Origin of the sequence: Marinoscillum sp., from assembly GCF_965229915.1 — a bacterium.
Lineage (GTDB): Bacteria > Bacteroidota > Bacteroidia > Cytophagales > Cyclobacteriaceae > Marinoscillum.
The window spans coordinates 459917-687247 of sequence record NZ_CBDDJZ010000002.1; the positions used below are offsets into that span (position 1 = coordinate 459917).

Genomic DNA, 227331 nt, shown 5'->3' on the forward strand with positions numbered 1-227331 from the left:
AATATGAGCATCATCAGAATCCTGGCCAAAATGCCAACTTTTGCCGCATGGTCCTACAAAAACCAAATGGGGCATCCAGTGATCTACCCAGACAATAGTCTGGACTACTGTGGCAACTTCTTGAAAATGATGTTTGGATTGCCTACAGAGCCATACGAAGTGGACCCGGTGGTCACGAAGGCTCTGGACCAACTTCTGATTCTCCATGCTGATCACGAACAGAACTGCTCGGCCTCTACTGTTCGCATAGTAGGTAGCTCACATGCTAGTCTTTACGCATCCATCTCTGCTGGAATCAATGCACTCTGGGGACCGCTACATGGTGGTGCTAACACCGCAGTGATAGAAATGCTGGAAGCCATCAAAGCAGATGGTGGTGATACTCATAAGTGGATGCAGAAAGCCAAAGACAAAGACGATCCTTTCCGATTGATGGGATTTGGTCATAGAGTCTACAAAAACTTCGACCCAAGAGCTAGAATTATTAAGAAAGCTGCTGATGACGTATTGGACAAACTGGGCGTGAATGATCCTGTGCTAGACATTGCCAAAGGATTGGAAAGAGAAGCGCTTGAAGATCAGTACTTCGTAGACAGAAAGCTCTACCCGAACGTGGACTTCTACTCAGGTATTATCTACAGAGCTTTGGGTATTCCTGCTGAGATGTTTACTGTGATGTTTGCCCTGGGACGTCTGCCAGGATGGATTGCTCAGTGGAAAGAAATGCGTGAAAACAAAGAGCCAATCGGTAGACCTAGACAGGTTTACGTGGGCGAAAACGAGAGAGATTACAAGGAGATGAACAAGCGGTAAGCTTCTCATCACACGATAGCATTAAAAAGCAACTCAGCAATGGGTTGCTTTTTTAGTATACAGGAAAGGCTCTGCCACACACCACGTGAATGTTCTCCTGTGCAAATAAGCAGACTGACCATAAAATTCCGCTAACTGCGATTAAGTACTTCATGAAATGAAAGATAAGTACTTTGGCTATACAGCTACCAACTTCCCAATCTTCACTTCTTCATAATGCTTCTCTCTAAGTGGATAATCCCAGCAGCCCATGCGATGATACAGGTCTCCCCCAAAACCTTTTTTGAACAGATGAACTCCATACAGCGGGTGAGACTTGAAAAGTCCCGGAGCACTACCAAAAAAATCATATTCCACACATCCCGCTCGTTTGCTCAGTTTGATGGCTTCCCACTGAAGTGCATAGCTAGCCATGATTTGCTCTCTTGACCTGGAAGATGCTCCATAGAGGTATGTACCTCGCTGATCGGACATGACCAGGATCATAGCGGCCAATAGCTCACCATCTTTCTCGGCCATCAGGAGTCTTGTCTCTACTCCTTCTGATCGGTGGTCTTCCAGTACATATTGGAAGTATTCCTTTTCTAGTATATTCAAATTATTTCTGGTTGCTGTCTCAGCAAATAGTCCATACCAATCGTCCAGCCGCTCCAGTCCATGTTCTGATATTTGAATGCCTTGCTTGCTAGCTCTGCGTATGTTGTAGCGGGTATTGTATCGCATGTTGTAGAGCAAGTCCTTTTCAGATAGTGTCAGGTCCAGAAAAAAAGTACTTTTTGGCAAAGCATCCTGATTGCTCTTTCTCAGCTTCCAGTTTTCGGTATTGAAATTGATGCGAAATTCCTGTGAACGAACGCTAGGGTGCTCAATTAACTCGCCTTCTGCATTGACATAGTCCTGATCGTTGGCCCATTGATTCTTCCATGATAGATCGTATTGGATGTGCGAACAGTTTGCAGGGAGATGTTCACGAAGTTCTTCCGATAGCAGCTCCAGAAATTTGCCTTGCGCTTCGTCTCGGGGCTCTAGTTTTGGTCCATAAGGCACATAGGCATAGGAATGCTTCTCAGATACCTGATCAACCAATACAATGAGATCCTCTTCGTATTCCTGATCGTGAGTACTGCCAGGGTCCAAAACCACTGCCGGCACCCGAACTTCAAAGCCTCTTGGTTCAAAACCCTGTTTCTCCTTGATCGTCGCCCAATAGGCAGATTGGGTCAGAATATTGGTGGTTTCGATAGTTTCTACTGTCTTGGAGGTAACCTTGATCATTAGCATCTATTTTGGCCAGCGCGCAAAGTTAAAAACGTATGGATACCTTCCAAACAATCAAGATTACTAAGTAGTCAACCGGAATATTCCATCGTGAGAGCCGGAAATCAACTTAGAGCGATTTAGGAAACTTCCTTTGCGCGAAGTTTGCTCAGATACTCAGGTGTAAGTCCTAAAAATGAAGCCAGGAGATACTGAGGAACACGTTGGATGAACTGAGGAAAGCTGTCTTTGAATCGGGTGTAAATCTCTTCCTTAGAATCATCAAACATCAATCGAATTCTTTTTAAAGCAGCGCCATAGCCGATTTCATTGATTTCTCTCATGTAGTTGGCAAAGGCTAAGTTTGTCTGGCACAGTTCAGCATACCTTCCTGCGTTGATGCACATAACGTGTGAAGCCTCCACCGCTTGTATGAAAAACGTACTCTCTGCGTTTTTTCTGAATGCCTGCAGGTCTGTGATCCACCAGTTCTCCAAAGCAAACTGCACTGTTTTGGACACGCCATGTTCATCAATAAAATACATATGAAGGCAACCACTTAGCACGAAAAAATACCTGGAACAAACATCACCGGCACGCAGTAAATAATCCTTTTTATCAAAATGAAGCAGTGAAAAGGAGTCTCTGATGTCTGCAAAACCAGATTCATCAATGGTGACGTATTGGTTCATGTGGTGCAAGAGTGGATCCATATCTTTCAGCATTTGAGTAAAACTAAAAAAGGCAATGTTTCCTGCGAAACATTGCCTTTTTAAATTCTGTGAGCAATAACTATTATTGATTGTTCATCATGCCGCCACTATCCCCACCTTCTTTCAAATCTGAATTATCTACGCTCTTTCCTCTTCTTCTAGGTTGGCTCACACTTAGCTTACCAAACCGATAGCTGAAGTTAACTTTAAAATTCATGTTGTACATGACATTGGTATTGTATTGATCAATGAATGCGGAGCTGATTTCTGATGTTCTTTTCATACGACCACCAATGAAGTTTTCAGCACCGATACCTATACTACCCCGATCTTCTTTGAATGATCGGTTCAAACTCAGGCTATACATGTAAAACCCTGTCTGATATCCTTGAAGCTGCACCTGCTTGCCGCGAAAGAAACTAAAAAACTGAAAAGACCAGTTGTCATTTACCTTGTAGCTACCAAAGACTCTTCCACTCAATACCAGACCCTGGTTGCTGGCACTATAGATCGGATCCTCCACGTTGTTATTCATGATGGAGTAATAGCTATCCACACCACCATTAAGCATAATTTTTTTGCCTATTCGCACATTGGCAAACACACTCACGCCATAGGCATCTTCTTCACCGATATTCTGATAAGTGGTGCGGATGGTGTCCTGCCCTATAATCTCACGCACTTGCTGAATGGAGCCATTAGTATTTCTCATAAACGCAGAGAAATTGAGAGAAGTACCTTTCTTGAATGTGCTGTAAGAAACCTCAAAATTATCAGTGAATTCTGGATCCAGATTAGGGTTACCCTGCGAGATGTTTTTTGGATTGGATGCATCTACGTTTGGATTCAAAAACTGAAGTGAGGGACGTTGTATTCTACGGCTGTAAGCTGCTTTTATAGTATTTCCAATTCCTAGTTTTTTGGACAAATTCAAACTTGGGACCAATACACCATAGCTCGGTAAATCCAGGTCTACTTCATCTGAGAAGTTTGCTGTAATGGTCGTATACTCATATCTGCCTCCTGCCTTTACACTGTATGTTTTTAGAAAATCAAGCGTGTAAGACAAATACCCAGCCGTTACATTTTGATTGTAATCAAACACGTTCGTAAACCCGGGGCCTGAGACTTCAGTATATGCACCAGATCCTGTTGCAGTGAAATAGGTATAATCGCTGGTGACCATTCGCATGATGTTTTTACCTCCAAATTCGAGTATTTGCTTGTCTCCTATTGGGTTGACATAATCAGCCTGTATGGTAACCTCCCTGTTATAACTATCATTGTCATTCTTCTGCTTACTCAACACATCCTCCGTATCGGTATCTTTGGAAATATTCTCGAAGTTATTGGTTCTGCTATTTTGGCTATACAATGTCAATACACTGAATTCCTTCCCTTTAGTCTCGAACGTCTTGATGTAATTCAAGCTGACATCCACAGTGTTGCTTAGGTTGTCCATGGAGACATCCTGTAAGTTGGAGTTGATCAAGTTCTCATTTCCATCTACGGTTTCACTGGTTCGATCATCCTGGGTATTGCCAAAATTGAACAACCCAAACTTCACACTGGCATTTACCCAGTTATACTTGTTTAGCTCATAGTCAAACCCAAGGTTGTACCGGCCAAACATCATGTTGGTCAGCGTACTGGCAGACTGATTGGTAATGGATCTGATATTCCCATTATCGTCAAAGAGTGTTTGTTCGTTTTCAAAGTCTCCTTTGATGTTGTATCCAGCGCGTCCAAATCCGCCTAAGGTAAATCCTGCCCTTCCTTTTCTGTAAGAAGCATTCAGTCCAAGATTAGACCCTCTCAAACCAGCACTGGAGTTGAGACTGACGGATGCTCCTTGGAGATTGTTCTTCTTCGTAATAATATTGATAATACCTCCGGTACCTTCCGCATCATATCTGGCAGATGGGGACGTGATCACTTCCACAGACTTGATCTGATCAGCGGGAATCTGCTTCAATGCATCGGCGATGCTACTAGCAGAAATGGTAGATGGCCGGTTGTCAATCAATACCCGTATGTTGCTGCTACCACGTAGTGAAACATTTCCATCCAGATCCACACTGAGCAACGGCACTCTTCTTAGCACGTCTGTTGCGTCACCACCAGTAGTAGTTTTGTCTTGCTCGGCATTGTAGATGATACGGTCTACTTTCTCTTCCATCAGCTCACGCTGACCTTCCACCACCACTTCATCGAGCTCTTGTGTGTTGCTGGCCATTTTGACGGCACCTAAATCATAGCTCTCACCTTTGCCTGTAAACTCAAATGGAGATTTCTCTATTTTGTCAAAACCAATGAATGAAATCGAGACTTTGTAATTACCTTCTGGAATGGATTTTAGGGCGAATTTACCTGACTCGTCGGCGATGGTTCCATCTACCGTGGATCCGTCTGCATTGGAGATCAGTGCTATCGTAGCAAAGGGAACCGGCTGATTATCGGGATCCAGGATTTGTCCTGTTAGTTTGCCATAACCCACCTCGGGTTGTTTGCTCTTGCCCATTTTAGAGTAACCAGCTGGCGGCTGAGCCATTACAGTTAATGAACTGATTATCAATAATGTAAGTAGTGCGTGTTTCATCCTGTCAAATTGAGATTCTGCGTTTTAAGTAGTTTAACTATACAAATAGACGGCATGGTTGTGTAATGGTGATTTACAATAGACGTTGATGAGGTTTTCATCTGCATTTGAGCCATGAGAATCGACGAAATCCAACGTCGATCAGGATTGGCTATACGTCGGTGGATTTCAGGATTTGGCAGAGTTGACCTATATTAAAGACTCTCAAGTAATAGGTTTGTCGTATTGTGATGCAAATGATCGTGAAAAGACGTAAAAGGCAGTTTTGGTTGGAGTTCAGTGTGACCACCACCATCTGGCTGCTGCTGCTGGTTATTCCTCCCCTGGGATGGGGACCGGAGTGGCCTGCTCAGTTTTGGTTCAAACAACTGATTTTTGCTTTTGTCCTCACAGCCGCATACTACATTAATTCGGTATACCTCGTACCCAGACTATTGCTGAACAATAAAATCTGGCAATATGCAACTACCGTACTATTGATTGCTGCTGCTATACTGTTGGGAATGCGTGCAGTTGAACATGGATTGAACTTACCCAGACTACTTCATGAAGTATTCAGACCCGGTAAGGAGTATGTGCCACGCGCCTGGTTCCGTTTTGATTTTCCTGGTATGCTCATGATCTTCCTTTCCATAGGCACTAGCACCAGTATTTTGCTTCTGAGAAAAGGGCAACAAGACCAGCTCATGCGTCAGGAACTGGAAAAAGAGAAAGTCAGTACGGAGCTTTCCTTCTTGAAAGCTCAGATCAACCCGCATTTCTTTTTCAATACGCTCAATAGCATCTATGCGCTCACTTCCCTGAATGTCACATCAGCTCAAAAGGCGATTCATATGCTATCTGCTATGATGCGGTACGTACTGTATGATTCTCGCAAGGAGTTCTGTACACTTAAACAAGAAATTGATTTTGTATCCAATTACATCGAACTAATGAAGCTCCGTCTACCAGATAAGGTAGCGGTCAGTTTCATTAAGCCCACAGAAAGCCAGCATGTGCTCATAGCTCCAATGTTACTGCTGCCATATGTCGAAAATGCCTTCAAACATGGCATCAGTTCTCAGCAAAAAAGCACCATCGATATTGCCATTACTCTGAAGGGCAATCAGCTGAAAATGAAGGTGATCAATGCCATTTTTGAGACTTCTGGTCTCAAGCTGGAAGGAAGTGGCATAGGTATGCAAAACACACAGCGTCGACTAGAGTTGATGTATCCAGGCAAGCATGAAGTATCGATTAATCAGACTGATGGACGCTACATTGTTGACTTTCAACTAGATTTAGCTTCATGAAGCTCAGATGCCTGGCTGTAGATGACGAACCCCTTGCTCTGGGGCTCATTACCTCATTCATCACACAAACTCCCTTTTTAGATTTGGTTGGTGGCTATGACAATGCCATCGAGGCGCTAAGAGTGCTACATAGTGACACGAAAGTAGATGTATTGTTTCTGGATATTCAGATGAGCGATCTCACTGGTATTGAACTAGCGAGAATTCTGGACAGCAAACCTGGTTCAGAAAAACCTTTAATTGTATTCACTACGGCTTATGATCAGTTTGCGATTGAAGGATACAAAGTCAATGCCATTGATTACCTACTAAAGCCATACAACTATGAGGAATTCTTGAGAGCGGCTACCAAGGCTCAGAGCATGTTGGACAAGCCTAGAAGTTCTGCCAGCCACATTCCTGCCAACCCCAATGAAACGCCTGAGTATATCTTTCTAAAAGTGGAATACCAGTTAGTGAAAGTGCTATTGAATGACATTCGGTATATAGAAGGGCTTAAAGATTATGTAAAAGTTCACTTAACCTCAAAAGCCCACCCGATATTATCTCTGACAAGTTTGAAAAGTATGGAGGAAAAATTACCCGAAAAGAGCTTCATGAGAATCCACCGATCCTACATCGTCAACCTGGACAAAATAGACAGTGTCACCAAGACCAGCATACAGATTCAAGGAGATCAACTCACTATTTCGGAAAACTATCGGGAGTTTTTCCACCAAAAAATTAAGAGTGGGTTGTAATTAATACTTGCGATTCAAAATCTCTCCGAGGATCACTGCTTTGCGAGCATCGTTGGGGTTTTGCAGCATGGAGGCTATGTCACCGGCATAATCGGTCTGCTCTTCCTCTTCCTCCTCAAGACTTTTCACTTTTAGTTTGAAGTTATCATCTCTCTCGAAACTGGCACTGGAAGTTTCAGCACTTTTAATGGACTCTTCATAAATCCTGCGGCTGTCTTCATCAGAAAATCTCCTGGTGGTCCCTTCCTGACTGAAATCAGGTCTATTTTCTTCCTGCCACTTGCGTTCCTTTAGCAATTGTCTTGCTTCTACTGGCTCCGGCTTTTCTACTTCTACTTCCTCCTCCTCGGATTTTCCTTCAGTAAATTCCTTTAGCAACTCTTCAAAAGTCACAGGTTTATTGGGCCGTGAAGTAGGTTGCTGCTGCTGTGGGCGTGGCGTTCGTCTGGGTGTCGCATCCTTGTCGTTCTTCTTGAAAAAGCGGGAGAGCAAGTAAATCGCTCCAAAAACCAGATATATCCAAAATTGAATGTCGTCCATGTGGACTAAAGTAAGGAATAATCTTCTATCATAAAGTGAAACGAGCACATAATCTCTACTCCGGTTGATTGATAAAAAACAAAGGCTGCCCTAATCGGACAGCCCTTGAATCTAACAATCATCAAGACTGACTTATTTTACGATGACCTCCCTGGTAATCTGAACATTGCTATCACTCACTTTGAGATAATAGATTCCAGCCTTCAAGCCAAGACTCTTAGCAGAAAGCTTTTTCCCATTAAGTTTATCTCCTGTGCACACTTCTTGATGTATGATTTGACCTTGCAGGTTTGTCAAGATCAGCTCTACACGGTCCAGCTCCATTCCCCTCATGGATAGCTCTATGATATCCTCTGTAGGAACAGGATAAACCACCAGCTCCGGTGCCTCAGTAGCAAGCTTATCTTCACCACTTTTAGCCGTTCTGGCTGTGCTTGATCCATCTACCACCTCAAATGTAATGGTCTGAGAACCTCCAGCCACTTGCGGCCACCATCCAGATACCGGCACAACTTCAACGGTGTATACACCTGGTGATACCCACCACTTCTGGAAATAACCAAACCAGTCTCCTGCCATGGAGTATGGAGCTGAGTAATCAATGTTGCGAATGCTTCCATTCAACCGGTAGGTGACCTGGGTAGTTGGGCCATCCAATTCGGCAACCAGATTGATATGTGAGAAGGCTGGATCACTGATATCGATCACACTGCTATCTGACAGGGTCATAAGCACTTCACCAACATGATTGACGACATTAACGGCCGTAACATTGGTTGAGTTAACCAAAGTAAAAACTGCGGTCTTAGCCTGTCCCCGATCACCTTGAGCCCATTTCCCAGTGTAAGGAATAGCTGTCACCTCATGACTGCCACTACCCACACCTAGCCAAAGAAGTGGGAATAACTTATATGGAGCACGGCTATCTGTATTCATTTGATGTCCATTCACTTTGAACTTAACACTACCAACTTCCGAAGGATTGGTATTAGCCTGTATGATATAATGAAGGAAATCAGGGTCCTGTACGTCAATAGCTACCGAATCAATGAATGAGGTGACCACTGCACCTGTTTTACTATTGATCAAGGTGAAACTACTCACACCATATGGCTCTACAGTAAGAACAAAATCCGCTGAATCAGTGGCTCCTCTCCCATCTTCTGCCAGCACCGTTAGATAATACTCTCCTGCATCTCCCAGCTCTGGAGCTACGCTATAGGTAGCTGTACCCATAGCTGAACTTGATACTGAAATGAATGATGGTGCATTTACCAGGCTGACACTGAGGATCGAATCATCTGCATCTGTAGCCTGGAAGGTAAGATCAATGGATCCCAACTCGATCACCGATGTATCAGAAACTAATGCTAACTCAGGTGCGAAATTTTGATCCACTTCCAATGTAATTGGAATGTCAACTTGTGAAGCTTCAGGATCGTTGCTAATCAAAGACAACACATCGGTGTAGATTCCTTTTTCGGTATCAGTAGCATCAAAGAAGACAGTAACATCAGTACTTCCACCAGAAGTGACTATTCCTGAGAGTGGACTCAATGAGAACCAAGGAAGTGCCGGAGCGCCATCCCATATACTCAAGTTGTCAATATCCAATGTAGGATCAGACACCTCCATAAGAGAGAGCACAGCAAGCTCCTCAATATCCCCGGCAAAACCCTGTGCTGTATGGACCGGTACTCCATCAAAATAAATGGTGAAGACCGAAGTGGCTCTTTCTACATCAATTCGCAATTCAAAATAGCCAGATGGCAATGGGGCATTAACTGGTTCGAAAGAACCATTACCCAGACTATCTGATACAAGTACTTCCAGAGAATTGTCAGTATTAATAACGAATCGGGTAATTACTAACTCAGCGGTGGTAGACTGAGGAATCACCTGCCAGGTAACTCCGGTACCATCCAGACTCATCATCATGGTAGTGGACGAGATTGGCTCGGCACCAATGCCTACTCCAGGTGAAAAGGCCAACGATTGACCCAATCCATCAGATAGTCCTCTGAAATGCTGACTTCCTTCGAACGAATTGATGCTTTCGACGGTCCAGTTACCCCATTGTCCAGCCCATTCATTTTGTCCGTCAATGTCTCCTGGATTAAACTCCTCGAAACCTGTACCATAAACAGTGGTCCCGATCAGAGGTGCTTCCCTTCCAGAAGGAATTGCTCTTTTACCATCAAGACTCACGGTGGTTGCTGCCGGCAGCATACGCTCTTCTTTGGGTTCGATCCTCGCTTTTTGAGATGCCACCTGCGGCAATTCTGATCCAAATGAGAATTTGAGCGGGCTTTCGCCGGAATTACTAACCGTGAAGCTCTGATTAGAAGTTTCTCCTATAAACAAATACTCACTCAATGAATCCACCGACACGGTCATCTCTGGAGCTCCCAATACGGTTAGTGAAGCCAGCAAACCTACCGTTGGAGTATTGGCAGCATTGCTGGAAATAATTGCGCCTGCCACGTAGAATCCCTCTTCAATATCTTCCGCATCAAACTGAGCAGTAAGTTCTGCCGATTCACCTACCGGTACTGAACCTGATGAAGGTGAAATAGCCAACCAGGCCTTTGGATCTCCAAGGACCACAATGTCATCTACCTGAGCATACCAGTCCCAATCTCCGGTATCCGGATTGTAATAGTGCCATCTGAGTCTAAACTCACTAGCATTTCCCAGATAATCATCCAGCTCAATAATGACTTGCTCACCAGGACCTGCAAAAAATCCACCATGATCTTCGCTCCAGCTCAAAACGGTAGTCCAGGTAGAGTCTCCCGCAAGCTGAACATCAACATCCAATACATCACTGCTTAAGTTGATGTAATTGGCGTTATACTGAACTGCAATATTTTTAAAGCCATCTGTACTAATGAATGGGGTAATCAGCTCAGTATCGTACTCAACCGTACCAGCCGCATCACTACTCACTGTGGCTACTTCTCCGGTACCTGCGTAGTTGCCCTCACCGTAATCTGCCGCAAAGCTCCAGACGACTCCAGTTCCTTCATTATCAACCACTCCCCAGCCTGATGGTGGGAAACTGGCCCCTTCAAAATCTTCACTGAAAAGCTCCGTTCCGGCCAGTAGTTGCACTATCGGTGTAGATTTTTTGCTTGTCAAAATCGGATTTGCAGCCCTGTCTGCTGCTAATTTTTCCAGCGTCTTTTGATCCGTTTTCCAATTGATTTGCTTCTCAGGACTAACTGGTAGATTGGCGATATCTGTGTCGGCTCCTACAACCTGTATTCCATAGTCCAAAGGATTACCCCCAGTATTGGTAATCGTAAAAGTCTTGGTGGTATCGCCTTGATAAGGTACAGTAGCCTGAAGCACCGTAGGATCTACAAAAATCGCTGGATCACCAATTACCTGAAGACTCGCCGGCACATTATATTCCTCACCAGCAACATCAATGGTAATAAGAGAACTATACATGCCAAATTCCAGGTCTTCAGAATCAAAAGTAACTGTGATATCAAGGCTCTGACCAGCTCCAAGTGAGTCCAACTCAGGCGATACAGTAACGAATTGTGGCAGACTTGATGCAGGACCATCATTTATGGCCAGATCATCAATATCAAGAGTTGGACCAGCCACTTCCATCAAGGAGAGGATAACCAGCTCTTCCATATCTCCAGCAAAACCTTCACCAGAGAATACCTCAGTTCCATTAAAAGAAACAGTAAATGCACTTGTGGCTCTGACCGCTTCAATAGTCACCTCAAAATACCCTGAAGGCACCGGGGCAGCTATCGGCTCAAAAACTCCGTTACCCAAACTATCGGGAACCAGTACACTGGCTGAGCCATCTGGATTGAATTGAAGTCTTGTTACGATCAAACCTGCTGTTGGTGATTGTGGTACCAGCTGCCAGGTGACATTGGATCCAGTCACACTTACTTTCATGGTCATTGATGAAACTGGATCGCTGCCTATACCGACATTTGGTGAGAAAGCTACGGATTGTCCAAAACCATCAGATAGCCCCTGAAAATGCAAACTTCCGCTTGCTGGATTCACAGATTCTACGGTCCAGTTGCCGAATTGTCCGAACCAGCCGTTTTGACCATTGACATCACCAATTGTAAAGTCTTCAAAATCTGTTTCATAAAGAGCTGCTTGTTGTGCTACCGATCTCTGGCTCTGACCGTTGCTCCTTTTCGTCTTTTTCGCCCCTCCAGAAATTGCCTTTGTGCCGAATGCATCTAAAGATGTCTTTGCAGCAGCACTTCTGGTTGACCTTGAGGTAGATTTAGGTCTAACCGTTTGGCTATTGGAAATTGTTCTTGCATTAAGATCAGAAGCTAGATTCATCTCAACACCAGAGATACTCACGCCGCCAGATACAGATACAGCAACCGGGTAAACCACCGATCCATTATTGGTAACTGTGATGGTCTGTGTACTAGTCTGATCCTTCTCCAACACCTCGGTCAGCGAGTCTGGTGATACTTCCAATTCTGGACCTGTTACCTCCAAAGAAGCAGGAACAATAATGGCTTCTTGACCAGGCACATTGGACAATACGCTAATATCCGTGTAGTAAGTACCAGAACTTAATCCTCCAGCATTGAAGATAACATCAACTACTTCTGAAGCTCCGGCACTGACAACTCCTTCTGTAGTCGAAAACTCGATGAATGAGGATCCTCCGAGGTATTGGATAGCATTGTGGTAAAGCAGAGCAAGGTCTCCAGTCCATGTCAAACCATCTCCGTTTCCATAGTCAGGTAAAAGATTTAGTGCCACCACGTCATCATTAGCCGCAACAAATAGCTCCCCGTTGTCCCAGTTAGCAATAGCTGTAGCTCCAGGAGCAATCCCTACGTTTTGCACGAACCCGGTGTAATCCAGCTGGGTTACTCCCTGAATAACCGGGTGATCCGTAGCAAGAATACTTCCTAGAGAAACTGTGGTGCTTTCATCGGTAGTAGATGGCACAAATGGACCATAACCTTCATCGATAAAACGACCTTCCATCTGCCACGCATCATAGGAATACGCAAATTCATTGACTATAACTTTTCCACCTGCGTCCAGATAATCGGCTAGCACATCCCCTACAACTTCAGGATCTACGGATCCAGAACTTAACCATTGAGTATTATTGGTCGTCATGACAATATCGTAAGGCAACAAGTCACCTACCGCAATGGAAGGCAAACTCGCTGAACTGAAAATATCGGCCTCCACGTCTGGAAAACCGTCTAAAAGTGCCTCCAAATCCGATAGATCAGAATCAGGTGTTACTATTAAAACGGTAGTAGTGGTGGCTGACTGACTCAACCATTTGATCTCAGCAACTGCCCTCTGTGTTACTGACCCTGAAGCGATTTGTCTCATTTCACCTTGTTGGGAAGTGCTGACTTCAGATCCATCTGGCAACTCTACTTGCAGTGTACCGGCTGTACCAGCAGTAGTTGTCCCTGAGGTTTCCAGGGTGTATACCAAATCAGAATCGCCAGTGTTGCTAATGGTGAGACTTTGAGTACTTATTTGATCAATAAATAGAGACTCAAACAAAGAATCCGGAGCAACCTCTATAGCAGGCGCCAATAGGCCCTCTCCCACCAGGTTCAGCAAATAACTACTATTTGCAGAGTCTGACGTTGGGATGGTCATCCCCTCGATCACATAACCGGCTGCTGTTGGTGCATAGGTTACGCCAATACTTACGGTATCAAAAGGTGCGACAAATACGCTATCGGCCAGATTGGACGAAAAGTCTGCTGAACTAAAGGTTGGAGGATAGACAATCAACGAACCAGTTCCTGCATTAGTAATTACTACACTTTCGGTGGTAGAAGCTCCTATGAACAAACCACCAAAATCAAGGGTATCCGTTGGGTAAACTTCTGCAATTGGCACTCCATTATCCGTTACATTGAGAGTCAGCTCAATAAAAGAGACTCCATCAACTGGATCGTTACTTGCTATTTGTAAAGTCTGAGAATAGCTACCTCCAAACAGTCCCGAAGCATCAAAAGTCAAAGCAACCTCCATAGTATCAAAAGCACTCACAGTACCTACTGAAGGTGACACACTGGCGAACGATTCAGGACCTAATGAATTAATCACAAAATCCAACGGACCTGCACCATTGTTAATGATCTCTACAGTCTGAACCTCTGTTTCTGCCGTCAAAAGATCAGCAACTAAAAGAGAGTCAGAAACATATAAATCAGGTGCTTCATTAGTAGCCTGAGCTACTATATTGGAGATTTCAGACTTATTACCAAAGAAGTCACTAGACTTCAACGCGAAATAGTAAAGTGTTCCTGATGTCAATCCAGATACTTCTATTGTATCCAAGGTACCAGCATTGGATGGCACAGGAAGATTTGCAACCGATGTAGCACTTTCAAAATTGCTACTATCTATTGGAGAAGTAGAATACCTAATATCATAAGTGCTGGCCGATCCACTTCCAGAGTCTAATGGAGCAGTCCATCCCAGCAATACCGATGTGATCTCAACATCTAGTGCAGCAAGATCCGTGACCGGAAGTGGAGGTTCACCATCGTCTGATTGCAACGCAGCAAAGGCATTAATACGTGGCCCTAGCTCACCTTCAAACCCTGGGTTTAAAGCATCCACATCATCGGCAGTAGTAATCAACCGATCTCTTAGCACCGTTGGGCTAAAGCCAGCACCTCCATACTGTGAAATAATCAAAGCGGCTAGTCCCGACACATGTGGACACGCCATGGATGTCCCTTGAAAGAATCCATATTGATTATTATTCAACGTGCTTAGAACTCCCTCTTCACTTACACTGATGGTCTCTCCACCAGGAGCTGAAATATCAACCCAAGACCCGAAGTTGGTATACCATGCTTTGGTATCATTGTGTGTCAAACCTGAAACCGCTAAAGTAGGACTGTAAAACCCTGGGTACCATTCAGCATCCTGATCATCATTTCCAGCAGCGAAAATTACTATACCTCCGTTCATAGGACCTACCTGGTTACCCAATGAGTCCTTTCCAGCCTCAGCAATAAAATAATCGATGGCATCAAGAACTGACTGCTCAAAAAAGCCAGGACTGGTGTATCCCCAACTGTTTTGAGAGATCACAGCTCCCATATCGGCGGCATAGACATAGGTTTCAGCGAAGCCTCCTGTACTGACTCCTCCAAAAGCCGCACAGGACATCAGACGTGCACCGTCTCCAGCGCCAGATCCGCCTGCTACTCCTGCCACACCTACTCCATTGTTGGTCACTGCAGCCACAGTACCCCCTACGTGAGTACCGTGAGCATCAGGCGCAATGTCTCCCGTATCATCGCCGAATCCATACCCGTTGATATCATCAACAAATCCGTTACCATCATCATCAATTCCATTTCCAGGAATCTCACCCGTATTGACCCACATGTTATCTGCAATATCTGGATGGTCTACCTGAATACCTCCGTCAGTAACAGCCACGATTACATCCGGGCTTCCCGTTTCGATTCCCCAAGCCTGAAACAAGCTAATATCAGCTCCGGGAGTACCGCCAGACTGACCCGTATTGTTATAGTGCCATTGATCACTTAAGAAAGGATCATCTGGAACACCGGGTAGACTGGCTGCAGTATGAGAATACTCTTCGGGTATTATCGGTTGAGGACCGTAGTTAGGTTCATTGGACCCTACGATAACCTTCTTAAGTACAGCCTCTGAGTGTTCTATTCCTTCTACTCCTCCAAATGCAGCTACTGCATCCAAAACAGAAACGGAACGATCCATACTGACTTCATACCATCGATGCAGTCCATACTGCTTGTGCTTGTTTTCGAATTTGCCTCCATTTCGAAAGACTCGACGAAGGCCTCTGACATTATACGTTTCATTGACTCTGTCTATTGAAGAAATACCGGTCAGCAATACTCCTTCTTCAGAGTCATCTAGGTTAGCAGCCTCCAGCCTTGCTGAGAGACTCTCGGTTACCTTAATCCTTAACACTCCATCCAGAATCGCCTGCTGCTGAGCAGTAGATGTATGGGACAAAGCCATAAGAATGAGCAATAGCACTGGTAGAATGAACATACCAGTCCTTTCCATGTGTAGTTTTTTCATAGACATAGTGGATTTTATGGTTAGTAAAAAAATGACCATCGACTGATGGCAGTGGAGTTTTTTCTTACCTAATTGTGATTAAGGTGATTGCGAACACAATGAATTGAAGTGAGTGTTTCCGATTTGATTCAAGTGAGTTCTACCTTCGTAATTAGACATAGCAATTTGGTTTAGTTCCCTAGAAACCGGCTTGTCTATAGCGTTCGTAAAAATGGAGCTGTAAAAACCTTTAAGCAGGCAATTCTCCCAAAAACTGATTGTATTCTAAAGCTAACACAATACTGTGGCAATAGCAACGTTGTGTAGTAATTATTACGAATTCTCTACTCGGTTCCTGGCTGCTCATATCTCAACAATTTATCTCTTCTTGCAAGAAGCGAACTAACTTCATCCGGTAACAGGGCTAGTGCTATTTCTCCTTGATTTAGAACTTAGCAACTAATACTAAATTCAAAATAAAGACTAAATTTGGCGGTTCATTCAAGCTTCAAATCACAGCAACTGCATGCAGTTAACACGATTAGAGATTAAAGGATTTAAGAGTTTTGCCGATAAGGTCACCATTAACTTTGATGAAGGAATCACGGGGATAGTTGGGCCCAATGGATGTGGTAAATCCAACGTGGTGGACTCCATCAGATGGGTACTAGGCGAGCAAAAATCAAGAGTGCTGCGGTCTGATAAAATGGAGAATGTGATTTTCAATGGGACTAAAGCCAGAAAAGCAACCCAGCTAGCCGAAGTTTCCCTTACCTTCAATAATACCAAAAACCTTATCCCCACTGAGTACACTCAGGTAACCATCACCAGACGGTACTTCCGATCCGGTGAGAGTGAGTACTTGCTTAATGGAGTTCCGTGTAGACTGAAAGACATCAAAGACTTGTTCCTGGATACTGGGATTGCTTCTAATACATATGCGATCATTGAGCTGAAAATGGTGGATGACCTCCTCAATGATAAAGATGGATCCAGAAGAAGTCTGTTTGAAGAAGCAGCGGGAATCTCCAAGTTCAAAATCAGAAAGAAAGAAACCCTCCGAAAACTAAACGATACAGATGCTGATCTAGACCGTGTTGAAGATCTTCTGTTTGAAATAGAAAAGAACCTGAAGTCTCTGGAGAAGCAGGCACGCCAAGCCAAACGCTACTACGAGATGAAGGAGGAGTATAAAGAGTACAGTATAGCGCTGGCTAAAAAATCGGTAGCAGACCAAACCGCGGTATTTGCGACCATCGAAAAAAGGATACAAGAAGAAGGTGATCGCAAACGCTCCCTGAACACTCAATTATCTGAGCGTGAAGCCTCGCTGGAAAAAACAAAGACCGAGCTGGTCTCCAAAGAAAAACTGCTCTCCTCCAGACAAAAGACCCTGAATGAACACGTGACCAAGATTCGCAATTACGAAAGCGAAAAGAAAATCAAGAACGAACGTCAGCGCTTTTTACAAGACAAGTTGGAAAAGCTACAGGACCAGATCTCTCAAGATAAACAGTCCAACGAACGGGCGGCGTTTTCCCTGAAGAGCCTGGATAAGGAGCGAGATAATGCACAACAAATTCTCTCGGACATCAGCAAAAAACTGGAGGAACTTCAGGAGAACTACGAATCTCAGAAAAGTCAGACTCAAGAGGCACAAAACGTACTGAATGAATACAATCAGCAGTACAATACCAAGAGGGAACAAGTTTACCAGTTGGGTAAAGATCTTGAAATCAAAGAGGTACAAATCAACTCACTCAAGAGTGAACTCAATAAATCCAGAGAGGACTCTTCGGTACAAAGTGAGAGCTTGAAAAACTTTGATCAAAAACTGGCAGAAATCACCCAGGAGAAAGAAACAAAAAACGAAGAATACCAAGCACTCAAGGCAAAGGAGACTGACCTCAAGAATAAGATTGAGACCTACCAGCAACGAATAGATATCATCAGAGAAGAACTCACTCAGGTCAATCGCAAGCTGGACTCCAAGCAAAACGAATACAACCTGACCAAGTCTCTGGTAGACAGTCTGGAAGGGTTTCCAGAGGCTATTAAGTTTTTGAAGAAGAGCAAACAATGGCAGGATGCTCCACTCCTATCTGATGTGATTGCCTGTCCGGAAGAATACCGTATAGCTATCGAGAACTTCCTGGAGCCTTACATGAACTACTATGTGGTAGAGACTCATGATGACGCACTGAAGGCAGTTAATCTACTGAGCGATGCTTCCAGAGGTCGGGCACACTTCTTTGTGTTGGACAAATTGGAAAAGTATCATGCTAAGTCATCTCATATTTTCCCAAACACCACACCAGCTACGGAAGTGGTAGAATACGATGACAAGTACCAAAAACTCATCGCACACCTCCTGGACAATGTTTATATCTACGAAAACGATCTTCCTGATAGTGATACAGATGAAGTGGTGTTTGTGTCTAAAAGCGGACAGATCACGCAGCGCAAATACAGCATTTCGGGTGGATCGGTCGGCTTGTTTGAAGGTAAACGAATTGGTAGAGCTAAAAACCTGGAAAAACTCGCTGTAGAAATCAAAGACCTGACCAAAAAACAGGAAAAAGCCAAACGAAATCTCAGTGAGAATCAGTCAGAAATAGAGCAACTCAAAAGCTCAACACAGGCATCTCTGCTGGAGGAGTTGCAAGCTGAAATGAGCCGAATCAACGAAACATTCGTCTCCATTCAAACCAAGCAACAACAGTACAGCGAGTTGCTTAACTCCAACGAAACGCGGCGTGAAGATATAGAAGAGCGCATCGAGACACTCACGAACGAGCTGGAGCAAATGCGCCCTGAGTACGAATCGTCTACCAGCATCTTAGCTGAGCTGGAGCAACAGGTAACTGATCAGCGAGAACTACTCAGTGAGATGAACGACATGCTCTCCAGCAGGTCATCAGCTTATAATGAGCAGAACGTACTATACCACCGTCAGCAAAACAAGATCAGTAGCATCAAACAAGAGATCAGCTATAAAGATGAAACCTATGTAAGCAGTGCTGCACGGATCGAACAAAACACTGAAGAACTGCAGAAGGCTACCCAGGACTTAAACGATCTGGTCAAAAAATCAGAAGAAAGTGATGAAGACCTGGTAGCAATGTATGAGGAAAAAGAGTCTATTGAGACTGGAGTAAACGAAGCGGAAAAAGAATACTACAACGTCCGTGGCACCATAGACGAACAAGAAAAAGCACTGCGTGAAATCCAGCGTCAACGCGAATCAGCCGATCAAGTCCTCATGGAGTGGCAAAACAAACTCAATGAGACCAAAATGCAGCTCAACTCCATCAAAGATCGTCTATCAGTGGAGTTTAACCTGGACATGAATCAGGTGGATGCCTTTGAAAATGAAGACTTGCTTTCCAAAACACAAGACGAACTTCGTGAGAAAGTTGACAAGCTCAAAAATCGTCTCGATGGCATGGGACCAATCAACCCAATGGCGATGGAGGCCTACGAAGAGATCAAAGAACGTCATGACTTTATTGCCGGACAAAAAGAAGACCTTCTCAAAGCCAAAGAGTCCTTGCTGACTACCATCAGTGAGATTGACGAAGTGGCTAAAGATACTTTTCAGGAGGCTTTCGAAAAGATCCGGGAAAATTTCATCAAAGTATTCCGTACACTTTTCACAGAGGAAGATGATTGTGAGCTGAAATTGACTGATCCGGATAATCCACTGGAATCAGCCATCGAAATCATGGCCAAGCCAAAAGGCAAGCGTCCTTTGACTATTAACCAGCTTTCGGGTGGTGAAAAGACGTTGACAGCCACATCTCTCCTATTTGCGATTTACCTGATCAAGCCAGCTCCGTTCTGTATTTTCGACGAGGTGGATGCTCCTTTGGATGATGCCAATATTGACAAGTTCAACGAGATCATCCGTAAGTTTTCTAAGGAATCCCAGTTCATCATTGTGACTCACAATAAGCGCACCATGGCGAGCACTGACGTGATCTATGGGATCACCATGATCGAACAAGGAGTATCCAGAGTAGTACCGGTAGATCTAAGAGAACTGGCATAATCAGGCATTAATCGTAAGATTACCAGCATTGGTCGACACCTCTCTGTAAATCAATTAATTATCATTAAATTCTATTGTGTTCAGGCCATCCACATGCAAGTCTATACTGTTGGCACTATTTGTCATCCAAAATCTCCTTGCTCAATCTCAGGACATATTCACCTACAACTACCGCTCCACGGACGGACTGGACACCGACATCATCAAGTGCATCTCTCAGGATAGCCTCGGATTCATTTGGATTGGTGCTGACGATGGTCTGTTTCGGTTTGATGGCATCAACTTCACCAGATACGCCGAAGGTGCCCCCAGCAACTTCTTCAAATACTTTCTGAATACATCCGATGGCCGACTGCTGGGTGTCCATGACATGGGAATCACCGTAATTAACCCGGACGTCAACCAACCAACTTTTGATGTATTGCTGGCGGGTAACCGAACACTGACTGATTCCGCACTTTGGTACCCCAAACATGCATATGAAGATCATAAAGGTTATTTGTGGATAGCCGAACCACAGTCTATAGTTCGGTACAAAGATGGCCAGTGGAAGCGCTATCATTTTGGTCCTCTGGATAATACGATTTCATTCGTTCGATCTTTTAATTTTTTTGAAACAGCAGACAAACGACTGATTGTAATTTCTAATTCCGGTAACTACTATCATTTCAATGAATCCGACGAAACCTTCCAGGCATTGGAAATCAACAAATCCGTGATAACCTATGACATCAAACGAATAGATGACATCACGCTACTAGCGACCGGAAGCGGTATTATGAAAGTAGAAATAACACAATCCCAGGTAATGATCACACCCACTCAGATGTCAGGGACGGACAGTGAAATGGAGTACAGACACATACAGCAGCTTTCACCTGGTCGGTTTGTTATAAGCGGAATTAATGACAATACGTCCATTGTAAATCTGGATGACTTCAGTGCGCAAAAGGTGGTTAATTCGGATATGTTTGTCAACCAGTCCTTTGTGGATGCAGAGGGCAACATCTGGCTAAGTACTCAAAAAGGGATTCAACTACTGACTCTACCAGAATTCAGAAAAACCCAACTCGACAAACCAAACAACTACCTGGAGGCACTCATCACCAGCAATGAAACCCCTTACATCTATGCGTTGAGGAGCACCAGCATTTGGCAAATTGATAAGTCCACTGAAAAGGGGAAGGAAATACTCATTGGAGATAAAAATGACTACTTTCTCAGTGGTGTCTACATCGACCAGCACTTGTTTGTGTCCTCAGGCTATCGGTTACTGAAAATCAAAGAAGATCGAATACTCGATGAGTTAAACCTCATGTCAGAAGGGCGCTATATTTTCGATATGGTCTATGACTCGCATTCAAATGCAATATGGATCAGTCAGGAATCATTTAAAGGTGTGAGAAAGGTCAATCCTAGGGATCTGAGCTATGAATCCTATAGCTTGGAAAAAGGGTTGGCAACAGAGATCTCTGGTATCAAAGTAACAAACAAAGGAGTCTACGCCTTATCCTCCAACCCTGACCATTACCTTTATTTCAAACCACATGATGCCGATGAATTCATCGACCTAAGTGTCAGATTCGAAGAGCCATACCGCATAGGACTGGCTGTGGACGATATTGCCAAGATAGATGAAGTGTTTTTGCTGGCGACTAATTATGGGTTGTTTGCTCTTCAGGAAGATTTTCTTTTCAAACTAGAAATCAACCTAAACTTCGAAAACAGTGCGGTAAGGGCACTCTTGCTAGAAGATAAACATTTGTGGATCGCTACTACTTCTGGCTTAATCAGGTACAACCTGGAAAACCATGACTATGCGCAGTATTCTGAAACCTCTGGCCTTCCGGTAAACACTGTAAATAAGGAGTGTCTCATTATCAATGGCAACAAGCTCTGGGTAGGCACTTCTCAGGGAGTGGCAGTGACAGACTATCAGCCCAATAGCACCCCTCAGAAAACGAAGCAACCCCTTGTCCTGAGTATCATTGCCAATGGTAAAACCCTCACCAATACAACACCCATAGAAGTGCCTTATGAGTCTTACATGACCATAAACATCTCTTCACTGCTCTTTCCTGCCAATGACGTGGAGTATAGCTACAAACTAAATGATCAATGGTCTGCTCCAAATTCCTCACCCGCTATTAACCTCAGCGAGTTAAGAGATGGAAAGTATGACTTGAAAGTACGAGCTAAAAAAGTCGGCAACTTCGGCTGGAGTGACTCTACCTTGATCTCCTTCAAAGTCAACCCTCCATTTTACAAGACAGTTCCCTTTTTCCTTGCTGTTATGCTGGTATTGGGTGTGGTGGTATTTGCCACCAGATACATGACCTCTCGCAGAGAAAAGCAAAGACAGCTCCTACTTACCATGCTGGTAGACGAGCGCACTCAGGAACTCAACAAAATGAAAGATCAGCTGGAAGTGATGGTGAGAGAGCGAACAGAAGAACTACAGAAAACCGTCACCCAGTTGCAAGAAACCCAAAACCAACTCATTCATGCAGAAAAAATGGCTTCACTGGGTGTTCTGACTGCTGGTATTGCACATGAAATCAATAACCCCGTCAACTACCTGCAAGGAGGCCTATACAGTCTTGAGTCCATTCTACATGACACAAATTCAGCCAAATCCAAGCAGGAATTAGATGAGGTAATAGAGCTGATGAAGCTAGGGATCACGCGAATAACCACGATCGTCAAAGGACTAAGCAGGTATAGTAGAGAAGGTGATCACTCCATGCAACCATGCAACATCCATGAGGTGATTCATAGCTGCCTGATTATCATGGAGCACGAATTGAAGGAACGAATCCAGGTAAATCTGCAATTACTCGCAGATGAATATGCTATTCTGGGTGATGAAGGCAACTTACATCAACTGCTCATCAACCTCATTTCCAATGCGGCTCAGGCTATAACCAATGAAGGTACGATCACCATTGCTACCGAAATTGAGAACAATCAACTTTTACTTACCGTATCAGATACTGGGTCAGGAATTGATGAGAAAGTCCTGGACAAAGTATTTGATCCGTTTTTCACAACCAAAGCCCCTGGAATAGGTACTGGATTGGGTTTGTTCATTTCTAAAAAAATCGTGACTGAACACCAGGGACAGATACATTTTCAATCAAAAAAGGGAAAAGGAACCACAGTTTTAGTTACATTTAATCTATTGCCTAATGGAAGTATTGTTGAAAAAGAAGGTTCTATACGTTGATGACGAGTATCCAAACCGCATTACCTTTCAGATCACTTATCGATCTGACCTGGAGGTAGTGCTGGCCCAATCTGCCGATGAAGCGCTGCAGATTTTGCAAGATCACAACGATATAGAAGTGGTCATTTCAGATCTACGTATGCCTGGCAAGAGTGGTCTTGACCTGGTGAAGGAAGCCAGAGATATCTATCCAGACATGAAACTATGTTTGCTCACCGGCTTTGAGATTACTCCTGAGATCCGTGAAGCCCTGGACTCCAACACACTAAATCACTATTTTCGTAAGCCTTTTGACCGATCAGAAATACTCAATGTGGTCAACAACTAGTTACCGATCCAGCCATTCCTTGAAGTCTGTCACCCGCTCTCTGGCCACTATGACCTGCTCATCATCAAAATGATCTACCCTGATCTCCAACCTGGAATTGGTATAAGCGATAATGTCTTTGATATAGTCGATGTGAATCAGGAATTTTCTACTGATTCGAAAGAAGTCCTGCCCTGATACCATCTCCTCTACTTTGTCCATTGTGTAATCCACCAGAAATCGCTTACCCTCCCTGGTAAACAGATAAGTACCTTTGTCCTGGCTATAGATGAGTTGTATATCCTTGGTGATCACCGATTTCAAGTGATCTCCTACTTTCACCACAAACCGCTCCTTACCGTTTGGTTTCAATGCCTGCATCAGTTCGGTCACATCCTTATCATCCTTCACTGAGTGTTTCTCAAACTTATCGATTGCTCGAGCCAGTTCTACCGGATCAATGGGCTTGAGTAGATAATCTACACTATTGGATTTGAATGCTTTTAAGGCATATTCGTCATAGGCAGTGGTGTAGATAATAGGCACATCAAATTTGATTTGATCAAATATGTCAAACGAATTCCCATCTGCCAGCTGTATATCCATAAACACCAGGTCCAACTTCAGCGCCGGCAGGGAAATTACCGCAGACTCTACCGAATCCAGAGTAAGTACACATTTGTAATCCGGCCTCAGGTTGGCAATCATTTCTTTCAAGCGATTGGAAGCTATTTTTTCATCTTCAAGTATCAGATACCTCATTCTTCTAAGTTCAAAATTGGAATGGTTACTTTAAACGTTTTTTCGTCCTGTTCTACTTTAATGGATTGATCTGAAAGGTAATTGTAGCGATCTCTCAGATTGTTCAATCCTATACCTGTAGAGTCTTTGGATAGTTTTTCCTGAATGTTATTGGACACCGTAATGGACTTCTCACCAATCATCACATTGACAGTCAGTGGTTTAGCCTCAGAAACTACGTTATGCTTAATAGCGTTCTCCAACAATAACTGTAGGGCAACCGGAGGCAACATTCCTTGTGCCTCTCCCATTACCTGCACGTTCAGGTTATCTCCAAATCGGATTTTTTGCAGGTAAGCGTAGTTATTGAAAAAGCGCAATTCATCCTCCATAGGGACTACCTCCTGGTCTCTTTTATCCAGCACGTAGCGATAAACGTCCGACATTTTCCGGATAAAATCCACCGCCTTGGACTGATCTTCATAGACCAGTCCGGACAATACATTCAGTGAGTTGAACAGGAAGTGGGGATTCACTTGATTACGCAATGATTCAAAACGCGTTTTCAATGTCTCGTTTTTAAGCTTCTCTTCGCGATATAAAGCATCTTTCCACTCCAGGTAAAACGCTCGACCATGCAGAAACATGGTAATAATCAAAGTGATCAAAATGGCCGTGAAGAAGTTACTAAACCCAAAATCCTGAATGGTTTCCATCGGTTCCTGACCGTAAAACCACCACACCGTGGACACCACAACCAGCCCAAAAGCGAGTATGGTGTAAAGCAACATGACCACTGTACCAAGCACTAGCCGATATATCGGTTGATCTACCCAACTCACTCGTTTGTCTATTAACTCCACCAGCCAGCCATTCCCTCTGCTAAGAACGATCCATACAATGATCGTAATGGCCATGCTTTTAAAGTTGAAGTCATTGAAGAAAAGAGCGAAAATCAGGCCCATAAGAGCCATTAACGCGATTTCCTTCAAATGACTTCCGAATTGTTTCTTGGTGTATCTCATTGATTGCAGTTAGCTAAAGCCGCCTTGGCGCTTCCCTTCCCCCAGTCTGGATTAATGGTTGGCTCATCGGGTTGTTTTTCAAATATATCATAAGCTTTCTGAACATTGGCACATGCCTCCTCAAAGCCTGTCCCAAAAAACTGAGCAGTTCCATATTGCATTTGTCCCATAAACAGTAGAGCTCTTGGATTCTGACTATCTAAAGCCAGGGCTTGTTGGTACAGCCCAAAGATGGTTGGGGACAACGTCTGGCCTCTAGTGGCTGGATCAACAGTAAGTCGCAGCATCTGTACAAACCCCTCCAAAGCTACGAGCTCAGCATTTTTATCAATCTTCTTAGCCTTTTGAATCAGCTCCAATGCGGAATTGAGGGTAGCTTCCTTGGTGTCTACATTGGGATCATTGCTCGCCATAAAACTCATGACCTGAGCCTGGTAGTAAAGAGGCAGCCATTGATCGGTTTCCTTTTGAGCGATACGTTCGAAATAGTTAATGGTGTTTTGATAATCTGTGACGGTATCAAGAGTGGCAATCATGTTTTTGCCTTTAAGAATAGCAGATTCAAATTTCGACTGGCCGAATGCCAATGAGATGGTCAATGCGGCGCAAATGGTAAGTACATGTCTCATGGTTTATTAGTTTAGTTTGATTTGTTGTTTGTTTTCATCATTGATTAAGGTGAATCGCGCTTCCTCATACTTTGCTGGTCCGAATCGGCTGGGAGCATTGTTAGAAAAAGCGTAGGGCTCTGATGGAATACCCATAAAATTGGCATCAAGCTTCCCATTATCATTCTGATCATGATATAAGGAAATGGCATATTCACCCAATGGCAGATCCTTGAAGGTGATCAGTACAGCTCCGGAGTCATAGATCACTGTATCTGCTTCATAATCAGCATCTTTCAAATAGCTGGACTCACCGTTAAACAGCGCAACCCGCATTTTGCCCTCCAATGTTTTGATGTTGGTTACCTCCACTGTCAGTTTGGCAGTTTGTGCCGTTAGAAGTGATCCGTAGATCAGGCATAGTAGTGTAATAATGGTTTTCATGATTTTCGTTTTTGATTAAAGATTTTCTATTTGTTTGTTGAATGCACCGATCGTAAGGAAGCAGCCTATGAATACGAAGCGTTTGGCTGGCAACCGAATAGCTTCTGATTGAAATGAACCAGCCTCATCTGGCGTATTGGCGTATCGATAGCCAAATACCTGGTCCTGTCCCAAAAGGTTGGTAGCAGAGAAATAAATGATCAGCTCGGGAGTAGGCAGATAAGCCATATTGAAACTCAAATCCTGGTAAACTCTGGTCCTACTTTCATTGAACCCTTCACGATTGGGGTTTTCATAAGGTCTTCCAGAGGTAACCGAGTAGGTGGCTCCAAGCTGTGATTTGATTGCTGGCACAAACTTTTTAATGACAAAAGAGGCATTGTGAGCAGTGGCAAACGAGGGTACAGACTTTGTTGGATAGTTTTGAAAGTAACGTTCGCTCTTTAAGTAAGAATAGGATACCCAATAATCCAGATTTCTGATACCTCCCCGATCTCTCCAAAAGAGGTCCACTCCATAGGCGTATCCCTCGCCATCGTTCGTGAATGATTCCGGTGTGTACTGGTCAGTAAAGCGTACCAAATGATCATAGTCCTTGAGATAAGTTTCTATTCTGAATACCTGATTTTCCTTAATTCGTTGGAAGTTAAGAATGTAGTGTTGCGCTCGCTCCTGCTTTAATTGATCCGTTACCAACAGGTAATCCTGATTTGGTTTCTGATAGAATTGACCACTAGCTAGTGAGAATTGACTGTACTCACTCAGCTGATAAGCCATGGAAAAGCGTGGTTCCAGCGTGGTGGATTTCAGTGCCGACTGATGTGACATCCGACCTCCATAGCGCAGCACCAGATTCTCAGATAAATAATGGTCCATCTCTGCATAGTATGCAGCATTGATGTTTTGAAACTCCTGATGAAGTGTATCCAATTCATTCTCAAGTTGCTGTTCCACAGACTCATAAAATACTTCCGTACCCGTATTTAGGATGAGCTTAGAAGTAAACTCATGGTTATACTTTGTTTTGAAATGGAAATTGAAGTCCGGGTTGGAAATGCCGTTTTCATTATACCCAACCTCATCCCTGTTCCATGCAGATGAAACACCAACGTAGAAATTGTCCGTCTCACCTACTGGCACATTGAGACTGGATGTAGCAAATGCATTAGTGTTTTGAATGCTGATATCGTTATAGCCATGAGCATTCAATTTGGTCTGTTCATGTAGATGAAAATCGGTCGTATTGATCATGCCCATCACTTTCCACATACCACCATTATCCAGCTTCTTTTTGTAAGCCATGGTGCCATCCCAGCTCACTGTACCATCTATCCATTTCACTCGTTGATCAATTGCTTGGTTGTATGGATTCAGGTTTAAATAACCGACTTTGGTATATATCGACTGATCATTCCATGAGCGTGTAACACCCGCATCCACACCCACAGACATCAGTGACAAATCAATTTTGTTTTCAGGGTCCACGTCCAGCGTATTCAAAATCAAGGCAGATGAAAGTGCCTGACCATACTCAGCAGAGTACCCACCAGTACTAAAAAAAGTGCCTTTGAACAGGAATGGTGAGAAGCGACTTCTGGTAGGAATGCCATTGGCTGAAGCTCCATAATAGTTGGCAGCCTCTACCCCATCAATGTAAATTCGGGTTTCATTGGCCGTGCCTCCTCTGACAAACAACCGACCAGATTCACCCACCTTCTGTGTGCCCGGAAGGGTATTGAGTGCACCCGTAATGTCCGCGGTGGCTCCGGCTGTAGTAGCAATATCCAGACTCTTCAGCACTACCGCTTTTTTCTTGTCACTGGCTTCAAAGGAACCAGCCGTGATGGTAACGGCTTCTATGCTGCTGAAAGCCTCCTTCAGCACGATTTGTATTCCTTCTGACTCACCAACATGAATCAACTGCTCAAATGGTTCATAACCTACAAAAGAAACCACCAGTCTCTGGTCGCCTTCCTCATAGGTCTCAAACCGGAAGTTGCCATCAAAATCAGAAGTGCCACCATCGTAGGTGTCTTTCAGGTAGACATTTGCTCCGATGAGTTCTTCTCCATTAGGGTCTGTGATGTGACCAGTCACCAGGCTTTGAGCCACAGAGAGGTTGACTAGTAGTAGGATTTGAATCAGAAAAATGTAACGCATGGTTTGGTTCGTTTTGGTTGACCCAAAAGTGAAACCCGTTGCTACATTTTTAAATAATCATTGACTGAACTGTAGAAGAAAGAGGATGAATTGTAAGTACGTGGTTCTTTATGTGAAAAAAGCACGTTTGAAGATGATCAAAAATCTACCAACGTGCCTTCCCTGTGACTCTAGCAATCTTTGAATATAAGCTACTTGTCTTTTTTTTCCTTTAATTTCTTGATTCCATAAGCCGCACCTCCGGCAAGTAATAAGCCGAGTCCTCCATCAATAGGAGTAGCTGGTGGTGCAGACGGCTGAGCCATCACAGCAGTGACGGATAGAATGGCACCTAGTACAAGAAGTGATTTATATAGAGTATTCATTAGTTGATTTGTTAAGTGAAAAAGTGCTTTTAGAGTTATTATTTCAATATGAACTTGGCAGATTCGCTACCTGCCTTGATCACGTATATTTTTTTGGTTTTTAGATTTGCTTGCAATGAAGCTCTCCCCTGAACAAAGGATAGGACGTCCTCATAGATTACTCTGCCATCGAGATCATATATGATTACGCATTCGCTATCAGAAGCTCCTGGGTAGTTCAGCGTGAGACGAGCAGGATTGCCAAAAACGGATATGCCACCGAACCGAGGTTCTGCATGCAAGAGTTCTTTAAATCCAAGAATTAATGTAAACCGATTGGTGCTCGCCAACTCATTGACAACTACCTCAATAGCCGAGTGCTGACTTAAACTATACACCTCATTGGTCAAATTATCTCTAAGATGAACGGATTGATCGCCAATACCCTCCATATCAGCAAGAGATAGGGAAAATAATCCGGGTTCGGCAACAGAAAACCCAAGATCAATTTCGATAGTCTGATCAGCATAGACTGGTAGAGACTGTATCGCCAGTTCATTTCCTTCCATCATGGAATACAAGGAAATGGACGGGTTCATTAGTTTGTTCACATCATATCCAAGTTCCCGACCTGCTGTAGCTCCTTCTCTAAACTTGATGAGCGTTTCATCGGTTGATTGACCATTAGAAAGTGCTACCCTCAACTGCTGTTTAGGCTGTGTTCTAAAAAAGCCACCTTCATCATTGGAATCAGCCACCTTCACCTGCATAGCTGGTGTGAACTGTACATCAGCACTTGTCAATGCCCGTACATAAAATCCCTGTCCAGATCGAATATAGCCATCAAAACTTGCCGTCGTGCCCGTACTTGCATCTCCATCAGCATCAAATGTCTGGTAGATGCCATCTCTGGTGCCATCTCCCAGATTGCTGCCTCCGTCATCCCAGAAATAGACCGCTCCATCTACTGCACCAAGTCCGGCTGGTCCATTATTGGCCACCCACTCTGAGTGTGATATAGAAGCTGCATATGGGTTACCTACCAGATTATAGTCATTCTCATCATCAGAATCATCACTATAGGTAAGTCCTATTGATACATCACCGCTGTTCAGCATGCCCTCGATTTCCATCACAGGGTCTACTTGATCATAGGCGACAAAATACCCTTGCCCCGGGTTGAGACTGGCTGATGTGTTGGAAGTCATGTTTTGATAGTTTGCTCCATCAAATGCATAGACCAGATTTGGTCCATCCAAAGAAGCTACCGTAGCATCGCTAAACGGCGAACTGATAATGTTGTATCCACCCGAATTAGCAGAACCATCTCCACCTAAGACATTTTTCTGAACAATGACTTGTCCGTCTCCAGAAGCCGTACCCATTAAGATCAAAGAACCTTCTGTACCTACAGTGAGGATTGCGTTGCTTTCCAGTTCAATATTATTGACAGAATGTGCTTCGCTTATGAACGGCTGATTGGTCACATCCGGTATGCTTACATTGTAGCTGCCCGTGGGTAGAACCTTATCTTCCCAGTTGTTCGCATTGTCCCAATCGGTACCTGAGTTACCTTTCCAGGTAATGAGCCCTTCAAAAATGTAGATCGCACCAGCATCTGTATCTGTATCAAAGGATTCACCCTGGGCACCTACCACCAGAAACCCCTCGTCCAAAGCCACTGAGGTCCCGAACTTATCCTGAGCCTCCCGGTCATAGGTCACTAGTTTCTCTTTTTCACTCCAAACTCCAGCGCTACTTCGCTTAAAAACATAAGCTGACCCGGCATTACCCTGAGTATCGGTTCCATCCGCCCATTCATCCTCCTGATGTGCTCCCACAACGGCATAGTCTCCAGATACAGTTACCGATATGCCAAACTGATCCAAATTATTCCGATCAGAAGCAACCAGCTTTTGTACCTCGCTCCAGTCACCATCGGCATCACGCTCAAACACATAAGCCGAGCCAGCATCTGATTTCGTATTGGACCCGGATTCATCCTCATCTTCTGCATAAGCACCGACGATTGCATAATCACCAGAAATATCTACGGACCCACCGAATGTATCGTCTGTACCTCCATCTGAGGCTACCAGCTTTTGCTTCTCAGTCCAGTTACCATCACCATCTCTTTCAAAAATGTAAGCCGCACCAGTATAACTCTCGTCAGCATATGCCGCCACGATGGCGTAATCTCCAGATATGGCTACAAATTCTCCAAATACGTCATCTTCGGAAGCATCACTGGCTTCCAGCTTGTCTACTTCAATCCAATCTCCATTAACATCTCTTTCGAAAATATAAGCGGCCCCAGCATAATTGTTAGTTCCATAGGCTCCAATAATCGCATAGTCACCAGATATATCTACTGATATCCCGAATTCATCATATTCTGAACGGTCAGATGCTACCAACTTCTGAGTTTCTGTCCATGTGCCATTAGCCTCACGTTCGTAGACATAAACTGCACCAGCCCCAGCAGTTAGATTAGCTCCGTCCTCATCCAACTCATGAAAACTGGCCCCCACAATTGCTGTACTTCCTGATATGGACGCTCCATAGCCAAAGTAATCATCTGTGGAACGATCAGATGCTACCAGCTTTTGAGCATAGCTCCAACCACTACTACTTCGTTCGAATATATAGGCCGAACCAGACTCTGCCAGAGTATTCCCTTCAGATACATCTTCATCTTCATACCCCGCTCCCACAATGATATAATCACCTGAAATACGCGAAACAAACCCGAAATAATCCTCTGTTTGACGGGATGGGGCTACTCCCTTTAAGGCTTGTTGATTAAAAAAAGTCTGTGAAAAACCTGTGTAAAAAAGCCCAAGTGTTGCTAATGTGAGTATTGATTTTCTCATATTGTATAGATTGGTTTACTCGAATCAAACTAGTATCTACAGCCAGTTCGATTCTTGTTCTGGTTATTTGATTCGAGTATATAAAGAGGAGTTTCCTATTAACCCTCCTTACCAATAGTAGCCAGTATGAGACTTGCTAAATCGCAACTAAAAAAGAATGAGCTGTAAATACCAGATACCTACAGCGCCAATGTATCCTAGCAGTGCCGGCAAACTGCCCTTTTTGACATAGTACTTCACTGAAAGCTCGGACACCTGACCCATTGCGGCAACTCCGGCAGCCGAACCAATCACAAGTATACTGCCCCCAGTACCTGCAGTAATAGCCAGCAACACCCAGTACTGATAGTGAATATCTCCCGGAAGCATATCGATCACAGCGGCAGTAAGAGGCACATTATCAAAAATAGAAGAGATCATTCCCAACAGAGAGTGGCCAAATATCAAGGCGGATTCATCAGTACCAGGGTTATTGCCAAAAATGAGGTGAGCAAACTGATCCAAAATACCATAAAAACTAAGCGCATTGACTGCTAACAGGATGCCTATGAAGAATATAATAGTTGACATGTCAATTGTCTTGATCACATTCACAATTTTATTGCTCTTCTTCTTCAGCTTACCGCGCTTCATGCGATAGTCAATCACAATTGCAGCAGTACCAAGCCCAAAAAGAATCCCAAAAAATGGTGGCAGATTGAGTAAGTTGACCAGGACAGCAAATCCGAAAGTCATAAACCCAAGTGCGATAATGTTCCATTGTAAAGGCAGCACATCCTCAGATCCTCTGCCTTCTCTGTTTTCCCGCACTATCTGTCGAGTGAGTAAATACTGTGGTACTACCCAGGCGACTAGAGCTGGCAACAAACCAGAATACAAAACCTGCCAGGCGGTGAATTTCTCGGCTAACCAAATCATAATGGTGGTCACATCACCTACAGGCGACATAGCTCCACCCGCATTGGCTGCGATGATGGTATTGATGGCAAAAATGTTGAAGTTCTCTTTTCTAAGGTAGAGATGCCTACCTACCTGAAGCATGACCAAAGTAGTGGTTAGGTTATCCAATACGGCAGAAGCACAAAAAGTGGTTGCTCCAAGTAGCCAGAAGAGTTTGGTATTAGAGATGTTGAGTTCGGACATCTTGTTTTCCAGCCAATTGAAAAATCTGAAATGTCCCATCATCTCCACAATGGTCATTGCCCCAATCAGAAAGACGATCAATTCGAAGATTTCAGCGGACCCCTCCACTAATGATTCGTGGATTTCCTCTTTACTTGTAGCGAATGCTACGATCATCCACATAGTAGTACCCGAAAAAAGGGCTATCCAGCTTTTGTTAATACCAAGAGAGTGTTCGAAGGCAATGGCTATAATGGCGTTTATAAATACCACCAGCAGCATAATAGAGATAGCGTCCATAGACAAAATTCATTTAATTGAGATGTTTGAAAATGTCTTTGGCCAGGTCGCCGCAAATGTAGTCACCCACCTGAATTGTGCACTGATAAACACCATTATTTTGACTGATTATTTACTTGTTTGAAGGATTCTCAAAATCGTCTATGGTCTATCCAGAAAATTTTACCATAATTATTGTATTTATTATGCATGCATAACATTTTTTTCTATATTTGAGATAGTATGCATGCATAACAAATTAACTCATTACATAAATCATTGAAGTAGAAATGGAATCAGTAGCACAAAAATCAGCTATCAAAGGCGGTGAATACATCGTCAGAGAAACCGAAGCTCACGAAATCTTTATCCCGGAAGAATTTTCAGAAGAACAGAAAATGATGGCAGCAGCCACGCAAGATTTCATTGATAAAGAGATCACCCCGAACGTGGATCGCATCGATAGCATGGAAGCAGGCTTGATGCCTTCACTAATGGAAAAGGCTGGAGAGCTTGGCCTATTGGGTATTTCGGTACCCGAAGAGTATGGAGGCATGGGCATGAGCTTCAACACTGGCATGCTCATGGCTGACATCATTGCCGCGTCTGGTTCGTTTTCTACGGCCTACGGAGCTCATACAGGTATAGGTACCCTCCCTATCCTTTACTATGGTACCGAAGAGCAGAAACAAAAATATTTACCAAAGTTAGCCTCAGGAGAATGGAAAGCTTGCTACTGTCTGACGGAGCCAGATGCTGGTTCGGATGCCAATTCTGGCAAGACCAAAGCCAAGCTTTCTGATGACGGAAAGCACTACATCATCAATGGGCAGAAAATGTGGATCTCCAATGCGGGATTCGCAGATCTGTTCATCGTCTTTGCCAAAATCGATGATGATAAGAACCTGACAGCCTTTATCGTAGAAAAAGAATATGGCGGCATCACCATGAACGACGAAGAGCGTAAACTAGGTATCAAAGGCTCCTCTACTCGCCAGGTATTCTTCAATGACTGCCAGGTACCTGTGGAAAACATGCTTTCCGAGCGTGAAAATGGGTTCAAGATTGCCGTAAATGTATTGAACGTAGGTCGAATCAAGCTGGGATGTGGTGTAATCAATGGATGTAAATCAATCGCATCACAGGCTACTAACTATGCCAATGAGCGTAAGCAATTTGGTGTTTCCATTTCTAGTTTTGGAGCCATCCAAACCAAACTAGCCAATATGGCTGCCAAGACCTATGCCATTGAATCTGCTTCTTACCGAGCAGGACAAAACATAGATGACCGGATTCAGTCATTGATTGAAGAAGGAATGGAGCCTAGCAAAGCCAAACTGAAAGCATTGGAGCAGTTCTCAATAGAATGTGCAATCATCAAGATTCACGGATCAGAAGCACTGGACTACTGCGTGGATGAAGGAGTGCAGGTATATGGTGGAATGGGATTCTCCGAAGAAGCGCCAATGGCCAGAGCATACAGAGATGCCAGGATCACTCGTATCTATGAAGGCACCAACGAGATCAATCGCATGTTGCTGGTAGGTATGATGTTTAAGCGTGCCATGAAAGGGGAAATTGACCTTCTGGGACCTGCAATGTCTGTAGCTAAAGAACTCACTTCTGTGCCTTCATTCGATATGCCTGATCTAAGCGAGCCAATGGCAGAGGAGAAAGACGTTTTGAAGAAACTGAAAAAGTCAGCATTGATGGTCGCTGGTAAAGCCGCTGAAACATTTGGACCAAAGCTGAATGACGAGCAGGAAATACTGATGCACATTGCGGACATGCTCATCGAGATCTACGCATTGGAGTCCAGTATTTTAAGAACCGAGAAGCTGATTGGCCTGTATGGGGAAGATGGTGCCAAGCTCTATGTAGATCTGACCAAACTGTACATGCACGAGGCTGTTCAAAAAATAAAGAATCATGGAGATGAGGCGGTGGCCTGCTTCACCGAAGGAGATGAACTAAAAGTAATGTTGATGGGAATGAAGCGATTCACCAAATTTAATCCTGTCAATACCAAGGAGCTTAGAAGATCAATTGCTGCGAAAATGGTAGCAGAAAATAAGTTTCCTTACAGTCTTTACAATTAATTACCTTTTACTGATTTCTGAAACAAAAGCCGGCCCTGCCGGCTTTTTTATTTATGCAGCTTATCCGTTTAATTTGACGTAGGTATGGCATAAATTTAACGTTCAAACGAAGGCAATCATCCTTAATGGAATCATTCAAAACACTCACCACCAAAGAAAAGGCACTTTCACTCAACCTTGATGACAAGATCTACGGAACCATCGCAGAGATTGGGGGTGGCCAGGAAGTAGCCGACTATTTCTTTAAAGCTGGAGCGGCATCTGGCACCATCGCCAAGACCATGTCTGCTTATGACATGACTTTTAGTGATGCCATCTATGGTAAGAGTGTCCGGTATGTCTGTGAAGACAAGCTGATGAAAATGCTCGATCGGGAGTACTCCCTGCTGGCCCAGCGATTGACCAATCGGGCGAAACGATCTCACTTTTTTGCTTTCGCTAACACGGTTGAGACTTTAAATTTCAAACGAACCAATCAGGGTCATGGCTGGATTGGATTGCGCTTTCAGAAGCACCCCAACTCTGATCCAAACGACTGTGTGATTCATGTGATTTTAAAAGATAATGATCCACTGTGGCAGCAGCAGGTCTTAGGTATGGTTGGTGTTAATCTGCTACATGCATGCTACAACTTTACTGAACCAGAAGAAATCCTCAATTCACTCACTGATAATATACACCGATCACGACTTGAGATCGATATGTTTCGAATAGAAGGACCGGACTTTCATCATGTGGACAACCGTCTGATGAGTTTGAAACTGGTAAAAAATGGCTTGACTCATGCAGCCATGTTCGGTCCGAAAGGCAATGTGCTTCAGCCTTCTGCGGCACTTTACAAGAAAAACATTTTTGTCTTACGAGGAAGATTTCGCCCGGTCACTCATGTAAACGTGGACATGATGATAACGGGTATGCGTGCTTTCCGCAAGGAATCGGATGTGGAGATCCAGAACATCACTCCTATTGTGGAGCTAACCCTCAACGACCTCACCCTCGAAGGCGAGGTAGATGAGACGGATTTCCTAGATCGCGTGGATTTGCTTTGCTCCCTGGGTCAGAACGTATTGATCTCCAATTACCAGGAGCACTATAAGTTGGCTAGCTACCTGTCACAATTTACCAGGCATCGCAAACTTGGTATCGTGCTTGGTTATTACAACCTGGTGAGGATATTTGATGAATCATACTACGAAAACCTCAATGGAGGAATATTAGAGTCATTCAGCAGACTGTTTGGCAGTAATGTCAAGTTGTTCATCTATCCAACCTACAAGACCAACTCAGAGCAGATCCAAACCTCCAAGACGTTCGAACCAGAACCGCATTTAAAGAACCTCTTCAACTACTTACTGGATAATGACAAGATCCAGGATATTGATGGAGCTAAAACAGAAAACCTGCACATCATCTCGGATGACGTATTGGAAATGATCCAACGAGGAGAAGTTGGCTGGGAAGAGTTTGTCCCTAATAAAGTAGCCGAAGCTATCAAAAACAATCACTTGTTTAGTTATCCCTATGAGGTTCCACTTGACAATGATGATTGATTAAAAAAACAGGCAACCCGAGATTGGGTCGCCCATTTTCTGCTTCTGCCCCGTCAAGGTTTCTTGTGATTATAAATTTTCTTGGCACCATATGCGCCGCCTGCAAGTAGCAGAAGGCTAAGCCCTCCGTCAATTGGAGTAGCTGGTGGAGCTCCCGGTTGAGCCAACGCTGGTAAAACAAGTATTAGAGCTGATGCGGCTAATATGCATTTATATAGGATATCTTTCATTTCGTGTAAATTTTATTATTACTGTTTGGTAATCACCGATTTCAGTTCAAACGAACTCAAAATCATTCATACTAATTCAAAAGGAATTTGTGTGAATGCACACCATCTGTGACGATATATACACCCGATGGAAAATAGCCCAGATCAATCTGCCTGCTCCCAATAACATCCACTTCAGTCTTTAACTGGCCTGAGGTGTTGTAGATTCGATAGGTTTTCTTACCCTTCTCCTTCTGGTGATTGATGTATAACACTCGATCAGCTGCGTAGATGTGCGTTTTCCCAGCTATTTCATTTAAAACCGAAGCACTCGTTATCAGCATAAACCTGTCTGTGATTTGCCCTGAAGTAGCATTAAAAGAATAGGTTTGCTGACTCAGGTCAATAATTTCTCCATTGTGCTTATCATGCAGCAGCAACACACCATCATATTCGGTATTATCAGACGCTATCCTATACACTCCTGATTCCTGCAGGTTCAGCCCAAGGGATAATCGCTCCACGCTTCTATTGATAGTCTGAATGGCCAGTTCCTGATCGTTTTTTAAAGTGTATATAGCATCTGGCGCATGGCCATCAAACATGGGAGCATCATACATAGGGTTGATCGTATGGACATTGAGTTCCTCATTCCAAGCGACCATTGTTTGTTTAAACAAACCAGTATCGTCGGTTAAGTTGATTTTAACTCGGCGCGGAGAAGTCTGTCTGAAATAGTGATCATCACCATTATTTCCAACTACGCGTTGATCAGGATCGAAGGTTATAGCAGTTGGCTCGCCATCCCTTAACTGAACGAAAAATCCCTGAGCAGAACCGATGTGGTTGTTGTACCTAGTCAGACCACCGGCTGCACTATTGGAAGTGCTCCCTGCTGCATTAATTACAATATAATCACTGTTAGAGCCTCTTTCCTGATCTGAACCATTGTCATCCCACATATAAATAGCACCAGTGGTATTGGGGTTATCCTCCAAAAATGTCACCGCATCAATGGCTGCAGGATATGGGTTGGCAACCATGTTCCACCCTTCGTATCCATCATCCGTATCCTGAGTATAGGAGCCACTGTAGGTAACTATATCCGCATTTGGTTTACCAACGAAACTGATCTCCTGCTGACTCGCCTGAGTATATCCTTTACCCGGAATCAATACATCTGAGGCGGCACCCTCCCATCTGAGCAGTCCATCTGCACCAAATGCTGTGGATTCGTTGTACTGATACACATGATTTCCCAGGATGGATCCGATATTTCGCGAATCCTGTTCCATAGGTGTGCCTACAAATGAATAACGTCCATCAGCGTATCGGGTATTTCTTTTGACAGTCACATCACCGGTTATGTTAGCTCCAGCCATTGTTATCAAAGAAGAACCTGAAGCAATCTCCATCGACCCAATCACATGTAGATCACCGTTAATAATCAGCGTGCTCTCTCCATCTACAACTAACTCGGCTCCACTGGCTACTGAAAGATCATTTACATTGAGATTGCCCATACCCATCATATCCAATGAGTTATTGATCATCACATTGTCAGCTGGTCCTGGGCCTGTTCCATTGCTCCATTCAGAACCATTCCAAGTAATCATCTGAGTGATCGCCTCGTCTCTATATTTCATAACTTCCATCACATAATTGTAGCCGCCCTTGTCTGTCTCCATCAGCACATAGATCATGCTACCATCCAAGATGAGCTTTCGGCTATTGGCACCAACCTCATAGGTACCTGCATAGGTATCGATATTGCTAATCCAGGAGCCATCAGCTACGGCAAATTTGTCAACTGAATAGACGTTATAGGCGCCATCATTGTAATCGGAAAGAACAACCAACTCACCAATGTCATTGATGGCAGCTCCTTTTATACTATTGTAGGCATTGATACTACCAATATCGAACTGCTCCATATACTGTTCTTCTCCAGAAGCATTGTATGCACTGATGGTCACGTCATTATCTCCAGAGGCATTATTTAAGTAATTAATCAAATAATAGTCAGTGCCGGTGACCACTAACCTACCAGCCGCCGCAAATCCGGCATTAGGAGGAGTAATAGTTGTTTCCCATGTTCGGGAGCCATCTGTCTGAGAGAGTTTGGCTAAATACAAACTGGAGTAATCTGTACCAAAAACAATCAAATCGCCATTACCATCCACAGCGATGGATTGTACGGTAGCACCTGCCAATGATGGTTCATAATTAACCGTCCACGACTCTGATAAATCAAACCCGTGCTTGCCGATTATGAGTTCCTGAGGAGTGACTCCAGTATCTGTGAGACCGTAGTAGACCTGTGCGCTCGCTTCATCCACCGCAATCATTCGCATACCAGCGGCACTATAAGTTGGGGATGATAACGTGATTGACAAATCTGACTTGTCCACTCTCGCTAACGGACGATACACCCCTGAACCGTCTTTTGCCCAAGACATAAATAGGTAGTCATCTGTTTGCATTGCTTGCGCGGTGGCGTTGCTGCTAAACTTAGCGCTATCCACAAATAATCCATTGAGATCATACTTAATGATGGTTCCTTCGCTTTGTAAGCTTTCATTGGTTATGGCTCCAAGAGTGTACACATTATTGGCATCCGGCAACACTCTAAAGGCTTCATCGGTACTACTCCCACCTTCTATTCTCGACCATGCCTTCAACTTGTCAGCATTGAACTTCACTGTGGTGAAATCCGTGCTGGTAACTGATCTGGTATTTCCAGAAATGTAGATATTACCTGCCGCGTCCAGTTCGAAATCATAGGCACTTTCACCTCCCAGGGTATCGTATACATAACTGGATGGTGCAAAAGGATCAAAAAGTAGCTTCAAGGTATCTGAGGCATCACTCAACTGACCAAGCATGTCTTCAGCAGCGCCAGCACGAAGCATTATTTTTATAGAGTCCTGAATTCCAACAGAAATAACTGCTTTGATTTCATCATCACTAACCTGTTCAGTGGTCACCACCGAGGCATTAGTGAGAAATACAGAGTCCACCGAAAAGTTTTGAACGGCTTCATTAAATAGAAAGTAGACACTAAATGTGTTGAGATTGGTAGTTCCTGACTCTGTGCTACTAATACTTACAGTGGGTCCTTCGGTATCATAGACGATCTCAAAATCATTACCTGAAGGGTATTCCAGTGGATTACCGACTAAGTCGGACACACTTCCCTGTAAATTGACCTTTACAGTATCTGAGAGTTCAGGAGTGACCTCCACCGTGTAGGTCAGGCCTACCTGAGAAAATCCGGTCACTGTACCATTCTCGACTAATAAATCACTGGACGTAAATCCAACCACTTCCTCACTAAATGTGTATTCGAAAGAAAGAATTGGGGTATTAGTAGGGCTCACAACGGACGTGGAGGCGATGTAAGTAGGCCTTACAAATTCAAAAGCTTCATCATATATCAGCACAGGCATTGGGGTAGCACCAGGATTCTCACCTGAATTGGCCACCCAGTCATGGGTAGCAGCTACTACAGAGTCCTTGTTGCTTCGGTAATAGTATTTGGAATCATTGGACAGAATCCAATAACCATCGCCATCATTAGGCCACCACTGCAAACCATTTCCAAAGGTGCCATTTGCGCCAAGAATAGCAAAAAGAGGCCTTTCTGACTCATAACCAACCATCTGATACAGTCCATTGACATCTGTAGTACCTGCATTAGTCACTTGCAGCAATGGACCTGACTCGAACGTCCAGATGTCATCAGCAGTGATTCCTGCGAAGGCATTACCCTTCGTATCAGCTACTATCCCAGCATCAGCTAGCACGTAATAAGCTTCGGTACTCCCAAAGAAAGTAGTTGGATCTATGGTTAACTGATTGCCATCCACACTGACCTGACCACTTGTCACATCAATAGATTCGATCAACGTGCCTCCAGATTTATAAATGCTCACATTTCCTGTAGCAACCACTATGTCTTCATCAAAGGTGATTACAAGATCTTCATCTGCAGCAACAAATGTGGCCTGGTCCATTGGAGAAAACCCATCAATACCAGGAGGAGTTACATCTGGCGCAACATATTCAGATACGGCTCCACGCAATGTTGGTACTGGAGCTGGTCCAGCTACTGTTGGAAGGGTTAATTCGGAAACACCCTCACTTTCCCATCCGATATCAGGAGGTGATGAAGTGTCGCTATAGTTCACATAGGATACTCGATAACCACTTACATCATACTTAAGTAGTATCCAGCGTGCAGGGCTCACCTCATCACTCCAGTACACATGTATTCCATAAGAAGTGTTCTTTGAAGAATAACTCAATTTTCCGTTAGTAAACCCTCCATTTTCTGACATGACCAGATTCATGCCTCGCAATCCTGCCCCTTCTACGGTGATATCACCATCATGAGCGGTAAACACAATACCATTCGTGGCATACCAATTACTTATTCCTGCCCAGTTATTTCCGGACAAATCCTGAACTACACCTGCTTCCGCAATGATGTGATACTCCTGATCATCAGCGAAATCGCTCGATGGATCAATAAAGAGTGACTGACCGGAAATAGAAACTGCTTCCGATGTAGCTACATCGATGGTTTCAAAAGTAGTAGTCCCTTTATCTAGTCTAATATAGATGTTGCCTGCACCCAGTTGAATATCCTGATTGAATTTAAGCTCCATGACCCCATCTAATGGAAAGTCTTCATAATCATCAATGGGGTACGACAGACGCATTTCCAGATCCAGATTGTCCACCACCCCAGTTAGTGTTGGGCCGGGTCCTATAGCTCCATAGCCATTTACATAAGGAGTTGGCTCATAACCAATATCAGAAGGAAGTCCATTATTACCAGTTATGGGTGCTGCTGACTGATAGGCACCTTCTGACACATCAGCAGTATTATCAAAGACCCAAGCATTTTTACTGGTGACAAAACGCAATCGATAGTCACCATTTTGAAATGCTGGTTTGTTAGCACTCACTCCATAAGCATGGTAGGTACCGTTGAAGCCTGAATTTCCTGCTCCAGCCGCAACCACTGTCATCTCATCAGCAGAAAAGGTCCATTCCGTATCGCTGGTTATACCCACAGAATTGTCAAATAAATCAAGGAAGGCTCCATCATCAATGAGTATGTAATGATCATCCATGGAACTTAATGCTGCTACATTAAATGATGCGGTACTTCCTTCAATGGTCACACCATAATCAACACTTATGGTTTGAAGCAGGGTACCATCTGCTTTATGCAAGTAGATATTACCACTCCCTTTCTTCATCAATTCGCTGAATACTATAGAGAAGGTTTGATCGTAAGACACATCCACATCACCAGACATGGGACTGGTATTAACTATGGTCGGTGCGGTTTCGTCAACCACCGCAGTAACTCCTCCTGAGAAGGTAGGAATACTGATATTGGTATTGGAAGTACCCAAAGGACCTCCTTGCCCCCATCCAAGATCAGGAGGTGTGGAGGTATCTTGAAGCGCACTGAAATATGAGGTAATCCCTCCAAAAATATCCACATACAATACCCACATAGATGAAGATGAATCCCATCTGATGTAATATTTGTAAACACTAAAAGTCGGACCAGTGTAAAACGGCTTGCCATCTACAGTACTCGTAGCGGTATAGGTACCTCCACCATTAATAGTGGACCCTGAAACAATGACATCATCTTGAGCCGATACAACTGAGCTGAGAAGCATCAGCATTACAAAGACCAAAAAGAATTTTGACGGTTTGAAAAGCATTTTTTCTTTCAAAATTCTGATTTTGATTCTCGGTATTCCATACCGTGTTTTACGTAAACTTCTACGTATTACTCGGTATATTCTCAAAACCAATTGAATGTTGGGCACTAAAAATATTCATTCCTAATACCCATTAGTTGCTTTGACTGGTTTTGCTATATTTGGCCTTTTAACAAATAAAACAACATGGCTGGTAGAGGTTCATTCTCCAATAAATTAGGGTTCATTTTAGCAGCTGCGGGTTCCGCAGTAGGTCTTGGTAATATCTGGAGCTTCCCATTCGAGGTAGGTGCCGGAGGTGGAGCTGCTTTTTTAGTCATGTACCTAATCTTTTGTTTTATTCTGTGCTTTCCGGTCATGGTGACGGAGATTGCCATCGGACGAAAGACACAGCTGAACCCTGCTGGTGCATATGAAGCGCTGGGCTTTAAGAAATGGAGAATTCTTGGTCTTTTAGGGATCCTGAGTGGAGTGGTCATTCTCTCGTTTTACAATGTAGTAGCCGGATGGGCTTTTGGTTATTTCATTGAATTACTCACCGGACACTTTGAGATCGGACAGCAATTCAGCACGTTCATTAAAGATGTGTTCAAGGTGGGCACTTTTGCCGTGGTGTTTATGTTAGCAACTGCCTTTATTGTATCTAAAGGGGTATCTGGAGGAATCGAAAAAGCATCTAAGATTTTGATGCCAACCTTGATCATCATGATCCTTGGGCTGGTTATTTACTCGCTGACTCTTGAAAATGCATTTGTAGGTTTGAGTTTTTACCTCGTACCGGACTTCTCAAAATTATCATTGAGTGTCATGGGCAATGCTATGGGACAGGCATTCTTCTCCTTGTCACTCGGAATGGGTGCGTTGATCACCTATGGTAGTTATGTTGGTAAAAGTGATAATATCGTATCGAGTGCAGCTTTCATCACATTGGCAGATGTAGGAATTGCCTTCATAGCCGGATTGATGATGTTCCCAATGGTGGCTTATCTGACTAACGGTACGATGGAAGGTGCTGGTCAGGGAGCTGGTCTTATTTTCACTGTACTTCCTGGTGCATTTGAGAGCCTTGGACCAACACTTGGTGTTATCATCGGCTCACTTTTCTTCCTCTTGTTGTCCTTTGCGGCACTCACCTCTACTGTTTCTTTATTAGAGGTGCCTGTTGCTTATGTAGTGGATGAGCACGGCGTGAGACGTAAGCGAGCCGTTTGGATCATCGCAGGAGTCATTTTTTTACTAGGCATTCCTTCCCTACTCTCCAATGGCTATTCTGGGTTCTTTAGCAGCTTCATCACGTACATTGGTGCAGAAAACCCTACTTCCTTCATGGATTTTGCGCAAAATGTAGCCAATGACACCTTCCTTCCACTGGGTGGCTGTTTGATTTCGATCTTTGCTGCCTATGCATGGAAAACGAAAAACCTCAATGAGGAAATAGCCAAAGGCTATCCAGGGTACATGGGATCTTTTGTTCAGAAATATCTGAACTTTGCCGTAACCATTCTATGTCCGATCGTATTAGGTACCATGTTTTTGTTGACATTCCTCCAGACATTCTTTGGAGTTTCACTTTTCTAGATCACTCTTTGGTAAATACACCAGGATCTTTGTTGTCGAAGTAGATAATGTAGTCACCACGTCGTAACTGGCGGATGTCTATGGTATTACCTGCACCGGACATAACCATTTCATTGCCTGCGTCATAGATTTCGTAGCTTGCATACCTAGACAAGGTTAAGCTGGTCTTAGAGGACTTTGGTGTGAAAGTAACGGGCTCCTCATAATAGTGAAAATCGATTTCCCGCGAGTACAAATAGTCTCCGCTGGCAAAAGTGTACTTCAGGCGCAATTTGTTGGGTCCTTCCTGCAATTTAGGGAAGTGCACATAAGTAGCACCACCAAACTGTCCTTTGGTAGGGATAGTATCTCTGGTTTGCCAGATTCCAAAATCATAATACTCCAGGGTGTACAGCCCATTGGCCTGATCACCTACACTGGACCATACCAGCACCGAGTCATTCATAGAGATCTCTTTGAATGCAAAAGAGTAGTGATAGGCTATGGCATCTGGATTGATAATCACTGGTTTACAACTATCACCATGAATGATATGAATGGCAACAGGTGCATTCACCTCCACTCCTTTAAAGTCAATTTTGATGGCACTGAAATTATAATTCAGCTGAAGCTTACGATTATTAACCCTAACTTCTGTTATACAGAATTGGGCGGTTTCAGCATCATAAGGATTCTGTATAAACAGTGTCTTACCACGATTGACTCCTGTAAACCGGGTCTCTCCCGTCTGCAACTGACTGAAGGCCATCGTAACGGCGAGAACTGACCATATAACAACACTATTTGACAAACTACGGGCGGAAATGATTTAATGGAGGAAGTTAACTAAAATTCATATCCCAAGTCAAAGTATGTTGAATAATTAGCTCTGGACACCTCGTGTTAAATAGTCTGTTTTACTTTGATTTGATGCCATTTTATTCTAACTTTTATACATAACCCAAAATATTAAAGAGATGAAATCCCCAATACCCCTTAGAATATCTCTTGCACTATTTGCTGTAGTATTAGCAACTGCTCCCAAGAGTCAACCCAATTCAAACAGTGCACCTTCGTTGGAGGGTACCTGGAAACTCACCAAATACATACCACATGACCAGGCAAGTACCGAATGGACATCATATGGTGAAGAAATTGTCTATCAAAAACACCTGACGGATGATCACTTTACCTGGTTTAAATACGACAAGAAGAACAACAAGCTGCTCGGCATGGGTGGTGGCAGTTATAAGATTGAAAATGGAAAGTACGTCGAGGACATTAAGTTCTTCTACCCTCCGGGAAGCAGCGAAAGAGGTCAGGCGATTCCATTTGATTTTGAGCTACCAAATAATGAGTGGTATCATACGGGGTATGCCAAAGTGATGGAGGTAGATTCAGAAACAGGCAACGTGGTGGTCGTAGATTCAAACAAAATAGAGGAAAAATGGGTAAGGACTGATATCAAATCCAATAGTTCCAATCAGCTCATGGGCACCTGGGACCTGGTATCTTACCGTGAGGAATCCGACGGCAACTACATTGAATACCCAGAATACGTGGGCTATATCAAATTGATCACACCAACTCATTTTACCTGGGTGTACTTCAATAAAAATGATGATGAAATATACGCTGCGGGATCCGGCAGCTACTCCTATGAGGACAATCAATACTCGGAAACGATCGATATGATCTATCCAGAAAACGCTGGACAGCTTGGAGAAACCATACAGTTCAAAGCGCAAATAGAGAATAACCGATGGAAGCATCTTGGAAAAATGCCATTAATTGAAGTCGATGAAGATACAGGCAACAAAACGAAATCACTGGCGTTAATAGATGAGATTTGGAAGGCCCATAAGGAGTAGTTAAAATTTCTTTATATTATTATTTCTACGGGGTTACTTTTATTCGTATAATTGTATTTATGGTAGAATTTGTAAGACAATTCGTCCTATAACACATTTTTGACTAGACTGACATGCAATTTATTTGGTACAACCCGGACTTGAATGCTTATCAAAAAGGTACTATGAATGAGTACGATGAGCTTGTTAAGTCAAGTTCCAACGGTGACCGATTTGATATTTTATATGAATTTCCAGAAGAGTCTGACAAGTTGATTGACAAAATTTTGAATTCTCTGAATACAGTTAGAGAGTTTGGAATGGCCGGTTAATCAGCTATGAATAAACGACTTACACAGGTTAGCTATCTCCTTTTGGTTAGCTGGTTTATCGGATGCACACCCAAAGTCATCCATTTCACCGACTTAAACGCTACTTTCAGTAACTACGAAACATTTGGAATAACTAACTATAAAAATACTAAAGACCTCTCTGCCGAAGGCAAGGAGGTTTTTTTATTTATAGAGAACCAAATTACTGAGCAACTGCGCCGTAGAGATTATAGCCAAAACACCGATGAACCAGACATAGTAGTACGGTACGAGTTTATAGCCAACCAGCGCACTGACGTATCTACCAATTATAATCCGTACGGTTTCTACTCTCCTTTTCCCAACAGACGCAGCTATTCTGTTCGCACCATTCTCGAGTCTGCGCTTTTAGTAGAGCTATTTGACAGCCAGACCAAAAAATTAGTCTGGCAAGGCAGTTTGGACTTAAATAAAGCCAACAAGAAAAATAGCCAGGAAGAAATACTTGGAGATGCTATCACTAAGATTTTCAATACTTACCTTTATCGGGCTAAATCAAATACACCCGATCAATCCCTTGTAGTCGAATGACAGACTTTGGTTTCTTATCCATCCTCCCTCCACTCATTGCTATTTTACTTGCCATCCGTACTAAACAGGTTATTGTTTCGCTCTTTCTAGGACTTATTCTAGGATATGTCATCATCTCAGGTGGAAACCTCTTTGCAGGTATACTGCTAACACTGGAAAAAACGATCGATGTTTTTGCCAGTCCTGGCAATACTCGTACGATACTCTTCACGCTTTTGATAGGTTCTTTAATCCAACTCATTCAGGTGTCCGGTGGAATCCATGGGTTTGTACAGAGCATTCAAAAGCGAATACTTGCAAGCAAGAATCCAAAGTCCAAACTACAAGTAGCTGCCGGGTTGACGGGGTTTTTCATTTTTATTGAATCCAACATCTCCATATTAACGGTCGGAACGGTCTTTCAATCCCTTTTTGACAAGTTTGGCATCTCTCGTCAAAAACTAGCCTACCTCGCAGATAGCAGCTCGGCTCCTTCCTGTATTCTGTTCCCTGTCAATGCATGGGGAGCGTACATCATTGGTTTGCTTGCCGTTTACGACAATGTTGCCCCATTCCAAACCCTGGTTTACAGCATTCCATTTAACTTCTACCCACTGCTCACCCTTGGTCTGGTCTTCTACCTGGCCACTACCAACAAGAGTTTTGGACCCATGAAGAAATTTGATCATCAAATTACTAAAGATCCGATCGCTGAAGATAACGCCACAATGGCACAGGGAAAAGCATCCAACATGTTGATTCCTTTAGGAGTAATGATCATCTCCATGCCTCTATTTCTCATCTATACGGGCTGGGACAGCTCAGTATCTGGAGGGCTATCCAATCAAATATGGCAGTCGATCGCCAATGCTTCGGGGTCTGCGGCAGTTTTCTATGCGGTGACTCTGGCTGTTGTTTTTTCAGGGGTCTTTTTTGGCCTACAGAAGAAAATGAATCTAAAAACGTTTGTGGATGAAAGCATCAATGGCATGAAAGACATGATCACCATGGCGATTTTGATGATGTTGGCATTTGCCATAGGTAACCTATGTAAGGAATTAGGTACTGGCAATTATGTGGCTTCTGTTACGCAAAGCTGGTTATCACCTGCACTGGCACCAGCTGTTATTTTCATTACCAGTTGCTTCATTGCATTCAGCACTGGTACATCCTGGGGTACTTTCGCTATCATGATTTCCATTGCAGTACCACTAGCTCAAGCCATCGACCTTAACCTTTACCTGGCAGTTGCGGCTGTACTGGGAGGTGGAGTGTTCGGCGATCACTGCTCGCCCATATCAGACACCACACTCATTGCCTCCATGGCATCTGGTTCAGATCACATTGATCATGTGCGCACGCAACTACCATATGCGCTAGTCACAGGTGGTTTAGCGATCCTCTGTTACCTCATCGTAGGTGTGATGCTCTAAGGCCGGGAGTAGTAGGGCTTAGCCAAAGATCTAAGGTTGTATTCGTTTTTCATGGTCTCTCCATATGCTCCACAAGATCTGATGGCTATGAGGTCGCCCCTTTTGGATTCTGGCAATTCAATCCCTTTATTGAAAACATCTGAAGACTCACACACTGGTCCTACCAGATCATACTTCAGCACCTTACTCGACTCACTGGATAGATTCTGCGCAAGATGCTCAGCATCATAAAGTGCTGGCCGCATCAGGTCTGTCATACCCGCATCCACAATTAGAAACTTCGTGGCACCACTTTCTTTTAGATACAGCACACGTGTAATGAGACTTCCACACTGACCAACAATGGACCGACCAAGCTCAAAATGCAGCTGCTGACCTGGAAGGAGTTTGAGGTTTTCTGAAAAGGTCTGAAAATACCCTTCAAAATCAGGTATGGCCTGTCCGTCTGGATCTTCGTAATTGATACCAAGTCCTCCTCCAACATTGAGATGAGGAAGCTCTATACCCTGCTCCACTAGCCCGGTTTGGATCTCATTGATACGTACAGACAGGTTTCTAAATCGGTTTAGATCCATAATCTGCGATCCTATGTGGTAGTGCACCCCTATAAAATGGATGTGCTCCAATGATTTGATCAGATCCGTAGATCGAAACAACTCTTCATCAGATATGCCAAACTTATTCTCCTTGGACCCTGTGGTAATCTTATGATGTGTGCCGGCGTCTATGGCAGGATTGATACGAATCGAAATATTAGGTTTCTTACCTTTTGAGGCCGCTATTTCATTGATGACCTTTAGCTCTTCTATCGACTCTACATTGAAGGAAAAAATATCATGATTGATAGCATAGGTTATTTCCTTGTCTGTTTTACCAACACCAGCCAGCACCACATCTGATGGATCGAATCCATGCTTCAGAGCATGAGCCACTTCATTGCCACTCACACAGTCGATACCTAATCCAGCCGCTTTAATCCGGGAGATAATCTCAGGATTATGATTAGCCTTCAGGGCATAGTGCACATGATAGCCCTGCTTGTTTGCAGCTTTCAGTGCAGCCAACGTGCGGTCCAACAAGGATAAATCGTACCAATAAAAAGGCGTCTCAATTCCGGAAAATTGCTGAAGAAGATCTTTCAAGGCTTTGACTTATTTACAATACTTGGACTGGATGTTTTTGGCATCCGGTACATCTAGATTCACCGCACGAGCAATATCCTCGCAAGCCGACTTGGTTTGCTTTTTACCTATCTTGAGTGCACCCCGATAAAGGTAAGCCTCACCATAGTCTCGATCGATGTTGATTGCCAAACTGTAAGACTCCAGAGCCTGATCAAGATAACCCAACTGATGTTTAGCTCGGGCAGCCAAAAAATGACCCTGGGCAGAGTTATCATTAATTTCCAATGCCTTGTCAGCAAATAGGACGGCCTTATTGTAAGATCCCTGCTTGTAGTTCACTTGAGATAGACTCAAGTATGCACTCACATTTTTCTCATCTATTTCTGTAATCTTAGTGAAATCCGCTTTTGCTTCTTTGAATTGACCCATCTCTTCAAATGCCCTACCTCGATTGTAGAGCGTTCTGATGTCAGTTGGATTGGTCTCCAGTTTTTCAGTAAAAGCCTCTACAGCTTTCTCGTATTCACCATTGTTATAAAAACGATCACCACTACTGGTGTTTTCACCGCCACAACCGCTCAATACCGATATACATACTATCAGTGCACAAAATCTCATATAATAGTCCTTTTAAGCCGCAAATATAGTCCTCACTGCTGATAATCAGGACCATACTTGACATTTCTATAAGAGGTAAGGTCACAATACGCCTTACCAAAAAACATCTCAGCTTCAATCCTAAGGGGCAGTTGATTGGAATCTGCTGATATGTAGGCGATCACGCCTTGCTCATTTGGGAAAATGTCGCTTGGAGGTATTAGGAAATAAAGCTTATAAGCTCTCAGGTCTCCTACTTTGCTTTCAAAGTCTTTCACTCCATCCATGACCATTTTGAAGTTATACAACTCATCTTCATAAAAGGTATTTACCGTGATGGTGTCTCCTTTTTTATATTGGCTAAAGTCAAGGTTTCTCAGATAAAGGTAAGAACTCATAAGATCATACACTTCACCTTGAATATCATATACTTTGGGCGGCTTTCGCTCGTCCTTGCGTGGATCATAACGCATAACCTTCACTTTACCCTCAGCATGATCGAAATGAGTATGCTCCACACGCATATACTTTCCTTCTTCAATATCCCGATAGGCATGGAGTGGCAACAAGTTGTCCCTACGGATATAAGCACCCCAGCGATCGTCTACGTGTGTAAAAACACCTAAAAGACCAGCAGTCTCTCCTTTGACATCTACTTTCAGGCAATTCTCATCCTGGTATTCATGATAGTTACCATCAATATCCAAAGAGGCCTTCCCCACAGTAAACCAACCGTAGCTAAGCTTAAACTCCAGGTGCTCCCCTTTACGAAAGTTGAATGCGTCGGTAGGGTCATCACCATTCGAATCCACAGGCTGGGTTAAGCCGGTCAGGAGTCTAATTAATAGAAAGATATTTAGCATAAACTTCAACTGTTGGCAAATCATTTTTGGGTAAACAACTTACGTGCCAACAACGTTCTAAACAGACACATTATTCTCTCTCAGTGCATCATTCAGTGAAGTCTTCTTATCGGTGCTTTCTTTTCGTTGACCGATAATCAATGCGCATGGAACCTGGAATTCACCAGCAGGAAATTTCTTCGGTATGGTACCTGGAATCACCACTGAGCGATCCGGCACATATCCTTTATACTCGACAGGTTCCGGTCCGGTTACATCTATAATTTTGGAGCTTGCAGTAAGCACCACATTAGCACCGAGAACTGCCTCCCGACCGATGCGCACACCTTCAACGACGATGCATCGAGAGCCTATAAATGCGTTGTCTTCTATGATCACCGGTGCGGCCTGAACTGGCTCCAGAACTCCACCTATTCCAACACCTCCACTGAGGTGAACATTCTTACCGATTTGTGCACAGCTACCAACGGTTGCCCAGGTGTCCACCATAGTGCCTTCATCTACATACGCACCAATGTTTACATAAGACGGCATGAGCACTGTTCCTGCACTGATGTAAGCGCCGTATCTAGCGATCGCGTGAGGCACTACTCGAACACCTAATTGATCATATCCAGACTTTAATTTGATCTTATCATGAAACTGAAATGGACCCACTTCAATGAGCTGCATTTTCATCAATGGGAAATAAAGGATTACAGCTTTTTTCATCCACTCATTAACCACCCAACCTGAACCATCGGCTGCAGGTTCTGCGATTCTTCGCTTGCCAATATCCAGATCATCTATCAACGTCTTGATGGCCACTGCCACTTCCTTTTCGTTGATCAGATTTCGATCTTTCCAAGCTGACTCGATTATTTCCTTTAAATCCATATATGCAAAATCTATTTCCGTATCTGTTATTCTTGGCAATATTAATCAGCATCGGCACATGCCAAAAGAATCTGCAAATTATTTTACCTCCAAAGACCTAAATTATAACCGCATCAGTCGACAGAACTTGATAGTGCAAATTGAATCTATCTACCATAAAGTGGATAATACCTGTTTCAATTTTAAGTAGAATATTTTTCACTTAAGTATCTGAACCATAATTCACTATCAATCGTTAAACAACTGCTATTAAAATTATTTTTAGATATATCTAAATTTATTTTTAAATTTGAATCATGCAATTGAGCCTGACAGAAGAGAATTATCTCAAAGCCATCTATCACTTATCAGAGACCAGCGAAAATGGAGTTTCTACCAACGCTATTGCGGATGAGTTATCCACCAAAGCTGCTTCTGTGAGTGACATGATTCGGAAACTTTCACGCAAAAAAGTGATCGACTATCAGAAATATAGAGGTGTACAAATCACCGATCTGGGAAGTAAAATCGCGCTACAGGTCATCCGCAAACATCGGTTGTGGGAAGTCTTTCTAGTGGAGAAGTTGGACTTTAATTGGGACGAGGTGCATGAGGTAGCAGAACAGCTAGAACACATCAAGTCCTCCACCCTGATTTCACGACTGGACAAGTTCCTGGGTTACCCAACTATGGACCCTCATGGAGACCCCATTCCCGATGAAAATGGTGAGATAAAAGAGAGTCCACAAATGGCTCTTTATGAGTTTGAAGAAAACAGAATGGGAATTGTGGTAAAGGTGCCAGATACGGACCCATCTCTACTCAGACACCTCGATAAAATAGGCATGAGATTAGGCTCGAAAATCAAAGTTTTGGAGAAGGTAGAATTCGACAACTCTGCACTCATCACAATTGATCAGGGAAAGGAAATTTACCTGTCAGGTGAGATTGCAAAGAACATCATGTTGGCGATAAAAGACTGAACAGAATGACAGATAATCCCTACATATTGTTGAGTGTTTTCTTTGTGGTAGTTGGCTTAAGCTACGCGGCCTGGAAATTTAAATGGAACAAGGTTTTTATCAGTGGAGAGATCCGCAGAAAGACTGCCATCGAAGATATCCTGAAGCAACTCTATCATGTGGAATACAGTGGACGAAAAGCAACACTCAATGCGATGGCTGGAGCTTTAAAGCTTTCGCACACTCGGCTAGTGGAGTTGATTCAGGAGATGGGGGAAATCAACTTACTTAGAACAAAAGGTGACACCCTGGAATTGACCCAGTCTGGACGTGACTATGCACTGCGAATTATTCGGGTACATCGCCTTTGGGAAAAATACCTATCGGAAAAGACAGGCATAGATCGTTCGGAATGGCACAGTCATGCCGAGAAAATGGAGCATACTCTCTCCAGAAAAGATGCAGATGAGCTCTATCGAGAATTGGGAAACCCGCGATTTGATCCTCACGGAGATCCCATTCCTATGGCTTCTGGAGAGATCATCGAAACCAATGCGGTGACGCTCTCAAGTATTCAAAGTGGCTCATTGGTTCGAATCATTCATATAGAGGACGAACCAGACACCATTTATCAGCAGATAATTGATCAGAAACTACACATGGGGCAACAGCTGCAAGTAATTGACTCAAATGACCAGCAGGTGACCTTCCGATCCGAAGGAACTTCCTATACCCTTTCTACCATTGTTGCCAGCAATATTGGTGTAAAGGAGCTTAGTAATGAAGAAGTATTTGAAGCGAATACCATTCGTCTTTCCTCGCTCAATGAAGGTGAAAAAGCGAAGGTCATAGGTATTTCCTCTGAATGCCGAGGAGCAGCTAGAAGACGACTGTTGGACTTGGGGTTTATTAAAGGAACCATCATAGAAACAGAAATGCAGGGTCCTTCGAGTGACCCCAAAGCATACAAAATAAGAAATACCTTGATTGCTCTGAGAAGTGATCAGGCTGATTTGATATTAATTGAAAAAGTGAAGTAAGCTATGGAACCAGTAATCAACGAAGCATGCGAAACCTGCGCGTTTTACAACGCCTCTCAGCTCAAAAAACTGGGAATCAATGTGGACAATGCGGACTTTGTGGTAGCCCTGGCCGGCAATCCCAATACTGGGAAAAGTACGGTTTTCAACGCACTAACTGGATTGCGACAGCATACTGGAAACTGGGCCGGAAAAACCGTAACTCGTGCTGAAGGTGGCTTCAAGTACAATGAAAAGCGGTTTAAACTCATTGACTTACCAGGTACTTATTCACTGCTTTCAACTTCTGAAGACGAAGAAGTAGCCAGAAATACTATTTTGTTTGGCAGACCAGATGTGACCGTGGTAGTAGCCGATGCCTCCCGACTGGAACGAAACCTCAACCTGGTACTGCAAGTGCTGGAAATAACAGAGAAAGCTGTTCTCTGCCTCAACCTAATGGATGAAGCCAAACGACACGGTATCAGCATCGACGACCGTACGCTAGCCAAAGACCTGGGAATCCCGGTAGTGGTGACCAGCGCTCGCTCAAACCAAGGCATACCTGAACTGATCCAAACCATCTACCAGGTAGCTGCTGGAGAAATTGCATGCAGGCCACATCGCATCAAAAGTCTGCCCCAAAAAGTGGAACAAGCAGTGAAAACACTGAGTAAGCAGCTTAAGGACAACTATCCAAACCTGCCCAACACGCGATGGATTGCCATGAGACTGCTCGATGGTGATCAACAAATTATGAATGCATTGAAAAGTGGAGAATTGATCAATGGATAAGCCAAATCAAAATAACCCGGTTGAAAAGCTACTAGAGCAAGCCTCTGCCCTACGCTGGCAGATTGGTAATGACTACCATGACAAGTTAACGGAGGGTATCTACTCTGATGCTGCCAGTATTACCCAGCGTGCGGAAATTAGGAAGGACAACCATCGTTCAGATCACTTCGACCGGATGCTCGATAGAATACTGACCAGTAGGAAATTCGGATTTCCCATCATGGCTCTGATTTTATCAGTTATCCTATGGTTGACAATACAGGGAGCAAACTATCCTTCAGGAATGCTGGATTCGCTGCTATTGGGTATTATTTACCCATTCCTCAAAAACATTTCCAGTCAAATAGGACTAGCTTGGTGGATTGATGGTTTGCTCATCGACGGTATTTACATGGCTGTGGCCTGGGTGGTAGCAGTGATGCTTCCGCCAATGGCCATCTTTTTTCCATTGTTTACCTTATTGGAAGACTTTGGATACCTACCGAGGGTGGCGTTTAACCTGGACGGTCTATTTAAGCGTACAGGAGCGCATGGAAAGCAAGCACTAACGATGAGTATGGGTTGGGGATGCAACGCTGCTGGCGTGGTGGCCACTCGGATCATTGACAGTCCTCGAGAGCGACTGATCGCCATCATTACGAATAACTTTTCATTGTGTAACGGTCGGTGGCCCACCCAAATACTAATAGCTACCATCTTCATCGGCGCGTTGGTGCCTGCTGGCTGGTCAGGGTTGGTCTCAACTGCCGCGGTAATAGGTATTGCATTTCTGGGAGTGTTCTTCACCTTTTTCACCAGCTGGTTGCTCTCTCGAACCATGCTCAAAGGCGAGGTGTCTACTTTCACATTGGAGCTTCCTCCCTATCGACCACCACGATTTTGGAAGACTTTATACACTTCACTGATTGATCGGACGATCATTGTCCTCTGGCGAGCGGTTGTCTTTGCTGCTCCTGCCGGTGCTGTGATCTGGTTGATCTCAAATATTGACATCTCAGGACAGTCACTAGCCTATTATGCCATTAACTTTTTTGATGACTTTGGCTTCATCATTGGACTAAATGGGGTGATTATACTCGCCTATATCGTAGCAATACCTGCCAATGAGATTGTCATCCCAACTATTCTGATGCTTACGGTGGCCCACTTTGGCATGGATGCTTTTAGCGCCGGAGACGGTGTGATGTTCGAGTTGGACTCTGATTCTCAAACGGGTGATATTTTGCGCACAGGTGGCTGGACGTTACTTACGGGCATCAATCTAATGCTTTTCAGCCTCCTACATAATCCATGTAGCACGACAATCTTTACCATCTACAAAGAGACCAAAAGCTGGAAATGGACAACCGTTGCCACCATTATGCCCATCATCTTTGGCATTGTGGTTTGCTTTTTAGTGGCACAGTTTTACCGGATTTTGTTTTGAGAAAAAAGGCTGTCAAATGATCTTGACAGCCTTCATACTATTTTATAACCAATCTGCGAAAATGATTCCCTGACAGGTCAGTAATCTTCAGAAGGTAAACTCCACTCTTTTGATACTGTATGTTCAAAATAAGGTGTTTCTCATTGTTTCCAGCCAGATCATACACCATTTTACCAGTACTATCATATATCTCGACTGATTCTATTGGTGCGATGTTGACAACCTGGAGTTTATTTCCGATAAGCGGATTAGGATAAACAGTAATTTCCCTGATGCCATCGGCACTCAAAACTTCCTCATCTACATCCTCAATAATCAAAGTGATTGTTGCTTGATCAGTCTCCATACCATCACTCACCTGGACCACAAGCTCCATAGACTGGGTGGTTTCAAAATCTATCAACCCCCCATCAGCAACTGTCAACTCCCCGGATGAGGCTTCAAGAGAATATGTATTCTCAACATTGCCAGAAATAATAGTATATTCAAGCACATCTGATAAATCACTATCTGTGGCCACCAACGTACCAATTGAATAACCATCGTTCACGTTTTCCTCTACAGTAAATGACTGATCTTCTATGAGAGGTGGGTCATTTACATCCAGAAGGACTACTGTCACTAATGCGGTATCATAATTCAGTCCATCGGTAACTACCACCTCAAAACTCTCCTGACTAATGGATTCAAAATCCAGCTTAGTGCTATCCAATACTTTAAGAGTTCCATTTAGCGTAACACTAAACAAACCATTATTTACCAGTTCTTCAAAGAACAACGAACTGCCTTCTGGGTCATTAGCAACTAACTGACCAATGATTGTGCCATTAACCGTTCTTTCCTCTACTTCAAACTCCTGATTATTAAATATGGGAATTTCATTAACATCCTGTACCTGAATACTCACATTTCCAATGGATGTGCTGTGGCCATCACTTACTTCCACAACCAAATCGAATGAGATTATTTGCTCATAGTCCAGGGAATCCGTAACGTTTATCAAAAGTTCACCGGTGGATGAATTGATAGCAAACGTCTGCGCCACGTTACCTGATGCAATCGAGTACTCCAGAGTATCCTGCTCGTTTGGATCACTTGCCATTACATAACCTACTGAAGTGCCTACGCTAACGTTTTCTTCAATGCTAAAGACTTGATCATCAATGACAGGTGCCGTATTTGTGGAATCTAGTGATTCCAGGATGTTGACAGTGACGTTTGCGGTATCATAATTAATTCCGTCGGTAGCCACTATACTTAATACTTCCTGAGTGATTTGATCATAATCCAATAATGAACTATCGAGCACTCTGATGATCCCTGTAAGAGAAACAGTGAAAAGGTTACTGTCCTCGATGTTTTCAAAATACAGCTGACTGCCCTCTGGGTCAATTGCTGTGAGCTGTCCAACGGAAGTACCGTTTGCCGTTTTTTCAATCACCTCAAAGGATTGATCTGAAATAACTGGCGCTTCATTTACATCCAAAATCGTAACCGTAATTATCTCTGTGGCTGTAGTATCTCCATATTGAATAGTCACCGAAGCTTCAATCTCACTTAACTCTTCGTAATTCAACACTCCGTTTACCAGCAATTGATTCTGATCAGAAATACTCAGAAGAGAATCGGTTATTGTCAGGCTTACAGAATCATCATCTACATTGAGCACTTCCAAAGGTCCAATAACACTTCCTATTGATGTATTTTCGCTTATTTCAAATTCAGTTTGAGAAAGCATAGGCTCCTCATTCCCTACTGCCCAACCACTTAACATGATAGTATTGACCGTCTCATTCACGTCATTACACACTATGGTCAATGTGCCACTGTATTGCTGAAATTCTTCAGGAGTAAAACTCAAAGTCACCGTATCCGATGAACCAGCCAAAACTGATTCAAATTCCATTTCATAGGCAAACACATCACCATCGATTGTTGCTGAGATGATTTTAAGCGTATCGCTCCCCGTGTTTTCGATAATCAAATCAGTGGTAGTAGTCTCTCCCAAATCTGTATCGGCAAAGTTTACAGCGGTCGTAGACAGGTCAATGTCAGGAATACCATAGATAGTGAGTTCAACGATCAGAGATATTTCCGGAGTCTGTGGGTCGTTGGAATGAATGATCAATTCTCCAACATATTCTCCTATGGCCAATCCCAGTGTGTTAACGGTATAAATCACCGATTCGGAGCTATCTGCATTGAGAACCCCTTCGGTTTGATTGGCTGTAAGCCAGCTATTAGCCGACTCTACCTCAAATACCAGACTGTCTGCACCTAGATTTGATAACATCAACGTTCCAGTGGTTGATTCACTGATAATCGAGGTGACTTCAACTGTATCTTGGGATAGGTTAACAATTGGAGCAGCAATGCTCACACCCTGCAATCCAATTTTTACCTCTGGACTATTGCGATCATTCGAGTTGACAACCAGTAAGTCCATATCATTTCCAACCTCCATTGGGAAATACTGTATTACCAGGCTGTCTGATTCTCCGGGAGCAGTGTTTTCAGGCTGATACACAATGCTAAATACCTCTGAATCTATGCTATATCCGGCACTTAAACTGGCTGTTCCCGTATTTGACAAGCCAACTGATGCAAGGGTTGTGGCACCTGTAAATATTGGTCCAAACTGAATTGTATCAGTACTCCATTCTATTTGTGGAGCTGCTATTACCTGAAGTTCCACATTGAATAGTTCGGAAGAACCATCTGGTTGATTGGTATGGAAAGTGATTTCCGCCTGGTAATCACCTGGGGCAAGATCTACTGGCTCCAGTATCAGATTAATTGTTTCTTTTTCCCCAGCAGTTATTACACCTTGATTCTTACTTAGCGCATACCAGTCTGGTAAGCTCGATGCTGCCACTGCATTGGCAATAATCCGTGCCATATTCTGATCGTAATCGTAATAATCAAAACCAATATAGCTCAGGTTGCCTTGTCCGATAGGCTTATTGAATACGACAGGTTGATCATATTCAGAAGACAAAACATACTCCACATTCTCCGATGGTTGAAAACTTATGGTAGCACTTCTTCGATCAAACATAACATCTACCCCGGCGGCTAGATAATGTGATGTATCCTGAACAACGAGCAAATCATAAACCGATTGATCACTAGTGCTAATACTCATAAGGTTAGTGCTAGCGATAAATGCACCTGCATTACTTCCCCCACAAACAACCACGTTTCCACCGTTGCTGATGTATTGATAGAGCAGTTCTTTGGCGGCATCCCCAAATTCTGATATTGTGAAATCAGAGGCCAATTCCTGTTCTGGTATGACTAAAACATCTGCATCACTCAAATAAGTAGCCAGCTGAGTCACATTCGTAGTGCCAAATTCTACCAGTTCATAGTTATCATAGTACTGAGCTATTGCAGCCAGAGTATTGGGGTATTCGGTAGATAAATCTGCATAAGTGGTCATAGCCACAATTTTAGTGGTACCACTTAAGCCATTGATCTGGTTCATGGTAATCCTACTCTTAGTGGCATAGCCTTCATTGTTAGTTTCAAAACCGTTTTCATATACTCCCAAAGCCGCTGTGATCTGACTAGCTCTATAGGTCATTGTCTCAGGAAGAGTCAACGGTGCATTCACGCTCCAACTAAGCTCACTCCCACCAGTGTTTTGGATTGTAATGGCATGGATACCTGTCTCGAATGACGCCAGAGTATCTGCTACTGATAAAGGGGACGCGCTAAATACAGGCGGATCAACTCCGACTCCATACAAATCAATCACAGTAAAATCGTTCTCGATTTCATTGCTGAATAGGTGAAGTTCGCCAACGAAAGATTTAGCTTCATCAGGTGTAAAATAAATAGTAATATCGCTTGATTCTGTCGGAGCCAGACTTAAAGTATCCAGGTCAAGACTAAATGAACCGCTGGATGATTCCATTCTTATTCCAAGTCTGGCCGTCCCGGTGTTTTCAATATTGAGTTTGAGTGAATCTTCATAAGTCACGTAAACCTCCCCAAAATCCACAGAGGTTCGGCTAAGTGATTTTTCAGGAATCCCGGTCACATCCAGACCGACTTTCAGAGTTGCAGTAGGCCGCTCAGGATCATTGCTACTAATCAACACATCCGCACCGTAAGTTCCTCCATAGAGTCCAGTGGCATTAAAAACCAAATCCAAATCTACAACCTCTCCAGCTGACACTGTATCGCTTTCAGTCACTAAGCTCAACCAATTACTTGTTTCATAGAAAAGGGTATAGTCCAACATACGCTGCTGTAATGGCGCGGAATTTTCTCCAGAAGAATATAGGTATTCGACAGTCATACCAGTAGCTAGCACCAGTCCATTACCCAGAGTATACTCAACCATAGTTGGATCACTCGAATAATAAGTCTCCACAATAACATGAGCATTAGTTGGCAAAGAGGTTAGGTAACAGTGATTGGCACTAGTTCCATAAAGGACATTATCCAAAGCATTAGTGATGAAATGACTTGAATCCACCACAAGGTTAGAACCTTCTTTATTTCCATAGACCATTTGTGCCCCGCCTACAAGGTCTACATTTGCTCCCTGCGTTGCCAGCTGATATTGTAGAATGCCACCAGCACGCACAAATTCCTCCAACTTGTCTTTATGCAGAGAGAGCTGCTGATAATAATTACCATATTGATCCCCAGTGGTTATAATTAGGTCATAGTTCGATAAGTCAATTACCCCCAATTCGGCAGCAGCTATGACATTTGGTGTGATTCCATAAGTAGCGGATATAAAGTTCTCCAAATAAAGTCCCCAAGCACTATATTCCTGAACCACCAAAACATTGCTTTGTACTATATCTGATTGAAAGGCTTGAGGTCGAATAGGTTTTAAACTGCTCTGCTGGCTCGAAGTAAAGGTTTCGCTTACTTTATAAGAGGAAATCTCAGAACTAAAAGAAGCCAAATCATAAGATACAGTCAGTTCACTACCACCTGCAGTGTTGTCAATCAGGACGGACTGTACTGCACTATCTCCACTTAGTAAATGAACACCCACGGAATCTTGAGGTAACTCGAATACTGGTGGCAGCAATCCACGTCCAATGAGGTCTATCCATGTGGAATCATTTTCTGATTCATTGGTTGACAACACCAAGCCACTTTCAAAAATGCCTGGTTCTTTGGGACTAAAGGTTACCACAACCTGATATTCTTCCAACGGTGCCAGATTGATCGAATCAATATTTGATAAGAAAGCAGAGTCAGTAGTAAGTAAATTAACGATTAAGTCATCGGTACCTTGATTACTCAATGTGAAGCTAATGCTATCGGAGTAATTGACAAATACATCTCCAAAGTAAAGAGAATCTATTAGCAGTTGCTTCTCTGGAGTGCCAGTAACGTCAGCAAACACTGGCACTTTGATAAGAGGGTTTTCGGGATCATTGCTTTGTATATTGATTTTGGCATTGTACGCTCCTCCATACAAGCCAACAGCATTAAAAATAACTGAAATATCCTGTGATTCACCTGCATCAAGAGTGTCTGATTGAACACCCAACGACAGCCATTGACTTACGTCATTACTATTAGCAACTGCATTGGCTATAATACGGGCAGCATCATTATCATAATCGTAGAAATCATATCCCAGGTAGGTGATAAACCCTCTACCAAAAGACTTATACATGAGTGATGACGACCCATTTAGTTCCAAAAGTGAAACCATCTCTGGATCGGAGCTGGTGACAGAATAAGTAGCATCATTTCCATAAACTGTCCCGGCACCAATTCCCTCCAATAGAAAATGGGTAGAATCTGTAATGTTGATGTTATTGAACGTATGACTACTGTATGGGGCCAGATTCGATAGACCAGCCGATGATAACAATGCGAATGGGGCAGATGAAGAACTTCCACACATAATGATCCTTCCACCACCATTTACAAACTCATTCAATTCACTTGCAATAGCAGCACCAAGAGTTGAAAACTGGCTACTTCCTCCTGAATTTTCTTGTTCAGGTATCAAGAGTACATCAGACTCTCCCAATTGGGAGGTGAACGACGTAGGGTCAAAAGTGGATGACTCGGTGAGTGTATAATCTGTGAAATATTGAGTGATTGCATTCAAGGTATTTAGGTACTCTTGTGATACGTCTGCATAAGGAATCCAGGCCATGATCTCTTTGCTCCCAGATAATCCAGCTATCTCTTCATGACTAATCATTGGTTGTCTGCCCCGACCCTGGGCATCAGTGAAATAGATCACCTCCTCCGCATTATGCTGATAGAGAGAGGTTTCTTCTAAACCAAACGAGATTGATGATTCCCAATAAAGCGGGCTATTTCCAGTAGAATTATCGATTGTTAGTACTTGTCCAGTAGAATCTCCTACATTCAGAGAAAGGCCTAACGAATCTGGAGTAACTAGTATTGCTGGTGGTTCGAGTCCTTGCCCACGCAAATTGATATAGACGGAGTCCTTATCGGCATCATTTGACTTCATCAGCAAATTCAGATCGTAGACCAATGCTTCCTCAGGATTGAAATAAATGCTGATCAATGCAGTTTCTTCAGGAATGATCGTTACGGGAGTCGAATCCACATTGAAGACACTATCCATCAGCACAAACTCCAGCAATAAATCATCTGTCCCACTGTTAGAAAGCTCCAACGAAAGTGAATCATACTGCCCGGTAAAGACTGTTCCAAAATCAAGACTGTCTACAGACCATTCCAATACAGGAGAACCCGTCACATCCAGTGTTACTGGTACGGACAGCTCCGGATTGATCGGATCATTACTCGCTATTCTAATATTGGCATTATATAAGCCACCATACAAGCCTGTAGCATTGAAACTAACTGGAACATCCTTGGATTGTCCAGCAGCCACAGTATCTACCATTGTTTCCAGTGTTAGCCATTTACCAGGTCCATTACTGCTTACTACTGCATTGGCTATGATACGAGCTGCATCGTCATCGTAATCATAGAAATCGTACCCAATGTATGCCAGAAATCCTCTACCGAAAGATTTGTACATCAACGAAGAAGAACCATTGTACTCCAAAAGCGATATCATTTCGGGATCGGTACTGGTAACTGCAAACGTGGCATTTTGCCCCTGAACTGTTGGACCAGAGACTCCCTCCAACAGAAAGTGTGTGGAGTCTGTGATGTTGATATTCATAGATGAATGATTAACATGAATGGAGATATCAGTTAATCCAGCCGCCGATAGCAATGCATATGGAGCAGATAATCCAGTACCACAAACAATGATCGTACCTCCTCCATTAACAAAATCATTGAGTTCAACCCTTGCTAACGATCCAAGGGCGCTAAATTCACTGGTTACCCCAGCATGCTCTTGTTCTGGAATAAGCAGAACATCTGCTTCACTTAGCTGGGAAGTAAAGTTGGCTACATTGAATGTGGTGGATTCAACTACAGTGTAGTCTGTATAATATTGTGATATCGCGTTCATCGTATTAGCATACTCCTGATCCACATCAGCGTATGGAATCCAAGCCATTATCGACTTGCTTCCCGCCAGAGCAGAAATCTCCTCATGAGAAATGGAAGCCTGTCTACCACGACCCTGTGATCCAGTGTAATACTGCGTCTTTCCAGCATTTTTATAAAGTGTGGTCTCTTCCAAATCAAACCCAATGTCTGCTTGCCAATACAAAGGACTCTGTCCTGAGCTGTTATCAATGGTCAATAACTGACCAGTAGAGTCACCCACATATAGAGCTTGACCAAGGGAATCAGGGTTTACAACAATCTCAGGTGGCTCTACTCCATTACCCGTCAGCTTGACGAAAATGGAATCCAGGTCCAAATCGTTGCTCTTGATCAGCAAGTCCAGCTCATAAAACCGGGCTTCTTCCGGCTGGAAACGAACCTTAAGATCAAATTCTTCTCCAGGTAGTATAGTCAAAGAAGTGGTGTCTATAACAAACACACTGTCAGCTAAAACTAACTCTAGAAGAAGATCATCTGTACCAGAATTGGCCAGAGTTATTGCAGAAGGGTGATTGGACCCAATAAACTGATCACCAAAGTCAACTGAATCAACAGAAATTGATGCGACTGGTGCTCCTTCAACCACCAGGTATACCGGCACTTTGATAACCTGATTATCTGGATCATTGGTGTTGATCACCATTTCTTGAAAGTACTCGCCACCTAGAGCATTTCGAGCATCAAATACAATATCCAGCTCCTGAGCTCCGCCCGCAGGAATGATTCCATCAGTAGAGCTTACACTGGCGAGTGCGTTGGTGTTGGTCTCATCTGCAGCTAATGCTGAGACACCTGATAGTGTAAAAGAATGCGACAACTCCCAGGTATCAGGGTCATAAGCAAATACCTCCGATTCACTGCTAGCAAATAACAATTCGGCTGAATTGGAGTACCCGACTCCATAAATATTACCAATATATGGTGATACAGCTAAGCTGTCTCCTGTATCCAAATCTATCTCATATACTTGTCCAAAATCTGAAACGAACACGGAGTTACGCGATCCGCCAAAGGAAATCCCACCACCTATACCAAATTCAGGACTAATTACATTCACCACATCCTCTGCAGCCAAGTCAATTATGTAGATATCTCCAAGTGAGTAATCTGATGCATACAGGTAGCCATCAGATATACCGAGACCATCTACACTGGACATGCCGTCCACCTGCAGAGTATCCTGTACGCTAAAATCATCTGGGCTAAGTCGAAAAATAGCATTAGATGTGAATGAGCTTATTAAATACAACCATTTTCCATCGAATGCCAGACCATCAGGACCCTGTAAGGCTAATGGTGAAGTCACTGACTGGATTACTGCTCCTGTGTAAGGATCTAATTCCTGAAGAAGATTATCCCCATAGGTTGTTGCAAACAAACGACTCTGGCCGCCTGCAAATGACTGTGACGGTAACGCAGCAGGCTTCTGTATGGGTGCCGGTTCATAATTGCGATAATCAAAACTACTTCTTGCAGCTCCCTTAGCTGCTTGAAAGTCTAGAATGGAAAAATCGGCTATTTGATCTGATTTAGGTCTGATGATCAAATCATACTCCAGTGCTGAATTACCAGTATTCGAAATGGTGATCGACTGAACTGACGTATCTCCTACATAGAGAAACTCTCCAAGACTATCTTTATCAAGCACTGCTACCGGAGGCTCCAAAGTAGTGGCGAAAAGCATCACATCAACTGTGTCAACGTTCGTGTAGAGTTGCAGCACAGCGGAGGTGTCTCCGAGCGTGAAACTTGAAAATTGAATATCCATCACCGCTGAAGAAAGATCACCAATGGTATACGTACTATCTGCTACACTGAATGTGGCATTGTTAAGTGAAATACCATTTACAGTCAGCAACCCATTCCCTTGATTAAAGATTTTAAGGTCTTTGTTCACTGTTAATCCTTGTGGTATTGATCCAAAATCCAAACTATCCGCAACTGCTAGTAGTGGAGTGGCAGAAGGAACGCCAACTGCATTCCAAGCCTCAACCACTGCTTCGTATTCAGGACTTCCAATTCCAAATAAATCTATCGCTGCTAATTCGGAACCAGATCGCGCATCTACATACTGACTCGTGGAAGTCAGATAATAGGTTAGGTTTCGATAGGTAATAGCTGCGGCCGATTCCAATCCGATTCCAGAAACATTATAGCTCGTGCCATTGTCATTGGTTCCAACTCCTCCTTCTACCAGCAGATAAAACCAAAAGTTTTGCACCCCACTGTTGTAGTGGACTCCGCCATTATCGCCAGATCCAGTATACCAGTAATCGCCAAGATAGGTGTCTGGTTGACCTTCCTGATTAGGATTGCTCATAGACCGAATCATACTCACCCCATCAGTGTAGATCTCATCACCCAAATTCCAACTAGCTGTTTCTGGGCTTGTACTAAATTCAATTGCCTGACCGAAAATATCGCTAAAAGACTCATTTAACGCACCAGATTCATAGGAATAGACCAAACCTGCGGAGTACTGGGTAACGGCATGTGTAATCTCATGCCCCACTATATCCAAACAAACCAGCGCAGTGGCTGATACCCCATCTCCATCACCATAAGTCATACGTGATCCATCCCAGAATGCATTGAAATATCCGGAAGCATAATGCACATATGAATTAATAGCTGCTCCGGATCCATCGAAACTCGACCTGCCATGATTGTTTAGAAAATAATCATAAGTAGCCTGAGCACCGAAATGTGCGCTAACACCTGCAGGATCATCATCAAAATACCCATCAGCGTCAGTGAAAAATGTGGCATCAAAATAGTCGGTTCCATTGTTTAGGTCATAGGTATAAATACCATCCGCTCTAGTATCTTCTAACAAGCGGTATTCTGTCCCATCAAAATCCACAGCCATTTCTACTACCCCATTATATAAGGATACCCCGGAGGACGTAGCGCTGGATGTGTGAATTCTGTTGTAGCTGTTGACCACCTCGCCTGTATGTGCGTTAACTTCAATAGTGTATCGACCAATTGGATCTGAGGCGTATACGTCAAATTGATAAACTAACTGCAGTTCATTTGCATCATCATAGTGTTGACTACTGATGGCCAATTTGCCTGTAGGATAGAAAGATGCATTTTCATTTTTCCTTTCTGATTTTAGGAAAGACTCATTGCGCGCCTCCTCCCACATATATTGGGAAGCGCCAATATGAGCTAAAGCGATTTGGAGCGCTTCAGCTTCTGATAGATCTGGAGTGGTATTTACTTCAACTCCAGAGACAAGATGCCCATTAGCAGATTTGATCTGGTCATTTGACTTGTGAAAAATATAATCTGCTCCAAGTATCTCCAGTCCTTTGTAAGTTTGACTATAGCGCTCGTGTATTTGTCCAATCTGATCCGTGACACTTCGTTTTTTGGTTAATCTTAGTTGATCGGAAAGGCCGGGGATAACGACTTCATCAACTGAGCGAATACCAGCCTTAAACTGAACAAAACTTGGAGTTTTAGATCGGTTTAGGATTACTTTTGAAGCTTGTGGAACCTCTTTAAGGGCTTTTTGGTGCTCTTGCTGGGCGAATACACTCAAGGAAAGAAAAAACGCTAATAATATTAAGGCGGTTTTCGGGTAGCTTACGGTACAAGTCAAGTGGTCAGTGGTTTAGTTAATCGCGCCCAAAATAGTGAATTTTCGGACTAAACCGGACCCGTTTTACATAAAAAAAGCGACATCAATCATGATGTCGCTTATATCTTGTTAGAAATACGTGTTCATTTCTAGTTCCTGAACACATACCTCAGGTTCAATCCAAACCGGTCACCGACGAAGGTGCTGGTATCAATGAGAACAAAGGTGGGCCGCCAGTCTGCACTGATTGAAATTGGTACATCTGGAATTTTATAAGCCAAACCCAGCTCCCCTGCTCCACCAAGAATAAAATCATTGCCAACAAAAGCAACCGGTCCTGCCCCCAGATACCAGTTCATCGGTATGTCGCCTAGCGGGCGGTATACAAAGTCCCAAAGAAGGTCTACTCCAACCCCACCGTTACCAAACGAAACATCGGCATGGACCATGCTGAAATCGCTGGTAGTAAACAAAGCATCCAGAGCAACGTTACCTCCGGTAACATCCCCAAAACGGACACCTAATTCCTGAGCGTTTGAGCTCACAAAAATTCCAAAAGTCAATAATGCAAAAAATAATAGTTTTTTCATGTTTATGTTGGGTTTTTAGCATCATAACACCCTCAGATCCGAAGATCCAAAATGATGTTGCGCATAGTTAACTGATTCATCAACCAAAACCATTAAGCCTTAAAGAAGTTTAAATTAATCTTACAAAAATTCAAATTAGAAGTCCTAATGACTATGCCAAAAATGCTGATTCGATCAAACAAAACATGCTTCTAAGACTTATCAATAAGTACCACCATCCATTCATTTTTTTAGATGCGCAATACTCTCAATGACCGACAATACGCGAAGAAACAAAAGACTTATATATAAGGCATTAAAGATTACTTCATGGATTCTGGGAGTAATCGCGGTATTGTTCGTTTCTCTAGTATTGATCATACGGAGTGAAAGTGGTCAAAACTTTATTATCGGGCAAACTACCAAGTTTGTTTCTAAGAAAATTGACACACCATTCTCTATAGACCGCCTATTCTTAACCTTCACAGGAAACCTACAGCTGGAAGGCTTGTATCTGGAAGATCAACAAGGAGACACACTCATCTATTCCAAAAAACTAGAAGCATCCGTGGCGCTGATCCCTTTGATTAAGGGACAGACCATCGATGTGGATCTTGTGGACTGGGATGGGCTTACCGCGAGAGTTACCCGCGCTGACAGTACTAAATCCTTCAATTTCGATTACATCATTGACGCCTTCAGACCAGAAGAAAATACCAACAAGGAAGACACAGCGACTACATCTGCACCGTCTATTACTGTTGGGACGGTGGACTTCTCTGCTTTTGACTTGAGGTATTTGGATGAGGTCTTGGGCATAGACAGTCATTTGAAGCTGGGTGCAATGTCCATCGAAATGAATGAATTCAGTTTGGACCCCATGGTTTTTGATATTGATAAAATCATGCTTAGAAACACGTCTGGTTTTTACCACCAGACCAAGGAAATAGCAGACGCTGGCGCTTCAGGTCAAGATACCACCTCCTCTGCGTTGCCACTCATTCGGATTGGTGAACTACTGATGGAATCTATCCATTTGAGTTACCACTCACCTCCTGCATCTATGTATTATGACGGAGCAATAGGCAGACTGAAACTAGAAGTACCAGAAGTAAACCTCAATGAAAACATCATACGCCTCGATCGCTTCTTATTGGATCATACCACTGTCGATGCAAAAATTTTCTCTGCTGCTATCGACACCACTGATGAAGCTAAAGACAAGCCCTCTACTTTTGAATGGCCCGAATGGACCATCGAAGCGAAAAACCTGACAATGAACAACAATCAGGTACAGCTCACCTTAGACTCTACCCAATCGACGCCTGGCGTCTTTAACCCTTCTCAGATACAACTTACCAACCTCTCTCTGGACATCTCTGCGGCAACTCTTCAAAACCAAAAAGCACAGGTTCGATGGAAGGACCTCTCCTTCGAGGAACGAAGTGGTCTGAAACTCAGCAAGCTTGCCTTTGATGCTTCGCTTAGTGATGAACAACTGATACTCGATGAACTTCAGATCAAAACCAACTACAATGAGCTCACGGGATCTGTAAGTATGACTCTGAAGTCAGTAGATCAGTTGATCAGCAAGCCCACATCACTTAGTCCGGCTATTGCACTCTCGGCAGCAAGACTTTCACCAAGAGATGCATACTACTTTGCTCCAGACCTGCGATCCATTGACTACCTAAAGACACTTGAGTCCAAACGACTCAGTGTTGATGCTAAGGTCATTGGAAATCTGGAGGGACTTGCCATCGACCAGTTTACTGTAAACTGGGGCAATACAACCAGCTTTGATGTGAAAGGAAAGGTGTACCAACCCACAGTCCCACACTTGATCCGCGTAAAAGAAATCTCCTATCAGACCGAGAGCACTAATGAAGATATTGCCCTTTGGATGTCTTTGGATAGCGCCGGCTTAGACTTACCAGAGCGGATTTCATTTAGTGGACAATCCAATGGATCGCTAAAGCAATTCACCACCCAAAACCTATTGAAAACGGCGGATGGAGATATTGAGATCAAAGGCTCTATGACGCAGAAACAAGAACTGATCGAATATGCGATTGAGACACAAATTAGAGCACTACAGGTGGGCAAAATCATTAACAATCCTGAAATTGGTGCCATAACAGCTCGAATAAAAACGGAAGGGAAAGGTAATTCACTCGCTTCTTTAAATGCTTCCCTGACAAGTCATTTTGATTCGCTGAGTTACTCGGGTTATGACTTCACTGCCTTGACACTGAATGGCTCTATCGAAAATGGACAAGGTGGTCTGGAAGCAAACTACCAGGATGATAATCTCAATCTAAACCTTACCTCTGATGTATCCCTTGACTCAACGAACACGGTGGCATCACTCCTTCTGAATCTGAAAGGTGCGGAATTCCGTGCCTTGGGCATCACCGATGAAGATGTAAGAGCACAGCTAAAACTAGATGCACGTTTCGAAGGGAATACTGAAAAGTTTGAAGCCTCTTTAGAATTCGGTGATATGACCATTGTGAAAAATCAGGACAGCTACTCCCCTGGTCCGTTGGAGCTTTCAGCACATGTAACTCCCGATTCAACGAGCCTGGAGATTACCAGCGAAATCATTAATGGTAGCTTACACTCCAACACCAACCCACAGAGCTTTTTACAAGCCGTGAACACTCAGTTTGTGGAATACCTCAATGTAGATCCTGCTTTGAACCGAGCAAAACTGGATAGCAACATTGTGGTCACATCCAGTTTTAGCATTCATGAAAACACCTTGATCAGTGATGTATTGCTTCCAGACCTGGAAACATATGATTCCATCACCTTTACGATTGATTACCATCAAAACCAGGACTCACTGGTCGCCGAGTTTAACGCCCCATACATCAAATATGGGAGTAGTGTTATCGACAGTCTGCGTTTTGAGCTATTGGGGGCACCAGAGAATCTCCAGTTCTCAGCTGGCTGGGCTTCTATTGATTCAGATCCCATCTTACTCAAAAGCCTGGAACTGAGTGGTCGACTGGAAAACCAAACGCTCATCACCAAACTGGTGGCTCCTGAAGAAAAAGGTTCTCTTTTCGATATTCGTACCGAGCTCAAACTCACTGGTGATACATTAGACTTTTACATCCAACCGGATACGTTCATCATCAATCGAAGAACCTGGACTTTACCGGAAAGCAATCGCATCCTTATTGCCTCTGACTTCCTGGGTTTTAATAATTTCAACCTTAGCAGCAACAACCAGTACTTATCAATTGAAAATTTTGGGGAGCAGCCTTATGAAAACATTCGAATCAACTTTGAGCAGTTCAAGCTGTCCAACTTCGGTAGTTTTCTAAATCCGGAGGATACCCTGGCTGCTGGCCTGATGAACGGGAAGGTCTCATTCGAACATGTCTTTACCAACAATGCTCTTTTGGCTGATTTTAACATTTCGGACTTAACCGTGATGGGTTCCAAATGGGGAAATCTTCAGATGACTGCAGAAAAAAACCTCAGCGATGAATATGCATTTAAACTCTCGCTAAGAGAAGGTTTGGCAGCTATTGATCTTTCAGGTGAATACGTCGCAGACCCCAATGTCACCCGACTCAACCTTGACCTGGATCTAGTAAAGCTGGAAACAAAAGTGTTGCAAAGCTTTCTCGACGAAGAGATCAGTGACCCGAAAGGATACCTCACCGGTCACCTGGACATCAGCGGCATTACAGAAGCTCCAGAATACAACGGAGAGGTAGTTTTTAATGATGCGGGCCTCAAGGTCAATTCGCTAAATACGAGTTTTAAGGTGGTTAATGAAAAGCTCCGGTTGGACAACAAAGGAGTTTACTTCGATCAATTTGGAATACAAGATCAATCCGGTAACACCTTCCGAATAGGTGGCAAAATACTCACAGAAGACCTGATCAACCCAGACTTAAACCTGACACTGAAAGCCAACAACTTCATGGCGCTGGACTCCAAAAAAGAGGACAATGAGCTGTTTTATGGCAAAGTGGGCATCAATGCTGACCTGACCATAAATGGAACGGTGGCCGCTCCGGTAATTCGTGGCAGTGCTGGAATCAGGGAAAACTCAGACTTCACTGTAGTGGTGCCAGAAACTCAGGCAGATCTCGTGGAGCGTGAAGGTGTGGTCATGTTTGTGAACCGTAAAAACCCGGACGCGATTCTCACACGTACGGAGGATTATTCCAGCGAAAGCCAGACTGCCTTTCAGGACATAGACATGAATGTGGATCTGAATATTGGCAAAAAAGCCATCTTCAGAATCATCATCAACGAACGCACCGGCGACAACTTCCAGGTATCAGGTGAAGGTGATTTCAACTTTGGCCTGGAGCCAAACGGACGCACCACACTGGCTGGTGTGTACAACGTATCGGACGGACACTTTGAAGCGAGTCTGTATAACCTCGTGAAAAGAAGATTTGATCTGGCACCAGGTGGAACCATCAAATGGAGTGGTGATCCGATTCAAGCCACTCTGGATGTGAGTGCTATTTATGAACTAAAGACCTCTCCGGCTCCCCTGATGGCCGCTCAGACTACTGAAAACCCAGAAGCAACCTCCACCAGCTACCAGCAAAAAATGCCATTCCTGGTTTACCTGAATGTAGATGGCACCATTCTGGAACCAGAAATCAGCTTTGGACTGGATGTCCCCGAAGACGAACGCGGTTCTCTAGGTGGAAAGGTCTATACCAAAGTGCAGCAACTCAACAACAGCGAAGAGCAACTCAACAAACAGGTATTTGCTTTGTTGGTACTCAATCGATTTTATCCTGCTTCTGGAAGTGATGGAGGAAGCGGTGGTGCTGCCTCCATTGCCAGAAACAATGTAAATAATGTCCTGTCAGGGCAGCTGAACAAATGGTCCAACAAACTCACAGGTGACTCTGGATTTCAGTTGGATTTCGGACTCAACAGCTACACCAACTACCAGGGAGAAACAGCTGAAGACAATACGGATCTCAACATCAATGCAAGCCAGCGATTGTTTAACAATCGGGTGATCGTGCAGGTAGGTAGTGAGGTCAACATCCAGGGAAGTGGCAACACGACCGATCAATCTGCTGAAAATACTCCGCTTGTTGGGAATGTAAGCCTGGAATACCTAATCACCGAAAATGGTCGCTACCGATTCAAAGGGTTTCGGAAAAATCAGTACGAAAACATCATTGATGGACAACTCATCGTAACGGGTTTTGCCTTCATATTTAACAGGGAGTTTAATCGCTTCAAAGACATTTTTGCCAATAGCAAAGAAGGCGAATTTGTGAAGCAGACAGAGCGTAACGAATGAAGCAGGTAAGCAACATAGTGATAACCGTTTTTGGTCTGTGGCTCTCCTCCTGCAGTGTTTCCAAGTTCATCCCTGAAGATGAGGTGCTGTACACCGGAGCGAGTGTCAACCTGAATTTTCCTGAAAAAGTTAAAAACAAAGGAGCCATAAGAGAACAGGTATCTGGCGTGCTCTATCCTAAGCCCAATTCGGAGCTTTTGGGCATGAAACTGGGGCTGTACTATCACTATCGTGCTGAAAAGAAAAACTTTGCCCCGGTTACCAAATGGCTCAACAAGAAGTTTGGTGAGGAACCCGTGTACCTCTCTGATGTGGATGTAGCAAAAACAGAAGAGCTCATTGGCAACCGGCTAGAGAATAATGGCTTTTTCAAGAACACGGTAACAGCTGAAATGAGAGGAAAAGGCAAATATGCCAGTATTCGCTACGATGCTGAAATGGAGATTCCATACAAACTCAAAGCCTATCAGTTGGACAAGGACAGCTCTCAGATTCATCGAGATTTGAAAGCGGCATTGGAAAAGACGCTTCTAAAACCAGAAAGCCGATTTGACCTCAGTCAACTCAAAGCGGAACGTCAACGAATCGATGAATACTTGAAATCGCTGGGTTACTACAACTTCAATGGAGACTTCCTGCTGTTCGAAGCAGACACCAATCAATACGATACGCGCCATTTCGACTTATTCCTACGGCTGAAAAAGGAAACTCCTCTAAGGTCCAAACTGCCCTATCGCATCAACTCCATTCAGATCTATCCTCGGTATTCGTTAAATGAAGATTCGCTGGTTCAAGACACTGTGGTGGTGGATGAGCTAGAGATAATCCAACGCGGCACGTACTTCAAACCACATTTGCTACCCTACTACGTCCTGTTGGAGGAAGACACCCGTTACAACCCGCGAGCCTCACGGGTGACCAGTCAGCGGTTTTCATCCATTGGTTCTTATAAGTATGTCAATATCCGACATGAAGTGATCAAAACACCTACTGCTGAAGACTCCGTTGGCTGGGTCAATACGCAGATCTTCTTGTCCCCGACAACCAAGCGCTCACTCAGGGCTGAGATTCAGGGAGTGACCAAGTCCAATAACTTTGCCGGACCTTCCCTGCTTGGCACCTACCTCAATAGAAACCTCTTTCACGGTGGGGAGATCTTACAGGTAAGTGGAAAGGTCGGTTATGAAACACAGATCACCGGAGGCAAAAACAGCGGTCTTAGCAGTACACAGTTTGGTATTAACAGTGACCTGATCTTTCCAAGACTGATTCCTATCAAGCTCGTGGATCGTTTTCAATATGATGTTCCCAAAACCAAGGTTTCGTTAGGAATGGAATACCTAAACCGCTCCAAGCTTTACACGCTCAGGACATTCAGCCTTACACAGGGATATACCTGGAATGCCTCCAAATACATCTACCATGAGCTAGACCCTATCAGCATCAACCTGGTGAAGCTCTCCAATACCACGGAGGAATTTGATGCCATACTGGCGGACAACCCATTCCTGGCGGGAAGTTTCGAGCAAGAGTTTATTGCCGGTATGAACTACAGCTTTACCTATTCTGAAATGAATAACTCCGCCATCAAAAATCCATTTTTCCTGAATGCCAACCTCAATGTGGCGGGGAATGCTATGAATGCACTCAGCAGCGACACTAATGCAGAAGGAAAACAAACAATCTTCAACCAGGAGTTTGCACAATATGCAAAAATCGATATGGATGCACGTTTTCACCTGGACCTGGGCAAAGGACACCAACTTGTTTCCAGGGTATTTGCCGGATTCGGAATGGCCTATGGCAATTCGGATGCACTGCCCTTTGCCAAGCAATACTATGCCGGTGGCCCCTATAGTATTCGGGCCTTCCAGATTCGTGGACTGGGACCGGGAACCTACACACCCCAGCAAGACGATGACAATACCAGCTCCTTCTTTGATCGCACTGGAGACGTCCGCCTGGAGGGAAATGTAGAATACCGATTTCCCATCTACAGTGTACTGAAAGGAGGACTCTTTGTCGATGCGGGAAATGTGTGGCTCCGGGAGGGTGATGAAGAGGCTTTACCTGGAGGTCAATTTACCTCCAGCTTTTACAAGCAGCTTGGTATTGGTACCGGTGCTGGACTGAGAGTGGATATCCAGAGCTTTGTCATTCGGGGTGATCTGGCCTTCCCTATCCACCACCCGACCACCGGATTTGATGTGGACCTGAGCGGACTTACCTTCAACTTCGCTATTGGGTATCCTTTTTAACCTCAACTCACTCCCACAGGAACTCTTTCTAAATCAAGTAACCCATAACCAACTCTCCCCAACCCCGCTCCTGCAAGAGACGGACTCAATCGCTCAACATTCTTGACTGTTCGTCTTAACTTTGCCCAATGCATTTGGACACGATCGTAGCGCTGGCCACCCCTCCCGGTGTGGGTGCCATCGGGGTAATCAGAGTTTCCGGACCAAAAACCATTGAGCTGGTCAATGAGGTATTTAAGGGAAAAGACCTGACATCCGTCAAAAGCCACACTATCCACCTGGGTACCATCCGCGATGGTGAGACCATTGTGGATGAGGTACTCATCTCACTATTCAAAGGACCCAACTCCTACACCAAAGAGGACGTGATCGAGATTTCATGTCACGGTAGCCAGTTTATCATCCAGCAGTTGATCAAGCTTTTATTGAGAAAGGGAGCTCGGTTGGCTAAAGCCGGTGAATTCACTCAACGAGCGTTCATTAACGGCCGGTTTGATTTGGCGCAAGCCGAAGCAGTCGCTGACCTGATTGCATCTGAAAACGAATCGATGCACAGTGCGGCAATGAATCAAATGCGTGGTGGCTTCTCCCAGGAGATTAAAAACCTGCGCGAAGAACTTGTCCACTTTGCTTCAATGATAGAGCTGGAACTGGACTTTGCAGAGGAAGACGTGGAGTTTGCCAGTAGAGAAGACCTTAAAAAGCTGATCAACAACCTGAAAGCATTGATCCAACGCTTAACGGAGAGTTTTACACTGGGTAACGCGATCAAAAATGGGATCCCGACAGTGATAGCTGGTAAACCCAATGCGGGCAAGTCCACGCTGCTGAACGCCCTACTCAATGAAGAAAAGGCAATCGTTTCGGACATTCCCGGCACCACTCGTGATGTGATCGAAGACGTGATCAATGTGGATGGGATTGCCTTTCGATTTACTGATACAGCTGGAATCCGAACTACCGAAGACAAGGTAGAAGCCATCGGTGTGGAGCGTACCATGAGCAAAATGAAGGCGGCCTCTGTGGTCCTGTACCTGATCGACATGAAAGAAGATCAGCCGGAAGACGTGGACAAGGAAATCGCTTTCATCAAAGACCTGGGCGTTCCCTACCTGCTGATCGGCAACAAGCTGGATCAGGCGAAACCAGCTGTACAAAAGCAACTGGAAGACAACAATGCCTTGCTAATCTCAGCTAGTCAAAAGCAAAACCTGGAAAACCTCAAGGAGGCACTTAAAGAACTGGTATCTCTGGACGACTTCAAGTCTGGAAACACCATCGTCACCAACTTACGGCACTATGAGAGTCTGATGCAGACCAATGAAGCGTTGGACCGGGTGATCACAGGTATTGATCAAGAGATTACCAATGACTTCCTGGCCATGGACATCCGCAACTCATTGCATCACCTGGGTGAGATCACCGGTGAGATCACCACTGAGGATCTGCTGGACAATATCTTTAGCAAGTTTTGTATCGGAAAGTAATTACTTTTCGAATAGTACGCTAAACCCTTCTTTTACTTACTTTTAGGCTGTTTTTACTTCCTTTTCTTGTTGCTAAATTTCCTATTTTTTCCTATCTTGCGTTTCTAATTTGTTGCTGACCAATCAATATTTGTTGTTAGCAACAAATTTTTAAGATCGAGGCGAGATGATGTTACATAGAGATACATTCTGATACAAGGGGATACACTCTGATACAGAAACAAGCAGAAAAAGGAAACACCATGAGCAGCAACATTCGAGTTCCCAAAATCTGTCAGCATTGCGGTACTGAGTTTATCGCCAAGACTACTGTGACCAAATTTTGTGGTGATAACTGTGCCAAGCGTGCCTACAAGAAACGCAAGAGAGATCAGAAGGTACAGGAGATTGCCCCTACTGCGGTACAGAAACAGGAATACAATCAGGAACAAGTCAAAGACAAAGACTTTCTAAGTATTGCCGAAACCTGCAAACTACTTGGAGCAAGTAGAATGACTCTGTACCGTCAGATCAAGAACGGAAAAATTCAAGCTGCGAAAATTGGTAGCCGTACCATCATTAAGAGAGAAGAAATCGAAAAACTGTTTCAGGCATGAAAGTAACACTAAGAAAACGCAATCAAGGTGGCAAGACCAGTCTATACCTAGACTACTACCACAAAGGGAAAAGGAAAACCGAATACCTCAAATTATACCTTTCTCCCAATGCAAAGACCAAAGAGGAAAAGGAAGTCAACAAAAAGACCCTTCAATTAGCTGAGACTATCAGAGCACAGCGACAAATCGAAATCCAAAACGGTGTTTATGGATTCAGAGATAATGAGAAATTGAAAGGCAGCTTCCTTGCATACATTGAGCTACTGGCTAACCAGAGGCAGGATAGCCCTGGCAATTACGGCAATTGGACAAGTATGCTGAAACATCTAAAGGCTTTCTGTCCCTATGAGGTTTCCTTCTCAGATATTGACCGACAGTTTATTCAGGATTTCAAATACTACCTTGATAAGAAGGCTATTGCACATGGTGACCAGAAACTATCTCAAAATTCTAAGTACTCCTACTTTAACAAGCTGCGAGCAGCTTTAAAGCAAGCAGTGAAAGACGGCATTCTACCTACCAACCCAAGTGAAGGAGTTGACGCCTTTAAACAAGGTGAACCTGAAAGAGAATTTCTGACTTTGGAGGAACTTCAAGCAGCGGCCAATACGGAATGTGAAATACCTCAGATGAAAACGGCATTCATATTTTCATGCCTTACAGGTCTGAGGTGGTCAGACATTAATAAGCTACTCTGGTCAGAGGTGCAGCACTCAAATGATAACGGGTATTACATCCGATTCAGACAAAAGAAAACCAAGGGAGCAGAAACCCTCCCTATTTCAGAACAAGCCTTTGGCTTGCTCGGTGAAAGGCAAGCTCCAGAAGAGCGAGTATTCAAAGGATTGAAATACTCTGCATGGCATAACCTGAAATTGCAACAATGGATGATGAAAGCTGGTATCTCCAAAACCATCACTTTCCATTGTGCCCGTCATACCTATGCCACTTTGCAGCTTACGGCAGGAACTGATATTTACACAGTCTCAAAGCTCTTAGGCCATAAGGAATTGAAGACCACCCAAGTCTATGCCAAAATCATAGATGAAAAGAAACAGGAAGCAGCCAACAAAATCAAACTTGACCTATGAGCAATCAAACCAAATTACTTGACGACATCCTGTACCAAGAGCTTCGCCCTTGGTTAGGAAAAAACAGCCTTGATCAAAAGTATGCTTCCAAACTCAGTAGCGTAAAGGAAGCCTCCACAGATTTTCAATTCAAATATGAAATCAGCTTTCACAGGCCATTCGATCACAAAACAAAGTACTATTCCAAACTAATATTGAATAATGTCAAATCAGAATGTGTCAGGCTTGTCGAGCTGATCAAGGAGGACAACAACGAAAACTTAATCAAGTATTGGCTTGAAGACACACTTAACAAGCGGATTAAAACACGTTTAAAAGACCTTGGAAAGCTCATTAAAGAAAAGGACTATGCACTGACGTACATAGATCCTAAAAAAACATCCTTTGAATTAGACCAAACTCACAAGGCAAACACATTCATCTTACAGCTTCTAAAGCTTGCATACATGCAGCTTTACTTAGAAATCCAAAATGCTTTCAGCACTTGGATAGAAGATCAATTCATACTGGAGGACTTTTACAGCCAACTACTTTTAGAACCTGTCCCGGACAAACATTTCTTGAAACCAGTTCAAGTAATTGAAGTTGAATCCAAACCATTACCAGCAGCCAAAACGGAAACCGCAGCAACGGCAAATTCATTTCATTCATTTACCTACAAGCAGCTAAACACCAACCCAGATAAATTGACCGATTTATGGGATAGCCTAAAGCTGAATCATTTCATTAGCAAATCCACAACCCTACTCAACTTCAAAAAGGTATTCTCAGGAGGTGAAATCAAAACACCTATAGAATGGACAGGAAATATCAGCGAGCTATTCTATTTCATTAAGCTGATATACTCAGAACATAAGTTGGTGGATGATCTAAAGCAAAAGCAATGGGAAGTGACTTGCCTATGCTTCGTTGATACTGATGGGAATTCCTTTGACAGGTCAAAGTTCAGGTCTTTAAAAAGACCGAACCTGACAGGAGATAAAATAGAAAAGGCAGTTTCGCACCTGATATAGTCCACTCTGCACTATACTCCTTTTATCTTTTTTCTGTTTTTGTTTAGTCCTCTTTTACCTTAAAAGTGGACTATCAATTTTTACAGCCCACTCTGCACTCTGCACTCTACACTGCACCATGCTTTAGAGCCTCATAACGCCCCTTTTAGCCTCCTACTTTAGCATCGTATTCGACAATCGGATATGACTTTTGGCCAAGAGTCCATTCATTAATTCTTAATACGATTTAAGATGGACGAAATAATTGAACGTCTTGAAAATCTCCAACGCCTAATTGAGAGCCAGGGGATTTACACGAAAGAAGTTTTAAACTTCAATGAGGCTTGCCAGTACTTGGAGCTTTCACAGTCACACTTATACAAGTTGACAAGTGGAGGTAATATTCCACACTACAAGCCAAACGGAAAGAAGCTCTATTTCAAGAGAACGGAGTTAGAAAGCTGGTTGCTTCGCAACCGCAATTCTACTCAGGAAGAAATAGACCGCAGAGCTGCGGATTACCTAATCAAAAAAGGGAGGGTAAAGCTATGACAGAGGTTTTCGATATGCTCTTGACAGTAGCTCAAGACATAAAAACAATCAAAGCATACCTCCTCAATTTCCATAAGTCACGATTGGAGCAATTCAGTGACGAATGGATTGATGGTCAGGTAGTGATGCAAACGCTGCACATTAGCAAAAGAACCCTTCAATCCCTTCGGGATAGTGGGGTTCTTCCCTACAGCCGAATCAATGGCAAGTTCTATTACAAAGTTTCTGATATGGAAGCTTTACTGGAATCCAACTACTCACCTTCAAAATCAAAGCATTATGGAGATCAGTAGAGAAGCCATTTTGAGAAAGACACATTACGGCTTGAATATCTATGCCCATGTATTACGCCACTACTATCAGGGTGAAACAGTCCTATCCCTTTCGGGACGGGACTGCAAACCTGCTAAGAATCCTTTCAATGCGGACAAGCCCACATTGATGGTTAAAGTAGTTGACGGCATTGCTACACACACAGATACAGAAGAAGCCATTGCACAGGGCAATATCTTTGATTTTGCTTCATTGCATTTCAGCCTCGAAGGGCAAGCCCTTCTCGAAAAGATCAATGAAGAACTATACCTGAGAATTGGCAAGGAAAGAGGTTTTTATCATCAAGAGGAAACGCAACCTGCGGTTGCTATTCCTGAAATTCAAAAGCCTACACCGCCAGTATTCAGCTATTTCAAAAAGCCTGTTTCTAATGTGAAACCAAGTCGCCAAGTCTCCTTGATTGAGGTGTACCATCTCATCAAAGGCAATGATTTTGCTTCGTGTACAAGTACACTTCGCAACATCTCAGAGCCAAAAGATGCCCGAAAATACAAGGCTCAAAACTTCGATTATGTGACCTTCTCAGGCTCATTCTCTAAGCGGAATGATGCAAACCTCCAAAGACATTCAGGTTTGCTTACAATCGATTTTGACCACATTGAGGACATCCCAACGCTCAAGCAATCATTACTCGATGACCATTATTTTGAAACGGAGCTACTGTTTGTATCTCCTTCAGGTGATGGGTTGAAATGGGTAATACCGATTGACTTGACACAGGCAAAACACCAGGACTATTTCAAGGCAGTGGCAAACTACGTTTCCCACACCTATCAATTAGAAGTAGACCAGTCAGGAAAGGACATTTCAAGAGCATGTTTCCTTCCGCACGATACAGAAATATTCATCAACCCTAAATACATATAGGTTATGGAGCGAAAAACATTCAATCCGTTGGAATGGCTTGATAAGCCAGGGCAGCAAGTAAAAGTTACAGAGCAAAGCAAATACAATACAAGTACACAACTCGAAGAAGTTGAACGAATCATTCAAGGCATTGAGGCCAGCCACATAGATGTCACCTCCGCTTACAGCGATTGGGTAAACATCGGCTTTGCCTTTGCGGATGAGTTTGGTGAGACAGGTAGAAACCTGTTTCACCGTGTTAGTCAATATCATCCTGAGTATTCCACACAGGAATGCGACAAGCAGTTTGATAATTGCATGAAGGCAAGGGGTCAGGGAGTTTCCCTGAAAACCTTCTTCTATCATGCCAAGGAAGCAGGAATACCACTGACTACACCAAAGCAGGAAAGACAAGCCTACAGCCCTGCAAGCAGGTCTGAGAATCATAGCAAGAATCTCAATACTCAGGCAGAAATCAAGAAAGAACCGGAACAAATGCCAACCTTTTCTGATTCCTTATTTCCTGAACTTCCTGAGTTTTTGCAAAAGGTAATACAGATAGCCACTTCCAATGAGGAAAGGGATATTCTACTCCTTGGCTCCTTAGTGGCTATTAGTGCTTGTTTACCCAAAGTGTCAGGTATTTATGATGGCAAGCGTGTCTATTCCAATCTGTTTCTATTCATTACCGCCCAAGCCTCGGCAGGTAAAGGTCGTTTGGTGCATTGTCGCCAACTAGTGAATCCAGTACACAAAGAGTTCAGGGAGCAAGCCAAACTCCACAAGCAACATTACGAACTGGAATTGGCTGAATACAACGCCAACAAAGGGAAAGTTGAAGGAATAGAGAAACCCGAGAAGCCACCCGAAAAGATGCTCTTTATCCCCGCCAATAACAGCTCCACAGGAGCTTATCAATTATTGGGTGATAGTGACGGTAAAGGACTGATATTTGAAACTGAGGGTGACACACTTGCACATGCTTTTAAGAGCGATTACGGCAATTATAGTGACGGCTTTAGAAAAGCCTTTCACCATGAGACTATTTCCTATTATCGCAGGACAGACCGTGAATATGTGGACATAGAAAGCCCTTGTCTTTCTACTGTCTTGTCAGGTACGCACAAGCAAGTAGCAGCACTAATCCCGAATGCAGAAAACGGCTTATTCAGCCGTTTCATATTCTATTACATGAATGTTCGGCCAGTGTGGAAGAATGTATTTGCTTCGCAAACTACCAATGGATTAGATGACTACTTTGATGCGTTAGGAAATGAGTTCTTTAACCTTTACAGTTCGTTGAAAGCTGGACAGGATGTTCAATTCTTTCTCACCGCTGACCAGCAAGACCAATTCAATCAGTTCTTTGGTCAGATACAAGAAAAGTATATGAGCATTCAAGGAATCGACTACATGGCAACCATCCGAAGGTTGGGATTGATTGCCTATCGTTTCTGCATGATATTCTCCGCTTTGCGGATCATGGAGACTGGTGAAACATCATCAAAGATGATTTGTGAAGAAAGAGACTTTCAAGCTTCGCTTGCAATGGTCAAAGTGTTGGTAAAGCATTCGAGTAAAGTATTTGCAGAACTCCCGGAAGACGTACAGAAACCTACTCGATTAAATAGGAAAGAGAAATTCTTGAATAAGCTACCCAAACACTTCAACCGTCAAAAGTACCTTGAAGTGGCAGCAGCTTTGAGCATTCCTCACAAAACGGCAGAGGGCTATATCACTGACTTCTGCAAATCAGGTCTGCTTCACCGTGAGTCTCAGGACAACTACATAAACACCTCGATTGAGGATACTCAGGATTCTGAGGATGCTAAGGAAAATTAATCCTTGGTATCCTCCATTTCCTTAAAATCCTGAAACATTAAATCCACAAATCTACCTACTTCGTTTCTTCTTTTTCTTTCCTATATTTGGCATTATTTGTCAAGTAATATATTGCCAACATGGATAACTTCGGTTCTAGACTGAAAGCATTAAGAACAAAACAAGGGCTATTAATGCGACAAGTCGCTGCTGCTACAGATGTGGACACCTCTATGATAAGCAAGTTTGAGAATGGTGATCGACTTCCAACAAGAAAACAAATTGAAAAGCTCGCTTTGATTTTAAAGGTTACAGAAGAGGAATTACTCGTTCAAGCATATAGTGAAAAAATTGCATACGATTTAATCAAAGAACCGCTAGCTGAGGAAATTGTCGAATTGGCATTAAAAAAATTACAATTAAAAAAATGAACTAACCAAACAGTACATCTTTATGCCTAGCCATTGTTTCAATATACTCACATTCAATCATCCTCAGGAAGAACAAACCTTTTACTTCACTGACCAGGAACAAGCCAACCTCACACGGATTTACAAATCCTTAGTGCCAGATGAAGTCATTGAAAAGTATGGAGAGCAAGACCACTATTACACATCATTTACAGTTGAGGCCGAAGGTTTCTTAGCGGTATCAAAACCAACAAGTCCACAGTTTGAGACCAAGACAAATGAGCAAGGAGAAGAACGGTCATATACCATCCGTAATTCTACCTTTTCCACTTCAGTACTAAAGAGATATTACAATTCACTCATTCATAGCCATTTCAAGGAGAAAGGATTTTTAGTGAAGCCCAATTTTGTAAGTGATACAGAAGTTTGGCTTCCAAGTGCCAAACAAGACACCACATGCAAGTACAAGATATTCGACCGCTTCTCACTCAAAGTACAGTTTAAGACAGTTTCCGACAGTCTTGAATTGTTGGTGACATTTGAAGGTAAATCCAAAATCTTCAAAGTTCCTGTCTCCACTCTTTTAGAGGATGTATCACCGACAGATATTAATTGGGTAGTGTATGAAAAGGGTCTGTACCGTTTTGATGAGTTACCTGATAGCGGTAAAAGAGAATATGACAAGGTGTATCCAGTATGGAATTTCGAAATCAGAGATGCATTAATGCAAGGAACGGAAGCCCCGGACAAAACCAATAAGTACAAAAAGTTTAGAGAGGGAATCGACAAGTTCTACAATCAATACCTGAATACAGAGGAGTTCAAAGCAATCATTCCAATTACCTCCAATGGATTCATACCAGTTAATAAAATCAATGTCGGGTCAGTCAACAATTCCAGTAACCGACTTTTATTCGGTGAACAAAAGTCTGGTATTGTGCCAATGGATGGAATGAAAGAGCATGGCCCCTTTGATTTCAGCTCTACTTCTAAAATCCACTTCTTTTTCATCTTCCATAAAGATGATCAACACATCGCCCAGAAGATGGACGGTTATTTCAAAGGATCAGAATTTGGCTTCAAAGGATTGACCAAGTTTATTCATACGCCATACCATACTGAAAAAGGATTCAGTATAAGGTTTGATGACAGAGATGATCCATGGCCAGAAATCTATGAAGCCATTACCAATAAACACTTTGAATCTGACATTCAGTACATCGCCATTTATATCAGTCCATTCTCCAAAAATGCTCCAGACAAATCAAGAAGGAAGATATACTACAAGCTGAAAGAATTGCTACTGAAAGAAGGCGTATCCTCACAGGTAATTGACGGAGAGAAGGTATTGACCAACGAAAAGTACTATTACAGCCTACCGAATATTGCTATCGCCATTTTAGCCAAACTGAACGGCATCCCTTGGAAGCTGGATACAAAGCTCAAAAATGAATTGATAGTAGGCATTGGAGCATTTAGAAACTCAGAAGTTGACATACAATATATAGGAAGTGCTTTTAGCTTCGCTAACAATGGGAAATTCAACCGTTTTGAGTGCTTCCAAAAAGACCAAACAAAGGAGTTAGCAGGTTCAATTATCAGGGCAGTAAAGGAGTATGCTAATGTAAATACAGGCATCAAACGGCTTGTGATACACTTCTACAAGAGTATGAGGCAAGATGAACTTCAACCAATAGAAGACGGCCTCAAAGACCTTGGATTAGACATTCCGGTATTTATAGTGTCCATCAACAAAACAGAATCCTCAGACATTGTTGCATTTGACAACAGTTGGAAAGACCTTATGCCAATGAGTGGCACATTCATAAAGGTTGGGTACAATAAATTCCTGCTATTCAACAACACACGATACAATCCAAAATTTTACAGCTTCCATGACGGTTTTCCGTTCCCGATCAAGTTAAAAATTTTCTGCACAGAAAAGGAGCTGGTAGAGGAATATAAGACAGTAAAGGAACTGATTGACCAGGTATATCAATTCAGCCGTATGTATTGGAAATCAGTAAGGCAACAGAACTTACCAGTCACCATCAAATACCCTGAAATGGTCGCAGAAATGCTCCCTCATTTTGATGGAAATGAAATACCTGAATTTGGAAAAGACAACCTTTGGTTCTTGTAATGGACAGAATAGAAGAAATATTTAAAATTAAGGACGTAAAGCCGACTGCTGTAAGGATAGTAGTACTGCGCTACCTATTAGAACAAAAGAAAGCACAGTCTTTAAAGGACATTGAAGTTGGTCTCGATCAATCAGACAGAAGTTCAATTTTTCGCACACTAAAAACTTTTGAAGATCATAAGGTGATCCATAGTATCGAAGATGGCTCAGGGATGACCAAGTATGCTGTATGTGTAGAAGGCTGCAATTGCGATCCAGAAGACCTTCATTATCATTTCTATTGCACTTCATGTGAAATGACTTTTTGCCTTTTAGACCACCCTATTCCTTTAGTCAATCTACCAAATAATTTTAAAATGGCACAAGCTAACATGGTCATTAAAGGATTATGCGATAAGTGTAACCAATAACCTTTGCAATCGGGTTGCACTATCGCTTCATTATCTTTGTGACCAATGAAGTATTTATCTTTGATATTCGCCACGTTTACGCTGATGCTCTCCACAGTCCCTATTGAGGGAGCTTGTCGTAGTAACTCGTATGATGGTGTTTACAACTACTCAAATACAGAATCTAGTCAGCAGGAGAGCGGAAATCAGGATAACGAAAATTGCCCCCCACTCTGCGGTTGTCAATGTAGTCATGTACATGCAATCTCTTTTGGAAACAATAGGGTAATTATCAATCTGGTATTTGCGGATAATAATAAGTTGCCCAGAAACTACAACAATGGTATTTCTTTTAATTTAATCAATGCCATTTGGCATCCCCCAAAGTTCTCCGAATAGGTTATTGCTTACTTATTCAAGGGTATTAACACATGTGATTTTCAAGTCACATGTGTGATATTCAATAACCACCACTACGCCTACAGTCCAATAGAACAGTACGGCTTGTATTTCCAAATCAACATGTTTAAAAGTCATAAACATCAGGACTTCTTTATCAAGAGATCCTGATAAAAGTAAAGCTATGATTAATCAAATAATTTCGTTTTCAATAAAAAACAAGCTTATTATTGGCATGCTCACCATTGCCCTCATTATTGGTGGCTTATGGAGTGCGTCCCAAGTACCGCTAGATGCTGTGCCGGATATTACAAATAACCAGGTACAGGTCATTACACAAGCTCCGAACCTGGGCACAGAGGATATTGAGCAGTTTGTTACCTATCCAGTGGAGGTGGCAGTAGCCAACCTACCCGGTGTAACTGAAATCCGCTCGGTTTCCCGATTTGGTTTATCGGTAGTAACTATCGTTTTTGAAGACGATATTGGAACTTATCTGCCAAGGCAATTAGTGGCTGAAAAGCTTGCAGAAATCAAAGAAAGTATCCCAAAAGAATTTGGTGAGCCTTCAATGGGGCCAATATCCACCGGGTTGGGAGAAATCTATCAATACACACTAAAAGTAGATTCTACTCACAAAGGCCAATTCACTCCCACTGATTTACGCACGATGCAAGATTGGATTGTGCGTAGGCAAATGGCAATGGTTCCCGGAGTGGTAGAAATAAACGCCATTGGAGGAAGTTTGAAACAGTATGAAGTGGCCATCAACCCAGATGAACTGAAGGCAATTGGCATTACTATTCTTGATATTTTCAATGCACTGGAAGCCAACAATCAGAATACAGGTGGCGCTTATATCGAGAAAAACCATCAAGCCAATTTTATTAGAGGCGAAGGTTTAGCCAGAAATCTGAAAGACATTGAGAACATAGTGGTTAAAAATGTGAATAACCTGCCTATCCGAATCAAGGATGTAGCAAAAGTTCAATATGGTAATGCGGTTCGTTATGGTGCACTAACGCAGGATGGTGAAGAAGTTGTAGGTGGGTTAGTGTTATTGCTCAAAGGAGCCAACTCCAATGATGTAATAATTCGTGTGAAAGAACGCATGATGGAAATTCAGAAATCCTTACCTGAAGGTATTGTAATTGAACCACTACTTGACAGAAGTAAACTCATAGCAAAAACAACAGACACAGTCAGCACTAACCTGATGGAAGGGGCATTGATTGTCATTTTTGTTTTGGTGTTTCTGCTTGGGAATTGGCGTGGTGGATTAATCGTAGCATCAACTATTCCCCTATCCTTATTGTTTGCTTTTGTATTAATGAACGTTTTTGGCGTTTGGGCAAACTTGATGAGCCTGGGAGCCATTGATTTCGGAATCATTATAGACGGTGCTGTAATAATTGTGGAAAGCACCGTATTTCTCCTTCACGAACGTGTATTGAAAAAACAGAACATCACTGCACAGGTTAGAGATGAAGTATCCTATTCGGCCTCAAGCAAAATGATGAATGCTGCCTTCTTTGGTCAACTCATTATACTCATAGTGTTTATCCCGATTCTTGCCCTACAAGGTGTTGAGGGTAAAATGTTCAAGCCGATGGCACTCACCTTCATGTTTGCCATGATTGGTGTTATGATCCTTTGCCTAACCTATGTTCCTATGATGTCGGCTTGGTTTATTCGTACAAGCAACAGTAATAAAGCTTCATGGGGTGATCGTTTTGTCCTTTGGCTTGAGAATATTTATGAACCCACATTGGGTAGGGCATTAAAAAAAGCCAAATGGGTAATCGTTTCAGCGGTTGTATTGCTCGGCTTGGCGGTCTTTACCTTCTCACGCATGGGTGGAGAATTTGTTCCACAGTTGGATGAAGGAGATATTGCATTTCATGCTATTCTAAAACCGGGTAGCTCGCTATCGGAAACCATCGAAACCACCACCAAAATAGAAGGTATTGTTAAGACTAAGTTTCCTGAAGTACTGAAGATAGTTAGCCGTATTGGGTCTGCCGAAATCCCAACAGATCCTATGCCCTTTGATTATGCAGATGTATTCGTCATAATGGCTCCCAAGGAAGAATGGGTTTCTGCCGAAAGCAAAGACGATCTGATATATAAAATGAAAGAGGAACTGGAAAAGATACCAGGTGTCAATTTCGAGTTTACCCAGCCCATCGAAATGCGGTTCAACGAATTGTTAGAAGGAATTAAGGAGGATATTGCCATCAAATTATACGGGGAAGACATCAATATCTTGGCCGCAAAAGCGGAAGAAATATCAAAGATTATTGCCGGGACTCAAGGCATAGGTGATATGCGTGTGGAGGCAACAACAGGACTTCCCCAAATGACTGTGCAGTATAACCGGAATAAACTGGCTCAATATGGGGTAAATATCCAAGACCTGAATAGGTTGATTCAATCAGCTTTTGTAGGTGGTAAGGCAGGGGTAATTTTTGAAGGTGAAAAACGTTTTGATTTGGTCGTTCGACTGGATGAACAACACCGTAAAAGCATTGACGATATAAAGAACCTCTACATTAGTTTACCCAGCGGCTCACAAATCCCTCTGAAAGAAGTAGCAAACATAAGCTACCAACCAGGCCCCATGCAAATCAGCCGGGATAATACCAACCGCAGGACTTATGTAGGCATCAATGTCAGGGGACGTGATATAAAATCACTTGTAGAAGAAATTCAGCAAAAGTTGGACGCAAAGCTTGACCTCCCCCCTGGTTATTACATACGGTATGGGGGCGCTTTTGAGAATCTGGAACGTGCCAGTAAGCGATTACAAATAGTCGTTCCTATCGCATTAGCATTGATATTCTTACTCATATTTTTTGCTCTAAAGTCTTTCAAACAATCCATGATGATATACATGGCCATTCCATTGGCAGCCATTGGAGGGGTTTTCTCTTTATGGTTGCGAGATATGCCGTTCAGTATTTCAGCAGGCGTTGGTTTTATTGTACTCTTTGGAGTAGCCGTATTGAATGGGTTAGTACTCATAAGTGGATGGAACGAACTGAAAGATGAAGGAGTAAGCGATTTGAATGAACGTATCCGGTTAGGCGCAAGAAGGCGGATAAGGCCAATTCTTCTTACAGCACTCACAGATGTCTTTGGCTTTTTGCCAATGGCTGTTTCTACCTCGGCAGGTGCAGAAGTCCAGCAACCCTTAGCGACCGTGGTAATTGGCGGAATGATTACAGCCACTTTACTTACCTTATTTGTGCTTCCTATATTATACAGGTGGGTAGAAAACAGAAGCTCCAAAGTAATGATACCCAAAGCCATGACTATTCTGATACTGATTGGTGGATTCACTCTTTTTTCGTCCGGTGAACTGAAAGCTCAGGAGACAAAAGATAAAACAGTCACCACATTAGAGGAAGCCCTCAGGATCGGTTTATCGAATAACGGCAATGTACAGATAGCCAAAACAAATATAGAGTTGCAGGAACAAGGAAAAAGAGCTGCGTTTGATCCGGGTAAGACCAATGTAGGTATGCAATATGGGCAATACAACAGTTTTGAAAATGATTTTGCCTTGAACCTGACCCAGCAATTTGATTTTCCTACCGTTTACACCAACCAACGTAAACTCGCAAAAGAAAAGACCGAAGGAAGCAAGATGCAACTAGAGGTAACTGAGAATAGCCTGAAACGAGAAATTCGCCAAAGCTGGTATCAACTGGCTTGGTTACGGGAAAAAGAAAAGTTGCTTTTGTATCAGGATACTATTTATGGTCGGTTTCTACATGCAGCCACCATCCGTTATGAAACGGAAGCTACCAGCTACCTTGAAAAAGCAGCAGCAGAAACCAAGGTAATGGAAATCCAAAATACACTTAAACTAATAGCATCGGACATTGCCATTCAGGAAAAACAACTTCGCATATTATTGAATGACACCACAGGAATCCAGTTTACGCCAGAAGCCTTAACTGAAAGGACATTGGCGGGTATTCAGGATTCGACACAAGTAGTCAATAATCCTTTGCTGGCGTATGCTAAACAACAGATTGAAATTGCCAGTGCTGAAAAAGCGGTGCAAACATCTAAAACGCTCCCTGGTTTATCAGTCGGGTATTTTAATCAATCACTAATAGGGCAACAAACTACAACTGGTGATATTGCAGGCTCTTCTAATCGATTTTCCGGAGTACAGGCTGGCATTTCAATACCGTTATTTTACGGTTCCTATAAGGCCAATATAAAATCAGCCAGGCTCAAAGAGCAGATGGCCGAAACCAATGCTAATTACTACACTTCCGTCCTTCAGGGGCAGTACGAACAGCAGCTACAGGAAGTGTTCAAATACGGGGGGAGCTTGAGCTACTATAAGGACAAAGCAATTCCACAAGCAAATCTCATCATTGGCAATGCTCAAAAGAGTTTCGAGAATGGAGCCATAGATTATGTGGAATATTTTCAAAATCTAAATCAGGGGCTGGAACTGAAATTCAATTATCTCAATACATTAAACGGGTACAACCAGGCCATTATCAATCTGGAATACCTGATTGGTCAATAATATAAAAAACTGAATAATATGAACTCTTACATAAAAAATTACACTACTCCATTGTTAAAGACTTGGAGTATTGGCAGCTTGTTCGTTGCAGCAAGTTTATTGATTGTATCGTGTGGAAACTCGGTGAATAAAGAAGAAGGGGAAGAACTAGAAGAAGAACATGTTGAAGAAGTACACTTTTCTACCCAGCAATTTCAATCGCTAAGAATGAAGGTAGATACTTTACCACTTCGCAACATCTCCTCCTATGTGGATGCAAACGGACAATTGGAAGTACCCCCACAAAATGAAGCAGCGGTTACAGCCGTCATAGGTGCGAACATTATCAGCATTAAAGTAATTGAAGGCGATAAAATAAAGAAAGGACAGGTACTGGCATACCTCAACCATCCTGACCTGATTAAACTACAAACCGATTACATCAATAGCTGGAACCAACTTCAATACATTGATAAAGAATACCAGCGTCAAAAGAAGCTCTATGATGAAAAAGTAGGGTCAGGAAAAGAATTTCAGAAAACACAGGCGGATTACCAGTCAATGAAAGGAACGGTAGTAGGTTATGAAGCACAGTTAAGACTATTGGGATTGAGCCTTATGAAAATACAGCAAGGTGAAATCTACGATCAAGTACCAGTATCCACTCCTATTTCAGGATACGTACGACATGTAAATGTAAAAACAGGCCAATATGTACAGCCACAAACCGAGATGTTTGAAATCGTCAATATAGATCACATCCATACCGATTTAACGGTGTTTGAAAAAGACATACACAAGGTAAAAGAAGGCCAGAAAGTTAAGTTTTCTATTGAATCCTTGCCAGGAAAAGAACTGGAAGCAACCATTTATTCAGTAGGTAAAGCATTCGAGCAAGACCCTAAGGCCATTCACCTTCATGCAGAAATTCATAATAAGGAAGGATTGCTTATTCCCGGTATGTATGTGCGGGGACGTATCATAATTGATGACGTTCGTTGTTATGCTCTGCCTGAAGCTGCTGTAATTAGAGATGGTGATAAATATTTCATTTTCACGGCTGAGAAGAAAGATGAAGATGGTGAAGTTGAGTGGGAATTTGTACCGGAGGAAATTATTGTTGGAGCAATGGATAACGGTTGGATAGAAGTTAAACTTCTCCAACCATTAGAAGAAGGTACAACTGTCGCTTGGAACAATGCATATTACTTATTAGCAGAAATGAAAAAGGGTGAGCTGGGAGATGATGATTAAAGATAGAAGTATGAAAAAAACAATATTCAAAATATCGAGAATGGACTGCTCCTCTGAGGAACAGTTAATTCGTATGAAATTGGAGTCGTTTTCCAATATAAAACACCTTGAATTTGACATACCTTCCCGTCAACTTGGAATTTACCACATTGGTGACATAGATCAAATTCATCAGGCTATCAGCGAGTTGAACCTAAACGATAAATTGGAAAACACAGAAGACGCTGATTTGCCTTCAGTTGTTGACGAATCGCATCAAAGGAAAATACTATGGTGGGTATTGGGCATCAATTTCGGCTTCTTTGTAGTAGAAATGACTACCGGATGGATATCCCGCTCTATGGGTCTGGTGGCTGACTCGCTGGATATGCTGGCAGATTCCATCGTCTACGGCCTGAGCTTATTTGCTGTCGGTGCAGCTATTTCTCGTAAGAAGAAAGTAGCCAAAATCAGTGGCTATTTTCAGATGGGATTGGCTCTGTTAGGTTTTTCAGAAGTTTTGCGCAGGTTTTTCAGCGAAAGCGAAACACCGCTGTTTCAATGGATGATCATCATTTCGGTACTTGCCTTAATTGGTAACTTGGTCTCGCTTTGGCTGATCAACAAAGCTAAAAGTGATGAAGCTCACATGCAGGCCAGTGCGATATTTACATCTAATGATATTATAGTGAATGGAGGGGTAATACTAGCTGGGATTCTGGTTTATTTTCTAAAAAGTAAATGGCCGGATCTGGTTGTTGGTGGTGTTGTTTTCTCCTTTGTTATGCGTGGTGCTTTTCGAATACTGAAATTGGCAAAATGATTATGGGACATAATCACAATCATTCACATAATCATTCAGAGGGCAATGTAAAAGTAGCCTTCTTTCTCAACCTTGCCTTTACAATCATTGAGATCATTGGTGGTCTCTATACCAATAGTTTGGCTATCCTGTCGGATGCACTGCATGATTTAGGAGATAGCCTCAGTTTAGGACTTTCGTGGTACTTTCAGAAGCTATCCAAGAAAGGTAGAACCAAGACATTCTCTTACGGGTACAAACGATTCTCATTGCTTGGTGCGATAATCAATTCGATTGTGTTAGTGGCAGGGTCAATATTCATCCTGACAAAAGCGATTCCTGAACTCTTTAATCCTGGGGAAACAAATGTTGAAGGCATGCTCTATCTATCGATTTTGGGAATAGTAGTAAATGGTGCAGCTGTTTTCAAACTCCGAAAAGGAGAATCTCTGAATGAAAAAGTAGTTTCACTACATCTTTTAGAAGATGTCTTGGGATGGGTGGCCGTTCTTATAGGTAGTGTCATTATGATGTATACAGATGCACCATTTATAGATCCGTTACTCTCAGTACTAATCTCGCTTTTTGTTTTGTACAATGTTTACAAAAACCTCAAAAAGAGCCTTTTAGTAATTCTTCAGGGCATTCCCGAGGAAATTTCCATTGACGACATTCGGCAAAAGCTCAAGAACATATCAAAAGTTACTGACATCCATGACTGCCACGCATGGTCGATGGACGGCCAGTACAACATTCTTACACTTCACCTTCGACTAGATAAAGACTACAAACTTTCAGAACAAGCTAAGCTCAAAGAGCAAGTAAGAACACAATTAAAAGATGAATCGATTAATCACATTACCATAGAGTTTGAAGCACAGGGTGAAAACTGTGAGTTGGAGGATTGTTGATCAAATCATTTGATAAGTGATGAAAAAATATCAGATTAAAACAAAATGAAGCTAAACACCCTCTACATAAAAAACATGGTTTGTCCTCGCTGTATTGACACAGTGAAGGACATTTTGGATAACCTGAATATAGAAACCTCCTCCATTGAACTCGGAGAAGTTCATACACCAAACAACATCACGAGTGATCAGAAATCACAGCTGGAGGAACTACTGGCAGCACGAGGCTTTGAGTTGCTTCAAGATCAAAAGTCGAAACTGATCGGACAGATCAAAGCGATCATTGTAGATCAAATTCATCACAACAAAGAAGCCTTAAATATCAATTTCTCTACCCTAATAGCTGATAAACTGCACCAGGAGTATTCTTCTCTCAGCAGGCTTTTCTCTTCTGTCGAAGGAGTCACTATTGAGCGGTTTATCCTTAAACAAAAAGTAGAGCGAGTGAAAGAGCTCATCTTTTACAATGAGCTAACGCTCTCAGAGATTGCTCATCAAATGGACTACAGCAGTGTAGCCCATCTATCCGCCCAATTCAAAAAAGAGACGGGCATGACCCCCACAGCTTTTAAGAAAATGAGAAATCCGGGACGGCAATCACTGGATCAGCTGTGATCAAAATCTCATAAGCCTTTTTCAAAATTGTGTAACAGCCACAAGCAGCTTACCGATCATCTTTGTATCGTGACAATTAATACGATAACAAGATGACCAAAGAATATACAATTACCGGAATGACTTGCACTGGCTGTTTGGCCAAAGTGAAGAGAACGATCAATGGAATCGAAGAGATACAAGAAGCCGCTATTCAACTGGAATACCCACAGGCAAAGATTATCTCCGATGAATCTTTAGACCTTGGAGAAATTAATCTGGCATTAAAAAAGGTAGGGAACTATGCCATTTCTGAAGAATATCAAGAGACCGTACAAGCTCCGCTCCCTAAGATCAAAAAACAAGAACCACTCGCTGAGAAGTCCATTACCACCTACAAACCACTGATCCTTATTGTAGGGTTCATTGCTGTGGTAACAGCTTTGAGCCAATACCCATTCAATGAATTTTCGGGGATGTTGTGGATGCGCCACTTTATGGCAGGGTTCTTCATTGTCTTTGCTTTTTTCAAGCTGCTAAACTTACAGGGCTTTGCCAATTCATACAGTATGTATGATATTGTAGCTGCTAAATGGAAGACTTGGGGTTACATATACCCTTTTGTTGAGTTGGCTCTCGGACTTCTTTACCTAACTAATATTGCCCCATTAGTTACCAATTTGAGTACCTTCTTAATCTTAGGTATAAGTAGTATAGGGGTAATAAAAAGTAATTTGGATAAGAGAAAGATTAAATGCGCTTGTTTAGGGGATGTTTTCAACTTACCAATGAGCACAGTTACAATTGTTGAAGACCTTTCAATGATAGGCATGTCATTGATTATGCTTCTTCAAAACCGAATCTTGTAAACAAAAGTCAAAATTCTATAAAACATCCTTCTTTTAATTTCCTATTTTTGCTTTAGGTGAAAAGAATAATCTCCATATCGCTTGCTTTGCTCATGTTGGTTTCCAACGTGGGTTTCTCTATGAACACCCACTTTTGCGGTGGTGAAGCGGTTGAGACCTCTTTTTCAATCGGGCTTCATAATCCTGATTGCGGTATGGCAGATATGGATGGAGATTGCAAAAAAGAACCATCCTCAGAAGAACAGGTGAACCCTAAACCTTGTTGTGAAAATCAACATGAGGTACTTCAGTTAGATGAGAATGCAAATCTTCAAGCCTTCTCTGTTGATGTGAATCCTGTTTTCTTTGTTGCTTTCATTCACACTTATATTCAGCCGGTTCTATTTACTGATCAAGCTTTTGTTCATAACACTTATTACTCTCCTCCCATACCTGATAAGGATATTCAAGTCCTTTTTCAGACCTTTTTAATTTAAACCGCATAGTACAATTTGATGTTCCTGGTCTTGTGACTATGGAGCATAGTGGCATTTCCTGCCATTGAACAATTCTTTTCTGTTCAATCAAATTCAATTGTATTATGCTCAATAAAATCATAAAATATTTCTTAGAGAATAAGTTGGTCACTGTTCTCGTCCTTACAGGTTTTGTAGCCTGGGGAATTGTAACTGCTCCATTTGGATGGCAAGTGGGTGCATTGCCTTCTGATCCCGTTCCGGTAGATGCCATACCAGACATAGGAGAAAACCAACAAATCGTTTTTACCCAATGGGCTGGCCGTTCACCACAAGATATTGAAGATCAAATCTCTTATCCTTTAACTACCTATTTATTAGGTATCCCAGGAGTAAAATCTATCAGAAGTTCATCCATCTTCGGTTTTTCCAGTATTTATATCATCTTCTCCGAAGATGTAGAGTTCTATTGGTCACGTTCCAGAATACTCGAAAAACTCAACTCACTACCCTCTGGCTTACTCCCTGATGCCGTACAGCCTGCATTGGGCCCAGATGCCACCGCCTTAGGGCAGGTGTATTGGTACACCATTGAAGGAAGGGACAAAAACGGAAATCCAACTGGCGGTTGGGACTTGCACGAAATCCGCACAGTTCAGGACTTCTATGTGAAGTATGGTTTAAATGCAACAGAAGGCGTTTCAGAAGTTGCTTCCATTGGCGGTTTTATTCAGGAATACCAAATTGATGTAAATCCTGACGCTTTGAAAGCCTACAACATCCCCTTGCATAAAGTCATGCAGGCAGTACAAAAATCCAATAAGGATGTTGGTGCAAAGACCATAGAAATCAATCAGGCTGAATATTTAGTTCGTGGTTTAGGATATGTCAAGAAAGTAGAAGACATAGAAAAGGCAGTAGTTGCAGTACAAGACAATGTGCCTATAAGGATAAAAGACATTGGTGTAGTATCTCTTGGCCCCGCTACAAGACGAGGTATTTTGGACAAAGATGGTGCTGAAGTAGTAGGTGGCGTTGTAGTAGCTCGATATGGAGCGAATCCCTTGCAGGTCATCAACAATGTAAAAGCCAAAATTATTGAAATAGCACCCGGCCTTCCCAAGAAAACATTGGCTGACGGTAGAGAAAGCCAGCTTACAATTGTCCCGTTTTATGATCGCTCAGAATTGATCTATGAAACCTTAGGTACACTGGAAGAAGCCTTGTCGCTGGAAATTCTCATTACCATTCTGGTGGTGATTGTGATGGTATATAACCTAAGAGCTTCATTCCTTATTTCCAGCCTTTTGCCCATTGCCGTGCTCATGGTGTTTATTGCCATGCGATACTTTGGTGTCGATGCGAATATTGTAGCACTATCAGGAATAGCCATTGCCATCGGAACAATGGTGGACTTAGGTATTATTCTTTCTGAAAATATCATCAAGCATATTGATGAAGCCCCACCAAGCCAAAAACTAATTGATACCATTTACAATGGAGCATCAGAGGTGGCCACTGCGATATTAACGGCTGTCTCTACCACAATTGTGAGTTTTGTCCCTGTATTTACCATGCAGGCAGCAGAAGGCAAGCTGTTTGGTCCTCTGGCTTTTACAAAGACTTTTGCCCTTTTAGCTGCATTGATCGTTTCATTGCTGATTTTACCAACGCTGGCACATTGGTTTTTTGGATTCAATATCAAAAACAAGTTTTTAAGAAAGTATGGTCATTACGGCTTAGTACTTATTGGAATTATAAGCCTCTTTATTGGACAGGTTTGGACGGGAGTGTTACTAATTCTATTTGGAATCATCGGTATTGTAAAAAACATTGAACAGCTCAAAAATGCTTCACTTCCGACTGTAATAAAGTTCTTACTCAAGTATGCGGAATTAATCATTGTCCTGTTGGGAGTCATTTGGTTGCTGGCAAAATATTGGTTACCACTAGGTGCATCTAAATCCCTTCTCCTCAACTTTGTTTTTGTTGCCCTATTGGTCGGTGTTATACTCGGTGCGTTTAGGCTATTGGAATTTCAATACAAAAAAATCCTCACTTGGTGTTTAAATAACAAAATCAAGTTTTTGATTATCCCGACTATACTCATCCTATTAGGTGCAAATATTTGGCTTGGCTTCAATGCTGTTTTTGGTTTTGTCTCCAAGGGTTTTGAGAAGGTTGGATGGAATTTGGATCAGACCAAAGGATGGTCAGCCATGTCCCAAACCTTTCCAGGTATAGGAAAGGAATTTATGCCTTCTCTGGATGAAGGCAGCTTTTTGCTCATGCCGACTTCCATGCCTCATTCAGGTATTGAATATAATCGCAAAGTAGTTGGGCAATTAGATATGATGCTGACCAATATTCCCGAAATAGAATTGACTGTGGGTAAACTCGGTAGAGTGGAATCTGCACTCGATCCTGCACCTATTTCGATGTATGAAAACACCATCAATTACAAATCGGAATATATGCTCAATCAAAAAGGGCATAGACAACGATTTAAAGTTGACAATGAGAATCGTTTCATAACTGTTTCAGGTGATAGCATCACCAATCAGGAAGGTTTAAATCAGGCCATAGAAGCTAATGATCTTATACCTGATGATAATGGTAAATATTATCGCAACTGGAGAGACCATATCCAATCACCCGATGATATTTGGAATGAAATCGTCAAAGTCACTAAAATACCTGGTGTGACATCAGCACCTAAACTTCAGCCCATAGAAACGCGCTTGGTGATGCTCCAAACAGGGATGCGAGCTCCTATGGGAATCAAGGTATATGGCCCTGACCTGAAAACAATAGAGAACTTTGGATTGCAGTTGGAGAACGTTCTAAAAGGAGTGCCTTCTGTAAAGGCAGAAGCAGTATTTGCGGATAGAATTGTAGGTAAACCCTACATACACCTCAACATAAACAGGGATGAAATCTCACGATATGGATTGAATATAGAAGATGTTCAGCGGACCATAGAAACTGCAATTGGTGGAATGAAAATCACTTCCACTGTAGAAGGTCGAGAACGATTTCCTGTCAGGGTACGCTATCCAAGAGAATTGAGGGATGACCCTGAAGCATTGGGTAAAATACTAATGCCTACACCCACAGGTGCTCAAATTCCATTATCTCAAATCATAGACTTTGAATATGTAAGGGGTCCACAAGCGATAAAAAGTGAAGAAACCTTTCTTGTAGGCTATGTCCTTTTTGACAAGAGAGATGGATTTTCTGAAGTCACAGTGGTAAATGATGCTCAAAAGACGATCCAAGGCAAAATTGACTCAGGTGAACTGACCGTACCTGCTGGTGTGAGCTATAAGTTTTCAGGGAGTTATGAAAATCAGGTGAGGGCAGAAAAACGACTTTCTATAATAGTTCCTTTGGTATTGGGAATTGTATTTCTCATTCTTTATTTCCAGTTCCGTTCGGTATCTACTTCATTAATGGTATTTACTGGAATAGCAATGGCCTTTAGTGGTGGTTTTATCATGCTATGGCTCTATGGGCAAAATTGGTTTGCAGACTTCTCAGTCTTCGGCACAAACTTTCGTGATTTATTCCAAATACATACTATTAATTTAAGTGTGGCAGTTTGGGTTGGCTTTATTGCCCTCTTTGGAATAGCAACTGACGATGGAGTATTGATGGCTACTTATCTGGATCAAAGCTTTGATAGAAATAAAACAGATAATATAAAAGGAATAAGAGCGGCAACAGTGGAAGCAGGACAGCGCAGAATAAAGCCAGCAGTAATGACAACTGCCACGACCATCATTGCTTTACTACCTATCCTCACTTCAACAGGAAGAGGTTCAGATATTATGATACCCATGGCATTGCCTGCTGTTGGAGGGATGCTATTTGCTGCCATCACTTATTTCATCGTTCCGGTGATTTACTGCTGGAGAGAAGAACGTAAAATTTTAAAAGGCCAATCATGAAAAAAATAATCATAATCATATTCACGGCATTTGGCTTTTCCACATTAACAAATGCTCAGTCGTTAGATGACTATTTCAAGTTAGCGGCAGAAAACAATCCGGGATTGCAGGCTAAATACAAATCCTTTGAAGCTGCCATGCAAAAAGTGACACAAGTTAGCAGCTTGCCAGACCCCAATCTTTCCTTCGGTTATTTCGTGTCTCCGGTGGAAACAAGAGTCGGGCCGCAACGAGCAAGGTTTTCTTTGACACAAATGTTTCCATGGTTCGGCACTTTAAAAGCCCAGGAAGATGCTGCTACTTTAATGGCAGAAGCAACATATCAAGAGTTTTTAGATGCTCGAAACAAATTACTTTATCAGGTAGCTGCTGCATATTACCCTCTTTATGAGTTGAAAAGACTGGTGGAGATTGAAAATGAAAACATCAGTATTCTATCGTCATACAAGGACATTGCATCAGTAAAGTTCCAGAACGGAAAGGGTGCAATGGTCGATGTATTAAGGGTAGATATAATGCTCAAAGATGCAGCGACCAATTTGTCCATTTTGGAGCAAAAGAAAAAGCCACTTGAAACCCGTTTCAACAAACTACTGAATCGACAGGAAGACGAGACAATTATCGTTCAGGATTCCTTGTATGTAGAAAACTTGCCTGTAACCTATCGCAGGGATTCTCTATTGACTTCCAATCCATTACTCGATGAGTTGGACTTAAAAATAAAGGCAAGTGAAGCTCAGGAATTAGCCGCAACCAAACAAGGTATGCCTAAAATCGGTGTAGGCTTAGATTATGTCATTGTTGGCCAACGAACAGATATGTCTGTTCCTGATAATGGTCAGGACGTATTGATGCCGATGGTGACTATGAGCCTCCCTATTTTCAGAGGTAAATACAAGGCAGCTCAGAAGGAAGCCCAACTGATGCAGGAATCTTATTCCCTGCAAAGAGAAGAAGCTGCTAACAGGCTAATCAGTTCCTATGACATGATTTGGTTCGAGATCCAAAAACAGATTGAGTTGATACAGTTATACGAAGAACAAATACAGGAGTCTAGGCAATCATTAAACCTTTTATTCTCTGCTTACAGCACTTCGGGAAAAGACTTTGAAGAAGTACTTAGGATGCAACAACAAATATTAAAGTATCAAAAAATGAAAGCTACTGCCTTGTCGGAATACCACATCGCATTAGCAGAACTGGATTATATCACAGCTAAATCGAAATAATCATGGAAAATAAACATCATAATCATACAAACGAAGATCACAAGCATAGTCATGAACACCATGACCATAGTAATCATAATAATGGCCATGAATCTCATGACCATCACCAGGGACATCATGCCCACATGATTGAAGATTTCAAAAAACGCTTTTGGATTTCTTTAGTCATCACCCTGCCTATCGTAGTGCTTGCACCAATGATACAGGGATTAATCGGTTATGAACTTCGCTTCAATGGTGATCGATATGTTCAATTCGTGCTTTCATCCATTATTTTCTTTTATGGAGGTTGGCCATTCCTAAAAGGTCTCGCAGATGAAGTAAAAAAGAAAGCTCCGGGTATGATGACTTTGATTGCTTTAGCTATTTCAGTAGCCTATTTCTACAGTTCAGCTGTAGTATTTGGACTTGGTGGCAAAATCTTCTTTTGGGAACTCGCCAGCTTAATCGTCATCATGCTATTAGGCCACTGGATAGAGATGAAATCCGTTATGGGAGCTTCCAATGCCTTGCAGGAATTGGCCAAAATGATGCCTTCAACCGCTCGCAGAATTAAAGAAGATGGGGAGCATGAAGATGTGCCTATTGATAATTTAAAAGGCAATGACACCATACTGGTAAGACCAGGCGAAAAAATCCCTGCTGATGGTATCGTATTGGAAGGTGAAAGTCATGTAAATGAATCCATGCTTACTGGGGAATCAAAACCAGTAACCAAACATAGAAATGATCAGGTTATTGGTGGTTCGGTCAATGACAATGGCACCTTAAAAATCAAAGTGAAGCATACGGGCAAAGATTCCTACTTGTCTAAGGTGATAGAAATGGTGAAAGAAGCTCAGGAAACGAAATCCAAAACCCAAAATCTGGCAGATAAAGCCGCTGCATGGTTATTCTACATCGCTTTAGGAGCAGGTATGACCACACTTGTAGTATGGTTGAGCCTCGGTAAAGACTTTGAATATGCATTAGAACGTATGGTAACCGTCATGATTATCTCATGTCCTCATGCTTTGGGCTTAGCTGTCCCTTTAGTAGTGGCCATTTCCACGGCTGTTTCTGCTAAAAATGGATTATTGATCAGAAACCGAACAGCATTTGAGAATGCAAGGAAACTAACCGCAATCATATTCGACAAAACAGGCACTTTAACCAAAGGTGAATTTGGGGTAACACGGTTTAAAAGTACTTTAGACAATTACTCGGACAATGAATTACTTCAAATTGCTGCGTCTATAGAAAATAGTTCTGAGCATCCTATAGCGGCAGGTATCGTTCGTAAGGCAAAAGCAAATGATTTGACTTTACAAGAGCCTGAGAACTTCCAAAATATTACAGGAAAAGGAATCAAGGCAAACCTAAAAGGACAGGAAATCAAAATTGTTAGTCCAGGAATGCTTACAGAGCAGGGATTTGACACTCCAGCTGATGCTTTTAAAACAGAGGATGAAACGGTAGTATTTGTTTTGATTGACAATTCATTGGCAGGATACATTGCCCTTGCAGACGAAATTCGACCAGAATCTTTATCAGCAATAAATACGCTAAAAGAGAGAGGTATAAAAGTTTACATGGCAACAGGTGATAACCAGCAAGTGGCAAAAGCAGTTAGCCAGCAACTCTCTTTGGACAACTTCTATGCAGAAGTACTCCCCGAAGACAAACAACGCATCATTAAAGAGCTTCAGGAAAAAGGTGAATTTGTAGCCATGACGGGTGATGGTGTAAATGATGCCCCTGCTCTTGCACAGGCTAATGTGGGGATTGCCGTTGGTTCGGGCACAGATGTAGCAGCCGAAACGGCTGATATTGTTTTGGTCAACAGTAACCCAAAAGACATTGCCAATTTGATTCTTTTCGGTGCTGCTACTTACAAAAAAATGATGCAAAACTTATGGTGGGCAGCAGGTTATAACATTGTAGCCGTTCCTTTAGCTGCTGGTGTTTTGGCTGGTGCTGGCATTATTCTTAGCCCTGCCATCGGTGCGGTTCTAATGAGCCTTAGCACTGTGATAGTTGCTTTCAATGCACAATTATTAAAAAGACAAATCAAGAATTAAGATGAAAAATACAAATAAAACAACAGTAATTATCGCCATAAGCACATTAGCAATCGGCTTGCTACTTGGCTGGATAATTTTTGGAAGATCCAATGAAAACCAAACGAATGAACATAACCATTCAACAACTGCTGAATCTGAAACTATCTGGACATGTTCAATGCATCCTCAAATCCGTCAAAACGAACCTGGTGATTGTCCGCTTTGTGGTATGGACTTGATTCCTTTGGAATCCACAGATGGTGAATTAGACCCTATGGCAGTGAGCATGTCACCAACTGCCATGCAGTTGGCACAGATTCAAACTATGGTGGTTAATAAGGGTAAGGCTGATAAATCAATTCGTCTAAATGGAAAAGTACAGGCAGATGAACGTTTGCTATCTACCCAATCTTCACACATCCCAGGCAGGATTGAAAAGCTTTCAGTCAATTTTACAGGAGAATTTGTGTCGGCAGGTCAGGTTTTGGCAAATGTGTATTCCCCTGAATTGGTGACTGCACAAGAAGAATTGTTTGAAGCCAAAAAAATAAAAGAAACACAGCCTGCATTGTTTAATGCTGCCAAAGAAAAATTGAAAAACTGGAAACTCTCAGACAAACAGATTGATCAGATAGTCAAATCAAATAAGACCATAGAACAGTTTCCAATTCTCGCCAATGTTTCAGGATATGTAACTAAAAAAATGGTCAATCTGGGTGACTATATCAAACAAGGGGAAGCCTTATATGAAATAGCGGACTTATCTAAAGTATGGGTGCTTTTTGATGTGTATGAGACAGATATGACTTGGATAAACAAAGGTGATGCGGTGATATACACAGTGCAATCAATACCTGGTAAAACATTTAAAGGAAAAATTAGCTACATCGATCCTGTTATCGATCCAAAGACCAGAGTGGCAAAAGCAAGACTTGAAGCAACAAACAAAGGTTTAATGCTCAAACCAGAAATGTTCACAACTGGAACGATAGAAGCAAAAACCAATACCAATTATACATCCTTAACTGTCCCTAAAACTGCTGTAATGTGGACGGGCAAACGCTCTGTAGTTTATGTGATGCAAATGTCAGCTCAAGGTGTAAGTTTCATCATGCGAGAAGTTACTTTGGGTCCAGAATTAGGTGAAAGTTATGTGATTGAAGATGGCTTGCAGCCTGGTGAAGAAATTGCAATCAATGGTACCTTCAGTATTGATGCAGCAGCACAATTAGCAGGCAAACCAAGTATGATGAACCCGGAAGGTGGTGTAGCCATGACTGGCCACAACCATGGGGGAAATACCAATTCAAATATGGAAAAAATGCCTGTTTCATCTAAGAAAACAACAATATCAGAGGATGCCAAAAAGTCTTTACAACCACTTTTTGACAACTACTTCAAATTGAAGATTGCATTGGCCAGTGATGATTTTGAAAAAGCAAAAGCATCGGGCGTGGCGATGAACAACTCCTTAGGAAAGATTGATATGAACCTTTTTAAAGGAGATGCACACTCTTTATGGATGCAACAGTCAACTGCGTTGAAAACAGTTTTACAGCACATCGAGCATCTTGGTGACATCAAAGCCATTCGAGAAAAGTTCATCAGCATATCCAATTCAATGATAGCAACAGCAGAATCTTTTGATCCAATATCCACTGCTATTTATGTTCAGCATTGTCCAATGGCAGACTCTAACAAAGGAGCAGATTGGTTGAGTCTGGATAAAGAAATTCAAAATCCTTATTTCGGAGAGTCAATGCTTTCTTGTGGCGAAAACACCAAAACAATAAAATGAAAGAGTGTTGCAAAACTGGAGACAATGCACCTCCCTCAAAATTTAAAAAATGGGCTTCCAGAATAATATGGGGTATCATATCCTTCATCGTTCTTGGCTTATCACTAATTCAAATGTTTAACTTCTAAATTTTAATACAATGAAAAAATCAAATTCAATCTTAACACTCGCTTTATTAGCAGGTATCTCATTTTCATTAATTGCATGTGCCAATAAAAAATCTACCGATCATGAAAATGGAAATGGTGTCCATGATCATAGTGCCATGAATCATAAAGCAGAGGATGAAATGTCAGATGGTTCAGTTGTGGAAACGAGTGAAAATAAGTCCATTTCTCAATTAATCGATCAATACCTGGTAATTAAAAATGCCCTGGTTCAAGACGATTCAAGAGCGGCTGCCAGCGCAGGTCAAAAACTTGCAGAAACGTCTTCAAGTATAGACCTTAACACTTTTGAAGCATCCAAGCAGTCCGAGATTAAGGAAATATTGGAAGTAGTAAAAGAACATGGTGAACACATTGCAAAAAGCGAAATAGCTCATCAACGTGAGCATTTTGAAGGCATGGCAAAAGATTTCATGGACTTGCTTGCAATCACAGGAACGGACAGAACACTTTATCAACAGTATTGCCCGATGTACGACAAGGGAAAAGGGGGTAGTTGGCTGAGTGATTCTCAAGAGATCAAAAACCCATTGTTTGGCAGCAAAATGCTGACTTGTGGTTCGGTGAAAGAAACCATTTCAATGAAATGAAAAAATGGCTTAAATTATCTCTATGGATAGTTTTAATTGTGTTGGTGGGGATTCAATTTGTCCCCGTCCAACGCAATGAAATAGAACCAGTTACCAATGCTGATTTTATTGAGCATTACGAGTCTCCAGTTGTCATTGGAAATATTATCCGAGCATCCTGTTATGATTGCCATAGCAACCAAACCAAATACCCATGGTACAGTAATGTTCAACCTATAGGCTTTCTTTTACAGAATCATATTTCAGAAGGAAAATCTGAATTAAACCTATCAGAATTTGGTCTTCTATCAAATCGTATGAAACGGACAAAACTAAAATCAATTCTAAGTCAAATTGATAACGATAAAATGCCAATGCCATCCTACCTATTTCTTCATTCAGAAGCCAAACTGGATTCGCTAAAAAAAACTCTTTTGGTTAGTTACTTTGATTCAATATTAGTTGATATTGATAGGTGAAAAAAAAACTTTGTTTTTTATAATGGAAAAATCTGTATTCAAAATATCACAAATGGATTGCCCTTCTGAGGAACAAATGATTCGGATGAAATTGGATGGAATAAACGAAATCAAACAACTTGAATTTGAGATACCTCAAAGGAAACTAACCATATTTCACATTGGCAATACTACGGAAATTGAAAGGATATTAGCAGAACTAAAATTAGGTTCAAAACTAATATCAAACACACAATCACAGGTAGTAATTGATGTAGAATCAGACCCAAGCAACCAACGAAAAATCCTTTGGACTGTTCTTATCATCAATTTTGTCTTTTTTGTTCTTGAAATGCTATTCGGCTTGATTTCTAAATCTATGGGGTTGGTTGCAGAAATGCTACCACATTTTGACGGTAACGAAATACCCGAATTTGGAAAAGATAACCTTTGGTTTTTGTAGTATTAATTATAAATAAAATGAATAACAATCAAAGAAAAAATAAAGAATGTTGTAACATCAATGAGGTAGTACAAGAATTTTATGAATTCTTGAAAGCTTATATCATAAAGAAAACAAACGATATAAACCTTGCTGAAGATATTGTTCAAGAGGTGATGCTCAAATTGGTAGAGTCTCATAAAAAAAACATAGAAGTTAATAATATCAAAGCTTGGTTGTTTCAAGTAACTCGTAATACCATTGCAGATTATTACAATAAAAACAAGATTGAATTTAATTTTGATGAAGAATGGAAAGAAAATAGTATTTCTAGTGATACAGTTTCTTCCATTTTAGAGTCTGATTTTATCATCCCTATGATTGGTTTGCTGCCAGAAAAATATGCGAAGCCATTACTTCTAAGCGATATTGAAAATATTGCTCAAAAAGAGATTGCTATACAACTTAACCTTGGTTTATCCGCAACAAAAATGAGAATCCAGCGAGGTAGAGAAAAATTAAAGACCCTATTTATAGAATGTTGTGATATTCAATATGACAAATCAGGTAATTTTTCGTCGTGCACAATAAAACCTCACTGTACACCATTACAAGAAATAGAAAAAAAAATAACTAATTAACCATTGATACATAGTTGGTTATAAGTAACCTCTCAAAAAAATACTTTTTTTTGTTCCTAAAAATGTGTCTTTTTTAAAAGATTTCAGACTTCGTAATAAAGTTTAATCATTAAAAACATTTATTATGAACACTGAAGTTAAAATTTTACACTCTTCTTGTTGTGCAAAAGGTTCCCCTATTAAGGAACAATTAGAAAAATTAGCACAAGAAAACAATCTGTCAATTACTATTGAGGAACTGTCAGAAATGCAAGACACTATGGTCTATGGTACAATGTCTTTTCCTTCATTAGTAATTAACGGTAAGGTTCACGCTTATAAATCATTTAATTCTGATGCAGAACTTCTTGCAGCACTAAAAGCAGCATAATATGGAGAAGTTGACAGAATTATTATCTAGTTTTTCAGACTATATAGTGTTTGAATTATTAGGTTTAGACCAATCAGGGCTGTTTGCAACAGCCCTTCAATACTTTATTGCCACGTTTATTTTAATAGCTTTTTTGGTTGTGATAGTAACCTACGTTATGGGTATCATCACCAGTTATTTACCAATGGATAAAATACGTGACTATTTAGAACGCAATAAAAAATCAGGTTTAGGAAACATATTAGCCTCTTTGTTGGGAGCTATTACCCCTTTTTGTTCGTGCTCATCAATTCCATTATTTGTAGGAATGATGCAAGCTAGAATTCCATTGGGTATTGCATTATCTTTCTTAATAACCTCACCTTTAGTAAACGAAATAGCTATTGTATTATTTTGGGTGTCTTATGGTTGGAAGGTTACTGTAATTTATATTTTATCTGGTATTGTTTTAGGTGTTATAGGTGGGATTATTCTTGATAAAATGGGAATGTCAGCTCATATTGCAGAATGGTTAAAACAATTGCATTCTAAAACTGAAAAAACTATTGAAGATAAAAGGTCTTTAAAACAGAAGTTTCCAGAAATACATAAAGAAGCCTTAAGTACATTAAAAAAATTAGTGCCATACATCTTTATTGGTATTGGAATAGGTTCTTTTATTCACGGTTATGTGCCTCAATCCTTTTTTGAGACATACATTTCTAAATCCAACCCTTTTGCAGTTCCTATAGCTGTTATTATGGGAATACCACTTTATATAGATGCTGTAGGTGTCTTACCAGTGGTAGAGGCTTTGGTGGATAAAGGTGTACCATTAGGTACGGCTATTGCCTTTATGATGGGGTCTATTGGTTTATCACTTCCTGAAGCTTTACTCTTAAAAAAAGTAATGCAGAAAAAATTAATCATTGCTTTCTTTTCGGTTATCGGGTTAGGAATGATTATTTCTGGTTATGTTTTTAATTTATTATTTTGATTTTTGAAATCAATTTTATCATCCATAAGTGCTGTATTTGTAGCATTAGTCGCTTGCACTTGTTGTGTTGGTCCATTAATGGCTTTTGCAGGAATGTTAGGAGCAAGTGTTTCTCAATTGGTATGGCTAGCAACAATAAAACCGTATCTGATAGCATTCAGTTTAATAGCAGTTTCTTACAATTTATATAGAGCATATTTCCCTAAAAAAGAACAAGCTTGCTGCACCATAGAAACTCAAGAAACAATAAGTAAACTAGATACTAATACCAGAAGAAATTGACGGTCGTTACTTGTTTAATCAAGCTAATGAAAAGTACCTTAAGAAAAAGAATACTTCAAATACTTTACAAGTTTCTTTGAGTGATATTGTACAAGTTGAAAGTGTGAAAGAAGGATTAACACGTAATGTATTTAAAGATTATCGTCCATTTTTCTCATTCTATAAAAATGGAGTTATTTGGCAAAATGGTAGTAAAGAAGCTTTTGATGCCATTATATGGTGTACTGGTTTCAGGCCTTATTTGAACCATTTAAAAAAATTAAATATTATTGTAAATGATAAAGTTATAACAAAAAATACGCGAGCAGTTAAAGAATCAAATTTATGGTTAGTGGGTTATGGTAATTGGACAGGTTTTGCTTCAGCAACCATTTATGGCGTTGGTAAAACTGCAAAAATTACAGCAAAAGAAATAATTAATTCATTGTCATAACTCCCCATTTGCTTACAGTAGGTACTTTTCGTTCGCTCGTACCTCACTTACTACAATTACCCACTTCCTGCAACGCTCAGCAAGAGAAGACCTTCATTACTTTCCGTTGCACTACAATCCATTCCGTCCTGCACTTGCTTTTCCCTACGCACATCCAAACGCAGGTAAAGCGGTGTTCGTCAATCGTTCCGTTTTGTTCCGCAAAAACATATCTGCAAGGGTAAAATGAACTCCCTTCGGTCGCCCTTGCATATACCGTTCACTTACCAGTTCGTTTGCGCTCCAGTAGGTGCTCACTCACTGCCGTTCACTTGTTTTGCTTCACACACTCTCTCCTTCCTCACTCGCAGCTATTTCATCCCCCCAAACCCTTTCTATGGTGTTCGCTACACTCACAATGTTTTTTATTGGGGGTCTGTCGCTGCTTAGTGTTAATGCTCGCCTGCGGGTCGCTGCGGGCTGATCGGGCTGTCATGCTTTTTGCAGTTAATCCAGTGCCTACAGTAGCTTCATTTCAGTCTCTCGTTCCTCTTTCCTTGCATTCAGCCACTTTCAGCACCCCACACAAGAGTAGCTCATTCATTTCACTCAACGAGCCGACACAGTTCCATTTCGCAATCCGTCTGTTATGCCTTCAATTAGTATTTGGTGGATTAATTATGATGTCAAATACTCCACCACTAATAACCGCCAGTAATTGCTCCACTCCATCCAACAAATCGTTTCGTTCCGTTCAATCGCTACCCTTGCCTTTCCCGACCCTAAAGCAAAAAATCACGCCAGCCCTGCCGTAAACGGTAGCTGTCTGCCGCCCTCATTCTTCGGGCTTTTGCAGCCACCACCCTTGCTCCACTCGCAGGCGGCTCGCATAAATGGCTACGCCTTAGTTTACCTGCGTTCACACAGCAATTACATTTAAGCATGTCAATGACTCTTGTATTTAAGTATTTGCTTAAACATTAAACTAAATTTCTTTTCTTTGCGTTTATTTAAGTAATCACTTAAATACGATTCATTATGACCAAAACATGTATTAGAGTTTATGCTGATGAAAAACAGATCAAGCAGTGTAAGCAAGACATTGAAAAAGTAGGTGATGCAGTAAACCGAATAGCAAGGGCACTTAACCTTGCTGGCAATGAGGTACGACTAAAAATTCTGTTTCTATTGGACAAGGAATCCAAAATGTGTCCATGTGATCTAAGTGATATTCTGGGCATGACAGTTCCTGCCATTTCTCAGCATTTGAGAAAGCTAAAAGATGCGGGACTGGTTGAAACAAACAAAGTAGGACAAACAATATTCTACTCTATTTCCGAATCAAACGACCTCATACTGAATCCAATATTAGGGTTATTAACACCAGAAAAAGAATCAACAATATGACGAATAAGAAATCAAGCTCATTAGTAATGACAAGTGTACTGACCGCTATTAGTGCATCACTTTGTTGCATTACCCCAGTGTTGGCACTACTTGCAGGATCAAGCGGAGTAGCCGCAACATTTTCTTGGTTAGAACCTTTTCGACCTTGGTTGATTGGAATAACTGTAGTCGTTTTAGCTTTTGCATGGTATCAGAAATTGAGACCAAGAACTGAGGAAGAAATTGCTTGTAATTGTGATGAGGACAAACCTTCTTTTTGGCATTCAAAGAAATTCCTTGGTATAGTGACGGTATTTGCAGCGATCATGCTTGCATTCCCTTATTACTCGGATGCCTTTTACCCTGAAACCAAACTATCAGTATCAGATAATGTCAATCTCGAATCAACCTACGAAATCAAAATTACTGGAATGACCTGCACGGGATGTGAAGAACATGTGAAACTTGAAATTGGAAAACTACCTGGCATTTCTGGTTTAGAGGTTTCTTATGAAAAAGCGAATGCAGTGGTAACTTTTGATGAATCTAAAACAGACATTGAGAAAGTAAAATCGGCTGTTGACAAAACAGGTTACAAAGTAGAATCAGTAAACAAATCAAAATGAGTGAAGTAGTTCTTAAATCAACAATTACTTGTCCTAAGTGTGGACATCAAAAAGAAGAAACCATGCCAACAGATGCATGTCAGTATTTCTATGAATGCGAAAACTGTAAAGAAGTACTTAAACCCATACAAGGTGATTGTTGCGTTTATTGCTCTTATGGTACAGTAGCTTGCCCACCAATCCAAGAAGGTGGTAAAAGTTCATGTTGTGGGTAAATCAGACAATCAAAATAAAGAGAGCAGCAAAGTTAGGTGGGTTCGCACATGCCCACCGCACAACCGGATTGCCAAGGTCAAGCCCTACGGGTTTTGATAAAAATCTCCACCCTACGGGTAGTATTTTTCCCAAAAACCTTGTCAACCGTGCCACACCCACCTTTTCAAGAGCTTTCTCTTTTCTTTTTTTCCCTTTTTTCTTTTCTCTTTTGAAAATGTCTGTGCGAAGCGCAGCGAGCATAATTCTAATGGCTTGCTATATGAAATCGTTTCGCTTGAAAACACACAGACTAGGAACCACCTACAACAAACCCCATTTCTTTATCCTGAATAAAGGATTGAACAGTGGTAAACCACTCAATACACCATGCCCGAATTGTTTTGTTTGTATTGTTGAAAATGAAGCAGATAGGGAATTTTTATACTGGCTATGCTTCGGACTGTGGAGGTCTAAGTCATTCCATTTCTATTTGAAAGGCTCGGTGATTCCATTCATAACTATTGACGAGATCCGAAAGGTTATAAGAGAAAGTGAAGTCAAAGCAAGCACCAAAGAGAAGGCATTTGAAAAGTCGATTCAGGCACTAAAACTATTGGATGTCAACGAGCAAAAAATCAAGCTCACCTTAAAAATGATAGATACTGCCAGGCAGTCAATATTCCACAACCTAATGAAGGAAACAGGGGCAGGATAGCTTCTTGATCTGACAAAAGAACAGGGCAACAAAGGCAAAATAAAGCACACCAAAGCAACAGCACCTAAGAATGAATCTTCGCCTGTTTCTTGTAGTATTTTAGATGGTGAAGGGCAAATCCATGGTAAGTCCGTGTCAAGTCCAAGCAAATGTTTAATCCTTTAAAAATCGTAAAAAGATGGGAAAAATTAATCAAGGTATTCTCGGTGGTGTCTCCGGACAGGTTGGGAATGTAATCGGTGGAACTTGGAAGGGCATCGATTACCTAAGAATCAAACCTTCCAGTGTAGCGAACCCAAGAACTGAAGGTCAAGTTGACCAGCGTTCAAAGTTCTCAATTGTATTGAAGTTCTTGCAGCCAATGACTGACTTCCTTAGAGTTGGTTTTAAGCAGTATGCCAACAAGATGACCCAATTCAATGCGGCCATGTCATACAACCTGAATAATGCCATTACAGGAGCTTACCCCAACTTCATGGTAGACTATGCAAGTGCATTGGTTACAAGAGGCAACTTGACTGGTTCTGCGAATGGTGCAGCTTCTTCTCCAAGTGCTGGAAACGTAGAAGCTACCTGGACAGACAATTCAGGAAGTGGTAGTGCTCAAGCAACGGACAAAGCTCTGATTGCTCTTTTGAATACCACTAGAGGTGAGGCAGTTTTCACAACTGCGGGACCAGCAAGATCAGTTGGTACAGCAACCATTCCAGTGCCTTCTGAGTACTCAGGAGAAGACGTTGAAGTATTCTTAGGGTTTGTATCAGAAGACGGAACTAAAGTTGCTAACAGCTCTTATTTAGGCTCTGTAACAGTTGCGTAAAGCGATTGGTGTTTTCGATAAAAACCGCTTCCTTTGTGAGGCGGTTTTTTTATGTCCACTCTGCTCCATTTTTCCTTTCTTATCCCTTATTTTGCTATTAATCAGCTATTTCTGTTGCTAATTCGTTTCTACTACTTTAGCAACATGCTGATATACAGTAAGTTAAATTAATATCAAATATTCTGTATCGGAAAGTAGTTTAAACAACTTTCAGTGTATTAGAAAACATGGGTTTGAATAATTTATTTTCCTCATTTCACAATTATCTTCCCTCTACTGATCCGCTCTCCTTGTGAATAGGAGATAAAGTAAGTTCCAGAACTTAGACTACTGATATCGATACGATCATTAGTATAATATCCAATAAGAACGATTTTCCCTTGGAGATTATATATTCGAAAATTAGACCCTATTGTGATATTAGAAATACTTATGAAACCGGTTGAAGGGTTAGGATGTATTAACAACTCATTATTAATAATACCAAGAGCTTCTTCCTCATCTACATCTGTTACGGTGATGGTAACCTCCTGGGTGGTCGCGTTCCCTACATCATCGGTAGCGATTACATCTACCAAATAACTGTTGTCCATATCTACATCTTCTGGACTCTCATAGTCTGGAGCGGTCGTGAAGCTCAGCTCATCGGTGCTCAAGGTAAACATGCTCTCATCCTTGCTACTTCCAAGGCTGAAGGTGACCGACTCATTCGCTGTGGCTGTATAGATCGTTCCCGTTTGGTTCTCTAAAACGGAGATGCTCGATGTGGAAGTAATCGTCGGGGCAATCTCATCTATATCTGTTACGGTGATGGTAACCTCCTGGGTGGTTGCGTTCCCTGCATCATCGGTAGCGATTACATCTACCAAATAACTGTTGTCCATATCTACATCTTCTGGACTCTCATAGTCTGGAGCGGTCGTGAAGCTCAGCTCATCGGTGCTCAAGGTAAACATGCTCTCATCCTTGCTACTTCCAAGGCTGAAGGTGACCGACTCATTCGCTGTGGCTGTATAGATCGTTCCCGTTTGGTTCTCTAAAACGGAGATGCTCGATGTGGAAGTAATCGTCGGGGCAATCTCATCTACATCTGTTACGGTGATGGTAACCTCCTGGGTGGTCGCGTTCCCTGCATCATCGGTAGCGATTACATCTACCAAATAACTGTTGTCCGTATCTACATCTTCTGGACTCTCATAGTCTGGAGCGGTCGTGAAGCTCAGCTCATCGGTGCTCAAGGTAAACATGCTCTCATCCTTGCTACTTCCAAGGCTGAAGGTGACCGACTCATTCGCTGTGGCTGTATAGATCGTTCCCGTTTGGTTCTCTAAAACGGAGATGCTCGATGTGGAAGTAATCGTCGGGGCAATCTCATCTACATCTGTTACGGTGATGGTAACCTCCTGGGTGGTCGCGTTCCCTGCATCATCGGTAGCGATTACATCTACCAAATAACTGTTGTCCGTATCTACATCTTCTGGACTCTCATAGTCTGGAGCGGTCGTGAAGCTCAGCTCATCGGTGCTCAAGGTAAACATGCTCTCATCCTTGCTACTTCCAAGGCTGAAGGTGACCGACTCATTCGCTGTGGCTGTATAGATCGTTCCCGTTTGGTTCTCTAAAACGGAGATGCTCGATGTGGAAGTAATCGTCGGGGCAATCTCATCTACATCTGTTACGGTGATGGTAACCTCCTGGGTGGTCGCGTTCCCTGCATCATCGGTAGCGATTACATCTACCAAATAACTGTTGTCCGTATCTACATCTTCTGGACTCTCATAGTCTGGAGCGGTCGTGAAGCTCAGCTCATCGGTGCTCAAGGTAAACATGCTCTCATCCTTGCTACTTCCAAGGCTGAAGGTGACCGACTCATTCGCTGTGGCTGTATAGATCGTTCCCGTTTGGTTCTCTAAAACGGAGATGCTCGATGTGGAAGTAATCGTCGGGGCAATCTCATCTACATCTGTTACGGTGATGGTAACCTCCTGGGTGGTCGCGTTCCCTGCATCATCGGTAGCGATTACATCTACCAAATAACTGTTGTCCGTATCTACATCTTCTGGACTCTCATAGTCTGGAGCGGTCGTGAAGCTCAGCTCATCGGTGCTCAAGGTAAACATGCTCTCATCCTTGCTACTTCCAAGGCTGAAGGTGACCGACTCATTCGCTGTGGCTGTATAGATCGTTCCCGTTTGGTTCTCTAAAACGGAGATGCTCGATGTGGAAGTAATCGTCGGGGCAATCTCATCTACATCTGTTACGGTGATGGTAACCTCCTGGGTGGTCGCGTTCCTTGCATCATCGGTAGCGATTACATCTACCAAATAACTGTTGTCCATATCTACATCTTCTGGACTCTCATAGTCTGGAGCGGTCGTGAAGCTCAGCTCATCGGTGCTCAAGGTAAACATGCTCTCATCCTTGCTACTTCCAAGGCTGAAGGTGACCGACTCATTCGCTGTGGCTGTATAGATCGTTCCCGTTTGGTTCTCTAAAACGGAGATGCTCGATGTGGAAGTAATCGTCGGGGCAATCTCATCTATATCTGTTACGGTGATGGTAACCTCCTGGGTGGTTGCGTTCCCTGCATCATCGGTAGCGATTACATCTACCAAATAACTGTTGTCCATATCTACATCTTCTGGACTCTCATAGTCTGGAGCGGTCGTGAAGCTCAGCTCATCGGTGCTCAAGGTAAACATGCTCTCATCCTTGCTACTTCCAAGGCTGAAGGTGACCGACTCATTCGCTGTGGCTGTATAGATCGTTCCCGTTTGGTTCTCTAAAACGGAGATGCTCGATGTGGAAGTAATCGTCGGGGCAATCTCATCTACATCTGTTACGGTGATGGTAACCTCCTGGGTGGTCGCGTTCCCTGCATCATCGGTAGCGATTACATCTACCAAATAACTGTTGTCCGTATCTACATCTTCTGGACTCTCATAGTCTGGAGCGGTCGTGAAGCTCAGCTCATCGGTGCTCAAGGTAAACATGCTCTCATCCTTGCTACTTCCAAGGCTGAAGGTGACCGACTCATTCGCTGTGGCTGTATAGATCGTTCCCGTTTGGTTCTCTAAAACGGAGATGCTCGATGTGGAAGTAATCGTCGGGGCAATCTCATCTACATCTGTTACGGTGATGGTAACCTCCTGGGTGGTCGCGTTCCCTGCATCATCGGTAGCGATTACATCTACCAAATAACTGTTGTCCGTATCTACATCTTCTGGACTCTCATAGTCTGGAGCGGTCGTGAAGCTCAGCTCATCGGTGCTCAAGGTAAACATGCTCTCATCCTTGCTACTTCCAAGGCTGAAGGTGACCGACTCATTCGCTGTGGCTGTATAGATCGTTCCCGTTTGGTTCTCTAAAACGGAGATGCTCGATGTGGAAGTAATCGTCGGGGCAATCTCATCTACAATATTGGTTACAGTAATCGTGATGTGACGGGTCACTGCTACATTAACGCCATCATTAGCACTAATCTCAATTTCATAATCATTATTCGTATCATTATCTAACGGATTTTCGAAATCTGGAGCATTTATAAAAGAGATGACTCCTGTTGTGGTATTAATATTGAATAAACTCTGATCGGCCCCACCTGATAACGCGTAGCTTACCCCTGTGTCAACTTCCCCTCCATCACCATTGTTAGCGTCCACGTCTATTACAGCTTCTTCACTATTTTCAATAAAGACTGTAGAAGTTGTTGTCAAAAAAATCGGAGGTAGATTGTAACTGATCTCAAAAAAATCATTTAAGTAGCCCTGTCGTCCAAGTCTATCAACTCCATATCCTCCAAACAGCAATAGATTGTCTTTACCTAAAATCCCACCTTGTCTAGCTCCGGGAATAGGAGTTGATGAAGTCATGCCTGAAGTCTCATAAATCCCTGGAGAACTTGTTGTTTTGCTACCAGAAATCCAAATCCAATTGGTACCATCCCATTTCCATAAATCGTTTAAATAACTACGCGATCCGAAACCGTCGTAACCATAACCACCAAAAAGCCATAGATTTCCCGAGGAATCAATCCAGGAGAGTGAGTGCTCCCGAGCACCTGGGGCATTAGCAGAGGCAGCTTCCCCTTTGCTGCCGTAAATCCCGGATGTATTAATCGACTTACTCCCTGACATCCAAGTCCAATTCGTTCCATCCCACTTCCACAGGTCGTTCAAATGTCCTCCGGAACCAGATTCGCCATAACCCTGACCTCCAAAAAGCCATAAATTACCAGTATCATCAATCCATATCATAGAACCGGTATGTCCTCCCGGCATGTTTGTGGAAGCGGCTACTCCTTGGTCTCCATAATTTCCATATTGGTTTATCGAATTACTCCCAGAAATCCAGGTCCAATTTGTTCCATCCCATTTCCACAAGTCATTTAAATATCCAACTCCGCTATCGTTGCGACCAAAGCCACCAAAAAGCCATAAATTCCCTGAATCGTCTGTCCATGATGAACTGCCTAGTCGTGCACCAGGGACATTAGTAGCAGAAGAAACTCCCACATCACCATAATCTCCAGGTTGATCTGCAGAACTATTTCCTGAAACCCAAACCCAATTGGTTCCATCCCATTTCCATAAATCATTTAACCTATTGAATGAACCCGTGCCATCATATCCTTGGCCCCCAAAAAACCATAGGTTTCCAGAGTCATCCATCCATGATATCGATGCATGCCGGCTTCCAGGCACATTTGATGATGCTGAAACCCCTTTATCGCCATATGTACCGTACTCGTTTCTAGAACTGCTCCCTGAAACCCAGGTCCAGTTGGTTCCATCCCATTTCCATAGATCATTTAGAGAACCTGACGAGCCAAAACCATCATACCCCTGCCCTCCAAAAAGCCATAAATTCCCTGACTCATCTGTCCATGAAAGAGAAAATTGTCGAGCTCCAGGTAAATTGACTTCAGAAGCAACCCCCTTAGTACCATAAATACCAGCTGAGTTGATTAAACTACTTCCTGAAATCCAGGTCCAATCAGTACCATCCCACTTCCATAGGCTATTTAAATAACTGGGAGTTCCAGAATCATCGAAACCATAGCCTCCAAATACCAGTAAATCTCCTTCTGCATTCACTCCTGTCACAACTTCATGTACCCCACCAAGAGCATTGGTAGATGCCTTTACGCCTTTCTCACCATAGGTACCACTTTCATTCCTTGAACTATTTCCTGAAATCCAAGTCCAATTGATCCCATCCCATTTCCATAGATCATTAAGGTACCCTGCTGAGAAGCTTTCGTCATACCCATTACCTCCGATTATGTATAAATTACCCTCCATGTCAACCCAAGTAGCTCCGTTTACTCGTGCCCCTGGCACATTTGACGCTGCTACCTCGCCCTGAACACCATAATTACCCGTTGCATTTCTAGAATCACTTCCAGAAACCCAGGTCCAATTGGTACCGTCCCATTTCCATAAATCATTGATATATCCAGCAGAACCCGAAGCGTCATAGGCATATCCACCAAAAAGCCATAAATTGTTAGAATCATCAATCCAAGACATAGCCCGATTCCTCGCTCCCGGTAGATTTGTGGATGACGGTGTTCCTTTCACGCCATAGTCTCCGAATCCATCAATCGAATTGTTACCTGATATCCACGTCCAATTAGTACCATCCCATTTCCATAAATCGTTCAAATAACTACGAGAGCCAGCCCCATCATAACCATAACCACCAAAAAGCCATAGATCTCCAGAGGAATCAATCCATGAGACAGAGCTCTCCCGAGCTCCAGGGATATTGGTGGAGTTGGGAATTCCCTTACTGCCATAATTTCCAGATGAATTGACGGTATGACTACCTGAAACCCAAGTCCAGTTTATTCCATCCCACATCCACAGATCATTTAGCCATGAATAAGCACCAGTAGCATCATATCCATTACCTCCGAAAAGCCAAAAATTACCAGCTGTATCAAACCAGGAAATGGACCCTTGGCGAGCGCCTGGCACATTTGTAGCTGATGCCACACCCTGAATACCATAACTACCAGATGAATTAACGGAATTACTACCTGAAACCCAGGTCCAGTTTGTTCCATCCCATTTCCATAGATCATTTAAGTTTCCAAGTGTTCCCAAGCTATCATATCCATAGCCTCCAAAGACCCAAAGATTTCCTGTGTTATCCGTCCATGAGATGGACTTCTGTCTAGCTCCAGGCATATTAATTGAGTTGGTAATTCCCTTTTCTCCATAGTTCGGGACAGTAACGGGAGAGACTGCATCGCTACCACCTATCCATGTAAACTCTGGCACCTGAGCTGAAGATGCGAAGATTAAACAAAAAAAATAAGCAGTCGCGAAAAGCCTTTTCCCTGTTATTTGGAAATAAAGATTGATAATCATTAGGTGGATTTTTGGTGATGGACTTGTTTGAATAGAATTCTAAATATACAAAGCCACCTTTAACCCGCCAATACCTCCAAATAGGTATTTATGCTTGAGAAAATCTCAGTCAAGCGAGATTATACCACCGCCTTAGCCCTGAACCGACTATCAATTTAATTCTACCTCCCGGGTAAGTGTGCCTTTGGTATCGGCCTCTATGTCATACTCGTGACCCATGGCCAGTACCTGCATTTCGTAAAACTGTCCAGTCTTTTTCTCAGCAATCATGGCATGCTCAATCTTGTAATCCTTGAAATGATCATGTAGTGAAAGATTGACCTTGAAAGGCACTGCAGCCGTGATGATCTTGTGATCTGTTTCTAGCCAGTCTCCATCCAGATTGAATTTGGCAAGATACTCGGTATTGTACACCGAGAACTGTGCCACCCAGTCCGCATTGGCATCCAACTCCCAGCTAACCTCCTCTACATCAGGATACCTGAGCTCAAAGGACGTTCGCACTTCTTTGGGGATGTTCTCGTTTTCCAGCTTTTGTAGACAAGAAGGTAGTATGACAAGAACGAGCACTGCGGGGAAGGTTATCAAATACTTCATAGGATTCATGTTTGAATGTAGTGCTAAGAAAGTGACCAATTCGGGAGAAATTCTGGATTTGAAGATGGGTATGGTTCGATATCAGCCTTTACTGCTAGTCATTTTCAGCGCTGACCCGGATGAGTGCCAGTAGTCGTCTTGATCATTTCCAACTCTATGACCTCATTCGTTGATCTACTATCGTCATTCCCCCGAATCCTTACAAAAAGTTGATTCTTTTAGAGCAAGTGAATTAGGATTCTAGGGGAATCTATTTCATGATACCTACCAACCCACCCTAATATCTTTTCTCCAGAAAACTGACCCGTCCTAAAATAAGTTTACAAGTTAAAAGATACGTCCTATTATTTATTTACAATTTTTGGTTAATCCGATTCTAGGTTTACAGTTGTTGAATTCGGATAATAATTCTTCCATATTCTGGATACTTTCAAAGAATCCGAATTATGTACCTGAGAAGGTTTCTTATTTGAAATACTCATGTGAGGCCTCTGCTCATTATACAGCCGTACAACTTCTTCAAGTAGCTGTTGTGCTTCTTTCAAATTGTTAACCTCATAGCACTCGAGGTATTCATTTTTAATAATACCATTTACACGTTCAGCAACAGCATTTTCCAAAGGGTCACTGTTTTCGGTCATGCTGATCTGAATAACATTATCCTGCAATAGCTTTACATACTCACTACTGCAATATTGTATTCCTCTGTCAGAGTGATGGATAAGGTTTTCTGCAGGATTCTTTAGCGATGTTATAGCCATTTCAAGAGCCTTAATGGAGGCAATAGCTTCTAATGTTTCTGAGACAGAATAACCCACTATTTTATGGGAATACGCATCTGTAATAAAGCTGATGTATAAATATCCATTAAGCATTTTCCAATAGGTGATGTCGCTGACCCACAATTGATTAGAAGATGTTGGAACAAACTCCTTTATCAGGTTTGGATATTTTTTCAACCAATGAGATGAGTTTGTAGTATAAACCCTTCTTTTTCTTTTTTTGACTAGCAAATTATTGTCAGCTAAAAGATTAAAAAGAGCATCTCTACCCATTTTTATTTGATGATCAAGCATGAACGGATCAAGTAATTCATACAATTTTCTAGTACCCATACGTGGATGGCTTTGACGAATATTTTTCACTTCATTAATAATCAAATGATGTTCAAACGTTGTTTCTTCAACATTCCAGTAATGTTGGTAATATGATTGTCTGGTAATACCAAATAATAGGCATAAACGTCCCAGGGCAACTCGTTGATGCCTTTCCTTTAAGGTGGTTATTACTTGGTATCGGACTTTTTTCGAATAGGTATTTTTAGCTCTTTTTCAGCAATGTCAATCATCAACTCATAGCCCTCTACTTTGAGCTGAGCTACTTCCAATTGCTTCTTTAGTTCCTTGATCTTCTTTTGAAGCTCTACCGGGTCTTTATCGTTTTCTGGTTTATCCAATATTGTAAACTGCTGTCGAGGTGAAGATACCAACTTCGTTTGTTTTAACTTAGGATCTCCCTGGATATAACCTAGTTTCCGCATCCAATTGAGGAGCTGACCGTGCTCTTCTGTCTGTCCAGTATATTTTTTCCAAAGCTCAATTTTGGAATAGCAGCCTGACAGATACTCCTTGATCATCTCTTCACGTTCAGCCCAGCTAATCGAGCCACCTGTCCTAATATTAGTTTTGTCCATTTTTTAGTTTACATTTTGTGTAAACTCATTTCAGGACAAGTCAACGCTATTCTTTCCTCTCCCTCCCTTAGCAATGGAGGGAAAATTGGCACACAAATATGGTGTGAAGTTTCGAGTTTTGGTTGAAGAGGATTTCAGGAAACGGTGATCAATCACAAGATCAGGCTTGAGCACTCCATCATATTTTAGACAATTGCATTAATAACGAAAGTCAAATAAAACCATCAATAGTCAAATTATATTTAACTCAGGTTGAGTTTTCGTATCTTTGATCATGTTAAATAAGTTTTAACAATGCAATTAGAGAAAAAAAAGTAGAATAATTGTCAGACGCTGCAAGTGTCGATTTTCTCCATCAAAAAACTAAACTAATTGCGTTATTTGGAACTGGGTGCTGTATGTAAAGCTACTTAAATTGACCAATTGGCCCGGAAGCAAAAAGTAGCTAGTGGAAAAAGAATAAGGGTAAGTTTATTAATTGTGGGTTTGACTGAAACTAAAAAAGTCAATGATTATGAAAACAATCACTTTGAATATACCGGAAGAAATAGATGAAAAAGAAGTGACCATGGTAGTCGCGTCACAGTTGTATCAACAAGGCAAACTTTCTTCTGGCCAGGCTGCTGATCTTGTCGGCATCACGAAACGGGAATTTGTTGAATCTTTAGGCAAGTATGGTGTTTCGGTATTCAGTGATTCCGTAGAAGATTTAGAACATGATGTTCTCAGTCTGAACAAATTCCTGCATGATAATAATAGCTGATACAAGTTGCCTTATTACCTTAGAAAGATCAGACGCACTTTCCGTTCTACATAAAGTATTTGGCGAAATAGCCATCACTCCTGAAATAAGGAATGAATTTCAAAAGCCACTCCCCGATTGGGTCAAAGAGATTCCAGTAAAGAATAAAGAATACCAGATACTTTTGGAACGGACACTCGATAAAGGGGAGGCAAGTGCCATAGCTTTAGTACAGGAACTTGAAAATGCATTTCTTATAATTGATGAAGTAAAAGGCAGAAAAGTAGCTCAAAAATTAGGGATCAAATTTACGGGTACACTGGGTGTACTATTGGAAGCCAAGAAACTTGGGTACATAACATCTCTTCAAAAAATGATTTCAAAATTGAAGGCTAATGGTTTTAGAATTTCTGAGATCGTTGAGGCACAGGTATTAAGGAAGGCCAATGAATTGTAGCCTTGAATCACCCTGTAAATTTTGAAAAGTGGCTTTAATCAACCAAGATAGCCAGAATTGGCTTCAATTTGAATCTTGTCAAAGCTTTTGAGTAGCAAAGAAAAAGGGTCACTCGAAACACAACAATCCTCCTCAATAGACCAATGAAATAGTTGCAGATCGTCATCCCCCAGGGAGTGACGACTCGGTTTTCTCAGTTCACTCAGTGGTTGTGTCCCCAACCCACCCTAACTTCACTCCTCTAAAGAAGTGGAGTGACTGGTGAATTGGGAGGAAATTATGTTTCATAAAAAGATTAACGTCAACCTTAAGAATTCCATAAACAATCGGCCAGAAATCTGTGGGTGACGACTGCTCCTTTCGTCATTCCACGACGCAACGAAGTGGAGATCGGGGAATCTATTTCATGATACCTGCCAACCCTCCCTAATATCATTTCTCCTGAGAACGCTATTCTTTCCTCTCCTTCCCTTAACAATGGGGAGAAAAGCTGTTAATGGAAATGAAAATCGTTTCATTTCACCTTTGAACTTTCTATCGTCATTCCCCGAATCCCTACAAAAAATTGATTCTTTTAGAACAAGTGAATTAGGATTATAGGGGAATCTATGAGAAAATAAGCACTTCTTTTGAAGACGCAGACTCCCTTAGAATCATAAATCATTTTCCTATTGGTTGTAGATTGTCTAATCGATTCAGGGAGTGACGTACCACATTGATTTGAAATGCTGTTTTTTATTGATACTTACCTGCCAACCCTCCCCAATATCTTTTCTCCAGAGAATGCTATCCTCCAACTCTCCCTCCCTTATCAATGGAGGGAAAAGCTGTTACTGGAAATGTGAATAGTTTCGGTTGGCTCCCGCACCATCAAGTAGACTCCTCTAAATCACAGAGTGATTATTGCTGATATCACACCCTCAATACTTCCGCACTCTGTTTTCTATGTTCAAAACAAAGGCTTACCAAATGGAACTCCAAGGCTCAGACCAAAAGACCAGTCTTTGTTGCTGGTGTCCCACCTGAGCTGTGGCTCAATGTTTAGGCGTGTATCATCCTCCTTCCCCTTGAGGTTAAAAGGAACTCCGACCTTCCAGTACCAAAGATCGTCACCCTCGGTAATCCGGTATTCACCGGATCCGCTCAAGCCTACGAAACTGAAGTCACCTCCAAACATCGCCGTGACCTTCCCATTGATACTGCTGGTGACAATTGAGGTATCAATGTCACCCACATAAACATCGGTCTTGTCCGTTTGGGTATGCTCTATCTCAGGATTGGTCTCATCCCGTTCTACGAATTTGTAAAAAGGTACGGCACTCATATCGTCTCTTGTGATACTGTTTTGCCATTTCAACCCATACCACCCAGATAAGAACAACACAAAACCGCTCCTTCGTGTGTACAAGTAGTTGGCAGCTAAGTTTACAGTATGCGGACGAAGTGGTAGTGTGTCAATAGCTGTAGAGGTGAGATCCGGTGCAGTGAAAAACTCTGTGGGTGTCACTGCAAAAAAGCCATCAAAGGATATCCAGCTTTTGTGCGAACCAGCAAACAGCTTGTTTTCGACCATATAGTCTACTACTTCTTCTGCATACTCCGCCTTCTTTGCTTTTTTCAATCGCTCAGTGGATAGCTCCTTCTTTTGGCTGTCTGAGAGGTTATGCGTTTTGGCATAGGCATCTAGCTCTGCCTGAATCTTATCTCGCTCCTTGGTGTATTCTTTTTTATAAGTGGTAGATAGAAAGCGCTCATAGTTTTGAATCCTTTTAATGTTTTTGTCTCCTGATTCTCTATTAAACTTTTCCTGAACAGACCTCAATGCATAGCCATACGTTAATCTACCTGGAAACAAGTAGGTGCCTTTGAAAAACACCCCAGCACTACCGGAAAATCCATCATTGGAGTCAAAAATCTCAGCAAACTTGTCCTTGGATTTGAACCGGGCTCCAAACTGGAGCACATAGGGTATGTAGTCTTTTTTGGTTTTGCCAAACCCAAATGATCCACCGATGGTCAGCTCACCATCAGCTTCATCCACTATGGCAAAGGTATTGCTGAGTGCAAGATCCTCTTTGCCACTAAGCTGCTTGCTAATCTGCTTGTTAAAAAACAAATTGAGCACTTCAGGAGACACGTGTTGATTGTATCTTCGAAAGATCGAATCAGTCTTCGGAGCGATCTTTTTAAGTGAATCGAACGAAATGAATTCTGCCAGTTTCAGGTCTTGACTAAAGACGGACAGGCCAATAAGGCTAAACAAAGCCGAGAGGATAATAGGTTTGGTTTTCATGGTGATCAGTTGATTGCATGGGATTTTAAGCTCCCGTTATTTGACACAACAAACCTATTACCTTCTACAAAATTTATAAATACCTCTTAATAGGTATTCGTTGAACCGAGAGGCGTGTGCAGGTGGAATCTGTTAGCTTCACAGTTTATCCAAAAACCGCTTCACCTCCTGGAGTTGCGCCTCGGAGAGGGTTTTTATTTTGTTAAGAATGTCAATCTTCAACTGGTTATCACCGGTGCCATTGACTTTTTCCTGTAGATTTTCTTCGAGATTATAGTCAGCCAGACCAACTTCGTGAATGTGCTTAGGCCGAGATTAAAACAGATTGAAAATTATTAGGACAGAATCAAAAAAGGCCTGGATTCAATCCAGACCTTTTTAAATTAGTTATGAAGCGATCAACAAATAGGGGTTTGTCGTTGACCTGGCACCAAAGCGCTTTAAAAGTTGCGCTTCGCTATTTTTATCAATATTCTCGCGTTCGATGATCTCCTGAATCATTGGCTGCTTCAAACCCGGTATACGGATTTTGAAAAACGGCCATAACTCTGAGGCTCGATATTCTTTGCTCAAGTCGGAAAAACCTGTCAACCTACGATAAGTATCCTGATTTCTAAAATCCTCGGTGTATCGAAAAATCCATTCATCATCCTTAGACTCCAGGTAAGCCATCTCTAAGTCGTCAATTTTCAATACAAATCTATAAGGTTTGGAATTATCCAGATAGAACTTCTGGTCTTCCGATTTACTGAATATTTTCCTTAGTAAATCTTTCATAGTATCTCCCGAATCTTTTTGAAACGAACGCTTAAAATTCGCTCCATCATTGTTAACCTTTCGCTACTAATTAACGTCGAAACGGTCTCATTTAGTTTCTGCAAAGATAACTGCTCTTTTTCAGTAGTTACAAGAGCAACTATAATATTTCGATAATTTGGTGATAAACCAGTCAAATACTTGAGTAGTTCGAAATGGTTGGCGTCCGAATTTTCATCGAAACTAAATCTGGGTTTGGACCTATTACAATAGGCTTCAATAGCTGAGGAATCACTTGATGATCTCTCATAAAGTTTCATCACTGCTTTTTCATCCAGGTTCCAAAGCAACCCACGGGCACTGTCATAAATAGGAGAAAAACGGACCGGTCCTTCATCCTCTTTCCTGATACTACCAATGACTCCCCAATTATAAAAATGTCGATCATTATTACCTACTATAGCGTCAAAAGCGATCAGCTGGATCAGGGAGTTAATTATTTCCGCTGCATCATCATGATGCACATATTTGATTGCCTCCTCTACTACTGAGAATGTTAATAGTTCACGTCTCTCTCGCTTGTTTTCGTTGATTTCATCTATAAACTGGCGGTCTTCAAAGTACTCAGCAAGTATTTCTGTTCCGTGAATTAGTCTTTTACCCTTCTTTATAAAATCCTTGCTTAGAAACCTGATCTGTCCATTCGCTATAACTAATCTGGTCTCATTCATAATAAGGCCAAGAGCCTCTCCTATTTTATTAATTGTATACTCTATGACGGATTCATGCGGATAAGATTTGCTACCAAACTTGGCATAATATCCATCCCATGTCTTTGGGTTGGACTTTCTAGGGCAATCCTTGTAATAAAAGTAGGCTTGAATGTACTGCTTTGGAGCATCACCATCCGGCGTAACAGGCAGCACCACGTAATGTCGCTCCTTAAGGTGCTCTATCTGCCCAAGTCGTACTAGACCAGAGTGTTGCTTGTACTTTTCCCGACGCAGTGGACTATTCGTATTCACCAGATCAATTTTGTTCTTCAGTTAATGAAAAAAGAACCTCTCCTTCAAATACTACAGTTAAAGAGGGTAATGAGTCTGTTTTATGAGGTTTAGTGCATTCAAAAATAAAATCACGTGGAGTGTCTCCTTGAAAAATGACTTTTAGTTCGCTGCTATATTCTTCAGGTATAGACTCATGATATTCCAATTTTAAAAGGATCTTACCGCCTTCATCTACAGTATCGAATGGAATATTTGAAGAAGTGTCTGAATCTTTTATTTTCAACTCTCTAGTGTCTTGATTGTAGACGAAAAGAAAATAGTCCCTTTGGTATCGGATAGTAATAAATGATTTGTTTGGCAATTCGTAAATCTTCATGGCTCGAATTTATTACCCTACCATCCCATTAATAAACGTCTCCATGAAGTGGTAGATCTTCGTAGAAACGCGCTCAATTACTGATTTTCTCTCTAATATTTTCGGTTTCACTTTGAGAGTGTCAGCAATATCATCTCTCAGTGGCTTGCGCTCAGTAAAAAGGAAGTTACCAATCAGGGATTCTAATTTATGAGCCTCCAGGTTTTCATCATTCACCAAATCATCAAATGCCTTGGTGCGCTCTATTTTCCAGAATACTTCAAACTCTTCCTCGATCTTGTCAGCGTCAACAGTTGGGAGGTTCTCACGGATGAACTTCTGAATCAATTCTCGTTTACTTCTTAGCTGTGTTTCCCCTGACAGCAACTCTTCAATAGCTCTGGCTTGCTTCTCTTTATCTTCGTCTTTCTTAGAGTCTTTGAGTTTCTTCAGGAGTTTAAGGATGTAAGCCACATTGATTTCATCTCGGTGAATCAGTTCTAGCTCAAAATCAACATCGTCAAGAATAGATTCTTTCTCCTTACTCTTGGACATTTTCACTTTATCGTGAAGGTCCAGGTATTTGCTCTTGAAATCCTCGAAAAGTTGCTCTGGCATAGCCAGGTCATTCCAGGAGAACTCAGAGTATGACTTTGTAATATTCAATAAACGCATCAACTCCCGAAAGCAAGTCACAAAGGCAAATTCCTCATCTTCAGAAGGCAGATTATCTACACTGCTCACGGTTGGTGTAATGGAAAGCAACTCGATGAACTTCTCGTTGAACTTTCTGGTGAACTCCTGATAAGGAGGCATCATGATGTCTTCCTTTGCCTCTTTGTTGGAGAACAAAGTAATCGCGTCATCAGTGGCCTTTTTAAGGTTTCTGAAGGCGATTACATTCCCGTGGGACTTCTGCTCGTTTAAGATGCGATTCGTCCTGGAGTAGGCCTGTATGAGCCCGTGCTGCTTAAGGTTTTTATCGACGTAAAGTGTGTTGATCAGTTTGCCATCAAAGCCCGTTAAAAACATACTTACCACTAGAAGGATATCGATGTTATTCTCAGGAAGATTATCGGTACGCTCCATCATCTTGATGCGCTTACCTAAATCCTTGTAGTAATTGTAAAATGATTCAGAGTCTTTAGTAGTGAAGTTTGTTTGGAACATCTCATTATAGTCACCTATATAGCTTTCCAGCTTATCTCGGGAATGATTCATTCCATATGTTCCCGCTTCTTCTGCGGCCATCTGATATTCAGTCTCAGGAGGCAGTACCAACCCGTCAGCTTCTTCATCCTCCTCATTGGCAGCATAGGAGAATATGGTTGCTATTTTGAGGTCATGCTCTTCATCAGATTTTTTGCGAGCAAAGATTTCATAGTACTTAGTAAGTACATCAATGCTGCTGACGCAAAAGATAGAAGTGAACTTCCGGGAGTGGGTCTTTCGATTATGATTCTGAATGATGTAATCGACAATCTTCTCCAGTCGCTTTGGTGAATCATAAAGTTCTTTAGTATCGATATCTTCTACCTTGATATCCAGATCCAATGATCTTCCATCTTTCTCACGATACTTCCCAACATACTCGATGGCAAACCGAAGTACATTGACATCCCGGATAGCATCTGTGATTACGTATTTGTGCAGGCATTTATCAAATAGAGCCTTTGTGGTGTGTTTTATCCCCGCTTTACTTACAGCATTGTCTACAAATATTGGAGTACCCGTAAATCCGAATAATTGATGGTTGTCAAAGAAGGTGACAATGCGTTGGTGCGTATCTCCAAACTGGCTTCTGTGGCACTCGTCAAAAATGAATACAATCTTCTTATCCTTCAGATGCTCGATCTTCTTCAGGTACCTGTTTTTATAGATAGCCGTGTTTAGCTTTTGAATGGTGGTGACAATTAGCTTATTATCCCCCGTAAGTTGTTTGACAAGTGTTGCGGTATTTTCTGTGCTGTCTACGCTTCCTTTTGAGAAGCTATTGAACTCATTGGTGGTTTGATAATCCAGATCCTTTCTGTCCACCACAAACACAACTTTGTGTACTTCTGGTAGCTTCATGATCAATTGAGAAGCCTTGAAGGAAGTTAAGGTTTTACCTGATCCGGTCGTGTGCCAGATATAGCCATTATCAGCTGAGGTTTTGGTTCGATCAATGATAGCTTCTACCGCATAAAATTGATAGGGTCTAAGTACCATTAGAATCTTATCCGTCTCATTCAGTACAATGTACCGAGCGATCATTTTACCCAGATGGGCAGGATTCAAAAAGTCGTGTGCAAAGTCTGATAATTGGGTGATGTTTTTATTGTCACTATCAGCCCAAAAGAAAGTTTGTTTAAAGCTCTGTTTACGGTTGTTCGCGTAATATTTTGTGTTCACTCCATTGCTAATCACAAAGAGCTGAATGTATTGAAATAGGGCGTTGTTAGAACCGTAAGAATGTTTGTGATATCTGTTGATCTGATTGAAGGCCTCTTTCATCTCCAGCCCTCTTCTTTTAAGCTCTATCTGCACTAATGGAAATCCATTGATGAGCAGGGTAACGTCGTATCTGTTGGTGTATCTACCATCGATGGTAATCTGCTGAGCTACCTGGAACTCATTATCCAGCCAGTTGTCTGAGTTAAAGAACTCCAGGTATATGGAATCCCCCGATTCGTTGGTTAGCTGAAAACGATCTCTGAGCGTCTTGGATCTTTGGAATACAGATCCCTTATTAAGATAATTGATGACCTTGGTGAAATCATGATCGGTCAAGGTGACATCATTGTAATTCTCTAGTTGAGTTTTGAGATTTTGCAATAAGGCCGCCTCATCGGGAATGGCTACTTTTTGATAGCCCAACTCAATTAGTTGATCAACTAGATTGTCCTCAAGTATTTGTTCAGGTTCCCTGGTCATTTGGCGATGACTTTATAAAAAGCTTGTGCTCTTCAGGAAGAGCATCATTAGTTTCGATAATAAATCTAATGCTTTCATTTACAATGTGATCTAAAAGTGACTTATAATTGTCTGATCCCACATCCATTATGATTTTCAAAAATTCATATTCCCCAAAATGAATGGGGCTGCCATCAAAGGCTAGTTCCTGATAGTGTGGCCACTGAGTAGAGTAATGATTGAATTCATCATTTACTGTGAGAACTTTAGAATTATCAAATAGTCCAACAAAAAGAACACCATTCAGGTTAGCACTTCTATCCCCATTAAACGTTTCAATGCCAAATCGAAGAGGTTTTTTGACTTCAGAATCAATCCAAATTTGCGCATATCGGCTATTGATTTTAGAACCAACCTTGGCCTTTAAAGGAACCTTCTCTTTCAAAAGTCTATCGTTAATAGAAGCCGAAACAACTTCCCGAAATTGCTCTTTTGCATCTCTTCGAAACTTAGAAAAGTTGGTAGCTATGTAATCTGCCTCCTCTAGGTGATTTACCATTAGCTGGCGGAGCTTTTCCTCTTGTTCATCTTCCATATCATTTGTCAGTTTCTTAATAACAACCATGTATTGCTTGATGCTTTCTCTTAAGATGGGGTTGTCTGCAGCATCTCTATGACAGAGCTCGAGCCAATTGATAATCTCTTTATCATAGGCAATTGGCTGGTAATCTGATCCAGGAACTAACCCGTCACTGCTTTCTTTACTAGCTTCCCTCCCATCCAATGTGAGATAATACACACTATTTTTGTCCTTATTATGTGCGTGATACCTAACCACTTGCTTCTTTTGGTCTCCAGCATAAATTTTGTTTTCAATGCTTACGGTGTTCCCCGTCGTACGATCCAGGATGTAAATATCAATTCTGCCTCCCATACCTGTATCGTGATCAACCTTTCCAACTGATTGCTCGAGGTAAACTTCAGCCTCATCAGGGTTGATCGTCTTACACTCGATAACTTTAAGAAAATGCGTCAGAAAAAGTGAGTTCTTTAGGTGAGAACCTTTAGGGTTCAGTAACTCACCGATAAGTCGAGAGTGCAGTTTATTCTCATCGGTCGTTACGTTGAGGATTTCAAAAACATTGAATTTCTCACCACGATAGCGCTCTATTTCATGCTGAGCAGTTACTATTCCTTTAGTACTAGACAGCAAAGAGATAAGACCGATTTCAGAAATGGATTTAGTCATCAGGATGCATTAATTTATACATATCCAGAGTGTTGTCGACGTACTTTCTCACTTGACCAGAAACAGTATTGTAGAATTTATTCAGGTCGTCAGGATCAACGTCAAATCTCATATTGTAATGAAGGATACTTCCTCCTTTTAGTGGCGTTTTGCATCTAACAAGATTGTCTAACCCTTCTGTCTCATGGAGCATATGGTCAATACTATGATCAGCCACAATACCATAGTAATGAACTTGCTCCTGTAACTGATACGCGTCTATGATGGGTTGACCAAAAAACAAGGATTTTTCTAAATCGGCCGTAATTAATCCAGTACTAATGCTGCCTTTAATAGGTACAGGTTCTTGCTTCACACAACAACCCATGTGAAAACCCTGACAACAATTCACTATCATCTTCAAATCTGCTATGCTGTCATCTGTAGAGAAAAACATAATGGTATCTGAGAAGGTAACAGTTCTTATTCTTTCTTCGAAAATAGAATTATCAGAAACCTTAAAAGTAGTACCACTAAATAGCTTAGCTATCTGTGATACAGCAGATAAGCTCTCCAATATTTCCAACACATCTCCATGACTTTTCTTTGCGACTAATTCCTTAAAGCCCATGATGTCCATAAACGCTACATGTCGTTTACAAGTAACATTCCAATCGCTTTCTTTGAGCAAGCCTAATCCCATCACACAAACATTTGTTGTAAAAGCCCTTTTTTGAATTTAGTTACTCCAGTGATTTGCTCTTCTACTTTCAAGATCTTTAAATCCAACGCTTTAAGAAAAGTGGCAATTTTTTGTTGCTCAGCAGTACACGGGAATGGAAGTTTTAAGCCTGAAAATGCATCATAACTTATTTGTTTACCATCTCTAATACCAATAACTGTTTTACTAATTCTCGATATGAAATCTTCCTTTTTGAAATAATATCTAAAAAACTCCTTATTCAGGTCTTTACTTGGCTTAAGTATAGTGTAAGCTGGACTACAGATACCGAGATAACTTGAATATTCTATTCCCCCTTGAAAGGATCTAAGAGAAATAACGAAATCACCTTGCTCTACTACTTTGTAAGATTTAATGCTAGCTTCACTTGACTGAATTTCAATTCCAATAGAATCACGAGGTACTACACCCTTGTCTTGCGTAGCTGCTAAAATTGGAAGATCTCCATTGTGATCTTTGTTAGTATGGTTTTTGAAAACCTCTTTAGCTCTTAATTCCTCCCAATCCGGAAAGTCTTTTCCATTGTTATCCTTAAACCGAATTTCTTGGGTGAACAGCTTCTGCATTACTCCCTTCTTGTATTGCACCAGTAGTTCCTTTTTGCGAGTGAGTAGCTGGATTTTTTTGTCTACTTCTGATAGAAAGGAAGCGATTTTCTGTTGTTCGGGAAGTGAGGGGTAGTTTAAGTTTAGTCCTAGGAAGTTTGGTTTGGATATATTTTTCATAGATCCACTAGTCCCTGTGGCAATACTTGAGATCATATATCTCATCCTTGGAGTAACTAGCAGATATGTGAGCCATTGTGTATCGATATCCGAAGTGGTATTTGTCATCCACAATCGATCAGGAATGAATAAATTCATAAAGTCTTGATCAATATACCCCAGTTCTCCTACCAGTTCTGGAGTATTCATTCGACTGATTAGAATAGCTCCTTTCTTGGGATTAAGCCTTGCCCTTTCGATATCATTTTCTAGAATTATTTTATTTTCATCAGGCAGAAACTTTCCACCGCTTACACAGCTTGTTTTCAAGATGCCTAAACTGTTTTGTTTGGCAGGTTGATCACTGGAATTTACACTTACACCAGAATCTAAGGAAATTATGAATTTTGATAGACTAGCAGGGTTCCAGTCTCCAGTATACCTAGGAAACCTTAAGTTTGGTATTTTGGGTTGCATCGACATTTTAGAATGGACGTTTGATTCCCAACTCCTTACAAAACTCTTTGATCAATTGATCTGATTCTTTCATGCTTGATTCTAACATAATAAGTTCATCTGCGACATTAACCAGATCAATAGGCTCTTCCTCTTCGAAAGTGTCCACATATCTTGGGATGTTGAGGTTGAAATCATTCTCAGCGATTTCTGCTATTTCAGCCTTGTAGCTGTATTTGTCAGAATCTTCTCTGCTTGCATAGGTATCAATGATCTTTTTGATATTGACATCAGTCAGATAGTTCTGATTAGTGCTTTTCTCAAAGTGCTGGCTTGCATCAATAAAAAGTACATTGTCGGCATGTTCTCTTTGCTTTTTCAGTACCAGAATACAGGTCGGGATTGAAGTACCGTAAAAGATGTTTGCTGGTAAGCCAATTACTGCATCCAGGTAGTTGAGTTTCTTGATCAGGTATTGCCGGATATGTCCTTCGGCTGCTCCTCTGAATAGTACACCATGAGGCAGTACAATCGCCATAGTACCCTTATCATCCAGATGGTGTATCATGTGCAAGAGAAAAGCAAAATCCGCCTTAGAAGCGGGGGCGAGTTTTCCATATTGGCTAAAGCGATCGTCACTCATGAATCGTCCACTGGATGACCAGTTAGCCGAAAACGGAGGATTAGCCACTACTGCCTCGAATCGCTCCTCTATGTGCATCGGTACTTCTAAGGTATCATCCTGCTGTAAGTCGAACCTACTATAATGAACATCATGTAAAATCATGTTCATCCGAGCTAAGTTAAAGGTGGTTCTATTTAGCTCCTGACCATAGAACTTACCCACCTCTTTGACTTCACGGGCCACACGCAAGAGCAAAGATCCTGATCCACAGGTTGGGTCATATACGGATTTAAGTTTGGTCTTGCCATTGGTGACCAGTTTCGCCAGTATGGTGGAAACGGCCTGAGGAGTGTAGAACTCACCAGCTTTCTTTCCGGCGCCACTCGCAAACTGACCTATCAGGTATTCATAAGCATCCCCAAGCACATCAGCTTCCGTATCTCTTAGTTTGAAATCTATTCGATTGAGATGCTGTAGTACTCTTACGATTAATTCGTTTTTAGCTTTCTCTGTTTTGCCTAGTTTAGTCGAGGTAAGATCCAGATCCTCGAATAATCCTCCAAACTCTTCTTCACTGTCTGTGCCTAATGTACTATTCTCAATGTGGTTAAGCACTTCATTAAGATCATCCAGAATGAAATTGCTCTCACCTTCTTTTCCTGAGCCGCGTTCTACCAGTTTGTGAAAGAGTTCAGATGGAAGAAGGAAATACCCAAGTGTATCGAGTGCTTCTTCTTTAACAGCCTCCAGTATTTCTGTGCCTTCTTTAGTAGTTTCGTCTATTTCGCTAAAGGAAACACCATCCTGTTGAAGCAAGTCGTCAGCATAGATCGCCAATCGCTCCGATAAGTATTTATAGAAAATGAATCCCAGCATGTAATCTCGGAATTCATCCGCACCCATTTTACCTCTAAGTTCATCAGCTACTTTCCATAGCTGACCTTGAAGCAATCTCCGTTGTTCCTCAGACATTTAGTTATTGGCTAGTGTTTATTGATCATTTGAGGGCAAAAAACTACTACAATTAGCGCTATGGTTTATTTAAAATGCTGAAAAATATATGAAAGGCATTGATTTCCTCAGATCAAAGCGTTTTATTCGAAATTATTATTGCCAAATCGATTGCTTATGAGTTCAGTCATCCGAGAAGAGATAGTTCAGGCTGTCAGTCGCCTTCATGATCCTTCCAATAGAAAGCCTATTAGTGAATATCTCAAAAACTCTTTTTTGAGTCATCAGACGATTCCTTATGAAAAAGGAGTTTATGCATTTTGGCTCGACAATCGAGATAAGAAGGCTAAAAACTTGCATCGGTCTCTTCAGATCAAAGGTCGTCAACTGAATAAGGAGACTATTAAAAAGAACAAAAAGGATGAGAAATTTGAAATGCATCAGGTTCTTTGGGATTGGAATTTAGATGATGACTTCATCCTTTTGTATGTTGGTAAGTCATCTCGGGTTTCCAATCGGATTGCGGAACATTTGAAGTTAGGCACAAAAAAGTGGAAGGTGAATCCTTTGGAAATTATAAAGCCTAAAAACATTACATCCTGTCAGTTGCGATCTGGAATTCAGCATTTGTGTCAAGTTGAGGACGCCAGGCCTTTTATTATTAATAATGTCCATTTGTCAATCGTTGAGGAGCTAAGTTTTGAGATGAGATTCTACATTGAGGACTCAGCTATAGGTCAGGGAATGCCTTGGTTTAACCTGGATTCAGAGAGATGAAAATAATTGCATGATCATCAAATCAAAATCATAAAACCTATTGAATAATGAAAAACAGATATGAAAAGGCTCTTGGCCTGCTTTATTTCGGAATCATCTTTTTGATTTTTCTGCTGATTGTTGTTTCCATCGTTGCAGTAACTTTCACTGGAGCCAAAGAAGTGGAAGTAAATAATGGCACATTTGGCCTTATTCTAGCAGGAATTACCATAACTCTAGCTTCATCCATTATCATACCCAAAATAACACTAGAGAAAGATGTCAAAGAAGAAGTTGCCAAGGGTTTTGATGAAGCTGTTCTTAAGTTTCGTGGGGAAATAGAAGAATCCTACCACAAGGACTTGTATCGGACTGATGCGCATCTATCCAAAATGATTGCTTTTTTCCTATTTCAGGATCAACCAATATGGTCTATCGGATGGACTTTTCGATCCTTCAAAAGGTATGTTAAGCTAGGTATAAGTTCGAAAAACCGTAAAGATTTGAATACTTACAAGGAGTTCGCGTTTTTCCTTTCTGACAATTTAAAACGTGCAGAATCTTGCTTTTTCGACTCTCTTGGAAATGACATAGATTCTAGGGATACTTTGCATCAGAGAATCAAAGATCGGATTTATAATGTTGAAGCGAAATACGAAACCAATGAATCTGATTTGATTTTAAGGACGTGCAAGGATGTACTGGATTTCGAATTCAATATTACTTATAACAAAGTATTAGATAATTATGGCTCAGATATTCAAAAGGAAACCGAAAAGATGATTAAAAATGTGAGTGTCTTAGTAAAGTGCTTATTGGTGTTTTTTGAGAAAGAAAGGACCAAAGAAATTACTTATAATAAAGTAATAGGAATCTCCGAATATTATAATGATGGAAACTATCAGCTTGCAGTCAATAACTTATTAAATAAAGTCACCTCATTAGATTTTCAGAACCTAACATATGATCAAATAATCCATATGCTAAAAAATGGCATTGATGAAAATGACAGAACATTTCTTCTTAACAAACCGAATTACGGTAAATCAAAACAATGAACGGTTCATCACATGACACTCACAAGGAGCCGTACAATCGTTATTGACTAAGATCTATCCAATATATGGTATTTGTTATTTCTTAAAAAGAAACTTAATTTCAACACTATGGGAAGTGGTCAAACAAATACAAATTTATTCGACCTTGTTAAATCCAAGAAGATATCTTTATCTATAAGTCAAATAGTTTCTGTAGGGTCCTTTTTAATTACCGTTGGTGTCTTTATTGGTGGATTCTATCAATTAGAGAAAAAGATTGAGGACATAGAGAACAGCATCAGAGAGAATGGCAAATCTTTACATCAGGTAGATATAAATATTCTCAAAGTAGAACAAAAGTTGAGCGGAATTCAAGAGCAAGACATCTCAAATAGATTGAGAAGTATCGAAACAAAAGTTGAAAGTATTCTACTCGTGATGGATAAATGAAGTTGGTAAAACCGCTATCCTTTCTGTCTCTCCTTTTATTGGTTGTTATAGCCTACTCATGTTTGAACAACCGTGTTGATATGATTCTCAACGAACAAGTGATTACTAAACGAAAGTTAGAGTTCGTTAGAAGAACTACACAAGAAATCGACTCACTTACAGATTCTTATATCTCTGCTAATCTGGAAGATTCATTGAATGTGCAATTAAACAGTTTATTTCTTAAAATTGACTCCTTGGATTCTATGATTAATGATTTATCAGTATCAAAAATTAACAGTTCATTGGAAACCAATGTTTTTGTTTTTGCAAGAGATAGTACAAAGAAAAAACCAAGTCACTCAATACATACCGGAAAAGTTTACACCATGGTTGATAAACAGCCTAGTCCTCCAAAAGGATGGAGTCAGTATTATGATTGGATCAAAAGAAATATGGTCTATTCAGAAGCCGCGCTAAAACAAAACATTGAGGGTAGAGTCTTTGTGCAATTCGTAGTTGAACCAGACAGCACACTAACCAACATTGAAGTAGTTAGAGGCCTTGGGTTTGGTTGCGATGAAGAGGCTGTCCGTTTGATAGAAAGATCACCACATTTTATCCCGGGTACATTAAAAGGAAGACCTGTTAGAGTTAGAATTGTTATACCAATAAACTTTTAAAAAAGAAACAGCGAGGGTTGAGGGAGCTCATCATTATTAATTAAGGGCACATCAATATTAAAAACCATTTTAATAAGTAGTGTAACCTCCCCATTATTAGGACTGGGATCAAATAGACTAATTCTCTAAATATTTACAAAATTCATTCTGGTAGTTTTCATTCTTAGTTTGGTATTTCAGATACTGAACGGGAGATAGTTTGCTCAGGGAATCATGCCCTCTGACTAGGTTATAGTCTTCAGCAAATTCACTGGTCTTCTTCCTTACCGATTCAAGTGAATCAAATAAATAAGCATCCAGTATATCTCTTCTGTAAGTTCCATTAAACCTTTCTATATAGCTGTTCTGCATCGGTTTTCCAGGCTGGATATAAGCTAATTCAATATGCTTTTCCTGACACCAATTCTTCAGTGTGTTGGAAATGAACTCAGGGCCATTATCTGTTCGGATTCGTTGTGGTTTACCTCTCCAGAAAATAGTCTTTTCAAGGACTCTAATGATCCTTTCAGCAGGTAAAGAAGTATCGATTTCAATGGCCAGTATTTCACGGTTAAAATCATCAATGAGATTAAAAGCTCTAAACTTCCGTCCAGTAATCAAGCTATCGGAAACGAAATCTGCTGACCATGTATGGTTAGGTGATGCAGGAACTTCCAATGGTTGCTTAACTCTCGCTGGAAGCCTTCTTTTACGCTTTCGCTTCAAGTTCATTCCGATCGATTTATAGACTCGATATACACGTTTGTGATTCCAGGGGTGACCTTGTTTCCTAAGCCTGTCGAACAGCTGCCAAAACCCTTCTGTAGGGTGTTTGTCAGCTAATCGATTAAGGACATCAATCACCTCATGATCATCCTTTCTGCTCTGATAATAATACATTGATTTGGATAGGCTCAGTATCCTACAAGCCCTGCCAACACCAACAGTAAAACGTTCTCTGATGATGTCAGCCTTCTCCCTTTTAATGCAGGGCTTTAGATCTTTCCCGACAGTACGTCTTTCAGTATTTGATGGTCCAAACTTAAGTCGGCAAACATCTGTTTCAAGCGTCTGTTTTCCTCTTCCAACTCCTTGAGTTTCTTTAACTCATTGGCTTCCATACCTCCGTATTTCTTTTTCCAGTTATAGAGGGTAGACTTATGGATGCCATATTCACGGCAGATGCTCTCTTGATCTCTGCCTGATTCATGTTCCTTGAGCGCTTTGACTATCTGCGCCTCTGATATTCTTCGCTTTTTCATCTTGACTGTTTAAATGTACAATTTTTGTCGCCTTTCAAACAGTCCTATTTTTAGGGAAGCTTACAGTAGGTGTTCTGATATCTCAATTGCAAAAAAAGAATGAATTATCAGTTGGTACCATCTACCAAAACCACATTTCATCAGATCAACGCCGGGTTACTTCCCTTTTAAGAGTCGAACACTCTCCGCTCCCTCCTCCACCAACCCCACTTCCCCTAACTCGTGATCTACCATCCTCAGGATCAACCACAGAAATACCTCCAATTCGGTATGGGTCGGTTTGTTTAACCCGGATTATTCAATAGAATATTTAGGGGATGTATAGAAAATATTCTATTGAATATTGACGAAATAATTCTGGAATACAGAATTATTTGTCAGGGTAACCCTGACAAAGCCAAAGCTTTCGTCAGCTGATGACGCTTCAGTCACAGTCTGAAAAGCTTGCTTCATCAGACCCGGAGGGCAAATTATGCTTCAATGCATAATTTGGGTTTAAAAAATGGTACCTTTAGTCATCCGCTTCGTTGTGAAGGCACGAAGGAATGATTCAACTATAAAGGCTTCTTTTGAAGAATATTCAGTTACTTCCGATATGCCTGGTGTTGTTAACAACCCTGGCATGTAAAAACTCCCCATCCACTTCTCAAACAGTTTCAGTGAAGACTGCTAGTTGGCACAACTGGGTGGGTGGTGTACCTGGTGTAGGTGGCACCAACTATGTCATTCAATTAGCCATTGACCAGCAGGAAAAGTGGACCATTACCAAACTGATCATCGATGAAAAGGAAGTTCCATTTTCTACGGATTTGGAAAACGGGGATTTGGTGGTTCGTGGTAGTGAAAATGGTAACAACCTGGATGAAACCATTCCACCCAATCGCAGGCGACCCCTACTTAGGGAAAGCAACCCCCAATCAGCGGTCTTAACACTTGAATCCGACGAAAAAACAATCCAACTATCCATAGATCATTTCCAACAAACTGAAACCGTATCTTATCCATAATAAAGCACTTAACTAACCTAACAATATGACATCTTGGCGTAAACTTATCATGCTATCCGGAGTGGCTATCACCGCTTCTGTTTCTGCATTAATCTACACAAACTCTCCTATTGCTGATAAAGACGACTATCAGCAATACCTGGAATCTCACCATTACCACCCCAACAACAATCGACACATTGATTGGAGTAAGCTATCGAAAAGAGATCGTCCGGATTTGGCGTGGCGACAGGACTTCCTGCGCACCATGAACCCTGCAACGAAGCACCCTACTCCGGAGAAGTTGATAGCAGGTAGACGGGCAATCCGTGATCACTTTGCCAAACAGGCACAGCAACGAACCGGCTCGGTGGATTACCCCTGGATTGAGCGTGGCCCCAATAATGTTGGGGGTAGAACAAGAGCACTCATGTGGGATCCAAATGATGTATCCGAAACGAAAGTTTGGGCTGGCGGTGTAACTGGAGGTCTTTGGTACAATGAAGATATTTACGATAAGTACTCACCCTGGATCAATGTGGATGATTTTTGGGCGAATATCGCCATTACCTCTATCGCTTATGACCCCAATGACTCTGACATCTTCTATGTAGGAACTGGTGAAGGATGGGGAGCAGGATCTTCGCGAGGAGCTGGTATCTGGAAGAGTACAGATGGCGGAAGCACATGGAGTCAATTGTCCAGTACGGAAGACTACTATTATGTGAATGACCTGGTTGTTCGAGATGAAAGTGGCTCGTCGGTTATTTATGCTGCCGTAGATGGCAATTATTATGAAGGGGCCTGGCACAATTCTGCAGATGCAGGTCTACGGCGCTCCACAGATGGAGGAACCACCTGGTCTTCTGTACTTCCAGTAATTCCACCTGACAACTCCGTGAGCTTTGTTCCTGCGGATATTGAGATTGGAGCGGATAACAGAATCTGGGTTGGAACCAGACGAACCCCATACAGCAACACAGACCGAGGCGGTGGAAGGATATTGTATTCTGACAATGGCACCACCTGGACCACTTCCTATGAGTCTTCCGGTATTACCAATGGCCGTGGACGTGTAGAGTTGGCTTGTGCTCCTAGTGATGAAGATGTGGTGTACGCGGTAATAGAAAATGATGGCATTGCTCATGAAATGGTTGCCACATCAGATGGAGGCGCCAACTGGAGCGCAATATCAGAGCCAGCCGATGTAGATACCGGCATACCAGATACAGACTTTACCAGAGGGCAGGCATGGTATGACCTGATCATGGCGGTTGATCCCAGTGATGCCACACGCGTCATTGTGGGCGGTATAAGCCTGTTTATCAGTGATGATTCGGGAGCTAACTGGGATCACTTGTCCAAATGGTCCAACAATAACAATATGTCGTCCCTGGATGTCTCGCTCGTTCACGCCGATCAGCATCAGATAGCTTTCAAACCAGGATCATCCACAGATGTCATCTTTGGGAACGATGGCGGGGTTTACCTCAGCAGTGATATGGATCAGACTGTCCCCACTATTGACTCTAGAAACAAAAACTACAACGTCACGCAGTTTTATGCAACGGCCATTAATCCTGAAGCAGGATCAGATCAGATGCTGGCCGGAGCCCAGGATAATGGCACACAGGTGTTTACCAAGTCGGGTATGGCAGATACCTATGAAGGAAGCGGAGGAGACGGAGCTTTTTGCTTCATTGATCAGACCGATCAAGACTATCAAATTTCATCCTATGTGTACAACTCCTACTACCTCTCCACCAATGGAGGTCAAAGCTTCAGTTCCTTCGTTTCCGATCAATCAACCGGACTGTTTATCAATGTGGCTGACTATGACGATAATCAAGGCATCCTCTACACCTCAACTAATTCGTCATCGATCGGTCGGTTCCTGAATATTCGGTCAGGAAGCCCTTCTAGAAGTGATTTTTCGGTCTCTCTGGGAGGAGATGCTACGGCCATTCGTGTTTCACCATATACCACCACCAGCACAACGCTTTTTGTGGGTACAGAGAGTGGATCTTTGTTTAAGGTTACCGATGCTGACGGGTCACCGAGCTCCTCCAACATTACAGGATCGAGTTTTCCTTCGGGTACCATTATTTGTGTTGAGGTAGGAAGCGATGAAGATCACTTATTGGTTGTATTCTCCAACTATGGAGTTTCGAGTCTATGGGAAACACAAAATGGTGGATCAACATGGGCTGAAAAAGAAGGAGATCTTCCGGACATGCCCATCCGATGGGCCTTATATAATCCGAATAATTACGATGAGGTGATTGTTGCTACGGAGTTAGGATTATGGAGAACCGAGGATATTACCGCCTCCTCTCCCGCCTGGGATCCATCCAACGAAGGCTTAGCCAATGTTAGGATAGATATGTTGCAATACCGTGAGTCGGATGATGAGGTGGTAGCGGCTACATTCGGTAGAGGATTATTCACTAGTTCGGGTTTTTCAACCGTGACCGGTCCCAGAGCAAACTTCACGGTTTCCAGCACCCAAGTAGCTGATGCTGAAGAAGTGACTTTTACAGATGTGTCACTCGGAGATCCTGTATCCTGGTCCTGGACATTCGAAAATGGAACTCCCTCCACCTCTTCCGATCAAAACCCGTCCGTTTCGTTTGCCGGAAATGGCGCCTGGGATGTTAGTCTCACCATAGAAGACAGTGAAGGAAATGTAAGTACCAAAACGTCCGAAAGATTCATCACGGTCGTCCCAGACGCGGATTTACCCGACCTGGCTCCGTATAACCCATCCAGTTGGGAGGATAAAGTAGTGGTTCATACCAACACTGACGCCACAGATGACGAAGACATCTCCTATGGGGATGACGTGCTCATTTCCTACGCTTATTCCAACTTTGGTGATATTGACGTTCCGTCCACAGTATTCAAACGACGCATATTAGTTGATGACATGGAAGTCTACAATTCCAATTCTGCCGGTGGACAATTAGCCGGATACTATTACTGGGTGACAAATATCGACATCTCAAGTTACAATTTAAGCCCAGGTGAGCATACGCTTCGCCTTCTATTGGATGAAGATAATACCATCACAGAAAAAGATGAATCTAATAACGAATACGAGCGAACCTTCACGATTCTGACCAATACCATCACCTGGGACGGAAGTGATTGGAGTAATGGCACGGGACCTACTTCCACTGACAATGTGGTGTTCTCGGGTAATTTTGATTTTCAAACAGAAGCCATCTCTTCCCTTGAGGTATTTGATGCGACCATCAATGATGGGGTGATTGTTTCGGTGAACAATGGCAGCAGTTTCCAGGTGAATGGAAACCTCTCCGCAAACACAGGTTATGTAGACGTAGCTTCTGGTTCTTCTTTGATCTTGTTAGGGTCGGCTACTGGTTCCTTCCACCAGATTCATCGATCCACTACATTTGATAATGCTACCGGTAAATACAGCGTTATCGGCTCACCAGTAACTTCAGCATCCACCAATGTTCTTGGTGCAACCATCTACGAATATGACGAGACCATAGCCTATGGAGCTAATGGAAATTCGAGGTTTGTTGAGGTAACTGACGCGGAGACCATGCAGCCTGGAGATGCCTACTTTTCTGCTTTTTCCGGGGACATCACGTTCACAGGAGAACCCAATACTGGTTCCATCAATCAATCGTTGATCTACAGTGCAGCCGAAGGTTCGAATGCGGGTTTCAATTTGGTATCCAATCCGTACAGTGCGGCTATAAGCTATGATGACCTGATGGCAGAGAATGAGGACATAGATGGAACAATCTACCTATGGGATGATGGCGGTTCTGATAGCAACCAAAGAGACAATAGCGACTACATCACTGCCAATAGTATGGGAGCCGCAAGTGGTGGGAGTTCCAGGTCCACCGACTGGGATGGCTACATCAGGTCCACTCAGGGATTTATTGTCAAAGCCAATAATGCCGGCACACTGGTATTTAACAGTGACATGACCTCAACCGGAAATAACTCAGATCTAGGCTATTTCAGACAACACACACAGAATAAGGACGTCCTTCGGCTAGCTATCAGTGGAAATGGCTATTCCAATGACATACTCATTGGTTTTAGAAGTGATGCCACATATGGAGTGGATAGACTTTATGACGCCTATAAAGTGAAAGGCAATAGTCACCTGCAACTTTACTCACTCATTGGAGACTTGCCTTATGCCATCCAGGGCTTACCTCCTGGAATGGATGAATACCTGATTGATTTGGGATTTGACTGTGACGAGGGTGCTACCTTCGATCTGGAAGTGACAGAAGCATCGTTAGATGGATATTACACCTACTTGATAGACAATACGTTATCTAAGCAGGTTGAGCTTGGAACGCATCAATACTCTTTTGAGTCGAGTTCCTCTGATTTCAATAGACGGTTTCAATTGCTGCTAACCAAATCACGAATATTAAGTGCATCGGCTCCACAAACTGATTTAACCATTTATGCCGGAAATAACCGGGTAAACATCCAATCAAACTCCTTTGCTGGTCATGCAGACATTGAAATATTCACTATTGGTGGACAACAAATTGGGCACCACGAAAACATCAATCTATCATCCGGTCAATGGAGCACCCCAGTAAGACATAAAGGTCTGCTTGTTGTAAGAGTGCAAACCCCAGAGGGCTTGATCATCAAAAAAGTAATCAACTAAACGCACTAAAGATGAAAATACAGACTAAATATTTTGGATCAATTGCGTTAATCGCATTCATCATGATACCAGGTTTTGCTCAAGGAGCACCACCGGCAACACCTATTGATGGAGGACTTTCCTTATTGCTGGCCGCTGGTGGCGTGTTTGGTATCAAGAAGATTCGAGATCACTATAGAAAATGAGCTATCTCCATGAATTGATTGGAGATTCTCGTTTCTTGATGCGAAAGGTGAGTTGATAATTGTCGGAATACAACTAAGGGAAGGAACGAACACTATTTGATCAATGTCCTTAGTTGGTTTTCCAGACTTGCAGCATCCCTTACCTCGCGTTTCCGAATAAACCAGTCGACATTATCCAGCAGTGTCTGGGGAGGTCGGTCTACCGCAGACACCAGGATGATCACGGGCCGCTTGTCCATTCGATCGATGTTCGGCTTGATCCAGTCGATCAGGTAGTCCCCGTCCACCAGAGGCATCTCATAGTCGGTAAAAATTAGGTCGGGTTTGATCTGCAGGATGCCCTTGGCACCTTGCACCGGGTTAGTAAACGTCTGCTTTAGGTCTATCAAGGCTATCTTACTCAGATAAGCCTGTAGGCTTTTTAGAAACAACACATCATCATCTATGGCAATACAGGTCAATGGATTCATTCGTATTAAGTGGTGTAATGCCTAAGATAGTCAGGAAAAGTCGGAGTTCATTAATGGTAGACACCTCAGCATAGATTAATCCTTATGATGCCCTGAGGCGAGTTTCGCTAGATACCTTGGCTCATGAAATGGCCTCCTCCAGAGGAATTGGCATCCACACATCGATAGCGGTGCCTTTGTTTACTTCACTATTGATGCTATAGCTGGCATCCAGGATGTTGCACCGCGTGCGGATCATGGACATGCCCAGACTTTTGTGATCCCAGCCTTTCTCCCGGATGTCAAAGCCTTTTCCATTATCGCTTATGTGCAGTTTGATCTTTCCGTCCACCTCTCCGACATGAATATGGGCCTCCGATGCTCCAGAGTGCTTTTCGATGTTGTTGAGTGATTCCTGTACAATCCGGTAAATATTGATCGCCTTGGTGTAATCAAACTGAACAGTGGTCTCATAGGCCATTGAATAGTGAATGCCATCGGCCATGTTAAAATTCTCTACCAGGTAGCTCAGGGACTCTTCCAGGTCAAAGTCCGATTGCTCTGTCATGGGCATGATGCGGTGCGAGAGCTTGCGGCTCTCCAGCATTCCACTTTCGGCCATGTCCCTGATTTTCTCCAGATAACGCATATCCGTCGGGTTGTCCACCAATGTCTTGGAGAAGCTATGAATCAAGGCAAAGTACTGTTTGATGCTATCGTGAATCTCACCAGAGATCATCTGGCGCTCACTGTCTATCCCGGCTACCATTCGCTCCATGACTTCCTGCTCCAGTCCACTGGCCAGCGTCAGATCCAGCGCCACCACACAGATGGCTTTTTTACCCATATAGTTCATCAGCTGACAAAACAGTTGCTGCCGCATGATTTGACCGTTGGCTCGTCGCAAATTCATCTGGAGTTCCACATAGCCACTGTCATCCAGGTTGTGCTTTACTTCTGTTAGCTCCTCAGCGCTCACGTTTACCGCAAACTTGAGAGGAGTGCTATGCAGGTAATCCTCCATGGTATAACCGGTGGTGAGCAGCGTAACCCGGTTGACGTGCAGGTATGTGAGGTCTTTAAAGTCCAGTATGACACATGGCAGAGGCATTGACTCAAAAATCAGCTCATACCGTCTGGCGTTGCGTTCAAAACGGTTGACTGATCGCCTCGTTAATGTATAGATTAGCCAACCACTCATGGCTACAAAGACGAGTCCTTTCGCACTCTGGATCAGCGTGATACGATCCGAGTCCCCAACAAGGACTTGCACTAATTTGTCTGAAAATAGGATATAGAGTCCACATAGAACTATGTAGATAGAAGCATTTTTAATCGGTTCATTTAATCGCATCATAGCGTATTCGGTATATATCCTACAAAAAATTGAACCTTCCTGGTCATTTCAATAGCTGAAGATCAAGTTAGGAAATTACAGCTACACTTAACGCAACGCTCAGTTATTATCGACCAGTATCTGCAATTGGAGTCTAAAAATTTCCCGTCAGTGTGCTGCCGTTTGGTGATAGCTGAAATAATAGTACGATCTCCTACTGCATGATCATTGCAAACCTACAGTAGGATATCGGTCATCACAGACCGGACCAATCAATCGTCTTCACCTGAACTTAACCAGGCAGCGATGCCTACTACAGCAGCCAGGCTGATGCCAATAACCGTGATGTTGAGGTAACGCTGAGTTCGTCGTGCTTTATCCAGCTGTTTCGATCCAATCCCCTTGCGTTCGATGAGCTCTTCCAAAGATTTTACACGGTTTTCGAGTTCTTGTTTGATGTCCATAGTATTTGTCTTTAGTCTTTAAATACAACATAAAGGCTGGGTGTATGTTTGATTTGACCCGCTGCCTAACCACAGAGCTTGATTAGTTAACCGCAGAGAATAGGAGAAAACTGAGTGAAATACTTAGCTAAAATCCATCTTCCCTCCATTCCCAAGGGAGGGACTAGACTAAATAGCTTGTGACTTGTCCTGAAATGAGTTTACACAAAATGTAAACTAAAAAATGGACAAAACTAATATTAGGACAGGTGGCTCGATTAGCTGGGCTGAACGTGAAGAGATGATCAAGGAGTATCTGTCAGGCTGCTATTCCAAAATTGAGCTTTGGAAAAAATATACTGGACAGACAGAAGAGCACGGTCAGCTCCTCAATTGGATGCGGAAACTAGGTTATATCCAGGGAGATCCTAAGTTAAAACAAACGAAGTTGGTATCTTCACCTCGACAGCAGTTTACAATATTGGATAAACCAGAAAACGATAAAGACCCGGTAGAGCTTCAAAAGAAGATCAAGGAACTAGAGAAGCAATTGGAAGTAGCTCAGCTCAAAGTAGAGGGCTATGAGTTGATGATTGACATTGCTGAAAAAGAGCTAAAAATACCTATTCGAAAAAAGTCCGATACCAAGTAATAACCACCTTAAAGGAAAGGCATCAACGAGTTGCCCTGGGACGTTTATGCCTATTATTTGGTATTACCAGACAATCATATTACCAACATTACTGGAATGTTGAAGAAACAACGTTTGAACATCATTTGATTATTAATGAAGTGAAAAATATTCGTCAAAGCCATCCACGTATGGGTACTAGAAAATTGTATGAATTACTTGATCCGTTCATGCTTGATCATCAAATAAAAATGGGTAGAGATGCTCTTTTTAATCTTTTAGCTGACAATAATTTGCTAGTCAAAAAAAGAAAAAGAAGGGTTTATACTACAAACTCATCTCATTGGTTGAAAAAATATCCAAACCTGATAAAGGAGTTTGTTCCAACATCTTCTAATCAATTGTGGGTCAGCGACATCACCTATTGGAAAATGCTTAATGGATATTTATACATCAGCTTTATTACAGATGCGTATTCCCATAAAATAGTGGGTTATTCTGTCTCAGAAACATTAGAAGCTATTGCCTCCATTAAGGCTCTTGAAATGGCTATAACATCGCTAAAGAATCCTGCAGAAAACCTTATCCATCACTCTGACAGAGGAATACAATATTGCAGTAGTGAGTATGTAAAGCTATTGCAGGATAATGTTATTCAGATCAGCATGACCGAAAACAGTGACCCTTTGGAAAATGCTGTTGCTGAACGTGTAAATGGTATTATTAAAAATGAATACCTCGAGTGCTATGAGGTTAACAATTTGAAAGAAGCACAACAGCTACTTGAAGAAGTTGTACGGCTGTATAATGAGCAGAGGCCTCACATGAGTATTTCAAATAAGAAACCTTCTCAGGTACATAATTCGGATTCTTTGAAAGTATCCAGAATATGGAAGAATTATTATCCGAATTCAACAACTGTAAACCTAGAATCGGATTAACCAAAAATTGTAAATAAATAATAGGACGTATCTTTTAACTTGTAAACTTATTTTAGGACGGGTCACATAGTAATAAATTACTTTGACGTCACAATTTTAGGGAGGGTTGGAAGAAGAATAACCGCAGAGAGAACGAAGGAAACTGAGCCATTGTTCTATAGTAGGGTTTTATTTAATACATACGTCACTCACTGAACTGCTATGATGCTCAAGACCTTTTAGAGATTATGGAGAAATCCAAAGGGAATCTGTTTCATCGAGAGAAATGCCTATTTTCTCATAGATTCCCCGGTAAGATTCTCATAACTGAGAATCTTCCGTGGAATGACGGTTAGTTTTCTCAAACCCCTACCTTAATAGTGGAGGGGCTTTTGTTGATTTAAGTCACGATTTTAGGGAGGGTTGGAATATTCGATCTTGGAGGAATCAAAACAAATGCAACGTATCCTTGATGGCATCACGTTTCGTAGCTGGTAACCGTACCTCCTCGGCATATTCAGGCCATTTGCTGACTACTTCATTTATCTTCTCGGTAATAGCAGGGGCTTTTTTTATATTCATGGATTTCGCCAGGGTCAGCAAATCATGTTTTTCAATATTTTTTCGTTTGCCATTGATGCTTAACGCATGTTGACTTACCCAATAGCTATCTGGTCGATAAGCATGACATACATCATAGGCTGGACAGAGTTCCCATCGCTCATGTCGCTTCAGTCGAAAGGCAAAGTTCTTGGTATGATCATCACAGTTTTTAGCGATAACATTAAAGACCATCCGACGAAACATCTCCTCCGCCTCCGGATAGGTTAATCTCAACTCGCGCATGGTCTGAAACAACTGCTCGTAACTAAAGCTGGTCACTTCATTAAAATCGACGTGGCTCATAGCACACCAGGTCTGAATGTGATGTCGCACATCGTTTCCTTCCCTGTCAAAACGTCTGGTAAGAAAATGTGCACGTCCATTCTCTTCCAGCATTCGTGAGGGCATCATGTTGATCCCACAGTCTTTTGCCATCAGGTAATAGGCCTGTTCTACGCGCCCATAGCCATGACTTTCACCAAATTGGGCATCACTAACTCCATCGAGTTTAATTAGCCAGTGTTCATATCCTTTTGGTACACGAGTTTGACCAGATCTTACATCTCCCGTTTTTTCATTGAATGCAATCAAAGCCTTCGGTCTGGCTCCTCCTGCTGAGGTCCCGATTTTCAGTATGTGCTGCATCGCTTTTTCCTCCTCTTTAGAGAGATCGGTTCGAAAAGTCTCCCTTTCGTGAAGCATTTTTCTGGCCATGTGGACCAGACCATCTACTTCTATCTTGAAAGTAGACTTGCCAGCAGTCAAAGTAGAGGGTTCAAACTCCAAAGCACCCATTGCTCGAGTACCAATAAAGCATAACTGCTCTACTGGATTCATACTGTTCGCTGGCCGTCCATTTTTTGCCAGCCAGGTATTCAAGAGCTGATTTCCATACTTATCAGGCAATGCATCTGCCAGGAGCCCTGGTAGCCCTTTAAACGTATCCCATTCGCTATCCTTAGACGATCGAAGCTCAGGAAAGGAGAATATTTTTTTACCTCGCGTTATTGGCATCTTCAGTGGAGCCAGCTCTACTCCATTCCGAGCAAACGCTGGATCGTATTCAAAGCTCCCCAGTCCTTGATTGCTATCCCAGGCCACCGCGCCTACCAAATCTCCCCATAGATGTATGAATGCCGTAGTTACCATGTGATTTGCTCATTTTCCTCCCCATGCTTTCCACTAGCTCGCTTTCGTTTTTTCTTGTCCAGTTTGGCCAACTCTAACGGACTAGGCATTTGATTGATCACAAAACGATCCAAAACATGAAGTAGGTCTAGCACTCTCAATACCTGTATCAGCGTGGGTAGAGTCACCGGATCCCCTTTTTCCAAAAGGCTCAACGTGGACCTGCTAATGCCAGACTTCATAGCGACTTCCGATTGTGTCATGTTATTCTCCAATCGTTGATTCCTCACAAAACCACCTATCAACTCACATAGCGCTCTATCGGTCATTGCATTTAAATTGTTTGACATATCAGTCATTATATGATTATAAGTAATATAACGTATGATTTACCATACATGTTATAGTTAATAACTAAATGTATTAATTATCATACATAATAACCAGCAAAAGACTTTAAAGAATGATTTACCAGTCAATATTTATAGTCAAACAGAGTAAGCATATAAACCAATGAAATCATGTCATGCTCAAAATCTTTTTTCTTCAATCAGACCCGTAGCTAAACCAGCTCTTCTATTTTTGCGCCATGTACATGGCAATTTGTGGAAATATTGGGTCGGGAAAGACAAGCCTGGCAGAGAAGCTCGGAAAACATTATGGGATGAATGTGCTCTTCGAAAGTGTAGAAAACAACCCTTATCTTGCTGATTTCTATGAAGATATGGGTAAGTGGGCCTTCCACCTGCAGATACATTTTCTCAATAGCAGGTTCTCCCAGATCCGTACCATTCAGGACCAAAAAATGTCCGCTATTCAGGACCGCACCATCTACGAAGATGCCTACATCTTCGCATTGAACCTCTACAAGTCCAAAATGCTCAATGAGCGCGATTACCAGACCTATCTCGACTTGTTTGACTCCATGATCAAACACATTAAAGCTCCTGACCTACTCATTTACCTCAAATCGGACATCCCCAAGCTCGTCAATCAAATACAGAAACGAGGTAGGGATTATGAGAGCGGTATGCGCCTGGACTACCTGAAAAACCTAAACGAGCACTACACCGAATGGATCGGTAATTACAGTGAAGGCAACCTCCTGGTCATCGATGTGAATGACCTGGACTTTGTGAATCGTGCTGAAGATTTCTCGTTTATCATTGAGCGAATTGATGCGGAGATCCATGGACTCTTCAGTTCCCCCAAATAAAAAAGCCCCACCATAAGTATGATGAGGCTCCAACTAATCAACTTGAATTAAAGTTTATTTGAATCGGTACTGAATACCCATGCCATACATAGCACCTATTTGACTTAAGGTCACATTTTGTAATCTTCTGGTACCGGCTACCATCCCACTATTCGTCACATCATTACCAAAAGCAGAGATCACCAGTTGGTTATCAAGCAGACGTTTTTCCACCCTTAGGTTGACAATGGTTCTTGAGTCATTGGCCGCCACTATAGTAGCACCATCTCTGTTTTGAAAGACCTCATTTTCCACGATATTCACATAGCGCTCAGTGCCATACACATAGTACTCACTGGTCTTGAACTTGGATGCGTAAATCACACTACCAGAAATCGTAAACCCTGAAGCCAAATCGTAGTTGCCTTTAAACCTGAACACATGGTTGGGCATCACCGAAGGTTTCGGAGTTGGGTCAGAAGTAATACTACTCACATCAAAGTCATCATTTTCCTGATATTCCCACTCTGTTTTCAACCATGAGTGTGAAACCTCTAGCTGAAGTCCAGACACTGGGTTGACACGCACGGAAGTTTCCGAACCTACACTATATCCTTGCACATAGTTGCCGTACAGGTAGTAGTTCGCATATCTACCTGGCTGTGTAGTGGATTCCTCATTTTGGCGGATTGGTCCACCAGGATTCTCAGATAACCCATCTACTATCTGGGTTCTGAATACCGTACTGTTTACCTGAACCATGTCATTAAGAGTGAATTTCACTCCCAATTCCAGCGTTCTAAAATCGGTTGGAACTGTCTCCGAACCGTTTTTCACAGCAATATTAGGCGTACCATCGATCACATTTTGAATCTCGTTTTGTACTCCTCCTGCAATAACCGCCTGTCCTTCCGTAGACGCCACATAATTGGCAGCAGCCTGACTAGCAGTGGCATCATCCGCACCTGCCTCAATCGCACTCTGATAAGCCTGGTCATACACCGCTTGCTCCACTAGTGGTGTCACCTGTGGGGTAAGTGCAGCATTCCACTCCGCAGCTGTCGGGGTCTGGAACAAGAACCAATCTACGTTGGTGGTATTGAATCCGGGCGTAGTATAAGATCGGGTAAATCCACCCCAAATAGTCAAATCTTCGCTCACCACCGCTGACACTTTAGCCATTGGCGACAGGTAATACTTGTCATTGACCAGGGAATAGTTTTCGGCTTTCAATCCTAAGATCAGGTTGAGCTTGGAATCCATGAATTTGAATTTGTTCTGCACAAAGGCGCCCTTTAAGCTCTCAGTGGTTTCCGGGTTCACATAGTTGATGTACTCTGGATCGTTGATGTCAGTAATATCAAAATTGGCCATACGGTAGTTGAACCCAAAACTCAGATCATTGATACCAAAAGAAAAGTTATCCTGCACTTCCAGATCGATGATCCCATTGTTGATCATCATCCCTCCTGCTGCCTCATAGAGGTCGTTCTCAAAATTGGTAGAAGCCCGAACAAACAAACTGTGGTTGTCTGAAAACGAATGGTCAAACCGCAAATTGGCCACTATGCGAGATGCAGACACCTCCTGACCATAGAGCTGATCATCTCTGGTAAAAACAAAATCTCTCTGATAGGAATTGGTGTACTCGTATTGATTGCGGGCATTGTAGTGAAGTCTGGCAGATAGGTTGGATGCACCACTCAAGTCTACATTCATTTTAGCTCCAAAGCTGTAGTAAATGGACTCGTCGAAGTTCTCCACAAAATCAGAAGTCTCAACTGTGGAGTTGCCATCCTCGTCTTTTCCGGCCATGGACTCAAAGCCAGAGAAATATCTGAATTTACCGTATCCGGACAAAGCCACCTTCTCCGAAATCTTACCTCCTGCTCTTAATGAAGTGGCTACATACCCCGGAGCAGCTCCACTGGCTTCTGCTGTGATACCGTCGTATTTTTCAGGGTCTTTGGTAAAGATGTTGATCACGCCTGTTGCTGAGTTGGCACCATAGATACTCCCTCCTGATCCTCTGATTAGCTCGATTCGATCAATCTCGCTCAATGGGATGTCAAAATTCTGGAAGTAAAAAGTAGAACTCATCAGATCCTGCATCGGTGTACCATCCAATAAGAACAGCATGGTTCCGTCGATGGAGTTGGATGTAGGTGAGTGGCGAACAGATGCTCTAACATTGGAATACTGATCCTGAACGCCCCAGTAACCAGGGACCAACCGCAGTACCTCATGCAGAGTAGTTGCTCCTGATTTGCGAATATCATCTGACGTGACCACATAGATCGATGAAGCCACATCCTGTAACCGCTCTGCCTTCTTCGAAACAGAGGTTACTTCCATTTGCATCAGGTCTTCCAACGAAAGATCCATCAGATCCGCTCCAGATTCCTGTGCATACACCACTGACACTCCTGAAAGGATCGCCAGGTACAATGTGAATCGTAAAATTGATTTCATAAGTATGATAGTTGATGATGATTAGATGACTGTACCCAGCGAGATTAGCCTCGAACTCGGTATCATCTTTTTTGATTCAATAGTTGATTTGTTAATTAGGTATCTCAGCTTGTTGTCTTCCAGATAAAATCCAATATCTGCTCCCTGTCTAACCTTGTCTTTGCCATCTATGACCAGCAAGGTGCTGGACTGACCAATGGTGCTGATATAGTTGCCCAGCGATCCCAGTTCGGATTTGGACAAGAAAACGATGCTGCAAGACTTAGCATCTGCAGGTGATGTAATTTTCTTTACCTGTAGCCCCTCTTTTTTGATGGCATACTCCTGAGCAGCTTGCAATACTTCTGCATCTCCGGCTACTCCCAGTATCATGCTGGAATTGCCTCCTGGCCACTCCACATACTCTGAAAATTTGACCAGAAACAGGGCCTTAAATTTTCCCTCCTGCGCCATCAGTGGACTAACCACCAGGCACGCCAGGGTCATCAAAACGAATAGTTGTTTTCTCATTATTTGATTGATATCTGTTCTGTAATGTGTTAGGTGCCGATGCAATGCCCGGCTTAGTTATTCTTAGCCAATAGAAACTTTCCTGTACCACTCTTCAGTGAATAAGCCATATCGGCAAGCTGTTGCAAACTATCGTTGAAGGTGATCATCCCATTAGATAGTTCGGATGCAGAACTGGCAGCCTCCTCGGTGCCACTAGCCGTTTGTTCAGCTATCACCACGATGCTCTCTGTATTCTTGGCAATGTTTTGCACACTGAGCTCCTGATCTTCAGTAGCTCTCACAATTTCTTCTGACAGCTGCAGGGTCTTTCGGGTGCTTTCTGCTATTTCCCCGAATACCTGGTTTGCGGCGTTAGATGCCTGCTCTCCGTCATGCACACTTTTGCTCATCTGATTAATAATACTCGCCGCTTCACGGGTATCATTCTGCACGTCCAGCACCAGCGTCTCTATCTCCTGAGCAGATTTTCTGGAGTCCTCAGCAAGCTTTCGGATTTCTTCGGCCACTACGGCAAACCCTCGACCAAACTCTCCAGCCTGTGCCGCTTCGATAGCTGCATTGAGTGCCAGCAAATTGGTCTGTGAGGCGATATCGGTAATGACACTCAGGATACGAGTGATCTCTGATGAGCGCTCGGTTAATACGCGAATGGAATTGTTCGTTTTAGATGAGTATTCGGAAATTTCACCCATGCTGGTCACTACATTAGTCACCATGCTCTGCCCCTTCACACTACGGTCTACACCTGACTTGGCTGCTTCGTTGATCGTCTCAGCTTTTACACCCATCTCTTTAGTCGATGTTAGGATGGATTCCACAAACTTGGAAGCCTCATCTACTTTGATCACCTGGTTTTGTGCACCGCTGCTCATCTGAGCCACAGCAGAGGCAATCTCCGTGGTACTCAATTTCATTTCTTCACTAGAGCTCAGCATCTGTGAGGAATGTTCTTCCAAACTCACGGCGTTCACTGAGATTTGCTCTATCAGCAAGCTTACGTTATCCATCGCTCGATTGAGACTGGATACGGAAGTGTAATAATCTCCTTTCAAATCCTCAGAAAGCCTTCTGGATAGATCTCCTTCGGCTAATGACTGCATTACTCCACTGATCTGAAGGATTGGCTTGGCAATGGCTTCCAGCAGGTTATTGATTCGTTTACCAAGTTCCGTCCAGGCACCTTCAGCAGACTTGAGGTTATATCTCGCATCAAGCTGACCTTCCTCGCCTGCCAGACGAACTACTTCGTTGATTTCATTCAAAGCACTGGTTAGATTGTCTCGCATAGAGATCAGTGAGTGCCCAAGAACATCTTCCTCCCCACGTGCTTCAAATGCCACATTGAGATTTCCATTACCAATTTCTCTGGCAAACTCAGAAGAAGACTTAAATCCAGCAATCAGTGAATTGATCCCGTCACCAATTTCACCAAGTTCATCTCTATTGCGCATCTGTACAGGCTGCGGGATCACTCCTCTTCCCATTTCCAGGATTCGATAATGCACCTTGCGAAGAGGTTTGGTGATATTGATGGACAGTCCCCAGGAAATCATGATGGCAAATACGATAGCTATCAGGCCCGTCACGATCACAGAAGCACTCAGTGTGTTAAAGGAAGAGCGCATCTGATTTTGCTGCATGGCAGCATAATTCTTTCCCTGCTCAATGATCACCGACAGTTTGTCGATGATCTGATCACTGCCAGGAATCACGGTGTTTTCCACTAGGTCCTCACTCATAAAGAAAACCATTGGGTCTTCGTAATCCTGAGCGGTGGACAAGTACTGCATCACCTCTTGCTGGCTCTGCATCACTTGCTCAAAGTCATTGATAATTACCTTCAACTCGTCAAGCTCGCCATTAGAAGTACTGGCAATAATGGCTTGAAGATCTGCCTTCAAACTATCAAAACGAGAGCGGTGAATTTCTTCCAGTCGGATTTTATCATCCTGATAGTTTTTGACATACACCCAGTTGATGGTGTAGGTTCTGCTATCTTTCACAAGCTCTTTGAATTCGTCAAATTTCCGTAAGGCTGGGTTGGTACCATCCAGCAGGTTAGTGAGGGTGCCTATACTTTCACTTAGCGTGAAATAGGTATAGATACCACTGAGTGAGGATATCAGAATCAGGATTAAAAAACTGCCGCTGATTTTTCTACCAATAGATAGATTAGCTAGGCGTCGCTGATTAGATTTGGTGGTCTTTTTTGTCATGGTTTCAGTTAGCGATGTTTGTCTGTCAGGACGACACAAAGGTCTGTCAACCAGCACCTATAAAACCAACCAAAAGTCGTCAATGGGTATTTAACCCATCTGAAAGGGATTAAGTATGGTCTCAGCCTATTTCATAATATGCGGGTTTTATGGGGTCTTCAAGAGATTTTCATGGATAGCTCAGAAATTCTTTAGATTCTATTGCGCAGGTTTTGTTTTCCAGTCATCCTGCAAATCACAAGACTTCACACTAACTTCGCGGCTTATTTATTACGATTATGATCTCAGTAGATTCCGTAGGTGTTGAGTTTAGTGGCCACACCCTTTTTAGCAATGTGCAGTTCAATATCAATCCCGATGACAAAATAGCCCTCATGGGGAAGAATGGAGCAGGAAAATCCACCTTGCTCAAAATCATTGCTGGTAAGGACAAACCCACTTATGGAAAGATCTCAGCCCCTAAGGATGCCGTAATCGCTTACCTACCGCAGCACCTACTGCTAGAGGATACCTGCAATGTATTCGAAGAAGCCTCCAAAGCTTTCGAGGAGATTCTCTCCATGAAAACACAACTGGATGATCTCAACAAACAATTGGAAACTCGAACCGATTATGAATCAGATGAATACGCCAAAATCATCGAGCAAGTATCCGAAATCAGTGAAAAATACTACAGCATCGAGGATTCCAACTTCGATCAAGCTGTCGAGCAAACACTTCTCGGACTGGGATTTGTCCGAACTGACTTCACTAAACCGGCCAAAGACTTCAGTGGTGGCTGGAGAATGCGGATCGAACTGGCTAAGATCTTATTGAAAAAGCCAGACCTGATCCTACTGGATGAGCCTACCAACCACCTGGATATCGAGTCAGTGCAATGGCTGGAGGACTTTTTAAAGAACAGCGCCAAAGCCGTAATGGTCATTAGTCACGACAAAACATTTGTCGATAATCTGACCAATAGAACTATCGAGTTGACGAACGGGAAAATCTATGACTACAAAACGAACTACTCTCATTACCTGGAGCTGAGAAAAGAACGTCGAGAGCAGCAACAAAAGCAGTTTGACGACCAGCAAAAGGAAATTGCTGACATCAAGGAGTTCATCGAACGTTTCAAAGGTACCTACTCCAAGACCTTACAAGTCCAGTCACGAGTGAAGATGCTGGATAAAATGAAGATCGTTGAAGTGGATGAAGTGGATACCTCTGCCTTGAATTTGAAGTTCCCTCCTGCTCCGCGTTCTGGTAACTACCCAGTTACCATTGAAGATCTGAGCAAGTCTTACGGCGATCATGTCGTCTTTCAAAATGCCTCCATGACCATCAACCGTGGTGAGAAAGTGGCTTTTGTTGGTAAGAATGGTGAAGGTAAATCCACCATGGTCAAAGCGATCATGGGTGAGATAGAGCACGAAGGCAAAATGCAGCTAGGCCACAACTGCATGATTGGCTACTTCGCCCAAAACCAGGCCGCCCTATTGGATGAATCCCTGACCATCTTTCAGACGATAGATGAAATTGCTCAAGGCGATATTCGCACCAAGATCAAAGACATTCTTGGAGCATTCATGTTTAGCGGAGACACCATCGACAAAAAGGTGAAGGTACTCTCTGGAGGCGAGAGAACACGTCTAGCCATGATCAAGCTCCTACTCCAGCCAGTGAACCTCCTCATCCTCGATGAGCCAACAAACCATCTGGACATCAAAACCAAAGACATCCTGAAAGATGCACTAAAAGCATTTGACGGAACGCTCATCCTGGTTTCTCATGACAGGGATTTCCTAGATGGGCTGGCCAATAAAGTGTTTGAATTCGGTAACAAACGCGTGAAAGAACACTTCGAAGACATCAACGGATTCCTCCGCAACAAGAGAATGGAGAACCTTCGTGATATCGAACGCACTCAGAAAGCTTAAACTTTACTGAGGCAAATCATTGACCACCTCGCGCACACCGTGAGGTATGGCTTTACCTTCAGCATTCAGGTTCACAAAGACGATTTGATCAATGGTGATGATTTCTTCTTTGGTGACTTTGTTACGTACGAGACACTTCAGTGTCAGTGACGTGGTGCCGAACTTGACCACTTCCATCCCCATCTCTATGATATCACCCGTTTTGGCAGAACTCTTAAAGTCTATCTCAGAAATGAACTTCGTCACAATATGCTTGTTATTGCCCAACTGACACATGGCAAAAATCGCTGCCTCCTCATCGATCCAGCTCAGTAGCTGACCTCCGAATAAACTTCCATTGGGATTAAGGTCTTCTGGTTTGATCCATTTTCTGCTATAAAACTTCATATCACTTTCCTTCTTTGTAGTCTTTAATCACCCCATCTGCTATCCACTTGGCAATGGCATCTCTGTTTTCCCAGTCGAGTATTCGGCGCTGATCACGCGAATTTTTCAAGTTACCAATCTCCACATAGACCGCTGGGGCTTTGGAGTATTTCAGTGAATACAAGCTGCTCCGAGGCTCAATGGTTCCATAGTACTTCCGATTGGGCTGATACCGAGCATATTTTTCTTTGAACGTATTTTGCAGGTTGTCAGCTAGTCGCTTACCATACTTGCTATTTTCATGATAGTAAAAGAACACATCGATATTCTCTCCTTTCGATCGGCTATCTACGTGTGTTTCAATGATCCGCTGGTACGGTTTGTAGCTGTACTTGTCGTAAAGCTCATTAGCAGCTGTCACACGCTGCCTGAGACGCTGCACCTGACTTCTCGGGATCTTTCGGTCCGGATAGGTGCGCTCATCATGGTCCACCGGCAGGATGGACTCATCACGAATACCATCATTGGCATCTCGTGTGATCAGATACACCAGAGCTCCATTAGAGATGAGTTTCCTGGCTAATCGCAACGTAACATCATAGGCATATTCATCTTCAGTAATCAGTGTGCCATTGTAGTGCTCTACAGCTCCGGGGTCTGGGCCTCCATGTCCCGAGATGAGGTAAAAAACGGCTCCCTCCAACTGGCGGCTTTCCACCAGTACGGTGTTGTAATCCTTCCCAAAAATATCGTAATGACGTTTTTCAAGCACCTCGGTGGCTTTGACGGTGCGTACATCGATACTATCAGGCACCACCACTTCCTCATCAGCCTTTTCTACTTTCTCGTTGGCATTAGGTAGTTTGTATATACGTCCGATGAACAATCCATTTTCTGAACTTAGATTCTCCTTGTTCAACTCAATAAACGGAACCAGATATTTCTTTGGGTCTAAACCACTGTTGCGCAGCAGCGAATAGATGCCATCACCCTGCACAGCCATGACTTCCTTATGGTCATTCTGTGCAAGACTCACATGAGTCAAAATCCAGCAAATGAGTGGGAAGAGTTTTCGTATCAAAGTGCAAGCATCATTAGCTGCACAAAAATAGAAATAGCTTGGAAACTTGGAAGTTTGTGGATGGTTTATTCACTAATCAATAACCAACCAATTACTATTCACCATTCATTAAATACTAACCAAAAACAGCCTGCAAAGCCTTGGGCACATTAGAGAGTTCTTCCACCAGTTTCCCTCCATGCATCTCGATAAAGTACTGCACCTGAATGTTCACTTTACCACCTTCATTATCTGCGGAAAGTCTGAAATCACCCCGATACCCAACCACGGGCTTTCCTAGTGCAGCAGCAAACCCAATCTCAGAAGCAGTTCCGCTATCCACATCCACACCATCCAATATGGCAAATACTCCGTCACTTTCGCGAATGGCCTGGGCATTGTTGGCTCCAATGACCAAGTTGATTTCACGCCACCGATCACGCTTTTCTGGTCCGTAGGGCAAGGCGTTCACTTCACGGATCAGTTCATCAGATGTCAGCTTCCACGGGTCCAGAATCTGGTAACCAAGCCTGGTAATGACTGGGATCACCGTTCCGTACAGGTAGTCCCTGCCAGCTTCGGAAAACCCAAAAGGAGATGCGATATATAGCCTTTTATTCATTTCAAATGCTCGTTAATAAATCGTCTGATCACATACACTCCATCTGGCATTACGTCCTGCTTAGCTATGAACCCTTCCAGGTCCTTGAGAGGAATGAATACATATTCATCTACTTCTCCATCCACCATGGTGATCGGGCCATCATAGTGAATGACGAACGCCTTCCCCCATACTTGACAATTTGGTGCTTCAAATCGAAACTCAAACAAGGGATCAGGGGCAACATCTGTAACACCTATCTCTTCAGCCAATTCACGGATGGCATTTTCATCATAGGACTCTCCAGCCTTGACTACTCCCCCTGTAGTGGGATCATAATAGCCAGGATACACATCCTTCTGCATAGACCGCTTTTGGATGAGTAGCTCGCTTTCGCTATTCAGCACGATCACATAAGTGGCGCGGTGTAACAGAACATCCTTTCGCATGACCGAACGGGGAACAATAGCGATTACCTGATTCTGCTCGTTGACGATGATGACCTGCTCCTCTTTCATTTCGGCAAATAAATGAATAAATCTGCAATGAACATGCCCAATTAATCAGTCTTACCTATGCTATAAATCAATCCGATTGAAAAACGGTTAGCAGCAGTAATGGTGGCTACATCGTCGGAGTGGTAGTTTTGGCTAATCGGGTGCTGATAATCTAGCATGAGATTTAACTGCCTGTAATAAATCTGAGTTCCTAGCGTGGCAAAAAGAGCATTTCCTCCGGTATTCACCTGAATGGCCTTTGCATCACGGTGCTGACCTGATGTCTCAAAATAGGCTCCCGCGAATGGAAGAAACCCGAAAGTAGCACTTTCCAGATAACAGAAGGCATAGCCACTCACATTGAATTGATTGCCAAATCGGTATCCCTGAGAATTAGCCACATTCATCTTATAGGATGATTCCACATTCAACCCCCAGTCATCTACGCTCAGCGTGTAATTAGCTGTTAGCAAGTAATCAAGACTCCCCGACCCCAACTGGAAATTTCTGTTGATAATGACTCCTCCATCCTCCTTATCAAAATCCCCAAGAGGCAGTTTTACTCCACCACCAAGTAAGAACGAGTGCCTCCATGTGTTGGCAGATTCGCCGGTATTAAAGGGGGTATAATACATCATGAGCACCGGATCACCAATCCCGTTGCTGGAAACTTTTTGGTGTGTACCATCCATTTCATTGATAAGATATGGGAGCTGTACATTTAGCTGAAGCTTTGGCAACAAAGTGATCCGGCCAATGAGATCCATCCGCTGATAAGTATCATCAGAGTACTCATCACTGAAGTACTCGCTATTATGTTCCATTTCTGCCCGAAAATGGGCGTAACTATACTTAAGCCCCACCATGTGCTGGTAGTGTTGTGGTAAAATTCCATAGGATAAACCTCCGAGCCGGCATCCACACACATCACATGCGCTGGAAGACAGGTGGATGAATAAGCTGAGTGTAATGAACACATATAGTCGTAACATGCCTCTAATTGTTAAAGAATTTGGGATCGCTGGTGAATTCACGATCCGTTAGTGTTTTAAGAAAGAAAATGATTTTAGCCCGCTCATCAGTGGTCAGTACTATCCCATTTTCCAGTGAGGGATCCAGGGTTTTAACTGTTTGAATTCCCGAATTGTAGTGCTCCAACACCTCATCGAGTGTTTTGAACCGACCATCATGCATGTATGGTGCAGTCAACTCCACATTGCGTAAGCTTGGGACTCTAAATTTTGCCCAATCATTGGCATTTTCGGTGATGCGTGTTCTCCCTGAATCCAAAGGGTAGATATCCAATCCATTGTTGCGGTAACTAAAGTCGGACTGTAATACTCCTGCGTGACAGCTTTCGCATTTTGCTGTAAATAGCTCCATTCCAGCCAATTCGTCACTGCTCAGAGCCTCCTCACTTCTTAAGTAGTCATCGTACTTTGAGTTATCAGAGATCATCATCACCATGAACTGAGACAAAGCATGCAGTAAATAAGGAGTGGTGATTTCATCTATGTCAAAAGCATTTTTGAAGAGTGTTTGATAGGTTTCACTCCTGTTGAGTTTCACCATCACATTCTCAATGCTTTCATCCATTTCGAATGCTGACTCGATAGCATTCAAGGGTACAAAATCGAGATGGGTAACTCCGCCATCCCAAAAAAACTCTGGAATAAAAGCCATATTCGCTAATGACGGGGCATTTCGAATGCCTTTCCGATCATCTACACCTCTGCTCAGTGGATGCTGCTGTGAATCTGCAAAAGCTGTCCCCTGCTGATGGCAGTTGCTGCAAGCCACACTGCCATCACGCGAGAGCATTGGGTCATTAAACAGCTTCTTACCGAGCAGGAATCCCTTTTTAGTCACTGGATTGTTATCCAATGTGTAGGTAGCTTTGGGGAAATGCTCTGGTTGACGAAATACATAGATTTCATCCACTTTCACGTCAGTCTCCTGGCATCCAAATACGAAAAGGAGCAGCCCCCAAATTGGGAGCTGCTTTAGCTTACTGATGTACATGATCTACCACAAATGCAGACTGTAGATTGTCAGCAAATACTCTACCCGCAGCAGGTGAATGAACCTGTGGAGTAGCCGTGAAATCAATATTTCCCAAAACTTTCTGAATATCAGCTACGATGTGAATTTCTGGCTCAAGAGTCTCAGACACGTTCATGTCCACATCCAAATTGAGGGTGATGGTTTTCACATTGTTGTAAAACTTCTGGGTGGTGCCATCATCCGGAACAATGTCCTTCCAACCTCCAACATGAATGGCAAAAGCTTTGTCGTCAGTAATATCAGTTTGACCTTCAACAGTCATCCCAATATACCCGGCATTCCAATTCCAAAAAGGTGCTCCAGTAGCCGGATCTAAAATTCCTCCAGCAGCACCTTCCTGCACACCTTCTTCATCGATTCCTAAATTGAATGTTATTTGAGTGTAAGTTCCTGCTGGCACATCGGTCAATTCAATGAGCTTACTGGCACTTTCGGACTCCTGGATAAAGTAATATCCTCTGATCTCATCGGCATTGGCACTTACATTCAAGTCATCTTCGAACACCTCTCCATTTTCACCGGTCAGAATGATCTTGCTCACATAATACTGCACACGAATCAAGTTAAACGCTTGTCCTTCAGTAGTGGTATAATTATAGTCTGTAGAACCCGTTTCTTTCAGGTTGACCATAGATGATCCAACAAAGTTGTCAAACTCGATGGACACAGTTCCTGCTATTTCTGTTTGTGGATCCTCATTTTCTTCACCACACGATACAATTATGGCTGCAATAGCCAAAAGAGCAATTATTGATTTTAATGTTTTCATTTAATGGATATACTAATCGAACCGTCATCAGAGAATTGGATATACCAATGCTGTTGATCCAGTCGAAATGAATTAATAATTAGTTAGTAAATGGTCGTAAAGAATTCACGACTCTTGGAGTGTTGAAAACATTAGCCTTGTGGTGGCTGCCAGTTGGCTGAGTGGTAGATGAACTCGTAGTGGTTCAAAAAAGCTGCTATTTGACCTTTAATGAGTTGACGATTGCCGCACTGGATTTCAACAGTCTCGTAGTACAAAGAAGGTGCATCAAGGTTATATACATAGTGACTACCATTATCGGTATCAGTGTCCTGCACTTCAAAGTCACAGGTCTGACCACAAACAGTAATCTGTCTACCTGCTATGGTCAAATACTCTTTCGTATCCGTACAGAAGTAGTTTTTGTAAATCTCCTGAAGCGAAAGCGAGAATGTACTCACCAGCACATAAACGAGGATCAATATAACACCCAGCCTTTTCATCAATTCGACAAAAATAGCCAGAGAATTTAGAACTGCCGACCCGGATGTTTGATTATTTGTTCCTCGAACGATTACTCTTTCTATCTTAGCTTAAATTAAAAGGACTTACTATCAACTCTGAAAAACTTCATCGATTTACACTGGAAGTGCCTGTCTCTGGCATCAGTCATCAGCACATTTATCGGCATATGGTAGGTGACGTGACCCATCTCAATGTAGAAGTACAAGCTGCTGAAATCAATCATCTTGTGGTACTCGTAACTGGAGAAGCATCGCACCAAGCTGTCTCCATCCAGCAGGATGCGCTCCATACCCTTTTGATCTGTGACTGTGGTGCAGAAATTAAAGGGTTGTGCGGACATCAAACCGCATCTTTGCTAGCCCTGATCAAAGATTCCAACCTACTCCTGTTCTTTGATCAGCAGATGCGTCAGACTTTTCTCAAAAAACAAGCCTATGATTATGGTTTGGAAAATGTAACTGACCTGGATCAACACTTTGTGATCCATTACCAACAACGAAACCTTGAAGTCCACCCAATCAACACTTCGTTGACCCCAATCACAGGAAAGCATCTTAGCACTTTAAGTGAGTCTGTTTTAATACATAGTACGCCTCAACTTCACGAACCTAATGAGGCTTTAATAATGGTGATAAGGCCACACAAATACTATCATTCCCTTCATGTAGAGCTTTGCACCACTGATTTGGCTAAGAATGGGAAGCCCAAAAACCCAATTGAGCCTGTCAAAGTAGAGGATAAAATCTGGGAGCATGGCGATACGGAAACACTTCGGTTCCTGATGGCAGTTTCCAGGCTCCAAAAAACACAGGAATCGCTCAACAACCTGGACATTGAAGCCCTCAAAGTGTTGGCAAGAAACTATCCCAGGCACTCCTTCTACTACTCAGCCGATAAAAACAAGATCAGTGCAGGCTCATTAATACCCATTGAGTTGAAACCACTATATGACAGCTTCAGACTAGAGGTCAACCAATTCAAAGACACCTATGAAATCAAAGGTATTGTCGATTTGAATGGGCAGACTCATGACATTATTGCGCTCAAGGTATGGCACCAGTGCTTTGTTGAAATATTCAAAACCTGGTACTTGCTGCCGTCCATTGCGGTTATTAACACCATTAAGATCCTGAAGGAAAAGGGTGGCCAACTAACCATTTCTTCATCCGGATACGAGGAGTTCAAAGCTCAATTTCTCAACAAAATCGAGAGTCAAATTAGGATTGATTACAGCTTCATCAAAAAGGCCTCACCCAAACAACTAGCTCTCAGCGAATATCTGGAAGACACCGAAAAACTCATCTATCTGACCGATCACGGTAGTCACGTGATGCTCATACCGGTGATGCGCTATAGCGATGTAGAAATCTCAGTAAGAACCAACCGGCAAATCTATGGCCGGGATGATCAGGGGAATGAGTTTCAGGTAGATCGTGATGTAGATGCAGAAAGTGAATTGTTAGCACTGTTAGTCAAGCAGCATCCTGATTTCAAGGAGCAACTGGACAACCCATTGGACCATTTTTACTTGCACAAACGCAAGTTTCTGGACGAAACCTGGTTCCTGCCCGTATTTGAAGAATGGGAAAAACACGACATCCGTGTGTATGGCTTCAATGAGCTGGAAGGCCACAAATTCAACCCTCACAAACCACAAATAGACATCAAAGTCCAAAGCGGCCTCAACTGGTTCAATGCAACTGTCAAAATGAAGTTTGGTAAGAAAAAAGCAGGTCTCAAAAAGGTGCAGGTGGCAGTTAAAAACAAAAGTAAATATGTACAGCTAGATGATGGATCTCTCGGAATACTACCAAAGCAATGGCTGGAACGATTCGACCATTTCTTTACTGCTGGAGACATCTCAGATGATGACCTGATCACCATTCCCAAAATTCACATTTCCGAAGTAGAGGAGCTGTTTGAGCAAGAAGAGCTGGATGGGAAGGTCATTGATGAAATCCGATCATTTCAGGAGAAAGTTCGAAACTTCACCGAAGTGAGTCAAGTGACTGTCTCTAAGGAGCTTCAAGGCACACTCAGACCGTATCAACTTGACGGACTCAAATGGCTCAACTTCCTGGATGATTTCAACTTTGGCGGATGCCTGGCGGATGACATGGGACTGGGTAAGTCGGTTCAGATCATTGCATTCATCCTGCTTCAAAATGAAAAGGTCCAGCAAAACACCAATCTGCTGGTGGTACCTACCACGCTGATCTTCAACTGGCAAGCAGAACTGAAAAAGTTTGCGCCAACACTAGCCGTTCACATCCTGCATGGTCCAGATCGAATGCGAGAAATAAAAGGACTGGATAAATACCAGGTAGTCATCACGACCTACACTACCCTACTCTCAGACGTCAATTACTTAAAAAACTTCCAGTTCAATTACATCTTTCTGGACGAGTCGCAGCAAATCAAGAACCCAACCTCACAGCGTTACAAAGCGGTGAAAATGCTTCAAGCGAGGAATAGAGTAGCTATTACCGGTACACCAATCGAGAACAATACATTCGACCTATATGCCCAGTTTTCCTTTGCATGCCCGGGATTGTTTTCTACCAAACAGCATTTCAAAGAGCTGTATTCCGTCCCGATCGATCAGTTCAAGGACCAACGACGAGCCAGAGATCTTCAAAACAAGATCAAGCCTTTCTTACTTCGCCGAACGAAGGATCAAGTCGCCAAAGAACTGCCACTGAAAACCGAAACGGTTCTCTACTGCCCAATGGACAAGGAGCAGCGAGATACATATTTGGCGTATGAAAAGGAGTTTCGTGAATTCGTTTCCGCTACAGAAGCGGAGCAGCTCAAAGACGCTACCATGCACGTCTTACGTGGTTTGACCAAACTGCGACAGATCTGTAATTCTACCAAGTTGCTAAAGAGCGATGAAGTAGTAGGACAAAAGACCTCTTCCAAGATTGAGGTGCTCAAAGAACAGATCGAACTTAATGCACCTCATCATAAAATGGTAATCTTCTCCCAGTTCGTGAGCATGCTGGAGCTGATCAAAGTAGAGCTGGAAGGTATGAATATGGAGCATATCCTACTCACTGGACAAACCAATAATAGAGAAGTAGTTATTAGCCGATTCAGACAGCAAGATGATGTACGTGTCGCCCTGATCAGTCTAAAAGCAGGTGGAACCGGGCTTAACCTGGTGGAAGCCGACTATGTCTACCTCGTAGACCCCTGGTGGAACCCAGCAGTTGAGAATCAGGCTATTGACCGTCTGCACCGAATTGGTCAGGAAAAAAACATCACCGCCATAAGACTCATCTGTCCAGATACTCTGGAAGAAAAGATCCTGCAACTCCAACAAAACAAGAAAGAGCTCACCAGCCAGCTAGTGAGCGAAAACAATACCTTCTTCAATAGTCTGGACAAAAAGAAATTGTTGAGCCTTGTCTCTACTTACTAAATAGTGTTCCTGCATTTAGTTTCTGCTCATACTCATCTTCCAAGCTCATGTGTTGATTCCAAAATGGCCGCACCGATAAACCTGAGATCACATCCACCAGGATATCCAGATGTGTGTGCCATCCAGCCAGGACACCTATTCGGTAATCCATACTGTCTTGCAGTCGTTCGTGTGTGAGCGTCAATAAGACCTCATTGGCAGCCACTTGCTCCAGCTTGAAAGTGACAATTCCCTCTTCCCAGTTGATCACCAATAAGTTGGGTTTTTCAACCCTAAGAACCGTAGCCTCTGACTTAGAACCACTTTCCATATTCTGGTACTTATCGGGTATCGGATCGTGTTGATCTGAGAACTTGGCATGATCAAAATGCAATTCCATGATCCCTCCGGATTTCAGATTGACGGGACCACCTGCAAACCACTTCTGACGAAGCTCAGGGTCTACAAGATATTCCCACACCCTATCCACTGTTCCCGGCAGCTTTCGTTTGAACTGCAAGGTGTTTTGATTAATCAATTCTCCGTAACTATTCATCAGTTTTGTTTTTAGATTCTTCCTTTAGTAGGTACTCCAGTTGATCCAGGTTATCATTCCAAAAGGCCTTATACTGTTCAATCCAACGTGCTAATTCTTTCATGCCGTCTGATCTAATGCGACAATAACGCTCCCGCCCCTGCTGCTGAATATCCAGTAAACCACACTCCTCCAAAATCTTTACATGCTTAGATATGGCTGGTCTACTCACCGAAAAGGCATCAGCCAGATCGTTGAGCTTTAGCTCTTGCCTTGAAATCATATCAATTATTTGTCTTCTGGTGGGATCTGCAATTCCCACAAATACATCTCTAGACATAATACGTAACCATTAGGTTACTAATATATAACATGTAACCGATTAGTTACAAGTAAGTGCTCGAATTTTGTCTAACTCACTACTATATTTGCGTCTTTTACAGAGCTTATGAATGTATCCACACCCATTGGTAGACTAAGAATATTGGCTATAGCCGAAGGAATTAGTTTTTTACTTTTTGCGATCACTATGCCACTCAAATATGGATTGGGCATCACAGAACCCAACCTTTATGTTGGCATGACACATGGCTGGCTGTTTATCATTTACATTGTTTTGTGCATCCAATGCATCCTGATCTATGGCTGGACATTTAAGCAATCTGCTTTAGCACTTGTGGCATCATTACTCCCTTTTGGTACTTTCTATGCTGACCGAAAGCTTTTTAGGCATGTTTGAATCACTGAATTTGAGATTCATCCGGTAAATCGACCTGTTCAGCGGTCTATACGCTCGTTTAGACGTAGGTATTATTGATTTAATACAATTAAATCTAATTTTAATCTAAACCAGTTATAGACAAGAATTATGAACAGACTATTTCAACTTCTTACCAGCAAATCAAAATTCACGGTAAAATTCAGCGAAGAAATGAACAGCTATGTGGTGATCAAGAGAGATCAAGGCATCATGTATGCAGGCCCAAAAGCACAATGCCAGTTTTACATTCAGCAGCAAGGATTACAAGCGAGCTGATGAACGGAAAAGTGATAATCATAGCCTGATGGCACTTGTCGTCGGGCTTATCAGCCTTCTCTATCCGATTAAAACAAGCTAGTCTGCTTGCCAGTGTTCCCGGCAGAGTCAAATGCTAATTCATTATAGTTTTTCTTTTCCCAACACTCTGGGTCATTCAGCGGCACTCGAGACCTCCCATGCTGCTCAAACAACTTTTTAACCGGATAAGCCTCCAGCGTATCCTGAGGAAAGACTCGAATCTCCTTTCGCAATTGCTCTGGCGTTAGATCCAGGTCCAGCCAGGCACTTTTCATGGACTCATCCAGCATCGCCAACTGACGTGGCCCCTCGCTCGCTTTTGGTTTGTTATGTACTTTTCGGCACAATGGATTGGCATCAGTGGTCATTAGGCTCACTGTATCTCTCGACTCTTCTTCAGAGGCACTCTTCCAGCTTCGCCAGATCCCAGCCACAAACATCGGTTCATCATCTACACGTCGTATCAGGAAATTGTAGGAATTTTTACCCTGCCAATACCAATCAAAATAAGCATCCAGCATCACCACACACCTTCGCTCCAGTGCTGATCGGTAGAACGGATTCTCCAGGTCTCTCTGCAGTTTCTCATTGTACATGGTTTCGTCGAAGACTGTTTCTATGCGGGAGTTGAGGTAGCGAGCGGTATATCGCTGATTGTACTGAGCCAGGTCTTTCACAAAATGGGGAATAAGCCCCCAATGAAAAAACTGGAAGTCCTTGGGAGCATTACTGGTCAATACAGGTAATCGACGGTGATCAAATGCAGTAGTGTGATAGACCGGCCCCTCAGCCTTTACAAACACTTCCAGTTGCTTTTCCAGCTTGTCCATTTCAGAAGCATTATCGCCAATATGCTCGGCGTATTTCTTATACTTCTTGGTTAAATAGCTCACATCATAGCACATAGATCTCCTCTTAAAAATATCTCTAGAAAGATAGATAAAATCATTAGGAATCTCTCATTCCAAAAACTAGATTTGCTATTATTATTAGTATTACTAACAATATTAGCTTATGAAGATAGAACCAGGATACTATAAAGTGCGCGTCAAAAAGGGGTATTTTGGTCAGACTAATTACCACTATCTACGCGTGTTTGTTAAACAAAAAACCAAATACATCCAGCTGGACCATGGATACGCACAAAAAGCTGAGGATCAGGAGGAAAGCATCATACAAGACTATGTGATCGTCAAGAAAATCACCCGACCAATAGAAATCAACAAAGTGCAGGTAATGATCAAATGGAAAGACGAAGATGGAGACTCGTTTGAAATGGGCGCCCGCAACAGTTTCGTTCTTGACCGGATTTTCAAACTATTCCCCCGGTTAAAAAAAGCATTTGATACATAACCTGATTTTTACTAGCTTCCGGTATGTTAAGTAGTTTCCAAAAACAAAAACTCTCCCATCTCTTTTCCATTCTTGATTTTGACCACAACGGACTGTTGCAAAAGACAGACCTTCATCACATAGCAGAGAATATAGCCGTATTTGCAGGAGTGATTGAAGCCATAGGTCACCAGTCTATCCTGATCACGCATGCTCAAAGTGTTTGGTCATCGATCTGCGGCTATTTCAACCAACCGGACCTGGATTCAATCAATCTGGATGGGTGGCTTGAATTCATGGAAGCATACTTTTATGCTCCAGATGATGACACTATTGATCAGCGCATCAACCATATGGTGAACATTGCACACGAGACTTTTGATAAAAACCGGGACGTCCTAATATCCAAGCTGGAGTTTATGAGCATTTTTGTCTCCTTCAGGGTTGAAGTGAGGTTTGCCAACAAGTGCTTTGAATCGATTGATTCTAATGGTGATGAGCACATTAGCAAAAGCGAGCTACTAGAAGCTACCAGGGAGTTCTTCAGGAGTGATGATGCAAAATCCGTTGGCAATCAACTGTTTGGGGAACTTGGCTCCTCCCATTTTGCCTCACGCAAATCCCTTTATTAGTCTTCCCAGTTCCCAAAAATCCAGTTTCCAGGCTGATTTGGATCATCTGAAAATAAGAACATTTCAAAGGAATGCAGTAATTCATTTCTCGACAGCCTGTCGTCTTTGTTGAGGTCCAGCTTCAAAAAGGCTTTCGCAGAGTATTTGATATCTATCCCATAGACTACAAACATGTCCACATACTCATCAGTGGATATATAGCCATCATGGTTATCATCAAACAAGTCAAATAAGAACCCAATGATAAACTCCTCAAACTCCTCTTTGAACTCATCATCTTTGCCATTGATGATCTTTTTATCAATAAAATTGACCCATTCATCTTTCGTAATCTGTTGCTTATTTTCATGCGATATGGCATTCAGAAGGGTATGGAAAAACCTAGCTGATTTTTTGGCAAGAAACACATGCTTTTCTCCACCAGCTTCGTATCCCAGTCCAAGGCGTATTCTCTCAGCTATCTCTGAAAAGTCATCCGCTTGCAGGTGTCCATTTCTATGCGAATCAAGCAACTCAAAAAAGTGAACGGCCTTCTTCTTCTGTATCTCTGTGATCATATCCCGTATAATAGTCTGGTCAGTAACATTAAGCCTCGAAAACTAGTTGATTTTTGCGAAGACTAATTAAATTTCATAGAAAATTATGGAATATCAAGATAAATACTCTCCTGTTGATCCTGAATTTATAGATGAAGTGGTAAAATCCTGTGGTGAAAACAAGGTGGGGAAAATCCATTTTTTTGATTCTGAGGGCGAGCTAGCAGATGCCTCAGGAGAAGCGATGGCCTTGATTGAAGAAAACAAAGCCGAATACGTTGTGATTGATCAGTCGAAAATACGCCTGGATAAGGTGATAACCTTATTTGGAAAGCCTGGTCCCTCTTATGAGGAATACGACCGCTATGCCAACGCCTGCCTTACCTGTGAAGATTTAGGGCAATTTTAAAATTGCCCCATGATCAAAAAGGTTTTTGAATACCAAAATGTTTGTGTAACCATTTGAGCAAAAAGGTAGTTAGACCTTCACGTTCGTTTTCTTTGGATTTTTTCAGATTCTTCATTTGCATAACATGTTTATTGATTCACTTATAAAACAAACGAAAAAATCAACCCCTTATTATCAATCTCGCAAGAAGCGTGAAAGTGGCATTTAATGTTCTACAAACACAACTCATTTCGAGTACATTTCTTTGTGTAGTTTTACCCTCCCGGTACGGGAAATATGCAGTTCACTACTCACTTAAGTAAATTCACAGAAGTCAATGCCAGCGTATATGGTCTTCACCTGCCAGTCCCTTTGGCTATTGCAGAGCAGTTCATTGACGGAGATCAGAAGCGAGTAAAATGTACCATCAACAACTCAAAGACGATCTCCAGTGGATTGATGCCTTTTCGCGATTACTGGTATATCCTTATCAATCAAACTCTCAAGAAAGAGCTAGGGCTCGAAATTGGGGATGAGGTGCACGTCTCTCTGGAGAAGGACACCAGCCAATACGGAATGGACATGCCAGAAGAGCTGAGAACCTGCCTGGATCAGGATCCGCTAGCTGACACCTACTTTCACAAACTCACCCCCGGTAAACAACGAAACCTCATTTACATTGTTAGTAAAGTAAAGAGTGTTGATAGTCGAATTAATAAAGCACTAGCAATCATCGAACACCTAACCGAACAAAGTGGAAAACTGAATTTCAAGCTTCTAAACGAGAAGATTAAAGAATACAACCAACGGGGAAAATTGAGATGAGAGAATACGATTTTGAGACTTACAGGGTATTTACGAACCTGAAACAAGAATTCTATGGCAATACGAGCAGTGTAGTGTTGCTAGGTGGGCCTATAGAAGCAGCCCGGATGCAACGAATCGCATCTGATTTTTGGCAGCCTGCCACTACTTTTCTTTGGAAAGAGAATAACAGCTGGAAAGTTCGGTGGTTTGCCCCAGACGCAGAAATCAAACTTTGTGGCCATGGATCGCTTGCCGCTATGGCTTTCATCCATGACAACTTTGACAACACTCAGGAGCAGATCACGTTACAAACGTCCTCAAAGCATAAAATAAAAGGCGGAAAATACAACGACAATAAGTGCTTCATAGAACTGGAAAGCTTTCCAGTCATCGAAGAACTACCCATACCACAAGCATTAAAGGAAGGTCTTGGAATACCTATATTGGGTTTTTACACTACGGGAAACAAGAGTATAGTCTTAACTGACACGGAAGAAAGTGTTCAATCAATGAAGCCTAATTTCGAGCGGTTAAGGACCTTAGACACCTTTGGGTACATTGTCACCGCACCTGCTGATTCTGAAGAAGTCGATTTTGTTAGCAGAACACTGGTACCTCACGTACACCAGCTGGAAGACCCGGCTACAGGCTCCTCACATGCAGCATTGGTTCCCTTCTGGTCTAAAAAGCTCAACAAAACATCTTTCAAGAGTTTACAACAAAGCCAAAGAGGAGGTTCATTTTGTGCTGACCTGCTGGGCAACAAGGTGAAGCTCTTTGGTGCTTATCAAAAGATCAATAAAGGGACGATCTGCTCATTCTAAGGTGATCAGTTCCTGGCCTTTTACCTCGTATGTCTTGAGTTCACAGCGCACCTTTCCTATCTTCATTTTAGCTTCAATTAGCAAAGGAATGCCCAGGCCATCTTTTTCCATTATATAAACTTCCACGGCGCGTTCCTCGGGAAAGGTTTTAGAAATAGGAAACAAGCCATAGTACTTTTTCACTTTGACTTTTTGACCATTGAACTTGATTTTTTCCTCGCCACCATACTCCATTCCAAAATCGTAAAGTTTCTCATGCCAATAAGTCTTGAACATAATGGAATCACCTTTACGGAACTTTTGACCAAGCTGACTTCTCAGATACATATAGGTTCCATGTATATCGTAGGTGTTTTGAGTTAGATCTACTGTAAATGACCGAAGACCTTTACCCTTATCGTGTTCGATTTCTTTCACATAAGTCTTCATCTCCTTATAGTCAAAGACATTCCACTGATCAGACTTACCATCTCTCTCATCCAGGTGTTTTTCAGACTTTATGGCCTTGTAATCATCAGTGGATACCACACCGGTGTATTGATTGTTGATACCAGCAAGCCAGCTGAATAAGCCAACCGTACCGGCCTCCACCTTCGTATGATAGAAGGACTCCTCGCCTTCCCGTATTAGCGAATCATCTATATCCATGGAAGCCTCTCCAAGGGCAAACCATCCGTAGTAGATTTTAAAGGTGATCTTCTCACCTAGAGGAAAATCAACTTGCTGCTGAGCCTGCCCAAGAGTCAAACCAAACAGCAATATGGAAGTAAGAATATATTTCATCATCTTTAACAATACTCGTTAATTCTTCGGTGAGTTTGCAAAAACCGAGCCTAAATTCGTCATCACAAATCTAATCAATGGATAGACAGATACTAATCAGCCTAATCAACTACAAAATGCCTTACGGCAAATACAAAGGCATGCCCATCTGCGACTTACCGGAACACTATCTGGTTTGGTATAAAAGTAAAGGTTTTCCAGATGGAAAACTGGGGATGCTACTCCATACTATGTATGAAATCAAGCTCAATGGTCTTGAATATATTATACATCAACTAAAAAAATCACAATAATTCAAACTCATCGTCAATTTTTTCAGTTCTATCTAGTAATACAGCGTCTCAGCAGAACGTTTTTTAATATCTGCAACCTTTTCATCAACTTGGTGCGAAAATTGTAACGGACAAAGTATGAATATGACGGTAATGAAACGATTAGGATTAGGTTTGGCACTAGTGCTTGTTCTACTTGGAACTAGAGCACAAGAGAGTGAATCCGGTAGTCTGGGTGAAACCATCGATGACCTGACGTACAGGTGGGATAAAGAAGCAAATACTTTGAGTACCTATGAAGGGTTGGTTGAATTTTGCGACAATGAAAAATACCGATTTGATGTAATTGATCTTTTGAATGATATTCATCACTTCGATTCGGTGCTTTATCAGCGACTGACAAAAGCTCAGCGATTCAATCACGACAAAGAAATAGAGAAAACACTACATGACATCTCAAAATTTGAGAAGAACTATTCAATGAAAGACCTGATACATTTCTTACATGAAGAATGTATCGAAAAGAACAAAATTGAGAAAGACTCGGAGGAACTGAGGAATGATATTGGTGAAAATTCCTATGACGGTCAAATCTACATCGTGGAGGTAGAATTGAATAAGTATATCAAACACATTACTAAACGAGTAGACGTCATTAGAAAGCACGTTCACCATTTGCACATCAAGTGATAGACCTCTGTTAACCTCAAAATACAAAGCATCGGAAAAACCGATGCTTTTTTTGTGGTGAATCGTACGTACAGATACCGAGGGGTGATTCAAAATGGTTCTTTCCTCGTGCCACATTCCAATCACATAGGCTGATGCTGCTACACTTCTAAAATAAAAAAGGGATGATCCAAGTAGATCATCCCTTTACTATTTCGGTTGGTGCTTTTGGTTAATGCACCACCACAATTCGTTTTGGTTGCCATCTCTCTTCACTATTGAAGAAGTGTATCATGTAGACACCACTTGGTAAGTCTCTGGAATCTACTTCGATTTCCAGTTCACCTGGCTTCACTGCTCCTATCATCACTTTTCTACCTACTTGATCATAAACCACCCAGCTCATATCATCCTTAGGTGCCACTTCCAGCTGCACTTTGAAAGACTTATTAGCAGGGTTCGGATATATCTCAAATTGACTGATATTAGGTATTCGGGTGACACCAGTGACTTCTGGGTCCGTTTTACCTGGAACATCCATAGCCTTGGCTTGTAAGATTAGCTTATTCGTCAAAGTATTACCTGTATAGGAATCTGGAAGGTAATCCACTTGTACAAACGCGATAACCATAAGTTGTTCAGGATTATATATGTCGGAGATGTTCCAGCCAGTAGTGACCTCAGCGCTTCCATTTATGAACACGTTTTGATTTGGACTAACCTTTCCTTTGTAGGTAAATCCACCAGTATTGGGTAGCATTTTGCGAAGTACATTTCTCAAGGGTTGATCTCCATTCTGAGCCATTAACTCTGGATCGGTAATCTCCTTCTCCACAATTGCGAACCTGAATGAAAGCTCTGTCCCCTCAGGTAATTCCAATCCCTCTGAAGAATATGTAAAAGAGGTAGAAATATCAATCCTTGTCGGATCATCACCAAAGGTCATATCTTCAATCTCGAATACTGCCTGGTCAAGTGCGATACTATTGTAATAATTAGCATTCCAGCCAAAAGGCAGACTTAGGTCTTTCAGGGCAGTAACGTTATTGACATTAATCCCTGTGAGAACAGATTGAGGTACCTCATCCACTCCATAATAACTAGACCTTGCATCAGCTCCTGAGTTGGACCTTCCCACTATTCCATCTTCGCCAAGGTAATAATTCAGGATGATTGCGTCTGTAGATAGTGTAGAATCAACTAACTCCACTACCTGGTTTGTCTGAGAAACAGAATTGGCTCCAAAATTTGAGAATTGCTCTACCAGGATGAATTTGTTTTTATTGTAAATACTGAACTCATCGAAGGCAAAACCATCTTGAGGAGAACCATCTGCTGCTTCTTTGGTACCTCCAGTACTTCCCAGAGCAAATCTAAACCTGATCTGATCATATAAACCATTAATCCTATGAGCAGACCGCTCCCACTTATTCTGACGTGTCCAGGCCTCTGCTTGAGGATTGTAGCCTTGAGCTTCATCACCTGGAGAGCCACTGATCTCTTCCGTATTGTACCAGTTTTTCCCTGAGCCAAGCCCATCTTCGAATGAACCTAGTGGAGCCCAGCTGCGACCGTCATCCAGGCTGTACTGAAAGACTACTCCATCAGTAAAGTTTAAATCCCTGGCCTGATCAAACCCAACCGTTGGATTGGTCATTCCAGACAAATCAAATGAAGGCGAGTAAACCCATGAATTAGCGTCTGGTGCATAAGCGCTATTATTTCCAGTCACCCAATAATTACCAGAAGATGATTCTTCTGCATTAAAATCAGATGAACCCAGTTCCCAAGCCATAGACCGGTCAGCAAACCCGTTAGCATACTCCACAAACCAATCTCCCGGGTCAGACCCTTCAAATGAGAATCCAATCTCGTCCGTAACCACAAAGTGATCAAGTACCGTAATCGTTCTTGTTAACTCACCGATACATGCAGACCCTGAGAAATAAGTCACATTAACATCGTATAATCCTGAATTGTTAAAAATGACCTCACTAATCGTCCACAAGTTGTCTCTAATGACCGCTCCAGGAGAAGCTGGTTTACCAAATAGACGCCCTCTGGTGAAATTAATGGCAGGTATTTCCACATAAATGCTATCCACCCAGTAGTTTTCTGATAAACTAGTATTGTCATCTCCTAACACTAGAGTAGTCTCTTTTCCTTCAGTGATTCCCTCCCACCTTAATTTTGGAATTGGACTAGTACCGATTTCAAATGTCATATTAGCAACTGCTATACATGCCTCTGTATCTAAATCATCTGGTCTTCTATCATCCGTTACAAGCACTTGAAAGAATCGATCTCCAAAGCCTAGATTTGACTCAATCGGATCAAACTCGAAACGAGCCTCATAATCACCTAACTTGGTCATACCCACTGGAGTAATCTCCACATCTGTATTTTGATTAGGTCCAGCTGTCCATTCAAATGTGGCGCTATCTATTAGAACATTGTTCAATTTTAAATCTAGTGTAACCAATGCATTATCGCAGGCTTCTACGATTCTGAATGGATTTATCAATCCATCCACTGTATAAGTACCAATTCTTGGAATTGGAGCGATAACTATATTCACTTCTGAAAGCTCACTAGCACTACCTCCATCAAACTCACCAGGAATGATGTTTGTCACCTGCTGAATCGAAATAGTGGTATTTATATATTCGGTAGTATTACCATAAGCTGCATCGATTCCTTCTACCGTATATTCACTAGTTATATCCGGGTTTTGAGATAATTGATTTGTGATTTCCGAACCATTTGCATCATAGAAGTAAAACCTGGTTTGACTATTGTCTGAAGTCGTAACTCCAGAGTAACTTACTTTCGTCGATGTAGGTGTAAGATCTGTATTACACTGTGATGCCGGATCAGTTACATTTGGTGCTGGAGGTAGCTCAAAAATGGTAACTGTAAATGCAGTACTTGAACCTGTACAACCATCAAAGGCATCAACTCCTTCTCCAAAATCGGAAGTCTGGTCCACCGTAAAATTGTAGACTCCAGCTGCTGACACACCCAGGTCTGCAGCGCTTACAGTAGAAGTTCCTGAAGCAGTTGTATCGGCAACCAACAGGTCATTGGTATCTGCATTGTACCACCTGTAGATGTTATTACTTTGGTCATCCCCAGTTACGGAGAAATCCGCAATTTGATCTCCTACATTGTAATATATTCGATCATCACTTCCTCCAGTAGGGTCATCCGCTAGCACAGGCGCATCTGGCACATCATATAGATAAAGGACCAATACCGCCATATCATCCTCTTCTGTTTCACAACCAGTGAAGATGGCATCATTGGTTACCCCACCAACAGTGGTATTTACCTGAGATATTTTGAAAGTATAAGTACCAGCAATCTGAGAGGTCATTCGCAAATCGCTATCTATAATTTCTAGCTGACCAGTTGATGTGGTATCACTATATACAGGAGTGGTAGACAACTGTCCCGTTGATGTAACACTGTAAACGTTGAACCGTACGGTCTCATTGTTATTTTCAGAGGCCGATAATCCATCCAACTGATAACTGAAGTCCACAGACCCTACGCAGAAACTGGCCCGATATTCTCCAGATACTTCTACCAAACCACTACTTCCCAAATCACTAACAGTAGGAGTCTCTGGGTCTGGATAAACGGTGATATTCACTTGAAGCGCTTCACTTTCACACCCTTTAAATCCTGAGGCAGTATTGGCTTCCACCGTTTGAGTAACCCAGTAAGTGAAAGTAGTGTCGCTGGTAACCGTATTCGTAAAGCCAGCGGCAACAAGCTCAGATTGTCTTACGAAGTTATCATTGAAAGCAGCCACGTTGATTAATGTGGACGAAGGAGATCCGTTATTATCCTGATACCAGTTGTATTTAGCTCCCTCGATCTGTGGTGTTAAGATGTTTTCAAGATTATCGCCAGAACATAGGTAGTATTCAACCACTCCATTGTTATCATAGCCATTGAAATCTGAAGATTCCGGCATATCTGGTATTGCGTTCACATCAATGGTGAATTTCCTCAAATCACCTTCACAACCACCAAACTCTGCTCCATTGTCTGTAGGATAATTGTTATCAAAGTTCTTTTGAGAAACGAAGAATACGAGGCTCGTACTGTCTGCTGCGCTGTAACTTAAGTTCGTTTTAATGTAACTATCGGTTAGTGTTTCTGCCCCCTGGAATCTATCTACTTCCACTGTATCTTCATCATACAGTATGAAGTAAGATTCAGTTGCATCTTCCGTATTTAGCGTTTCATCCAAATCCACAGTACTTAAAGTAGCGATCGTTCCATCATCCACACAGTACTCATAGAAGTACTCCCCACTTACATTTTTGGAATTAGACGTGTTCGTAGTTGTCGAAGACACCAAACTCTCAGCTACTGGCTGGCCTGGAATAGGATATACCTGAAGGGAGATCGTTTTTGCTTCAGACTCACAACCAGCATACCCCCCACCATCTACATCTATATTATCTGTAATCGTATAATAGAAAGTAACATTCTGACGACCTGTTGGCTGTGTATTGCCACCAAAGAAGGCCGTGGCAAGATTGAGCTCTTCATCGTAGGTACCACTGATGTGAGAACTTGGAATCGGACTTGTTCGGTTAGCAGCATTATACCAGTTCACCCGAACATCTGTTCCATAGGAAGACAAGTCAATCGTAAGGTCCTCAACAACTTCACCGGCACTATACTCAATCAAATATCCCGCATCTGGTGAGTCGTTTGGATCATCCCCATCTGAGTGACCAGCAAAATTACTCTCATCCAATGCCGGCAGGTCGGGAATCTCTAAAATCTCAAAATCGAATGTGATGGTGGTATTACACCCTGCATTGGTTCTATCTGGAGAAGTATACTCAATTCTGTACAATCCAAATTCTTCTTCATCAGGATAAGCCGTGCCGTTATCATCCGGATCAGCTGGATCAAAATTCGCTCCAGTTCTTACCCCAGAGTTAGCACCATAAGCCGCGTAAGTGGTTCCTCCATCTGTACTCTTGTAAATGGTATATTCTGAGATTGTTAGTGTCTCTGTACCCACTGCAGATATCACTTGAGAGGTGATATCAAAGTCGCCATCATCATTACAGTAATAATCATTCATGTTGGTGATCGTCACTGTAGGCTGACGGTAGATAGTAATGATCTGCTGAGAAAGTTCTGTTTCTTGTGAATCATCACCGTCTTCACTAATAACATATACAAACAACAACGGCTGACTGTAAGTTGTAGCAGTTAAATAAGAATCAACCCCAGCCGTATTAAATAACCAACCTGCTGTATCATTGGGTATAGAGGCTGGTATCGAGGTAAATACATCATTTGTGACCTCAGCACCTCTAGTTTCATTTTCTGTATCGTACAGGTATACCCTTACAGTTTTAAAATTAGGTTTAGAAGCTTCATCACCATCTGGATCTCCTAGATAATCAATCCCTATGGGGCTGACCATGTTCAAGCTAATCGTTCCATTATCACCATCCACATAGTCATACTGACAGTAATCAACAGGTTGATTTGAAGAAGTAGAAAGCACCTTATCTGATTCGATGACCAAAAATTCTATGCCATATGTAGCAGTTACTTGTGTGGAGGTGTTAGTCAATTCATAAGTCACAATCTCTGTTCCAGTTGCTCCTACTGCAGAAGGAATAAACCTAACTGAGGTTCCTTCTTGAGCCGGGCTTGTAAAGTCATTGTCAATTTGATAGCCTGCAAGTCCATTTCCAGTAAACAACCTTGAATGATCTGTTGGTAACGAAAATTTTAGCGTAGTTCCAGTTCCATCCGAAAGAGAGAAACCTGTCTTACCCGCACTATTCTCAAATCGGACAATAGCGGCTGAGAATTTAACTTCCGCACTTTCACAGCTATTGCCATTAAATGTGGTCACATAGAAAGTATTTACACCTACATTTGATTGTGTTAGACCTAAATCATCGAGAGTTAGATAAATCGAATCTTCATCATTTTCCGCTTTAAAACCAAAAATAGATGTAGTCAAGTTGGCATCACTGTAAACATTCACACTATCTCCTAACTTTGGCAGTCCGACTACAAAAACCGTATCAGTAGTATTAACTTCATTGTAATCAAAAACTGTAACTCCATCACCCAAACCATCTTCCAGTATTCCACTACTCCATTCATACAAGTAAGGATTTGTATACCCAATAGAAGGATCTGAACTTAGCACATCTGCTCCGTCATAGGGAGCAACAGTCTCGAACGTGGCGAAAATTGATCCATCATCTGCATTAGCTAAATAAAAATCTCCAGAACCACCCGTTCTTAATAGGGTTGTATCCGAAACTGTAGATCCTAATGCTCTTATCTCCAAATCTGAGATAGTAATCTCATCCAGATTGGATTCAGTGGAACATGTATACGTCAATACTAACGACGTAACATTGACTTGGATCGATATAGCAGAAATATCACCACCTGTGGTAGAAACGGAACCCAATGACTCTCTAAACTCAAAATCACGAACCCCATCATTCCCCAAATCCGGAAGCGCTAGTGTGAGCGTCCGTGAATCTGCTGTGGAACTTGAGAAATCAGTCTCGATTGTTTCGGAAATGACAATTGGATCTAGGGGAAAGTAATCACCTTCTAAACATAAACCTGTAATTGAAGGAGGGTTAGTAGATAAAGGAGCGCCATCTGAGATAACTACACCACCTGATTTAACATCAATCCTTACAACCGATGATAAATTAAACGGGGTGGGGTCTACAGCATCTTCTGCTACCAACAACAGATCATAATCTGTACGAGGATCCGGAAGAGATAGCGTAAAGTCCTGACTAACATTAGCCGCATTATATGTCCGATTTCCCTGTGTGATTGCTCCTGAAACCGAGCCACCCTTCACCTCTGAGCTACTAGCTGTCAACCCGTCCGGAACTAAAGCATAATAGATAACTCCTATTTCATCTTGAGTTAATGATATATCTAAGTCCTGACCAGTAACTTCAAAGTCATAGGTAATTGAAGGCGCCTGATCATCAAATACCACATCAAAAGTGGTATTCAATATGGTGTTACCAGCTTCATCAGTCACTCCTTCATCTATCATTTGAATGCTAATGGTAGACGTTTGTCCAGCTGTTGGACTTACAGTGAACGTATAAGGACTGGAGGATCCTGCAATAGCACCAACAGTTCCGTTAGAGCTAATAAAATCTCCCGCACCCAGTCCAGTTATTGTCTCATCAAAACTTGCAATTACTGTGAATGGGTTTTGACTTATCGGGTCATAGCCACCTGATATGGAAAAATCTACCGTAGGATTGGTGTTGTCGATGGTTATAGTAGAACCGCCACCAGTGATGTCAGTGGTATCCAATTGAACTCCCGTATTCCCAGCTTTATCCGAATAGTCAATAGTAAATGAGACTCTACCATCCGCATCATTTCTATCCACGTCAAATACAGCTCTGTATTGCCCCTGAGCTATATCATCTGCTATGATTGTTGGTGTGTTGGACACAAATGAACCTGAACTTCGCACCTGTACTGTAGGCGCAGCAATCAACTCATCATTGAAGTCCATGGTTATCGTAACCTGATCTTCACCATCTCCCGTGGCATTTGGGTCGTCTCCTTTTGCCAGTCCAGTATTATTTGCATTGTTTGATACAATGGTCAAAGAAGTAATACCCGGTGCCTCGGTATCGATAACAATATCCTTCAAGTCTGCAAGAGACTGGGAGTTGGTAGTGGCATAGGCTAGCTCATTTGTCGTAGCGATGCTTCGAGAGGCCTGATCCGTAATCGAACCAGTATTCAACGATAAAGCATCATCGTCCACATAGTTCAGATCAGAAGATGCATCATTGGCTTGAACCGTGTAGTTGAAGACCAAAATCTTTGTCCCATTACCACTAGCCAAAACGGCATCTTGTGAAACCGTAGTTGCTCCAGTATTCAAAGCAATAGCAGGTGGAGTGCCTCCTGTTGTGTAAGAAACCACTTCACTAAAAGTTACTTGGACTGGAATAACATCTCCCTGATTGTATGCTCCATCGGAGATAGATGAAGTAACGCTAAGGATAATTGGATCTGCAAAATCATTGACTGAAATAGAAGAATTGCTATTTGCTACATTTCCTGCAAGATCCTGTACACTTACTCCATTGTATCCTAAGGTAAATGTAGCTGTACCAGAAGAGGTCGAAGTAACTGCAAGAGTAATGAATTCATCTGTACTTGAACCATCAGTATCAGCAACGCTGGAACTTAGTCCCGAAGCTGAGACGATACCCGTTGGCGTAACTCCCGAGCCCAGATCAAAATCATTAAAATCTACGATTGCATCGTTCACACTTTCACTCATCTTGATCAGCACCTGATCTATCGTACCGTCACCATCCGTGTCATGCTCATCGGCTGATACGAAGGTTGGTCTAACACCATCAATCACTATATCCCTCAATCCAGAAAGCGACGAGGCACCAATAGACGGTAACGCCGTTACAGCAGTATTCGAGTTACCAGTAGTATCATTGATTGTTCGTTCGTTCGAAAGTAAAGCTGAAGTAGTGTTAGAGTTGTAATCAAGGTCTGGAGAAACATCCCCTTCTTGAATCGTATAGTCAAATATGATGGTATCATATCTACTGTCAGCCATCTCCACGATTTGATCAAATGTTCCCGTTTCCAGTCTCAATGTCGGCACCAAACCTGTTCCATTCACTTTAATATTTTCACTGAATTTGGCATATAAAGAAACCGTATTTCCAATACCATAAGTACCATTTGCACCTGTCACTGAAAGAACTCTTGGCCTAGCTTCATCTGAAGCAGTAACGGAAATCGGCCATGCTCCCCCATTCTCTATGAGGTTACCATTTAAGTCACTTCCAGGAGACGAAGATAGAGACGCACCAATAATAGTTGGATTGTAATCAATTGAAACAGAAGCACTGTTTGTACCTGTTACCCCGAGTGTTATGTACTCATCTGTAGCCGAAGCATCAGGATTAGAAACATTGACAGAGGTATGATCTAGAAGGCCGTCAACTGTAAATGTTCCTCCCAAAATAAAATCCTCAGCCTCGAAAGTGCTGAAATCAACAGGCTCGCTAAACTCAATGACTATTTCATCTATAGTACCATTATTGGCATAGTCATACTGTTCAGCAATTACAAACGTTGGGACCACCCCATCGACAGCTAGATCACCATTCGCACTAATTGATTGACCCGTACCAGGAGCATCTAAAGTTAGTATTGCATTATTACCACTTCCATCAACAATCGATCCACCATTAAGTTGTAATGGGTCGGTGACGATATAATCAAGATCACTTGATTCATCACCATCAGCAACCAGATAATTAAAGACCTGATTTACACTATTGGCACCAACGGTTGTGGCGAACTGGCTACCACCCAAATCCAGATATAAACGCTCACTTCCGGATGTAGTAACACTTTCACTAAATGTTAAAGTAATATCTACAGACTGGCCCTTTCTTACCGTGCCAGCCGCTGGATTAGATACCGCATTTATGACAACAGGCTCTGCATTATCATATTCCGTAATTAAAGAGTTACCAAATGCATCATTTCTTCTAGTAACATCTTCAATAATTGTTCCATTGATCGATGGGTCAAAAGTAACCTCAACGAGTCCAGTACCCGTAATACTCACATCTAAAGTGAGGTATTGGTCCGAGCTCAACTGATCCAAATCATTATTAGCTAAAGTATGGGTCAACATACCGTCAGGATCACCACCATCTACCTGAAATGCCAGATGTGGATCAGCAGTGGCAGGGTAAAACACTGGTTCTGTAAATTCAACTACCACTTCATCCAGATTGCCGTCATTGTCTGTATCATACATATATGCTGCCTGTACTGTAGGGTAAGCCACATCAATTTGTGTAATTGATGATTGAGCTACCATTTCATTGCCTGCTAAATCTAAAATACCAAGACCAGCACCTAAACCTGGATCATATTCCACATCGAAAGGAGCCGTCCCAGACACACCAGTTACTGTCAGATAGAAGTATCTTGGAAAAACAGTTGATAGTGTTCCTGATCCCGAGCCACCGTCAATGACAAACTCAGTTGGATCTATATTTCCTGGCAAAGCAACATTATTCTGAATATTTTCTGTACAGTATATGATAATGCGGTCTATTGTCCCATTTTGAGGTGAATCATCATAATAATAGACATATTGAATCTCAGGAGGGGTTATATCATAAACTAGATTTGAGTTAACACTGGCCACATTACCAGCAGCATCTGTTGCAGTGGCAATGACAGTGTAGGTGCCTTCGCTAGTAATAGGTGTCAGCGTATTATCCGCAATCTCCCAGTCAAATGCCCCCCCTGTTATGCTAGCAGTACCACTATAGTTATAGCCAAAGGCTGTATTTGTCACCTGAACGGACACCGATACGTTTTCATCGACTGTTCCCGTAATAGGTGGAGTGTCGTCTTTGGTATATAGCTGGTTTATAGTTACGGCTGGAGCAGCCTGATCGATTGTCACTGCTGCAGAGGTAAAAGAGTCTACTCCAGGAGTAGTAAAATACGTATTTGGTGTGCCTGCTCCATCCTGAATTGGAGACAGGGCAATATTATCCTGAATTGTAACGCTAACTGAACCGTTACTCACACCATCGGTTACTAAGTTACCCACTGTCAGTTCATAGGTTTGTGTTCCTGTTTGTGAGAAAGAGCCTGTCAATGCTCCATTAACAAAACCCGAACTATTCAGGGATAAATCATTTTTATCGAAATTGAATACTGGCTCATTCCATACAAACTGAAATGTGATCGTCTGATCTTTTGTGGTAGTTTCATCTCCGTTAGTCACTAGCACGTTAATTGTAAGTTCTGGCGCCTGGGCATCCGTAGCGGTAGAGAATGCCCATGGTGATGGACTAGATAATCCAAGATATGCGTTACCATGTACATCTGTAAATGAGTTCCCATCTATCAAGACCTCATAATCATTGCTTCCCGTAAAGGCATTGGGAGTGTTGATTGTCACATCTGTTGATGATATCGTCACATAACTTGTATTGTTAGCATTAAAAGTCTGGGTTTGAGTTCCATTAGTAATGTCGACAACATTGATTACTCCAAAACTGGTCGTAACATCCTCACTAAATGTCAGCAGCAAATCCGCAGTTGTCTCAATGTCTGTGTCTGCTACAGACGGACTAGGATTGTAATCATAGGAAGATAATGTCGGCCGCTGGTTATCAACAGATACATCATCCGTACCATCCACCTGACTAGACGTATTGTCTGTACAGGCACCTAGATAATCCGAATAGTCAGCCGCATCATCAGTACCACTCACTTTGACATTCAGATTAGAGGCCTCAATAGATCCGGCAACAATGGCGTAGGATGTCTCATAGATGGAATCGGTACCATTGGTAGGTGCGGATATCACGTGAGTACTTCCTCCAAACTCGGTAAAATCGAATGTAATATTACGTAAATCAGGGTTCTTATCAACTTTGTTATCATATTGGGCAGTGACTACATCACCAATTGCAAAGGTTCCTGACTGACCTGAACCAGTGGTGGTAATCGAAATAGCAGATGGAGAAATAGTAGGTGCAGTCACATCACAGGTAATGTTGAATGCATCACTGACTGGTGAATTATCCAAATCTCCACCTGAGGTACCTAAAGTGGCTGCCGTTACTGGGTTACTGAAAACAATGTTATCAACAACATTCGAAACTCCGGAATTAAAGGTTCCTGAAGTCTGTGGTGTGCCCTCTAGAGGACCGGCATTCGTGATCGTTAATGTCTGAGACTCTGAATAATCCACGTCTCTGTTCCCGTTCTCGTCTTCAGCTTGCACCGAAACAGCAGACATAACCTGTCTTGCCTCAGTCTCAGAAGGTTGCAACGCAAACCCATAGTGTGTTCCCAAGACAGTTAGTGTCACCGAATTGCTTACATAAACATTATTGTCATTTTCATACTCTCCAGTATTAGGATCGTAAACTCGAGAAACATCTTGATCACCAGCACTACCTGTGAATTCATTTTTCCCGACTTTAAAGGTTAGTGTGCTATTATCTATACTCGCTGCTATTGATGGATCGATATTGTTTTTAAACCATACCTTTAGTGCATATTCCTTATCTGAGTTAATCGCAATGATATCAATATCTCCAGGCTCATCATCTATGTCTTCAAAAACTAAACTTCCATCATTGATTTGATCAACATTGGCTTTATTACCATCTTGATCTATCAAATAAGCACCTGCTATAATCTCACTCCATAAGACACTGTTATCATTTAGTATCGTCACATCCACGATCTCTGTTCTTTTACCCTGTGAACTAGTAGATCCCTCCAGGATGTTAAATGTAAGCGCTGTGAACGCCTCTGTCTCCTGATCTAAAGTACTGGCCGCAGTTGACGCCATTGGATTACAGTCGGATGGCGCTAACTTTCCTTCATAACTGTAGCCACTGCTCTCGTCGTATGTTCTGTAATTAAATGTACAATCATCTGGTTGAATATCATTTGAGGTAAAAGTGATTGTTTGACCAGACACCGTAAATGCAGCATTACCTTTTTCTGCAAATGCACCAGCAGGGATCACAATCTCATATTCATTGGTGAGCGTAAGCAGGGTATGAGTAATTGTCAAGACGCTATCATTGGTCAAAGAAAATTCAGGTGCAGGCCCGCTTACATCATATTCATCGAAATCGGTAACTGTAGTAAGATTATTTACATCAATTATTCCGGTCTCATATTGAATCTGTTCAGAGAATACGATCACAAAATCATCATCATTGGGAAAACTAATAGAACCGTTTGCGGGTGAAGTACTGGTAATGATTGGTACCGCACTATCAGTCACCGTTTCAGTGACATCATCAACAATCAAGTTACCAGCCTGATCCTCCCATAAATTAGCTATTTCTTCTATGCGAACATTCACGGTACCTGTGGAAGGAAATGCTTGATCAGAAATTCCTTGTATCGAAACTGAGGTGGTAAATCCACTGGATGGTGTGAACGAAAGTCCACTAACTGTCTGAATGGTATCATTTGATGGAAGTATTACATACCCAAAATCAGCAAGATCCATACTAGCATCTGCTACATCAACCAATTCACTAAAGGTTATATCTACGCGTTCGGTCAATCCATCATGGTCTGCATCAAAAAACTCAATATCTGCCACTTTCGGGGCTGTATTATCAACGGTATTTTCATCACCACCTATTGAAGAAGTTGGTGTTGATGAAGCAAGAACGGTGGTTCCATCAGCAGGTTGAGAATAGCTACTCACTGCAAATTGATACTGTTCTTCGGTAGGACTGGCATCAAATGATACAAACACCGATACGGTGGCAGCTGTGTTATCGGCTACAGAAAGCCCACCACTTATGGTCACTGTTTCTGTGGCTGTCGTCACCGGTGTTTCTGCAATAAAGGAAGTTCCCCCATCTATAGAGAGACCGATTGCCCTTACCTCCGTAGGATCTGTAGAAGTGATGGTGATATCGAAATCATCGATTATGGTAGGTAGATTATCCCCTGTTTCATCTGTAACCGTAAATTGAAACACCTCGATGGAGTTAGCATTCGTGAAGGTAGAACCTGTTCCAGCAGCATTGTAGCTACCTGAATTAAAGAAACCAGCTTCACTACTTCCAACCGCCGCTAAAGTAGAGTTATCACCAGCGGTGATCACACTTATTGGACCTTCAATAGCTGTTTCGTTCGGTGAAGTTGCTTTGTCCTCCGCGTAATAATGCACATAGTAACTCGTCAGAGCGGTTGCTCCACTCACAGTGATTGTATATGTGGTCGTTCCAGCAACCACATCAACCTGTCCATTGTCATTGGTGATACCGGCACTTCCGGTACCTGCGTCTATCTCCGCTTTTGTTGCAGGAGGAGTAGCACTTGTTGTCACAATGTAATTGTAAAAGCCTGGCTCGTCCAGCTGGACTTCAATATCAAAAGAGGTCGGAGTAATTGTAGTAACAGCTGGAAACCCTGTCTCATAAGATGGAGCCGTCAAATCCAATCCGTCACCATCCAGATTGATGATGTAATCACCACCTGCATCCGTACTACCAATCGTTAATACATCTGTATAGTTGGTGTTGGAATAAGGTGCGAATGAAACGGTAAGATCTTGCGTAGAACCCGGCCCTACAGTCACTGTGCTGGAATATGGCGTGACTAACGAATAAGTTGTGTCCTGTGTGAGTATTGGGTTCGCATCCAAATCCAGATCGCCCAACCCTTCATTGTGAATAGCGAAAGTGGTATCAGTGGAAGTGCCATACCCTATACTTTCAAAAGTGAATGTTCCTCCATTCGAAATGAGATTATCATTTTCATCATAGATAGCAATGCTAGGTGTAGTCGCTGCAGTTGAAGTAAACGCATCTGAAGCCACCCAGTTGGTTGTGGCTCCTGTCAGAGCAAATGTGCCTGTTAAATCCGCATTATAACCATTAGAAGAAAGGTCAATCAAACTATCTAACCCTGTATTAGTCCCTGAAGGTATACCCTGGTTAAAGTCATAATATAGTTCCAGATTGACAATTCCTGATGGTGTGGAAAGACGAGATGCTGCACTTGCTCGTATTTGTGAGGAATCCCGAACCATACGCCAAACTCTTAGCTCATCGATCATTCCATTAAAATACGATCCACTAAAGTCGTGTCTTGTACCAATTAGTGCATCGCCAGTATTAACTGAAGTTCCTGATAAGGTGGTATTTGCACCTGGAGTTGTATCTTCTTGTCCATTTATAAATAGACTCATGCCATTTATATTATTGGTACCATCATACCGTGCCACCACATGATACCATTCACCATTTGTTAATGCACTTGATGTTACCACATACATCCCAGTGGTAGCACTAAACCCAAACTGAAGTTGATTGCTGCCATTTATATTGAAGAAGTAGCCTACAATACCCGCATCATTTTTCCTAAAAATAGTCCGCTCAGTACCGCCTTCTGGTTTTACCCAAGCCTCTATCGTTAAAGGATCTCCAATATCAAAATCTAGATTTGATTGATCTCCAATTAGAATGTAATCATTAGAACCATCAAAATCCAAGGCATTCTCGACCACATATCCTGTGACGCTATAATCGAAAACCGCTTCGTCCGCATCATCACTATTGATCGTCAATGTTTCTGATTCACTCACTACCGTCTCGGCTGCAGCTGTCCAGTCGATATCAAATGTCGCCGATGTTCCGGGTGTCAAAACCAGAGGAAAAGTGAGCCCTGTCTGATCCACTGTGAAAGCAGTGTTACTTACAGCTATGTCTCCAGAACCAGATATGGTTAAATCAGCCAATCCATCATTGTGAATAGTGAAGGTCTCTGATTCGGTAGCCCCATCGCGAACGTTGAATGCACCAAACGTAAAGGCTCCTCCGTCAGTGATTTCATTGGTTGAACCATCGGTCACTCGAATCTCTGGTTCTGCCGCATTGAAAGCATCTGAGGATACCCAGTTGGAAGTTCCTGTACCTCCGGATACGTCAAAGTTGTTTAGTGTCCCATTATAACCATTGGAAGACCGATCAAAAAGCGTAACTATTCCAGTATTATCTCCAGATGCGATCCCGTTGTTAAAATCATAATAAAGTTCAAGATTAACTTCACCTGACGGATTACTTAATCTCGAAGCTGCATTGGCTCTGATTTGCGATGAGGTTATTTGTTCACTCCAAACACGAAGTTCGTCGAATGTTCCATTGAAATTATTGGTACCTCCTGATGCTCCTAAATTAACTCCTTGACCAACAGAAAATGAGCTACTCAATGTATTAAGCTCATTGGTGTAAGTTGACTCGAGCACTCCATCGACATAAATCGCTAATCCAGCTAAAGTCTCACTACCGTCATAGGTAATGGCAAAATGGTGCCAATTACCATCTGTTACTGGATTAAGTGTGGATGCCGATTTACGAATAAATCCAGCGCCCGATCCGCTACCATTCAAATCAACCGATAACTGTCCATTTGCCAGGTATAATATTCTTAGAAAATTGGTTCCTAATCCATTGTAAATGAAGCTGTTTCCTGCATCAGAAACTCCATTTACCCATCCTTCAACGGTAAAAGCATCGGTAGTAGAAAATGCTAAATTCGTACCACCAGCAACACTAACAAAATCATCCGTATCATCAAAATCCAAAGCATTTTCGACCGTGTTAAGCGTGGAGGTATAGGTACCTGAGTTTTCAAAACCATCATTAACAGTAAAATCAAAAGACTCTATGTCAGTACCTGTAGCTCCAATGTAAGTAAGGTCAGGAATCTCAGCAACGGTAATGGTTTCTCCACCTGTAATACTCGGCTCGTCACCTTCCTGAATACCATTGTTTGACAAGGCACCATCATCCAGGAAAAGCGCTCCATCTGTGACATCCACGCTACCAACTTCAATGCTGGTGAAGGGATCTCCCTCACTATCCGAATAGCCAAAATCCGCTACTAAAAATGTAACTGGGTACGATATGGATGTAAATTTATTGAAATCATTGGCTGTAGGAGCACTACTATTGGCTGCTCCGGGTGTAGGAGTCCTTGCTGTAAAGGTACTCGCGCCATCAGGCACTCGCGCCAGTGATTCCGTTGAGGCATTGCCGTTGGCGTTTTCGTTGTATTGAGTTCCACCAAAAATTCCCAATAAACCTGCGTCATCAGCATCATCAGTATCATATAGGATAAAATCTACAAGTCCATCAGTATTTGGTAATACATCATTAACAAAATCTGCATCATCACCAACATACAGAGCAACTGCATCAGGTCCATCCTGCAATCCCGCTGAACCCCAATCTTGGTCTAAATTAGTGGTCCCTGCATCTCCAATCACATAATACCCTCCTGCTGTTGTTGATCCAGTGACGTTAAAATTAAAGTCAATCAGATCATCAGCTCCGTTAATTATAACAAGTACTAACCCTGATAAACTGGTTGAACCTGCTCCACCATCATAAATCTCAACAAACTCAGTTGCCGCACCTGGGACCGCATCAATTTCATTAATTACAATGCCAGTAGGGGTCACAAAGATTTCAAATTCCTGATCTGCAGATGTCTCATTAGGAGTACCATCATCCGTAAGTGAAACCGTAACAGTAGCCTGTCCCCAGGTGGATCCAGCTAACGTAAATGTCAAATCACCACTCGCATTGATAGCAGGTCCTGCACTAAAAAGTGCATTGTTATCATCAGAGACATTAAATGTCAGAATTTGTGAGGTACCATCCCCATCATCAATACCCGTGACAAATCCAGTGTACGTCTGTACACCGGCAGCATCCTCAGCTAAAGTAATATTACTACCAATGGTGAAAACAGGAGCGTCATTCGTAGAAGTAATGTCTACCACCGTCTGATTGGTACCCGAGGTAGATCCTCCGTCACCATCAGAAAACGTCCAGTCCAGTGTAACACTTGCAGGTGGGTTGTTATTGGTGTTGGAATAATTGATTTGTTGTAAAACCAAATCTACATCAGACGCAACAGGAGTAGCTCCAGTACCGGTGAAGGTGACTGTAAGTGTTCCTCCACTTTCAATGAAGGTTGCAATCACATTACTTGACAATTCAATATCAGTGCCATTTAAGGCCAGGTTATTTCCAGCTACAAAATCAAAATCATCATTTGCATTCGCTCCGCCATTTCTGGATATAGTGAGAACGGCATCCGTGTAGTCATCAGCAGCATCGAGCTCCACATCACTAATTGCTACATCAGCATCAAGTACCACTGCAGTTCCATCTTCTATAAACGTCGGATTACCGTTGAGATTGGCGAAAACTGGAATAGCGTTACCGGTTATATCACTGGAATTGAGTCCTGTGGTCTCATAAGTCTCGAATCCAGCACAATCATTATAGGAGTAAATGGAAAAATAGTAAGTGGTTGATGGAGCAAGTCCAGTTATTGTTATACTCGGAGCTGCAGATGTTCCAAAATAGACTGGTTGTTGGCCTGCTGAATTCCAACTCAGATCAGCGGTCGGCTCATCTCCATTTGTCGGTGGAGTAAAAGTGTTAACATCATTAATGAAAACCGCATATCCACTAGCTCCACCAACTGGAGCCGTCCAGCTAGTGAGATCAAGCGTAGTAGATGTCTCAGCACCAAATACTGCCACTGTAGCCTGTGATGTTGGTTCTGAACACGGAACTGTCCATTTGAAATTATCGATAGCTATGTAATTAATTTCGTTTCCCGCCGTGGTGTTTTGAGGAGAAATGAGTATTTCATCAACAAGAATTAACTGGTTAGCATCGCTCAATGTAACTCTTGAGAATCCATTATTCTCATTATCTAAGGTTGCTGTAACGCTTTGTGTGAACACATCACCTCCAGACTCCCGTCCAATAATGTTTACACTCTCCGAAAATGTAGTAGATGAACCTCCATCGTTGCTTAGAAAAACATACAACTCATTAACGTAGATATCCTCTCCTCCAGTTGTAGTAATGGATGCTGAATATGGGGTAGCACCATCAGCTATAATACTCGGTGAAGCAGCTGAATTATCTAAATATTTAGGAGTATTGTTTACCCCATAATTTGATCCACCATCATCAACTACTTGTAGTGAATTTGTCGTTGTGAAACTTTGTCCGTTAATAGTGAAAACTGAAACTCCATCGGTTTGACCTTCGAAATCTTCAATGTTGTAAGTTGATATAGGTCGATCAGACCATCTGAAATCATCAAAAGCGATGTAATCAATACTACCACCAGAAAAATCAATTGATATTTCATCTATAGCCACTTCTCCATGACCAAGAGCAACAAAATCAACATAAGTAAAACCAGCATTGGAAATATTGGTCCAAGTCACATCCCCTCCTGTATCATCAATTGTAATCGTAAATTGGCTAGCGCTATTTTCCAACGCTGTTATGGTTGCTGGTTCAGCCGTATTTGACGGGCTACCTGTACAACTTGTACTTGAAAACACCCAAATACCTTGTACGTAGATATCTGACCCATCATTTGTAGCAAAGGACGCCGTAGTTGCAGTTCCACAATCAGAGTTATTATCAATAAAGAAATCCGAACCATTAACTCCAGCGCTGGCAATGTTTTCAATCTCAGCATTAGTCAAATTGAAGGTTTTGCCATTTGATGTGAAAGATGTCGCCGCATCGGATTCAGTCTCAAAATTCTCAAAGGTCTGGGCATTTCCTAAAATCCCAATAAATAAAATCGCAATAACTAGTAAAATTCGTCTCATATCCGCGGTGGTTTAATCAACCTAGTAGTATTCTATAATTTCTTCAAATATTTCTATAACGCGCCGGGCGTCTTTTGCCCTACCGTTTGTTTTCTTTTAATCCTTAAGTTCTCCGTTATCATTTAAGCGAAGCAAGCCTACCATGGTGGTACCACTACCGAAATCGATAGTAGCTGCCACCAGCACATCTCCATCTGGCAAGGTCACTGCTGCTTTGGCTCGGTCATTACCCACGGTAGTACCATAGTTCTGATCAAATCCCTCGATGTGACCAGAAATAGGAGAAACTTTCATTACCAGAATCTCTTCCAACTTGGTAGTGGCTGAACCACCATCCCCTGAGGATAAGGTAAAGTTGGGAATGCTGCCCAGCACCATCAGTTCGTTGTTAAGTGTTCTTGAAAAGGTCAAGGCCCTACAGTTAAGGTTGTAATCATTAGATAAGACATTGGAGCTATTGGTAACCAGCTGCCCCTCATTGGACACGGCAATATGGAACCCACGAAGGCCTCCATTTTCTGTTGCCTCTGTGGCACCTACGATCGAATAGCCCAAAGAGGATTTCTTGACAGCATAAGGTCGGTCATCAGCATCATCAGCTGCACCAGGTATGCCCGTTACCAATCCTCCTCCATCCGGTGTGCCAAACTCGTTGGTTTGTAGGATGTAGAGATTGTCACCAGAGTAAGCGGACGTGACTGCCTTAGTCATACCAACTACTAGTAAATCTCCACCAGTTACTTCGAAAATGCTCAACGCTTCTTCATTGCCAGAAAAACCATGACTTTTTTCCCAATAGACACTATCGTTATCATCATGTTTGCCCATATAGATTTGAAAATCACCTACAGGGGTCACATCACCAGCATACCTCCTGCTCTCGACAGAAGAATGCCCTAAGACAATATATGTTGGATTTGAATCAGAGGTCTGGATGATGTCTACGGCGATCATACTATCCAGGTAATTGAACCCAGCTGCTCCAGTAGAATCGGTACTGATGGTCTCTAAGTCGCTGTTGATCCGGCCCCAAACTCCAGTGAATTGATCCACACCAAATTCATCTTCAAACTGCATGTAACCGACGATTAGGAATTCATCATTTCCGACAGGTTTCAAACGTCTGGGAATATCATTAGAACCATCATTTAAATCAATTAGTCTGGAGTCAATTTCATTGCCATTATCATCCGTCTTGATTAGATAGAAATTGGAATTGTCAGACAACGTATTCTGCGCCAGAATGATGGTTTCATTCGTGCTCGTTCTCACAATATCAATGGCCTCATTTGCACCTTGTCCATAATATTTGACAAAAACATCTCCAGGATTAGGACCATCCAAATCACTTGGTGCACAACCAATGAGCATAACAGCCAGGGTACATATGATGATGTAATTACTTCTCATAGAAGGTTATAATTTCTTTGGATTGTAAATGGACAAAGTATAGCCTAGCGAAACTGACAGAAAATCAAGTGACAGTGCAGGCTCCACATACCCAACATCAAAGGTGTATTCTGAATTAGTATATCGATCATTACCATTGATGTAATTCATTCGACTGGTATCATACCGACCTTCTACCGTGAAGAAGTGCGTTTTGAAGCGAATCTTCAGACCAATACCTCCCATGAATGAATAATTGATTCGATTAACCTGGTTGGTGGCAATCAAATCAATATCCGAACTGGTGTAGGCCGTACCTCCCGCTCTGGAACCGATACTGGAGGCCTTTAGTAGGTAGTCAAAGGACGCTCCTAAAAACCCATAAGGCAACAGGACACGATCGCGGTTATCGGACCACAAAGTATAACTTGCTCCAATTGGTAGTCGCAAATACGTCTGACTATTGGTTATAGAGCTATTGAGATTTTCCTGATTGATGTAAGTATCGACGTTGTATGAGGATGTTCGATATTGAATACCGGCATTAATATCTACGCCTTCATACACTTCCTTTTGAGCCAGAATCTCTCCCCACAGGTTGAAATCTCTGGTGCTTAACCCATCAAAATCAGAAGCACTGGAATCAGAATCAACAGTGTAGTCTCCTGCTCCTGATGAAGTAGACCCATTGTAGAAATTATCATGAACCAAGGTGTTATGCGTAGCATATTCCTCAATCTGTACCACGTTCGAAGTGTTCAAACCTACTTTGAATGAAATTCTAAATATTGGCTTGGTACGATACTGATCATAAAGGAAAAAGAGTTCAGCAGGATCCACTTGAGGGTCAAGACGGTGCTCCGGATCTGTTTTCAACAAGTTAATCATCGCTTGTTCAGATCTGGCTTCCTGATCCGTAAAGATATAGACCAGCGTAAGGAGTTTACGCGCTCTTACTTCCTCTTCAGCAGAGAATCCCTTGTTGAGCAAACATCCTTCTATTTGATCTGGAATGCCCAATAACCGACCCGCTTCATAGTTGTCCTCGGCCTGATTAAGTAGCTGGGTACAGTTCTGCGCATAGGCAGATACCGCCAAAATGAGTAATGTTATGGTTAGGTATACTCTCATAAATGCTTATTGATTTTCAGGCTTTTTCTCAAGCCCCTCGCAAGTGTACTCGTAAGGAATCTCATCTGGATCACCAACATACTGTCTCCACTGGGTATCCGACATGTTATACGGAACTAACCCACATATTTGCGAAGCATAGTCATGTGGCAACACTTCAAAGATACGGATGATACCATCTGCACTTCCCGTTGCAAACTTGTTACCTGAAGGGTGGAAATCTGCGGTCAACACCCAGTCTTTGTGATCTGAAAATACGGTAGGCAAATCGTAGATATTGTCAGGGGTTACATGCCACATGCGTGCTGTTTTATCTCTACTGGTAGCCACCAGAAGGCTGTCGTTCGGACTGAAATGCACATCGGTAATTGGTGAAGCAAAGCCAGATAGTGTTGGTCCCCACTGTCTTCTTCCCTCCAGGTCCCAGATGTATACGTCACCCTTTTCGTCACCAAAGGCCAGATACTTTCCATTGTGACTAAAATGCAGTCCGTGAACTGGGTTCACTTCATCTTCATTAGCTCTTCTGTATATGCTCCTCGCGTTGTACTCTGGGTCCTTTAGATCGATAATAATCACTTCGCCTTCATCAGTACCCGCGGCAATTGTCGCATTGTCTGGTGAAAGCGCGAGCGCCTTGGCTCTTGCTTGTGCCAGCTGTTTTGGCTGACTGCCTTTGAGGTCATGTAACAGAATGCGACTATCTGCCCCAGTAGATATAAATGTTTGGTTATCGTTAAGAAAAACCAGATCAAAAATAGTTCCCCCCACATGTCCTGCTACTTTTTTGGGTTCACTATCAATGTTTTTAAGATCAACCACCAGGATGTTATCATCATTGGTACCTAAAGCCAGATACCGCTCATTGGGGCTAATATTAACCACTCTACTTACTTGACTCTGATTGAAAATCTCCCGATATGATCGCTGACCGTTTGTCATGTCCCACATCAACAAGCGGCCATCACTACCCGCTGAGTACATGCGCTGACCATCTTCAGAAAACACCACCGAGCGAACAGCTACCACTTTCTCCTGACCGTATTTGTTAGTGTAAGGCAGGTGTCCATGGTATTGGTTGAGGACAGAATCCCCATTGTTGTTATAGACTCGCTCACCATTGTCATCAACAGAATAGGTACCAAGCACACCCGTTAGTCCTGAGTAGATACCAGCATAGATATCACCGTTATACGGTTTCTGAGGGTCTCCATATTGCTGGAAGTAGTCGTAAGCTTGCTTGGCTACAATCGCTTTCAACTGTCTGTCCGTAAGACCACCAGCCTTGATCGCCATAGACTGGGATACTGATTGCATACGAAGATCTTCTGCACGCGCCCGCTGGATATCTGCTTGTTTTCTTGCCTCTTCAGCAGCATCTCGTTCTTTAAGTGCTTCCTCTTGTGCATCCTGAGCTTTCTTTTGTGCTTCTTGAGCAAGGATTGTTTGTTGGCGAGCTTTTTCTGCATTTTGGTCAGCTAGTGCTTTTTGTTGTTCGGCTAATTTTCTTTGCTCCTCTGCTTTATCTCTCTCAACCAAAGCCTCATCTTGTGCTTTTCTTGCCTGTGCTGCTGATCTTTGAGCATCTGCGGCATTTTCAGCAGCCTTCGCGGCATTTTCTTTGGCTAATTCAGTTTGTTTCTGAGCTTCGCTACTCTTAATCTGAGACAACACCACCAGGAAAATACACACTACGGCTGCAAGCCCCAGAACCACCGCAGTGATTCGCATTCGCTTGACCTGACGCTTCTGAAGGAATTCCTTGTTTTTCTGCTCGGTTACGTGTGCTTTTTCGGAGGTTTCCAAAAACACCATTGTGCGCTCGAAAGCTGGATTGTAGCGCTGGCCCCAAACGAGTGTTGGTCGGTTTTCTTCTCGCCAGTTGATCGCTAACTGCAGATCGGGCATTTTCCAAAGGGATGCTTTACCTTCCTGAAACCGCTCAGCCGCCTCAGATAGTTTGATGTACATCTCCGCTGCCTTTGACTCTTCATCCAGCCATCGTTTCAATCGGTCCCAGATACGCATCAAACTCTCATGCGAAATATCGATGACGGTTTCCGAATCCAAATGCATGCCATAAGGTGGCATTAATAAGGATCTTCCCGGTTCGCGGAATTTCTCTACCACACGAATCACCTCATCCTCTGTAACACCTGCAATGTTAGAAATAGTGGAAAGCTTGGTTGGCCGTCGTATTCCCTGGTTTTCATTACCACGCTCTGTGAGCGCTTTAAACATCACCTCAGCAATTTCTTTCTCACGTTTTGACAGGGAATCATAAGCTTCATTGGCGTGCTGAGAAAGCGCCTCTCGAAGGGTTCCTATGGCATTGTAATGTCTTAAATCCATTAGCTCACCCACTTTGCGAGTATCTACCCAGTTGGACCAGGTACGCATCAGAGCATGCTGCAGAATAGGCAACTGATCTGGGTTATCTCCCACGTCATTGAGGAGTTGTTGTGTCAAACGTGGAGCAATCTTACCTCCACCTACTGCTACCGGACCTTCCACAGCCATACGCTTTTGATCGCGGGTCATCTGCGGTATCAAGTAGTGGGAATCGTTGATCATTTGTGTCAAATCCGGGAATTTGGCACATTCACCAATAAAGTCCGACCGCATGGTCAAAGCCACATAGATGGGCTCGTCGTATTGATGGATCGCCTCGAGTAGTAAGTTGACGAAGGCAGAAGACTCGTCCATATCTGAGGTAGCCGCCTCAAGTTTTCTAAATCGGAATAATTCTTCAAACTGGTCAATGACGACTAATATATTCTGGTCACTTTCTGTTTTGAGCTGCTTGATCACCTCCACCAAACCGAGGGAACTACTTCTCAAAACCGTACCAATAATCGTTTTTCTGATCAGTTTGTCTTCTTCTGACAGATCAGAGTACTCTTTATCTTTTACCAATAATGCTTCTGCCAGATTATCAATTGGACCACCACCTGGTCTGGCCACAACAATCCGCCAGTTGGAACCAGCTTCTGTCATAAACCCCCCGACCAAACTTGGTACCAAGCCACAATACATAAAAGACGACTTCCCCGAACCAGAGGCTCCCAATATTGCAGCGAATCGGTTTTCGGCTAACTTCACCAATACTTCATCACTTTGACCTTCTCTTCCGAAGAACAAATGGCTTTCCTCAATTCCGAAAGGTCTTAATCCCGGAAACGGGTTGATCAGCTCGGTGATATCAACAATATCCTGGACCTGATCGGTGTTTTGTGTGTTGTCACTCATTACTTTTCTAGTTTGGTTAGAAATGGCTTGAGGTGTTCCGGCTTAAAGCCTCCATTATTGCCCAATACCAGGGCGTTATTTCTTTCGTAATGCTCCATATCAACAGCCTTTTGGCCATCAAAATAGACTGCTTTGGCTTTGAGTTTCTTTTCCCGTCCAAATCCTGGAGCTTTTAATAAATCCTGCAACTTCGTCTTGATCCAAGCTTCCTTGGCATTGCCAAAGTAGATGATGGACCCATCACACCTTCTTAGATTTTCCTGATGGATGTACCGAATATCGATGAGATCTCCACTATAACTCGGCGCGACCACCTTGTACCCAGAATCCTCCAAAAACTTACGCAGCATCCCAGTATCCTTCACATCACTTTTGTCTTGAATGAGGTAGATCACCTTGGATCCGGTGTTTTCTCGTTCGTATCCAGCGATTTCACGGTGTTCTCGCTGAAAGCGCCCACCCGTAACAAGCTCCTCACGGATAATCGATTTAAGCTCTTGTAGTGGAATCTGAAGTACCTCTGCCTCTTCCAGAGCAGCTGCATCACTTTTTAGATCCTCAATAAAAATCTTCTGACGTTCGGTCACATTTTTGAGGTCTGGCGACACCCATATTAGTCGACTAAACGGTTTTTTCTCCTTGGCAGACTTATTATAGTCTACCATTTCGTAGGTATGATTAGACGCTATTCTATTCTGTATATCTACTACCGATATCTCAGAGCCCTTCGGTTTGTAACCATAGTCTTCTCCAATCAAGTGGATAGAAAGTCGGCATTTGTGTAGGTCCTCTGAAACCTGGTGCTCTAGCTGTCCAACTTCCTTAGCCAGGGTGTGCTGTGGCAAAACCTTATAACCATGACGAATCAATTCCCGCTTGATGATATCCCGCTGAATGACCATATCCACCCCTGTACTAGCCAGGTAGACAGTCTTTTCACGAGGCACATCATCTTCACTCACTACCTTACTCTTGCGAGAAGTATCTTGAAGAATTTGATGAATATCGTAGGCCATATCTACCAGTTTCATCCAGTACGATCGCTCGGCATCACTGCCAAAGAAACGTTTGAATTCTTGAGCATCTCCTGTTAGCGGATCAATCATGAAAAAGTCATAGGAGATCACATTTTCCAATTCAGGAAGTGCTTCATCTTCATTGAATGGAGATTTGTGAACCTTGAAAACCCTGGCAATTCCTTCATTAATAAGGCTATCATTTTGCTTCAACTCCCCTGCATAGGTGTTCAATGCAGTTGTCAACTGAGTACTGGATGCGAGTGCTGGTGTACAAACGGCTATCACCACTGCGGTTCCATCTATAGGTGTGGAATCGATGGTAGACTCCGATACCAATTTAATATCTGCCGTATCACGAGAAATCTGAGACAACAAAGTGCTCAGAAACTTATGAAAATTAGACACCCAACCCTTTGCTGCCCCCTCTATGGGCTGGTTGTCTTCTTCAGAGAAATAAAGATGTATCTCTTTGTTAAATTTCATTTCAATTTAGATTAGGCTATCGTGGTTTCTTATTTATAGGTCTTCTTATTTACTTAAAAACTCAATAGTACATCTGACACGGTTTCTTCTTGTTCCTCCACCCCAACTTCACGGTTGAGAATACTCAAGTAAGCTTCCATGATCTCTACGTGTCTGGACATTAAGTCCATCAATTCTTCTTTTCTCAAAACCAGCAGCGTACAAGCTCCTCTGGTCAAAGCGACATAATCAAACTTGTTGGTTGGCAATAGATTCTCATGTCCTATCAGACCTGTTCGTTGGCGTTCTTCCACTTTTACATCATTCTGATAAATATCAACGGTACCATCTACTACTATATAAGTCGGTATATCACCATTATCATCAGCATCTACTAGAGTGGTTCCTTCCTGGACAATGATTTCATCCAGCTCTTCTGCAATGTACGTGATGAGTTCACCCGAAACTCGCTTGAATTCTGGTACTTCTTTTAACAGCAAAACCCGTTCGATAAGGAGTAATTTTTGGTGATAGTCTTCATCCTCATCACGGAATACTGGTGGCACAATTGCTTTGTCCAGTTCCTTCTTTACGACCGGTTTTAATCGCTTGGTATGATGCTGGTATAAGGTTTGATCCAGTTTATACATCGTATATGCGGCAGTCTGCAACAACAGCAAATCAGGATTAAACAAGTTGGCAATCAAATCATCTGAAACCTCTGCCTCTGGAATGGTAGATAGGCGATAGAGTGCCAGTGCCTTGGTATAACGGTCAATTCGGTTGTAATCCCTATTGATAATCTGCAGTAATAAATCATAATAGGATTCAAAATCCTCAGGAGGGAAATAATTCAGCAATCTTGCCAATCGCTCATCAACCTTTAGTTCGTCCATTACGGGAAGCAACTTCGGTTTCAATTCTTCTTCTACGAAAATGTCTAGCATCTCCACAGCGAATGTGATACTATCCGTAGTACCATCCAGGATATTCTCCCTCACCAATACCACGTTGTGTGGGTCATAGATCATCCCCAATAGCATGAAGATGTTGTTGTAGTTTTTTTGATCTTCTTCCGCAAATGCCTCGCGGATCATCTGATCTATTTCATTCTCATCTGGAATATCCAGTAGTGCTTTGATATTCCACGCTATGTCCGAAATCTCTGATTCAATAGCTATTTTGATACGAGCAGCCTGAAAATCTTTTGCTTCGAATCCATTGTAACTCAGACCAAGCAAAATTTCTGAAACAATTCGCTTATTAGGAAACTCGATTTTCTTCCAAAGTAGTTCTATTCCGTTTTTACCTCCGATTCTACCAAGTAGTTGGGCTATTCGGATCATAGTCGAATTAAACTGACCTGTTTTATAAAATGAGGTATCTATCACGTGGTAGGCAGACTCACCTATGTGTGTGAGTGCGGACATTGCCGCGTTACAATAAGTCGCCAAATGAAGGTTTTCCACCAAGATTGGCCACAACTCAGGCCTTTTGATTTTGCCTGATGTAATCATGGCTGCTATCCGTACCTCGGGGTTGATATCCCTCAAAAGCTCCAGCACATAAGCCAAATATTTCTCCTCAGAAGCAGCTTTTACTAGCATCCTAGCCCCTAAAATCCGCTCTTTGGCTTCTGTAGATCTCACCAGCTGTCTGATGGATACATCGTTGATTTCAAACTGCTCGGCTTTGGACAAATTTTCTATGCACTGCTCAGCTGCTTTAATGACCGTGTCATCACCTTCTGTCTTAAAGTCTTTTTTGATAATATCCAGGGCTTCAAAAACTAGCTTATCATCGAGTTTGCTATAGGCATATGCTCGAACATCAGGATATTTGGAATTGAGTAAATCCAGCAATCTAAACTCAAACTGAATTGGTTCCAGTTTTTCATAAATCCTCAATGCATTGATGACCTTGAGTGAGTCTTTGCGCTCTGTTTCTCGTCGGAGAACAGCACTAGTGTTGTTCTCATTTTTAGCGTCATCCTCAGAGATATTTGCTTTTTGTTCCTCCAATGTCTTTTTCAAGGTGATTTTATATTGAGCAAAAAGCTTACCTGATAAGAATACGACCATTCCTGCTAGTCCCAATACAAAGTACGAGTAATGTATCAGGCGGAAAAAGACCAACATTCCCAACCCAATCTGGGCCGCTCCAGCAACTAGTGTTGCCAGCTCATTAATCACTCCTTCAATACGAGTCTGAATATCAAATCGGATTTTGATGTCAATCGGAAGGAAAAACAGTTTAAATGCCGGACTCTCCAAAGCATCCTTCAAAGAAGCTGTAAATGCTTTAGCACAAACAGTAAACATGAAGAAATAGAGGAAATTGTCTGTTTTACTCTCGTATCCAAAATAATGACCTGCCGCAATACCCCCGACAGTGAAAAGAATCAGAATGAGTGGCATGGTCATCAAGGCCACTTTCAACCCAAATCGACCAATGATGATGTCATTGATGAAACTTTGAATAAAGAAACTCATCAGCATAACAGTCGCACTAAAGAAGGAAAGGAAATCGGCCAGTTCTTTCTCATCCGGATACATGATTTCCGTAGCTGAGTAGTAGGTGTAGTCCACAAAAACACTTGCCCCCATCGAGAACACCAGAAAAAACGATAGCAATCGTAAATAAGGATCCTTCATCAGATCGAAAAAGCTGACCTCTTGAGGTTTTTCATCTTTTTTGTCCGATTGCGTTACCTTATCAATGTTGTAAGCTCTTACTATCCAGATGGTAAAGAACAAAACTCCAAACGAAGCTAATGCTGATACAAAAAGCAGATCATAGGTGGCATTGATGAAAGGTAGCTGAGTAATGAATGGTATGGAGAAGAAAGCAATAATGGTAGAGGTAAGTGCCCCCGTGTCAATCCCTCCGATAATTCTCTTTGAAGCTCTCAAATCAAACATCCTACCGAATGTCCCCCAAAAACCCAACAGAATGATAGCTGTGATCGGCCCCATCATGACAAACATGACAAAAGGCAATAAAGCGAATGGTTTATCTTCAGTACCAGACTCGGCAGCAGCTTGTGTAGCGGCTTCTGTCACTACTTCATAATTGGTCCATTCAAAAGCCCAGCGCATAACGGCCATGAATGCAAAAATCAAAAACAAATTGGTGACAATCAGCGTTGAGTAATTGATGCGACGCTGTAAGAAGACAAAGAGCAATGTGGATATGATGCCTAAAGCTCCAGCGGTAAAAAAAGCAATATCGAGGTATTGCTCTCCTAATACGTCTAGAAAGAGCGTCTCAGAACCAATCTGGTAAGTAGCCAGGAAAATCCCCATAAAGAAACCCATACCAAGAAGAAGTAACATGGGCTTTTCTTCACCGGGCTCCCCACCCAAGAAGGCTAGAAAAGACTTGATCACAGTTGCGCTAAATTTAAAACTTCTCTAAAATACCGATTATATCGATCGTATTCAACCTTGAAATTTAATTTTTTCAAGGACGTCTTGTCTAGGGCTGGAACTCAAAGCTAGAGAAATATTTCGAATACAGGACCAATAGAGTAAATTAATAGATGAAACTGCGCTTTTATCCGACCAAAATTATTCTATTCTCATTTCCGACAATTGTAAAATTTTGAGATCAAAAGTAAATTTCCTGTGCTAGCCGAAACGTATTTGCATGACACTCAATGATATCTGAAAGCTTGCTTGAATAGCCTCCTCCCATACTAGCCACAAGAGGTATTTGATGTTTTTTAGCATGCGACAAAACCAAACGATCTCGTTCTTTAAGTCCCTGAATAGATAATCCTATACGCCCTAATTTATCATTGTCCAGAGCATCAACTCCACTTTGATAAAACATGAAATCTGGTTTGTGTATCTCCAGCAGTCGTACTAACGTTTTTTCAAGGACTTGTAAGTACAGCTGGTCTCGAGCTCCATCTGGTAAGGCGATATCAACGGTTGAAAACTCTTTCTTCAGTGGATAATTATTTGCTCCATGGATGCTGAGGGTTACGACTTGGTCACTAGTTCGGAATAGGCTTGCTGTGCCATTACCTTGATGAACGTCCAGGTCTACGATAAGAACTTTGGTGGCCAGTTCCCGGTGGATTACATAATTGGCTGCAATGGCCTGGTCATTCAGTAAGCAGAACCCTTCTCCATGGTTCCGATAAGCATGATGAGTACCTCCTGCCACATTCATCGAAATCCCATAATTCATGGCGTATTCGCAACAAGCTACGGTCCCTCCTGCTATCGTAATCTCCCGCTGGATTAGTTGTTTGGACAAGGGAAAACCCATTTTTCTGATTGCCGCTTTCGATAAATTCAGCTGATGTAAGGATTCCAAATACGGCGAACTATGAGTTGTCAAGATCCACTTCTCATCCAGTGGATCTGGCGTAAAAAAATGATCTTCGCGTAGAGTACCCTCATAGAGAAGTTGTTCCCGTATCAAATCGTACTTGATCATGGGGAATCGGTGGTTTTCAGGTAAAGCGTGATTGTATATTGGCGACCAGGCTACTCTGAGCATAGAGTCTGAACCTCTATTTCTTCTTTTTGTTCTTGTTACTAGCCTTGATGGTACTCATACCCTTGCGAGCACCTTTGACATCATATTCAAACAAATATGCCAAAGACAAAGAGAGGGTATTTGATCGGTATCTAAAGTTCTCTGTATAGTCTATGAATTTAAAGTCAGGATTATTGTTAAATCCCATATTCGAATGTCCGAATGTGTATTTGCAATCAACCAATAATCTACCTCCAAAGTACAAATCAAAGTAAACTCCACCTCCCGCAACCAAAGCAAATTGCACTCGGTTCGCATCTGGTACGGCATAGACTTCATTTATGGTATTACTGTTTCGTTGATTATAGACTAAGCGGGTCCATACCTCATCACCCTCCACGAACTCATCATTGGAATCGGTACTAATTCTACCACTACCACCAAGCCACATTCTCACCTTGGGTCCTCCACTAACATAATAATGGGTAGGTCCTCGATTAAAACTAACACGGAATAAAGCAGGTGCTGACAAAAAGGAATTAGCTGTATTGCTGGTGACTTCTACTGAAGATAAGTCGTTGGACTCAAGCGACCGTTTGGTACGTTCGTAATAGAGCTCCGTTTGGACAGAAAACATATCACTCGCCTGATAGATGAGTACTCCCCCAACTTCAAAACTATATGATGGTTCTACCTGAAACGTATCCAGGTAATTCTCTGACTGGTAGATGAAATCATTGCGATTTGCTCCCCCTTTGGGACCAAACCAGAATTGTGCCTGTACCATGAAGCCTAACAGCATCAGAAGGGCAACAAGCGACAAACGATTACAGGTATTCTTCATCTTAATCAGTTAAAATTGGTGTAATTATACATATAATAGCGCTCACAAGCCAAAGTAGAATACCAAAAAATCAACAAATCATACCATATCACTCATCGATATTATTGGCAGATTTACCGTCACTAAAACTCAAAATCCATATTTATTTGATATTTTAGCTCATAAGTTTAAAGAATTGACATTTTCTTCGAGCAAGAAACCTGAAGTCAGCACAATTCATTTAGGCAAACGGTGTATGAAAAAAAATATTTGGGCAATTTTATTCGTAGCGTTCAACCTGACAGCTGGAGCGCAGCAACTACCCGTCGTTTACAACCAGTTCTTCATGAACCCCTATGTCTACAATCCAGCATATGCAGGTGTGGAAGGACATGCGGTGGTTTTTGCTACCTATAAAAAGCAATGGTTAGGTATCGATGGTGCCCCTACAGTGTACAATGCCAACTTCCATATTCCATTAAAAGGAGGACTGGCGTTTGGAGCAATGGCCTACAGCAGACAGGCTGGCCCTTACAACATGTCTTCTGGAAAAGTGTCGGCAGGTTACCTGATCAGTATTGACAGGGAACACTTTTTTAGATTTGGGATGTCACTAGGTGCTGGCACTAACACCATAGATTATACTAAAGTGGAACCCGGAGATCTAAACTCCGACGTATTCAACCAGTTTTCAGCTAATACGTCCTTTATGATAGGTGATGTGGGGGTTGCTTACCATTTTGGTCACTTCAATGTCGGCATCTCTCTCCCCAAGTTGTTCAACTACGAGACGGTCACAACTAACGAAGGTTTTCAGGTGACCCCAAAACCTCAGGACAACATCCTCTTTAAAATGAACTACCGTGGACACATCAATGATAATATAGCCATTGAACCACACATACTTTACCGCTACAACAAATTCTTACCCAATCAATACGAGGGAACAGTCATTCTGCACTTATTACACATTGTTTGGGTAGGAGCAAGTTATCGTCAAGACGCTGGGTTTATTGGACTACTGGGTGCTAAGTTTTACGAAAAACTGGGTATCGGTTACTCTTATGAATATGGTAACCCTGCCAATGCATCAGTACTTGGTGCTACACATGAAATCCACATTGGCTATCATATTGGTACGCGCAAGGAACATGCAGAGCATGTGTCTTCATTCATCAAAAGCCATAGACAATCAGCAGCGGAACGTGCCAAACAGGCCGAACTAGAAAGACAAAGACAATTACAAGCCTTGCAACAGAGTCGTCAGGCAGCTCAGCAAAAAGAAGACGAGGATGCCCTTGGCTTAATATCAGGTGCCAAGACCGAACCAAAACCAAAACCGGATACGCATTGGAGCTATGAACAAGAGAGTGATCCGGTAGAACGAGTTAATCAATTTGGAGAAACTGAGCGCGGAATCAAATTTGACAGAATAAACGAGCAGGGTGAAAAAGAGGTAGTATTCTCATGGCTACCACCGCCTCCACCTGGTGCTAGTGAAGAAACGTATGAAATAGCAAGCCCGAATGAAGAGCCAATGATAAGAACGAAACCAGATGGGACAAAAGAAGCTGGGATTAAATGGATTAGAACTATCGACGGTACGGAGAAAGAAACGCTGATCATTTGGGATGAAATCCTTACCGAAGAGGAAGCAGAGAAGTTGGATCACAACCCTTCTAAAGCTATGTCTTTGGAGAATGCAGTTATTTCTATCAAAGCAGACCCAGTAGCTCCTGTGGTGGAAGAAACACAGCCAGAAGAAGAACCTGAAACCGTTGAAGTAACAGTACCGGTGCAGGAAGAAGAAACAGAACCTGTGGTGGACACCCCTATTGAAGAGAAAAAGCCTGATCCAGTGGTCGAAGAGGTTAAAACACCTGAAAAACCTGTAGAAGAGGAAATAACTCAACAACCGGTGGTGACCGAGGAAGAAAAAGGTGATCCAGCATTGACAGATGACTTCCGTACCCCAGAGGAACTTTCCAATTCTAGTGATCATCTAGTGGTGAAAAAAGGCACACACATGCTGGAGCTTGATGCGGGCAACTATGTGGTGGCTGGAGTATTTGAAAGCTTCCAAAATGCCGAGGATTTAAGTGATCAATTGTTTCAGCGTGGTTTTCACGACACCAGAGTCGGCTATTTGACTGCTCGTGGATACTATTATGTAGTGATATTCCAATCAGATAATCTTAACGCTGCTAATACTGAAAAAAACAGAGTGAAAGGTAAATCTGGCTTATCAGGCGTGTGGGTATTAAAGGTGAATGAATAACATGAAAAAGCTCTTAATCGTTTTTTTTATCGCACTAGGCATTTATTCAGCAAATGCCCAACGACCGATCATCAATGGGCTGGATAAGTACGCTGCCACGGTTAACGAAACTGTGAAGATCAGCGGGAGCAACTTCCCAACTTCCACCGGAAATCTTAGGGTGTCTTTTGGAACAGGACGAGCATCTGTAGTGTCTACAAGTGCCACAGAAATAGAAGTGACTGTGCCTGCCACGGCAACTTACGGGCCGGTATCCGTTACCAATACTTCTACAAGACTGACAGGCAGTTCTACCCAGTTTTTCACCCTCAGCTATGGCGGTAGCAGTTTTAGCGTTAGCAATACCGATACACGACAGGATTTCAATACCAACGAACGCTTTTCTTATGAACTATGTAACTGTGATTTTGATGGTGACGGACTTATCGATGTGGCAGTAGCCAATAATAATTCTGTGGACTTCAATGTGTTTAAGAATACTTCTACAGTAAGTAATACCAATTTCACTCCAGTAATCATCAACTTGCCTGATAATCTGAAACCATCCAATACCATCGCTACACAATGTGCTGATTTAAATGGAGATGGATTGATGGACCTGGTTTTTACATCTGAACAATTGACCAATCGTCAGGTGTTCATCTATCAAAACAATAGTACTGTCGGCACCATACAATTCACTCCAATTACCCCATTCGCATTGCCTACCAAGGAAAATGGAGACTTTAGAGAGCCACGAAGATTTAAAATTGCTGATTTAAATGCTGATGGGAAAGCGGAGTTGATCATTGGAAATCAAAGTGACAACCTCCTACATATTTATCAAAACAATAGCTCTACCGGAGCTATTAGTTTCAATACCACACCAATTGTGGTGGCAGTAACTGGTGCCACTGAGTGTGGTGCCTTGGATGTAGCAGATCTAAACAATGACCAGTTGCCAGAAATTGTGGTTCTCCCATTTTCAGAGCCCAATGAATCAATCTATGTCCTTAAAAATACAAGTGTTACTGGCTCTATCACCTTTGACAGTCCCACTTCCATCGGTACGCCATCACTGCGAAGAAATATTTTCATAGCAGATGTTAATGGAGATCGACTGAACGATATCCTAGCTACCGATCAGTCTGCGGACGAAGTATTTATTGCGATCAACAGCGGAACAGCGGGTAGCTTCAATTATGCCAGTGCAGATTACCGAACAATTGATGTGGACGACCCTTGGGGAATTGCATTTGGAGACTTAAACGGAGACGGAGCTTTAGACATGGCTGTTTCATCTACCTCTAGCGCCACCTCATCCAAAGGTATTTATGCAATGATCAGCTCAGGAGGCTCCACTCCCACTTTTACCAGCACAAGAATAGAAACATTAAGGACGAATAGAAACATTTCCTTGGCTGACTATAATGGAGATGCTAAAATAGATATTGGATTTATTCACGGAAGTGAACAAAACGCTGATGGCGACTTTGCGGTCATCACCAACAGAAACTGTATCAGCCCGACTATCTCTCCTAATAATCTGACTTTCTGTACAGAATCTCCATTTACACTGGAAGCTACAAAATCAGTGAATCACACCTACAACTGGACGGTATCCAGTAATGTGACCATTCAAGCAGGACAGGGAACAGATGAAGCTACCTTTGTGGTAGATTCCGGAACCACTGCTGACATCACAGTGACCATAGCGAGTAGCGATGCAAGTTGTAGTACTTCCACTACCGAAACATTTACACTTACTGGCGAATCACCACCTGCGGCTCCTACAGTGACTGGAGTAACAGGAGTAGTCTGTGGTGGAGATGATTTTACACTGACAGGACCCGATGGACAAGAAGAGTACCAGTGGACACTGCCCGATGGGTCTACTTCCACCGATCAAAGTATCTCTATCACAAGTGCTTTGCCTGATGATGCTGGTGAATATGTCCTGCGTGTAAAACCTGCCGGGAGCTGTTTCAGTAACGCAAGAGTGACTGATGTGACTGTAGATATGCCACCTGTAGTCTCCATCGATAACACTGGCGATGATATCTTCTGCGCAAATTCTAGTGTAACCCTTCAGGTAGCAGATTATGCGGGATATAGCTATCAGTGGCAAATCGATGGAAGCAATACCGGAACTGATGCGAACACGCTCACGGCTTCTTCTTCCGGTGATTATACAGTCATAATTACTTCAGATGCCACAGGGTGTAGTTATACCTCCGATGCTCTTTCATTAAGCGCGTATGCTCTTCCATTACCAGATATTTCTGCTGCTACGGAAGTCTGCACAGATGCTGATATTGTGTTTGATGCGTCTGGAAGTACAGGGCAATCCGGTACCACACTGACTTACACCTGGGACTTTGGAGATGGCTCTAGTGTAGTTTCAGGAGTCAATCCCACTCACACCTACTCCACTGCAGGTACATACACTGTAACTCTCACTACTGGCTATACCGATTTAACCTCGTGTACTTCCACAACAACCCACTCTGTGACAGTTTCTACGGCACCTACCAGTGCAACCATCGCTAGCTTACTCACGCCTGACCCTTCCACTACAGAGAAGTGTCCAGAAGATGTACTTACACTTTCCTTACCCAGCGGATATCAGTCTTATTCCTGGAGCGCCAATGGAACACAGATTAGTGATAGTAATACTGCTGAGATTTCCACGAGCGCCAACCAGCAAAGTGTGGATGTCACTATTGATGTGACTAATGACATAGGATGCGTAGTGAATGGAACAGTAGTGACCGTATCCAACTATGCCGGAGCAGGTTTCAATTTCTCCTCCAGTAATGGCGGAACGGTTGTGAATGATTCCCTGGAGCTAACTGAACCGCTCCGTGAAGTTAATTTAACCGTAGACAATGGTACCAACATTGAGTGGTCACCTGCTGACGTACTGAACACCTCCTCTGGAAACTCCGTTATCGTCTACCCTCGTACACGTGTTACAGTGCTTACTGTCACTGGTAATGATCAGAGTGAAGGACAATGCGAAACAGAAGAACAGTTTACCATCATCTCACCAGGAGTGATCGCCAGAAAATCCTTCTCACCAAATGGAGATGGTATTGGCTATGATTGCTGGGAAATTCTGAATTCGAATAATATCCAGGGATGCACAGTATATATCTATGATGAAAAGGGAAGTATTGTATTCAAAGGCGACTCCCCATTTACGGATGACTGTGTATGGAATGGCAACATCAACAATGGTTCAACCCAGGTTCCAGCAGGAGTTTATTACTTCGTTTTAAAATGTGATGATGGCTCACTGAATCAAACAGGATCCATTCTACTGGCCCGTTAGTTAGTCTCTCTTTATTCCCAATGACTTCAATATTCCCTACTTTCATCAAGATTGAAATTTTTGAAGACTTTTTTTAAATATTTTTAAGTCGATAAAATCACATTGAAAGAAGCACTCATAGATGATTTCGTCGAAATATTGAAAATTAGATTTATTATAATTCAAATACAGGATTTGATTTAATAAAGATCGTAAGATTAGAATAGTTATATTTTTTATAGATATAATTATGTAATTGGTTTTTTATTAAATTTGCTTCGTCGATTTAATGTTTTGGTTTTCTGCCTGTTTATGTAGATTGCCAGAAGGGTTACTTGTACCAGTATAATGGTATGTATGGATATGTTTATCACCTCAGCAGATATGAAAAGTTACCGGGTAAGATTATTAGCATTTTTCACAGTATCACTAAGCCTCTCTTTATCCTCTTTTGGACAGACAGAGATCTGTAACAATGGTATAGATGACGATGGCGATGGCTACATTGACTGTTACGACAACAGTTGTTCAGGTGATGGCGCCTGTGATGATTTCTACGTTGGTAACGCGGTGGTTTGTCAGGAAGAGCCCACTTCCATTCCTACCTTTAAAATGAAGTTACAATGGGGTTCTGAAAATGAAACTGCTGATACTTATGGTACTCCCATGATTGGTGATCTTGACGGTAACGGGATCCCTGAAGTAGTGACTGTAAACTGGCTACAACAAAAGATGTACATACTCAATGGTGCAACTGGTGCAACCATGAACACCATCAACGTACCATTTGACCCTCTCTACCAACCGGTAATCGGTAATGTGATGAACGATGAGTGTGCCTGGATCTTTGTCACAGAGCTGGATCGAAACAATCTGGCCAATTCCTTCACCATCAACGCATATGATTGTAACGGAGACCTACAATGGTCCAAAGACGCCACCAAATTATATGGACCGGGCATTCCTGGCCTTGCAGATTTTAACCAGGATGGAGTACCTGAATTGTACTATAAAAACGAAATTAGAAATGCTCAAACCGGTGACCTGTTGGTAGCTGGTACTGGTGGTACATACGACTGGTATTACGAAGTAGCTTTCGGCGTTCTCGCTTTAGACGTTCTTCCTGACGCCGCATGTAGTGACTGTAGCGGTCTTGAATTGATTACAGGAAGTAAAGTCTATTCGGTAAACATCGGAGCAGGAACAATCACCGAACGTCGCGACATGAATGACATCCTCAATACTATGGGGGAGACAGATTACGAATTCAGATATTATAGAACGGCCATTTCTGCTGCGGACTACAACCTGGATGGAAATGTGGACATCATCATGCCAGGAGCAATTGACAATAGCAGTGGTAGCCCACAAACTACCGTATTCTTATGGGACGTGGCCAATGGCACTGTCGATTTCTACCAAGATGCCGGCAACAACTGGAATAGAGGAACCGGTCGAATAAACATAGCAGATATTGACAATGATGGACTCATGAATGCTGTGTATGTGTCAGGAGAGCAGCTATACGCATTAGATGAAAACCTGGATTTTCAATGGTCCATCGGTATCAAAGAGACTTCTTCAGGGTTCACAGGGTGTACCCTATTTGACTTTAATGGAGATGGAGCATTCGAGATCATCTACCGAAGTGAAGAATCCATCTTAGTAATTACTACGCCCGAATCAGATCCGACAAATCCTGTCATTTCTGCTGAATCAAGAACATGTGTCTCTCGAACAGCTGAAGAATATCCTGTGGTCGCGGATGTGGATGGTGATGGAGCCAGTGAAATCTGTGTGACCTGTACCTACAGTGATGCCACTAGTATCGATGGTGGTAACTGGACTAACACACAGTATGCTCACGTGAGGGTATTTGAAGCAGATGGTGAAGTATGGCAGCCAGCCAGGTCGGTTTGGAACCAGCACGCTTACTTCAATGTCAACGTGAATGACGACCTATCTATTCCATCCGTACAGCAAGACCACACTCGAATATTCGGTACAGTGGATTGTATAACGGGAGTGGCTCGAGATGTGAGACCTTTGAATGGCTTCCTCAACCAATCAACAATTATTGGTGAAGACGGATGTCCATCTTATGTATCTCCAGATATCAATATGGTGGGTAATATTAGCTCTACTATGTCCATCTGTCCGGATAATACCTTCGAAGTAACTTTTGACATAGCCAACACTGGTGATACAGATATTTCGGGCAACCTGCCTATCACCTTCTACGACGGTGACCCAACTGTCGATGGATCTACCCAGCTCAACACACAAATCTACACACTGAGCAACCTGGAAGTTGGGGAGACAGAAACCGTGACTTTGCAAGTGCAAGGAAGTGGAGGAGCTTTTGATCTGTACATTTCGCTTAACGACTATGGTGGCACTCCAGCAATTATCCCAGGAAATAGTGCCGGAATTGTAGAATGTGATCCTGACAATAACATTGACTCCACTCCTGTCACCTACACCCCATTCAGCTTGACTGTAAACAAGCTGAACGACAACCGTAAATGTGAGGACTCCAAACCAGACAATGGTGAAGCAGAAGCGTATTTTGAAGGCACAGTGACCGGTGGAACAGAAAATATTTGGGTGGAAGACTTTGGAGATCCTAGTTTATTGGGAAAAGCAAAAGACGAAACAGGAACTACCGAATGGTCCTCTACCAATACCTCAGGATACACTCCTGACTTTTATGGTGTTGGAACCTCCTTTGGTGACAATGCTTTCGAAGGAGAAGATACTGGCGATGGTGGGGAACAAGGACCAGTCAACTGGACCTCCGAAAGTATCGACATTAGTAACCACACCGACATAGCCATTTCAGTAGACCTAATGTCAACTAGCCAATGCGATGGATCCTATTCCTACTACCGAGACCGGATTCAGTTCTGGTACAATATTGATGGGTCAGGCGATATACTTATGAACCCTGATGACCAGTATGGTGACTTCAGCGACGGTTCCAATTACTACCATGCTACTGCATCCGGTTTGAATGGATCTAATGTCGTTCTAAAGGCCAGAATCATCACTACCGGAAACAACGAAATCATGGCATTCGATAACGTGAAAGTATCGGGAACTGCCTCAGATGTAACCAAAAAATTTACTGAAGCTGACGGTTATACCTTTAACTGGTACAATCAGGGAGATTATTCTTCTATAGTCAGCACTGGAAGCAACTACTCCAACATGGCAGAAGGAACCTATGAAGTAGTAGGTCTCTACTCGGCGTCCAACTGTTACTCAGACACACTGGAAATAACCATCGATCGGGTGGTGCCAACCTTCGAGGTTTGGGTTTACGAAATTGAAGCATTGTCGAGCTGTGTCACTCCTGATGGTGTCATTGGCGCTTTTGCTTACACAAGCCTGAATGGCAGTGGAGAACCTGCTGATAGTTTATTTGAAGAAGACGGATATAGCTTTAACTGGAACCTCGGCTCTGACCCTGGTGGATTGGTAATAGGTACTGGTGACACGATCAGCAACCTCGAAGGTGGTAGTTACTTTGTTACCGTGCTGGACAACCTCACAGGATGTGAATCCGCAGCCTCAGGAGACGTATCATCAGCCATTGCTACTCCAGACTTCTCGGAGATCAATACCTCCTTGACTCACATCACCACCTGCGGTGGTACCGGAGAAGCTGAGGCAGATGTAAATGGAAGTACTGCTGGGTACGACTTTGAATGGTACATAGGGAATAACATCAAAGCCACCCCTGACTTTACCACTTCAACTATCACCGGATTAGCTGCAGGAGATTACCTAATCCGAATCAGAGAGCAATCTTCTGAATGTGTATCCATAGCCGATACCATTACCATATTGGATAACTCCGTCCAACCTCAACCCACGATCACTACCGTTACTGAAAACTCTTCCTGTGATACCTTCAACGGTCATTTGAGTGCTGATGGAGATGGAGCTGGAACAGTGACTGGTTACACCTTTGAGTGGTGGGCTGGCAGCGGTATTGTATCCAACAACAAGCTACCTGGAGCCATCTCTGGTGCTAGTCTTTCTAATAACGACTCGGAAGTTTCTGGAATTCCTGGTGGTAATTACACACTTCGGGTGACCAAGGATGGATGTAGCACAGTAACAAATGTGGTGCTGACAGAGAATGCAATAACTCCTGAATTCAGTGCTATTGAAGATACCATTGACACAGGTGACGCCTTCATTATGGGTGGCTCAGATACGAACAGCGCCTGGATCAGCACTCCTCAAAAAATGGATGGTCTTTCCTCATTTACGATTCAGTACTGGGTAGACCTTACTTCTACCAACTATGGAAATGATCAACGAATTTTTGGTTCTGGAGGAAGCGACGCTTCCCAAGTGCTACTTTGGTCTGACAACCACGATGGTATTGCTTTTATCGTAGACACCTACAGTGGCAGAGGACGAATCAACTCGGGTTACTCAGCTACGGGTTGGGTACAGCTTACCGGAACTTGGGACAACTCCACAGGTGAGATGATTCTGTATGCCGATGGGGTACAACTAGGTTCGACAACAGTTGGTTCTGGAAGTACGGTTAAGAGCCCATATAGCTTTATGAGAATTGGTAGAGACCAACGAAGCAATAAGCAGTTTGTAGGTACAATTGACGAAGTTCGTTTGTACAACAGAGCTCTGGATATTGATGAAATCAGTCAGACTAGATGTATCGAATTGACGGGTACTGAAAGTGGCCTGATCATGTACTACGATTTCAACAACATCACTTCAGCGTCTACTACCGTTACTGACCGGGCTACAGCTGACGGATCAGATGATGGCACCATCATGTCTAGTGGCTTTGGAACAGGTACCAACCCACATAATGTGAAAGTAGCAGACATTACTTGTCCGGAGGACATTGCAGATCACAACACTAGCTGCGATGCATCGAATCCAAATGGATCTGTGAACATTGGAGCTTATATCCAACCGGATACTGCCAATTATGATTTCACACTATACTCGGGCTTCTCCATTACGGGGACTCCACTAGAAGTAAACAGTACAGGTCTATTCGAAGGGCTGGATGAAGGCTTTTACACCATTGTAGCTGAAAATCAATACACCACCTGTGTATCTGTACCTGTTACGGTGAGTATTAACAACATTCCTGACCATCCAAACATTGCCACGACTATTGTAGACGACAATGGCTGTAATGGAACTGGTTCTGGTCAAATCATTGTGACTTCCACGAGTAATGAAGAAGAACCTACAGGATACACCTACCGCATATATGATGGGTGGAACAGTACCACTCAGATTGGAAGCGATGTGGCAGTGTCTAATGGCGTTGTAGGTCACACTTTTACCGGTCTTGAAGATGGCAATTACCGAATAGAAGTGATCAACGATGACCTCACATGTTCATCCTATGAAGATGTGAATGTGGGTGATGATTCCACCAACCCTACGGTGACATCTATAACGAGAATTCAAAATCAAAGCTGTGATACGGGCAATGGACAACTCACAGTAAATATGCCTTCTAGCGCATCAAATTATACTTTTGCTTGGTATACAGGTGAAGTGGTAGATGCAGCGAACTTGTTATCAGAAACATCCAACGTGCTCTCTGGCCTTTCTTCTACCTCCCCGTCTGCTAACGGAAAGTATACGGTAGTGGCCACATTGGACTCTACAGGGTGTGAAACAGCTCCGGCTACACGCACCATGACTGACAACTTCTCCTATCCGGATGTGGTGATCAGCGAAGTACAACCTCAAAACGGATGTGGAGCTGGAGCAGGTGCTAATGGTATTGCTGAAGCTTATGTAGATGTTGCTGGGTCAGAGGAAACAGTCGGTTACACTTTCGAATGGTCAACTGATGGTGTTAACTTCACCTCTCCTATCACTTCGTCCACCATTGGCACACGTGATCAAACGGACGCCACACTTGCAGGTGGTACTACCTACTTCGTGCGCGTTACAGATGATGCAACGGGCTGTAGTGTTATTGAATCCATCACCATTGGCAACAATCCTATTGAGCCAATTCTTTCTGAGATAGCTGCATCTAACCAAGACAACACCGGTTGTAACACCGCTTCCTATGATGGTGAAGCAGAAGTTGCTGTTAGTTGGAATGGTAGCACGATTAGCAATCCGGCCACTTCCGGATATACTTTTTACTGGGAGTACTCGGATGGCACACAAGTGACTGATGTCAACACTATCTCTGGATCTGATACAGAAAATCCTACAGGTTTGCCAGATGACACCTACAAGATAGCAGTACAAGCTCCAAATGGTTGTACGTCAGATACCCTGCTGGTAATCATTGATCACTCTCCATTAAATAACGCGACACTTGTACAGATCGACCCAAATACAGGCTGTACCATCGGTAACGGCTCAATAAGAGCAACTGGAGATGGAAGCACCGCTACCATCGATGATTATGACTTTGAGTGGTTCAGAGGAAACACAACTAATGCAGCCGATTCCATACCTGGACCAGGATCTGCCATACCTTATTCCTTTTACATCAATGACCTTCCAAACGAAATTGGAGGTTTGGATGGCAACCAGGTCTACACGGTTAGAATTACGAGCAAGATTACGGACTGTGTGGTGACACGAACCATTACGGTAGACGATGATGCAGAAAGTCCACTACAAGTAGATGAGACTAAAATAGCCATTACTGCTGCAACTTCTTGCGGACCTAACCCTGGGGGTGAGGTAGACATTTCGGCGATTGTTGATGCTACTTCCAATCCGGGCTTTGATAACGAAAACGGTAGTTTCGAATTACCAGACATGACCAACAACCCAAATACTGGAGCAGGTGGTCTGTTTTATGCCGGTCCTCAAAACAATCCGCGTCAGGCATACTACGACGAAGGACTGGTCCCAGGCTGGGTAACGGATGACCGAATAGACGTGGTAGAATTATACCAAAACGGATATAGCGCTGATGGACACAGTTTTGTGGCGTATGAAGGTGTGCAATGGGCTGAACTGAATGCCGATAGTGAATCAGCCTTGTATTTTGACATGCAGACACAACCGGGTACTACGATGACCTGGAGGTTCGCACATAGAGCAAGAAGAAGTGCAGGAGCAAATCAGGATTGTATGCGTTTGAGAATTGGTGAAACAGGTACCACGATCATTGATAACCTTCCAGAGATTGAAGTCTTCTGTTCCAAGCAAGTTAATGACGCTTCCAACATTCCTGCGAATGGCTCCAGTACTCTAAATGGTTGGGTATTGTATGAAGGAACCTACGAAGTACCAGCAGGTCAGTACTTTACACGCTTTGCTTACCAGGCAGTAAGCTCATCTCGAGGAAGTACCGTAGAGGGTAACTTCATTGATGGTGTAGAATTTTTCATGGATCCATTCACTTTTGATGGTGAACTAACAGACGGTTCTGGCAGTGTACTTCAGGACAACAACGATGGTGTATTTGACAGCCTAGCTGCTGGCACCTACTCACTTCGAGTAACAGACAACTACACCGGTTGTGTTTCGGATCCTATTAACGTGGTGGTACCGGATGAGGTACCAGAAATTTCACCTGTTGCTTCTAACAAAGTTGATAATATTGTATGTGATCCTTCCGCAAATAGGGCTTCTGCTGATGACTATACAGGGGGAATTCAATTTGACCCAACTACTGAAGGCACTAATGAAACATATTCTTTTTCACTGGAGACTGCAGGTGGAACAACCATTGCTAATGATGGATCAACAGGAGGTAACTATATAGATGTTACATACTCTACATCAGGATCACAGTCAGTAGTTTCTGGACTTCCGCAGGGTAACTATGTAATGAATATAGTTGACAATGACACAGATTGTGAAATTGATCATCCGTTCACCATCGGCCTAAGTACCACAGACCCTTCTGCGCTTACTGCTGATATTGCCACCGTGGACAACACCTCGTGTGTGGATGGAAACTATACAGGTACCGCTACCGTCGAAATCGGGGACATCTCCGATGGGGCGGCTTACAACCTCTCTGATTATGAGTTCTTCTGGGCTACTGCTGCTGACCAGGCCACACAAATTGACGATGATGAAGTCCTTGATGATGATGCCAATGGAAACTCTGGAGTAATCGATGGCGATTACATCCTCATCCTGACAAACATGGTTACCGGATGTACTTCTGACCCAATCGATGTAACCATAGACCCTGACCAGCCTACATTAGGTGCCGGGGTATCAGCGCTTACTGCGAATGCCGTTTGTGACTCTACTGCTAACGATCCTGCTAACCCGAATGCTACTGGAGCAATTACCTTTACTCCTACTGGCGGTACTGGTTCTGGCAACTTCTCGTTCGCTCTAGAAACCGCCGGAGGTACAGCTATCGATAACGCTGGGGGTACAACCAACTATGAAGATGTAGCTTTCACCAACTCTGGGGTAACTACTACTACTGTAACTGGCCTTCATAACGGTAACTACATCATGACCATCACTGATGAAACATCAGGTTGTGAAATTGATCATCCGTTCACCATCGGCCTAAGTACCACAGACCCTTCTGCGCTTACTGCTGATATTGCCACCGTGGACAACACCTCGTGTGTGGATGGAAACTATACAGGTACCGCTACCGTCGAAATCGGGGACATCTCCGATGGGGCGGCTTACAACCTCTCTGATTATGAGTTCTTCTGGGCTACTGCTGCTGACCAGGCCACACAAATTGACGATGATGAAGTCCTTGATGATGATGCCAATGGAAACTCTGGAGTAATCGATGGCGATTACATCCTCATCCTGACAAACATGGTTACCGGATGTACTTCTGACCCAATCGATGTAACCATAGACCCTGACCAGCCTACATTAGGTGCCGGGGTATCAGCGCTTACTGCGAATGCCGTTTGTGACTCTACTGCTAACGATCCTGCTAACCCGAATGCTACTGGAGCAATTACCTTTACTCCTACTGGCGGTACTGGTTCTGGCAACTTCTCGTTCGCTCTAGAAACCGCCGGAGGTACAGCTATCGATAACGCTGGGGGTACAACCAACTATGAAGATGTAGCTTTCACCAACTCTGGGGTAACTACTACTACTGTAACTGGCCTTCATAACGGTAACTACATCATGACCATCACTGATGAAACATCAGGTTGTGAAATTGATCATCCGTTCACCATCGGCCTAAGTACCACAGACCCTTCTGCGCTTACTGCTGATATTGCCACCGTGGACAACACCTCGTGTGTGGATGGAAACTATACAGGTACCGCTACCGTCGAAATCGGGGACATCTCCGATGGGGCGGCTTACAACCTCTCTGATTATGAGTTCTTCTGGGCTACTGCTGCTGACCAGGCCACACAAATTGACGATGATGAAGTCCTTGATGATGATGCCAATGGAAACTCTGGAGTAATCGATGGCGATTACATCCTCATCCTGACAAACATGGTTACCGGATGTACTTCTGACCCAATCGATGTAACCATAGACCCTGACCAGCCTACATTAGGTGCCGGGGTATCAGCGCTTACTGCGAATGCCGTTTGTGACTCTACTGCTAACGATCCTGCTAACCCGAATGCTACTGGAGCAATTACCTTTACTCCTACTGGCGGTACTGGTTCTGGCAACTTCTCGTTCGCTCTAGAAACCGCCGGAGGTACAGCTATCGATAACGCTGGAGGTACAACCAACTATGAAGATGTAGCTTTCACCAACTCTGGGGTAACTACTACTACTGTAACTGGCCTTCATAACGGTAACTACATCATGACCATCACTGATGAAACATCAGGTTGTGAAATTGATCATCCGTTCACCATCGGCCTAAGTACCACAGACCCTTCTGCGCTTACTGCTGATATTGCCACCGTGGACAACACCTCGTGTGTGGATGGAAACTATACAGGTACCGCTACCGTCGAAATCGGGGACATCTCCGATGGGGCGGCTTACAACCTCTCTGATTATGAGTTCTTCTGGGCTACTGCTGCTGACCAGGCCACACAAATTGACGATGATGAAGTCCTTGATGATGATGCCAATGGAAACTCTGGAGTAATCGATGGCGATTACATCCTCATCCTGACAAACATGGTTACCGGATGTACTTCTGACCCAATCGATGTAACCATAGACCCTGACCAGCCTACATTAGGTGCCGGGGTATCAGCGCTTACTGCGAATGCCGTTTGTGACTCTACTGCTAACGATCCTGCTAACCCGAATGCTACTGGAGCAATTACCTTTACTCCTACTGGCGGTACTGGTTCTGGCAACTTCTCGTTCGCTCTAGAAACCGCCGGAGGTACAGCTATCGATAACGCTGGAGGTACAACCAACTATGAAGATGTAGCTTTCACCAACTCTGGGGTAACTACTACTACTGTAACTGGCCTTCATAACGGTAACTACATCATGACCATCACTGATGAAACATCAGGTTGTGAAATTGATCATCCGTTCACCATCGGCCTAAGTACCACAGACCCTTCTGCGCTTACTGCTGATATTGCCACCGTGGACAACACCTCGTGTGTGGATGGAAACTATACAGGTACCGCTACCGTCGAAATCGGGGACATCTCCGATGGGGCGGCTTACAACCTCTCTGATTATGAGTTCTTCTGGGCTACTGCTGCTGACCAGGCCACACAAATTGACGATGATGAAGTCCTTGATGATGATGCCAATGGAAACTCTGGAGTAATCGATGGCGATTACATCCTCATCCTGACAAACATGGTTACCGGATGTACTTCTGACCCGATCGATGTAACCATAGACCCTGACCAGCCTACATTAGGTGCCGGGGTATCAGCGCTTACTGCGAATGCCGTTTGTGACTCTACTGCTAACGATCCTGCTAACCCGAATGCTACTGGAGCAATTACCTTTACTCCTACTGGCGGTACTGGTTCTGGCAACTTCTCGTTCGCTCTAGAAACCGCCGGAGGTACAGCTATCGATAACGCTGGGGGTACAACCAACTATGAAGATGTAGCTTTCACCAACTCTGGGGTAACTACTACTACTGTAACTGGCCTTCATAACGGTAACTACATCATGACCATCACTGATGAAACATCAGGTTGTGAAATTGATCATCCGTTCACCATCGGCCTAAGTACCACAGACCCTTCTGCGCTTACTGCTGATATTGCCACCGTGGACAACACCTCGTGTGTGGATGGAAACTATACAGGTACCGCTACCGTCGAAATCGGGGACATCTCCGATGGGGCGGCTTACAACCTCTCTGATTATGAGTTCTTCTGGGCTACTGCTGCTGACCAGGCCACACAAATTGACGATGATGAAGTCCTTGATGATGATGCCAATGGAAACTCTGGAGTAATCGATGGCGATTACATCCTCATCCTGACAAACATGGTTACCGGATGTACTTCTGACCCAATCGATGTAACCATAGACCCTGACCAGCCTACATTAGGTGCCGGGGTATCAGCGCTTACTGCGAATGCCGTTTGTGACTCTACTGCTAACGATCCTGCTAACCCGAATGCTACTGGAGCAATTACCTTTACTCCTACTGGCGGTACTGGTTCTGGCAACTTCTCGTTCGCTCTAGAAACCGCCGGAGGTACAGCTATCGATAACGCTGGGGGTACAACCAACTATGAAGATGTAGCTTTCACCAACTCTGGGGTAACTACTACTACTGTAACTGGCCTTCATAACGGTAACTACATCATGACCATCACTGATGAAACATCAGGTTGTGAAATTGATCATCCGTTCACCATCGGCCTAAGTACCACAGACCCTTCTGCGCTTACTGCTGATATTGCCACCGTGGACAACACCTCGTGTGTGGATGGAAACTATACAGGTACCGCTACCGTCGAAATCGGGGACATCTCCGATGGAGCGGCTTACAACCTCTCTGATTATGAGTTCTTCTGGGCTACTGCTGCTGACCAGGCCACACAAATTGACGATGATGAAGTCCTTGATGATGATGCCAATGGAAACTCTGGAGTAATCGATGGCGATTACATCCTCATCCTGACAAACATGGTTACCGGATGTACTTCTGACCCAATCGATGTAACCATAGACCCTGACCAGCCTACATTAGGTGCCGGGGTATCAGCGCTTACTGCGAATGCCGTTTGTGACTCTACTGCTAACGATCCTGCTAACCCGAATGCTACTGGAGCAATTACCTTTACTCCTACTGGCGGTACTGGTTCTGGCAACTTCTCGTTCGCTCTAGAAACCGCCGGAGGTACAGCTATCGATAACGCTGGGGGTACAACCAACTATGAAGATGTAGCTTTCACCAACTCTGGGGTAACTACTACTACTGTAACTGGCCTTCATAACGGTAACTACATCATGACCATCACTGATGAAACATCAGGTTGTGAAATTGATCATCCGTTCACCATCGGCCTAAGTACCACAGACCCTTCTGCGCTTACTGCTGATATTGCCACCGTGGACAACACCTCGTGTGTGGATGGAAACTATACAGGTACCGCTACCGTCGAAATCGGGGACATCTCCGATGGAGCGGCTTACAACCTCTCTGATTATGAGTTCTTCTGGGCTACTGCTGCTGACCAGGCCACACAAATTGACGATGATGAAGTCCTTGATGATGATGCCAATGGAAACTCTGGAGTAATCGATGGCGATTACATCCTCATCCTGACAAACATGGTTACCGGATGTACTTCTGACCCAATCGATGTAACCATAGACCCTGACCAGCCTACATTAGGTGCCGGGGTATCAGCGCTTACTGCGAATGCCGTTTGTGACTCTACTGCTAACGATCCTGCTAACCCGAATGCTACTGGAGCAATTACCTTTACTCCTACTGGCGGTACTGGTTCTGGCAACTTCTCGTTCGCTCTAGAAACCGCCGGAGGTACAGCTATCGATAACGCTGGGGGTACAACCAACTATGAAGATGTAGCTTTCACCAACTCTGGGGTAACTACTACTACTGTAACTGGCCTTCATAACGGTAACTACATCATGACCATCACTGATGAAACATCAGGTTGTGAAATTGATCATCCGTTCACCATCGGCCTGTACCTCCGGCGGTTTCTAGAGCGAACGAGAAGTACCACAGACCCTTCTGCGCTTACTGCTGATATTGCCACCGTGGACAACACCTCGTGTGTGGATGGAAACTATACAGGTACCGCTACCGTCGAAATCGGGGACATCTCCGATGGGGCGGCTTACAACCTCTCTGATTATGAGTGAACGGATGATCAATTTCACAACCTGATGTTTCATCAGTTGTGAAATTGATCATCGTTCACCATCGGCCTAAGTACCACAGACCCTTCTGCGCTTACTGCTGATATCGGAACAACTCCTAATACAACCTGTGATCCAGATAACTATACAGGTACCGCTACCGTCGAAATCGGGGACATCTCCGATGGGACGGCTTACAACCTCTCTGATTATGAGTTCTTCTGGGTACTGCTGCTGACCAGGCCACACAAATTGACGATGATGAAGTCCTTGATGATGATGCCAATGGAAACTCTGGAGTAATCGATGGCGATTACATCCTCATCCTGACAAACATGGTTACGGATTTACTTCTGACCCGATCAATGTCACTATTGGGGAAGTTTGCTACGATTACTATGTCACCAAGTGAAGATCAAGTGATTTTGGTTGTTCAGGAACTAATACGGGTCAGATTACCGCCTCGATTTCTGGAGCCCACAGGATACTTTGTCTTGGTATAGTGGTACTTCAGCAACAGGAACAGCTATAAATACAACTACTGATGCAGACAATACAATTTCAGACCTAACAGCGGGTTTCTACATCGTAGAGGTTCAGAACAACACGACCTTTGTACTGAAAGGAATAATTGAAGTAACGAGCAGAGCATAACTCTGACACCAAACACTAGCTCTACAGATCAAACAACTTGTATTCCAAGGATGGAACAGCAACGGTGACTAGTGTTACAGTTGGAGGTAGCCTGTTGGGCACTCACCTGAAAACAAATATGATTGGTTCCTTGGTTCATCACAATTGGTATCAATTCCATTTGACAATTTATCAGGAACCTTCTTAGAGGAGAGTGATAAGTAGTGGCGAAACAGCTAGCATTGTGGCATATGATAATTCTGGAAATATTATTGCCCTAATTTAAGCGGGACATTTCTGCTGATGATGCTATCTCAGGAGCTGTTTCCAGTGCAACAGCATC

146 protein-coding genes (1 of these 146 running past the window's edge) are annotated in these 227331 nt (G+C 42.6%); 81 read left to right on the plus strand and 65 right to left on the minus strand.

Annotated features, from left to right (window positions below; translation table 11 throughout):
- Positions 1–813, plus strand: partial view of a citrate synthase gene (locus ACO067_RS24100; protein ID WP_421879573.1) — the 3' portion only. Its footprint begins 474 nt before the window's first position; 813 of the gene's 1287 nt are visible here — the last part of the coding sequence; the start codon falls outside the window, past its left edge; its stop codon occupies positions 811–813.
- A 177-nt stretch (positions 814–990) separates the two neighbouring features.
- On the opposite strand, the gene ACO067_RS24105 is transcribed toward ACO067_RS24100, so the two are convergent.
- The 3 genes from ACO067_RS24105 to ACO067_RS24115 all read right to left on the minus strand — a co-directional run bounded on the left by ACO067_RS24105 (position 991) and on the right by ACO067_RS24115 (position 5382).
- Positions 991–2088: a lipid II:glycine glycyltransferase FemX gene (locus ACO067_RS24105; protein ID WP_421879575.1), complete on the minus strand. Its 1098-nt coding sequence runs from the start codon at positions 2086–2088 to the stop codon at positions 991–993.
- 122 nt (positions 2089–2210) lie between these two features.
- Entirely contained in the window at positions 2211–2783 is a 573-nt protein-coding gene (locus ACO067_RS24110) for a Crp/Fnr family transcriptional regulator (protein WP_421879577.1), read from the minus strand.
- Between the two features lie 82 nt (positions 2784–2865).
- Positions 2866–5382, minus strand: a complete 2517-nt coding sequence (locus ACO067_RS24115; RefSeq protein ID WP_421879579.1) for a TonB-dependent receptor domain-containing protein — start codon at positions 5380–5382, stop codon at positions 2866–2868.
- 242 nt (positions 5383–5624) lie between these two features.
- Here ACO067_RS24115 and ACO067_RS24120 point away from each other — a divergent pair, with 242 nt between their 5' ends.
- Entirely contained in the window at positions 5625–6674 is a 1050-nt protein-coding gene (locus tag ACO067_RS24120) for a sensor histidine kinase (protein ID WP_421879581.1), read from the plus strand.
- Positions 6671–7414, plus strand: a complete 744-nt coding sequence (locus ACO067_RS24125) for a LytR/AlgR family response regulator transcription factor (RefSeq protein ID WP_421879583.1) — start codon at positions 6671–6673, stop codon at positions 7412–7414. Before ACO067_RS24120 ends, ACO067_RS24125 begins: the two co-directional genes overlap by 4 nt.
- Here the strand turns inward: ACO067_RS24125 and ACO067_RS24130 are convergent, their stop codons facing one another.
- Complete coding sequence (locus ACO067_RS24130) at positions 7415–7954, minus strand: hypothetical protein (RefSeq protein ID WP_421879585.1); 540 nt, start codon at positions 7952–7954, stop codon at positions 7415–7417.
- Between the two features lie 132 nt (positions 7955–8086).
- Positions 8087–16039 (minus strand): S8 family serine peptidase, encoded by a 7953-nt coding sequence (locus ACO067_RS24135; protein WP_421879588.1) that lies wholly within the window; start codon positions 16037–16039, stop codon positions 8087–8089.
- 505 nt (positions 16040–16544) lie between these two features.
- Between ACO067_RS24135 and smc the strand changes: the two genes are divergently transcribed.
- The 3 genes from smc (at position 16545) to ACO067_RS24150 (ending at position 23623) form a co-directional block, all read left to right on the plus strand.
- Positions 16545–20069: a chromosome segregation protein SMC gene (smc, locus tag ACO067_RS24140; RefSeq protein ID WP_421879592.1), complete on the plus strand. Its 3525-nt coding sequence runs from the start codon at positions 16545–16547 to the stop codon at positions 20067–20069.
- Positions 20070–20178: 109 nt separating this feature from the next.
- Entirely contained in the window at positions 20179–23295 is a 3117-nt protein-coding gene (locus tag ACO067_RS24145; RefSeq protein WP_421879595.1) for an ATP-binding protein, read from the plus strand.
- Positions 23258–23623 (plus strand): response regulator, encoded by a 366-nt coding sequence (locus ACO067_RS24150; protein WP_421879598.1) that lies wholly within the window; start codon positions 23258–23260, stop codon positions 23621–23623. The genes ACO067_RS24145 and ACO067_RS24150 overlap by 38 nt, the downstream gene beginning before the upstream one ends.
- On the opposite strand, the gene ACO067_RS24155 is transcribed toward ACO067_RS24150, so the two are convergent.
- The 8 genes from ACO067_RS24155 to nhaD all read right to left on the minus strand — a co-directional run bounded on the left by ACO067_RS24155 (position 23624) and on the right by nhaD (position 33219).
- Positions 23624–24364, minus strand: a complete 741-nt coding sequence (locus tag ACO067_RS24155; protein ID WP_421879601.1) for a LytR/AlgR family response regulator transcription factor — start codon at positions 24362–24364, stop codon at positions 23624–23626.
- On the minus strand, positions 24361–25368 hold the full coding sequence (locus ACO067_RS24160; RefSeq protein ID WP_421879604.1) for a sensor histidine kinase: 1008 nt from the start codon (positions 25366–25368) through the stop codon (positions 24361–24363). Before ACO067_RS24160 ends, ACO067_RS24155 begins: the two co-directional genes overlap by 4 nt.
- On the minus strand, positions 25365–25997 hold the full coding sequence (locus tag ACO067_RS24165) for a hypothetical protein (protein ID WP_421879607.1): 633 nt from the start codon (positions 25995–25997) through the stop codon (positions 25365–25367). The genes ACO067_RS24160 and ACO067_RS24165 overlap by 4 nt, the downstream gene beginning before the upstream one ends.
- Positions 25998–26003: 6 nt before the next feature.
- Positions 26004–26420 (minus strand): DUF2141 domain-containing protein, encoded by a 417-nt coding sequence (locus ACO067_RS24170; RefSeq protein ID WP_421879609.1) that lies wholly within the window; start codon positions 26418–26420, stop codon positions 26004–26006.
- A gap of 15 nt (positions 26421–26435) precedes the next feature.
- The gene (locus tag ACO067_RS24175) at positions 26436–28580 is read right to left on the minus strand and encodes a TonB-dependent receptor (RefSeq protein ID WP_421879612.1); all 2145 of its coding nucleotides are present in this window, start codon (positions 28578–28580) and stop codon (positions 26436–26438) included.
- A 191-nt stretch (positions 28581–28771) separates the two neighbouring features.
- Complete coding sequence (locus ACO067_RS24180; RefSeq protein ID WP_421879615.1) at positions 28772–28945, minus strand: PID-CTERM protein-sorting domain-containing protein; 174 nt, start codon at positions 28943–28945, stop codon at positions 28772–28774.
- A gap of 38 nt (positions 28946–28983) precedes the next feature.
- Positions 28984–31797: a hypothetical protein gene (locus ACO067_RS24185; RefSeq protein WP_421879618.1), complete on the minus strand. Its 2814-nt coding sequence runs from the start codon at positions 31795–31797 to the stop codon at positions 28984–28986.
- 147 nt (positions 31798–31944) lie between these two features.
- On the minus strand, positions 31945–33219 hold the full coding sequence (gene nhaD, locus ACO067_RS24190) for a sodium:proton antiporter NhaD (protein ID WP_421879620.1): 1275 nt from the start codon (positions 33217–33219) through the stop codon (positions 31945–31947).
- A 269-nt stretch (positions 33220–33488) separates the two neighbouring features.
- Between nhaD and ACO067_RS24195 the strand changes: the two genes are divergently transcribed.
- Both ACO067_RS24195 and ACO067_RS24200 read left to right on the plus strand, forming a co-directional pair.
- Positions 33489–35297, plus strand: coding sequence for an acyl-CoA dehydrogenase family protein (locus ACO067_RS24195; RefSeq protein ID WP_421879623.1), 1809 nt, complete (start codon positions 33489–33491; stop codon positions 35295–35297).
- 125 nt (positions 35298–35422) lie between these two features.
- Entirely contained in the window at positions 35423–36847 is a 1425-nt protein-coding gene (locus tag ACO067_RS24200) for a TonB-dependent receptor (protein WP_421879626.1), read from the plus strand.
- Between the two features lie 53 nt (positions 36848–36900).
- Here the strand turns inward: ACO067_RS24200 and ACO067_RS24205 are convergent, their stop codons facing one another.
- Together ACO067_RS24205 and ACO067_RS24210 are read right to left on the minus strand one after the other, a co-directional pair.
- Positions 36901–37077, minus strand: coding sequence for a PID-CTERM protein-sorting domain-containing protein (locus ACO067_RS24205; protein WP_421879629.1), 177 nt, complete (start codon positions 37075–37077; stop codon positions 36901–36903).
- A gap of 71 nt (positions 37078–37148) precedes the next feature.
- The gene (locus tag ACO067_RS24210; protein ID WP_421879632.1) at positions 37149–42818 is read right to left on the minus strand and encodes an Ig-like domain-containing protein; all 5670 of its coding nucleotides are present in this window, start codon (positions 42816–42818) and stop codon (positions 37149–37151) included.
- Between the two features lie 174 nt (positions 42819–42992).
- On the opposite strand from ACO067_RS24210, the gene ACO067_RS24215 reads away from it, so the two are divergent.
- Positions 42993–44384, plus strand: coding sequence for a sodium-dependent transporter (locus tag ACO067_RS24215; protein WP_421879635.1), 1392 nt, complete (start codon positions 42993–42995; stop codon positions 44382–44384).
- A gap of 1 nt (position 44385) precedes the next feature.
- Here the strand turns inward: ACO067_RS24215 and ACO067_RS24220 are convergent, their stop codons facing one another.
- On the minus strand, positions 44386–45132 hold the full coding sequence (locus ACO067_RS24220) for a hypothetical protein (RefSeq protein ID WP_421879638.1): 747 nt from the start codon (positions 45130–45132) through the stop codon (positions 44386–44388).
- A 208-nt stretch (positions 45133–45340) separates the two neighbouring features.
- Between ACO067_RS24220 and ACO067_RS24225 the strand changes: the two genes are divergently transcribed.
- The 4 genes from ACO067_RS24225 to ACO067_RS24240 all read left to right on the plus strand — a co-directional run bounded on the left by ACO067_RS24225 (position 45341) and on the right by ACO067_RS24240 (position 48527).
- Positions 45341–46234: a hypothetical protein gene (locus ACO067_RS24225; RefSeq protein ID WP_421879641.1), complete on the plus strand. Its 894-nt coding sequence runs from the start codon at positions 45341–45343 to the stop codon at positions 46232–46234.
- Positions 46235–46347: 113 nt separating this feature from the next.
- Positions 46348–46545 carry a hypothetical protein gene (locus tag ACO067_RS24230; RefSeq protein ID WP_421879644.1) on the plus strand — a complete coding sequence of 66 codons (198 nt, stop codon included), beginning with the start codon at positions 46348–46350 and terminating at the stop codon, positions 46543–46545.
- A 6-nt stretch (positions 46546–46551) separates the two neighbouring features.
- Positions 46552–47115 carry a DUF4136 domain-containing protein gene (locus tag ACO067_RS24235; protein ID WP_421879646.1) on the plus strand — a complete coding sequence of 188 codons (564 nt, stop codon included), beginning with the start codon at positions 46552–46554 and terminating at the stop codon, positions 47113–47115.
- Positions 47112–48527, plus strand: a complete 1416-nt coding sequence (locus ACO067_RS24240; protein ID WP_421879649.1) for a Na+/H+ antiporter NhaC family protein — start codon at positions 47112–47114, stop codon at positions 48525–48527. The genes ACO067_RS24235 and ACO067_RS24240 overlap by 4 nt, the downstream gene beginning before the upstream one ends.
- Here the strand turns inward: ACO067_RS24240 and lysA are convergent.
- The 4 genes from lysA to ACO067_RS24260 are packed head-to-tail and all read right to left on the minus strand — an operon-like array spanning position 48524 to position 51987.
- A complete protein-coding gene (lysA, locus tag ACO067_RS24245; protein WP_421879652.1) occupies positions 48524–49669 on the minus strand; it encodes a diaminopimelate decarboxylase in 1146 nt (381 codons plus the stop codon). The genes ACO067_RS24240 and lysA overlap by 4 nt on opposite strands.
- A gap of 9 nt (positions 49670–49678) precedes the next feature.
- Positions 49679–50269 carry a tetratricopeptide repeat protein gene (locus ACO067_RS24250; protein WP_421879655.1) on the minus strand — a complete coding sequence of 197 codons (591 nt, stop codon included), beginning with the start codon at positions 50267–50269 and terminating at the stop codon, positions 49679–49681.
- 32 nt (positions 50270–50301) lie between these two features.
- The gene (locus tag ACO067_RS24255) at positions 50302–51111 is read right to left on the minus strand and encodes a DUF3108 domain-containing protein (protein WP_421879658.1); all 810 of its coding nucleotides are present in this window, start codon (positions 51109–51111) and stop codon (positions 50302–50304) included.
- Between the two features lie 57 nt (positions 51112–51168).
- Positions 51169–51987, minus strand: a complete 819-nt coding sequence (locus ACO067_RS24260; protein WP_421879660.1) for a 2,3,4,5-tetrahydropyridine-2,6-dicarboxylate N-succinyltransferase — start codon at positions 51985–51987, stop codon at positions 51169–51171.
- A gap of 296 nt (positions 51988–52283) precedes the next feature.
- Between ACO067_RS24260 and ACO067_RS24265 the strand changes: the two genes are divergently transcribed.
- Genes ACO067_RS24265 through ACO067_RS24280 form a run of 4 tightly spaced genes read left to right on the plus strand, consistent with a single transcriptional unit; the run spans position 52284 to position 56168 of the window.
- Positions 52284–52949 carry a metal-dependent transcriptional regulator gene (locus tag ACO067_RS24265; RefSeq protein WP_421879663.1) on the plus strand — a complete coding sequence of 222 codons (666 nt, stop codon included), beginning with the start codon at positions 52284–52286 and terminating at the stop codon, positions 52947–52949.
- 5 nt (positions 52950–52954) lie between these two features.
- A complete protein-coding gene (locus ACO067_RS24270) occupies positions 52955–53968 on the plus strand; it encodes a DtxR family transcriptional regulator (protein WP_421879667.1) in 1014 nt (337 codons plus the stop codon).
- A gap of 3 nt (positions 53969–53971) precedes the next feature.
- Positions 53972–54742 carry a FeoB small GTPase domain-containing protein gene (locus tag ACO067_RS24275; protein ID WP_421879670.1) on the plus strand — a complete coding sequence of 257 codons (771 nt, stop codon included), beginning with the start codon at positions 53972–53974 and terminating at the stop codon, positions 54740–54742.
- Positions 54735–56168, plus strand: a complete 1434-nt coding sequence (locus tag ACO067_RS24280; protein ID WP_421879674.1) for a nucleoside recognition domain-containing protein — start codon at positions 54735–54737, stop codon at positions 56166–56168. The genes ACO067_RS24275 and ACO067_RS24280 overlap by 8 nt, the downstream gene beginning before the upstream one ends.
- A 37-nt stretch (positions 56169–56205) precedes the next feature.
- On the opposite strand, the gene ACO067_RS24285 is transcribed toward ACO067_RS24280, so the two are convergent.
- A complete protein-coding gene (locus ACO067_RS24285; protein ID WP_421879677.1) occupies positions 56206–67275 on the minus strand; it encodes a choice-of-anchor D domain-containing protein in 11070 nt (3689 codons plus the stop codon).
- 128 nt (positions 67276–67403) lie between these two features.
- Positions 67404–67844, minus strand: a complete 441-nt coding sequence (locus tag ACO067_RS24290; RefSeq protein ID WP_421879681.1) for an outer membrane insertion C- signal — start codon at positions 67842–67844, stop codon at positions 67404–67406.
- Between the two features lie 250 nt (positions 67845–68094).
- Here ACO067_RS24290 and ACO067_RS24295 point away from each other — a divergent pair, with 250 nt between their 5' ends.
- The 38 genes from ACO067_RS24295 to ACO067_RS24480 all read left to right on the plus strand — a co-directional run bounded on the left by ACO067_RS24295 (position 68095) and on the right by ACO067_RS24480 (position 112915).
- Positions 68095–73125, plus strand: coding sequence for a translocation/assembly module TamB domain-containing protein (locus ACO067_RS24295; protein WP_421879683.1), 5031 nt, complete (start codon positions 68095–68097; stop codon positions 73123–73125).
- The gene (locus tag ACO067_RS24300; RefSeq protein WP_421879686.1) at positions 73122–75383 is read left to right on the plus strand and encodes a BamA/TamA family outer membrane protein; all 2262 of its coding nucleotides are present in this window, start codon (positions 73122–73124) and stop codon (positions 75381–75383) included. The genes ACO067_RS24295 and ACO067_RS24300 overlap by 4 nt, the downstream gene beginning before the upstream one ends.
- 128 nt (positions 75384–75511) lie before the next feature.
- A complete protein-coding gene (gene mnmE / locus ACO067_RS24305) occupies positions 75512–76870 on the plus strand; it encodes a tRNA uridine-5-carboxymethylaminomethyl(34) synthesis GTPase MnmE (RefSeq protein WP_421879689.1) in 1359 nt (452 codons plus the stop codon).
- Positions 76871–77112: 242 nt separating this feature from the next.
- The gene (locus ACO067_RS24310) at positions 77113–77466 is read left to right on the plus strand and encodes a helix-turn-helix domain-containing protein (RefSeq protein ID WP_115869583.1); all 354 of its coding nucleotides are present in this window, start codon (positions 77113–77115) and stop codon (positions 77464–77466) included.
- Positions 77463–78557, plus strand: a complete 1095-nt coding sequence (locus tag ACO067_RS24315) for a phage integrase SAM-like domain-containing protein (protein WP_421879692.1) — start codon at positions 77463–77465, stop codon at positions 78555–78557. The genes ACO067_RS24310 and ACO067_RS24315 overlap by 4 nt, the downstream gene beginning before the upstream one ends.
- Positions 78554–79570, plus strand: a complete 1017-nt coding sequence (locus ACO067_RS24320; RefSeq protein WP_014022281.1) for a hypothetical protein — start codon at positions 78554–78556, stop codon at positions 79568–79570. The genes ACO067_RS24315 and ACO067_RS24320 overlap by 4 nt, the downstream gene beginning before the upstream one ends.
- A gap of 231 nt (positions 79571–79801) precedes the next feature.
- Positions 79802–80101: a helix-turn-helix domain-containing protein gene (locus tag ACO067_RS24325; RefSeq protein ID WP_014022282.1), complete on the plus strand. Its 300-nt coding sequence runs from the start codon at positions 79802–79804 to the stop codon at positions 80099–80101.
- Entirely contained in the window at positions 80098–80394 is a 297-nt protein-coding gene (locus tag ACO067_RS24330) for a helix-turn-helix domain-containing protein (RefSeq protein ID WP_100626897.1), read from the plus strand. Before ACO067_RS24325 ends, ACO067_RS24330 begins: the two co-directional genes overlap by 4 nt.
- Positions 80381–81301, plus strand: coding sequence for a BT4734/BF3469 family protein (locus ACO067_RS24335; RefSeq protein WP_210758729.1), 921 nt, complete (start codon positions 80381–80383; stop codon positions 81299–81301). Before ACO067_RS24330 ends, ACO067_RS24335 begins: the two co-directional genes overlap by 14 nt.
- Before the next feature lie 3 nt (positions 81302–81304).
- Positions 81305–83122 (plus strand): DUF3987 domain-containing protein, encoded by a 1818-nt coding sequence (locus tag ACO067_RS24340; protein WP_421879697.1) that lies wholly within the window; start codon positions 81305–81307, stop codon positions 83120–83122.
- A 119-nt stretch (positions 83123–83241) separates the two neighbouring features.
- Positions 83242–83532, plus strand: coding sequence for a helix-turn-helix domain-containing protein (locus tag ACO067_RS24345; RefSeq protein ID WP_073093954.1), 291 nt, complete (start codon positions 83242–83244; stop codon positions 83530–83532).
- A gap of 22 nt (positions 83533–83554) precedes the next feature.
- On the plus strand, positions 83555–85654 hold the full coding sequence (locus ACO067_RS24350; RefSeq protein ID WP_421879702.1) for a Piwi domain-containing protein: 2100 nt from the start codon (positions 83555–83557) through the stop codon (positions 85652–85654).
- Positions 85654–86064, plus strand: coding sequence for a Fur family transcriptional regulator (locus ACO067_RS24355; protein WP_014022288.1), 411 nt, complete (start codon positions 85654–85656; stop codon positions 86062–86064). The genes ACO067_RS24350 and ACO067_RS24355 overlap by 1 nt, the downstream gene beginning before the upstream one ends.
- A gap of 45 nt (positions 86065–86109) precedes the next feature.
- Positions 86110–86442, plus strand: coding sequence for a DUF6660 family protein (locus ACO067_RS24360; RefSeq protein ID WP_407644575.1), 333 nt, complete (start codon positions 86110–86112; stop codon positions 86440–86442).
- A gap of 184 nt (positions 86443–86626) precedes the next feature.
- The gene (locus ACO067_RS24365) at positions 86627–90994 is read left to right on the plus strand and encodes a CusA/CzcA family heavy metal efflux RND transporter (RefSeq protein WP_421879705.1); all 4368 of its coding nucleotides are present in this window, start codon (positions 86627–86629) and stop codon (positions 90992–90994) included.
- Positions 90995–91012: 18 nt separating this feature from the next.
- Positions 91013–92227 (plus strand): efflux RND transporter periplasmic adaptor subunit, encoded by a 1215-nt coding sequence (locus tag ACO067_RS24370; RefSeq protein WP_421879708.1) that lies wholly within the window; start codon positions 91013–91015, stop codon positions 92225–92227.
- 10 nt (positions 92228–92237) lie between these two features.
- Complete coding sequence (locus ACO067_RS24375) at positions 92238–93029, plus strand: cation transporter (RefSeq protein WP_014022292.1); 792 nt, start codon at positions 92238–92240, stop codon at positions 93027–93029.
- A gap of 2 nt (positions 93030–93031) precedes the next feature.
- On the plus strand, positions 93032–93919 hold the full coding sequence (locus ACO067_RS24380) for a cation diffusion facilitator family transporter (protein ID WP_041935341.1): 888 nt from the start codon (positions 93032–93034) through the stop codon (positions 93917–93919).
- Between the two features lie 45 nt (positions 93920–93964).
- Positions 93965–94534, plus strand: coding sequence for a helix-turn-helix domain-containing protein (locus ACO067_RS24385; protein WP_115869573.1), 570 nt, complete (start codon positions 93965–93967; stop codon positions 94532–94534).
- 92 nt (positions 94535–94626) lie between these two features.
- Positions 94627–95382: a heavy-metal-associated domain-containing protein gene (locus ACO067_RS24390; RefSeq protein WP_201921685.1), complete on the plus strand. Its 756-nt coding sequence runs from the start codon at positions 94627–94629 to the stop codon at positions 95380–95382.
- A gap of 56 nt (positions 95383–95438) precedes the next feature.
- Positions 95439–95858, plus strand: coding sequence for an HYC_CC_PP family protein (locus tag ACO067_RS24395; protein WP_201921688.1), 420 nt, complete (start codon positions 95439–95441; stop codon positions 95856–95858).
- Between the two features lie 104 nt (positions 95859–95962).
- Positions 95963–99787 carry an efflux RND transporter permease subunit gene (locus tag ACO067_RS24400; RefSeq protein ID WP_421879713.1) on the plus strand — a complete coding sequence of 1275 codons (3825 nt, stop codon included), beginning with the start codon at positions 95963–95965 and terminating at the stop codon, positions 99785–99787.
- On the plus strand, positions 99784–101016 hold the full coding sequence (locus ACO067_RS24405; RefSeq protein ID WP_421879716.1) for a TolC family protein: 1233 nt from the start codon (positions 99784–99786) through the stop codon (positions 101014–101016). The genes ACO067_RS24400 and ACO067_RS24405 overlap by 4 nt, the downstream gene beginning before the upstream one ends.
- A gap of 2 nt (positions 101017–101018) precedes the next feature.
- Positions 101019–103076, plus strand: a complete 2058-nt coding sequence (locus ACO067_RS24410; RefSeq protein ID WP_421879719.1) for a copper-translocating P-type ATPase — start codon at positions 101019–101021, stop codon at positions 103074–103076.
- 1 nt (position 103077) lies between these two features.
- Entirely contained in the window at positions 103078–104856 is a 1779-nt protein-coding gene (locus tag ACO067_RS24415) for an efflux RND transporter periplasmic adaptor subunit (RefSeq protein WP_421879723.1), read from the plus strand.
- A gap of 139 nt (positions 104857–104995) precedes the next feature.
- Positions 104996–105613, plus strand: a complete 618-nt coding sequence (locus ACO067_RS24420) for a DUF3347 domain-containing protein (protein WP_210758739.1) — start codon at positions 104996–104998, stop codon at positions 105611–105613.
- Complete coding sequence (locus ACO067_RS24425; protein WP_014022302.1) at positions 105610–106071, plus strand: heme-binding domain-containing protein; 462 nt, start codon at positions 105610–105612, stop codon at positions 106069–106071. Before ACO067_RS24420 ends, ACO067_RS24425 begins: the two co-directional genes overlap by 4 nt.
- 22 nt (positions 106072–106093) lie before the next feature.
- A complete protein-coding gene (locus ACO067_RS24430) occupies positions 106094–106513 on the plus strand; it encodes a hypothetical protein (RefSeq protein WP_421879726.1) in 420 nt (139 codons plus the stop codon).
- Between the two features lie 17 nt (positions 106514–106530).
- A complete protein-coding gene (locus ACO067_RS24435; RefSeq protein WP_421879729.1) occupies positions 106531–107133 on the plus strand; it encodes a sigma-70 family RNA polymerase sigma factor in 603 nt (200 codons plus the stop codon).
- Positions 107134–107257: 124 nt separating this feature from the next.
- Positions 107258–107503: a thioredoxin family protein gene (locus ACO067_RS24440; RefSeq protein WP_225573212.1), complete on the plus strand. Its 246-nt coding sequence runs from the start codon at positions 107258–107260 to the stop codon at positions 107501–107503.
- 1 nt (position 107504) lies between these two features.
- On the plus strand, positions 107505–108479 hold the full coding sequence (locus ACO067_RS24445) for a permease (RefSeq protein WP_421879732.1): 975 nt from the start codon (positions 107505–107507) through the stop codon (positions 108477–108479).
- A gap of 3 nt (positions 108480–108482) precedes the next feature.
- Positions 108483–108761: a mercuric transporter MerT family protein gene (locus ACO067_RS24450; protein ID WP_421879735.1), complete on the plus strand. Its 279-nt coding sequence runs from the start codon at positions 108483–108485 to the stop codon at positions 108759–108761.
- A 10-nt stretch (positions 108762–108771) separates the two neighbouring features.
- A complete protein-coding gene (locus ACO067_RS24455) occupies positions 108772–109194 on the plus strand; it encodes a hypothetical protein (RefSeq protein ID WP_421879738.1) in 423 nt (140 codons plus the stop codon).
- Positions 109195–110211: 1017 nt separating this feature from the next.
- Complete coding sequence (locus ACO067_RS24460; protein WP_115869564.1) at positions 110212–110580, plus strand: ArsR/SmtB family transcription factor; 369 nt, start codon at positions 110212–110214, stop codon at positions 110578–110580.
- Positions 110577–111185 carry a mercuric transport protein MerTP gene (gene merTP / locus ACO067_RS24465; protein ID WP_222583274.1) on the plus strand — a complete coding sequence of 203 codons (609 nt, stop codon included), beginning with the start codon at positions 110577–110579 and terminating at the stop codon, positions 111183–111185. The genes ACO067_RS24460 and merTP overlap by 4 nt, the downstream gene beginning before the upstream one ends.
- On the plus strand, positions 111182–111400 hold the full coding sequence (locus ACO067_RS24470; RefSeq protein ID WP_014022306.1) for a GDCCVxC domain-containing (seleno)protein: 219 nt from the start codon (positions 111182–111184) through the stop codon (positions 111398–111400). Before merTP ends, ACO067_RS24470 begins: the two co-directional genes overlap by 4 nt.
- A 260-nt stretch (positions 111401–111660) precedes the next feature.
- The gene (locus ACO067_RS24475; RefSeq protein WP_201921706.1) at positions 111661–112095 is read left to right on the plus strand and encodes a DUF6943 family protein; all 435 of its coding nucleotides are present in this window, start codon (positions 111661–111663) and stop codon (positions 112093–112095) included.
- 178 nt (positions 112096–112273) lie between these two features.
- A complete protein-coding gene (locus ACO067_RS24480) occupies positions 112274–112915 on the plus strand; it encodes a DUF6266 family protein (RefSeq protein WP_421879743.1) in 642 nt (213 codons plus the stop codon).
- 251 nt (positions 112916–113166) lie between these two features.
- On the opposite strand, the gene ACO067_RS24485 is transcribed toward ACO067_RS24480, so the two are convergent.
- From ACO067_RS24485 to ACO067_RS24500, 4 genes are all read right to left on the minus strand, one after another.
- Positions 113167–119292 (minus strand): T9SS type A sorting domain-containing protein, encoded by a 6126-nt coding sequence (locus ACO067_RS24485; protein WP_421879747.1) that lies wholly within the window; start codon positions 119290–119292, stop codon positions 113167–113169.
- A 150-nt stretch (positions 119293–119442) separates the two neighbouring features.
- Positions 119443–119889, minus strand: coding sequence for a PepSY-like domain-containing protein (locus tag ACO067_RS24490; RefSeq protein WP_421879750.1), 447 nt, complete (start codon positions 119887–119889; stop codon positions 119443–119445).
- A gap of 365 nt (positions 119890–120254) precedes the next feature.
- A complete protein-coding gene (locus tag ACO067_RS24495; RefSeq protein ID WP_421878294.1) occupies positions 120255–121175 on the minus strand; it encodes an IS3 family transposase in 921 nt (306 codons plus the stop codon).
- Positions 121175–121582, minus strand: a complete 408-nt coding sequence (locus ACO067_RS24500; RefSeq protein WP_421873399.1) for a hypothetical protein — start codon at positions 121580–121582, stop codon at positions 121175–121177. Before ACO067_RS24500 ends, ACO067_RS24495 begins: the two co-directional genes overlap by 1 nt.
- A 514-nt stretch (positions 121583–122096) precedes the next feature.
- Here ACO067_RS24500 and ACO067_RS24505 point away from each other — a divergent pair.
- Both ACO067_RS24505 and ACO067_RS24510 read left to right on the plus strand, forming a co-directional pair.
- A complete protein-coding gene (locus ACO067_RS24505; protein WP_421879753.1) occupies positions 122097–122345 on the plus strand; it encodes a UPF0175 family protein in 249 nt (82 codons plus the stop codon).
- The gene (locus tag ACO067_RS24510) at positions 122329–122781 is read left to right on the plus strand and encodes a DUF3368 domain-containing protein (protein WP_421879756.1); all 453 of its coding nucleotides are present in this window, start codon (positions 122329–122331) and stop codon (positions 122779–122781) included. Before ACO067_RS24505 ends, ACO067_RS24510 begins: the two co-directional genes overlap by 17 nt.
- Positions 122782–123730: 949 nt before the next feature.
- Here ACO067_RS24510 and ACO067_RS24515 read toward each other — a convergent pair.
- The 9 genes from ACO067_RS24515 to ACO067_RS24555 all read right to left on the minus strand — a co-directional run bounded on the left by ACO067_RS24515 (position 123731) and on the right by ACO067_RS24555 (position 134814).
- The gene (locus ACO067_RS24515) at positions 123731–125074 is read right to left on the minus strand and encodes a hypothetical protein (RefSeq protein WP_421879760.1); all 1344 of its coding nucleotides are present in this window, start codon (positions 125072–125074) and stop codon (positions 123731–123733) included.
- 387 nt (positions 125075–125461) lie between these two features.
- On the minus strand, positions 125462–125851 hold the full coding sequence (locus tag ACO067_RS24520; RefSeq protein WP_421879764.1) for a HipA N-terminal domain-containing protein: 390 nt from the start codon (positions 125849–125851) through the stop codon (positions 125462–125464).
- Positions 125848–126855 (minus strand): HipA domain-containing protein, encoded by a 1008-nt coding sequence (locus ACO067_RS24525; protein ID WP_421879768.1) that lies wholly within the window; start codon positions 126853–126855, stop codon positions 125848–125850. The genes ACO067_RS24520 and ACO067_RS24525 overlap by 4 nt, the downstream gene beginning before the upstream one ends.
- 4 nt (positions 126856–126859) lie before the next feature.
- On the minus strand, positions 126860–127213 hold the full coding sequence (locus ACO067_RS24530) for a hypothetical protein (protein ID WP_421879771.1): 354 nt from the start codon (positions 127211–127213) through the stop codon (positions 126860–126862).
- Positions 127214–127225: 12 nt separating this feature from the next.
- Positions 127226–130108 (minus strand): type I restriction endonuclease subunit R, encoded by a 2883-nt coding sequence (locus ACO067_RS24535; protein ID WP_421879774.1) that lies wholly within the window; start codon positions 130106–130108, stop codon positions 127226–127228.
- On the minus strand, positions 130092–131336 hold the full coding sequence (locus ACO067_RS24540; RefSeq protein WP_421879777.1) for a PD-(D/E)XK nuclease family protein: 1245 nt from the start codon (positions 131334–131336) through the stop codon (positions 130092–130094). Before ACO067_RS24540 ends, ACO067_RS24535 begins: the two co-directional genes overlap by 17 nt.
- Positions 131329–132018 (minus strand): hypothetical protein, encoded by a 690-nt coding sequence (locus ACO067_RS24545; RefSeq protein ID WP_421879780.1) that lies wholly within the window; start codon positions 132016–132018, stop codon positions 131329–131331. Before ACO067_RS24545 ends, ACO067_RS24540 begins: the two co-directional genes overlap by 8 nt.
- Positions 132018–133238 carry a restriction endonuclease subunit S gene (locus tag ACO067_RS24550; RefSeq protein WP_421879784.1) on the minus strand — a complete coding sequence of 407 codons (1221 nt, stop codon included), beginning with the start codon at positions 133236–133238 and terminating at the stop codon, positions 132018–132020. Before ACO067_RS24550 ends, ACO067_RS24545 begins: the two co-directional genes overlap by 1 nt.
- A gap of 7 nt (positions 133239–133245) precedes the next feature.
- Positions 133246–134814 carry a type I restriction-modification system subunit M gene (locus ACO067_RS24555; protein ID WP_421879787.1) on the minus strand — a complete coding sequence of 523 codons (1569 nt, stop codon included), beginning with the start codon at positions 134812–134814 and terminating at the stop codon, positions 133246–133248.
- Positions 134815–134970: 156 nt separating this feature from the next.
- On the opposite strand from ACO067_RS24555, the gene ACO067_RS24560 reads away from it, so the two are divergent.
- From ACO067_RS24560 to ACO067_RS24575, 4 genes are all read left to right on the plus strand, one after another.
- Positions 134971–135570, plus strand: a complete 600-nt coding sequence (locus tag ACO067_RS24560) for a hypothetical protein (protein WP_421879790.1) — start codon at positions 134971–134973, stop codon at positions 135568–135570.
- Positions 135571–135617: 47 nt separating this feature from the next.
- Entirely contained in the window at positions 135618–136607 is a 990-nt protein-coding gene (locus ACO067_RS24565; RefSeq protein WP_421879793.1) for a hypothetical protein, read from the plus strand.
- A 108-nt stretch (positions 136608–136715) separates the two neighbouring features.
- Entirely contained in the window at positions 136716–137036 is a 321-nt protein-coding gene (locus ACO067_RS24570; RefSeq protein WP_421879796.1) for a hypothetical protein, read from the plus strand.
- An 80-nt stretch (positions 137037–137116) separates the two neighbouring features.
- Positions 137117–137698, plus strand: a complete 582-nt coding sequence (locus ACO067_RS24575) for an energy transducer TonB (RefSeq protein ID WP_421879799.1) — start codon at positions 137117–137119, stop codon at positions 137696–137698.
- A 117-nt stretch (positions 137699–137815) separates the two neighbouring features.
- Here ACO067_RS24575 and ACO067_RS24580 read toward each other — a convergent pair.
- Positions 137816–138939, minus strand: a protein-coding gene (locus ACO067_RS24580; RefSeq protein ID WP_421869815.1) for an IS3 family transposase whose coding sequence is annotated in 2 segments (ribosomal slippage) — positions 137816–138684 and positions 138684–138939 — 1125 coding nt in all. Because the reading frame shifts where the segments join, the coding sequence is not laid out codon by codon here.
- A gap of 569 nt (positions 138940–139508) precedes the next feature.
- Between ACO067_RS24580 and ACO067_RS24585 the strand changes: the two genes are divergently transcribed.
- The 3 genes from ACO067_RS24585 to ACO067_RS24595 are packed head-to-tail and all read left to right on the plus strand — an operon-like array spanning position 139509 to position 144785.
- The gene (locus ACO067_RS24585) at positions 139509–139946 is read left to right on the plus strand and encodes a hypothetical protein (protein WP_421879801.1); all 438 of its coding nucleotides are present in this window, start codon (positions 139509–139511) and stop codon (positions 139944–139946) included.
- Between the two features lie 25 nt (positions 139947–139971).
- Complete coding sequence (locus ACO067_RS24590; protein WP_421879804.1) at positions 139972–144600, plus strand: PKD domain-containing protein; 4629 nt, start codon at positions 139972–139974, stop codon at positions 144598–144600.
- 11 nt (positions 144601–144611) lie between these two features.
- The gene (locus tag ACO067_RS24595; protein WP_421879807.1) at positions 144612–144785 is read left to right on the plus strand and encodes a PID-CTERM protein-sorting domain-containing protein; all 174 of its coding nucleotides are present in this window, start codon (positions 144612–144614) and stop codon (positions 144783–144785) included.
- A gap of 92 nt (positions 144786–144877) precedes the next feature.
- Here the strand turns inward: ACO067_RS24595 and ACO067_RS24600 are convergent, their stop codons facing one another.
- The 3 genes from ACO067_RS24600 to ACO067_RS24610 form a co-directional block, all read right to left on the minus strand.
- Positions 144878–145255, minus strand: a complete 378-nt coding sequence (locus ACO067_RS24600) for a response regulator (RefSeq protein ID WP_421879810.1) — start codon at positions 145253–145255, stop codon at positions 144878–144880.
- Positions 145256–145376: 121 nt separating this feature from the next.
- Positions 145377–146591 carry an ATP-binding protein gene (locus tag ACO067_RS24605; RefSeq protein ID WP_421879813.1) on the minus strand — a complete coding sequence of 405 codons (1215 nt, stop codon included), beginning with the start codon at positions 146589–146591 and terminating at the stop codon, positions 145377–145379.
- A gap of 251 nt (positions 146592–146842) precedes the next feature.
- A complete protein-coding gene (locus tag ACO067_RS24610) occupies positions 146843–147034 on the minus strand; it encodes a hypothetical protein (protein ID WP_421879816.1) in 192 nt (63 codons plus the stop codon).
- Positions 147035–147257: 223 nt separating this feature from the next.
- On the opposite strand from ACO067_RS24610, the gene ACO067_RS24615 reads away from it, so the two are divergent.
- Both ACO067_RS24615 and ACO067_RS24620 read left to right on the plus strand, forming a co-directional pair.
- Positions 147258–147665 (plus strand): hypothetical protein, encoded by a 408-nt coding sequence (locus ACO067_RS24615; RefSeq protein ID WP_421878528.1) that lies wholly within the window; start codon positions 147258–147260, stop codon positions 147663–147665.
- Positions 147665–148585, plus strand: a complete 921-nt coding sequence (locus ACO067_RS24620) for an IS3 family transposase (RefSeq protein ID WP_421878294.1) — start codon at positions 147665–147667, stop codon at positions 148583–148585. The genes ACO067_RS24615 and ACO067_RS24620 overlap by 1 nt, the downstream gene beginning before the upstream one ends.
- 426 nt (positions 148586–149011) lie before the next feature.
- On the opposite strand, the gene ACO067_RS24625 is transcribed toward ACO067_RS24620, so the two are convergent.
- Positions 149012–150316 carry a type II toxin-antitoxin system HipA family toxin gene (locus ACO067_RS24625; RefSeq protein WP_421879819.1) on the minus strand — a complete coding sequence of 435 codons (1305 nt, stop codon included), beginning with the start codon at positions 150314–150316 and terminating at the stop codon, positions 149012–149014.
- Positions 150310–150645: a helix-turn-helix domain-containing protein gene (locus ACO067_RS24630; RefSeq protein WP_421879822.1), complete on the minus strand. Its 336-nt coding sequence runs from the start codon at positions 150643–150645 to the stop codon at positions 150310–150312. The genes ACO067_RS24625 and ACO067_RS24630 overlap by 7 nt, the downstream gene beginning before the upstream one ends.
- 239 nt (positions 150646–150884) lie before the next feature.
- Here ACO067_RS24630 and ACO067_RS24635 point away from each other — a divergent pair, with 239 nt between their 5' ends.
- Positions 150885–151511 (plus strand): deoxynucleoside kinase, encoded by a 627-nt coding sequence (locus ACO067_RS24635; RefSeq protein WP_421879825.1) that lies wholly within the window; start codon positions 150885–150887, stop codon positions 151509–151511.
- Between the two features lie 54 nt (positions 151512–151565).
- On the opposite strand, the gene ACO067_RS24640 is transcribed toward ACO067_RS24635, so the two are convergent.
- Genes ACO067_RS24640 through ACO067_RS24650 form a run of 3 tightly spaced genes read right to left on the minus strand, consistent with a single transcriptional unit; the run spans position 151566 to position 156691 of the window.
- Positions 151566–153962, minus strand: coding sequence for a TonB-dependent receptor plug domain-containing protein (locus ACO067_RS24640; RefSeq protein WP_421879828.1), 2397 nt, complete (start codon positions 153960–153962; stop codon positions 151566–151568).
- A 21-nt stretch (positions 153963–153983) separates the two neighbouring features.
- Entirely contained in the window at positions 153984–154472 is a 489-nt protein-coding gene (locus tag ACO067_RS24645) for a YfiR family protein (protein ID WP_421879831.1), read from the minus strand.
- Between the two features lie 53 nt (positions 154473–154525).
- Positions 154526–156691, minus strand: a complete 2166-nt coding sequence (locus ACO067_RS24650; protein WP_421879834.1) for a methyl-accepting chemotaxis protein — start codon at positions 156689–156691, stop codon at positions 154526–154528.
- A gap of 278 nt (positions 156692–156969) precedes the next feature.
- On the opposite strand from ACO067_RS24650, the gene ACO067_RS24655 reads away from it, so the two are divergent.
- A complete protein-coding gene (locus tag ACO067_RS24655) occupies positions 156970–158613 on the plus strand; it encodes an ABC-F family ATP-binding cassette domain-containing protein (protein ID WP_421879837.1) in 1644 nt (547 codons plus the stop codon).
- A 3-nt stretch (positions 158614–158616) separates the two neighbouring features.
- Here ACO067_RS24655 and ACO067_RS24660 read toward each other — a convergent pair whose 3' ends face one another.
- The 8 genes from ACO067_RS24660 to ACO067_RS24695 all read right to left on the minus strand — a co-directional run bounded on the left by ACO067_RS24660 (position 158617) and on the right by ACO067_RS24695 (position 164452).
- Positions 158617–159000, minus strand: coding sequence for an acyl-CoA thioesterase (locus ACO067_RS24660; RefSeq protein ID WP_421879841.1), 384 nt, complete (start codon positions 158998–159000; stop codon positions 158617–158619).
- Between the two features lies 1 nt (position 159001).
- Positions 159002–160060 carry an N-acetylmuramoyl-L-alanine amidase family protein gene (locus ACO067_RS24665; RefSeq protein ID WP_421879844.1) on the minus strand — a complete coding sequence of 353 codons (1059 nt, stop codon included), beginning with the start codon at positions 160058–160060 and terminating at the stop codon, positions 159002–159004.
- 115 nt (positions 160061–160175) lie between these two features.
- Positions 160176–160661, minus strand: coding sequence for a nucleoside 2-deoxyribosyltransferase (locus ACO067_RS24670; protein WP_421879846.1), 486 nt, complete (start codon positions 160659–160661; stop codon positions 160176–160178).
- Positions 160658–161158 (minus strand): NUDIX hydrolase, encoded by a 501-nt coding sequence (locus tag ACO067_RS24675; RefSeq protein WP_421879849.1) that lies wholly within the window; start codon positions 161156–161158, stop codon positions 160658–160660. The genes ACO067_RS24670 and ACO067_RS24675 overlap by 4 nt, the downstream gene beginning before the upstream one ends.
- Before the next feature lie 41 nt (positions 161159–161199).
- On the minus strand, positions 161200–162129 hold the full coding sequence (locus ACO067_RS24680; protein ID WP_421879852.1) for a hypothetical protein: 930 nt from the start codon (positions 162127–162129) through the stop codon (positions 161200–161202).
- Between the two features lie 4 nt (positions 162130–162133).
- Positions 162134–163159 carry a cytochrome-c peroxidase gene (locus ACO067_RS24685; protein WP_421879855.1) on the minus strand — a complete coding sequence of 342 codons (1026 nt, stop codon included), beginning with the start codon at positions 163157–163159 and terminating at the stop codon, positions 162134–162136.
- Complete coding sequence (locus ACO067_RS24690; RefSeq protein WP_421879858.1) at positions 163146–163970, minus strand: MbnP family protein; 825 nt, start codon at positions 163968–163970, stop codon at positions 163146–163148. Before ACO067_RS24690 ends, ACO067_RS24685 begins: the two co-directional genes overlap by 14 nt.
- Positions 163971–164101: 131 nt before the next feature.
- Positions 164102–164452, minus strand: coding sequence for a hypothetical protein (locus ACO067_RS24695; RefSeq protein ID WP_421879862.1), 351 nt, complete (start codon positions 164450–164452; stop codon positions 164102–164104).
- Between the two features lie 146 nt (positions 164453–164598).
- Here ACO067_RS24695 and ACO067_RS24700 point away from each other — a divergent pair, with 146 nt between their 5' ends.
- On the plus strand, positions 164599–167898 hold the full coding sequence (locus tag ACO067_RS24700; protein WP_421879866.1) for a DEAD/DEAH box helicase: 3300 nt from the start codon (positions 164599–164601) through the stop codon (positions 167896–167898).
- On the opposite strand, the gene ACO067_RS24705 is transcribed toward ACO067_RS24700, so the two are convergent.
- Together ACO067_RS24705 and ACO067_RS24710 are read right to left on the minus strand one after the other, a co-directional pair.
- On the minus strand, positions 167888–168433 hold the full coding sequence (locus tag ACO067_RS24705) for an SRPBCC family protein (protein ID WP_421879869.1): 546 nt from the start codon (positions 168431–168433) through the stop codon (positions 167888–167890). The two genes, ACO067_RS24700 and ACO067_RS24705, sit on opposite strands and share 11 nt — an antisense overlap.
- A complete protein-coding gene (locus ACO067_RS24710; RefSeq protein WP_421879872.1) occupies positions 168426–168752 on the minus strand; it encodes an ArsR/SmtB family transcription factor in 327 nt (108 codons plus the stop codon). Before ACO067_RS24710 ends, ACO067_RS24705 begins: the two co-directional genes overlap by 8 nt.
- A 108-nt stretch (positions 168753–168860) precedes the next feature.
- On the opposite strand from ACO067_RS24710, the gene ACO067_RS24715 reads away from it, so the two are divergent.
- The gene (locus ACO067_RS24715) at positions 168861–169151 is read left to right on the plus strand and encodes a DUF3817 domain-containing protein (protein ID WP_421879875.1); all 291 of its coding nucleotides are present in this window, start codon (positions 168861–168863) and stop codon (positions 169149–169151) included.
- Positions 169152–169280: 129 nt separating this feature from the next.
- Positions 169281–169448, plus strand: a complete 168-nt coding sequence (locus ACO067_RS24720) for a hypothetical protein (protein ID WP_421879878.1) — start codon at positions 169281–169283, stop codon at positions 169446–169448.
- A gap of 68 nt (positions 169449–169516) precedes the next feature.
- On the opposite strand, the gene ACO067_RS24725 is transcribed toward ACO067_RS24720, so the two are convergent.
- Positions 169517–170362 carry an SOS response-associated peptidase gene (locus ACO067_RS24725; RefSeq protein WP_421879880.1) on the minus strand — a complete coding sequence of 282 codons (846 nt, stop codon included), beginning with the start codon at positions 170360–170362 and terminating at the stop codon, positions 169517–169519.
- Positions 170363–170483: 121 nt separating this feature from the next.
- On the opposite strand from ACO067_RS24725, the gene ACO067_RS24730 reads away from it, so the two are divergent.
- Entirely contained in the window at positions 170484–170822 is a 339-nt protein-coding gene (locus ACO067_RS24730; protein WP_421879883.1) for a hypothetical protein, read from the plus strand.
- Between the two features lie 23 nt (positions 170823–170845).
- On the plus strand, positions 170846–171433 hold the full coding sequence (locus tag ACO067_RS24735; protein WP_421879886.1) for an EF-hand domain-containing protein: 588 nt from the start codon (positions 170846–170848) through the stop codon (positions 171431–171433).
- On the opposite strand, the gene ACO067_RS24740 is transcribed toward ACO067_RS24735, so the two are convergent.
- Complete coding sequence (locus ACO067_RS24740) at positions 171430–171990, minus strand: EF-hand domain-containing protein (protein WP_421879889.1); 561 nt, start codon at positions 171988–171990, stop codon at positions 171430–171432. The genes ACO067_RS24735 and ACO067_RS24740 overlap by 4 nt on opposite strands.
- A gap of 85 nt (positions 171991–172075) precedes the next feature.
- Here ACO067_RS24740 and ACO067_RS24745 point away from each other — a divergent pair, with 85 nt between their 5' ends.
- From ACO067_RS24745 to ACO067_RS24755, 3 genes are all read left to right on the plus strand, one after another.
- Positions 172076–172378 carry a hypothetical protein gene (locus ACO067_RS24745; RefSeq protein WP_421879893.1) on the plus strand — a complete coding sequence of 101 codons (303 nt, stop codon included), beginning with the start codon at positions 172076–172078 and terminating at the stop codon, positions 172376–172378.
- A gap of 276 nt (positions 172379–172654) precedes the next feature.
- Positions 172655–173182, plus strand: a complete 528-nt coding sequence (locus ACO067_RS24750; protein ID WP_421879896.1) for a YdeI/OmpD-associated family protein — start codon at positions 172655–172657, stop codon at positions 173180–173182.
- Positions 173179–173988: a PhzF family phenazine biosynthesis protein gene (locus ACO067_RS24755; RefSeq protein ID WP_421879899.1), complete on the plus strand. Its 810-nt coding sequence runs from the start codon at positions 173179–173181 to the stop codon at positions 173986–173988. Before ACO067_RS24750 ends, ACO067_RS24755 begins: the two co-directional genes overlap by 4 nt.
- Here ACO067_RS24755 and ACO067_RS24760 read toward each other — a convergent pair.
- Positions 173980–174774 carry a DUF3108 domain-containing protein gene (locus tag ACO067_RS24760; RefSeq protein WP_421879901.1) on the minus strand — a complete coding sequence of 265 codons (795 nt, stop codon included), beginning with the start codon at positions 174772–174774 and terminating at the stop codon, positions 173980–173982. The genes ACO067_RS24755 and ACO067_RS24760 overlap by 9 nt on opposite strands.
- A 74-nt stretch (positions 174775–174848) precedes the next feature.
- On the opposite strand from ACO067_RS24760, the gene ACO067_RS24765 reads away from it, so the two are divergent.
- Together ACO067_RS24765 and ACO067_RS24770 are read left to right on the plus strand one after the other, a co-directional pair.
- Positions 174849–175064 carry a DUF3820 family protein gene (locus ACO067_RS24765; protein ID WP_421879903.1) on the plus strand — a complete coding sequence of 72 codons (216 nt, stop codon included), beginning with the start codon at positions 174849–174851 and terminating at the stop codon, positions 175062–175064.
- A gap of 132 nt (positions 175065–175196) precedes the next feature.
- Entirely contained in the window at positions 175197–175733 is a 537-nt protein-coding gene (locus ACO067_RS24770; protein WP_421879906.1) for a hypothetical protein, read from the plus strand.
- A gap of 211 nt (positions 175734–175944) precedes the next feature.
- Here ACO067_RS24770 and ACO067_RS24775 read toward each other — a convergent pair whose 3' ends face one another.
- From ACO067_RS24775 to ACO067_RS24810, 8 genes are all read right to left on the minus strand, one after another.
- Positions 175945–194988 carry a LamG-like jellyroll fold domain-containing protein gene (locus ACO067_RS24775; protein ID WP_421879909.1) on the minus strand — a complete coding sequence of 6348 codons (19044 nt, stop codon included), beginning with the start codon at positions 194986–194988 and terminating at the stop codon, positions 175945–175947.
- Between the two features lie 96 nt (positions 194989–195084).
- A complete protein-coding gene (locus tag ACO067_RS24780) occupies positions 195085–196398 on the minus strand; it encodes a hypothetical protein (protein WP_421879912.1) in 1314 nt (437 codons plus the stop codon).
- 6 nt (positions 196399–196404) lie between these two features.
- Positions 196405–197508, minus strand: coding sequence for an outer membrane beta-barrel protein (locus ACO067_RS24785; RefSeq protein WP_421879915.1), 1104 nt, complete (start codon positions 197506–197508; stop codon positions 196405–196407).
- Between the two features lie 6 nt (positions 197509–197514).
- Positions 197515–200757 (minus strand): hypothetical protein, encoded by a 3243-nt coding sequence (locus ACO067_RS24790; protein ID WP_421879917.1) that lies wholly within the window; start codon positions 200755–200757, stop codon positions 197515–197517.
- Complete coding sequence (locus ACO067_RS24795) at positions 200757–202259, minus strand: DUF4062 domain-containing protein (protein ID WP_421879920.1); 1503 nt, start codon at positions 202257–202259, stop codon at positions 200757–200759. The genes ACO067_RS24790 and ACO067_RS24795 overlap by 1 nt, the downstream gene beginning before the upstream one ends.
- Before the next feature lie 53 nt (positions 202260–202312).
- Positions 202313–205627 carry a hypothetical protein gene (locus tag ACO067_RS24800; protein ID WP_421879923.1) on the minus strand — a complete coding sequence of 1105 codons (3315 nt, stop codon included), beginning with the start codon at positions 205625–205627 and terminating at the stop codon, positions 202313–202315.
- 220 nt (positions 205628–205847) lie between these two features.
- Complete coding sequence (locus tag ACO067_RS24805; protein ID WP_421879926.1) at positions 205848–206750, minus strand: histone deacetylase; 903 nt, start codon at positions 206748–206750, stop codon at positions 205848–205850.
- Between the two features lie 13 nt (positions 206751–206763).
- Positions 206764–207573 (minus strand): outer membrane beta-barrel protein, encoded by an 810-nt coding sequence (locus ACO067_RS24810; RefSeq protein ID WP_421879928.1) that lies wholly within the window; start codon positions 207571–207573, stop codon positions 206764–206766.
- A gap of 235 nt (positions 207574–207808) precedes the next feature.
- Here ACO067_RS24810 and ACO067_RS24815 point away from each other — a divergent pair, with 235 nt between their 5' ends.
- The 3 genes from ACO067_RS24815 (at position 207809) to ACO067_RS24825 (ending at position 226358) form a co-directional block, all read left to right on the plus strand.
- A complete protein-coding gene (locus tag ACO067_RS24815) occupies positions 207809–209830 on the plus strand; it encodes a PorP/SprF family type IX secretion system membrane protein (RefSeq protein WP_421879931.1) in 2022 nt (673 codons plus the stop codon).
- A gap of 1 nt (position 209831) precedes the next feature.
- On the plus strand, positions 209832–213143 hold the full coding sequence (locus ACO067_RS24820; RefSeq protein WP_421879934.1) for an FG-GAP-like repeat-containing protein: 3312 nt from the start codon (positions 209832–209834) through the stop codon (positions 213141–213143).
- Between the two features lie 363 nt (positions 213144–213506).
- Positions 213507–226358 (plus strand): LamG-like jellyroll fold domain-containing protein, encoded by a 12852-nt coding sequence (locus ACO067_RS24825; RefSeq protein WP_421879937.1) that lies wholly within the window; start codon positions 213507–213509, stop codon positions 226356–226358.
- Positions 226359–227331: the final 973 nt, after the last annotated feature.

What these genes read in the sequence shown, in the direction of transcription:
- ACO067_RS24105 (WP_421879575.1), bottom strand. Translation starts at nt 2,088, where the DNA reads ATGATCAAGGTTACCTCCAAGACAGTAGAAACTATCGAAACCACCAAT.
- ACO067_RS24110 (WP_421879577.1), bottom strand. Translation starts at nt 2,783, where the DNA reads ATGGATCCACTCTTGCACCACATGAACCAATACGTCACCATTGATGAA.
- ACO067_RS24115 (WP_421879579.1), bottom strand. Translation starts at nt 5,382, where the DNA reads ATGAAACACGCACTACTTACATTATTGATAATCAGTTCATTAACTGTA.
- ACO067_RS24125 (WP_421879583.1), top strand. Translation starts at nt 6,671, where the DNA reads ATGAAGCTCAGATGCCTGGCTGTAGATGACGAACCCCTTGCTCTGGGG.
- ACO067_RS24130 (WP_421879585.1), bottom strand. Translation starts at nt 7,954, where the DNA reads ATGGACGACATTCAATTTTGGATATATCTGGTTTTTGGAGCGATTTAC.
- ACO067_RS24135 (WP_421879588.1), bottom strand. Translation starts at nt 16,039, where the DNA reads ATGAAAAAACTACACATGGAAAGGACTGGTATGTTCATTCTACCAGTG.
- smc (WP_421879592.1), top strand. Translation starts at nt 16,545, where the DNA reads ATGCAGTTAACACGATTAGAGATTAAAGGATTTAAGAGTTTTGCCGAT.
- ACO067_RS24150 (WP_421879598.1), top strand. Translation starts at nt 23,258, where the DNA reads ATGGAAGTATTGTTGAAAAAGAAGGTTCTATACGTTGATGACGAGTAT.
- ACO067_RS24155 (WP_421879601.1), bottom strand. Translation starts at nt 24,364, where the DNA reads ATGAGGTATCTGATACTTGAAGATGAAAAAATAGCTTCCAATCGCTTG.
- ACO067_RS24160 (WP_421879604.1), bottom strand. Translation starts at nt 25,368, where the DNA reads ATGAGATACACCAAGAAACAATTCGGAAGTCATTTGAAGGAAATCGCG.
- ACO067_RS24165 (WP_421879607.1), bottom strand. Translation starts at nt 25,997, where the DNA reads ATGAGACATGTACTTACCATTTGCGCCGCATTGACCATCTCATTGGCA.
- ACO067_RS24170 (WP_421879609.1), bottom strand. Translation starts at nt 26,420, where the DNA reads ATGAAAACCATTATTACACTACTATGCCTGATCTACGGATCACTTCTA.
- ACO067_RS24175 (WP_421879612.1), bottom strand. Translation starts at nt 28,580, where the DNA reads ATGCGTTACATTTTTCTGATTCAAATCCTACTACTAGTCAACCTCTCT.
- ACO067_RS24180 (WP_421879615.1), bottom strand. Translation starts at nt 28,945, where the DNA reads ATGAATACTCTATATAAATCACTTCTTGTACTAGGTGCCATTCTATCC.
- ACO067_RS24185 (WP_421879618.1), bottom strand. Translation starts at nt 31,797, where the DNA reads ATGAGAAAATCAATACTCACATTAGCAACACTTGGGCTTTTTTACACA.
- nhaD (WP_421879620.1), bottom strand. Translation starts at nt 33,219, where the DNA reads ATGGACGCTATCTCTATTATGCTGCTGGTGGTATTTATAAACGCCATT.
- ACO067_RS24195 (WP_421879623.1), top strand. Translation starts at nt 33,489, where the DNA reads ATGGAATCAGTAGCACAAAAATCAGCTATCAAAGGCGGTGAATACATC.
- ACO067_RS24200 (WP_421879626.1), top strand. Translation starts at nt 35,423, where the DNA reads ATGGAATCATTCAAAACACTCACCACCAAAGAAAAGGCACTTTCACTC.
- ACO067_RS24205 (WP_421879629.1), bottom strand. Translation starts at nt 37,077, where the DNA reads ATGAAAGATATCCTATATAAATGCATATTAGCCGCATCAGCTCTAATA.
- ACO067_RS24215 (WP_421879635.1), top strand. Translation starts at nt 42,993, where the DNA reads ATGGCTGGTAGAGGTTCATTCTCCAATAAATTAGGGTTCATTTTAGCA.
- ACO067_RS24220 (WP_421879638.1), bottom strand. Translation starts at nt 45,132, where the DNA reads ATGGCCTTCAGTCAGTTGCAGACGGGAGAGACCCGGTTTACAGGAGTC.
- ACO067_RS24225 (WP_421879641.1), top strand. Translation starts at nt 45,341, where the DNA reads ATGAAATCCCCAATACCCCTTAGAATATCTCTTGCACTATTTGCTGTA.
- ACO067_RS24230 (WP_421879644.1), top strand. Translation starts at nt 46,348, where the DNA reads ATGCAATTTATTTGGTACAACCCGGACTTGAATGCTTATCAAAAAGGT.
- ACO067_RS24235 (WP_421879646.1), top strand. Translation starts at nt 46,552, where the DNA reads ATGAATAAACGACTTACACAGGTTAGCTATCTCCTTTTGGTTAGCTGG.
- ACO067_RS24240 (WP_421879649.1), top strand. Translation starts at nt 47,112, where the DNA reads ATGACAGACTTTGGTTTCTTATCCATCCTCCCTCCACTCATTGCTATT.
- ACO067_RS24250 (WP_421879655.1), bottom strand. Translation starts at nt 50,269, where the DNA reads ATGAGATTTTGTGCACTGATAGTATGTATATCGGTATTGAGCGGTTGT.
- ACO067_RS24255 (WP_421879658.1), bottom strand. Translation starts at nt 51,111, where the DNA reads ATGCTAAATATCTTTCTATTAATTAGACTCCTGACCGGCTTAACCCAG.
- ACO067_RS24260 (WP_421879660.1), bottom strand. Translation starts at nt 51,987, where the DNA reads ATGGATTTAAAGGAAATAATCGAGTCAGCTTGGAAAGATCGAAATCTG.
- ACO067_RS24265 (WP_421879663.1), top strand. Translation starts at nt 52,284, where the DNA reads ATGCAATTGAGCCTGACAGAAGAGAATTATCTCAAAGCCATCTATCAC.
- ACO067_RS24270 (WP_421879667.1), top strand. Translation starts at nt 52,955, where the DNA reads ATGACAGATAATCCCTACATATTGTTGAGTGTTTTCTTTGTGGTAGTT.
- ACO067_RS24275 (WP_421879670.1), top strand. Translation starts at nt 53,972, where the DNA reads ATGGAACCAGTAATCAACGAAGCATGCGAAACCTGCGCGTTTTACAAC.
- ACO067_RS24280 (WP_421879674.1), top strand. Translation starts at nt 54,735, where the DNA reads ATGGATAAGCCAAATCAAAATAACCCGGTTGAAAAGCTACTAGAGCAA.
- ACO067_RS24290 (WP_421879681.1), bottom strand. Translation starts at nt 67,844, where the DNA reads ATGAAAAAACTATTATTTTTTGCATTATTGACTTTTGGAATTTTTGTG.
- ACO067_RS24295 (WP_421879683.1), top strand. Translation starts at nt 68,095, where the DNA reads ATGACCGACAATACGCGAAGAAACAAAAGACTTATATATAAGGCATTA.
- ACO067_RS24300 (WP_421879686.1), top strand. Translation starts at nt 73,122, where the DNA reads ATGAAGCAGGTAAGCAACATAGTGATAACCGTTTTTGGTCTGTGGCTC.
- mnmE (WP_421879689.1), top strand. Translation starts at nt 75,512, where the DNA reads ATGCATTTGGACACGATCGTAGCGCTGGCCACCCCTCCCGGTGTGGGT.
- ACO067_RS24310 (WP_115869583.1), top strand. Translation starts at nt 77,113, where the DNA reads ATGAGCAGCAACATTCGAGTTCCCAAAATCTGTCAGCATTGCGGTACT.
- ACO067_RS24315 (WP_421879692.1), top strand. Translation starts at nt 77,463, where the DNA reads ATGAAAGTAACACTAAGAAAACGCAATCAAGGTGGCAAGACCAGTCTA.
- ACO067_RS24320 (WP_014022281.1), top strand. Translation starts at nt 78,554, where the DNA reads ATGAGCAATCAAACCAAATTACTTGACGACATCCTGTACCAAGAGCTT.
- ACO067_RS24325 (WP_014022282.1), top strand. Translation starts at nt 79,802, where the DNA reads ATGGACGAAATAATTGAACGTCTTGAAAATCTCCAACGCCTAATTGAG.
- ACO067_RS24330 (WP_100626897.1), top strand. Translation starts at nt 80,098, where the DNA reads ATGACAGAGGTTTTCGATATGCTCTTGACAGTAGCTCAAGACATAAAA.
- ACO067_RS24335 (WP_210758729.1), top strand. Translation starts at nt 80,381, where the DNA reads ATGGAGATCAGTAGAGAAGCCATTTTGAGAAAGACACATTACGGCTTG.
- ACO067_RS24340 (WP_421879697.1), top strand. Translation starts at nt 81,305, where the DNA reads ATGGAGCGAAAAACATTCAATCCGTTGGAATGGCTTGATAAGCCAGGG.
- ACO067_RS24345 (WP_073093954.1), top strand. Translation starts at nt 83,242, where the DNA reads ATGGATAACTTCGGTTCTAGACTGAAAGCATTAAGAACAAAACAAGGG.
- ACO067_RS24350 (WP_421879702.1), top strand. Translation starts at nt 83,555, where the DNA reads ATGCCTAGCCATTGTTTCAATATACTCACATTCAATCATCCTCAGGAA.
- ACO067_RS24355 (WP_014022288.1), top strand. Translation starts at nt 85,654, where the DNA reads ATGGACAGAATAGAAGAAATATTTAAAATTAAGGACGTAAAGCCGACT.
- ACO067_RS24360 (WP_407644575.1), top strand. Translation starts at nt 86,110, where the DNA reads ATGAAGTATTTATCTTTGATATTCGCCACGTTTACGCTGATGCTCTCC.
- ACO067_RS24365 (WP_421879705.1), top strand. Translation starts at nt 86,627, where the DNA reads ATGATTAATCAAATAATTTCGTTTTCAATAAAAAACAAGCTTATTATT.
- ACO067_RS24370 (WP_421879708.1), top strand. Translation starts at nt 91,013, where the DNA reads ATGAACTCTTACATAAAAAATTACACTACTCCATTGTTAAAGACTTGG.
- ACO067_RS24375 (WP_014022292.1), top strand. Translation starts at nt 92,238, where the DNA reads ATGAAAAAAACAATATTCAAAATATCGAGAATGGACTGCTCCTCTGAG.
- ACO067_RS24380 (WP_041935341.1), top strand. Translation starts at nt 93,032, where the DNA reads ATGGGACATAATCACAATCATTCACATAATCATTCAGAGGGCAATGTA.
- ACO067_RS24385 (WP_115869573.1), top strand. Translation starts at nt 93,965, where the DNA reads ATGAAGCTAAACACCCTCTACATAAAAAACATGGTTTGTCCTCGCTGT.
- ACO067_RS24390 (WP_201921685.1), top strand. Translation starts at nt 94,627, where the DNA reads ATGACCAAAGAATATACAATTACCGGAATGACTTGCACTGGCTGTTTG.
- ACO067_RS24400 (WP_421879713.1), top strand. Translation starts at nt 95,963, where the DNA reads ATGCTCAATAAAATCATAAAATATTTCTTAGAGAATAAGTTGGTCACT.
- ACO067_RS24405 (WP_421879716.1), top strand. Translation starts at nt 99,784, where the DNA reads ATGAAAAAAATAATCATAATCATATTCACGGCATTTGGCTTTTCCACA.
- ACO067_RS24410 (WP_421879719.1), top strand. Translation starts at nt 101,019, where the DNA reads ATGGAAAATAAACATCATAATCATACAAACGAAGATCACAAGCATAGT.
- ACO067_RS24415 (WP_421879723.1), top strand. Translation starts at nt 103,078, where the DNA reads ATGAAAAATACAAATAAAACAACAGTAATTATCGCCATAAGCACATTA.
- ACO067_RS24420 (WP_210758739.1), top strand. Translation starts at nt 104,996, where the DNA reads ATGAAAAAATCAAATTCAATCTTAACACTCGCTTTATTAGCAGGTATC.
- ACO067_RS24425 (WP_014022302.1), top strand. Translation starts at nt 105,610, where the DNA reads ATGAAAAAATGGCTTAAATTATCTCTATGGATAGTTTTAATTGTGTTG.
- ACO067_RS24430 (WP_421879726.1), top strand. Translation starts at nt 106,094, where the DNA reads ATGGAAAAATCTGTATTCAAAATATCACAAATGGATTGCCCTTCTGAG.
- ACO067_RS24435 (WP_421879729.1), top strand. Translation starts at nt 106,531, where the DNA reads ATGAATAACAATCAAAGAAAAAATAAAGAATGTTGTAACATCAATGAG.
- ACO067_RS24440 (WP_225573212.1), top strand. Translation starts at nt 107,258, where the DNA reads ATGAACACTGAAGTTAAAATTTTACACTCTTCTTGTTGTGCAAAAGGT.
- ACO067_RS24445 (WP_421879732.1), top strand. Translation starts at nt 107,505, where the DNA reads ATGGAGAAGTTGACAGAATTATTATCTAGTTTTTCAGACTATATAGTG.
- ACO067_RS24460 (WP_115869564.1), top strand. Translation starts at nt 110,212, where the DNA reads ATGACCAAAACATGTATTAGAGTTTATGCTGATGAAAAACAGATCAAG.
- merTP (WP_222583274.1), top strand. Translation starts at nt 110,577, where the DNA reads ATGACGAATAAGAAATCAAGCTCATTAGTAATGACAAGTGTACTGACC.
- ACO067_RS24470 (WP_014022306.1), top strand. Translation starts at nt 111,182, where the DNA reads ATGAGTGAAGTAGTTCTTAAATCAACAATTACTTGTCCTAAGTGTGGA.
- ACO067_RS24475 (WP_201921706.1), top strand. Translation starts at nt 111,661, where the DNA reads ATGAAATCGTTTCGCTTGAAAACACACAGACTAGGAACCACCTACAAC.
- ACO067_RS24480 (WP_421879743.1), top strand. Translation starts at nt 112,274, where the DNA reads ATGGGAAAAATTAATCAAGGTATTCTCGGTGGTGTCTCCGGACAGGTT.
- ACO067_RS24485 (WP_421879747.1), bottom strand. Translation starts at nt 119,292, where the DNA reads ATGATTATCAATCTTTATTTCCAAATAACAGGGAAAAGGCTTTTCGCG.
- ACO067_RS24490 (WP_421879750.1), bottom strand. Translation starts at nt 119,889, where the DNA reads ATGAAGTATTTGATAACCTTCCCCGCAGTGCTCGTTCTTGTCATACTA.
- ACO067_RS24500 (WP_421873399.1), bottom strand. Translation starts at nt 121,582, where the DNA reads ATGGACAAAACTAATATTAGGACAGGTGGCTCGATTAGCTGGGCTGAA.
- ACO067_RS24505 (WP_421879753.1), top strand. Translation starts at nt 122,097, where the DNA reads ATGAAAACAATCACTTTGAATATACCGGAAGAAATAGATGAAAAAGAA.
- ACO067_RS24510 (WP_421879756.1), top strand. Translation starts at nt 122,329, where the DNA reads ATGATAATAATAGCTGATACAAGTTGCCTTATTACCTTAGAAAGATCA.
- ACO067_RS24515 (WP_421879760.1), bottom strand. Translation starts at nt 125,074, where the DNA reads ATGAAAACCAAACCTATTATCCTCTCGGCTTTGTTTAGCCTTATTGGC.
- ACO067_RS24520 (WP_421879764.1), bottom strand. Translation starts at nt 125,851, where the DNA reads ATGAAAGATTTACTAAGGAAAATATTCAGTAAATCGGAAGACCAGAAG.
- ACO067_RS24530 (WP_421879771.1), bottom strand. Translation starts at nt 127,213, where the DNA reads ATGAAGATTTACGAATTGCCAAACAAATCATTTATTACTATCCGATAC.
- ACO067_RS24535 (WP_421879774.1), bottom strand. Translation starts at nt 130,108, where the DNA reads ATGACCAGGGAACCTGAACAAATACTTGAGGACAATCTAGTTGATCAA.
- ACO067_RS24540 (WP_421879777.1), bottom strand. Translation starts at nt 131,336, where the DNA reads ATGACTAAATCCATTTCTGAAATCGGTCTTATCTCTTTGCTGTCTAGT.
- ACO067_RS24545 (WP_421879780.1), bottom strand. Translation starts at nt 132,018, where the DNA reads ATGGGATTAGGCTTGCTCAAAGAAAGCGATTGGAATGTTACTTGTAAA.
- ACO067_RS24550 (WP_421879784.1), bottom strand. Translation starts at nt 133,238, where the DNA reads ATGCAACCCAAAATACCAAACTTAAGGTTTCCTAGGTATACTGGAGAC.
- ACO067_RS24555 (WP_421879787.1), bottom strand. Translation starts at nt 134,814, where the DNA reads ATGTCTGAGGAACAACGGAGATTGCTTCAAGGTCAGCTATGGAAAGTA.
- ACO067_RS24560 (WP_421879790.1), top strand. Translation starts at nt 134,971, where the DNA reads ATGAGTTCAGTCATCCGAGAAGAGATAGTTCAGGCTGTCAGTCGCCTT.
- ACO067_RS24565 (WP_421879793.1), top strand. Translation starts at nt 135,618, where the DNA reads ATGAAAAACAGATATGAAAAGGCTCTTGGCCTGCTTTATTTCGGAATC.
- ACO067_RS24570 (WP_421879796.1), top strand. Translation starts at nt 136,716, where the DNA reads ATGGGAAGTGGTCAAACAAATACAAATTTATTCGACCTTGTTAAATCC.
- ACO067_RS24575 (WP_421879799.1), top strand. Translation starts at nt 137,117, where the DNA reads ATGATTCTCAACGAACAAGTGATTACTAAACGAAAGTTAGAGTTCGTT.
- ACO067_RS24590 (WP_421879804.1), top strand. Translation starts at nt 139,972, where the DNA reads ATGACATCTTGGCGTAAACTTATCATGCTATCCGGAGTGGCTATCACC.
- ACO067_RS24595 (WP_421879807.1), top strand. Translation starts at nt 144,612, where the DNA reads ATGAAAATACAGACTAAATATTTTGGATCAATTGCGTTAATCGCATTC.
- ACO067_RS24600 (WP_421879810.1), bottom strand. Translation starts at nt 145,255, where the DNA reads ATGAATCCATTGACCTGTATTGCCATAGATGATGATGTGTTGTTTCTA.
- ACO067_RS24605 (WP_421879813.1), bottom strand. Translation starts at nt 146,591, where the DNA reads ATGATGCGATTAAATGAACCGATTAAAAATGCTTCTATCTACATAGTT.
- ACO067_RS24610 (WP_421879816.1), bottom strand. Translation starts at nt 147,034, where the DNA reads ATGGACATCAAACAAGAACTCGAAAACCGTGTAAAATCTTTGGAAGAG.
- ACO067_RS24615 (WP_421878528.1), top strand. Translation starts at nt 147,258, where the DNA reads ATGGACAAAACTAATATTAGGACAGGTGGCTCGATTAGCTGGGCTGAA.
- ACO067_RS24625 (WP_421879819.1), bottom strand. Translation starts at nt 150,316, where the DNA reads ATGGTAACTACGGCATTCATACATCTATGGGGAGATTTGGTAGGCGCG.
- ACO067_RS24630 (WP_421879822.1), bottom strand. Translation starts at nt 150,645, where the DNA reads ATGTCAAACAATTTAAATGCAATGACCGATAGAGCGCTATGTGAGTTG.
- ACO067_RS24635 (WP_421879825.1), top strand. Translation starts at nt 150,885, where the DNA reads ATGTACATGGCAATTTGTGGAAATATTGGGTCGGGAAAGACAAGCCTG.
- ACO067_RS24640 (WP_421879828.1), bottom strand. Translation starts at nt 153,962, where the DNA reads ATGAAATCAATTTTACGATTCACATTGTACCTGGCGATCCTTTCAGGA.
- ACO067_RS24645 (WP_421879831.1), bottom strand. Translation starts at nt 154,472, where the DNA reads ATGAGAAAACAACTATTCGTTTTGATGACCCTGGCGTGCCTGGTGGTT.
- ACO067_RS24650 (WP_421879834.1), bottom strand. Translation starts at nt 156,691, where the DNA reads ATGACAAAAAAGACCACCAAATCTAATCAGCGACGCCTAGCTAATCTA.
- ACO067_RS24655 (WP_421879837.1), top strand. Translation starts at nt 156,970, where the DNA reads ATGATCTCAGTAGATTCCGTAGGTGTTGAGTTTAGTGGCCACACCCTT.
- ACO067_RS24660 (WP_421879841.1), bottom strand. Translation starts at nt 159,000, where the DNA reads ATGAAGTTTTATAGCAGAAAATGGATCAAACCAGAAGACCTTAATCCC.
- ACO067_RS24670 (WP_421879846.1), bottom strand. Translation starts at nt 160,661, where the DNA reads ATGAATAAAAGGCTATATATCGCATCTCCTTTTGGGTTTTCCGAAGCT.
- ACO067_RS24675 (WP_421879849.1), bottom strand. Translation starts at nt 161,158, where the DNA reads ATGAAAGAGGAGCAGGTCATCATCGTCAACGAGCAGAATCAGGTAATC.
- ACO067_RS24680 (WP_421879852.1), bottom strand. Translation starts at nt 162,129, where the DNA reads ATGTTACGACTATATGTGTTCATTACACTCAGCTTATTCATCCACCTG.
- ACO067_RS24685 (WP_421879855.1), bottom strand. Translation starts at nt 163,159, where the DNA reads ATGTACATCAGTAAGCTAAAGCAGCTCCCAATTTGGGGGCTGCTCCTT.
- ACO067_RS24690 (WP_421879858.1), bottom strand. Translation starts at nt 163,970, where the DNA reads ATGAAAACATTAAAATCAATAATTGCTCTTTTGGCTATTGCAGCCATA.
- ACO067_RS24695 (WP_421879862.1), bottom strand. Translation starts at nt 164,452, where the DNA reads ATGAAAAGGCTGGGTGTTATATTGATCCTCGTTTATGTGCTGGTGAGT.
- ACO067_RS24705 (WP_421879869.1), bottom strand. Translation starts at nt 168,433, where the DNA reads ATGAATAGTTACGGAGAATTGATTAATCAAAACACCTTGCAGTTCAAA.
- ACO067_RS24710 (WP_421879872.1), bottom strand. Translation starts at nt 168,752, where the DNA reads ATGTCTAGAGATGTATTTGTGGGAATTGCAGATCCCACCAGAAGACAA.
- ACO067_RS24715 (WP_421879875.1), top strand. Translation starts at nt 168,861, where the DNA reads ATGAATGTATCCACACCCATTGGTAGACTAAGAATATTGGCTATAGCC.
- ACO067_RS24720 (WP_421879878.1), top strand. Translation starts at nt 169,281, where the DNA reads ATGAACAGACTATTTCAACTTCTTACCAGCAAATCAAAATTCACGGTA.
- ACO067_RS24730 (WP_421879883.1), top strand. Translation starts at nt 170,484, where the DNA reads ATGAAGATAGAACCAGGATACTATAAAGTGCGCGTCAAAAAGGGGTAT.
- ACO067_RS24735 (WP_421879886.1), top strand. Translation starts at nt 170,846, where the DNA reads ATGTTAAGTAGTTTCCAAAAACAAAAACTCTCCCATCTCTTTTCCATT.
- ACO067_RS24740 (WP_421879889.1), bottom strand. Translation starts at nt 171,990, where the DNA reads ATGATCACAGAGATACAGAAGAAGAAGGCCGTTCACTTTTTTGAGTTG.
- ACO067_RS24745 (WP_421879893.1), top strand. Translation starts at nt 172,076, where the DNA reads ATGGAATATCAAGATAAATACTCTCCTGTTGATCCTGAATTTATAGAT.
- ACO067_RS24750 (WP_421879896.1), top strand. Translation starts at nt 172,655, where the DNA reads ATGCAGTTCACTACTCACTTAAGTAAATTCACAGAAGTCAATGCCAGC.
- ACO067_RS24755 (WP_421879899.1), top strand. Translation starts at nt 173,179, where the DNA reads ATGAGAGAATACGATTTTGAGACTTACAGGGTATTTACGAACCTGAAA.
- ACO067_RS24760 (WP_421879901.1), bottom strand. Translation starts at nt 174,774, where the DNA reads ATGATGAAATATATTCTTACTTCCATATTGCTGTTTGGTTTGACTCTT.
- ACO067_RS24765 (WP_421879903.1), top strand. Translation starts at nt 174,849, where the DNA reads ATGGATAGACAGATACTAATCAGCCTAATCAACTACAAAATGCCTTAC.
- ACO067_RS24770 (WP_421879906.1), top strand. Translation starts at nt 175,197, where the DNA reads ATGAAACGATTAGGATTAGGTTTGGCACTAGTGCTTGTTCTACTTGGA.
- ACO067_RS24775 (WP_421879909.1), bottom strand. Translation starts at nt 194,988, where the DNA reads ATGAGACGAATTTTACTAGTTATTGCGATTTTATTTATTGGGATTTTA.
- ACO067_RS24780 (WP_421879912.1), bottom strand. Translation starts at nt 196,398, where the DNA reads ATGAGAAGTAATTACATCATCATATGTACCCTGGCTGTTATGCTCATT.
- ACO067_RS24785 (WP_421879915.1), bottom strand. Translation starts at nt 197,508, where the DNA reads ATGAGAGTATACCTAACCATAACATTACTCATTTTGGCGGTATCTGCC.
- ACO067_RS24790 (WP_421879917.1), bottom strand. Translation starts at nt 200,757, where the DNA reads ATGAGTGACAACACACAAAACACCGATCAGGTCCAGGATATTGTTGAT.
- ACO067_RS24795 (WP_421879920.1), bottom strand. Translation starts at nt 202,259, where the DNA reads ATGAAATTTAACAAAGAGATACATCTTTATTTCTCTGAAGAAGACAAC.
- ACO067_RS24805 (WP_421879926.1), bottom strand. Translation starts at nt 206,750, where the DNA reads ATGCTCAGAGTAGCCTGGTCGCCAATATACAATCACGCTTTACCTGAA.
- ACO067_RS24810 (WP_421879928.1), bottom strand. Translation starts at nt 207,573, where the DNA reads ATGAAGAATACCTGTAATCGTTTGTCGCTTGTTGCCCTTCTGATGCTG.
- ACO067_RS24815 (WP_421879931.1), top strand. Translation starts at nt 207,809, where the DNA reads ATGAAAAAAAATATTTGGGCAATTTTATTCGTAGCGTTCAACCTGACA.
- ACO067_RS24820 (WP_421879934.1), top strand. Translation starts at nt 209,832, where the DNA reads ATGAAAAAGCTCTTAATCGTTTTTTTTATCGCACTAGGCATTTATTCA.
- ACO067_RS24825 (WP_421879937.1), top strand. Translation starts at nt 213,507, where the DNA reads ATGAAAAGTTACCGGGTAAGATTATTAGCATTTTTCACAGTATCACTA.